Below are 230,686 nucleotides of genomic sequence, written 5' to 3'. Positions count from 1 at the left end.
GAGCGCCTGGGGGGAGTCGGCCCGGCGCTGTTGCCAGGCAATCTTTCGCGGCTCAAGCCGGCGGCGGCCGAGGCGGTCATCCGTGACGGCCGTGCCGCCAGCCAGATGCCGGGCTTCGCGGCTCAGCTGGAGGAGGATCAGATCACTCGCCTGGCCGAGTGGATCTACCGTGAGCCCGGTGTGCAGCCGTCCTGGGGACGCGACGAGATCCTGACCAGCCAGGTGGTGCATCACCGTGATGGCAGCCTGCCGGACGAGCCGCGCTTCGATGCCGACCCGCTCAACCTCTTTATCGTGGTGGAGACCGGCGATCATCATGCCACCCTGCTCGACGGCGATACCTTCGAGCCGCTCCACCGCTTCGAGACCCGCTATGCCCTGCACGGTGGGCCCAAGTACACCCCCGATGGGCGCCATGTCTTCTTCGGCTCCCGGGACGGCTGGATCACCAAGTACGATATCTACAACATGGAGGTGGTGGCCGAGGTGCGTGCCGGCATCAACATGCGCAATATCGCCGTCTCCGGTGATGGCCGGTACGTGATGGCCGCCAACTATCTACCCCACAGCCTGGTGCTCTTCGATGCCCACAACCTGGACCTGATGAAGGTCTACCCGGTGCTGGGCGAGGATGGCGAGAGCTCACGGGTCAGCGCCGTCTATGCCGCCCCGCCACGGGGCAGCTTTATCGCCGCCCTCAAGGATATCGAGGAGGTCTGGGAGATTCCCTGGCCGCTGCCCACCGAACCGGTGGTCTCCACCGGCCATATGGCGACCCCGCTGGCACCGCAGCGCGCCCACGATACCGCCAACTTCCGGGTGCGCCGCATCCCGGTGCCGGACTACCTGGACGACTTCTTCTTCGATCTGGAGTATGCCCACGTCATCGGCGCCTCCCGGGGTGGAGAGAGCGACGGCCAGGGCGGCATGGTGATCAACCTGGATAGCGGTGAGAAGGTGGCCGACCTGCCCCTGGAGGGGATGCCCCATCTCGGCTCGGGCATCACCTGGGAGCATGAGGGGCGCCGGGTGATGGCGACGCCACACCTCACCCGGGCGGCGGTGTCGATCATCGACATGACCAGCTGGGAGGTGATCAGGACCCTCGAGACCGACGGCCCCGGCTTCTTCATGCGCAGCCATGCCAACTCGCCCTATGTCTGGGCGGATGTCTTCTTCGGGCCCAACCGCGACCGGGTGCATGTCATCGACAAGGCGAGCCTCGAGATCGTCGAGACCCTGATTCCCGAACCCGGCAAGACCGCCGCCCATGTGGAGTTCGATCGCTACGGCGAGAAGCTGCTGCTTAGCCTGTGGGAAGATGACGGCGCGGTGATCGTCTATGACGCCGAGAGTCTCGAGGAGGAGAAGCGTATCCCCATGAGCAAGCCCTCGGGCAAGTACAACGTGTGGAACAAGACACGCTATGAGGAGGGCACCAGCCACTAGCTCTTGCGGAAACAATCGGCGCGAGCCGGCGGGCCGGATCAGCGCTAGGCTTCAAGGGAGCAGAGCCAGATGCGACTGGCGATGCCCGGGGAGGTAGCCTTGGAAATCGACACTATCTTCGACGCCAGCTACGGCCGGGTTCTCGAGCATGAGGTCGGCGGGCAGGGCTTCTTCGAAACCTTCTACGCACGCTTTGTCGCCGCCTCGCCTGAGGTAGCGGAGAAGTTCCGTCATACCGATATGGTGCGTCAGCGGGCGATGCTCAAGAAGTCGTTCTACCACCTGCTGGCCTTCTATGCGTCCAGTCACGCCGACTACTACCTGAACAAGGTGGCGATCAGCCACAATCGTCGCCATCTCGACATTCGCCCGGGGCTTTACGATCTCTGGCTGGATGCCATGGTGGAGAGCGTGCGGCGGTATGATCCGCACTGTTGCCCCGAGGTTGAGCTGGCCTGGCGTCTGGTGATGAGCCCGGGCATCGTCTACATGAAGTTTCACTACGATCGCGACGTGCCCGTCGCTCATGGCGCCCTTCGTGAGAGGCCCCACCAGGATCCGCCCCAGGAGGCGATATAAAGAAGCATTCTTGATACCTGTCATGGAAGTCGTGCGCCCATCGGCGCACAATGACCCCATCCAAGCCTCCTGACGGGGTATTCTGACATGTCTTCCTCCCGCACCAGCCAGACCGCCATTTCGCCGACGCTTCTACCCGTGGCGCGTCTGGCCTTTCGGCCCTTCTTCCTGCTCGCCGCGCTGTTCAGCATCCTCTCCCTGGTGGTGTGGCTCGCCTTCTGGCACGGCGATATCCTGCTGCGCCCCCAGGGGGGGCTGATGTTCTGGCACCAGCACGAGATGCTGTTCGGCTTCGCCATCGCCGTGGTGGCGGGCTTTCTGCTCACCGCGGTGCAGAACTGGACCGGATTGCCCAGCCTGCGGGGTGGCCCACTGCTGGGCCTGGTTGGGCTCTGGTTGCTGGCGCGAGTGATGATGGCCTTTCCCATGGCGCTGCCGGGCTGGCTGGTGGCGACGATCGATCTCGCCTTCCTGCCGCTGGTGGCGGCGGTGATGGCGAGCCTGGTGATTCGCGCCCGGCGCTGGCGAAACCTGATCTTCCTGCCGGCCCTGGGGCTTCTGACCCTGGCCAACCTGCTGATGCACCTGGGCGTGCTGACCGGCGAGCCCGAGCTGATCCGTCCCGCCGCGCACCTGGCGGTATTACTGATCACGCTGCTGATGGTGGTGGTGGGCGGTCGGGTGATCGCCATGTTCACCGCCAACCGCCTGGGCCTGACGCGCAAGCCACCGATTCCGGCCCTCGAGGCCCTGAGCCTGGGCAGCGTGATGGCGGTGGTGGTCAGCCAGCTGCTGGTTGCCCTGGGCGTAGCACTGCCACCGACATGGCTGGCGGGGCTGATGGGGCTCGCGGCACTGGCCAATGCCGTGCGCATGTCGCGCTGGGGTGGTCTGCACAGCTGGCGTGAGCCGCTGTTGTGGGGGCTGCATCTGAGCTACGCCTGCATTCCACTGGGGCTTGCCATGTGGGCCCTGGCGCTGCTCGTCGGCAGCCGCGCCGATGCCGCGCTGCATGCCCTGACCATCGGTGGCATGGGCACCATGATGCTCTCGATGATGGCACGCGTCTCGTTGGGCCATACCGCGCGCCCCATCCGTACGCTGCCCGGCATCGGCGTGGCCCTGGGACTGATGGTGGCCGCCGCACTGCTGCGTTCGCCGGTGCTGGTGCTGTTCCCCCAGATTACCCACTGGACCTATAACCTGGGGATCATCTTCTGGTGCCTGGCCTATGGGGTCTTCCTGTTCCACTATACGGGCCCGCTGCTGTCGCCGCGTGCCGATGGCAAGGATGGCTAACACGAGACAAGGAGCCCCTCGAGATGGAGTACTACCTGGTGATCAAGCATCTGCATATCACCGCCGCTACCCTGAGCATTCTCTTCTTTATGCTGCGTGCCGTCTGGTCGGTGCGTGAAGCGCCGATGCTGCAGGCGCGCTGGGTCAGGATCGCCCCCCATATCATCGATACTTTACTGTTGACGCTGGGCGTGGTGCTGATGGTGATGCTCTCCCTGTGGCCGCATCAGCACCCCTGGCTCGCCGCCAAGCTGATCGCCCTGCTGGCCTATATCGGCCTGGGAACGGTGGCGATCAAGCGTGGGCGGAGCCCGGCGACGCGTGGCATGGCCGCCGTGGCCGCCATTCTGGTCTTTGTCTACATGCTGGGAGCGGCCATCCAGCATAGCGCGCTCTCTTGGCTAGCCTGACTCGAGAGTCGCACGTCATCCGCCCAGCGCGACGTAGGGTCGGTTGATTGGCCTATACTGATGTGACACTCATCCGCAGCAAGGAACATGGCATGTCGAAACAGGATCTTCCTTCCGGTGCCGGCCAGGTGGCCGAGCAGTATCCCGAGGTGTGGGACGCCTACGCCGAGCTGGGCAAGGCCTGCGCCGAGAGCGGTCCGCTGGATGCCCGTACGCGTCGGTTGGTAAAGCTGGCCCTGGCCGTGGGCGCGCGCTCTGAGGGTGCCGTGCACTCCCATGCCCGCCGCGCCCTGGAAGAGGGCGAGACCAGCGAAGCCCTCAAGCAGGTGGCCATGCTGTCGATCCCCACCCTGGGACTGCCACGTGGCGTCGCTGCCCTGACGTGGATCGAGGACATCACCGACGAGCGCTGAACGCCACCCTCGGGCGGCATGTTTTCACCCTCTGTTGCCCGTACCTTTCTGCACTAATTGACCGACATCAAAGCCTGATAGCCCTCTCTTCTGCTAGGCTTAACATGTATCGATAATGCATGTTAATAAATTGCCAGGCGCAAACCGCAGATCAGCGACGCGCCTGCCAGACGAGCAAGGGGGAAAGGTTCATGGCCGACGGTCTCACCAAGTCGGCGGCCCGCAATATCTTCTATGGCGGGTCGCTGTTCTTCTTTCTGCTGTTTGCCGCCCTGACGGCGCACAGCCACTGGTACATGGTCAACAAGTCCACCGACAAGGAGGGGCTCACCGAGTCGGTCGTGCAGGGCAAGCACATCTGGGAAAAGAACATGTGCATCAACTGCCACAGCATCATGGGCGAGGGCGCCTACTTCGCGCCGGAGCTGGGCAATGTCTGGGAGCGCTATGGCGGCCACCAGAACCCCGAAGCGGCGCGTGCCGGCCTGGCTGCGTGGATTCGTGCCCAGCCCCTGGGCGCCCAGGGCCGCCGCCAGATGCCGGCCTACGATTTCAGCGACGAGGAGATGAACGCACTGATCGACTTCCTCGAGTGGACCGACAGCATCGACGACCAGGACTGGCCACCGACCCCGGCGGGCTGAGTCGCCGGACCACCGGACCGCCGCAACGCGGATGAATCAAGGAGAACGACACCGATGAAATATGAAACCCAGAAGGTGGCACTGCCATTCTTCATGGTGGCCATGGCGCTCTTTGCCCTGCAGATCGTCTTCGGGCTGCTGGCCGCCGCCGTCTATGTCTGGCCTAACTTCATGGCCGAGGCCATGCCCTTCAATATCATGCGGGTTAGCCATACCAACCTGCTGATCGTGTGGCTACTGCTTGGCTTCATGGGCTCCACCTACTACCTGATGCCGGAAGAGGCGGAGCGCGAGATCCATAGCCCCACCATCGCCTATATCCAGCTGGCGATCTTCGCCTTCGCCGGTGCCGCGGCGCTGGTCGGCTACCAGTTCGGAATCCACGAGGGGCGCGAGTTTCTCGAGCAGCCGTTCTGGGTCAAGGTGCTGATCACCATCTCCTTCCTGATGTTTCTGTTCAACACCAGCATGACGCTCGCCAAGGGGCGCCGCACCGCCATCAATATGGTGCTGATGCTGGGCCTGTGGCTGGCCGCGGTATTCTGGCTGTTCGCCTTCTACAACCCTAGCAACCTCGCCGTGGACAAGCTCTACTGGTGGTGGGTGGTGCACCTCTGGGTCGAGGGCGTCTGGGAACTGATCATGGCCTCCCTGCTGGGCTACCTGTTGATCAAGATGACCGGTGTCGACCGCGAGGTGATCGAGAAGTGGCTCTACGTCATCGTCGGCCTGGCGCTGTTCTCCGGACTGCTGGGCACCGGTCATCACTACTACTGGATTGGTGCGCCGAGCTACTGGCAGCCCATCGGCAGCATCTTCTCCACCCTGGAGGTGCTCCCCTTCTTCGCCATGGTGGTGTTTGCCTTCACCATGTTCTGGAAGGGCAGCCGCAACCACCCCAACAAGGCCGCCATGCTGTGGGCCCTAGGCTGCCCGACCATGGCCTTCTTCGGCGCCGGGGTATGGGGCTTCATGCACACCCTGCACTGGGTCAACTACTACAGCCACGGCACCCAGGTCACCGCGGCACACGGCCACCTGGCCTTCTACGGTGCCTATGTGATGCTGCTGCTGGGCATCATCAGCTTCGCCATGCCCCAGCTGCGCCGCGTTCAGCCCTACAACCAGGTGATCAACATGTGGGGCTTCTGGATCATGACCGGCGCCATGGCCTTCATGACCTTCACGCTGACCTTTGCAGGCGTCGTCCAGACCCACCTGCAGCGTGTGCTTGGCATGAACTTCATGGAGGTGCAGGACCAGCTGGTGCTGTTCTATGGCATGCGGCTGGGTGCCGGCATCGCCGTGGCCATTGGTGCCTTCCTGCTGCTCTACGCCTTCTTCGGCCCTGTCCGTGAACAGGTCCCCGCAGGCGGCACCCAGTTGACCGCGGGCCCGGGTCGCGCCTGATCTAACGAGGGCCCTGCAAGGGGCCCTCTTCGATTGTTTTCGAAGATTGTTTTCGAAGATTGTTTTTTGATGGAGTTACGCCATGACCCTCTCCACCGTGGCGGCGTCACCCGCCGACCGGGAGATTCCCTACTACGACAGCGTGGGCAACGAGTGCGCGATGTTCGAGCACGCCTATGCCCAGCGCCTGCCGCTGCTGCTCAAGGGACCTACCGGCTGTGGCAAGACCCGCTTCGTCAGCCATATGGCGGCCAGACTGGGCAAGCCGCTGTTCACCGTCTCCTGTCACGACGACCTCACCGCCGCCGACCTTACCGGACGCTACCTGCTGCAGGGCGGCGAGACGCGCTGGGTCGATGGGCCACTCACCCGTGCCGTGCGCGAGGGCGGCATCTGCTACCTCGATGAGGTGGTTGAGGCACGCAAGGATGTCACCGTGGTGCTGCACCCGCTCACCGACGACCGCCGACTACTGCCGCTGGAGCGTACCGGCGAGCTGCTCGAGGCGCCGGACGACTTCATGCTGGTGGTCTCCTACAACCCCGGCTATCAGCATATCCTCAAGTCACTCAAACCCAGCACCCGCCAGCGCTTCGTGGCGATGACCTTCGACTTCCCTCCGCCGAAGGTCGAGCGCGATATCGTGGCCCGCGAGAGCGGCCTGGAGCCGGATCGCTGCGCGGCACTGGTCAATCTGGCGGCCAGCCTGCGTGCCATGAAGGGCCAGGACCTGGAGGAGGGCATCTCCACTCGCCTGCTGGTCTACTGCGCGACCCTGATCCAGGCCGGCATGCCGATCCGCGACGCCGCCCGCGCCACCCTGGTGGAGCCGCTCACCGATGATGCCGACGTCCAGGAGGGCCTGATGGAGGCCGTTCAGGCTACCTTTGGTTGAGGATCGATCATGCTGGACTTTCTTGAGGTCGAGGAGACCGTCGGCCGCTACTGGCACCGCTGGGCTTCCGGGGCGGCGAGCTACCCCGACCACCCCGAGGCGGCGGTCAGCCTCGAGAGCCTGCGTCCCATGCTCGGCGTCTTCTTTCGCGCCGGCGGAGGAGAGCAGGGCATCGAGGTGGCCGCCATCGCCCGGCGCGCCTCGGCCCACCGACTGAGCCTGCGCCAGCGGCTGGGTCTCGACGAGGAGTCCCTAGACCAGGCCCGCCGTGATGAGGAACATCTGCTGCTGCCGCCGCGCCTGGCGCTGTTTCCCGAGCCCTCCCTCAATCGCGACCTCTATCTATGGCTGACCGCCTACCTGGCCGAGGCACGGCCGCTGAGCCTTCCCGAGGATCCCCTGCAGGGCGACCTGGCGCGGCTGCGCGAGGCGCGCCGTACCACACGAGCCGCCCTGGCGCGCTTCCCCGGGCTGACCGAGCGCTATGTGCGGCTGTGTGGCGAGCTGCTCGCCATCCGCCCGCAGCGCAAGCGCCTGCCCGCCATGGAGCGGGCCCTGGAGGCCGCACTCTGTGCCGAGCTGGGGGCGCCCGACCCCGAGGAGGCCTGGGCGGTGGCCATGCAGCGCGCCATCCGCGAGGATGACCTCCCCCTCGAGGAGTTTCGTGCCCCCCGCGGCTATCGCCCGCCGCTGCCGGTGCCGCTCTGGGGCCAGGCGGTAACCCTTGGGACCAGCACCGGCATCCGCGAGGAGAGTGCGGATGACGAGGAGCTGCCCGAGGCCGCCGCCTCGGCCGATGACGACCATGGCAAGCGCCAGGCCGATCGTCGAGAGCAGGAACAGGCCGATCGCGATGACCCGCTGATGCTCAACAATATGGAGAAGATGCTCTCCTGGGCCGAGATGGTGAACCTCAACCGTCATGTTGAGGATGAGGAGGAGGAAGAGGCGCGCCAGGCCGCGGACCAGATGGACGAGATCGTGCTTAGTGCCAACCGCAAGAAGGCCGCCTCCCGTCTCAAGCTCGACCTCGATCTGGCGCCCGAGGAGGCCGCCGGTGGCCGCCTCAAGGGCAAGCACCCCTACCCGGAGTGGAACCATCGCAAGCAGGCCTATCTGCCCGATCACTGCCTGGTGCTCAGCGACGTGCAGAGCGAGGAGGGGGAGAACTGGGAGCCGGATGAAGCGACCCGTCGGCGTATCCGTCGCGTGCGGCGCGAATTCGAGGCGCTGCGCCCGCGGCGCGAGATCCTGCGCGGTCAGCTGGATGGCAGCGAGCTCGACATGGACGCCGTGATTCGCTCGCGCTGCGACCTGGCCGCCACCGGCGAGGCGAGTGACCGGCTCTATCTGGCCAGCCGCACCCAGGCTCGGGATCTGGCGGTCTCGATCCTGGTGGATGTGTCGCTCTCCACCGAGGCGTGGCTGCAGGATCGCCGCGTGCTCGATGTGGCCAAGGAGGCCCTGCTGGTGCTGGGGCACGGTCTGGCGGGCTGCGGCGACGACTATTCGATCCACAGCTTCACCTCCCAGCGTCGCCACAAGGTGTGGGTCAATACGCTAAAGTCATTCGACGAGCCCATGGGGGAGCGGGTAACCCGACGCATATCGGCGCTGAAGCCGGGCAGCTACACGCGCATGGGGCCGGCGATTCGCCACCTGTCCAGGCAGCTGAGCGAGCGCCCCAATCGTCATCGCCTGCTGCTGATGCTGACCGACGGCAAGCCCAACGATAACGACTACTACGAGGGGCGCTACGGCATCGAGGATACCCGCAAGGCGGTGCTCGAGGCGCGGCGCCAGGAGGTGAAGGTGTTCGGGGTGACCATCGATCGCGAGGCGGGGCAGTATATTCCTCACCTGTTCGGTCGCGGTGGCTACGCCATCGTACAGCGTCCCGAGCACCTCGCCCTGGCGTTGCCGAGTATCTATCGCCAGATCATCGCCACCTGAGCCGCTGTCATCCGAACCATCGCCGAGGAGATGCGCCCATGACCTCTCGAACCCGACCGATCCTCGCCGTGGCGGCCTGGTGCCTGGTCGCCGTGGCGCTGGTGCTGCCGCTGGTGTGGCTGATCAATAACCGCGACTGGGGTGTCGGCCTGATACTGCTGGCGCCGCTGCTGGTCTACGGCCTGATGCGCCTGGGGCGTTCCCTGGAGAGCTGGGCTCGGGCGAGTGCACCGCCGAAGCATCCACAGCGACGCTAAAGTGAAGCCTTCGTCGTCCTGAGCGCTACCGGACAATGCAAAGGGCCTGCTGATGCAGGCCCTTTGCCGTATGCCGCTCAGGCCTCAGGCCATCCGGCCCACCAGATAGCCGGCACCGATCAGCGCCAGGGTGAGAATCACCAGGCCCACGAAGGCCCCCTTCCAGGCCGGGGTGGCCCTGCGCAGGTTGAGATAGACCATCAGCAGGCGCTGGGCCTTGAAGCCGGTGGCCAGGAGGACCAGCGCCGCCGACCACAGCGGCAGCGTCTGCCAGTCACTGGCGTCGAGCAGCGCCGAGACCATCGACACCACCGTCAGGCCCATCAGCACGGCCCAGGTGGTCAGCAGGCGGCGGGTGCCGGGCAGCGATGTCATGCGACCTCCGTTTTCAGCGCAGCAGGGAGCCTTCAGCTCAATAAATGCCCTCAGCGCAAGAGATAAAGCAGCGGATAGAGCAGGATCCAGATCAGATCGACCATATGCCAGAAGGCGGCGGCGGTCTCCACGTTCTCCAGGCTGGTACGCCAGCTGACCAGTCCCAGCAGCGCCAGGCCGAACAGCACATGGGCGAAATGAAAGGCGGTCAGCCCATAGTAGAAGCCGAAGAAGGTGTTGGTGTCCGGGGTGATGCCGATGGCGAACTTGCTCGAATACTCGACCACCTTGATCACGCCGAACAGCACACCGAGCCCCATGGCGGCGGCGAGCCACTGGCGGGCACGCCGGATACGCTCGCTGGCGGTGGCCTCCACCGCCAATGCCACACAGAGCCCGCTGGTCAGCAGCACCAAAGTGTTGAGCCCTCCCAGCAGCGGGTCGAGCTGCTGCTGGGAGGCGTCGAACAGCGCCACCTGGGCGGCGCGCTCCGAGGAGTAGAGGGCGAAGAATGCCATGAACACCAGCATTTCGCTGAGGATCAGCACCCATATCAGCGGATTGCCGGGCAGGGCAGAGAGCGGCCCCCAGCCGGGGTTGGGAAGCTCCTGCTCCCTCATGCGTCGCTCAGGGTGACCCGGGCGCCGCCGAAGGCCAGGCTGCGCGGGTTATCCACCGGGCGGTTGGAGGTCAGGCGGGCGATGCCCACGGCACAGCGGCCGACCATCCAGATCAGGCAGGCGGTGAAGTAGAGATAGCCCAGGGCCCAAGGGGCCATGGGCGGCGTGCCGACCAGACCGAGCAGTTGCCAGGCGGCGGTGAAGAACGCCCCACCCAGCACGCCCAGCCAGAAGGTGCGAATCTGGAACTGCAGGTGGGTGCGCACCCAGGGCTCGGCGCTGGGCTGCTTGATGTGGGCGATCAGCACGCCGACAGGCGCCGTTACCACCGCCAGCACGCTACCCAGGAAGAGCATGTAGACGATGATGGCGGCGCCGCGACCCCGGGACTGCTTGCCGGGAGACGCTTCGTCCAGACGATGAGCGTTGGCGGGTATGGCCTGAGGGGTGGACATGGCGGGTCCTCGCGTGACGGGCGACCGGCCCTGGCGAGCCGGTCTAATGATGTATTCAAGATGCTACTATAGCGCGAGGTCGCACGAAAAGCCTTGGCCTGGATCAACTCTCGGCCGGCTTGGTTTCGATGGACCGAACGTCGACACCCGGGGTCGCGGCCGAGTGGCCAGGGTGCTTCTCGTCGCGGGTCAGCATCGGAACACGACGCTCGGTCCACCACATCCAGATGATCGAGACCAGGGTCACGCCGAAGCAGAGCATCCATACGGTGGTGGCCACGCCGGTGAGGTCCACCAGGGCGCCGAACATGATCGGCAGCAGGAAGCCACCCACCCCGCCGGCCAGGCCGACGATGCCGGAGACCAGGCCCAGGTTCTCGTGGTACTCGTTGGAGAGGTACTTGAAGACCGAGGCCTTGCCGATGCCCCAGGCGATGCCCACCACGAACAGCGCACTGGTGAACAGCCACACCGGGATGCCGAAGCCGAACTCCACCACCCCTTCGCCACCGGCGCCGGCCACACGGTACTGGGTCTCGGGATAGGACATGATGAACAGCGCGATCAGGCTGGCCCACATGCAGGCCCAGGTGACGGTATGCGCACCGAAGCGGTCGGAGAGCCAGCCGCCAAAGGCGCGAATTACCCCCGAGGGCAGCACGAAGATGGTGGCGATCAGGGCAGCGACCTGAATGCCGAGGCCGTACTCTCCCATGTAGTAGCGGGTCAGCCACAGGGAGACACCGACATAGCCGCCGAACACCACGGAGTAGTACTGACAGTACTTCCACACCCGGGGGTCGTTGAGCACCTTGAGCTGGTCACGCAGCGAGACGCTGCTGCTGCTGCGATGGGCCGGGTTGGAGTAGGTGAAGCACCAGAACAGCACGGCGGTGACCAGCATGATGCCCGCGTAGATATTGGGCACCGCCTGCCAGCCCAGCACCACGATCACGGTGGGGGCGATGAACTTGGTGACCGCGGCACCGGCGTTGCCGGCACCGAAGATGCCCATGGCCAGGCCCTGGCGATCCTTCTCGAACCACTTGGCGGTGTAGGTGATGCCCACCGAGAAGGAGCCGCCGGCCAGGCCGACGAAGGCACCCAGCACCAGCAGCTGCCAATACTCGGTGGCGAACTGCACCAGCCAGATGGCCGGCACGATCAGCAGCAGGATGATGAAGAACACCGGCCGACCGCCGTGGCGGTCGGTCAGCGAGCCCAGGGGCAGGCGCGACAGGGCGCCGGTCAGGATGGGCACCGCGGTGAGGATACCGAACTGGGTACCGTTGAGGTTGAGCTCTTCGGCGATCGGCACGCCGATCTCGCCGAACATGGTCCACACCATGAAGCACATGGTGAAGGCGAAGGTGTTGGCGATCAGCACCGAGGTCTGCTTGAAGCGTTCAGAGGCCATGGGACCCTCCGAGTCTATCGGGTTAAGGGACGATATCGGGTTCGGTAAGTGATCAGGGGTTCTTCACATAGGCGCCGGGACGCAGGTAGAACCACCAGTTGACCACCAGGCAGACGGCGTAGAAGACCGCGAAGCCGTACATGGCGAGCTCCGGTGTGCCGGCCTTGATCTGCTCACCCATCACCCGGGGCGCGATAAAGGAGCCATAGGCGGCGACGGCGGAGGTCCAGCCCAGTGCCGGGCCCTTCTGCTGGGGGTCGAAGATGAAGCCGATGCTGCGGAAGGTCGAACCGTTGCCAATGCCGCTGGCGGCAAACAGCAGGATGAACAGCAGCAGGAACATCCAGAAGTACTGGTTGGGGTCGGTGGAGTTGTAGGCCAGCATCATCACGTAGCCGGCGCCCACGGAGCCCACCACCATGATCGCGGTGATCACCTGGGTGACGATGGAGCCGCCCAGCTTGTCGGAGATCCAGCCGCCCACCGGGCGGATCAGGGCGCCGACGAAGGGACCCATCCAGGCCCAGGTCAGGGCGCTGGGGGCGTCCGGGTTGGCGACACGGGTCATGCTGCCATCGGCGGCCACCTCCATCATGTTGCCGAAGATCACCGAGATGGAGAGCGGCAGGGCCGCGGAGAAGCCGATGAAGGAGCCGAAGGTGGCGATATAGAGCACGGTCATCGACCAGGTGTGCTTGTTGGAGAAGATCTCGAACTGCTTCTTGATGGCGGGCTTGATATCACCCGGGATCAGGCGCAGCAGCACCACGGTCAGCACAATGGTCAGCGGCAGGGCGATCCACATGTTGAGATAGCCCAGCGCCACCACGCCGGCGATGGAGGTCACGATGCCGACCCCGTAGAGGCCGAGAATCTTGCCGAAGGCCTGCAGCGGGGAGCCCGGGTTCGGGGTGATCGTGCGCAGGTTGTTCATGCCGAACCAGCCCGCGAAGGCCAGCGGAATCAGCAGCAGCATCCACACGAAGCCGGCGTTCTGGATCCAGGTATCGGTGCCCGCCTCGATGCGCCCGATCAGGGTGCCGCTGGCCTTCTCGAGCGCCATCGGTTCGCCACCCAAGGCGCCGAAGATGCCCACTGTCATCACCAGCGGGATCAGGATCTGCATGGTGGTGACGCCGAAGTTGCCGAGCCCGGCGTTCATGCCCAGGGCATAGCCCTGCTGTTTCTTGGGGAAGAAGTTGGAGATGTTGCTCATCGAGTTGGCGAAGTTGCCGCCGCCGATGCCCGAGAGCAGTGCCAGGGCCTGGAACACCCAGAACGGCGTCCCGGGGTTCATCAACGCGATGCCGGTGCCCATGGCGGGGAGCATCAGCAGGGCGGTGGTCAGGAAGATGGTATTGCGACCACCGGCGATACGGATCATGAAGGAGGCGGGGATGCGCAGGGTGGCACCGGCCAGGCCGGCAATCGCGGTCAGGGTGAACAGCTGCTCCACCGAGAACGGAAAGCCCAGGTTCTGCATCTGCGTGGTGATCATGCCCCACATCAGCCAGATGGCGAAGCCCAGCAGCAGGCTGGGAATGGAGACCCACAGGTTGCGGTTGGCAACCCTCTTGCCCTCCGACTCCCAGAACTCCTCGTTCTCGACATCCCACCGTTCGATGTCGGCATTCTTTCTGGTCATGACGTTTCCCCCTTGAGGTCTAGCGGTGCTCGCATCGGCCATGATCGGGTTGATCAATATCAAGGCGCGCGAAGATGGGGGAAAGATACGCCGCGCGGCGGCATCGGGAAACGTGGCATGCGGCTCCCCCTGGCGGTGGCATACCTCCAGGGGGGTAGGAGAGGGTCGTTGTTAGCTTTATGTTTTTATTGGTTTATTTTTATTGTATAGGTAAGGGCAAGGAGCGCGTCGACGCCCCGGGGGTATTTGGAGGTATCCACACAGAGCCCGCTTCGGCTAGCGCTCGATGCCCTCCTGCACGGCCCACACCGCCGCCTCGACCCGCGAGCGCAGGTTGAGCTTCTTGAGCAGGTGCTTGACGTGCACCTTCACCGTGCCCTCGGTGATCTCCAGCTTGCGGGCGATCATCTTGTTGGAGAGCCCCGCGGCCAGCTCGCGCAGGATCTCGCGTTCCCGCTGGGTCAGGCTGTGGATATCCGGTGCCGCCGGCTGGCTGCGCTGCTTGCGCAGGGCATCGGCGAGCAGCGATGTCAGGCTCTCGCTGAGCACCATGCGACCCAGTGCCGCCTGGCGCAGCTGGCGAATCATCTCGTCGGGATCCATGTCCTTGAGCAGGTAGCCGTCGGCGCCAGACTGCAGGGCATTGACCACATCCTCTTCATGGTCCGAGACCGTGAACATCACCACGCGGCCGGCGAAGCCGTTGCCGCGCAGCCGCCTGAGCGTCTCGATGCCGTCGATTCCCGGCATGTTGAGGTCGAGCAGCACCATGTCGGGGTCGAGCTCCTGTGCCAGGCGGATCCCCTCTTCGGGCTCCCCGGCCTCGCCGGCGAGCAGCAGGTCATCCTCAAGTTCCAGCAGCTGGGAGACGCCGCGCCGCAGCAGCGGATGATCGTCGATGATCAGGATGGTGGCGGGGTGATCGGTCGTGATGGCGGTCATCCTCGACTCCTGTGGCCATGGGGGAAATCGGCCACCTCATCGGCATTCAGGGTGGCGTCGTCTGGGTGGGGGGTCACCTGCTGATGGATCAAGCGGGCGGTCTGGGGCGTGAAGATCAGCTCGACCCGTGTACCGCCGCCGGGGCGGTTATGCAGGCTCAGGCGGCCGCCCAGGGAGTCGGCGCGGTCGCGCATGATCACCAGCCCGTAGTGCATCGGTGGCGAGCTGTCGTCGGCCAGGCCGATACCGTCATCCTCGATGACAACGTGTAGCCGGGCCGCCTGGAAGCTGACGGAGACGGCGGTCCAGTGGGCATTGGCATGCTTGAGCACGTTGGCCAGCGCCTCGCGCACCACCTGCAGTACATGGATCTCCTCATTGGGACTGAGCAGATGGGGCGGTACATCGATCTCCAGGGGGACACTGAAACCGAGGCGCTCGCCGAACTCCCGTGCCGTCTGACGCAGTGCACTGGCCAGGCCCGGAGCCTCCAGCTTGAGGCGGAAGGTGGTCAGCAGCTCGCGCAGCTGACGGTAGGCGCTGTCGAGCCCGGTGCGCAGCTCGTCGAACACCGGCGCCTGGCTCTCCCGCGGCATCTCCTTGAGCTGCATGCGCTCCAGGCGCGCCACCTGCATCTTGAGATAGGAGAGTGACTGGGCCAGGGAGTCATGCAGCTCCCGGGCGATGATGGCGCGCTCGTTCATCAGCGACACCTGCTGCTGCTCCTCGATTCGACGCTGCAGATAGATCGCATTGGCCAGCTGGTCGGCCAGGGCATTGAGCAGGCGGCGCACGCTGTCGGTGAGGGGCTGGTTTTTGGGGTGCCACACCTCCAGGGTGCCGAGCATCAGCTCGCCGACGCTCACCGGCAGCAGCACGCACTCGCCCTGTTCGGTCTGCTCAAGCCTGAGCGGCACGGGGTCGATCAGGCAGGCGTGGCAGTCGTGATCGCGGCAATACTCCGGGCGGCGCGGCGAATGGGTGGCCAGTATCGGGATCTGGCGATCATCGTAGGGGTCGTTCAGCGATAGCCGAATCGGACCGACCTCGAGCAGCTGCTCCAGCTCGCGCAGCATGGGCGCGGCGCTGGCGCAGAGGTCGTTGCCACCGCCGTAGAGCGCGCGGCTGCCATCGTGCATCACCTCCATGGCTCGATTGCTGCGCTCGAGCTCCCGCTGCTTGCGCGAGGCACGTGCCTCCAGCTCGGCGTAGCTGGCACCGAGCTCCGTCGCCATGCCGTCCAGGGTGCGCCCGAGCAGGGCGAGCTCGTCGTTGCCCGTAAGGTGCGTTCGATAATCGAAGTTGCGTCGAGCGGCCTCGCGGGCGAGTACCACCAGCTGGCGCAACGGCACCACCAGGTTGTGACGAATATCATAGAGGGCGATCGCCACCACGACCGCGGTCAGTATCAGAAACAGGATCTGCAGGGCGCTGAGCAGCTGGATCTTCGATTCGCTGTTCCGTTCGAGGAGCCAGACCAGCCGGTCGATGTCCGCCACCAGGCTGTCCAGCGCCTGACGCAGCGGGTCGACCTGAATTCTTGCCTCGTCGATGGCCTGGCTCACCTGGGGAGCCAGCGCCGTGTGCCAGCTCGCCACCAGCAGCCGGTACTGCTCCCGCAGGGGATGGTCCTCGGCCGTGGGCAGCGTGGCGGTCAGTCGTGGGCTGGCCAGGCGGGTCTCCAGGCGTGACATCAGCGCTTCCACTCGCTCACGTTGCGCCGGTTCGGGGTGCCGCTCATAACGTTGCAGGGCCGCGACGATCTGGTAGGTGTTCATGCGCAGCGAGCCGGCCACGTTGATGGCGGCGGCGTCACCGCGGCTGTCGTGGGCCACCGTCATGGTGACCACGATACTGACCAGGGCCATGGCGCTGATGGCGAGCAGCGAGGCGACGATGCGGGCCACCAGGGAGTGTTGCAGCAGTTTCATAGTCTCCACAGGCCGTCGGGGAGTGGCGCATTGCATGGTGCTGGCTCGAGTCTACTACACCCAAGGGGGTAGGGCAGGTACCTCCACTGCCCCTTTGACCCCGGGGGCGGCTCTACAGAGACTTTGACCACACTCCACCGCTCCCTGGCCTTGCGATGCCCCACGTCTCCGAGCGCGATGCCGTCGTCGGCTACCGTCCCCTGGTGGTGGTCCTGCTGTCGCCGCTGGCCTTTGCGCTGGTGTTCGCCAGCTGGACCATCTTCGCGGTGCTGGGGCTGGAGCTGCGCGCCATGCTGGGGCTGAGTGAGCTCGGCTTCGCGCTTATGCTGGCCACCCCCATGTTGACCGGGGCGCTCGCGGCGCTGCCCATGGCCGCCCTGGCCCGGCGTCACGGGGGGCGGCGAGTGATGATCGCCTGCCTGCTGCTGATCTGTCCCTTCCTGTGGGCGGTGGCCCACTCCAGCACCTATCTGCACTTCCTGCTCGCCGGCGCCGGCCTGGGGCTGGGGGCCGGCTCGCTGGCGGCGGGGCTGGTCTATGTGGCCGAGCTGTCACCGCGGCGGCATGCCGGTCTGGCGCTGGGGCTCTATGGTGCCGGGATGGTGGGGGCCGGGCTTAGCTACCTGCTGCTGCCGCTGATCAGCCAGGCCTATGGCTGGCGCAGTGCCCCTCTGCTCTATCTGCTGCCGGTGCTGGCGGTGGCGGCGCTGTTGTGGCTGTTCGCCGATGACCCGGATCCCCCGGCCGCTTCGGGCGAGATCGACGATGACGACATGACGAGAGGAGAGCGGCCGGGCTGGCTCGAGGCCCTGCGACACTGGCGCCCCTGGCGACTGGCGGTGGTCTACAGCTTCTTCTATGGCGCCTTCGTGGCGCTGTCGCTGTGGCTGCCGGGCTACCTCGGTGACCAGTATGGCCTGGAGTTGCGAAGTGCCGCGCTGCTGGCACTGCCTTTCCCGCTGGCGGTGGGGCTGGGGCAGGTGGCTGGCGGCGCCTGGGGGGACGCCCACGACTTTCGCGCCCTGCGCTGGGGGGTCAGCGCCTGCGTGCTGGTCTGCCTGTTCCTGCTCTCCTACCCCCCCTTCACCATGCAGATCGAGGGGGTGGGCCGGGTGCTGACGCTGCACTATGCCGCGCCACTGTGGGGCTTTCTGACGCTGCTGGTGACCATGGGGCTGATCATGGGGGTGGGACAGGGCAGCCTGATGCGCATGATTCACCGCGACCACGGCAGTCAGCTGGCGCTGGTGGGTGGGCTGGCACTGACCCTGGGCGGCCTGTTTGGCGCTCTGCTACCGCTGATGTTCGCCCTGGGCAATCACTGGCTAGGCATCCGCACCGCGGGGTTCATGTTTCTCTACGCGTCGCTGGTGGTGTGCATGCTGGTGATGCTCTGGGATCACGTCAACGGCGCGGGGCGAAAAGGGGCCTGATAAAGGGGCCTGATAAAGGCGATACCTCGCCCATGATGGGCCTCTATCTCCTTGGTGGTACAGAGGCGGTATATGGAGGTAACCGGGCAGTAATCGTCGCGCCGATCACCCAGAATTGCCTGCATGTCACCGGCCTGGTCCACGCATGATGCGCACTCGATCCAGGCTGACCGAGTGGCCCCGCGAGGTCACACCTCTTTTTCAGGAGCCTGGAGAGCGACCATGAGTCACTTCATCGATCGGCTGAACTTCTTCCGCAAGGCCCGCGAGCCCTTTGCCAATGATCACGGCGAGCTGCGCGACGAGTCCCGCGGCTGGGAGAACGGCTACCGGCAGCGCTGGCAGCATGACAAGATCGTGCGCTCTACCCATGGGGTGAACTGCACTGGATCCTGCAGCTGGAAGATCTACGTCAAGAATGGCCTGGTCACCTGGGAGACCCAGCAGACCGACTATCCGCGCACCCGGCCCGACCTGCCCAACCACGAGCCGCGGGGTTGTCCGCGCGGTGCCAGCTACTCCTGGTACATGTACAGTGCCAACCGTCTCAAGTATCCGCTGATCCGCAAGCCGCTGCTCAAGCTGTGGCGCCAGGCGCTGAACGAGAAGAGGGACCCGGTCGAGGCGTGGGCCTCCATCGTCGAGGACCCGGCCAAGGCCAAGCAGTACAAGCGTGCCCGCGGCATGGGCGGCTTCGTGCGCGCCGACTGGAACGAGCTTAACCAGCTGATCGGCGCCTCCAACGTCTATACCACCAAGCAGTACGGGCCGGACCGCATCATCGGCTTCTCGCCGATTCCCGCCATGTCCATGGTCAGCTACGCCTCCGGTGCCCGCTATCTGTCGCTGATCGGCGGCGTCTGCCTGTCGTTCTACGACTGGTACTGCGACCTGCCCCCGGCCAGCCCCCAGACCTGGGGCGAGCAGACCGACGTGCCCGAGTCCGCCGACTGGTACAACTCCGGCTACATCATCGCCTGGGGCTCCAACGTGCCGCAGACGCGGACCCCGGACGCCCACTTCTTCACCGAGGTGCGCTACAAGGGTACCAAGACCGTCTCGATCACCCCGGACTACGCCGAGGTCTCCAAGCTCACCGACGAGTGGCTCTCCGCCAAGCAGGGCACCGATGCCGCCCTGGCCATGGCCATGGGTCACGTCATCCTCAAGGAGTTCCACCTCGAGAAGAGCAGCAGCTACTTCACCGACTATGTGCGGCGCTATACCGACATGCCGTTCCTGGTCGAGCTCGAGGCTCGCGAGGACGGCAGCTATGCGCCGGGACGCCAGATGCGCGCCAGCGACTTCGAGGCGAGCCTGGGCCAGGGCAACAACCCCGAGTGGAAGACCGTGGCGTGGGATGAGACCCGCGATCAGCTGGTGGTCCCGCGTGGCTCCATCGGTTTCCGTTGGGGTGAAAATAGCGGCGAGACCGGCGACGAGGTGGGCAAGTGGAACCTCGAGCCGCTGGACGCCGAAGGCACCGAGATCAAGCCGCTGCTGACCCTGGCCGACAGGCATGACGAGGTGGCGAAGGTCGCCTTCCCCTACTTCGGCGGCATCGCTCACGAACACTTCGATCACGTCAAGAGCGGCGGCGCCAGCGACGAGCTGCTGTTCCACAGCCTGCCCGTCAAGCGCCTGAAGAAGGCCGACGGCTCCGAGGCGCTGGCGGTCACGGTGTTCGACCTGATGTGCGCCAACTACGGCATCGACCGCGGGTTTGGCGAGGATGACGGTGCCACCTCCCTGGACGAGGTGAAGCCCTACACCCCGGCCTGGCAGGAGAAGATCACCGGCGTGCCCGCCGAGCAGGCCACCCGTATCGCCCGTGAGTTCGCCGAGAATGCCGACAAGACCCAGGGTCGCAGCATGATCATCGTCGGTGCCGGCATGAACCACTGGTACCACATGGACATGAACTACCGTGGCCTGATCAACATGCTGGTCATGTGTGGCTGCATCGGGCAGAGCGGCGGCGGCTGGTCCCACTATGTGGGGCAGGAGAAGCTGCGCCCGCAGACCGGCTGGACCCCGCTGGCCTTCGGCCTCGATTGGCAGCGTCCGCCGCGCCATATGAACGGTACCTCCTTCTTCTACAACCACTCCTCCCAGTGGCGCTACGAGAAGCTCGAGATCAAGGAGATCCTGTCGCCGCTGGCCAAGGCCGAGGACTACCCCGGCAGCCTGATCGACTTCAACGTGCGCGCCGAGCGCATGGGCTGGCTGCCTTCCGCGCCTCAGCTGGGTACCAACCCGCTGCGCCTGGCCGCGGCCGCCGAGGCCGCCGGCATGTCGACCCAGGACTACGCCGTCCAGCAGCTCAAGGAGGGCAAGCTCGCCTTCGCCGCGGAGGATCCGGACAATCCCCAGAACTTCCCCCGCAACATGTTCATCTGGCGTTCCAACCTGCTGGGCAGCTCCGGCAAGGGCCACGAGTACATGCTCAAGTACCTGCTGGGTACCCGTCACGGTATCCAGGGCAAGGACCTGGGCGACTTCGGCGGCCAGAAGCCGGAAGAGGTCAAGTGGCATGACGATGCCCCCGAGGGCAAGGTCGACCTGCTGGTGACCCTGGACTTCCGCATGTCCACCACCTGCCTCTACTCGGATGTCGTGCTGCCCACGGCGACCTGGTACGAGAAGGACGACCTCAACACCTCCGACATGCACCCCTTCATCCACCCGCTGACCGCGGCCACCGACCCGGCGTGGGAGTCGCGCAGCGACTGGGAGATCTTCAAGGGCATCGCCAAGTCCTTCTCCGCGGCCGCCGAGGGGCATCTGGGCGAGGAGACCGACCTGGTCACCCTGCCGCATCAGCACGACTCCCCGGCCGAGCTGGCTCAGGTCGATGTGAAGGACTGGAAGAAGGGCGAGTGCGAGCCCATTCCCGGCAAGACCATGCCGGCGCTGATCGAGGTCAAGCGTAACTACCCCGAGACCTATGAGCGCTTCACCTCCATCGGCCCGCTGCTCGAGAGCATCGGCAACGGCGGCAAGGGCATCAGCTGGAAGACCGAGTCCGAGGTGGACCTGCTCGGCAAGCTCAACCACCGCAAGACCGAGGGGCCGCACAAGGGCCGTCCGCGTCTCGACAGTGCCGTCGATGCCGCCGAGATGATCCTGACCCTGGCGCCGGAGACCAATGGCCAGGTGGCGGTGAAGGCCTGGGATGCGCTCTCCAAGATCACCGGGCGGGATCATACCCACCTGGCGCTGCCCAAGGAGGACGAGAAGATCCGCTTCCGCGACATCGTCGCCCAGCCGCGCAAGATCATCTCCAGCCCCACCTGGTCCGGCCTCGAGGACGAGCATGTCTCCTACAACGCCGGTTACACCAACGTGCATGAGCTGATCCCGTGGCGCACGGTGAGCGGTCGCCAGCAGTTCTACCAGGATCACCCCTGGATGCGCGCCTTCGGCGAGAGCCTGCTGGTCTATCGTCCGCCCATCGACACCAAGGCGGCGGTAAGCGTGGCCGAGCACGGTTTTGCAGAAAACAAGGACAACGGCAACCCGGAGATCGCGCTGAACTGGATCACTCCGCACCAGAAGTGGGGCATCCACTCCACCTACAGCGACAACCTGCTGATGCAGACCCTGTCGCGGGGCGGTCCGATCGTCTGGATGTCCGAGGACGATGCGAAATCCATCGGTGTCGAGGATAACGACTGGATCGAGCTCTACAACGCCAACGGCGCCATCGCGGCCCGGGCGGTGGTCAGTCAGCGGGTCAAGAACGGCATGGCGATGATGTATCACGCTCAGGAGCGGATCCTGAACATGCCGGGCTCCGAGATGACCGGCACCCGTGGCGGCATCCACAACTCGGTGACGCGTGTGTGTCCCAAGCCGACCCATATGATCGGTGGCTACGCGCAGCTCTCCTACAGCTTCAACTACTACGGCACCGTCGGTTCCAACCGCGATGAGTTCGTTATCGTGCGCAAGATGAAGAAGATCGACTGGCTGGACGGTGAAGGCAATGATTACGAGCAGGAGGCCGTGAAATGAAGATTCGTTCCCAGGTAGGCATGGTCCTCAACCTCGACAAGTGCATCGGCTGCCACACCTGCTCGGTGACCTGCAAGAACGTCTGGACCAGTCGTGAGGGAGTGGAGTACGCCTGGTTCAACAACGTCGAGACCAAGCCCGGCATCGGTTATCCCAAGGAGTGGGAGAACCAGGGCAAGTGGAAGGGCGGCTGGATGCGCCGCAAGGACGGCAAGATCGAGCCGCGCATCGGCGGCAAGTGGCGGGTGCTGGCGAATATCTTCGCCAACCCCGACCTGCCGGAGATCGACGACTACTATGAGCCGTTCACCTTCGACTACGAGCATCTGCACACCGCCAAGCAGGGGGAGCACCAGCCCACCGCGCGGCCGCGCTCGCTGATCTCCGGCCAGCGCATGAACAAGATCGAGTGGGGTCCCAACTGGGAGGAGATACTGGGCACCGAGTTCGCCAAGCGGCGCAAGGACATGAACTTCGAGAAGGTGCAGGCCGATATCTACGGCCAGTTCGAGAACACCTTCATGATGTATCTGCCGCGCCTGTGCGAGCACTGCCTGAACCCGACCTGCGTGGCGAGCTGCCCCTCCGGTGCCATCTACAAGCGCGAGGAGGACGGCATCGTCCTGATCGACCAGGACAAGTGCCGCGGCTGGCGGATGTGCATCTCCGGCTGTCCCTACAAGAAGATCTACTACAACTGGAAGACCGGCAAGTCCGAGAAGTGCATCTTCTGCTACCCACGCATCGAGGCCGGCCAGCCGACGGTCTGCTCCGAGACCTGTGTGGGCCGCATTCGCTACCTCGGTGTGCTGCTCTACGATGCCGACCGCATCGAGGAGGTGGCAAGCTCACCGGACGTGCGCGATCTCTATCATCGTCAGTGCGAGATCTTCCTGGATCCCAACGACCCGGAAGTGATCGCCCAGGCCAGGAAGGATGGCATCACCGATAACGTGATCAAGGCCGCCCAGGCCTCGCCGGTCTACAAGATGGCCATGGACTGGGGGCTGGCGCTGCCGCTGCACCCCGAGTATCGCACCCTGCCGATGGTCTGGTATGTGCCGCCGCTGTCGCCGATCCAGTCCGCCGCCGAGGCCGGCAAGGTCGAGTTCGACGGCGTGATGCCCAGGATCGAGTCGCTGCGCATTCCGGTGAAGTACCTGGCCAACATGCTGACCGCCGGTGAGGAGGAGCCCGTGGTGCTGGCGCTCAAGCGCCTGATGGCCATGCGCCTCTACATGCGCGGCAAGCATGTGGAGGGCCAGGCCAACACCGAGGTGCTGGAGGGCGTCGGCCTGACCGAGCAGCAGGTGGAGGAGATGTACCGCTACCTGGCCATCGCCAACTACGAGGATCGCTTCGTGATCCCCACCAGCCATCGCGAGATGGCCACCGAGGCCTTCCCGGAGCGTGGCGGCTGCGGCTTCAGCTTCGGTGATGGCTGCCACGGCGACAGCAGCGAGAGCCTGTTCGGCGGCCGCAAGACCACCGCGACCCTGGTGAAGCCGGTAGAGACCTTCGATCCCGGCTCTCAAGAAAAAGCACAGAGCAGTGCCCGGAGCGACAAGAAAACCGAGGAGGCCCGTCATGGCTGAAGCCGTACAACAGATGGAGCCGGTGGCAGACATGCTGAGCCTGCGCGTGCTGGCCCGGCTGCTGGACTACCCCACCGAGGAGCTCCAGGCCGCCGCCCCGGAGATGATCGAGATCCTCGATGCCGAGCGCCGCCTGTCGGCGGCGCGACGCACCGCCCTGATGGATTGGTGCCAGCGTCTCCTGGAGGCCGACCTTATGGATCTGCAGGCGGAGTATGTGGCGCTGTTCGATCGCGGTCGCAATACCTCGCTGCTGCTGTTCGAGCATGTGCATGGCGAGTCCCGCGACCGCGGCCAGGCGATGGTCGATCTGATGGCCGAGTATCGTGCCGCGGGCTTCGAGCTCGACGCCCATGAACTGCCGGACTATCTGCCGCTGTTCCTGGAGTATCTCTCCACCCGCTCCGAGGCCGAGATCGGCCGCTGGCTGGGGGAGATCCGCCATATCCTGGCGCTGCTGACCGCGCGTCTCGAGGAGCGTGAGGCCGATTATGCCCTGGTGCCCCTGGCGCTGCTGGCGCTGATCGGTGCCGATGACGACGTCGCCGCCCATCGCCGGACGGCGAAGGAGGAGGCGCCCGACTACACCGCCGAGGCCCTGGACGAGGTGTGGGAAGAGGAGGCGGTACGCTTCACCGCCGATTCCGACCAGGATTGTGCCCTGCAGTCCGCCGAGGGGCGCCGGCTGGCCGAGCGCAAGAAGGCCGTGCCCAGCGACCCCGTTCGAATCCTGCCCGGCAGTGCCGCGAGTAGCGCCGCCGACCGCGGCCCGACCGACCGTTAAGGAGAATCACCATGTTTTCCGAATATCTGCAACACCTGATCTACGGCTACTATCCGTATCTGGCCGGTACGGTGTTCCTGGTCGGCAGCCTGCTGCGTTACGACCATGGGCAATACACCTGGAAGACCGGCTCGAGCCAGATGCTCACCTCGAAGAACATGCGTCTGGCCAGCAACCTCTTCCATGTCGGCATCATCGTGATCTTCTTCGGCCACCTGTTCGGCATGCTGACCCCGCACTGGGTCTACGCACCCTTCCTGCACGCCGGCACCAAGCAGCTGATCGCCATCATCGTCGGCGGGGCGGCTGGCATTGCCTGCCTCGTGGGCGGCGCCATGCTGCTGCATCGCCGGATCACCAATCCGCGGGTGCGCGCCTCTTCTAGCCCCATGGATACCGTGATTCTCGGCCTGATCGTGTTCCAGGCGTTCCTGGGGCTGATCACCGTCATCTTCTCGCTGGGTCACCTGGACGGCGCGATGATGCTGACTCTCTCCAGCTGGGCCCAGTCGATCATCTTCTTCAGCGGCGGCGCGGCGGACTACATGGCCGAGGTCTCCTGGATCTACAAGATTCATATCTTCCTGGGCATGACCATCATTCTGCTGTTCCCGTTCTCGCGCCTGGTCCATGTGTGGAGCGTGCCCTTCGGCTACGTGACCCGTCGTTACCAGCTGGTGCGCAAGCGGGGCTGAAACGGTTTCGAGGAAAAAAGCATGCAAAAGATCGATATCGAGATGATTCCCGGGGGCGCGAGCCCCCCTCCCATCCGGGTCGGCGAGGCCACCATCGCGGAGGCCGACATCGCCCAGGAGATGCAGTATCACCCGGCGGACAGCGCCGGTACCGCCCAGCTCAAGGCCGCCCGCGCCCTGGTGGTGCGCGAGCTGCTCCGCCAGCGCGCCGCCGCCCTTGGCCTGGCCGATGCCGACGGTGCGGACCTCGACGAGGATGATGCCATCATCGCCGCCCTGCTGGAGCAGGAGCTGGAGGTGCCCGAGCCCTCGGAGGAGGACTGCAGGCGCTTCCACGCTACCCATGCCGAGCGCTTCAGTGAGCCGACGCGGCTGCAGGTTCGCCATATCCTGCTGGCCGCGGCGCCGGATGATGCCGAGGCCCGGGATGCCGGCTATCGTCTGGGCGAGAAGCTCGTCAAGGAGCTGGGCGAGCATCCCGAGCGCTTTACCGAGTTTGCCCAGCGCCACTCCGCCTGTCCCTCGAAGGAGGAGGGCGGCGAGCTGGGCTGGCTGGCCCCGGGCCAGACCGTGGCCGAGCTCGACGATGCCCTGCATCGCCTGCCCGAAGGGCTCCATGATCGACCCCTCGCCTCGCGTTACGGCTGGCATGTGGTCAGCATCGATGCCCGCCAGGAGGGGCGCGAGCGTCCCTATGAAGAGGTGGCCGAGCATGTGCGCCACAGCCTGCGCGAGCAGTCCACCCGCCGCGCCCTGCGCCACTATCTGATGGCGCTTCAGGCGGAGATCGGCGTCGAAGGCGTCAGCCTCGACGACGAGAGCGGCAGCGCCCTGATGCAGTAATCCCCTCCCTCGAGATCCTGTCGCTCCACCGGGCGGCAGGATCTTGCGCTTTCTTGATGCCCGTCACTTCCCCCCCACCCCGCTCCGCCGCACCATGGCCGGAAAGGAGGCCCTCATGTCCCATGTTTCTGCCAATACACCCTTTGCCCCTCTCGGTATCGCCGTGCTGACCGTTTCGGACACCCGCGGCTTCGCGGAGGATGGCAGCGGTGATCTGCTTTCCGCGCGCCTGACCGATGCCGGCCATACCCTGGTGGAGCGCTGCATAGTGCCCGACGACATCTATCGCATTCGGGCGGTGGTCTCGAAGTGGGTGGTACGCGACGACATCCAGGTGGTGCTGGTCAACGGCGGCACCGGCTTTACCACCCGCGATACCACCCCTGAGGCACTGGCCCCGCTGTTCGACAAGGCGGTCGATGGCTACGGCGAGCTGTTCCGCCATCTGTCGCTGGCCACGATCGGCACCTCCACCATTCAGTCCCGTGCCGTGGCGGGGCTGATCGACCGGACCCTGGTGTTTGCCATGCCCGGTTCGCCCAAGGCGTGTGCCACCGCCTGGGACGGTATTCTGCTCGAACAGCTCGATGCCCGTACCCGGCCCTGCAACTTCGTGGCCATGGTGCTGCCGCATGGCTCGAGCTGTGCCAGCCGCCAGCCCGAGGCGGCGCCTGGCGAGGCGCTGAGCGAGACGCAAAGCGGCGAGGAGGTTGGCGCATGAACTGCGGCTGTGCGGAGGTGATCACCCCGGGGCTGGTCGATCTGTTCGACGCGCGTGAGCGCATGGCCACCGCGGCCCGTCCGGTGGCAGGGGTCGAGCGGGTGGCACTGGAGGAGGCCGAGGGGCGCGTGTTGGGTGACGCTGTCGCCGCCGCCCTGGATCTGCCCGGCGTCGATAACAGTGCCATGGACGGCTATGCCCTGCGGCTGGCCGAGCTGACCCCCCGGGGCCTGCCGGTCATCCAGCGCGTACCCGCCGGTGCCGGCGTGATGCACCTCCCCGAGGGGGGCTGTGCGCGTATCTTCACCGGCGCCCCGGTACCCATCGGGGCCGATGCCGTGGTGCCACAGGAGAAGGTGCGTCTGGATGCCGAGGGCCGGGTGCATGTCGAGGGAGGCCTCTCTCCGGGGGCCAATATCCGCCGCCAGGGCGAGGAGAGTCGTGCCGGGACACCGCTGCTCGCCTCGAACACTCGTCTCGAGGCCGCCGCGATAGCCCTGCTGGCCAGTCATGGCATCGCCGAGGTAACGGTGAGGCGACGGGTGAGGGTCGCGCTGCTCTCCACCGGCGACGAGCTGATCGAACCGGGCCAGCCGCGTGCCCCGGGCCAGATCTTCGACAGCAACCGCGCGATGCTCAAGGCGCTGATGGCCCACCAGAGCATCGAGCTGATCGATATCGGCGTGGTTCTGGATGACCCTCATGAGCTGCATCGAGCCCTGGAACGGGCCCGCGACGAGGCCGATCTGGTAGTCTGTAGCGGTGGTGTATCGGTGGGCGAGGAGGATCATGTGCGCCCGGCCATCGAGCGGCTGGGGGGCATCGTCTTTCATGGGGTGGGGATCAAGCCTGGCAAGCCCTTCGCCCTGGGCTTTCTTGGTGAATCCCTCGACGCCGGCACACCTCTGGTCGCCCTGCCGGGCAATCCCGTGGCCTCGCTGGTGGGGTGGCAATTCCTCGCCCTGCCGCTGCTGCAGGGGCGCCAGGGCATGACGCCGCCGCCGCTGCAACGCTTCCCGGTCAAGGCCGGCTTTTCACGACGTGGGCCGCGTGGGCGCCGCGAATTGCTGCGCGTCGTGATCGACTGGAGTTCCGGCACACCGGTGGCGCAGCTGGCCGGTGGGCAGGGGTCGCATATGCTGAGTGCCGCCAGCCAGGCCCATGGCTACCTGCTGGTCGACGCGGATACCGATGTGGAGGAACACCATGCCTATGGATACTGCCCAGCCGCCCAGTTCGGCCGCTGACCTGCTGTTCAAGCCGCGCCAGCTGCGTGATCTGGTGCGCGGTGTGCCGTGGCTCGGTGCGCTCTCCGACGCGGAGGTCGAGGCGCTGCTCGAGGACTGCGAGCCGCGCACCCTGGCCAGCCGCGAGTGGCTGTTTCGCCAGGACACCCCTGCCGAGTGGCTGCATATCGTGATCAGCGGGGCGGTACGGCTGGTGCGCAGCGCCGGCGACGGCCGGCTGGCCACCATCCGCTGCGTGGAGCGAGGGGGCACCCTGGGCGAGCTGAGCATGGTCTCCCGAGAGGGCGTCTATCTCTACTCCTCCGAGGCGCTGCGCCGAACCCATGTGCTGTCGATCCCTGCCGCGCGCTGCCGCGAGGCCATGGATCGTCACCCCGAATGTCGCGCCGAGTTCATGAGTCGCCTGGCGCTGGAACTTACCGACCGTCTCGAGGACATGGCGCTGCTGACCCAGGGCGATGCCATGTCGCGGCTGGTCAGCTACATCCTGCGCCAGCTACCATCGGGGCGAAGCAACGAGCCGCGAGTGGTGCGCCTGACCATTCCCAAGCGCTGGCTGGCCGCCCAGCTGGCGGTGACCCCGGAGACCCTCTCCCGACTACTGGGCAAGCTGCGCGACAGCGGCGCCATCAATATCGATCGTCAGCGGCTCACGGTGCTCGACGAGCAGAAGATGCGCGATCTGATGGTGGTTGACGATTAAGCCCAATCCAGAAGGGTGGCAAGGCGTTGTGGCAGATGAAGGGGCAGGTGAGAGGGGTGGCGAATGAGAGAATCGGCGGCTGACGAGAGGGGAGAGCGTGCGACTGGAGTACACGGGCCCGTTGCCCGAGCAGGTGGGGTTTCTACTGCTGCCGCAGTTCTCGATGATGGCGTTCTTCGCCGCGGTGGAGCCGCTGCGTATCGCCAACCGCATCAGCGGTCGGCCACTGTTCGACTGGACACTGATCAGCGTCGATGGCGAGCCGGTCACCGCCAGTAATGACATGACCCTGCTCGTCGACTGCGCCATCGACGAGGTTCACCATCTTCCCTCCCTGGCGGTATGCAGCGGCTTCGAGCCCGAGGCCTACCTCGGTCGCCCGTTGATGGCATGGTTGCATCGCCTCGACCAGGCCGGGGGAGCCCTGGGGGGGCTGGATACCGGCTGTTTCCTGCTCGCCGCCGCCGGCCTGCTCAAGGGCGAGCGGGTCACCCTGCACTGGGAGAGTCTGCCCGTCTTCCGCGAACGCTTCCCCGCCATCCCCACCTCCGATGAGCTTTTCGAGCTCGGCGAGCGGCGCTTCTCCTGTGCCGGCGGAGCCGCGGCCATGGACATGGCCCTGGCGGTGATCGCCCGACGTCACGGCACGCGGCTGGCCATCGATGTCTCCGAACAGCTGATCCACGAACGGTTGCGCAGTCGCGGCGACCAGCAGCGGATGACCCTGGCGCGACGCCTGGGAACCCATAACCGTCGCCTTGTGGAGGCGGTAGCGCTGATGGAGCGCCACCTGGAAGCCCCATTGTCGGTGGCAGAAATCGCCCGCCGCTGCGGTGTCTCCCTGCGACAGCTGCAGCGCCTCTTCGAACGCCACCTCACCGCTACTCCACGTAGCTGGTACCTGGGCCTGCGCCTGGAGCGTGCCCAGCACCTGCTTATCGAGACCGACATGGATGTACTCGCCATCGGCCTGGCCTGTGGCTTCTCCTCCGCGTCCAGCTTTTCGCGGGCCTTCAGCGAACGCTATGGCCATTCTCCGCGGGAGGCACGCCGTCAAGGCTCCCAATAGCCGCTCCTCAAGATCTCCCTGGCTATCAAGTCATTGAATATATGGCGTATTTCGCTCGCTAATGGGGGGATTTGCACTAGTCATTGGTGCAACGGAAGGTGTCTGGCCATAGTCATTCGTACCAGCAGTAACCCGTACAACATGGCAAGCGAGGGGCGTCCCGATACCGGCATCAGAGGCCGGAAACGCCTGGCTGGTATGACGATTCCGTTGACACAAGAGGAGATAACAACATGCAACTGCCGTCACTGATCGAGATCCCCAACGGCGAGAAGGTGGTACCGACGTTCTCCGATAACGAGATGAAGGGACGCCTCGCTCGCCTGCGCGACTACATGGCGAAGAACCAGGTCGATGCTGTCGTACTGACCTCCTATCACAACATCAACTACTTCAGTGACTTCGTCTACTGCAAGTTCGGCCGTGACTACGGCCTGGTGGTGACCCAGGACAACTTCACCACCGTGACCGCCAACATCGACGGTGGTCAGCCCTATCGCCGCAATCGTCTGGGCGACAACATCGTCTACACCGACTGGCAGAAGGACAACTTCTTCAAGGCCGTCAAGCAGCTCTGTGAAGGCAAGCGTCGCGTCGGCGTCGAGTATGACCACATGACGCTGCAGAACAAGCAGAAGCTCCTCGATGCCCTGGGTGATGTCGAGCTGGTCGACGCCGGCGTCCCCACCATGCAGATGCGCATGGTCAAGTCCGACGAAGAGATCGCGCTGATCCGCCAGGGTGCTCGCATCGCCGACGTGGGTGGTGTGGCCGTGCGCGATGCCATCTACGCCGGCGTGCCGGAGTATGAGGTGTCGCTGGCCGGTCAGGCCGCCATGGTGCGCGAGATCGCCAAGACCTACCCCAACAGCGAGCTGATGGATACCTGGGTGTGGTTCCAGTCCGGAATCAACACCGACGGTGCTCACAACCCGGTGACCAGCCGCCGCGTGCAGCCCGGTGATATCCTCAGCCTGAACACATTCCCGATGATCTCCGGCTACTACACCGCCCTGGAGCGCACCCTGTTCCTCGGCCATGCCTCCGACGAGCACCTGCGTCTGTGGGAGGTGAACTGCGAGGTGCACCGCCGCGGCCAGGAGCTGATCAAGCCCGGGGTGCGTTGCTGTGACATCGCCCATGAGCTCAACGAGATCTTCGCCAAGCACGACCTGCTCAAGTACCGCACCTTCGGTTACGGCCACTCCTTCGGCACCCTGAGCCACTACTACGGCCGCGAGGCGGGTCTGGAGCTGCGTGAGGACATCGAGACCGTGATCGAGCCCAACATGGTGGTCTCCATGGAGCCGATGATCACCGTACCGGAGGGTCTGCCGGGTGCCGGCGGCTACCGCGAGCACGATATCCTGGTGGTCAACGAGCATGGAGCCGACAATATCACCGGTTTCCCGTATGGCCCGGAGCACAATATCATCAAGTAATGTTTTAACGACAAAGGGGGAGCTCTGCTCCCCCTTCTTGACGATAGCGTGCGGGGAGAAACGTGATGAGTAGTGTCAAGATAGAAAACCTTGACTGGGTAACCTACAAGTCGCTGACGGAAAGTGGTCAGTGCAGAATCATCCTCCCGGTGGGGGCCATCGAGCAGCATGGACCGCATATGTCGCTCAATCCCGATGTGCTGATTCCCAGCCATATTGGCGAGAAGGTGGCGGAAAGAAGCCACAATATGCTGGTGGCTCCCGCCATCAGCTATGGATACAAGTCACAGGTGAAGTCTGGTGGGGGCAACTTCTTTCCCGGTACGACTTGCGTGTCGGGCGCTTCGCTCGAGAACTATGTATTCGATGTGCTGCAGGCCTATGTCAACCATGGGAATCGCGAGTTCATCCTGATCAATGGCCACTTCGAGAACTCCATGCACCTCTGCGAGGCCGCCGACAGGCTGGTCAACAAGTGCAAGGGCGAGGGGATTTCGATCAGGATCTACCTGCTCTCCTACTGGGACTTCATCAGCGATGAGACTATCGAGAAGGTGTTCCCCGATGGTTTCACAGGCTGGGCCGTTGAGCATGGCGGTGTGCTGGAGACGTCGATCATGCTCAAGCTTCATCCTGAGCTCGTCGACATGTCGAAGGCTGTCGACGTAGAGCCGGCCACCTTCCCTCCCTACGATGTCTTTCCTCCCGATCCTTCCTGGGTAGCACCGTCCGGGACCCTGTCTTCTCCGCTCAATTCGACGCCTGAGAAGGGGGAAATGATCCTTGAGGAGTGTATATCGGGAATCGTATCGCACTTGAACTGATTCACTGTCATGGGTTCCGAGTCACCCTTGGAGCCCTGAGATGTCAGGGATGATGCCAAGTATAATAATAGCGAGGTATCAAGATGTCAGATAAAGAACCGGTCACGGTCCCGCGATTCACGGGACGAGACCTCCCCCCCTTCGGTCGACTGGTCATCCAGTTTGCTCCTCCCATCGCCATCATTGCGCTGATCCTGATGGTGCTTGGTAACCCCGATGGTGTTGCCTCGGTCATCTTCGACATGAGGACCTATGTCACGGGTGGCTTCACCTGGCTGTTTATCCTCTATTCGCTCTTTGCCGTCGCGGTATGCGGCTGGCTGGTGTTCAGCAAGGTCGGCAGCCGAGTCAGGCTGGGGGGGCCCAAGGCGAAGCCCGAATATAGCAACTTTGCCTGGTACTCGATGCTGTTCGCCTGTGGCCAGGGGATCGGCCTGATCTTCTGGTCGGTAGCCGAGCCCATCATGCTGCGTGACTCCAGCCCGGTCTTCGAGGCAATGGAAGGCAATGTAGCGGGCGGCGGTATCGTTTGGGCCTACTTTCACTGGGGCTTCACCGCCTGGGCCATGTACTGCGTCGTGGCGGTGTGTCTCGCCTATTCGCATCACAACCTGGGCAAGACCCTGACCTTCCGCGAAGCAACGGTGGACCTGCTGCCGCGCTGGGCGCGTGGTGGTGCCGGTGTGGTCGTCGAGCTGCTGGCGATCATGGCAACCATTCTGGGGCTCTCTACCTCCTTTGCCTTTGCGGCGATGCAGTTCACCGCGGGTCTCACCTCATTCACAGGCGTAACCTCAGGGCCCACCATCTGGCTGTTTGTCATTGTGGGACTCGGTACCGCCGCGGCGATCTCGGCCTTCTTCGGCATCAGCAAGGGGATGCGCTTGATCAGTGAGACGAACTCGATCCTGAGTGTGGTGCTGGTGGTGGCCGCCTTCATCTTCGGGCCGACGCTGTTCATCATCTCCAATATCACCCAGACCTTCGGCTCCTACTTCACTAACTTCGTTCCCATGAGCTTCTGGACCGATGCCCCGAGCACGGCCGAGCCACTGACCTCCTGGCAGCAGAGTTGGAATGGCTGGTGGACCGTCTTCATCTGGTGCTGGGTGATTGCCTTCTCCCCCTTCGTGGCTGGCTTTATCGCCAGGATCTCGCGGGGACGTACGCTGCGTGAATTCGTTATCGGTGTCACCATCATCCCCTCCTTTATCGTCATGCTCTGGATCGGCGTTCTCGGTTCCGCGGCGATCTATTACGATGACAAGAGTGGCCGTGGGATCTCCGATGCAGTGAATGCGGATGTCGCCAGCGGACTCTTCGCGATGCTGGAATCCATACCGGTGATCGGCAGCTTGTTGCTGGTGGTGGCGACGGTACTGGTGGCAACCTACTACGTGACATCGCTGGATGCCGGCACCTATGCTCTGGCGGACTTCGTTTCCGCACCGAAGCGTGCAGGCGCCTGGTTCCGTGTGGTCCTGGTTCTCAGCATCGGCGCGGTGGCGACGATACTGCTCACCCTGGGGGGCAGTGGAGTGGTCGATACGGTCCAGACCGGGACCATCATTGGCGCCTTCCCCTTCTCCATCGTGATCATTCTGATGATCGTGAACACCATACGGCGCCTGCGCAGTCGCGACAGGGCGACCAGAGAGCTGGAGAAAGTGGTCAATGATCCTGATCCCAATGTGGAGCTCAAGATCAACGAGGAGGGAGATATCCGAACGGTGTCCGCCGGCGAAATGAAACCGGGGGCGTCGAGCTCCTGACACCCAGTTCTCTATCATGTCTATCAATCGGCTCACTGGGCGATAGGGTGGTAGATAGCCATTAGAAGAAGGCAGGTAACCCGATAGCGATAAGGATAGTCTGTCGGATCACCTGCCTTCGGTCATTCTGGACCGATGGATCTATACGGTTAGATATTGGCGATTCCCGTCCTTAGAAAGTCGAGCACGTGGCGGGACGCCACATTCAACTCCGGCTCCTTGTAGTAAAGACCGATGCAGACGCGCTCCAGATCAGGAAGTGAGTTCGTGTTGACGGCATGCTTGAGGTGGTCAGGAATGACGGAGCTGGCCATCGCAGTGATGCCAAGTCCCTCCTCAACGGCCGAGAAGATGCCCAGCAGGCTGGTGCTGGTATACATGAAGCGGTAGGGGTGTTCCTGACTCTGCAGGGCCTCCTCCATGATCGAGCGATAGACACACCCCTGAGGATAGGCAATCAGGGGGAGCGGACTATCGGCGCCACTGACCAGGTGATCTTCCCTGAAGACCCACTCTAGCCTTTCCAGGCGATAGTCGCGAGAGTCTCTATCCTCATGTTCCTTCTCGCGCTCCATGGCCATGGCGATATCATAATGGCCCTTCTGGTAGCGCTGAAGGATCACCTTGCTGATCTCGCAGTCGACCTCGACGATGATGTTGGGGTAGACGCGGGATAGCTTGCGTAGTGCCTTGGGCAGAAAGGCCAGCTCGAAGTCGTTGGGAATGCCCAGGCGCACCTTCCCCGAGATATTTTCGCCCCTTACCTTGGCGATGACCCGGTCATTGATCTCCAGTATCTGCCTGGCCGCCTTGTAGAGATACTCTCCATCCTCGGTAAGCTCCAGGCTGGAGCCTCTGAGGAAAATCTTTGTGCCGAGGATCTCCTCCAGCTTCTTGACTTGCAGGCTGATGGCGGGCTGCGAGCGACCCAGCAGTTCGCCAGCGCTGGTAAAGCCACCGAGATCCTTGATGGTGACGAAGGTCCTCAGAAGATCGGTGGGTATATTAGTCATTATTGGCCCATTTCGATGTCTGATCTGTGTATTGAGTATACAAATTGGCGCCTATCAGGCTGGCAAAATACCTTGAAGATGTAGAAACGAATAACTCGATAACACTGCTGCCGTTCCAAGAACAAGAGGTATAGGCATATGGACTCCTGGGTGTTGACCACCTTCCTGATACTGACAATCTACATGCTGGTGCATGCCGGCGCCGCCTACCTACGGAGAGAGCTGAAAAGAAAGTCTACCAATGGATCAGCGAGGCAGTAATCATGGATTCCTACAAGCTATTCAACTGGGGGCTTCTGTTCCTCACCTTCGGCCTGATGATCTACCTGGGCTTCCTTTCATCCAGAATCATGAAGAAGGATGATGAAGGCGGCTTCCTCGTCGCTGGACGTTCGCTGGGCGCCTTCGTCGGTGCCAGTACCATCGTCGCCACCGGCTTCAGTGGCTGGGGATTCATGGGTTCACCGGGCGTGACCTACCAGTTTGGCGCCATCGAGGTGCTGGGCAACTTCTTCTTCGCCCCGGCGATGATGATTGCCGTGCTCTATTTCGCGCGCTTCCTGCAGCGCAAGGCCATCGACATGGGCAGCAACACCATTCCCGAGTATATCGCCCAGATTCATGGCGGCGGCACTATGGGCCGGCTCGTGCAGGGGGTTGCGGCGCTTATCACCATCCTGCTGCTGCTGGTGTTCCTGACCAGTCAGATCAAGGCCGTCGGCCTGCTGGGAGCCAGCTGGCTGGGCATCGAGCTGACCCAGAGCGCTCTGTTGATGGTCGGCGTCATCATTCTCTACACGATGCTGGGCGGCCTGGCCGCGGTGGCCTGGACCGATACCGTGATGGTCTGTGGCATGTCGGTCGCCGCTGTCATCATCATGGTGCAGATCTTCACGTCGATAGATCTGGGCAGCTGGGAGGCGTCACTCAATGCCATCGACCCGGAGCTTCTGAATCCTACCACCGGTGCTCATTATGGCGATAGCACGGCGACGGTGTTCCTGGTGCTGCCCTATGCCTTCCTGTTCGCCGCGGTCCTGCCGTTCATGGCAATACGCTTCCTGGCCTTCAAGCCGGACGTCAAGCTGCATAAGGCGGGCGTCTATGTGGCGATCCTGGGTGCCCTGTTGAGCCTGGTGCCGCTCGTCGGTCTCTATATGCGGGCTCAGATGCCGGACCTGGCCGATCCTGACAATGCCATGCCAGCCTATCTCGAGCACTTCATGCACCCGGCACTCCAGGGCTTTATCACCCTGTTTATCCTGTTCGCCATGAAGTCCACCGCGAACTCGCTGCTGCATACCGTGGCTTCGGCGACCTCCCATGACCTGCGGCTTGCCCTGTTCAACAATCTTTTCCATAGCCAGCGGCTGGTGCTGTGGGTCAATCGTCTGGCCGTCGTGGCCCTGGGTATCGTCGCCCTGCTGATGATGCTCTATGCGCCGCCCTTCATGCTCTCCTGGCTGGGCATCCTCGGCACCGGCACGCTGCTGGCCAGCATGATCGGTCCGGTGTTTATCTCCACCTTCTGGCAGGGTAGCGCCTGGGGAGCCCTGGTCGCCATGCTGGCTGGCTTCGGTACCAGCGGCTACATGATGCTGTTCGCCGATGTGGGTTGGCTGATCGGGCCGCTGACAGGCTGCGTGGTCTCCTCGATCTGCTACGTTGGTGTGTCGCTGGTAACGCCCCGCATCCGGCTGAGTGGTTCGGCGGCTCGCATCTAAGCTTGTTTGTCCCATGCCATGGCGGCGCCCGCAGACTCTGCGGGCGCCGCTGTTTGTGGTGTATTTGTGATTTAGATGCGGGTAGGGCTGCCTGGATGATTACCTCGTGATCTTGCGGGGTAGAGTGGAGCCTGGGCCTTGATCATCCTGGCGGCTTGTTTCGCCACCCATATCTGGACATAGCTAATGAGCACACACCTGGCAGACGAGCCCCTCACCATCGGCTTCGTCCTGCTGAACCGTTTCACCCTGATGCCCTTCGCCGCCTTCGTCGACTGTCTTCGTCTGGCCGCCGACGAGGGCGACCGTAGCCGGCAGTTGCGTTGTCGCTGGACCTTCATGGCCAGTAACGGCGAGGCGGTGCTCTCCAGCAGCGGTGCGGCCATTTCGCCCTGTGAGCCCTTCAGCGACCCGGGAGAGTTCGACTATATCGTGGTCGTGGGGGGCGTTCAGGCGGATGGCGACCGGCAGGATAGTGCTGCCCTGGCCTACCTGCGTGAGGCGGCCGGTGCCGGCGTTCCGTTGGTGGGGCTCTGTACCGGGGTGTTCGCGCTGATCCAGGCTGGCCTCATGAAGGGGCGGCGCTGCTGCGTCAGCTGGTATCACCACCGCGACCTGGTACAGCGCTTTCCGGCCATCGAGCCGGTGGCCGACCGACTGTTCATCGACGACGGAGACCGGCTGACCTGTGCCGGCGGTGCGGCGGCGGCCGACCTGGCGGCCTATCTGATCGAGCGTCATCAGGGCAAGGCCTGGGCCATGAAGAGCCTGAATATCATGCTCCTCGACGAGGCCCGAGCCGGTACCCATCCTCAGCCTCAGCCGGTGGTGTTCGGCAAGATCGAGGACCGTCTGGTTCGCCGCGCCATCGCGGTGCTCGAACAGCATCTGGGGGAGGCGCTGACGATGGAGGCACTGGCCGAGCGCGTTGGCACCTCGCGCCGTAATCTGGAGCGGCGGTTCCGCGATACGCTTGGCGTCAGTCCGCTCAAGTTTTCTCGAGACCTGCGTCTGCGTTATGGCCTCTGGCTGTTGCACTACACCGGCAAGAGCATCACCGCGATCGGCGAGCGCTGCGGCTTCGCCGATACCGCCCACTTCTCGCGCCACTTTCGCAGCGCCTTCGGCACCACGCCGTCGGAAATGCGCAAGCGGGCCAGCGAACCGGGCGGCGATCGGGTCGACCCCTTCTTCCTGCATATCGACGACCAGTCTGTACCTTGAACCCTCGGCCACCCTCCAGGTTTTTCGCCCCCTCACGCTTTCCCTAAGTACATTGAAACCTGCTGTTGTCCGCCGCTCGAGTGGTGGCCAGCCTGCTTCGGCGTTCAGAAATCCTGTCGCATCTGTTCAATCCCTTCCTGCCACAGTCGTCTTTAATCGAGTGGTATGCAGAACTCGCAGCGTGGTGGTTATCCACGCATAAGGATTTCAAATTTTTCCTTCTGATGGGTAGGCGCTAGATTCGAGGTACACCCTGCCCGACATCGATAACAACAGGAGCCAGTCATGAACCAGGTAGGTCTTGCCAACTTCGATTCCCAGATCGCCGCTGCCGTCGCCGACGAGGTGGCCCGCCAGGAGGCCCATGTCGAACTGATCGCCTCCGAGAACTATGCCAGCCGTGCGGTGATGGAAGCCCAGGGCACCCAGCTGACCAACAAGTATGCCGAAGGCTATCCCGGCAAGCGCTACTACGGCGGCTGCGAGCATGTCGATGTGGTGGAGCAGCTGGCCATCGACCGCGCCTGCGACCTGTTCGGCGCTGACTACGCCAACGTTCAGCCGCACTCCGGCGCCCAGGCCAATGCCGCGGCGTTCATGGCGCTGGTCAAGCCCGGCGACACCATTCTCGGCATGAGCCTGGCCCACGGCGGCCACCTGACCCACGGTGCCGCGCCGAACTTCTCGGGCAAGCACTACCATGCCGTGCAGTATGGCCTGAATCCGGAGACCGGCGAGATCGACTACGAGGAGGTCGAGCGCCTGGCACGCAGCCACAAGCCCAAGCTGATTATCGCCGGCTTCTCCGCCTATGCGCGTGTCGTCGACTGGCGCCGCTTCCGCGCGATCGCCGATGAGGTGGGCGCCTGGTTCATGGTCGACATGGCCCACGTGGCCGGCCTGATTGCCGCGGGTCATTACCCCAGCCCGGTGCCCCACGCCCACGTGGTCACCACCACCACCCACAAGACCCTGCGCGGCCCGCGCGGTGGCCTGATCCTCTCCGCCGCCGGCGATGCGGGTCTCTACAAGAAGCTCAACGGCGCGGTCTTCCCGGGTCAGCAGGGCGGCCCGCTGATGCATGTCATCGCCGCCAAGGCGGTGGCGTTCAAGGAGGCCATGAGCCAGGAGTTCGTGCAGTACCAGCAGCGCGTCATCGACAACGCCCGCGCCATGGCCGGCGTGTTCCTGGAGCGTGGCTATGATGTCGTCTCCGGCGGCACCGACGACCACCTCTTCCTGGTCTCGCTGATCAAGCAGGGCGTCACCGGCAAGGATGCCGATGCGGCACTCGGCCGTGCCCATATCACCGTCAACAAGAACGCCGTGCCCAACGACCCCCAGAGCCCCTTCGTCACCTCCGGCCTGCGCATCGGCACCCCGGCGGTGACCAGCCGTGGCTTCGACGAGGCCGAGTGCAGTGAGCTGGCCGGTTGGATCTGCGACATCCTTGACGTGCTGGCTGACCAGAAGTCGACGGAGTCCGTGGAGGCGCAAGTGCGCGAAAAGGTGGACAAGCTCTGTGGACGCCACCCGGTCTATGGCGACTCTGCCGTCACGGGTCACCAGACCCCCGCCCAGGCCGATGCCGCGTCAGCGGTCTGATCGCCTCAACGAATCAGCAGCGGCTTCAGGAGAGAGATATGCAACGCTATTCAGGCTTCGGGCTGGCCAAGCACGCGCTCAGCCACCATGAGAACTGGCAGCGCCAGTGGCGCAACCCGACCCCCAAGAAAAAGTACGACGTCATCGTCGTCGGCGGCGGCGGCCACGGCCTGGCCACCGCCTACTACCTGGCCAAGAACCACGGCATCACCAACGTGGCGGTGCTGGAGAAGGGCTGGCTGGGGGGCGGCAATACCGCGCGTAACACCACCATCGTTCGCTCCAACTACCTGTGGGACGAGGCGGCACGTCTCTATGACCACTCACTGGATCTGTGGAAGGGGTTGTCCCAGGACCTCAACTACAACGTGATGTTCTCTCAGCGTGGCGTGATGAACCTGGGGCACACCCTGCAGGACATGCGCGATATCCAGCGCCGGGTGCATGCCAACCGGCTGAACGGCGTCGACAGTGAGGTGATCACCCCCGACCAGATCAAGGAGATCGTGCCGGTCATCGACACCTCCAAGCGCGCCCGCTACCCGATCCTCGGTGCCTCCTGGCAGAAGAGCGCCGGCGTCGCGCGCCACGATGCGGTGGCCTGGGGCTATGCCCGGGCGGCGGACGCCCTGGGGGTGGATATCCTGCAGAACACCGAGGTCACCGGCTTCAAGATTCGCGATGGCCAGGTGTATGGCGTGCACACCAATCGCGGTGATATCGAATCCAAGACCATCGGCTGCGTCACGGCGGGCAACTCAGGCGTGGTGGCCAGGATGGCCGGCCTTACGCTGCCGCTGGAGTCGCATCCGCTGCAGGCGCTGGTCTCCGAGCCGCTCAAGCCGGTACTCGACACCGTGGTGATGTCCAATCATGTGCATGGCTATATCAGCCAGTCCGACAAGGGCGACCTGGTCATCGGTGCCGGTATCGACGGCTACCTTGGCTACGGTCAGCGCGGCAGTTACACCACCGTGGAGCATACCCTGCAGGCCATCGTCGAGATGTTCCCGATCTTCTCGCGGGTGCGCATGAACCGTCAGTGGGGCGGCATCGTCGACACCTGTGCGGATGCCTGTCCGATCCTCTCCAAGACCAAGGTCAAGGGGCTGTTCTTCAACTGCGGCTGGGGCACCGGCGGCTTCAAGGCCACTCCGGGTTCCGGTCATGTCTTTGCGGCGAGCCTCGCCAAGGGCGAGATGCATCCCATCGCCGCGCCATTCTCGATCGACCGCTTCAACACCGGTGCCCTGATCGATGAACATGGCGCCGCCGGCGTCGCGCACTAAGGAGAAAAACGATGTTCTATATCCATTGCCCTTATTGCGACGAATACCGCGATGAAGAGGAGTTCCACCCCAAGGGCCAAGCGCATATCGCCCGCCCCGAGGACCCCGAGTCCTGCAGCGATGATCAGTGGGGTGCTTACCTGTTCTTCCGTGACAACCCGCGCGGCATCCACCATGAGCTGTGGGTGCACGCGATCGGCTGCCGCAAGTTCTTCAACATCACACGTAATTCGGCGAGCTACGAGATCCTCGAGACCTATCGAATGGGTGAGCAGCCTCGCTTCAGCGCCGAGCATCCCGAGGGCAAGTCCGCCGAAACAGTGGCGGCCGAAAAGATTGCCGCCGAGGCAGGAACGGTCGCAGGTCAGGAAGGAGTCAAGGCATGAGTCAGTCGAATCAGCCGAATCGTCTTCGCCAGGGTGGACGCATCGATCGCGCCCGCACCCTGAGCTTCACCTTCAACGGCAAGCGCTATCAGGGCCATGCCGGTGACACCCTGGCCTCGGCACTGCTGGCCAATGGGGTGGATCTCGTCAACCGCAGCTTCAAGTACTCGCGTCCGCGCGGCATCGTGGCTGCCGGCGCCGAGGAGCCCAATGCGCTGGTCCAGCTGGGCAGCACCGAGGCGGCCCAGGTGCCCAACGTGCGTGCCACCCAGCAGGCGCTGTTCGAGGGCCTCACGGCGCAGAGCACCAACGGCTGGCCCAACGTGCAGCGTGATGTCATGAGCCTGGTCGGCAAGCTGGGCGGACGCTTCATGCCGCCGGGCTTCTACTACAAGACCTTCATGGCGCCGGCCTCCATGTGGATGACCTACGAGAAATACATCCGCAAGGGAGCGGGCCTGGGCCGCAGCCCGATGGAGAACGACCCCGATCGCTATGACCACCTCAACCAGCATTGCGACCTGCTGGTGGTCGGTGCCGGCCCCGCGGGTCTGGCCGCCGCGCTGACCGCCGCCCGTGCCGGCGCTCGCGTGATTCTCTGCGATGAGCAGGAGGAGATGGGTGGCTCGCTGCTGGCCAGCCGTGAGCTGCTCGACGATCAGCCGGCCGCCCAGTGGGCCGAACAGGTAATCAGCGAGCTGGCCGAGAACGACAATGTCACCCTGCTGCCGCGCACCACGGCCAACGGCTACCATGACCATAACTTCGTGACCCTGCACGAGCGGCGCACCGAGCATCTCGGTGAGGCCGCGCCGACGGTCGACGGTTACCGGCTCACGCGCTCACGCATGCATCGCGTGCGGGCGGGGCAGGTGCTGCTGGCCACGGGGGCCCATGAGCGCCCACTGGTCTATGGCAACAATGATGTGCCGGGCAACCTGGTGGCCGGTGCGGTCTCCACCTATATCCGTCGCTACGGTGTGGTGCCGGGCAACAAGCTGGTGCTCTCCGTCAGCAACGATCATGCCTATCGTGCCGCACTGGACTGGGATGAAGCCGGCCGCGAGGTGGTGGCCATCGTCGATGCGCGCCGTCATCCGGATGGTGAGCTGGTCGAGCAGGCCCGCGCCCGCGGCATCCGCATCATCGAAGGCTCGGCGGTGCTCGAGGCAAAGGGCGACAAGCGCGTCAGCGGCGCCCGTGTGGCGACCATCGATGCCGCGGCCTTCAAGGTCACCGGTCAGGCCGAGCTCCTGGAGTGCGACACCATCGCCAGCTCTGGCGGCTACAGCCCGGTGATCCACCTGGCCTCTCATACCGGGGCGCGCCCCACCTGGGACGACGAGATCCTTGGTTTCGTGCCCAACCTGGTGAAGGGAGTGCACGCCGCCGGCAGCGCCCGCGGCGTGCATGACCTGGCCGAGGGCCTGGCCGATGGTGCGGCCAAGGCGAGTGAGGCGCTTGACGCGCTGGGCAAGTCTGCCAGCGCCATCGAGCCGCCTCGGGTCGAGTCCATCCGCGAAGGCCAGGCCTGTGCCCTCTACCAGGTGCCCCACGAGAAGCCGACCCTGCGGGCGCCCAAGCAGTTCGTCGACATGCAGAACGACGTCACCGCGGCGGCCATCGAGCTGGCCACCCGCGAGGGCTTCGAGTCCATCGAGCACGTCAAGCGCTACACCGCCATGGGCTTCGGCACCGACCAGGGCAAACTGGGCAACATCAACGGCATGGCCATCGCCGCGCGCTGTCTCGGCAGGTCGATTCCCGAGGTGGGCACCACGGTGTTCCGGCCCAACTACACGCCGGTCACCTTCGGCGCCATCGTCGGACGTCACTGCCGTGAACTGTTCGATCCTGAGCGCTACACCGCCCTGCATCAGTGGCATGTGGAAAATGGTGCCGAGTTCGAGGACGTCGGCCAGTGGAAGCGCCCCTGGTACTTCCCACGCAAGGTCAACGGCAAGCTCGAGACCATGGATGAAGCCGTGGCACGCGAGAGCCTGGCGGTGCGTACCGGCGTCGGCATCCTCGATGCTTCCACCCTGGGCAAGATCGATATCCAGGGGCCGGATGCTCGGGAATTCCTCGGTCGCGTCTACACCAACAAGTGGGCCAAGCTGGCGCCTGGCCGGGTGCGCTACGGCCTGATGTGCAAGGACGACGGCATGCTGATGGACGACGGTACCACCAGCTGCCTGGGTGAGAACCACTTCCTGATGACCACCACCACCGGCGGCGCCGCCGGCGTGATGGAGTGGCTGGAGCTGTGGCACCAGACCGAGTGGCCGGAGCTGCAAGTGTATTTCACCTCGGTCACCGATCACTGGGCGACCATGACCGTGACCGGCCCGGATGCACGCAAGCTGCTGTCCGAAGTAACCGACATAGATTTGGACAAGGAAAGTTTCAAGTTTATGGACTGGCGCAACGGCAAGGTGGCCGATGTCCCGGCGCGAGTGTTCCGTATCTCCTTCACCGGGGAGCTGGCCTACGAGATCAACGTGCAGGCCAACTACGCCATGCATGTCTGGAAGACCCTGTTCGAGCACGGCAAGAAGTATGACCTGACGCCCTACGGCACCGAGACCATGCACGTGCTGCGTGCCGAGAAGGGGTTGATCATCGCCGGTCAGGATACCGATGGCTCGGTGACCCCCGAGGATCTGGGCATGTTCTGGGCGATCGGCTATGACAAGCCCTTCTCCTGGATCGGCAAGCGCGCCCTGACGCGTCCGGATACGGCGCGCAAGGACCGCAAGCAGTTCGTGGGGCTCAAGCCCGTCGATCCGAAGGTGGTGCTGGAAGAGGGCGCCCATATCGTCGTCGACAAGGACCAGCCCATTCCCATGGATATGCTGGGTCATGTGACCTCGAGCTATTACAGCCCGAACCTGAAGAGCGGTTTTGCTCTGGCAGTGATCAAGGGCGGTCGGGACCGCATGGGCGAGACGCTCTATGTGCCGATGCCGGACGGTCAGGCCCATGAGGTCGAGGTCGTCAGCCCCGTATTCATCGATCCCAAGGGAGAGCGTCAGCATGTCTGATATCACTTACGGCAAGGTTGCGACCTTCAACACCCATCCGGACGCCTCGATTCCCAAGGAGTCACCGCTGTCCGTGGCGTACAACACGGGCAGTGTGCCGGCCGCGACATCCGGCAACGGAATCCTGTTCAAGGAGCAGGCCTTCCTGGGCCACCTGATCCTGCGCGGCGGGGCCATCGTTCTCGATGAAGCCGTGCGCAAGGTGCTGGGCATCAGCCTGCCCGGCCAGCCCCTGGGGCTGGCGTTGGACGAAAACGGAGAGCGCAGCGTTCAGTGGCTGTCGCCGGATGAGTGGCTGGTGATCGTGCCCGGTGGCGAGGAGCTCGATGTCGAGCAGCGCCTGCGCGACGCCCTGGGCGATGCCCACTACGCCATCGTCGATGTCAGTGGCGGTCAGACCCTGGTCTCCCTGGAGGGGGAAAAGGTCCGCGAGCTGCTGATGAAGTCGACCAGCTATGATGTCCACCCGAGCAACTTCCCGGTGGGCAAGGCGGTCAGCGTGGTGTTCGGCAAGTCCAACCTTGTTCTGCGCCGTCCCAGCGAGGAGCGCTATGAACTGGTACTGCGCAGAAGCTTCGCCGACTACCTCTATCGCTGGATCCTGGACGCCGGCGCCGAGTATGGCATTGGTGTGCAGCGTTAGGAGTCGTGCGGTGAGCAAGGCCGCTTCTCTGTTTGTTCTGCAGGATGGCTTGTTCTGCAAGGAGGCTTGTTCTGCAGGGGTGCTTGTTGCTGCGAGCATGCTGCATCAAGAGCCGAGGAGCGGCATAGGGGCATGTCTCCATGATGTGCAACAAGATCAACAATATCGTTTAAAGGAAGAACAATGACCGACAAGATCAAGGTACTGCGTGACGCACAGCCGGATGTGCTGCTGGACGCCAGCTCCTGGGAAAAGCTCTCTGGCGATCCTCATACCGTCAACCTCAACGCTTACGCGTCGGAGGACGGAACCAAGACCATGGGCACCTGGATCTGTACCCCGGGAAGATGGGCAGTGAACTACGACAAGTGGGAATACTGTGACTTCCGTGAAGGGTACTGCATCCTTACCCCGGAAAATGGCGAGCCGATTCACCTGAAGGCGGGTGATATCTTTATCGTCGAGCCGGGTTTCAAGGGCACCTGGGAAGTGGTTGAAACGGTACGCAAGTATTTTGTTTTTGCCTGAATCAATCTTTCGCATTGAGTTGATATGGCGGTGTATTGGCGGTTGATGCCAGCCGCTGTACTACTCGTCAGGGTTAGGCCGGGGGCGGGAGGCTTCCCCCTCCCGGCTTTTCGCCATCACAGGAGTCAGGCTCATGGGGCGTCATTCAGATAACTGGATCATGACCGCGCAGTGCCCGAGTCGGTTGGGTACCGTGGACGTGGTCACACGCTTTCTCAAGGAGAATGCTTGTTACATTACCGAGCAGCACTCCTTCGATGACCGGCTGAGCGGACGCTTCTTTATCCGCACGGAGTTCAGGCCGGAGGCAGAAGGGTTTGAGGCCGCAAGCTTCGAGACCGGCTTCGCCGAGCGTGCCGCCGAGTTTGGCATGACGTTCGAACTGACACCGCCAGACCGGCGGATGCCGGTAGTGATCATGGTCTCCAAGGCCGACCACTGCCTGAACGATCTGCTCTATCGCTACCGTATCGGCCAGTTGCCCATCGATATTCGCGCCATCGTCTCCAACCATCCGGATCTGGCCAATCTGGCGGAGTGGCACGGCATTCCCTACCACCATTTCCCGATCACGCCGGATACCAAGCCCGAACAGGAGGCCCAGGTGTGGCAGGTGGTCGAGGAGACGGGGGCAGAGCTGGTGATCCTGGCCCGCTACATGCAGGTGCTCTCGAGCGACCTGTGCGAGAAGCTCAGCGGCCGCGCCATCAATATCCATCACTCGCTGCTGCCGGGCTTCAAGGGGGCCAGGCCCTACCACCAGGCCTATGAAAAGGGCGTCAAGCTGGTCGGCGCCACCGCCCACTACATCAACGATGACCTCGATGAGGGCCCGATCATCACCCAGGGAGTGGAGCCGGTGAGTCACGCCGACTATCCCGAGGATCTGGTGGCCAAGGGGCGCGACGTCGAGTGCCTGACCCTGGCCCACGCAGTGGCCCTGCACGTGGAGCGCCGCGTCTTCCTGCATGCCAGGCGCACCGTGGTCTTCGACCGCTAGGTACATCTGCGAGTGCGTATTGCGTGGGAGGCCGGCTTTGCCGGGCGAATGGCGCCGTCAGGCGCCCATCGATGAATCCAATAACAAGGTCATTACATCATGCCAATCAGTGTCTTCGATCTTTTCAAGGTCGGCGTCGGGCCGTCCAGCTCGCACACCGTGGGCCCGATGCAGGCCGCCTGCAACTTTGTCGCTGAGCTCGAGGCCAGGGAGCTGGTTGAGCACACCCGGCGCCTCGAGGTCGAGCTCTATGGTTCGCTCTCCGCCACCGGCATCGGCCATGGCACCGACCATGCGGTGATCATGGGCCTGATGGGCGAGCGGCCCGACCTGATCGACCCGGATGTCATCGCCCCGCGGATTGAGGCTCTCAAGTCCTCGGGTACCCTGCATCTGGCTAGCCGCCATGATGTCGCCTTCGACTGGCAGCGCGACATGCGGCTGCTCGAGGAGAGCCTGCCCCAGCACCCCAACGCCATGCGGCTGCTCGCCTATGGCGACGAGGGCGAGCTCTACCGCAATACCTACTACTCGGTGGGTGGCGGCTTCGTCATCGATGAGGCCCAGTCTGCCGAGGGGGTGCTGGATACCGACCACACCGAGATCCCCTATGACTTCCAGACCGGCGACGAGCTGCTGCGCATGTGCCACGAGCACAACCTGCGCATCAGCGAGCTGATGCTGGAAAACGAGAAGGCGTGGCGCAGCGAGGCGGAGATCCGTGAGGGTCTGCTGACCATCTGGAAGGCGATGCAGGCGTGCATCGAGAAGGGCATGGAAGCCGAGGGCGTGCTGCCCGGCGGGCTCAACGTCAAGCGTCGCGCCAGGAACCTGCACCAGCGCATGCTGGCCAGCAAGGACGACCACTCGCTGATCGCCTCCACCATGTCGGCCATGGACTGGGTCAACCTCTATGCGCTGGCGGTCAACGAGGAGAACGCCGCCGGCGGGCGCATGGTCACCGCGCCCACCAACGGTGCGGCGGGGATTATCCCGGCGGTGCTCCAGTACTATATGCAGTTCCGCCAGGGCGCCTGCGAGCGCGACGTGGTGGACTTCCTGCTGGCCGCCGCCGCCGTGGGCATCCTGTGCAAGAAGAACGCCTCCATCTCCGGCGCCGAGGTGGGCTGCCAGGGCGAGGTGGGCTCGGCCTGCGCCATGGCCGCCGCCGGCCTCACCGAACTGATGGGCGGCAGCGTCGACCAGGTGGAGAACGCCGCCGAGATCGGCCTGGAGCACAACCTGGGACTGACCTGCGACCCGGTGGGCGGCCTGGTGCAGGTGCCCTGTATCGAGCGCAACGCCATCGCCTCGGTGAAGGCGATCAACGCCGCCCAGATGGCACTGCGCGGCGATGGCGAGCACTTCATCTCGCTGGACAAGGTGATCCGCACCATGCGCGATACCGGTGCGGATATGCAGGAGAAGTACAAGGAGACCTCGAAGGGCGGCCTCGCCGTCAGCGCCATCGAGTGCTGATTCTTGGCTCCGTCGTGCTGCCGGCGGGCCTGGCTCAGTAGGCCAGCGCCTGCAGCACGGCGTCACGACTGGCCCGTTCACGCTCGGCGTATAGCGCCAGCTCGTCGGCCACCGGGGCGCCCAGTGCCGCCTCGAAGGCCGCGCGGTTGGCGTTGCCGGCGTAGGCACCGTTATCACCGCCGCCCAGGTTGGACTGGAAGATGCCCGCCGCGCTGACCGGCAGGAAGTCCTCGTAGGTGATCGGCCGTGCGCTGACCAGTCCGCGTTCGATCAACGTCTCGAGGTCCGCCTCGGCGACCTTGCCGGCGGCACGGCCGGCGTCGGTCAGGCGGTATTCGAAGAATGCCAGCCCCTGGCGGCGCAGCGCGCTCTCGCTGTCGGGGAAGTCGGCGAACACCTCCGCCAGTCGCTGCTGGTGAGTCGCGTTGTCGCCGCCGGTACCTTGCTCGCGGCTATGGGTCAGCAGGCGGTCATAAAGCTCGCGGCCACGAGGCGTCAGCGCCACACCGCGCTGCTCGATCTCACCGAAGCGGGCGGTGTGCGTACCGGCCTGCTCCCCGGCGAAGCGAATCGTCTCCTCCAGCGCGGTAAAGCTGGTCTGACGCAGCAGGATCGGGCAGTCGCGGCGCGGCGGTCCTTCGATGATGGCCTTGGGCGTCATGCCTGCCGCCGGCATGCGTCGCTGAACCTCGTCGATATCCAGGGTGCGCGGCGTCAGATGGTTGATGTGCGGGCCGCGGAAGCACACCACGTCGGCGATCAGCCGGTGCTCGGCGTGCAGTGCCTCATAGGTGGCGAGGTCCACGGTGGCATCATGGTGCCAGCGGAAGGTCTCCAGCGCCTCGACGACGAAGCGCTCGGCCTGGTCATCGTTGAGCCCGCCTTGGGCCTCGCTAAGGGCGATCAGCTCCCGTGCGCCGGGGGTGAAGATGTCGCGCTCGGCCAGGATGGCCGCCGCTCGCTCGCGCAGTTCCTGACTCTCGATCAGCTCCAGGCGCAGCAGCGAGGTGAAGATGCGAAACGGGTTGCGCGAAAGGGCCGCATCATCGACCGGGCGAAAGGCGGTGGAGTGTACCGGCACGCCGGCCTCGGAGAGGTCGTAGTAGCCCACCGGGTGCATGCCCATCACCGCGAACAGGCGGCGCAGCATGCCAAGCTCCTCGGCGCTGCCGACACGGATGGCGCCGTGACGCTCGACATCGAGGCGCGCCAGCTCATCGGCCTCGGTCAGTCGTTCGGCCAGCGCCGGGTTCGCCTCCAGCGTCTCGCGGTTCACCTGCTCCACCAGCTCCAGCAGGGTGGTGTACTGCGGCACCTCGTCTTGATACATGGCCGACATGGCGCGGGAGAAGCGGTCGCGGATCTCGTCGGGGGAAACGCGGGGGATGTCATTCATGGTCATGCCTCCATGGGGGCGGGTTGCGAGTGGGAAAGAGGGAATACGGGTGTCGCGCCCGTGGGCGTCGAACGCTTGAACGCCTCGAGCAGCCCCTGCAGCGGATGCGGCAGGGCGGCACTCGAGAGCCGCCTGGCCTGGCTGCGACAGGAGTAGCCGGTGGCGAGCAGCCGCCCCCGGTTGGCCGGATCCTCGACCCGGGGCTGCCAGGATTGGGCGTAGATGGTCTTAGAGGTCTCGAGGTTGCGCGCCTCGTGGCCGTAGGTACCGGACATGCCGCAGCAGCCGGTGGCCAGCACCTCGAGTTCCAGGCCGAAGGCCGCGAACACCCGCTGCCAGGCCTTGAGCGTGCCGGGGACGTTGGTCTTCTCGGTGCAGTGGGCGAGCAGCCGGAAGCCGGGATCGTCCGGCACCGGCACCGCTGGGGCCAGGTCCGGGGCCCTGCCTGCCAGCCATTCGGGCAGCAGCTGCACCTCGGGGATGGCGTCCGCCCCCAGGGCCTTCACGTACTCCTGACGATAGGTCAGGGTCATGGCCGGGTCGATGCCGACCAGCGGCACCCCGAACCCGGCCAGGGTCTGGAGCCGTCTCGCCTGCCGGGCCGCGGTGCGTTCGAAGGCGCCGAGGAAGCCCTGGACGTGCAGCGGCTTGCCGTTGGGGCCGAAGGGCGCGAGGAAGACGCGCACGCCGAGGCGGCCGAGCAGCTCGACCACGTCCAGCACCACCCCGGCCTCGAAGTAGCGGGTGAAGGCGTCCTGCACCAGCACCACGCTGTGCGCCCTCTCGTGGGTGGTGAGCCGGCCGAGCGCCGTCGGCGTGGCCTCGCGAACGCCACGGGCGGCCAGGACCTTCTTCAGGTTCGTCCGGGAGAGTCGGGGGCTGTCGACCAGGCCCACGGGCCCGGCCAGCAGGCGGTCGACCAGGCGAGTGTTCAGCGCCGCGTTGTAGAGCGGGGCGAAGCGTGAGAGCGTCGGCACCATGAATTCCAGCCCGCCGATCAGGTAGTCGCGCACGGGGCGCAGGTAGCGGCCGTGATAGACCTCCAGGAACTGGGAGCGGAAGGTCGGCACGTTGACCTTCACCGGGCACTGGCCGGCGCAGGACTTGCAGGCCAGGCAGCCCGCCATGGCGTCGTAGACCTCGTGGGAGAAATCCGCCTCGCCGCGGCGCCGGGCCAGAGTGTTCTTCAGCTTGCCGGGAAACGCCCTTACCGCGCCCCAGGCCCCTCGGGAACGCGCCTGGCGCGACGCCTCGAGCACGTCGATGCCGGCCCGGCCCTGCAGGCGCAGCCACTCGCGCATCAGGCTGGCGCGGCCCTTGGGCGAGTGGATGCGCTGGCGGGTGGCCTTCCAGGATGGGCACATGGCGTCATCCGGGTCGTAGTTGTAGCAGGCGCCGTTGCCGTTGCAGTAGACGGCGTCGCCGTGGGCCTGCCAGACCCGCTCGTCGATCTGGCGATCGAGCTCGCCGCGGGTCGGCACGCCATCGATGGCCAACAGCCCCGGGTCGACCCACTTCACGACCTGCTCCTCATCGCCGCTCTCGACGCCTTGCGTCGCTTGAGTGGTTGCGAGTGCCCGCGCCGTGGTTTCGGACGAGCGGGAAAGAGCCGCGTCTTCGGGCAGGATAGCCCTACCCGCGGTTTCGGGCGGGATAGCCCTACCCACGGTTTCGGGCGGGATAGAGTGAGGCGTAGCGATCTTGCCCGGATTGAGCTGGTTATGCGGATCGAAGGCACCCTTGAGCCGCTGCAGTATCGGGTAGAGCGGACCGAAGAAGGCCGGTGCGTACTCGGAGCGCACGCCCTTGCCGTGCTCGCCCCACAAGAGGCCGCCGTACTTCTTCGTCAGCGCGGCCACCTCGTCGGAGAGCTCGCGGACCAGCGCCGCCTGGGCGGGATCCTTCATGTCCAGCGCCGGGCGCACGTGCAACACCCCGGCATCGACGTGGCCGAACATACCGTACTCGAGGCCGCGGGCGTCGAGGAGGGCGCGGAACTCGGCGATGTAGTCGGCCAGGTGCTCCGGCGGCACCGCGGTATCCTCGACGAAGGGCAGCGGACGCTTCTCGCCCTGGACGTTGCCGAGCAGGCCCACGGCGCGCTTGCGCATGGCGTAGACCCGGGTGATGGCCGGGCGGCCTTCCGCCCGGGTATAGCCCAGGCGGTTGACGCTGCGGTCCTTTTCCAGATGGCGGCAGAAGGCCGCGACTCGCTGGGCCAGTCGCGCGGGGTCGTCGTCGTTGAACTCGACCAGGTTGATACCGTGAGTCGGGGAGCCCCCTGAGTCGGGGAAGAACTCGGCGACGCTGTCCCAGACGAAGTCCTGCCGGGCCAGGCCCAGCACGGTGTCGTCCACGGTCTCGATGGAGGTCGGCCGCGCCTGGGGCTGGTGTTGTGAAGTGCTGCCTCCGCCCATCAGCGCCCTGGCATCGCGCAGGGCGTCCATGAAACTGGCGTAGCGCACGTTGACCAGAGTCGAGTGGGCTGGGATCGGCAGCACGTTGAGCACCGCCTCGCTGGTCAGGGCCAGCGAGCCTTCGGCGCCGCACAGCACGCTGTTGAGGTCGAACTTGCCGTCCGTTGTCCTCAAGTGCGCCAGGTCGTAGCCGGTCAGGCAGCGGTTGAGCGGCGGAAAGGTCGCGCGGATGCGTTCGCGCTGGGTGTCGATGATCTCTCGGGCGGTGCGGTAGACGCGGCCGGTTACGTCGTCGCGGGCACACAGGGTGTCTAGCTCGGCCTCGTCCATCGGTCGGCTGGTGAGCCGCTCGCCGCCGAGCAGAACGCTATCGAGCTCGAGCACATGATCGCGGGTCTTGCCGTACGTGCAGCTGCCCTGGCCGCTGGCGTCGGTGGCGATCATGCCGCCGATCGTGGCCCGGTTTGAGGTGGAAAGCTCTGGGGCGAAGAATAGCCCGTGGGGCTTGAGCGCGGCGTTGAGCTGGTCCTTGACCACCCCGGCCTGGGCGCGCACCCGGCGCTTCTCGACATCGATGTCGAGGATCGCATTCATGTGCCGGGAGACGTCGACCACCAGGCCGTCGGTCAGCGACTGGCCGTTGGTGCCGGTGCCGCCGCCGCGGGGGGTGAGTACCACCCCGCGGTATTCTTCCTGGCCGGCGAGCCGGGCGATGCGCACCAGGTCCTCGGCGTGGCGGGGGTAGAGCACCGCCTGGGGCAGGCGCTGGTAGAGTGAGTTGTCGGTGGCCAGCACCGTACGGTTGGCGTAGTCCGGGGCGATCTCTCCCTCGAAGCCGGCGCCGGCCAGGGCTTCGAGGAAGCCCCGGTAGTCGCCGGAGACGGTCTCATTCGCGTCGAGCCGGGCGATCATGGCCGCAGCGTTTCCAGGGCCCGCTCCAGACGTGCCAGGCCTTCGCTCATCACCTCCGGCTCGGCGGTCAACGGTGCCAGCAGGCGCAGCACGTTGCGGCGCCGACCGCTGGGCATCAGCAGCACGCCGGCCTCGCGTCCGGCGGCGAGCAGCGCCGCCAGGTGCTCGGTGCCGGTGGCGCTGGCGGTGTCCTCGAAGACGATGCCGCGCATGGCGCCGACGCCGGTCAGGGCGCCGACCATCGGGAAGCGCTCGCGGAAGCGCCGGTGCGCCGCCACGATCAGGGCCTCCTGCGCCTCGCCCCAGTGCGCCAGGTTGGCCTCGCTCATCACGTCCATCACCGCGCGCGCCGCCGCACAGGCCACGGGGTTGCCCGAGTAGGTACCGCCGAGCCCGCCCTTGGGCAGGGCATCCATGAAGGCGGCCTTGCCGACCAGTGCGGCTAGGGGCAGCCCCGCCGCCATGCTCTTGCCCATCAGCAGCAGGTCGGGCTCGACGCCCAGGTGAGAGAAGGCGAAGCGCGTGCCGGTGCGTCCGAACCCCGACTGGATCTCGTCGAAGATCAGCGCGATGCCGTGCTTGTCGCAGAGCGCACGCAGGTGGACGGCGACATCGGCATCGAGCAGCCGGAAGCCGCCCTCGCCCTGCACCGGTTCGACGATGATGGCCGCGACCTCGTCGGCGGGCAGCTCCACCTCGAAGAGGCGGTCCATGGCGCGCAGCGCCTCGTCGGCACCGACGTCGCTGTCGCGGCTCGGGAACGGCACATGGTGGACAGGGCCCGGCAGGGCGCCCAGGCCATTCTTGTAGGGCTTGACCTTGCCGTTGAGATTGAGCGCCGCCAGGGTGCGGCCGTGAAAGCCGTCGTCGAAGGCGATCACGGCCTGACGGCCGGTGGCGGCGCGAGCCACCTTGAGGGCGTTCTCGGTCGCCTCGGCGCCGCTGTTGGTGAGCATGCAGGAGAGCGGGTAGGAGACCGGCACGAAGCCATCGAGCGCGTTCGCGACCTCCAGGTAGCCGCGGTGCGGCAGGGCGTTGAAGGCCGAGTGCATCAATCTATCGATCTGAGCCTTGACCGCCTCAACGACCGCCGGGTGGCCATGGCCCAGGTTGAGCACACCGATACCGCCGACGAAGTCGACGTAGTGCCGGCCCTGCTCGTCCCACAGTTCGGCATTGCGGCCGCGCGCAACGCACAGCGGGTGAACGATGCCCAGCGAGCGGCTGACGTGAGGAAAGTCCATGTACGGGTTCCAATCGGTTCATCAGGGAGTGTCATCGATATAACCAGCGTGGGACGGGGGTCGCAAACGAAAAAAATCGCTTATCCCATTCCTTAAAGGAATGTCACGTTGAGGCGCTGCCGGCTTACTCAGGTGAAAGGTTGGAAGCCGAGATGAGCAAAAAGAATGGGTGAATGCCGTTATTTCTTTTGTCAAAAGCATTCCCTCGTGATACCAATGCCGGCCGCTTTGGCACAGCACCCGATGAACTAACGACATAAGAGCCCTTAGGCCACCCCAACCCCCTGACAGGAGCGCCCCATGCCCCATCCTCTGATGCCGGTCGCCGTGGCCATCGCCGCCGCGACCTTGCTCGGTGCCTGCAGCGATGCTGGCTCGACCACCTTCAATGTGGCGATCGGCCCACCGGCTAGCACCACCCAGCAGGTGTCCAGCCTGATCCTCGATGCCCACGGCGTAACCGAGGACGACTACAGCGCCTACCAGGAGGGCTTCGGTGCCGCCCTGGACGGCGTTCAAGACGGCAACATCGACCTCTCCATCGGCATTCTCGGCTTGCCTTCCGGCAGCATCGAGAACCTGCAGGCGGCCGCCGGCGACGTGCGCATGATCGGCCTGGATGATGAAGCGGTGGAATACATCGAGGCTAACAGTGCCTACCGCCGTTTCGTGATCCCCAAGGACAGCTATGAGTTTCTTGCAGAGGACGTGACTACGGTAACCGCCTACGCCGTGCTGGTGGGCAACACCCACAGCATCGATGAGGAGCTGGGCTACGAGCTGGCCCGTCTGATGCACGAGAAGGCCGCCGAGAACACCCACTCCCAGTCCGCGTTCATGACCCTGGACAATGCACTGAACGGCGCCGAGGGTCTGCCGATCCATCCGGGCGCCAAGCGCTACTACGAGGAGCAGGGGCTTCAGGTCGACAATCCGGTGGCCGAGCTCGACATCCGCGAGGAGAAGGGCGAGTTCATTCTGGGCACCGGCAGCCAGGGTGGCACCTACTACCCCCTCGGCGGCGAGATGGCCACCATCTGGAATAACTATCTGGACGGTGCCAACTTCACCAACATCGAGACAGGCGCCTCGATCGAGAACCTGGTCAGCATCCGTGATGACCGCATGGACCTGGGCATGACCGTGCATGCACCGGCCCAGGACGCGGTGGCCGGCAGCGGCGAGTTCGATGGTAACGCCATCGGTAACGTCGCCTTCATCGGCCATATCTATCCGGAAGTCATTCAGATCGTGACCCGCGACGCCAGCGGCATCACCGACCTGAACGACCTCGCTCAGTAACCCACGCCGCCGCGGCGCCGCCTTCGGCGGTGCCGCGGGGCCATCGGAGACCCTGTCGTGACTCAAGACGCCGTAGTTAAAAAAAAAGTCCTGACGACACTCAGGCGCTACTAGAGAAGTACGACCGCGAGTCAAGCGTGAGAGTGACGCTCGGCCGCTGGGGCTGGGCGGTCTCGCTGCTCGGCATCGCGCTGACGACCTTTCACCTCTATACCGGCTATTTCGGCACCCTGCCCTCGCAGAAGCAGGGCGCGGTCCATCTGGGCCTGGCGCTCGGGATGATCTTTCTGCTATTTCCTGCCCATCGCGGTGCCGGCGCTCGTCAGGGGGTGCCCTGGTACGATGTGGTGCTGGCCTTTGTCGCCACCTTCGGCGCCTACTACAAGATCCTGTTCTACGATCAGGTGCTGCGCGCCCGCATCACCGGCTACTCGACCCTGGACCTGATCGTGGCGGGGCTGGGCGTGCTGTTCGTGCTGGAGGCGACGCGCCGCACCGTGGGCCTGCCGATCGTGATCGTGGCACTGCTAGCGCTGGCCTATGCGCTGCTTGGCAACCACATTCCCACGCAGCTGCTGTCGCATCCGGGCTTCGCCCTGCACGATATCATGCCCTATCTGTGGTTCCGCGAAAGCGGGGTATTCGGCACGCCGCTGCAGATTTCGGCGAAGTTCATCTTCCTGTTCCTGTTCTTCGGCGTGGTACTGATCCAGACCGGGGTCGGCCGCTTCTTCAACGAGCTGGCCTTCGCCGCCACCGGCCGCTTCACCGGGGGCACCGCCAAGGCTGCGGTGATCGCCAGCGCTCTGCAGGGCATGATCTCGGGCAGCTCGGTGGGCAATACCGTGGCGTCGGGCTCGTTCACCATCCCGATGATGAAGAACGCCCGCTTCCGCCCCGAGATGGCTGCCGCCACCGAAGCCTCGGCCTCCACCGGTGGGCAGATTATGCCACCGCTGATGGGCGCCGCCGCCTTCATCATGGTGGAGTACGTGGGTGTCTCCTACCGTGAGATCATGTACGCCGCCCTGATACCGGCGCTGATGTACTTCACCGGCATCTTCATCGGCGTGCACTTCGAGGCCAAGCGTAGCCGTATCCTCGGCATTCCCAAGGAGCAGCTGCCGAGCAAGCGCAAACTACTGATGCGCCAGGGCTACATGCTGCTGCCGCTGGCGGTGATCGTCACCACGGTGAGCGTCGGCTTCACCGCCCAGCGCGCCGCCCTGCTCGGCATCGCGGCCGCCCTGGCGGTGAGTCTGCTGCGCAAGGAGACGCGCCCCTCGCCGGCCAAGCTGGTGCGCCTGCTTGATAGGGGTGCCCGTGTGGCACTGCCGGTGATCGCCGCCGTGGCCACCGCCGGTATCATCGCCGGGGTGGTGGGCATGACCGGGCTCGGCGCCAAGTTCGCCGCGGGCATCATCAGTCTGGCCGACGGCACCCTGATCCTGGCGCTGATCTTCACCATGCTGGCCTGCATCGTGCTGGGCATGGGCCTGCCGACCACCGCCAACTACGTGGTGACCGCCACCATCGCGGCGCCGGCCCTGATCAACGAGTTCGGCCTGGCCCCCATGGCTGTGCATCTGTTCGTGTTCTACTTCGGTATCGTCGCGGACATCACTCCACCGGTGTGTCTGGCGGCCTACGCCGGGGCGGGCATCGCCGGCGCCAATCCGATGAAGACCGGGGTGACCGCGCTGAAACTGGCGATCGGCGCCTTCATCATTCCTTATGCGCTGATCTACAATCCGGCGCTGGTAATGATCGACGCCACGCCGCTCGGCCTGGTGACGGCGGTGGGCTTCCTCTTGGTGGGGCTGGTCGGGGTGAGTGCGGCCCTGATGGGCCACTTCGTGCGCGACACCCTGGCCTGGGAGCGCCTGGTGCTGCTGGTGGCCGGCCTGGCCATGGTGGCGCCGGAACCGGTCACCAGCACGCTGGGCCTGGCGGCGCTGGCACTGATCGCCTGGTGGCAATCGCGTCGCCCCGAGGCGCCCCTGCCAGCCTCCGCGCTACAGCGGTAGATCGATGTGCACGGGGCCCTGCCGCCATCAGCGGCAGGGCCTCCGATTTGAGGTAGAATGGGCGTTTTTGCGCTGGAGTCAGCGTCCCATGAAGGCTCGCCACCTCCCCTCGACCACTACCCTGCAGTGCTTCGAAGCCGCCGCCCGGCACCTGAGCTTCACCCGGGCGGCCGACGAGCTGAGCATTACCCAGAGCGCCATCAGCAAGCAGGTGGCACAGCTCGAGGACTACCTGCAGCACAAGCTGTTCCGGCGCCTTCGGCGCACCCTGGTGCTGACCCCGGAAGGCTCGCTCTACCTGACCGAGGTGCGCAAGATCCTGGCGCATCTTGAGATGTCGGCCAATGCCATCATGACCTATAGCGGCCATGGCGAGGTGCTCAACGTCACTACCCTGCCCACCTTCGGCACCCGCTGGCTGGCACAGTATCTGCCGACCTTCTTCACGGCCCACCCCGGCATTACCCTGCACCTGACCGAGCGCGTCGAGACCTTCGACCTGGAGAACGACGGCATCGATGTGGCGATCTTCCATGGCCATGGCAGCTGGCCCAACCTCGAGTGTCACAAGCTGTTCGATGAAGAGGTGGTGGCGGTGGGGGCTCCCGGTTACCTGGCTCGTCGTCGGCTGACCTCTCCCGACGACCTGGCCGACTGTCGGCTGCTGCATCTGTCGACTCGCCCCGACGCCTGGCACCGCTGGTTCGCCGGCCAGGGGACCAGCACCGACAAGAGTTATCACGGCATCCGCTTTGAAACCTTCCAAACCCTGATCGCCACGGTCATAGCCGGTGGCGGCCTGGCGCTGATTCCTCGTTTCATGATCCTGAACGAGCTGGAGCAGGGTGCCCTGGTGCCCGCCTGGCCGGCGGTACTCGGTAGCCCCAACGCCTACTATCTCGTCTATCCGGAACACCTGGGCGAACTGGCCAAGGTTCGCCACTTCGTCAACCATCTGCTGGAGGCCGCCGCCGATTCCGAGCTGCAGGCGTGACGGTCGGCTCTCGGTGTGGCGAGTCTTGCATCATCGCCGCCGCGCTCGGCCAGGACATGGGGTGGTGACCCTGCCTGCCCAAGAGAGCATCGCCCTCCGCTTATGTCTTCACCAGCCTGGTCAGCTCCTCGAGATAGCTCTCCAGCACGAGGTTGGGCGGTGCGCCCTTGCGCGTGATGGCGCTGTAGTGGGTGCAGTAACGCCACCTCTCGGGGCAGAGGGCGCGCATGCGTCCCTCGCGGACCCAACCTTCCGCGTAGTGTGTCGGCAGATAGCCGATAAAGCGGCCTGAGAGGATCAAAAAGGCGATGCCTTCGCGGTCGCTGGCCGAGGCTGCCTCCTTCAGTGGCTCATGAACTTCCTTGATCTCGGGGGTCTGGGCGTAGGCGGGGACCACGGCATCGTGGTCGGCCAGAGCCGCCTCGTCGATGCCTTCCACATCGAACAGTGCATGCTCATTGGAGCAGTAGAGAAGCGACTCCTCGGCGTAGAGTGAGAGGTAATGCAGCCCCGGTAGCACCTTGAGGTCGGGAATCACCCCGGTATGGAGTCGGCCGTCGAGCACCGCGAGCTCGATATCGCTGGGGGGAATCATGCGGATATTGATGCGCACCCCGGGACCCCGCTCCTTGAGCGCACTGAGCGCATCGGTGATATGCATCTCGGGCATTGTCACCAGATTGTCGGTGATGCCGATATTGAGCTCGCCCTTGAGCTGGGCATGCAGGCCGTTGACCCGGGTGCGAAACCCCTCCACGGCGGCCAGCAATTGCAGGGTCGATTCATAGACCTCCGCCCCCTCGTCGGTCAGGGCGAAGCCGCTGCGTCCGCGTTGGCAGAGGCGCAGGCCTAGCCGTGTCTCCAGGTCATTCATCGCCATGCTGATGGCGGCGCGGCTGATGCCCAGCGCCACCTCGGCGGCAGAAAATCCTCCAGACTCCACTACCTTGCGGTAGATCCGCAGCAGGCGTAGATCGGTGTCTCCGAGCTGCCCCATGGGGGTATTCCTGCGCAGGGTCATCGTGCTCATCCTCTGGCGGTCGTGCTCCCGCGGCCGTGCGGTGGTGGTCATGGGGCTGGTGGGGTGTAAGTTAACCAATCGCTTGCATGAGATTAAATACCTTATAATTTAACTAATGCAAACAGAGGGCTAGCTTGAACCCTGTACCTAGGTCGATGCCGGCCGCGACATCGCTCTCGATATCCGCAGCCGATACCTACAATAAGGGAGGCCAACGCCATGACCGCTCAGCAGTTTCACTACGCCGCCGGCTTGAGTGCCGAGCAGCTGGATGCCTACTGGATGCCCTACACCGGCAACCGTCAGTTCAAGCGCGACCCGCGGATCATCGTCGGCGCCGAGGGTAGCTACCTGATCGATGCCGATGGCCGTCGGGTCTTCGACAGCCTTTCCGGGCTATGGACCTGTGGTGCCGGTCACTCTCGCCCCGAGATTGCCGATGCCGTCAGCCGGCAGCTGCGCGAGCTGGATTATGCGCCGGCCTTCCAGTTTGGCCACCCCAAGGCCTTCGAGCTGGCCCATCGCCTGCGTGAGCTGACGCCGGAAGGGCTGGACCACGCCTTCTTTACTGGCTCCGGCTCCGAGAGTGCCGACACTTCCCTGAAGATCGCCCGCGCCTACTGGCGCAAGAAGGGCAAGCCCACCAAGACCAAGCTGATCGGCCGGGCCAAGGGCTATCACGGAGTCAACTTCGGCGGCATCAGCCTGGGTGGCATTGGTGCCAACCGCGCGCTGTTCGGTCAGGGGGTGGACGCGGACCATCTGCCCCATACCCTGATGGCCGAGAACGCCTTTACTCGAGGCATGCCTGAGCGCGGCGCCGAGAAGGCCGAGGACCTGCTGGAGCTTATCGCCCTGCATGACGCCTCCAATATCGCCGCGGTCATCGTCGAGCCGCTGGCCGGTTCGGCTGGCGTGATTCCACCCCCCAAGGGGTACCTGCAGCGCCTGCGTGAGATCTGCGATGCCAACGATATCCTGTTGATCTTCGACGAGGTGATTACCGGCTTCGGGCGCATGGGAGCCATGACCGGTGCCGATGCCTTCGGGGTAGTACCCGACATGATGAACTTCGCCAAGCAGCTCACCAATGGCGCAGTACCCATGGGCGGCGTGATGGTCACCGGCGAGATCTACAACACCTTCATGGAGCAGGGTGGCCCCGACTATATGCTCGAGCTGCCCCATGGCTACACCTACTCCGGCCATCCGGTGGCCTGCGCCGCGGCCATGGCTTCACTGGATATCCTGGAGCAGGAGAATCTTATCGAGCGGGTGCGCCAGATGAGTCCGCTCTTCGAGGACGCCCTGCACAGCCTCAAGGGGACTCGCTATATCAGCGATATTCGCAATTACGGCCTCGCCGGTGCCCTGCAGATCGAGCACTACCCCGGCGAGCCGGCCCGTCGGCCCTTCGAGATCGCCATGAAGTGCTGGGAGAAGGGCTTCTATGTGCGTTATGGCGCCGACACGATTCAGCTGGGCCTGCCCTTTATCGTCGAGAAAGAGGAGATCGACCGGGTCGTCAATGTGCTTGGCGAGGTCATCGGCGAGCTGGATTGAGCCTTTCTCACGGCGGAATTTTCCCACAACAACGCAACAGCAAGAGGTAATTCATGACAGCACTCGGCCACCTGATCAACGGCGCTCGTGTCGACCGCCAAGGGCGCAGCCAGGATCTTTACAACCCCTCCACCGGTGAGGTGAAGGGCCAGGTCAGCCTGGCCAGCAAGGCGACCGTCGAGGAGGCCATCGCCGCGGCCCAGGCGGCCTTCCCGGCCTGGCGCAATACCCCCCCGGCCAAACGGGCTCGAGTCATGTTCCGCTTCAAGCAGCTGCTGGAGGAGCATGCCGAGGAGATCGTTCGCCTGATCGGCGAAGAGCATGGCAAGATTTCCCACGACGCCCAGGGGGAGTTGGCCCGCGGTATCGAGAATGTCGAGTACGCCTGCGGCGCGCCGGAACTGCTCAAGGGGGAGCACAGCAAGAATACCGGGCCGGGCATCGACTCCTGGAGCGAGCACCAGCCCCTGGGCGTGGTGGCCGGCATCACGCCGTTCAACTTCCCCGCGATGGTGCCGCTGTGGATGTATCCCATGGCCATCGCCTGCGGTAACACCTTCGTGCTCAAGCCCTCGGAGCGTGACCCGACCTCGGCACTCTTTATCGCCGAGCTGGCGCTGGAGGCGGGCCTGCCCGCGGGCGTGCTCAACGTCGTCAATGGTGACAAGGAGGCCGTGGACACCCTGCTCGATGATGCCCGTGTCCAGGCCGTCAGCTTCGTCGGCTCCACGCCGATCGCCGAGTATATCTACTCGCGGGCCAGCGCCAACGGCAAGCGTTGTCAGGCGCTGGGTGGCGCCAAGAACCACGCCATCGTCATGCCCGATGCCGATATGGAAAATGTGGTCAACTCGCTGACCGGAGCCGCCTTCGGTTCCTCCGGCGAGCGCTGCATGGCGCTATCCGTGGCGGTGGCCGTGGGGGATGAAGCGGCCGATACCCTGATTGCCAAGATGCAGGAGTCGATGGCGACCCTCAAGGTCGGCCCCTTCTCCGACAAGAGCAACGACTTCGGTCCGGTGATCACCAAGGCGCATCAGGAAAAGGTCTGCGGCTATATCGCCAGTGCCGCGGAGCAGGGCGCTACCCTGGTGGTCGACGGTCGCGACGTCCAGGTGGAGGGTTACGAGGGGGGCTTCTATGTCGGCGGCACCCTGATCGATAATGTGACGCCCGAGATGACCTGCTATCGGGAAGAGATCTTCGGTCCCGTGCTGCTGGTCATGCGGGTCGACAGCATGGAAGAGGCGATGCGGCTGATCGATGAGCATGAGTATGGCAATGGCACCTGCATCTACACCCGCGATGGTGAGGCGGCACGCTACTTCAGCGATAATATCCTGGTCGGCATGGTAGGAATCAACGTGCCGCTGCCGGTGCCCGTGTCGTATCACAGCTTCGGTGGCTGGAAGCGTTCGCTGTTCGGTGATCTTTCCGCCTACGGCCCCGACGCGGTTCGCTTCTACACGCGTCGCAAGACCGTGACCCAGCGCTGGCCCTCCGCCGGCGTGCGTGAAGGGGTGCAGTTCTCCTTCCCCTCCTGAGCCCCGGTGGTTTCGTTGAGGCTAAGTGGCTCCGCCTAGGCGGGGCCATCGTGATTGAGACGCCAAAAATATCAACAACAAGCAGTGGAGATAACGATGTTCGGATTACCCGTATCCACCACCTGGCTGGTCATCGGTGTGCCGGTGTTCTGGGTGCTCTACACGCTGGGCTTCCTCTGGGTAACGCGAGGCTGGCCGGGACTCAAGAACTCGGAGTCCGGTCGCTGAGTCGAGGCGGCTGGTCATGAAAACAAGAATCGCGTGACAGGAGAAAATGAGTGAACTCGACGGTATTGCTGTTTCTTGGCTTGTACTTCGCCGGCATGTTGGCAGTAGGTGTGATTTCCATGCGCCGAGGCGGCTCGAGCAGCATGGAGGGGTACTACCTTAGCGGTCGCAATGTGGGGCCTCTGGTGACCGCCATGACGATGCAGTCGACATCCATGAGTGGCTACATGTTCCTGGGGGCCGGGTCTCTCGGCTACACCCAGGGGTATTATGGATTCTGGTATGCCGCGGGAGATATCGGTGGCGGGGTGGTGAACCTCTCGGTTCTCGGACGGCGGATGCGAAAGCTCTCCCAGATCATGGGGGCACTAACTTCCATCGAGTATCTCGAGAAGCGCTATCCCAGCAAGTGGGTCCGCCTGATCGCGGCGGTGCTGTCGGTCTCCCTGCTGGGCGCCTATGTACTGGCGCAGTTCATCGCCGGTGGCAAGGGCCTGGAACTGGTGACAGGACTGCCCTACGAGGTGGCGCTGGCGATAGCCGTGGGCGTCATTCTTGCCTATACCCTGATGGGCGGCTATGGCGCGGTGGCCTACACCGACCTGCTGCAGAGCTTCGTGATGATCATTGGCATCGTCTGGATCCTGGTCGCCACGCTTCAGGAGGTCGGTGGCCTGACGGCTGCCAACCAGGCCATCGCTTCCATTGATCCGACGCTACTCAGCATCTGGGGCAAGGATCTCGTCCATGAAGGGCAGTGGGGAATCGTGCTGGGGGCATTGTTGATCTTCTCCATCGGCTATATGGGTTGGCCCCACGTCGTCACGCGTCACATGGCAATGCGCAACCCTTTCCATGCGCGTCGCGCCGGCGTCTACTCCACCCTGTGGAACCTGGTGTTCGTCAGTGCCCCCTATATTCTCGGCACCCTGGCCATCCTGGTGCTGCCCGATCTCGACGACCCAGAGCAGGCCATCTTCGCCCTGGCCCAGAACCTGCTGCCTGCCGCCGTGGTGGGTATCGTGATGGCGGCCATCATGGCGGCCATCATGTCCACGGCCGACTCGATCCTGCTGCAGACCGGGAGCATTGCGGCGCGAGACCTCTATGAGCGGTTTATCAATCCGAACATGGAAGAGAAACAGATGGTGAGAGTGTCCCAGCTGATCGTTCTGTTGCTGGGAACCGTCTGCGGTGTCGTGGCCGTCTTCGAGCCGCCGGCGATCTTCTCCATCGTCGTCTTCACGACCTCGGTACTGGGCAGTGCCTTCCTGCCGGCGTATGTGGCCGCGGTGTGGTGGCGAAAGGCCAATACGCCCGGTGCCCTGGCCTCGATGATTGTCGGTAGCCTGGTGGCGTTCTTCTGGCAGTATCTGGCGCTGGACGGGGTGACCGGCCTGCATCCCATGCTGGCCGGTGTGGTGCTCTCCAGCCTGGCGATGGTCGTCGCCAGCCTGCTGACGCAAACCAGCCATCCCGTTCCCGAGCATATCCTGCAGGCGATGGAGGAGACCGCCGAACTGCGCCCCCTGCCGAGGCCACTGAAGGCGCAGCAAAGCTTCGAGATGGCACATGAGGCGCTGACGCTCAAGCTCAGTGAGCGCCCGGCGTGATCGAGCCCTCGGGGAGTCCCGTGGTGGACGTCGCCGATGATCGGGAAGCCTGGCTTAAGGCCAGGCTTCCCCTCGACGGCCTCGAACGACGTGTCGCCAGCATCGACGCCGAGCTGACGATCGATAGGGTCGAGCCGATCGGCTTCCCGTACCTGCTTTGTCTCTATCGCTGGAACACTCGACGCTGGGGCATGTCGCGTCAGGAGCTGATGAACTGTCTGGTCGATCGTTGCCAAGGGGTCAGTACGACAGTGGAGGGCATCGAGTTCGGCACTCCCCTGAGGGCTGCCACGCTGCCTGACCCCGAGCTCGAGACGCCTCCCCTCGAACGCAAGGCGCGCCAGCATGTGATGCAGGTGCGCCGCCATCGCTTGAAGCGCCGAAGCGCCTCGGGGCTCGAGTTGATGCGCTGCCAGACCGTTCGCAAGCCCCTGTGGCGCATCACTGCTCGCCATGAACGGCACGGTGATCTCGACCTGCTGATCGACGCCCTTAACGGCGGTTATTACCTGCTTTAAGCGGGCGTATATGGTGCAGGAAGAGCTGTGGACTTCTGGGCAAGCCGGTTTGGCTCTTCCCCCTGCCGGTGCCCGTTTCGTACCACAGCCTTGAGCCTCTGCCGGCTTGCATTAGACGGTAGGCTGGGAGATTGGAATGGGGAGTGCCGGGAGCACCCCGGCACCACTTCGGTTAGAGATCGAGGGTGGGATGATCCGGCAGGTGTTGCTCTAGTAGCCGGGCAACCTGCAGAACCTTGAGGTCCTGGAAGCGTGGTCCGACCAGGTGCAGACCAACCGGTAATCCCTGATCGTCCAGGCCGCAGGGCAGCGAGGCGGCGGGCTGTTGGGTCAGGTTGAACGGGTAGCTGAAGGGAGTCCACTCCATCCACTCCCTGTAGGGGCCGCCAGGGGGGACGTTGTGCCCTGCCTCAAAGGGAGAGAGGGGGAGGGTGGGTGTGATCAGCAGGTCGTAATGCTGATGAAACAGCTGCATCTGCGCGGTGAGCTGCTCTCTGGCGCGACAGGCGGCCAGGTAGTCTCGTAGCGAGATGTCCGCGCCACGCCGAGCAATACTCAGGAAGCCAGGATCCAACTTGTCTTGCTGGTCCCTATCAAGGCGCTCCAACACCTGACTGGCGCCGGCAAACCAAAGGGTATTGAAGACCTCCAGGGGAGAGTCAAACCCGGGATCTATCTCATCAATCGTGGCACCTAAGTCCTGAAGCTTTTCAACAGCCTTTCGGGTGCACGCCGCAATATCCGGCGCCACATCTACATAGCCAAGGTCAGGGCTGTACGCGATCCTCCATCCTTTCAGCGACGTAGGTGGCGGCGTCAGCCAATCGTCGGCGCGGGGGTTGCCTGAATACCCGTCACGAGCATCGGGTTTGGCCATGACGCTGAGCATCAGGGCGCTGTCATTCGCGGTGCGGGTCATCGGTCCCAAATGTGAGAGCTGGCTCATGGCACTGGCCGGCCACTGTGGTACCCAGCCGAAGGTGGGCTTGATGCCGAAGGTGCCTGTGAAGCTGCAGGGAATCCGAATGGAGCCGCCGGCGTCACTACCCTGATGAAGCAGCCCCAGATTGAGGGCCGCTGCCGCCGCTGCACCCCCCGAGGAGCCGCCCGGTGTCAGACGGTGGTCCCAGGGGTTGCGAGTGATGCCATGCAAGGGGTTGTCAGTGACTCCCTTCCAGCCGAACTCCGGTGAGGTCGTTTTACCGAGGATTACCGCGCCAGCCTGACGCAGGTGGTGGCTGATCGGTGCATCGGTTTCCCATGGGCCATCAGGATCGCTGGTAGCTGAGCCGAACCGCGTCGGCATACCAGCCGTTAGCGTCAGATCCTTGATGGTGGTGGGGATGCCGTCCAGGGGGCCACAGGGGGTGCCGGCATGCCAGCGCACCTCGGCGGCACGAGCAGCGGTCAACGCCTGAGCGGCATCCACGTGGGCAAAGGCGTTGATCGTTGGATCATGCTGCTCGATACGCGCCAGGCAGTCCTGGGTGAGTTCTACCGGTGATAACTGCCGTTGGCGAAAGAGCTCAAGGGCTTGCGCGGCGGTCAGTTCGGCGAGGCGGGCAGGAAGAGGGGCTCGTTGGGACATGAATCACTCCTCGCTTACGCCAGCTTGCTCGAGCATGGCATGAAGCAGCACGTTGCAGCCGTCGTGCAGGTCGCTGGGAGTGGCGTTCTCGATCTCGTTGTGGCTGATACCGTTCTCGCAAGGTACGAAGATCATGCCAGCCTGCGTGACGCGGCCCATGAAGATGGCGTCGTGCCCCGCACCACTGACGATATCCATATGCGAGCAACCCAGCATCTCGGCTGCGCGCCGCACGGCGCCGACACAGGCTTCGGCGAAGTGCTCGGGGGCAAAGTCCGCAGTGGCAACCAGCTCGGCTTCGAGTCCATGGCGTTGGCGTGTTTCCTCAACTGACTGGCGCAGTTCGGCGGCCATCTTCTCTAGCGTATTGCTGTCAAAGTGGCGCATATCGACGGTCATCTTTACCTGCCCGGGAATGACATTGCGCGAACCGGGGTGCAGCTGCATTACGCCCACCGTACCGCGGCCATGTGGCTGATAGGTATTGGCGATTCGATTGATTGCCTGCGTGATTTCGGCGGCACCGAGCATGGCGTCGCGTCGCAGCGTCATTGGTGTCGGGCCGGCATGCGCCTCCAACCCGGTCAGAGTGAGGTCGAACCACTTTTGTCCGAGAGCTCCCACCACTACACCAACGGTATTGCCGGTGTCCTCAAGGATTGGCCCCTGTTCGATGTGGCACTCGAAGAACGCCTTGATATTTTCAGGCGTTACATGATCGGTGCCGCGATAGCCGATGGCCTCTAGCGCTTGGCCGGCATTGACACCATCGTCGTCGGTGCGGGCAAACATTTCCTCGAGTTTCAGTTGGCCGGTAAATACGCCAGAGCCCATCATGCAGGGAGCGAATCGACACCCTTCTTCGTTGCTCCAGGCGACGACCTCAATTGGGGCGCAGGTTTGGATATCGGACTCGTTTAAAGTCCTGATTACCTCTAGCCCGGCCAGCACACCGTAGACGCCGTCGAACTTGCCACCGGTGGGTTGGCTATCGAGATGACTTCCTGTCAATACCGCAGGGCTATCAGAGTTCTGCCCTTCGCGACGGGCGAAGATATTACCGATGGCGTCAATGCGGATGCTGCACCCTTCGGCGCGACACCACTCGATGAATAGTTCTCGTGATTGGCGATCGAGTTCGGTGAAGGCTTGTCGATTAACACCGCCCTTGGGGGTGGCACCGATTCGGGCCATCTCCATCAGTGATTGCCAAAGACGGTGCTGGTTGGTGCGTAACTCTGTAGTGTGATTCAGGATGTTAGCTGTGGTCATCAATAGCCTCATTGTGCTTGTTGGTAAAAGCGTATTTTATCGATTAAGTGAAAAAAATAAGAGAAGATAATTCTCTGTTTTATCCAGCTGAATGTAGCGTGATTGGCTAGTGTTATAGATGATTTAGTCGCCGAAGAGGCGAGGCTGTACCATCGTAATGATTATGCTGAGTAACTAACATTTGATCAGCCATTTCGGCTTCAAGTGCCGACATGTTGTCTTCAGCGTCACGCATATGCTCGTCCATCAGCCTGGCTACTAGCTCTCGATCTTCCTCACGAAAGGCTTTGACAAGCTCGCGGTGGTAGCGATGATTGGCCTTATCGAACTGCTGCCGCTCGGGGATATAGGCTTTTTTGACTACCACCAGGTCGCGTAGCATGTCGTTTAGGAAACGGCACATGAAAGCTAGTAGTGGGTTGGGGCAAGCGCGGGCCAGTAGGTTGTGAAACTCCAGCTCGAGAAAACGCTGCCGTCTTTGATCCTCCTCGCCAGGATGGCAACACTGGCAGGCATCAATGTTGGCAGTCAGGCCTTCTAGATCCTGCTCAGAAAGTCTCCCTACAACGGAGACGGCCAGCTCTACTTCCAGCAGGCGACGTAGCTGATAGACATGATGGCCATCCAGCGATCGAAAGTGTAGAAAGTTGCGCAACATTCGGCTGGCAGGCTCCATGCTGGGCGTATGCAGGATTGCTCCACCACCCGGCCCTGTCTTGAGGGTAATCAAACCCTCCACTTCGAGAATCTTTAGAGCCTCACGCACTGTCCCTTTGGCGCAGTCGTATAGCTCCATAAGAGATTTTTCATTTGGGAGGCGGTCGCCCTCAGTCATTCCCTCAGTCGCAATCCAACGCTTGATATCATCACTAATGAGCTCGGCGAGTTTTTGTCGACGTTTGGATGGAATTTTGGCCATGGGCCGCTCCTTGAGTTAAGCGGGGCCTGTAGGCAGGCCCCGCACTGAACTTATCGGGAAGTCACTGCTTCGCCGACAGGTCTGTCTTCATTTTCCAGACGCTCAGGATGATACTCTGCGTCGTATTCATGACGCGCTTGCACGAACCGCTCGACTACATGGTGATCCTTGCGCTTGAGCACTAGGCTAAGGCATACGAAGAGCCCTCCGTTCAGCAGTAGCCCCCAAATACCAGCATGCAGTCCCAATGGGTTGCTGACTGTCGGACCGTAGGTGAGAAACAGCACGCACAGTATGCCAGTAATGAGACCCCAGAATGCCGCCGTTGGGTGCGCGCGCCGCCAAGTAATCGCGCCGAGGGTTGGTACGATAAGCTGGGCGGTGCCGGCCAGGGCTGCGATACCAATGGTCACCAAAAGCCCAGGGACTGTCAGCGCCAGGATATAAGCAGCCAAGGAGAACCCGACGAGCGACAGTCGGCCGATGGTTACAATGCGTGCCTGACTCGCTTCGCGGTTCATATAGCGTTGATAAATATCCATGGTCACCACTGTAGAGACGGCATGGATCTGTGAGTTTGCTGTAGACATTGCCGCAGCAGCTCCAGCAGCCATGATGAGTGACGCGATCATATATGGTGCATAGTTCATCAGCATGACGGGCAGAATCTGATCAGCATTCTCCAGGCCTGGTTCAAGCAGAACGCCACTGTATCCAGTCAGTACGGAGCCGAAGTAGCCAAAGGCAGCGAGACCAAGGAGGAAGGGCATAAGGTTGAACAGTCGTCCACTTTTTACCGAATACATGCGAAGCCAGATCTGAGGACCCATAAAAGCTCCAATCGCCACGATAACGAACAGGGAGAACCACATGCTGTATCCCATGTTGCCGTTCGGCCCTGGCATGGTCAGATACTCGGGAGAGCTTTGGTGGAGCTGTGCAAACAGTGCTGTTGGGCCTCCCACCTGATGAGAAATATAGTAGCCGGCATATAGCATTCCGAAGAATAGCAGTGCACCGTAGATTACATCTGTCCAGGCGATTGCTCGGATACCACCAATCCATACGTAAACAATAATGATGAAGTAGAAGAGTAGAGCTGCCAGCCAGAAGGGGATAACGCCACCAGAGGCAACTTCGATCAGGTAGGCGCCTCCGGTGAGCTGGATTTGCAGGTAAGGAACCGTGAACACCAGGGTGATCACCACGACCAGAAGACGCAGCGCCTCGCTGTTGTAGAAGTCACCCATCAGATCGGAAGGTGTCAGGTAGTTGAAGCGCTTGCCCAGGAACCAGACCCGCTTTCCGACCCAGTAGTACATGAAGCCGAACAACAGGTTCCACGCCAGCGCGGTGAGGTAGACAGGCCCACTGGTATAGAAGGTGGCATTGGAGCCCAGGAAGGCAAAAGCGCTCCACCAGGTGGCGGCCACCGTGAAGAATACGGCAATGCTGCCCATTGCTCGTCCTTGAACAAAAAAATCCTCGCTGGTGTCCTTCGATTGTCTCGCGGAAACCACTCCCACGAGCAAGGGAATGATCATGAATGCTGCAATAATGAAGATGCTACCAGTCATGGCGTGATCTCCTCAGCGGCTGCGTTGAGGGGCGGAGGCGCTGCCGCTACCCCAGTTGGTGAGATAGGCCACCAGGAAAAGGCCGGTGATAAAAGCCCACCATCCCAGGTTCCATACGAGCAGGAACGGTGCACCCATGATCATGGGTTCAATCTTGTTAGCCATCATGATGATGGGGCTTTCGAGCATGATGAAGCCGAGTAGCATGCCGCCGTAAAGGGCGAGCTTCGTCGGTGGGAGGGTCTTTCTCATTGTGCATCCCCTTGTTTTGGTTGGTGGGGGAGAGGAATCTCCGTCTGACACAGGCCATCTGGAGAAGGTGGTGATCGAGGTGGATCTAATTGTTGTATTTATGCGAATAAATATACCAATAGTCGAGAACATCCTGGCCGTCAAGATATGGCTTGCTTGACGCGTCGGGCTGAGCAGCCGCATGCATGGTGTCACTTTGCTTCTCCGTTCTGGCCGGCATGAGTCATATGGCTCTGAATGTGTCGTTTTTCGTTAACTTATGTTCGTATTTCGGGTAATTTTTGCGTTTCGCTGATGTAGACTGCGGGGATATTTCCCACAGGAGGCGTCAGATGAGTGCTTTTTCCCGGAACCTGAGATATTCCGCCGCGTTAGTGCCGATGCTGCTGGCGGGGCCGGCAATGGCCGAGCTTGATGAGGTGCGTCTCGGTGTGCCGCCCTGGCCGGGCGTGACGGTGAAGTCCGAGGTGGCCGCCCAGCTGATTGAGGCGATGGGCTACAAGACGCGTCAGAACGATCTGGCGGTCAGCGTTATCCTGCAGGGACTGACCCGCGGTGATCTCGAGGTCTATCTGGGTGGCTGGTATCCGGTCCAGGTCGACATGATCGAACCGCTGGTGGAGCAGGGTAAGGTTGAGAAACTGGTCTCCAATATTCGCGGTGCCAACTCGGGGCTGGTGGTGCCGCGCTATGTGTATGAGGCCGGTGTAACCTCGGTGGGTGATCTCGATGCTCATCGTGATCGCTTCCGCGGCGAGATTCAGGGCATCGAGGCGGGCACCGGAATCAATACCGCCCTGCTGGCGGCCATTGACGAGGACCTGTTTGGCCTTGGTGATTGGCGACTGCGCGAGAGCTCCGCGGCGGCGATGCTGGCACAGGCCGAGCAGAAGATGGCGAATGAGGAGTGGGTGACCTTCGTCGGCTGGGAGCCCCACTGGATGAACGTCAGCTTCGATCTGGTCTATCTGGAAGATGTCGGTGACACCGATATCGCCGATATCGAAAGCACGGTATGGACGGTGGCGCCGGCCAGCCTGAAGGCGCAGGATCCAGACCTGCATCGCTTTCTGTCCCAATTCGTGGTCGACATCGAGGATCAGAATAGCTGGGTGCACGGCTACAGCTATGAGGATCGTGCTGCGGATGAGGTGGCCAGCGAGTGGATCGGCAGCCATCTGGATACCGTGGCAACCTGGCTCGATGGCGTCGAGGCCCGCGATGGCACTCCGGCCATCGAGGCGGTTCGCGCCGCCTACGAATAGCCCGATAAGCTGAAGTACTGGACGGGACGTCGGCTTGGCGAGATCACTTCAGCTCGCGTCGATTCGATCCTTGAGCGCCTGGCAGAACTCCTGCCAGGCGCTTTGCATCGGTGCCAGTGAGGCGTGAGCGTGCAATGCTGCGTGCACCATGCCCGGCGCGCAGCGATAGCCGACGCTGGAGCCGGCATGGCGCCAGCGCGATACGGCGGCCTCCAGTGGTTGGGTGAGCGGGTCATGCTCCACGGCCAGTACCTCAATGATCGCCGCCGGCGGCCCGGAGTCAGCCGTCATCGTCTCGGGCAGCCACTCGGCGAGGCTCAAGATGTCGGCGCGGGCGAGCAGCGGTGCGTCTGGACCGAGGGTCGTGACGTCGATTCCATCCACAGGGGGGTAGATCAACCCCAATGGCACTGCTGTGGATAATTGCGCGGCCAGGTCCTGCACCAGCCGCCCGCCGGCGCTGTCACCGACCAGCGCTAGCGGGACAACGTCCTCGGCCACACGTCGACAGTCGGCCAGCATCTCGGCATAACCCACCTCCGGGGCTAGGCGATAGTCGACGCTGACCACCTCGCGACCCAGGCGCTCGGTGAGGCTGGCAGCGACACCGTGGTGGCTGCGCACCGAGCCGATGGTAAAGCCGCCGCCGTGTACAAACAGCACTTTGCCGGAGTGCGCCTCCACGGGACGAAAGCGACGAATGCCAACGCCGCTGCATCGCTCGTCGATGATATGCATGCCCGGCGGATCGTCCGGAGCGAACCCCCGGCATAGCGCATCATAGCGCTCTCGCGCCTCGGGCCAGGGCTGGCCAGTCAGACTGTCCAACCCTTCCTCAAAGCGGGCGATAAAGTCACTGATCGTCAACATCTACTATCACGCGTCTGCTTTCCCCTGATCCGCTACACGGCGCTCTCGCCGTTTACGCTGCACCATGCGGTAGCGTGAGCGTACCTCGTCACGCTCCATATAGCAGCCTTGCAGCCAGCGGTGGCCGCTCGAGCCCTCGAAGGCGTCGCGGGCGTGTAACAGGCGGCGATTGTCGAAGATCACCAGATCACCGGGCGCATAGGTGAAGCGGATGGCGAACTCGGGTTCACGCAGCATCGCCTGCAGGGTCATCAGCGCCGCATAGGCGGACTCCACCTCATCGAATTCGGCCTGCAGCGGGCCGCGCAGGAAGTCGGCGATGCGCACCTCGAGCAGTTCGCCGCGATCATCCAGGCGAATCATCGGCGAGTACCAGACGTAGTCGGTGGTCCTGGCGGTATTGGCGAAGCACCAGTGAACTCGAGTCAGGGTGTCAAAGGCCTCGGGGTCGCGTTGGCGCAATGCCTCGGCCACGGCGAAACCGTCGAGCATTACCGCCTGGCCACCGGCGACGCTGTTCTCCAGGCAGTGCAGCATCTGCAGGCCCGGATGATACTCGCGAGTCGGCAGGTCGGTGTGCGGTGGCAGGGCGATGGAGGTGTAGGCGTTGGAGTCCGGGTCGGGCTTGGCCTTGACGTCGAACAGCAGGCCGAAGTTGGTGGGACGTACCGGACCGATGCGCCGGGCGATGGCCTCCAGCGAGCCGGGTTCGGTGGGCAGGCCACGCAGGCGCACCAGCCCCTTGCCCAGCACGCTTTCCAGGGCGGGGGCCAGAATCGTCTCCTCGGCCTCGCTGTCAGGCGTGGTGTCGAGCAGGCCGCCGGCATCGAGACTCTCCGGGGCCGCCTCGAGGCCGCCATGCCAGAGCTGTACCGCTACCAGCGGCGCCTCGGGATCCTCGGCATTGTCGTAATCGTGGGCACGCAGCCAGCCTGGGTGAAAGCGCAGGCGCAGTTGTTCCGGGGCAAAGTCCACGCATAGTGCGCCGGCCGCATCGATCTCGGCGCCGGCGATCTCCGGCCATCCGGGCAGGGCGGAGAGATCGAGGATGCGCTCCCGGGTAGCGGGATTGATGGTGGAGTCGTCGGCGGCATTCTCACGCAGCCAGATGCTGTGGTAGCGGCTCTCGCGGCCATCGCTCCAGCGCACGGTCACCAGGCGTGGCGAGAAGGTTAGCGTCTCGAGATGCGCCTCGATCGGCCAGGCGTCGTAATCGGGTGTCGCTGGAAGTGCGGTGGTCATCTTGGCCTCCTCGGGGGATTCATAACGCCGCCTAGAGTGCCAGTGGGGAGGCCGTGACGCCTGGCGGAGTTCGACACCGACTATGCACGATTCGACAGTTCCTGCCGGCGCAGCTCACTGGGGGTGAGGCCATGCTGTCGCCTGAAGGCGCGAGAGAAGCTCGAGGGTGAGGCGAATCCGCAGGCCAGGGCGATCTGCATGACGCTGTGCGGTGTCACCCGCAGCAGGCGGTGGGCATGATCCAGGCGCCGGGCCAGATAGGCTTGCTGGGGGGAGGTGTCCAGGTGACGCGCGAACAGCCGGTCGAGTCGGCGCCAGGAGATATCGAGTTCGTCGGCCAGCTCGCCGATGCCCAGGGGCGTTTCGAGGTTGGCCTCCATCAGCGCGATGGCGCGTTGCAGCAGCGGCTCCTGGGGAATCACGGGGTCGCGCTGGCGGCTGGCAGGCCGACGGCCCTGGTCGTGAACCAACTGGTCACGCACCCGGGTTGCCAGGTCCTCGCCGTGCCGGCGGAGGATCAGGTCGAGGCTCATGTCGATCGCGGCACTGCCGCCGGCGCACGAGAAGCCCTCGGTGGTCACCTCGTAGATCGACTCGACCGCATCGACCCGGGGAAAGCGGGAGCGGAAGTCGGGCAAGCACTCCCAGTGCAGGGTCACCGTTTGATCATCGAGCAGGCCGGCGGCGGCCAGGATGTAGCAACCGGTATCCATGCCCCCCAGCACACAGCCTGTCGCCGCGCGCTTGCGAAGCCAGGCAACCAGCTCGTCGTCGATGGTGCTCTGTGGCTCGAAGCTGGCGCATACCGTCAGGCTCGGCAGCGGCGGAGCCTCGTGGAGCGAGTGGCTGACATTCAGGGTCATGCCGTTGGAGGCCACCACCGGTTCCCCATCGCGGCTGATCAGGTCCCACTCGAACAGCCTCTCGCCACTGATGCGATTGGCGATGCGCAGCGGTTCGATCGCCGAGAAGAAGGCCACCATGGCGAATCGCGGCAGCAGCAGGAAGCCGATGCGTTCTGGGCGGGTATCGGGGGGCTGAATTCTCATGGTCAGGGGTGCCGAGGTGGTGGCCTGTTGCCGGACGTTTTTCTTCAGTACCTTGCTGCAAGGGTGCGCGCGGAGTAAATGATACTACTTTCTCGGTGTTTTTGGCGATTCTTCCTGGTTAAGAGTTTTAAATAGCGTTTTTGGCTATCATTTCTGAGGAAGTCTTCTGGCTTGCCTTTTGTTTTATACCGGGTATGGTTGTGAGGTTTGTCAGTAACGATCCCATATGCAACATGGCTGCTATGGCAAGCTATTTATCTTGAGGCGTGAAAGTGGCTTTGAGGTCTAGAGTGATTTATGCAAATCGTTCGGTCGGCAAGATTTTCTCCAAGGGGATGTGTCACCCCTTCTTCTTTCGAGGGCGCACAGTCGATTACGCATCTGTCGTGGAGAAGATCGAAGAACTGGCGGCCGGTGCGGGAGGGGATCCGAGCGTGGCATCGATTGACAAGATGATACGTATCGTCGACCTGTCGACGGGTGAGCGGCGTACCTATACCTTGACAGAGCCCGGCAAGGCGAATCCGAGGCGGGGACTGGTGTCGATATTCTCGCCTCTCGGCGCGGCGCTGCTCTCCTCCAAGGTGGGAGAGGTCGTGAAAGTGGTAATGATGGGGTTTGAAAAAGAGGTGCGCATCATTGAGGTTCAGTAAATAATCAATTCCTGTGCAGCTCCACTGATCCTGGTTTTAATCATGAGGGGAGCGCCTCTCTACAGTGCTATTGAGTTATTAAGATTTATAAGTTGCTGTCTGGGAGATAAAGCCAAGGGTCTGTTTTTAACTTAAACTGATGAGCCAGATGAAGAGCCGGATTGATAGTTGGGTTGAGAGCAGGGTAGCTGGTTGGATTGAGAGTTGTAGAAGAATAAATTTTTCAGGATAAATCCCGGATTCATGGAATAAGAGTGCCCGCTAAACAGCGGGCACTCTTCTATACGCCTTTCGGGCCCCAAAGGGCTGGTCCACGGTAGCGTTTAAATCTCGGCCCACATCCGCAGCAGGTTCGCCAGGCTCTTCGACAGCATGTCGAAGGTGCGGGTCTTGCCATTGGCCTCGAACTCCTGGCGGCGGGTGTTATCCAGGTCGAACAGGATCTCGCGCTGCAGGGGGTCACGCACCTGGCTCTGGACCCAGCCGACGACGGCCAGACGCTCACCGCGGGTGACCGGCACGACCCGGTGCAGGGTGGAGGAGGGGTAGAGGATCAGGGCACCGGCCGGCAGCTTGTAGGTCTGCTCGCCAGCGGTCGAGTCGATCAACAGCTCGCCGCCATCGTAGCTCTCGGGGTCGTTGAGAAACAGCGTGAACGACAGGTCGGTGCGCATCGCCCCCTGTGGGGTGGCCATGATCGCATCGTCGACATGGTTGCCGTAGCTCATGCCTTCCCGGTAACGGCTGAACATTAGCGGTTTCATGCGCCTTGGGCGTGCCGCCATCTGAAAAAGCGGATTGGCCTGCAGGCCCTTGGCAATTTCCTTGTGCAGCTCGGCGATGGCCGGATGACGTCCATCCGCCTGCTGGTTGTGCTTCACCGTGCGAGCATGCCAGCCCGCGGTCTCGCGACCGTCGCGGAAGGCGGCATCGGCCAGGGTGGTCCGGACGCGGGAGAGCAGCTCAGGGGAGATGACCTGATCGATGCAGAGAATCACGGGGGCTCCAGTCGGTCGAGAAATGAACCTCGATTATAAACAACTGGGAATCGTTTGCGTTGAGCTTTCCAAGCCGGCACTCTACGCCCGTGCTCCTATCGGCCTGTAGGGCCACCCCCTGTCAAACGTATAAGCTGTCAAATGTATAAATAAGGAGGTCTGCATGACAAACAGCACCCGCACCAAGCTCTGGGTCGGCGTCGGCGCCAGCGTTCTGCTCGGCACCAGCACTGCCGGCTGGGCAGAGGCCGAGCCCGCTGCCGACTATACCCAGGGTCCCGACAGTCTGCTGCTGGCCCAGGCCGATCATGGCGGAGAAGCTGGCCATCACCACCAAGGCGGTGAAGGTGGCGAGGGCGGTGAAGCCGGCCACCATCACGAAGGTGGTGAAGGCGGTGAAGCCGGCCATCACCACGAAGGCGGCGAAGGTGGTGAAGGTGGCGAGGGCGGCCATCACCACGAAGGTGGTGAAGGTGGCGAAGGCGGTGAAGGCGGCCACCACCACGAAGGCGGTGAAGGTGGTGAAGGTGGCGAGGGCGGTGAAGCCGGTCACCACCACGAAGGCGGCGAAGGTGGTGAAGGCGGTGAAGGCGGTGAGGGTAGTGAGCCCTATGCAGTCTTTGATTATCTGAACGCTTCCGCCGGCGGCGAAGGCGGCGAAGGTGGCGAAGGTGGCGAAGGTGGCGAAGGTGGCGAAGGCGGTGAAGGCGGCGAAGGTGGCGAAGGCGGCCATGCCATCGACGTCAGCAACCCTGGCGTGTATTACACCAACCTGGCGATGATGAAAGGCCATCTCACCGTGGCCCGCGAGCTCTATCAGGCCGGTGAGCAGACCGCCGCCCAGCCACACTTCGGTCATCCCATCCACGAGCACTATGGGGTGCTCGAGCCGGCCTTTGAGGCGCGCGGCGTTGAGGGCATCGAGTCGAATCTGAAAGCGTTGGTCGAGACGATGCGCACCGGTGGCGAGTGGGAGAGCAAGACCGATGCCTACGCGACCGCGCTCGAGGCGATCGATGAGGCGATGCAGGACGTGGATGGCGAGCTGCGGGATGACGTCGCCTTCCAGAGCCGCGCCCAGCTGGTCCTGCTGCGTCAGGCACTGCACGAGTACGAGGAAGCGGTGGACGATGGGCAATTCGTCAATATCGTCGAGTACCAGGATAGCCGTGGTTTTGTGCTGACGGCCCAGGCATTGCTCGAGGCACAGGCCGACCTCTACGCGGAGGGCACCTACGCTGAGTTGCTCGCGGCCTATGAGTCGACTCTCGAGGCATGGCCGTCCGCGGTGGCCCCGGAGACTCCGGTGATGACTCCCGGCGAGCTCTCGGCGCGACTGTTCAAGCTGGAAGCGACGCTCGGCCGCTACTGAGTCGGGAGACAGGGTACGGCAAACCGCCGTACCGGAAATGACGAGGCCCGCCCCGGAATGTCCGGGGCGGGCCTTATCATTGGGCAGGGTGTCTTGTGCCCCGAGCGGTCAGTCCTGCTTGATGGCCTGCCTGGCTCGACGGGACTCGCGTAACAGCGAGACCAGCACGCCGACGGTCATCACCAGGATGACGACACTCAGCGGCAGCGCAGCGGCGATCAGTGCCGTCTGCAACGCCGTCAGGCCACCGGCCACCAACAGCACCGCGGCTACCAGGCCAATGACGATGCCCCAGAACACGCGGAAGCGTGCCGGTGGCTCGTCATCACCCAGCGACAGGATGGTGGTCAGCACCAGGGTGCCGGAGTCGGATGAGGTGACGAACCAGCTCATCAGCAGGAACACCATCAGCGCCGACAGTATCCAGCCAAACACACCGGTACCCACGATGCCATCGGCGGTAGCAAATAGCGCGGCGGGGAGCTTCCAGGCGTTGACCAGCTCGATGATGCCGGCAGTGCCGGTGCCACCGCTGGCGTGGAGTTCCTGATACATGGCGTTGCCACCGAAGATGATCAGCCAGACGAAGATGATCAGGGTCGGCACCAACAGCACGCCGAGCACGAACTCACGCAGGGTACGCCCCTTGGAGATACGCGCGATGAACAGTCCGACGAAGGGGGCCCAGGCCAGCCACCAGCCCCAGTAGAAGATGGTCCAGCCCTGCTGCCACTCCACCGTCGAAGGCTCGTCCGCGAACCACAGCCCCATGGGGATGAAGTTGATCGCATAGTCGAGCAGGGTCTCGCCGAAGGCGGTGATCAGCCACAGCGTAGGGCCGCCGATCAGGAAGACGCCGACCACGAATACCGAGGTCCAGATGTTCATCTCCGAGATGATGCGGATACCGCGACGCACCCCGGTAACGGCAGAAACGATCGATATCACCGAGATCAGGGCGATCAGGATCAGCTGCGTCGGCAGGCCCGAGCCGATGCCGACCAGGCGTTCGAGGCCCACGGCCATCTGGCTGACGCCCAGCCCCAGGGAGGTCGCGACGCCGAACACACAGCCCAGCACGCCGAGGATATCGAACAGATGCCCCAGAGGGCCGAAGATACGCTCCCCGATGAAGGGGTAGAGTGCCGAACGCAGCGCCAGGGGTAGCCCCTTGCGATAGGCGAAGTAGGCCAGTGACATACCGACGATGACGTAAATGGCCCAGCCGTGGAGTCCCCAGTGGAAGACCGTGACACGCAGCGCGTCGATGGCGCGCTCATGACCGATGGCGGTGGCCCCGGCCATATCGGCGTGGGGGTTGTTGGGATAGCCGAAGGCGCCGGTATCATCGAGATAGAAGATCGGCTCGGCGACACCGAAGAACAGGATGCCGATGCCGATGCCGGCGGAAAAAAGCATCGAGAACCAGGCGAAGTTGCTGAACTCCGGACGGCTATCGTCGGGGCCCAGCCGCACGCTGCCATAGCGACTCAGAACAATAAACGCGCATACCGTCAACAGCAGCATCACCGTGATCAGGTAGTAGCCGCTGAAGGTGCTTTCGATCCAGGCGCGGGTGGCGCCGAACAGCATGCCGGCGGTCTCCGAGCCGAAGCCGGTGAACAGCACAAAGGCCAGCACCAGCAGGGCGGAGGTAATGGTCATGCCGCGATGCATGCCCTGGAAGAATCCACCCTGGGCCAGCTCGGTGACCATGTAGTCGGTGTCGAGCTCTACATAGGGGGACGCATCCTCGGACGGGGATGAGGGACGAATGGGGGGAGTGTGATTAGCGATGATCTTATCCTCTTTAACCGGGCCACGGGCCGGCGATCCCGCGGTGCCGCCCAGGGGCGGCACCGTCGTCGAACAGCAGCGAGTGTTAGCGCCGAATGCCGATGGTGCGGCCCGCCAGGGCCGGCCATGCCGAGGCTTCCGCCTGGGGCAGGCTGGCGATGGCCTCTACCACCTCCGGCGGGAAGGGCGACGGTCGGCCGCTCGCCTGATTCATGCCCATCAGCATCTGCTCGCTGGTCGCCAGCAGGTTACCCTCCTCGTCGTTCAGCTCCAGGAAGACATGCAGGCGCTTGGCGTCACGATCCAGCAGGGTCACGGCGACGTTCAGTGGCTGCCCTTCGTGGGCCTCGCGGCGATAGCAGAGGTGGGTCTCCAGGGTGTAGATCGTATAGCCGTGGCGCTCGCGTCCTGCGGCGTCCAGGCCGATATGATCCATCAGCGCCTCCAGCGCCAGGGAGAACACCCGGGCATACTCGGCGTCGTTCATATGGCCGTTGTAGTCGACCCACTCCGATGCGACACGGCTCTCCAGGATCACCATCAGATGCGTCCCTCGAGGCCTTCGGCCTCGGGCCAGTACTTCTGCACCAGGTCGAGCAGCTCGACCAGGAAGTCATCGCGACGGCGATCGAGCTCGGCGACCGGCCGGCCGGCGGCCTGATGCTCGCAGCCATCGACCACCCTGTCGATCAGCTCATCGGTGAGCTCGGGAGCTTCCAGCTTGGTCCACGGCAGCTTCAGCGCCGGGCCGAACTGTTCGAGCATATGCCGCATGCCCTGCTCGCCACCGGCCAGATGGAAGGTCAGGAAGGTGCCCATCAGTGACCAGCGCAGGCCGCAGCCGTAGACCACGGCGGCATCGATCTCCTCGGTGGTGGCCACGCCATCGTTGACCAGATGCAGCGCCTCGCGCCACAACGCCTCCATCAGGCGGTCGGCGATATGCCCCTCGATCTCGCGACGCACCACCAGCGGGCGCATGGCCAGATCCTGGTAAAGGGCCTGGGCGGCCTCGATCTGCGCGGTCTCGGTAGCCTCGCCGCCGACCAGCTCCACCAGCGGCAGCAGATAGACCGGGTTGAAGGGGTGGGCGACGATCACCCGGCCGGGCGCCTTGGTGCAATCCTGCTGCAGATCGGTCGGCTTGAAGCCCGAAGTGGAAGAGCCGATGATCGTACCCGGCGCGGCGGCGGCATCCAGGGCGGCGAGGATTTCGCGCTTCAGCTCGAGTCGCTCGGGGACATTCTCCTGGATCAGGTCGGCACCCTCGACGGCTTCTTCCAGGCTCGCGACGAAGCGCAGCCGCTCGGGGCTCGCGCCGTCGGCCAGTCCGAGCTTCTCAAGCGAGCTCCAGGCGTTGTCGACGAAGGCGCGGGTGCGCGCTTCGGCCTCGGGAGCGGGATCGAAGGCGACCACGTCCCAGCCCTGGGCCAGGGCCCGGGCGATCCAGCCATTACCGATGACGCCGGTGCCGATGACGGTCAGTTGCTGGCTCATGCTTCACCTCCCACGACCTTGCCGGTGCTCGGATCGCGCAGCTTGAGGTGCGCGCGGGTCTCGGCCGGTGTCATGACACGCCCGCCGAGGGTCTCGATAAGGTTGCCGGCCTTCTCGACCAGGCCGCCGTTGGTGGCCAGCACGCCCTTCTCGAGGTAGAGGTTGTCTTCCAGGCCGACCCGGGCGTGGCCACCCAGCATCATCGCCTGGGCCACCATCGGCATCTGGTGACGACCGATGCCGAAGGCCGCCCAGTTGGCGTTTTCGGGCAGCTTGTTGCGCATGGCCAGCATGGTCTCGGGGTCGGCCTCGGCGCCCCAGGGGATGCCCAGACAGAGCTGGTAGAGCGGGTCCCCGTCGATCAGCCCCTCCTGCTGCAGCTGGCGGGCGAACCAGACGTGGCCCAGGTCGAAGCACTCCAGCTCCGGCTTGACGCCGGCTGCCTGCACCAGGCGGGCGTGCTCGCGCAGCCAGTCGGCGGTGTTGATATAGACCATATCGCCGAAGTTGAGGCTGCCGCAGTCCAGGGTGCACAGCTCGGGCAGCAGTTCGCCCACCGGCTCGTGGCGCTGGGCCGGGGTCTGGATATCGGTACCCGGGCCGCCGCGGGTCGGGTCCTCGACATCGGGGATCCAGTCGCCACCGCCGCCGGCGGTGATGTTCATGACGATGTCGACGTCGGCCTCGCGAACGCGCTCCATCACTTCACGGAAGTGGTCCAGGGAGTGGCTGATGCCGCCGGTCTCCGGGTCGCGCACGTGGATATGCGCAATGCTGGCGCCGGCGCGAGCGGCCTCGATGCAGTTATCGGCGATCTGTTGCGGGGTGACCGGCACATTGGGGTTCTTGCCGGTGGTGTCGCCGGCACCGGTGACGGCGCAGGTCAGAATAACGTTGCGGTTCATGCTCCGCTCCCTGTGTTGGAGGATTTGACCCGCATAGTGTGGCCAGCCATCGCTGCATATTGTTGGCGCTAAGCGACATATGGTTGACTAAAGACGACATCTTTGGGGCCCGAAACGGAATACACTCAATCAATAGGGGCCTGCGGAGCGCTTTCTCGCTACCCTTGGACGCCGCAATAAATCCTCCCCGGGAGCCCCAATGCTGCTGCTCGACCTGCTGTCGCCGCTCTCCGCCGGCATCAATCTACTGCTGATCGTGATCTCCGTGTTTACCTCCGCCTTTACCGCGGCGGTAGGGGTTGGCGGCGGGTTGCTGCTGATCATGGCTCTGGCCCAGGTGATGCCGGCGGCGGCGCTGATCCCGGTGCATGGCATGGTGCAGACGGGCTCCAATGTCGGGCGGGTAGCGCTGACCTGGCGTCATGTCGACCGCAAGGTGATTGCGGCCTTCCTGCCCGGGGTGGTGTTGGGTGCCCTGGCGGCGGCCTGGCTACTGATACGCCTGCCTGCCGGGTTGCTGGAGCTGTGCATCGCCGCCTTCGTGCTCTACAGCTGCTGGGGGCCGGGCTTGCCCAGGCGTGCCCTCGGGCGTGCCGGGGTGCTGCTGGCCGGCGCCCTGACCACGCTGCTCTCCAGCCTGGTGGGTGCCAGTGGGCCCCTGGTGGCCGCCTTCATCAAGCAGGGTCAGGCCGACCGGCTGACCAAGGTGGCTACCTTCTCGGCCTGCATGAGCGCGCAGCACCTGACCAAGGCCTTCGTGTTCGGCATGGCCGGCTTTGTATTCCGCGACTGGCTGGGGCTGATGCTGGCTATGATCGCATCGGGGTTCCTTGGCACCTGGCTGGGGCTGCGTCTGCTGAGTCGACTCTCGGAACACCGCTTCGACATACTGTTCAACTGGGCGCTGACGCTGCTCGCGTTACGGTTGGTGTGGCTGGGAGCGTCACGTCTCATGGGGTGGAGATAAAGGAGAATGCCTCTTTTTTTGGCGACTGCCACTGTAAACTGACGCGTTGCTGGCCATAATGCCTTTAGAATCCTCAGCTAAAGCGTTTAGGGACACTCGAGGGAGAACACTATGGTGACCGCGATCATGGCCATGGGCCGCTCACGGCGATTGGCATTCGGGCTATTGGTAAGCCTGGGGGTGCTGCTGGCCGGGGTGGCGCAGGCCAACCCTCGCTATGCGGCCATCGTCGTCGATGTGGAAAGCGGCGAGATTCTGCATGCCGCCAACGCCGAGGAGACGCGTTACCCGGCCTCCTTGACCAAGATGATGACGCTTTATCTGCTGTTCGAGGCGATCGAGGGACGAAGCCTGAGCCTGCATCATGCGCTGCCGGTCTCCTCCTATGCGGCCGGAAAGCCGGCCTCCAAGCTCTATGTCAAGGCAGGCTCCACGATCCCGGTGGAGACCGCCATCGAAGCGCTGGTGATCAAGTCGGCCAATGATGTGGCCGTGGTGGTGGCCGAGGCGCTGGGCGGTAGCGAGGCCAACTTCGCCCGCATGATGACCGACAAGGCGCGTGAGCTGGGCATGAGTCGCACCACCTTCCGCAATGCCAACGGTCTTCCCGACGCCGGCCAGACCACCACCGCCCGCGACATGGCGACCCTGTCGCTGCGTCTGATGCAGGACTTCCCCCAGTACTATCACTACTTCTCGCGCACCAGCTTCGACTGGAAGGGCAAGACCATCACCGGGCACAACCGCCTGCTCGACAACTATGCCGGTGCCGACGGCCTGAAGACCGGCTTTATCCGCGCCTCGGGGTTCAATGTGGCGACCTCGGCGGTGCGCGACGGACGTCGGCTGGTGTCGGTGGTCATGGGAGGCTTCACCGCGGCCTCCCGCGACGCCCATATGGCGGACCTGCTGAACCGCGGCTTCGTGCGGGCCTCGCTGTTCGGGCGCGGTGACTGGGTCGCCCAGGCCGACTTCTCGGGTGAGCGCATGGATATGCCCCGGACGGCACCGCTTCCCAGCCGCACGCTGCCATCGGTGCCGCCGGCCGTGCAGGTGGCTAGCCGCCAGGAGCCAGAACCCAACGCTCGGGTCACGCGTCGCCTGCAGCCCGAGCCGGCGCCGGCGGTTCAAGTGGCCAGCCTGGAGGCGCCTGAGCCGCTGCCCCGTGCGGCCTCGGCGCTGCCAGAGACCGCGCAGGGCTCCGCCAACGACCCGATCCGCGAACTGATCGGCCAGGCCGATGCAGCGGTCACCCGCACCACCCAGCGCCTCGAGCCGCTGGGGCGTAGCGGCAGTTGGGGTATCCAGGTCGGCGCCTTCAGCAGTCCCGATAACGCCCGCAACCTGGCAGGCCGTGCCGCCGATCGACTGGCCAGCGATCTGGCCAATGCCCGCGTGGATGTCCATGAGGTACCCGGGCCGCAATCGCTGTTCCGTGCTCGCCTGGTCAATCTCGACGAGAACCAGGCCTATCGCGCCTGTCGCAGTCTGGTTCAGGATGGCATCGATTGCATGGTGGTCAACGCCACCCTCTAGTTCTTGCCGTTTGCCTGCGAACCTTCTAGCCTGATCTCGATACCACCCCGTCGATCCCTGATCGGCGGGGTGGTGCTTTTGTCACGCTTGAGGAGCGGGAAGGGGAGTCGCGATGTCTGAGTCGTTCAAGGGAATCGGCTTCATGTGCCTGGGGGTGTTCTGCCTGGCGCTAGGGGATGCCATCACCAAGTGGCTGGGTGAAGTGCACTCGCCGCTGCAGATCATCTTCTTTCGCACCCTGGTGTCGTTGCCGCTGATTGCGCTGATCGCGCGTTTCAATGGCGGCCTGCGCACCCTGACTACCCGGCGCCCCGGTGTGCATCTACTGCGTGGGCTGATTTTCACCAGCACCATGATCTGCTTCATGTGGGGGCTGACCCTGCTCCCCCTGGCCGAGACGACCGCCATCGCCTTCGCCGCCCCGCTGTTCGTCACCCTGCTCTCGGTGCCGCTGCTGGGTGAGCGGGTCGACCGGCCGACGCTGCTGGCCACCACGCTGGGCTTTGTCGGCGTGCTGGTGGTGGTGCGACCCGGTGGAGAGAGCTTCCAGCTGGGCGCCCTGGTAGTGGTGGGCGCGGCGGTGTTCTACGCGCTGATGATGATCACCGCACGACGCTACGGTAGCCGCGAGCACCTCTGGGCGCTGGTGTTCTACAGCACCCTGGTGCCGCTGCTGGTCTCTGCCACGACGCTCCCCTGGGTGTGGCAGATGCCAGCCCCGCTGCACTGGCCGGCCTTCCTGGTGGCGGGTTTCCTCGGCGTGGGCGCCATGACCGGACTGACCCTGGCCTTTCGCTACGCACCGGCCGCCCTGGTGGCGCCCTTCGACTACACCGCGCTGCTATGGGCGGTGCTGCTGGGGTGGTGGTTCTGGGGCGAGGTGCCGGACATCTGGGTCTTCGTCGGCGGCAGTCTGATCATTGCCAGTGGCCTGGCAATCGCCTACCACGAGCGGCGCACCTCGCTCGAACGGCGTCCGACCGCCTGACTCAGGCATCAGGCGGGGCAGGCTTCAGTCGGGGCATGATTTAGTTGGGATTGAAGGCACGTGCCGCGGCCTCCGGGTCCGGCATGCCGCAGATCGCCGAGATCACCGCCAGCCCCTGGGCACCGGCCTGGCGCACCGCCTCGGCGTGCTCCGCCTTGAGCCCGCCGATGGCCACGCTCGGCAGGGGGCTGGCCGCCACCAGGCTGGCCAACCCTTCGAAGCCCAGGGGAGCCGCATGGTCGTGTTTGCTGGGGGTGGCGAAGACCGGGCCGAGTCCCAGATAGTCGAGACGCTCGACGTCGAGGCGGGCCATCTGCTCCAGGGTCTGCACCGAAAGCCCCAGGATCGCCTGTTCCCCCAGTGCCGCTCGAGCCGCCGCTACCTCGCCGTCGTCCTGACCGATATGCAGGCCATCGGCGCCACTCTCCACCGCCACCGTCAGACGGTCATTGATGATCAGCGGCACGCCGCTGCCGGCAAGCGCTGCCTTCAGTCGCCGGGCCTGGTCGATCAACTCGCCGTCATCGGCGTGCTTGTCGCGCAGCTGGATCACCGTGGCGCCACCGCGCACCGCGGCCACGACGGTCTTCTCCAGGCCATGGTCGGCACATAGGATCGGGTCGGTCACGAGGTACAGGGAAAGATCAAGGCGCATCGGACACCTCCAGAGTGGGCAGGGTGACAAGCTGGTCGTGGTCGAGGGCGTAGAGGGCGTCGAGGAAGGCCACTGCAAAGCTGCCGGGGCCTGTTGCGGTGGTACCGGCGCGGCGCCCCGCCTCGCCGTAGCAGGCCAGCGCCGCCGTGGTGGCGGCAAAGGGATCCTCGGCGTCCACCAAAAAGGCGGCGACTACCCCGGTGAGGGCACAGCCCAGGGTGGTGACCCGGGGCATCAGGGGGTGGCCGCCCGAGATCCGGGCCAGGCGCCGGCCATCGGTGACCAGATCGATCTCTCCGGTGACCGCCACCACCGCGGCGGTGCGGCGCGCGAGGCTGATCGCGGCCTCCTCGGCGGCCTCTATGGGGTCGCTGCTGTCGACCCCACGCCCGCCACTGCCCTGGCGCTCCAGGGCGAGGATTTCCGAGGCGTTGCCGCGGATCACCGTCGGCCGGCATTCCAGCAGGCGCTGGCCCGCCTCGCGACGATAACGAGTGGCGCCCACCGCTACCGGGTCCAGCACCCAGGGCCTGCCCGCCAATTGTGCGGCCTCGGCGGCCTCCTCCATGGCATCAAGCCAATGGGGCGAGAGAGTACCGATGTTGATCGTCAGTGCATCGGCCAGTGCCGCAAACTCGGCGGCCTCCTCGCGGGCATGCACCATGGCCGGCGAGGCGCCTAGCGCCAGCAGCACATTGGCCATGGGGTTCATGGCCACCAGGTTGGTGATGTTGTGAATCAGCGGCGCCCGCTTGCGCAGGCGCGCCAGGTGGGCGGCGGAGTCGATCGGTCCGCGGGTGGCGGTAGTCATCATTCCTCCCGGGCGTGGGAGGTGCAGCCGCTGGAGCGGGCTGCACGACTCCCTACGCCGGCATGATCCGGGTCAGGTTCCAAGGGTACGTCTCAACCGCGGTGGATGCCGCAGCGCCCCTGTCGTGGGCATCACTATCCCTGCCCCGGATAAGCCTGTAAAGCCTGGGCATCGAGCCTAGAGCCTGGAACCTGGAACCTAGAACCTAGAACCTAGAACCTAGAACAGGGAGTGATTGATCATCAGGTGCGTCGCCACGCTGGCCGCATAGCCCAGGGCGATGGCGGGGGCCCAGCGTAGATGACCGGCAAAGGTGTAGATCCCGCGAGCCTGTCCCATCAGTGCCACGCCGGCGGCGGAGCCCATGGAGAGCAGGCTGCCACCGACACCGGCGGTCAGGGTGATCAGTAGCCAATGGCCCTCGGACATGTCGGGTGCCATGGAGAGCACGGCGAACATCACCGGAATGTTATCGACGACCGCCGAGACGATGCCCAGCACGATGTTGGCCCACAGCGGGTTCCAGCCACCGTAGAGCGTCTCGGAGAGCAGCGCCAGGTAGCCCATGAAGCCCAGTCCGCCCACGCACATTACCACGCCATAGAAGAACAGCAGGGTATCCCACTCGGCGCGGGCGATACGGCTGAAGATATCGAAGGGCACCACGCTGCCGAGTTGTTCGAGCTTCTTCCAGTCGCCGCGTTGAGCATAGCGGGTGCGTTTTCTATCCAGCGAGCGCGGCAGGCTGCGGCGCAGGAAGTAGCCGAAGAACTGGAGCATTCCCAGGCCGAACATCATGCCCATCGCCGGCGGCAGGCTGAGCATCGAGTGGCACAGCACCGAGATGGCCACGGTGAGCAGAAACAGCAGGATGATGCGTCGAGCACCGCGCTTGAGCCATACCTCCTCGGTGAGCACAGGCGGCTTGCGGTTGCGGATGAAGAAGTTCATGACCAGCGCCGGCACCAGGAAGTTGACCAGTGAGGGCGCCAACAGCTGGAAGAATGCGCCGAAGGGCAGCTGACCGGCCTGCCATACCATCAGCGTGGTGATATCGCCGAACGGGCTGAAGGCGCCCCCGGCATTCGATGCCACCACCACATTGATGCAGCACAGCCGAATGAAGCGGTCATCACCTTCGGCCACCTTGAGCACCACCGCGCACATCAGCATGGCGGTGGTCATGTTGTTGGCGACCGCCGAGATCCAGAAGGCCAGGAAGCCGGTGATCCAGAACAGGCTGCGATAGCTGAAGCCCTTGCGCACCAGCCAGGCGCGCAGCGCATCGAAGACTCGGCGCTCCTCCAGGGCGTTGATGTAGGTCATCGCGACCAGCAGGAACAGCAGCAGCTCGCTGTACTCGAGCAGCGTCTCACGGAAGGCGGTTTCGGCCTGCTCGGGCAGCCCGGCGCCGGTATAGGCCCAGGCCACCAGCGCCCAGATCAGACCGGCGGCGACCAGCACCGGCTTCGACTTGCGCATATGCAGCACTTCTTCGGACATGACCAGGGCGTAGGCGAGCACGAAGAGGGCCACCGAGAGTACGCCGACGCCTGATCCGGTGAGATCGAGGGGGCCGGCGTTGGCCATGGCCAGCGAGGGCATGGTCAGGCAGCAAAGACCAAAAAGGAGAAACGCGCCGAGGCGGGAAGGCGCTTGGCGAAGGGTGTATCGGGAAGATGTCATGGTGGTAGTGAGGCGTCGGGGGGGAAAGGGAGGCGACAGGATAGGCGACCTCGCCTTAAGGCTGCCTTAAGAGAAGCCTGAGAATCTGCCCTCAAGGGCTGATTTAGGCCTTTCAAGAGGATATTTCTGTGCTCAAGGCCATTTTTTGGTGTTTCCTGGTGCTGTTTTCGCAGTTGGGGCTACTGCACTATGTCGACAGGCGGGTGTTGGGGATGACGTTTGGAGGAGGTGAAGCTGGGGGCGAGACAGTGCCGACCGATGGGGAGCCGCAAGCGTCGTTGGCCGACGAGTAGGGGGAGATTGCGGAGGGGCGCGAAGGCTCAGGCGTCTCGGGGCAGCATCGCCACGACACGCAGACCACTCTCGGGAGCGGGGCCGAGATCGAGCGTGCCGCCGTGGCGAGCCAGCAGGCGCTCGACAATGGAGAGCCCAAGGCCGGCACCGGCTCCGGGGCCGGCGCGATGGAAGCGTTCGGTGACACGCCCGCGCTGCGCCTCGGGAATACCGGGGCCTTGATCATCCACGCACAGCCACAGTTGGGTCTCCTCGGCACCAAGCGTTACTGTCACCCGGCCACCATCCGGACTATAGCGCAGGGCGTTGCCAACCAGGTTCTGTACCAGGATACCGATGGCGCCCGGCTCGGTGGTCAGCTGCCAGTTATTGGACTCATCGGCGACGAGATTCAGGGTGAGGCCCCTTTCGATGGCCAGTGGTGAGAGCTCGGCCAGCGCCTCACGTACCTCGACCAGCAGATTGCCTTCGATGCGAGGTGCCGACTCCTGCCCCACCGCCTCGGGTTCCAGGCGCGCCAGGGTCAGTAACTGAGAAACCAGTCGAGTGGCTCGGGCTACGCCGCCGCGCAGCTCGTGAAGCGCCTCGTGACGATCGACGGAGTCCTCGGCGGCCAGCGCATTCTGTGCATGAAGATCGAGCACCGCCAAGGGAGTGCGTAGCTCATGGGCAGCATCGGCGATAAAGCGCTTCTCGCGCACCCGCAGTTGACGGATGCGCTCCAGCAGACGATTCAGGGCGCCGACGATGGTGTCCAGCTCGCGTGGAAGGGGATCCATCAGCAGCGGCTGCAGGTTGTGAGGGTCCCGCTGGTGGATTGCCAGCGCCAACCGCGACAACGGACGCAACCCCCAGCCGATCGCCCACCACAGCAGCAGTGCCAGCAGTGGCAGACCGACCAGGTCAGGCAGCAGGGTGCGTAAGGCCACGGCGCGAGTCAGCTCGCCGCGCATATCGTCGCGTTCGGCAACCATCATTCGTCGAGTCGAGTCGGCCACGCCGTGGACATAGACGCGCCAGGCATGGCCTGCCACACGACTGTCGACATAGCCGGATGACCGGTCGGTGAAGGGCTCTGCTGGGGCGCTGGCCGACCGCATGACCAGCCGCTCATCCTCCCATAGTTGAAAGGCCAGCCGGCTTAGGTTGCGCTGGTCGGCCACGCGCTCGTCCGACGATTCGGCACGCAGCAGGGCACTCTCGATACTGGCCAGCAGGGCCGCGCGCTGGTCGTCCGGCAGTGGTGTCTGCATCAGTCTCTCCAGCAGACGGGCGTTTCGCGCCAGGCTGGCATCGTAAAGCTCCTCGATCTCGTGAGCGGCATAGCGGTAGCTGAACAGACCGATGGCCAGCATGCTGATGCCGAACACCAGCAGTACCAGGCTCAGGGTGCGCCGGCGGATGGAGGTCACGCTTCACGCTCCTGTGATGTAGGGTCCAGCACGTAGCCAATGCCACGCACGGTGCGAATCAGGCCAGGGAACAGCTTGCGGCGCAGGTGATGAACATGCACCTCGATGGCATTGCTCTCGACATCTTCCCCCCAGCCATAGATCAGGCGGGTTAGGGTATCGCGGGTAAAGACCCGCCCGGGATGGCTCATGAACTCCTGCAAGAGAGTGAATTCGCGGCGAGACAGGGTGATCGCCTGCCCTTGGTAGTATACCTGGCGCCTGGTAGGTTCCAGCTGAATGCCACGGCACTCCAGCAGCGGTGTTACCTGGCCCTGGCTGCGACGTAGCAGGGCACGCAGCCGCGCCTTGAGCTCGGCGACCTCGAAAGGCTTGACCAGGTAATCGTCGGCGCCGGCATCCAGGCCTTCGATGCGATCATCCACGGCATCCCGGGCGGTGAGTACCAGTACCGGCACTCGGTTGCCGCCGAGCCGAGTGGCTTTCAACACCCGTATGCCGTCGAGTCCTGGCAGGCCAAGATCGAGAATCACGGCATCGAAGGGGTCATTGTTCTGTAGGGCGGCTAGCGCCAGGGTGCCATCGGCAAGGTGGTCCACGGTGTAGTGTTCAGTCTTGAGGGCCAGGCGGATGCCCGAGACCAGGCTTGGATCATCCTCCACCAGCAGGATGCGCATGAGGTCTTCTCTCCTTACGTGCTGGCTTGCGAGATGGGGGCTCAGGGTGCCAGGGCGGCGGCGCCAAGAAAGCGCTCCTGCCAGTAGGCGATCTCCACCGGCGAGGTCTCCACTCTTCGACCACGACCGGGGGCGTGGATCATCTGCCCATTGCCGCGATAGATGCCGACATGGCTGGCCTTGCCGCCTCCGCTGGTGTCGAAGAACAGCAGATCCCCCGGGCGGGCGCGGTCCACCTTCGGCAGCCGACGAAACTGGTCGTCGGCGGTACGTGGGACGGCAAGGCCCGCGGCCTGGTAGGCCAGTTGGACCAGGCCCGAACAGTCGACGCCGGTGGGCGAGTTGCCGCCGAAGCGATAGGGCGTGCCGAGGGTGCGCTCGGCCGCGGCGAGTATCAGTACGCGATCGATGGAGAGCCCTTCGCCAGGCGGCGGGTCTTCCACCGCCAGTTGCTTGCCGGCACAGCCGGTAAGCAGCATCAGGGTCATCAGTAGAACGACCAGCCGTGTCGATATCGGAGGCAGGTGAGCGGAGAGGGCAGGGGGCATTCGGGCTCCATGCGGGCGGCAAGTTTGCCCCTAGCCTAGACCGCCGGCTTCATTAACGGAAGGCGATGCGCGTGCCATAGGCAAGCATTTCATCGGGAGTCACGGCATGGCCGGGCACTCCGATCATCTCGTCGCCGCACTGATCGGACCAGGTCAACACCCCATGACTCAGCCCCAGGCTGCCAAGCAGGTCGCGAATCTCTCCGGTCCCGAGAAAGGTGCGGGTGTTGCCCTCGGCGTCGGCGAGCTCACAGACGCCTGTGCTGTGATGAAAGCGCACCGTATAGATGCCGTCCATCGATTCTATCTCGACGACAGGTGTGAAGCCGTGACTCAAGGCGTTGGCCAGCTGTTTCAGGGTGATACGGTCGTGAAGGTCGTAGGCGTGGGCGTTCATGGGCAGGCCTCGAAGGTTGATCCAGCCGAACGGCTAGTGGAAAACATACATCCCTGTATAGGAAGTGTAGAACTATTGTGGCGCCATACAAGCAGGATTTGGCCATTCTCTGGCAATTTTCGGAGGGGAAGCATGTAAAAGTAATGCGTTGTATAGCTTTTATATACAGTGCTGATGTATCGCTGCTGTGTATCCTGCTTGTTCCGCGTGATTCGGGTGGAAACCTGCCGTCGTCGCCCCCATGTCTATGCTCACATTCGCGCAACACAGGAGAGACCCATGAGCTTTCAGGGTGAACAGCATCCCGGGGTAAAGGCCCCCGCGGCCGAGACCGATGGCTTCCGCCTCAATCACACCATGCTGCGGGTCAAGGACCCCGAGAAGGCCCTGGCCTTCTACTCGCGGGTATTCGGCATGTCGGTGGTGCGCCGCCTCGATTTCGAGGAGATGCAGTTCTCGCTCTACTTTCTGGCGCGGCTGGAGAAGGACGACGTCGTGCCCGAAGAGGCCGGCCAGCGTACCGTCTGGACCTTTAGCCAGAAGGGACTGCTGGAGCTGACCCACAACTGGGGCACCGAGGAGCAGCAGGACTTCGCCTATCACGACGGCAATGCCGAGCCCCAGGGCTTTGGACATATCTGCTTCAGTGTGCCGGATCTCGAGGCGGCCGAGGCGTGGTTCGACGCCAACGATGTCGAGTTCATCAAGCGCTCCGATCAGGGCAAGATGAAGAACGTGGTGTTCGTGAAGGACGCCGATGGCTACTGGATCGAGGTGGTTCAGGCCGACCGTCTTGCCGCGATGGGCGACTGAGGTCGCGCCGGCGGAGGGGCGCTTCGTGGAAGTTGGCGTTTTTGCCCTCCACGTTGGAGGGCGATAAGGTAAGTTCATGACCATTCATGGCATGATCTGCCAAGGAGTATTGATGAATCTGCCACGTCGTCCTATCACCCTTACCCTGGCTGGCGCCTTGCTGACCGCTCCGCTGGCCATGACTGCTCAGGCCGAGGAGCCAGCCGCGGTACGCTTCTCAGTGCCGCCCTGGCCCGGGGTGACGGTCAAGACCGAGCTCGCCTCACAGCTGCTGAATGCACTGGGGTACGAGAGCCAGTCACAGGAGGTGGGCTCCACCATCACCTATCAGGCGCTGGCCCAGGGTGAGCTCGACGCCTTCCTGGCCGCCTGGCTGCCGGCCCAGCAGGGCATGTACGACACCGCCATGCAGAGCGACAATCCGTTGGTCGACCTGGGCACCAACGTCGACGGTGCACGGCTGGGCTTCGTGGTACCCACCTACGTCTATGACGAAGGCTATACCTCGGCCGAGGATCTCTGCAGTGAAGAGCTGCGGGACAAGGCCGGCGGTACGCTCTACTCCATCGAGGTGGGCTCGGGTACCAGCGAACTGCTGGCCGGGATGCAGGACAACGGCACCTACTGTCTCGATGAGTGGCGTCTGTCCGAGACCTCCACCACCGGCATGTTCAGCCAGGCCAAGGCGAGCATGGATAGAGACGAGTGGATCGTCTTCTATGCCTGGACGCCCCACTGGGCAAGCATCGAGTATGACATTCGCTTCCTCGATGACCCTGAAGATGCCTGGGGGCCGGATGGTGGCCGCAGCGACGTTATCTCGCTGGTTACCAGCCGCTTCGCTGAAGGAAACCCCAATGCTACTCGGCTGCTCGACCAGCTGGTATTCAGCGCCGATGACCAGAGTGCGATGATCTACGGCTTCAGCTACGAGGAGCGTCCGCCCGAGGAGGTGGCCCTGGAGTGGCTGCGCAACAATCCCGAGCGGGTCAAGGCCTTCCTGGAGGGCGTGACCACCCGTGATGGGGAACAGGACGCCTGGCCGGTGGTTCAGGAAGCGCTGGAGATTCCCGACGCCTGAACCGGTCGCTGAGGCGCTGCCCATCGTTGCCGTATCGAGGCCGCCTACGGGCGGCCTCGATGCTTTGGAAGCATCGTGAACCAGCGTCACGCCGTTCGGCGACGGTCCTGGCGCGCGGCGGGAGTGCCTGATCCGATGGGCTTACACAGCTAGAGTGCCCAGCGGCGCAGCAGGTTGTGGTAGACCCCGGTCAGCTGGATGCTGGTGGCGTGGTCGGCCCCGAGCTGCTGGTGGGTCTGCTGGATGGCCGTGTCCAGGTCAAACAGCAGGCTACGCTGGCCCTCGTCGCGCACCATGCTCTGAATCCAGAAGAAGGCGCCGAGGCGCGCGCCACGGGTCACCGGGGTGACCCGGTGCAGGCTGGAGGCGGGATAGAGGATCAGGTCTCCCGCCGGCAGCTTGACGCTGTGCGCGCCATAGGTGTCCTCGACGACCAGCTCGCCGCCGTCATAGCTGTCGGGGTCGCTGAAGAACAGCGTTGCCGACAGATCGGTGCGCAGGTACTCGCCGCGCTGGCGATCCATGCGCATGGCGTTGTCCACATGCAGTCCGAACGACTGCCCGCCCTGATAACAATTGAACAGCGGCGGAAATATCTTGGCCGGCAGGGCGCCGGCGACAAACAGTGGATGGCGCTCCAGCGCTGCCACCACCACCCTGCTTAGTCGCTGGGCGACCTCGGCCTCCTCCGGCAGCTGCAGGTTGTGCTTGGCCAGTGCCGACTGGAAGCCGGCGGTGGACTTGCCATCCTGCCAGGGCGCCTGGAGGAGCAGCTCGCGGCACTCGGCGACCTGTGTCTGATCGAGCACCTCGGGGATATGCAGCATCATGAGTCACGGCCCTCTCGAATGAAGCGTGCCCGACCCCTGAGCGGGGTCGGGCGAGGAAAGACAACGGGCGTCACGGCCGGTTGATCAGAAGCGCTGGGTCAGAAGCGCTGGGTCAGAAGCGATAGTCGAGTGTCAGGATACCCGCGCGACCGTCGCCGATCTCTACCGCCGAGCTGCGCGACGCGGTGCCGGGGCGCGGACGCACACGCTCGACATACTCCTCATCGAGCAGGTTGTTGACGTTGAGCTGGGCGCTGAGGTTGTCGGTCACCCGATAGGCCAGCATGGCGTTGTGCAGCCAGTAGCTATCCACGGTGGCGGCCACGTCGGAGGCAACCTGCCGCTCGCCCACATAGCGGGCGCCATAGCCCAGCTGAAGGTCCGGAGTGACATCGTAGGTCGTCCACAGATTGAAGCTGTGATCCGGCGTGTTGCCCAGGGAGTGACCGACGGGGTCGCGGCCGTTGGCTTGAGGGTCGGCTATCGACTTGCGTGTCTCGCTGTCGAGATAGGTGTAGTTGGCATAGACGCCCCAGGCATCGGTGAGCTGGCCGGTAACGCCCAGCTCGACCCCCTGCACCCGCTGCTCGCCGGCCAGCCGGAGGTCGTCGTTGGCATCCTGTTCACGCACGTTGTCCTTGTCGACTCGGAACAGCGCGCCCTCCAGGCCCAGGCGACCCCCCATGAACTCCCACTTGGTGCCCAGCTCCCAGGTCGAGCTCTCCTCGGGCGACAGGTTCTCGCCACCATTGCCCCGGGGCAGGCCGCCCGAGGTGGCCAGGTTTTCCGCCGAGGGGGTAAAGGAGGTGCCGTAGGCCAGGTAGACGCGGCCGTTGTCTGCCGGCTTGTAGACCACCCCGGCGCGCCCGCTGAGCTCCTTGTCGCGGGTGGATTGACGCTCGTCGCTCTCCTTGTCGATCGCCTCGCCGTCGATCCAGTCGTGACGCAGGCCCAGGCTCAGATCCCACTGCGGGTCCAGGGTGATGGTATCGAATACATAGAGCGCCTGATTATTCAGCGTGGCCTCGTTGGCGCCACGCGGCGTATAGGTGGTGCCGCCGTCCCAGCGGCCCGGTGGGTTGGAGAGGTCATAGCCGCCGTCGGGGTAGGGGTGCGCATCGCTACCCAGGCCCAGATTGGAGGCCGTGCGGTCGTAGGTCTCGCGGGACACCTCGGCGCCCACCAGCAGCTCATGCTCGAAGCCTGCGGTGTCGAAGCGGGTGGTCAGGTGGGTCTGGTTGATCCACATCTCCGTGGTCACATCGCGACGATAGGCCTGGGGGCCGGCCGGCTTGTAGTGTCCCGGCGCCAGGCCGTCGCGATCGACGTGCGACGCCGAAATCGTGGTATCCCGGTCGAGATGGGTGTAGCGCGTCTTGTTCTCCAGCCGCGTCCTGTCGCTGATATCGTGCTCCAGGGTGAGCGTGGCGATATTGCTCTCTATCCTCTCCTCGTCGAGATTGCGCCAGCCGTAGTAGGCCTCGTGATCGACACCGGGCAGCACCTTGCCGTTCTCCGCGGGCAGGCCGTAGTCCGGCAGGTTGTCATCCTCCTGGTAGACATAGCTCAGGGTCGCACGGGTGGCGTCGCTCAGCCCCAGGGTCAACGAGGGCGCGATGCCAAAGCGCTCGCGGCCGATATCATCGCGGCCCGGCACATTATTTTCATGGGCCATCAGGTTGAGGCGCAGGGCACTGTCTTGACCCATGCCCTCCAGCGTCTGGTTGGCATCGAGGGTCAGGCGGCGGTAGTCGTCGCTGCCCAGTCCCAGGCCGGCATCCACGAAGCTGCGGTTCTTGGGGGTCTTGCTGACCATATTGACCACCCCGCCGGCGGTGCCCGCGCCGCCGAATACCGAACTCGGGCCCTTGATCACCTCGACGCGCTCGGTGTTGAACATATCGGTGCGGTTGTTCTGGCTGCTGTCGCGCAGTCCATCCACCTTCATGTTGGCGTTGGCACTGAAGCCGCGGATGTTGATCTTGTCACCCGAGCCGCCGCCGCCCTCGCCGGCGTCGAAGGTGATGCCCGACACGTTGGAGAGCACCTGGCGCAGGCTCAGTGCCTGCTGCTCCTCGATCACCTGCTCGGGCACCACGCTGACCGTCCGGGGCGTATCCAGCAGTGGCTTGACGTACTTGCCGGATGCCGAACGCTCGCTCTTGTAGCCGGTATCGCTGTATTCGCCGATCACCGTCAGTGAGTCGAGCTCTATCGCCTCACTGGACTGGGCCATGGCGGGGGCGGCGGCCGAGGCCATGGCGAGACCCGCCGCCGAGGCCAGAAGACGATAGGGGGAGCGTTGGACGGAGGTGATGCCAGGTTTCACTGCACAGTTCCTTGTCAGAGGAGGTGGTGGAAGAGAACTATTATCAGAAAGCGACACATTCTCATTTGCACCAACTGCACAGTCAATCACTTTTTTCCCATATTCTCTGCCGAATGCTCGCTCAGTAGCCGGTCATCTCGAGATATCCGACTCCCACTCGTTCGCCGCCATCATGATCGCGGGCGACCACCTCGCCCTCCCAGTAGGGCACGGTGGTCTCCATCCAGCGCTCGGCGTGGGGCGTCTCCACGATCAGGTCGAGGTCGCGTTCGGGCACCTTCAAACGCCAGCGGGTTGGCATCTCGCGGCCCGCCACGCGGGTGGTGGCGAGCGGGGTCATCGCCAGCTCCTGCGAACCCAGCGGATGGGTGGTGCCATCCGCCAGGATCCAGCTGCCGGAGCGGTAGTCACCACCGTCGTCTCCGCCGCCACGCAGCCGGAAGGCCATCAGGCGGTTGCCGCTGTCGAGATGCAGCGAGAACCAGTCCCAGCCCGTCTGGTCGGGGCTCAGCAGCTGGCTGCTCCATTCGCGGTCGAGCCAGCCTCGGCCGCTGACCTCGCGTGTCTCGCCGGCCAGGGTCACCTCGCCCTCGATATGCCAGAAGGGTTGGCTGTAGTAGTGGGAGCCCTGACCGTCGGCCGACTTCTGACTGAAGCCGCTGTCGCCATGCCGCACCAGGGGCCCTTTCGCCGTCAACTCGAGGCGATAGCCGAAGCGTTTGTCGCCTTCGCCGTCGAAGGCGGTGAGCCTCAGCCGCTCGAAGGTGTCGGCCTCGGGGTCGCTGACGTCGCTGGCCAGTGCCCAGTCGTCGATCCAGGCCCGGAAGGGGTGGGCGGTCGCGCCGGCCTGGCTGGCCGCCTGTTGGGGAGGGGCCGCCGAGTGGCTGCGCGCGAAGCGTTCGCTGACGGCGTGCTGCCCACCCCGGGAGACGGCCATATGCGCCATCCATAGCTGGTCGGCCACCCAGGGGGCCGGCTCGGGGGGCGTCTCCCTGGGTGGCGCTCCCGGCGGCAGCAGCGCCTGGCGGAACAGGGTCCACTGCAGCCCCAGCGGCTCGCCCTGCTCATCCTCCAGGTTGGCGGTGAGATACCACCATTCGATGCGGTAGCCGGGGTGTGCACCGTGATCCGCGGGAAAGTGCAGCGGCGTGTCGGGGCTGGCCTGCATGTAACCGCCATCGCTCTCGCCCAGCCCGGCGAAGCCGGCGCTCGAACGCTCGGGTGGGGCGTCGTCGCATCCGGCCATGGCCAGAAGGGCCCCCAGCAGTGATCCCAGCAACAATACCGGTCGCCAAGACCGCCAGATAGCATGAACCGGCATGCGTATCGCTCCTCGAGGTAGATGCCCCCTACAGTAGCGCCGTCGCCTGCCGGTGGGAACGGCCTGGCGGCTCGCTGTAATCGAGGGGTGCCTCTTAGCCCGGAAGCGGCGCAACGCCCGGCTAGTCAGCGGGCCTGGGCCGGGAGATGACCCGGTCATGATAGCGGTGGCAGCTTGCGCAGCTGTTGAAGTCGAGCCCCAGGTGATAGTCGTGTTCGGTGACCATGCCGGCATGGCATAGCGTGCATTGATCGGCGGGCAGCGCGCTGGCGAAGCCGTCACCGGCGCGAACATGCCCGTTATGGCAGTCCAGGCAGCCATCCGGTCGGGTGTGCCAGGGGGAGTCACCGCGGCCAACGACGGAGAGGTACTCAGGCGAGTGGGCTCGCTGCTCGCCGAGCACTTCCTCGTGGCAGCCCTGGCAACCGATGCGCAGCGTGGCCTGGCTGCTGTTGATGCCGAGATGGCAGTCGGCGCACTCGAGGCCGGCATGCCCCCGGGAGAGCGGTGCCGGGCTGGCCGCGTGCTGCCATTGACCCAGCATCAGCAGGGCGGCGCCGGCCAGCAGGGCCAGCAACAGGCCGATAAACAGAAGGCGTTGGCTGGAGATCATCGTCGGTATGCGCCCTCAATATTGATAGATGAACACCAGATGCAGCAGCGTCGCCACCAGCAGGAGCAGCGTGGCGACCCGATGGCCGAGCCGCAGGAGGAGCCGCCGCCGGTGCAGCATCGCCAGGGCTCCGCTCAGCACGACCAGCAGCATCAGTGCGACGAGTCCGGCATTCAGGCCGGCGCCGCTGGAAAGGCCGCCCAGGGCGTGAAGTGGTATCAGCAGCAGGGCGCTGCCGCCCAGCAGACCATGCCACCAGTAGCGGCGGGGGCCGCCGCGGATCACCAGCGTCAGCAGGATGGCGAGAAGCAGCAGATAGCCGCTGAGCTCCCGGACGATGGCATCGGTCATCAGGCGGTAGGCCATGAAGGCATGCCCCGGGAGCACGCTGTCGGGAACCGACCAGACCGGCAGCGCCCCCAGCACGCCGACGAGGAGCAGTGTCGCCACGGCCAGCGACCAGCGCATCAGGCGGCTGCGCCACGGGCGTCGGCCGGCCAGGCTGGCGATCTCATCGAGGCAGTTGCCGCAGTAGTCGCCTGCCCGGGTGGCCCGACGGATCATCGCCGTCTCGCCGCCGTGCTCGGCGATGGCCGCCCGAATGGCCGAGTGGCGAACACCGGCACAGCGACAGATCAGGGGGTCGGAGGTGTGGCGCGGTGGCAGCCAGGCCAGCCAGCGCAGTCCCACCATGTCCGTTCGGCCGAGTGCCCCACGGTCCGACCAGCGCTCGGTGAGTCGCCTGGCCTGAGGGGAGGGCAGCAGTGCCTCGAAGGCAACGAGGCGCTGCTGATGTAGCGTCGCGCGCAGTACGCGGCCTCCGCGTCGAGCCGTGAGCGTCTTCCCCTTGTTGGGTGTAGCGCTTGAGGTCGAGACCGATGGCGGGTGGGTCCCGGCCACGACCAGCCGGGTGTCGTCTCCCAGCCGGCACTCCCGATGCAGCCCTTCCGGGGGCGCGGGTGGCGGCTCGCCACCGGCTGCGGCGAGGGCCAGATCGGCGAGGTGAAGGACGTTGGTAATATGGCCCCGCATCGATGGCCAGGGCGGCTGGGCGCAGTCGCCCACGGCGAAGATCCTGGGGTCACTGGGGCTACGCATGTCGGCATTGACCAGAATGCCCTCGTCGGTGGCGAGCCCCGCCTCCCGGGCCAGGCGCGTATTGGGGGAGATGCCGCAGGCCAGCACGATGCGTCGTGTCATCAGGGTCCGGCCGTCTGCCAGCACCACGCCGGTCACCCTGTGACGGCCCAGCAGGCGATGCGGCGGCGCCTGCTCCAGTACCCGGACACCGCGTATCTCGAGATGCCGAACGACGCTGGCGCCGATGTCGGGGCTTAGATAGCGCCCCAGCAACCGGCGGCGGGCGACCAGGATGACGCTGACGCGCTCTGCCGCCAGGGCGGCGAGCTCGACGGCCAGCAGGCCGCCGCCCACGATCAGCAGAGGTTCCCGATGATCCATGGCGTCGAGCAGGGTGTCGAGCTGGCGGCGGGTATAGAGAGGCTGCACTCCGGCGAGTCGGCTTCCGAGGAGAGTGGGCCAGCGGGGCGAGGCGCCCAGGGCAAGGAACAGGCGAGAGTAATCATGGGCCTGGCCGGTCTCGTCGATGACCCGGTGGTTATTCCGATCGATCCTTACCGCCCGGCGTCCGGAAAGCAGGCGGAGCCCTGCTGTCGGCGGCAAGGGGCCGGGGTTCGGGGGCGTGTCCGGAGACACGCGAGCGGAGTGAGAGGGATCGAAGGGTAGATGGGCGAGCAGTTGCGGACGCGCCTCGGTGGCCTGGGGGCTATCGGGGTCGGCGTCCAGCACCAGCACCTCCTCGTGCCGGGCCAGTCGGCGCGCCAGGTGCATGCCGGCAGGCCCGGCGCCGATGACTATCGGCGTGGCCACAAATGAGCTCCCCGTTGTCGGCCTGGGCAAGGATCGCCCCTTGCGGCGCTGCCGCTAGGGGCGATCCTTGAGGCCATCATGAATGGCAATGTCCTTGGCCCGCATGCGGTCGAGCAGCACATCGCGGGTCTCCTCGACCTTGCCGAGGGGCTGGGCGCGCAGTGCCGCCACCTCCTCGGCGGTGTAGGGCGTGAACTCTTCGGGTTTGCTGGTGCCGGCGATGCCGTCGGTGATGATCCAGTTGATCAACTCGGCCAGCTGGTCGTCGGCGAAGCTCGAGTAGGCCGAGCCGGGCACCTGGACTAGGAACTCCCGGCCGCCTTCGACCGACAGGAAGTGGCCGACGAAGTCCTTCATGCGGGGAATGTCGTTCTTGCGCTCGCCTTCGCCATCGCCCAGGTGGCAGCCGCCGCATTCGAGCCGGTAGTAGACCTCGGGGCGGTAGACCATCTGGTGTGGTGGGGCCGGTCGTATCTCGTTGCCCGGTGCCGGCTTGGTGTTGGGCATGGGCAGGCTTTGTGCGGCCAGCGAGCTGGCCGCGATCAAGCTGAATAGTCCCACCAGCGTTCTGGCGCCGTTGGAAATACGTAGCGTCATCATGGCAATCAGGTGGCTACCCCTTGAATGACCGTGATGGTGCAGACATAGGTGTTGCTCTCCGCACCGATGCACCAGTTGATGTCGTTGTTGTTGAATGGCCGGTAGATCGGCTGCTCGCTGTCGTTACGGTTACAGGCACACTTGCCGCACGGCTGGTTTCCACAGCAGTCGTTGTAGGAAATGATGTAGTCGCGACCGTCCGCCGGGTTGCGACAGGTGCCCACCCAGGCCACTCGGGAAATATCGGTGCCCGGGGGGCAGGAGGTCTTGCTGCCACCGCAGCAGCTGCACAGGTAGCCGTCGATGGAGCAGTAACGCCAGTAGTCGCACGAGGTGGGGTCGCCCGGGTCGCCGGGTTCGCCCTTCTCGGCCGCATGGGCGTTGCCGGCGCTGCGGTCGATGGGCAGGATCAGCGGCAGGGCGCTACCGGCTACCATCCAGGAGCCCAGCTTGAACAGGGTGTTGCGGCGGGAGGTGGAGTGGGCCACACGGCGTGAAGTACGTTCGAAGAAACGGTCGAGTAGGCTCATGTGAGCGGTCCTCCAGTTGTTGTTGTGCTTGTTGTTGTGTTCATTGCTGTGTGCGTTGTTGAGCTTGTTATTGCGTCGCCGCGGTCTGCTGGCGCATGTATTCCTGCAGCGTACCGACGCCCATCGCCTGGGCCTCGAACAGGCTCTCCAGATGCTCGCGGTTGTTGACGAGTCCCTTGGCCTTGAGCACGCCCTCGGCATCGATCAGTACGGCATAGGGCAGCTTGCCGATCTGATAGGTCATGCCGATCTCCGGCCCGATGACATAGCGGGCATCCTCGAGGTGATGCTGCTTGATCAGCTCCATCTGCTGTTCATGATCACCGTCACTGACGTAGATCACCTCGAGCTCCTGGCGATAGCTCTTGCCCAGCGAGCGCAGCGTCGGCAGCAGCGACTTGCACACAGGGCAGGTGGGTGACAGGAAGAACAGCAGCTGGCCGCGCTCCCCCTTGTAGCCGACGTTGACCGGCCTGCCGTGCCGGTCGGCGGAGGTCACCTGTGGGGCGGGGTTGTTCACCTCGACACCCTTGTCCAGGATCAGGGCGCCGGCGGGGGCGATGCGGGCGTGAAGCACGCCGATTTGTCGTACCAGTGCCACCACCACCAGGGCCAGGGCGATGAGGCCGATCCAGAGCAGGATGTGCGAGATCATGTTGGCATCCATAGCGTTATTTTCCTTGTAGTGCATTGAGACGTGGCCGATTGGCCAGGAGACCCTCAACCGAGGTGTAGATCATCAGTCCTACCAGGCTGCAGGCCAGGATCAGGAACAGATCGAAGCCGCCGAGGGGGTGCTGGTGAGCGGGCAGTGCCGCCAGCAGTGCCATCAGCACCAGCAGACCATTGCGCCACAGCAGGGCCGCGCTCAGCGGACGTTCCATCCCCGGGCCACTGCAGCCACAGTCGATGTCGCTGCGCCCACGCCACAGGTTGATGGCCATCGCGCCGGCATAGCCGCCCAGCAACAGCGCCGTGCCAAGGGCGCCTACCACACGCAGGGCAGGGATCAGCAGCAGGATGGCCAGGGCGATCTCGAGCGCCGGTACGATGCGGGCAACGACCCTCAGGCTGCCTGGGGGCAATAGCGCATAGTCATCCAGCTGTCGCCGAAAGCGTTGGGGGGCCCGCAGCTTGTGCATCGCGGCGCTCAGCAGGATGACGGCCAGGATGGCCGAGAGCGCCAGGGTAAAAACGGGATAGAGTGTCATGCCGTCCCCCTTAGTGGCTCAGCATCAGGATGGGGGTGCCGGCGATCTCTTCCATGGTGGCCACATGGCTATCCTGGGAGAGGTCATAGACCTCCATGTCACCCTCTACCGTGCCGCCGAGCAGCAGCGGCGATTCATCCTTGGTGACATGAATGCTCCAGACGTGATTGGGAAGCGTGATCTCGTCGACCTTCTCGCCACTCTCCAGGTCGTAGGCCCAGACGGTATCGCTGGGGTCTTCCCATTTGCGTGGCTCATGGTCAGGGTGCACCAGCGCATAGAGGCGGTTCAGGTGAGGGGAGGCGGCCAGTAGTTGCCAGCCACCGACACCCCAGTTTTCCTGCTGGTGATCTTCACCGAACAGCGACCAGCGCTCGCCGGCCTGAAGCTCGCCATCGACGATATGCACCGGCTGGATCACGCCATCGGTGGTGGTGAAGTAGTAGGTGTCTCCGTTGAGAATGGCCCGTTCGTTCATCAGCTCTTCGTCGGGGTCGAAGAAGCGTGTCTTGCTACGACTGACCTCCTGCCCCTGGTCGTCGATCACTACCTTCTGCAGGGTGCCATCGCCGCAGATGGAGGCGAAGGCGCGATCGCCCACCGGGTAGTTGAGCATGCAGCCCGGGATCTCGATCTCATTGACCATCTCCTGGTTCTTCACATCGACGACGGTGATCGAGGTCGCCGGCGTGAAGTTGTAGGCGTAAACGAAGCGGTCGTCATCGCTGATGGTCAGCATATACAGCTCGGTCAACATGTTGGCGAGCTTGGCGGGGAGTTCGACTTCCCACAGGGGGTTCAGCGTTTGTGTGTCCGTGGCGGTCAGCACATCGGTGCGCTCGCCGCGGGTGCTGCGAGCGTAGAAGATATCGGCCGTATATATCGTGCTTTTATCGTGAGACAGCACCATGGGAGCCATATAGCCCGTCGATATGGTACCGAGAAGCTTCTGCTCGTTGGGATCGACGACGCGAATGCGGGTGGACAGAGCATGCGTGAAGTTGTTGTCGACGATATAGGTGCGGTGCTGATCCGGTTCGTCGAGGGTTTCGATTGAATAGCTTTCTTTCGCCAGCTGGGCCCAGGCGGTCGATATAAGCAGGGAGCTTAGCGACACGGCCAGCCCCGTGCGATAGAGGGACTTCTTGAGCATCCTGTCTTCCTTTCTTGTTGAATTATTAAGCGAACGACTGCCGATCAATATCTCTTCCGTATCGAGATGGCGGTCGCCGGCATGACTCAATTGATGGCATATGCTGTTCCGGCCTTTTTTTATATTAGTTTTATTGCCTTGCAGCCTCTGGTATAGCAAAGGGCATCACTCAATACTGTTGCAGCAGGGAATGACATTGTTGCCATGGGGCAATAGTGAGGAGAAGGGCAGCAGGAGTGACGTTGCGTCATCTACCAGTGCCCCGAATCGAGGGGTTGGACCTAGGTGGCATGGTGATTTCGTGGTTTTCTACTACTGCCGAGGGCAGACCAGGACTCTCGCCGTGGGCAGGCCAGGGCTATCGCGGAGGCGCCCCCCAGTGTCAGGATGAGTGCCCGGGCAAGCGTCACTCAAGACGCCTGCTCCTCGGCCAGCAGCGCCCGGGGTGGCGTGCGCCACAGGCGCAGTGCCGGCAGCGTCGCGGCGAGCAGCGCCACCACCACGGCGGTGGCCAGGGTCAGGGCGATCTCCCCCGGGAAGAGGTGCAGCGGCAGCCGCCAGCCGAAGGCGGCCACGTTGATCACCGCCACCAGGCCCCAGGTGATGGCGATGCCCAGCGGCACGGCTACCAGGCCCACCGCCAGTGCCGCGCCGCCCAGCTGAGCGAGCTGTACCCGAAGCAGCCGGCCCCTCGGCACGCCCAGGGCCCACATCGGCGCCAGCCGCCGGCGTCGCTCGCGGGCCTGGGCGAGCAGGCTGGCCAGCAGCGCCAGGGCCGCCACCGCCAGGGTCAGGGCGTTGAGGGCACGGGTGATGGTGAAGGTGCGCTCGAAGATGCCGGTGGCGATGCGCTTGACCTCGGCCTGGTCGCGCAGGGCATCACGGCCCAGGGCGAACTCGCGACCCAGTGCCGCGGCGAGGGCCTCGGCATCGGCGCCGTGGGTCAGCACGATGCCGATGGAGTCCGGCGGGGCGGCGAAGCGCCTGCCCAGCTCGTCGCTGGTCATCAGCACCTCGCCGCGCGGGTTGCCGTAGTCGGGATAGATCGCTGCCACATGAAGGGTCTCCCGGCCGCGGGGTGAAGCCAGGTCCAGGCGATCCCCGGGGGCGAGCCCCTCGGCGATGGCCAGCTGCTCGTTGATAAAGGCGGCCCCTTCTCGCAGCGACGCCCAGGCCGTCGTCACATCCTGGTGGGTCTCCAGCAGCGGCCAGGTCGGGGTCAGGTGGTTACCCGGGGTCAGGCCGAACAGCGAGACCGGCAGCGCCAGGGGGCGCTCCCCCGAATCGCTTTTCACCGCCAGTAGGGTGCTCTCGCCATTGCGGGTGGCCAGGCGCTCGTCCACCTCCGCGCGCTCGCCCAGCCAGGCGTGCACCGCGTCGAAGCGTTCCGCCGGTGGGTCCAGGTAGAGATCGGCCACCAGCCGCTGATCGAGCCACTCCAGGAAGGTCAGGCGGAAGCCGCCCACCATGCTGTTGACCCCCAGGCTTGCCGAGAGCGCGATCAGCAGCGCCATCAGCGACAGCGACAGCCGCGGTAGCTGCAGTTGCAGGTCGGCAAGCGCCCACTGGGCCAGCGGGCGCCGGCGGGCCAGGCGCGCAAGCCCCGCCAGGGCCACGGCCAGCAGCGGTGGCAGCCAGAGTGCCCCCAGCAGCAGCATGGCGGCCATCAGGGCAAACCCCGCCGCCAGCCCCTCGCCGGCGGGCTGTCGCGACAGCCAGGTCCATAGCGCCAGGCCGCTCAGTGCGACTAAACAGCCGGCCAGGGTCGTGCGCCGCAGCTGGCGCTGGTAACCGGTGCGCCACGCCTGGGCACGCCCCAGATCGAGCACCGACAGCCGGGCGGCCCGCCACAGCACCCCGGTGCCGGCCAGCAGCAGCCCCCCCAGGGTGACCGCCAGGCCGCCGAGCCAGTAGTGCCAGGGTAGGCGCAGCTCCACACCCACCCCGGAGCCGTAGAGGCTGCCCAGGGTGGCGGCCACATCGGGCAGCAGCGCCCGGGCCAGCCACACCCCGCCGGCGATGCCGGCCAGGGCACCGATGACGCCAAACAGCAGCAGCTCCAGGGCCAGGCCGGCCACCAGGGTGCGACCCGACACTCCCAGGGCGCGCAGGGTACGCAGCATCTCCAGGCGCTGCTCCAGGGCCAGGCCCAGGGCCGCCTGGACGATAAACAGGCCGACGATCAGCGCCAGCAGGGCCAGGGCGGTGAGGTTGAGATGGAAGCTCTGGGTCAGCTGGCCCGGCGAGACCAGGCGGGTCGAACGGGTCAGGGTGAGGCCCGCCGGGGCCACCTCCAGCGCCCCCGGGGCGCTGACCAGTCGGCTCAGGGTCGCGCCGCTCTCGAGCAGCCTGGCCGCCGCGGCGATATCCATCACCAGCGTGTGGGGTGGCAGCGAGGGGGCCAGAAAGAGCGGCGGCAGTCGCCCCGTCTCCAGGGGCGGCGTCGCGCCCGGCGCTTCATCGAGTGCCAGGCCCAGGGCCGGCAGGATGTCCGGCGCGATGCGCGTCTGCCAGGGTGGCGTCAGAAAGCCGGTCAGCTCACCGGTGTTGTTGGCGGTGGCGAAGGCACTGTCGCCGGGCAGGGTCAGGGGATCGATGCCGATCAGCGTCAGTTGGGTGCCGTCGGGTGCGGTGAGCTCACCCTCCAGCAGCGGGGAGACCGGCAGGCCCTGGCGGCGCAGGGCGAGGTAGTCGTCACGGGTCAGGGGAGCGCCATCGAGTCGCTCCAGACGGTCGAGGCTGGTGGTGAACAGCGCTTCGGCCCGGGCATAGCTCTCCTTGGCCGAGGCATTGATCGCCTGCACGCCGCTCCACAGGGCGCTGGCCACCCACAGGCCCAGCAGCAGCATGGCCAGCTGGCCGGGGTGGCGGCGGTAGTGGGAGAGCAGGGTGGCGAGTAGCGTGGCAAGCGGGGTGGCCATCACGATGTGGCCTCCTGCGCGGCCTGTTGCGACGAGGTCAGCCGGGCGTGCGAGAGCACCAGGCGGCGATCCAGAGGGGCGGCGATTCTCGGGCTGTGGGTCACCATCAGCAGTGCACAGCCGGTGTCGCGGACCAGCTCCAGCAGCAGTGCCAGGATAGCGTCGGCGCTGCCCTCATCCAGGTTGCCGGTGGGCTCGTCGGCGAGCAGCAGAGAGGGGCGTGGCGCCAGGGCGCGGCCGATGGCCAGGCGCTGTTGCTGGCCGCCGGAGAGCTGCTCGGGATAGCGCCCCTCCAGACCGGCCAGCCCCAGCCGCTCGATCAGCTCGCTCGACCAGGCACTCTTCTCCACGCCGGCCAGGCGCGCCTGCAGGCGCAGGTTGTCGATCACGCTGAGGCTGGGCACCAGGTGAAACTGCTGGAAGACCAGCCCCAGCCTCTCCCGGCGCAGCCTTGCGCGCTCGGGTTCGCCGAGCGTGGAGATCGCTTGGCTCCCCAGACGTACCTCGCCGCTATCCGGCAGGTCGAGCCCGGCGGCCAGATGCAGCAGGGTGGACTTGCCGCTGCCCGACTCGCCCATCAGCGCCAGGCTCTGGCCCGCCTCCAGCGTCAGGTCGACGCCACGCAGCACCTCGAGGGGCCCCTGAGGGGTGGTATAGGCCTTGTAGACCTGGCGAAACTCGAGCATGACGGCCTCCCGGACGCTGGAGTGAGCGGATGCAGTCTAGCCAGGAATGGTGGCACAGAACCCGTGCCAGCCCCAGACGACGGTGGGAGGAGTGTGACCGACGCCATGATTGGGTAAAACCGAAGCACTCATGGGCCGGATGGCAAGAAGGAGACAAAGAGCATGACGGTGACGGTGTCTCGGCATTTCGTTGGGATTGTTGGAGCACCTAACCCCCCCCTAGCGAGTACAGTGACTTGGAGGATCAAAGATAATGGGTCGATTTACCAGAAATTTGTGATAAATTTTAATCATGATTACTATGGCCAATCAGGAGGAGTTTTTCGGTCAATCAGACAGGGCTCGATATTTAATTTCTTGTTGTTTTTGTTGGTCTTATTTTAATTGTATAGCGTTGTTTAGTTTTTTGTAACTTTTTGAGAAGGTTTAAAGAGTGAGAAAGGTTAAGCGTAAGGTTCGGCTGGAAGATGTTGCTCGGGAGGCAGGTGTTTCATTGGGAACTGCTTCTAAAGCGCTGTCGAGCCCTGATAAAGTCAAGCCTGATACGTTAAAAAAGGTTAAGGATGCTGTTGCCAGGATGGGGTATGTACGGAATGGGGTGGCTCGATCGTTGGCGTCTCGTAAAACATGGCGAGTGGCGGTGGTCTATCCAACGTTAAAAAACCCTATGTTTTCAAACTCAATTGACTCTTTGCAGCAAAGCCTTTTGAGCATGGGGTATCAATTGGTTATTGGCAGCCATGAATACAACAAGAAGTACGAGATTAAAGTTCTTCAGGCGTTAGTTGAAAGTGGCATTGATGGTGCGATTTTGGTAGGCACTGATCATGACGACGCAGTGTTTCAGATGCTCGTTAGGTATGAAATTCCCTACCTTATGATGTGGTCGACGGACGAAACAAGCTATCCGCACACTGTCGGTTTCTCAAACCGTCGAGCAGCATACGAAATTGCTAAACATGTGATCTCATGTGGACACCGGCAGGTAGCATTATGCGGCGGGCCAGAAGAAAATAATGAACGCTCTCGGCAACGACGTGCAGGGTTTTTGGCTGCGCTCGAAGAAGAAAATATCGACATCAAAGCAGAGTGGCTTATTGAAACGCCTTTTTCGCTTGACGGTGGGCGGGAGGTGGTCAAGCGGTTGCTAGCTAGTGGGGAGCTGCCTACGGTGTTGATCTGTGGTACTGATCTTCATGCCATTGGTGCCATGCATCAATGCCAGCTGAGTGATATCGACGTTCCGGGCGAATTGTCGATCACCGGCTTCGACGATATCGAGTTTGCCAGTGCCATGAGCCCCGGCTTGACGACAGTGAGGGTACCTATGCACGACATCGGCATCGAGGTGGCGCGTGCCATCGTCGCGATCATCGATAACGAAGCGCCGGTTGAAGCACTCGAGCTGGAAACGGTGATCATCGAACGTGAGAGCCTGAGGTTGCTGAAGAATAATGAGACGGATGTTAAGACTAAAGACTAATATCAGCTGCTGTCTTTTGTCTGCTATTCCTTTCTTAAGGTAAATGAACCAAAGGTGACTAACACCTTTTTTTTGAAGCCAAGAATGAAGCGCTTCATTTTTTAGCAAGGAACCTGAAGCGCTTCATTCTGCGGCGGCTGATGCTGCGGGAACGCGGTAAACCCCCTCGATGAGGACGATAACGGGATGCATGAGAACTACATCAATGGCGAGTGGGTCGGGGCTAGCGAGGTCAATCGCAACCTGAACCCTTCCGACACGCGCGATGTGGTGGGTGAGTACGCCCGCGGCGATGATGCTCAGGCTCGACAGGCTATAGATGCCGCCAGCGACGCCCTCGAGACATGGGTCACATGGACATCCGAGGCTCGTGCCGATGCGCTCGATCGGATTGGCGACCGTATCCTCGCCGACAAGCAGCAGCTTGGTGAGCTATTGGCCCGAGAAGAGGGCAAACCGCTGACTGAGGCGGTTGGTGAGGTCACCCGTGCCGGACGGGTCTTCAAGTTCTTTGCCGGCGAGGCGATTCGTTTCGGTGGTGAATTTCTGCCCTCGGTCCGCCCTGGCGTCAGTGTCGAGGTGTCACGGGAGCCCGTTGGCGTAGTGGGGGTCATTACACCGTGGAATTTTCCGATTGCGATTCCCGCCTGGAAGATTGCTCCGGCCTTGGCATATGGCAACAGTGTGGTGTTCAAGCCCGCTGATCTGGTGCCCGGCTGCGCTTGGGCGCTGGCGAGCATCATCGATGAAGTCGGTGGGCTTCCCAAGGGCGTATTCAACCTGGTGATGGGCCCTGGCTCGAAAGTGGGCAATGCGTTGGTCTCCTCGCCAAGAGTTAATGCGATCACCTTTACGGGGTCTTCGGAGACAGGTAGGAGGATAGCCGCTGAGTGTGCCGTCCGCGGCGCGAAGTTCCAGCTGGAAATGGGGGGCAAGAATCCACTGGTAGTGCTGGATGATGCTGATTTAGAACTAGCGGTTTCTACAGCCATTAATGGCGCTTTCTTCTCCACCGGACAGCGCTGCACGAGTTCGAGTCGGCTTATCGTCGAGAAAGGCATTCATGACAGCTTCGTCAAGCGCATGCGTGAAGCCACTCAGGCACTGAAGGTAGGTAACGCTCTGCATCCCGATACCCAGATCGGTCCGGTCGCTTCTCAGGCACAACTGGATCAGGACCTGAGCTATATCGAGGGAGCCAAGCGCTCCGGTTGTCGGCTCGAGGCGGGAGGCGAGCGTCTGTCACTGGAAGCACCCGGCTATTATCTGACCCCGGCTCTGTTCTCGCAGACTCGTAACGACATGCCGATTAATCGTGAAGAGGTATTTGGCCCCGTAGCAACGGTGATTCAGGCTGAAGACTACGAGCATGCACTGGCGCTAGCAAATGACACCATTTATGGACTGTCGTCTGGTATCTGCACTCAGTCGTTGGCGCGTGCAACACACTTCAAGCGCCACTCTGGTGCGGGCATGGTGATGGTCAATCTGCCAACAGCTGGCGTCGATTACCACGTGCCGTTCGGAGGGCGAAAGGGTTCGAGTTATGGACCGAGAGAGCAGGGTAGTTACGCGAAGGAATTCTTTACCAACGTGAAGACGAGTTACACGCTGGCTCAGGGAGTTTGAAGTGGAAATTACTGGAAAAACAAAAATTTGCGCCATCATCGCAGACCCGATCCATCATGTGAAAACACCGCAAGGTATAAATCGTCTATGCGAGGAGACGGGTAAAGATGCCGTCATGGTTCCGGTGCATGTCTCAAGCACGGATCTCACTTCAGTGGTGAATGGCTTCCGAACGATGCAGAACCTGGCTGGTTTCGTCATTACCGTGCCCCACAAGACGGCTGTGGCAAAGCTGTGCGATGAGCTCAGTGAAGATGCCGAGCGGATGGAGGCGGTCAACGTGATTCGGCGCAGTTCAGATGGGAAGCTGCATGGCGCTATTCTCGATGGCAAGGGGTTTGTGGCGGGGCTTCGCGAGGAAGGCATCGAACCAGAAGGACGTTCTGCCTATCTAGTTGGGGCCGGTGGGGCGGCCAGTGCCATCGCCTATGCCTTGGCCGAGGCGGGAGTCAGTCGCCTGACCCTGGCCAACCGCACCCAGGAGAAAGCCGAAGCTTTGAGCAAGCGACTCGGTGAGGCTTATCCGGCACTGCCCGTGAGCTTAGGTGGACGAGACCCTAAAGGCCACGATCTCGTTATCAACGCCACTTCACTGGGGTTGAAAGAGGGAGATCCGTTGCCGCTGGACGTCGAGAGCCTGACGGAAGAGCAGATCGTTGCTGAAATCATCATGGAGCCCGCGGAGACATCGCTGCTGAAAGCCGCAAAGAGCAAGGGCTGTACTGTTCAGTACGGGCTTCCGATGCTCAAGAATCAACTCAAGCTCATGGCTGAGACGATGGGGCTGTAAGCATGTTGCGACTACTCGACAAGCGGCAACAGGAAGCTTGGTGCAATGGGTAAATATGATTATGTCATCGTGGGTGGTGGAACGGCGGGTTGCATACTAGCGAACCGGCTAACAGAGGATGGCAAGTACAGCGTGTTACTGCTGGAGGCCGGAGGGCTGCCGCGGAGCCCTTGGATCAAGATTCCGGCAGGGTTCAGCAAGCTGTTGACTAATAAGACCTATAACTGGCGTTTCGAGTCGTGCCCTGAGGCCAGCACCAAGGAGCGGGTGATCGCTATTCCGCGCGGCAAGGGGCTGGGTGGTTCCACCCTTATTAATGGCATGATCTACGTACGCGGCCAGCCGAACGATTATGACCGGTGGCAAGGCGAAGGTGCCACCGGCTGGAGCTGGCAGAATGTCGAGCCCTACTTCAGGAAACTTGAAAATTTTGCCGAAGGTGGCGAGTCCAGAGGCAAGTCGGGACCGATGTACCTAGAGCGAGTCAAGGAACGATTCCCCATTTCCGATGCGTTCCTAGCAGCTGCCGCCGAGGATGGGCAGCCCTTCAACGAGGATTACAACGCCGTAGATCAGGAAGGGGTTGGCTATTACCAGGTCACGCAGCGCAATGGCCAGCGCTGGAGTGTCGTTGATGGGTATTTGAAACCCGCGATGGCGCGCAGCAACCTGACGGTATCGACGGGCTGCCGAGTGCTGCGGATTGAGCTCGACGGAAGACGTTGCACCGGCGTGACCTATGAGCGTGGCGGAAAGCGTGAAACCGTGACAGCGGCACGGGAGGTGATCCTTTGTGCGGGGGCTGTTCAGAATCCCCAGATCCTGGAGCTGTCCGGCATCGGCAATCCCGATGTATTGTCGAAGGTCGGCATCGAACCCAAGATCAAGCTGACTGGCGTCGGCGAGAACTACATCGATCACTATGCTACGCGCATGAATTGGCGAGTCCGTAACACCATCACCCTTAATGAGATGTCACGTGGCCTGCGACTGACGAAAGAAGTGGTGAAGTACTTCACCAGCCACAAGGGCATATTGACCCTGGGTACGGGTCTGGTTCACGGTTTTATTAAGACGCGGCCAACATTGAACTCCCCAGATATCCAATTCTTTTTCGTACATGCCAGCTACGGTAATGCGGCGACTCGCGTTCTGGATCGGAAGCCTGGAATGACGATTGGAGTCACGCAGTTGCGCCCGACGTCAAAGGGTAGCATTCATATCGAGAGTTCCGATCCAGCGGCGGCCCCGTCGATAAGGCCTAACATGCTAGCGACGGACAAGGACTGCCAGACATTGGTGGAGGGCATGAAGGTGGCTCGCAGAATCGTCGAGCAGCCGGCCATGCAGCAGTATGTATCCCATGAAATGTCTCCGGGAAAGGGCGTTCAATCCGACGAAGAGTGGTTGGAGTTTGCCCGGGAGAATGGACAAACTATTTATCATCCGATTGGTACCTGCAGAATGGGTGAGGGCGAAGATGCCGTCGTAACCCCTAACCTACTGGTAAAAGGTGTTGAGAAACTGTCGATTGCTGATGCTTCTGTGATGCCGGAGATGGTTTCGGGGAATACCCAGGGTGCCGTGATGATGGTGGCCGAAAAGGCAGCCGACCTGATTCGTGCTAGAGCCGAATAAGCACAAAGTATAACACTGAAATTGCTTGTGATAGCTCTGGGGGATGGTATTTTCAAAGCAGACAATGAAGCGCTTCATTTTTCGTGGCCTCATCTGCAATGAAGCGTTAGCTGGATATGACAATAAAGTGAAGGAATCATGACCCGAAGCACGCATACTAAAACGATGAAGCAAGTCAAGGCTCTCCAGCCGGGCGGTCCCGATGTGCTGAGTGTCGTTGAGGGCGAAATTCCGGTACCAGGGCCACGCGAAATTCTCGTCAAGGTGGCAGGTGCTGGTGTCAATCGTCCTGATGTGATGCAGCGTATGGGGGGTTATCCACCGCCGCCTGGCGCAACAGATGTGCTGGGGCTGGAGATCAGTGGTCGCGTGATAGAGGCGGGCAGCGAGGTGTCACGCTACTCGGTCGGTGATGCTGTGATGGCGCTCGTGGCCAGCGGCGGATATGCCGAGTACGCGGTGGTAGACGAGCGTAATGCACTGCCCGTACCAGCGACGATGACCCTAGAGCAGGCAGCTGCGGTTCCCGAAACTTTCTTCACAGTGTGGACCAACGTATTTCAGCGCGGCGGCCTCAAGGAGGGTGAGACGTTCTTGGTGCATGGTGGAACCTCCGGGATTGGCACGACGGCTATACAGCTAGCCAAAGCTTTCGGGGCGAATGTGATCGCGACGGCAGGAAGTGAAGAGAAGTGTCGGCAGTGCCTCGAGCTTGGGGCAGCTCATGCGATCAACTATAAAACTCAGGATTTTGTTGAGGCGGTGAAAGAGATCACCGGGGGGCGCGGTGTCGATTTGACCATCGATATGGTTGGTGGTGATTATCTCAACCGCAATATGGAGGTGGCCGCCAACGAGGGCCGTATCGTGCAGATTGCGGTAATGAAGGGGCCTGAGTCTACTATCAATGCTTGGTTGTTGCTGGCAAAGAAACTGTGGCTCACGGGGTCGACGCTTCGAGCACGCTCCATCGAGCAAAAACAGGAAATTGCCGAGGAGCTTGAGGCCCGTGTCATGCCCTTATGGGAAGAGGGGCGTTGCCTACCGGTGATCGACTCCATCTTTGCTATCGACGATGTGGTGGATGCGCACCGTCGAATGGATGCGGACCACATCGGCAAGATCGTACTGACTTTCGAATGACAGGGGGATTGAGCTAAGGAGGGACATTAATGAGAAAGCATCTACATGATGAAATTCATGATAGATGTAGGTGAATGTCTACCAATAATGAGCTTTAAAGGTGGCAAGGTTTTACTGAATAACAAACAATAAGAACTGAAAATTCAAAAATCATCAGGAGTGTATAGCCATGAAGTACAATCAAAAATTCCGCCGAACTTTCATCAACAGCGTTGTTGCGTCAGCTCTGCTTGGCGGCATCTCGGTCCCTGCCTTCGCCGAGGTGAAATTTGGAGCGCTATATCCGCTGAGCGGTGGACTGGCTCTACTCGGTGAAGAAAGCTATCGTGGCCTGGAATTGGCAGTTGATAAGATCAATGCGAATGGTGGCGTCCAGGGCGAGACCGTCGTGCTCGAGACGGGCGATGCAGTGGACAATAATCAGGCGATCGGCGAAGCTCGCCGGCTAATCTCTCGTGAAGACGTAAAGGCAATTTTCGGTACTTATGCCTCTTCACGCTCCATCGCCGCCTCCCAGGTGGCCGAAATGAGCAAGGTACCTTACTTTGAGCTGGGGGCAGTCGCCGACGATGTCACGGCTCGTGGGCTGAAATACGTATTCCGTACCAACCCGACTGCCTATCATATGGCCGAGACCATCATCGACATGCTGGTGGAAGGCATCGCTCCTGAGCTCGGGGTTGACCCGACCGATCTGCGCATCGGTATCATCCATGAGGATTCCAACTACGGTTCTTCGGTAGGCAAACACCAGCGTGCGTTTGCTGAAGAGCATGGCCTAAACATCGTGGTAGAAGAGCACTATCCGGCTTCAACCGTGGATATGTCTTCTATTGTTCTTTCACTGCAAGAAGAAAATGTCGACGTCGTTCTTCAGACCTCCTATCAGGATGATTCGGTTCTGTTCCTTCGTCAGGCTAACGAGCGCGATTATCGTCCCAAAGCGATTATCGGTGGCGGGGGTGGCTACTCCATGACACCGACTGCAGATGCAGTAGGTCATGATGTGATTGATGGCGTGTACGATGTCGACTTTACCCAGTACAACATCAACCCGGAATTTGCTCCCGGTATCGAGGAATTTGTTGCTGCTTATGAAGAAAAATACGAAGAATCTCCCCGCTCCGGTCACTCCCTGATGAACTATGCCGGAGCACTTGAACTGCTTCGTGCCATCGACGCCGGTAGCGGATTCTCAGCCGATGAGATCAAGGAAGCCGTGCTGGCGATGGATGTACCCGTTGGTGCAACGGCAGCTGGTATCGGTATCAAGATCGGTGAGAACAACCAGAATGAGCGTGCCAGCATGATGGGTATGCAATGGCAGGATGGCGAGTTGGTTACCGTTTATCCGGAAAGCGCCAGCGTAGCCGAAATGCGGACTAGCCAATAATAATCTCGAGGTCGCCAAATGGAATTAATTATTAACCTTATCGTTAATGGGTTAATGCTTGGTAGCCTTTATGCCATGGTCAGCGTTGGCTTGACGCTGATCTTTGGCATAACGAAGGTTATCAACTTTGCTCATGGCGAGTTCATGATGATAGGGATGATACTGACCTACCTCATTACGAGTTATCTGGGCATTCATCCCTATTTTACGCTGGTATTCATCATTCCCTTGTTGTTCGTATTAGGCATCTTGGTTCAAAAATTCCTGATTGAACCTCTCAAGGATTCGGATGAGCACATCCAGATATTTGCAACAGTCGGCCTGTCGATTGCCATGATAAATCTGGTGCTGATGATTGCTGGTTCCGATAATTTCAATACACCGTCCAGCGGCATGCGTCATACCCTAGGTCTGGGTCCGGCAACGATTCTTACCGGCCAGGTTGTCATCATGCTGTGCTCAATCTTCATGGTAGGTGGGCTGCATCTGTTCCTGACTCGTACGCAGATGGGGCGTGCCATTCGCGCTACGGCTCAGAATCGGAATGCCGCTCAGCTGATGGGAATTAATGTCTCACGCATTAATATGGTGACATTCGGTATCGGTATCGCTTGTGTCGGTGTCGCCGCTGTTCTGCTTTCTCCGCTTTACCCTGTCAATGCACAAACGGGTCAAAGCTTCGTCCTGATTGCATTCGTCATTGTCGTCATGGGGGGGCTGGGAAGCATCACTGGCGCTTTCTTTGCCGCCATGATCATTGGCCTCGTGGATTCTTTTGCCGGTTTCTATCTAGGGTCGTCACTGAAGGAGGTCGCGGTGTTCGGTATCTTCCTGCTTATCCTGATATTCCGCCCATCTGGGCTGTTCGGCAAGGCAAGAAAACTGGCACACGTGTCTTGAGAAACGTTGTGGCGTCACCGGAGAAAGTGTCATGAACGATAAGACGATATCCTCTGCACCGGCGAGGAGTCATGGGGGCGGTATGCAATGGTTTCTCAACAAGAAGATACTGTTCTTCATTACCCTGGCTAGCTTGATTCTCATCCCGATAGGCGTCGGGGATGATTACATCTACCATATCTTTATCACTATCTGTCTGTTTGCCGGCCTGTCGACTGCCTGGAACATCGTGGGCGGCTATGCGGGGCAGCTCTCACTAGGTCATGCGATTTACTACGGCATTGGTGCTTATACGGGAATGCTGATGCTTAATGCGGGCGTTTCTCCCTGGATCAGCATGTTCGTCGGGGCCATCCTGGCTGCTGGGATAGCGGTCGCCATCAGCTACCCTTGCTTTAAGCTACATGGACCCTTCTACGCTCTTGCCTCCATTGCGTTTCTGGAGGTCTTTCATGTCATTTCGCTGAACTGGGTAAGCCTCACGGGCGGTGCCAATGGCGTGATGGTGCCTCTCGAGATGGGCTGGAGCACCATGATCTTCACTGAGCGACTGCCTTCACTGGTAATTGTCTTCGGGTTGATGTCGTTTGCCCTCGCCGTTGCCTGGGCCATCCGCCGCAGTAAGCTTGGATTCCAGTTGATTGCTACCCGCGAGCGTGAGTCGGCTGCGAGAGGGGCTGCGATTCGCACCGTGCATGTTCGGCTATATGCAGCGGCGATTTCCGCCGGCCTCACGGCCATGCTCGGAACTTTCCATGGCTCGTACCTGACGTTCATCGAGCCTGAGTCGGCGTTCAACCTGACATTTTCAATTCAGATCGTCCTGTTTGCACTTGTTGGGGGGCTTGGCACCGTTTTTGGTCCTCTCTACGGTACGATTCTGCTGGTACCCATTACCGAGCTAGCGCGTGGCTGGTTGGGCTCCAGTGCCATCGGTCTTCATGGCTTCGTATACGGCGTCGTTCTGATTCTAGTGGTGCTGTTCATGCCGGATGGCATCATGAGCTTCATCCAGCGCTACCTACCAACGTCCCGGGTTCGCCGCTTCGATACCAGCGTCGAGAGTCCCGTCGACCATGTTCACTTGGATGATATCAAGAAGCCCACGCGGCCGCCGATCGGTGACGTCGTACTCAAAGTCGAGCATCTCGATAAGCACTTCGGTGGTTTGCATGTCACCAATGATGTTTCCTTCGACCTGCATAAAGGTGAAGTATTAGGCATCATCGGACCCAACGGTGCAGGCAAGACCACGGTGTTCAACATGATTTCCGGTTTCTTGCGTGCCGACTCCGGCTCGGTTGCAGTGCTTGGCGAGGACGGCCACTTCGTTTCTCCGAAAACACCGGGTGCCTTTGCCAGGAGTGGTGTTGGCCGGACTTTCCAGATTGTTCAACCTTTCGCAGCGATGACCGTGGAAGAGAACATCATGGTGGGTGCCTTCCATCGTTTCCGATCGGTAGAAGAGTGTCGCAAGGCAGCACGTGAGATCGCCTACGAACTCGGGCTGTATCGGTTCCTGGATGAAGAAGCCAGAAACCTCCCCATTGGTGGTCTCAAGCGCCTCGAAGTAGCCCGTGTCATGGCGATGCGTCCCCGCATCCTGCTGTTGGATGAGGTAATGGCCGGTATCAACCCTGCGGACCTGAGGGAAGCCATCGAGCTGATCAAGGTGATCCGCAACAGTGGCATCAGCATCATTGCCATCGAACACGTGATGCAGGCTGTCATGGAGCTCTCCGATCGGGTGATTGTTATCAGTTCTGGCGAGATACTTGCGCAAGGTAAGCCGGAGGAAGTAGTGAAGAATGAGGCTGTCATTGAAGCTTATCTCGGCAAGGAGGCGTCCGATGCTGCGACTGAATAATGTGACGGCCGGATATGGGGCGACGACGATCCTGCACGATGTCTCGCTGGAGGTGAGCGAAGGTGAAGTCGTTACTATTGTCGGGGGCAACGGTGCCGGAAAAACGACTACTCTGAGAACAGTTTCCGGATTGATCGAGGCCTCCGCCGGGAGTATTACCTTCGAAGGTGAAGATATTACCCACTTGCCGGCGCATCAGGTAGTGAATCGTGGGATCACTCTGATTCCCGAGGCACGTCAGTTGTTTCCTGAAATGACTGTGCTAGAAAACATCCAGATGGGTGCTTATCGCTCAGCGGCAAAGTCTCGATATGACCAGCGACTGGAAGAGGTGTTGACACTTTTCCCCCGCGTGAAGGAGCGCCTTCATCAGCAAGCCGAATCGCTGTCAGGCGGGGAGCAGCAGATGGTCGCAATCGCGCGTGGGATGATGGCCTGTCCCAAACTGCTGATGTTCGATGAACCCTCCTTGGGGTTGGCGCCAATAGTCGTGTCTCAGGTTTTTGATGTCGTAAAGAAGATTGCCGAGAGCGGTACGACGGTATTGATCGTCGAACAAAATGTAAATCAGACGCTCAAGGTCGCCGACAGAGCCTACGTCATCGAGAACGGAAGAATGGTGATGGATGGTCAGGCGCAAGAACTGATGGGCGATGACCACATTCGAAAAGCATACCTGGGGATTTGAGACATGGCCCAAGAGAGTTCTTTACGCTATCGGCCTAGCCATGCAGGCCGACATATACTCGTCACCGGCGGTGGCGCCGGTATTGGCAGGGCCATTGCCATGGCGTTTGCGTCGCGTGGCGCCAACGTTTCTGTGATGGACTGGTCGGCCGAAAGCGCTCAGGTGGTGTGTGATGCCATCAGGGAAGCAGGAAGAGGCAATGCCTATCCCTTGTCGGTCGACGTTTCCGACTATTCTGCGGTCGAATGCGGCGTGAGAGAGGCGGAAGCCCACTTTGGCGCCCCTATTGATAGTGTGGTCAACAATGCCGGCATTTCCCCTAAGCATGACGGGCTCCCGGCATCTGTCTGTGACATGGCTCCGGAAGAGTGGAATCAGGTAGTGGGGGTCAATCTGACGGGGACTTTCAATACCATCCGTGCGGTGGGTGATGGCATGCGTCGTGCGAGACGTGGTTATATCGTCAACATGTCTTCCGTTGCTGGTAAGACCCACTCACCGGTGGTGGCGTGCCACTATGCGGCGACCAAGTCGGCCATCATTGGCTTTACCAAGCACCTGGCTGCCGAGCTGGGTCCTTATGATATTCGTGTCAATGCGATTGCTCCGGGGCGGATCGAGACGCCGATGGTGCTTGCAGTGGATGCATCCATCAACGATGAGCAGGTTCGCATGACGCCGCTTGGTCGACTGGGCAAGCCGGATGAAGTTGCGGACTTGGCGCTGTATCTGACGTCGGACGAGTCGAGCTTCGTCACGGGGCAGACCATCGATGTCGCCGGTGGACTTTACATGACGTAATGCCACTTTTCGGATGATTTTGCACGATCGATTACGATGTCGTGCTCCCCCTTGCCCAGCTCCATGCTGGGCTTTTTGCTCGAGATATTATGATCGCACGACTGGATACCGCCGACGCCGCCACCGCGCCGAGCCCCGACGCGCCCTACCTGCGCTTCCTCGAGGCCCTCAAGGCCGCCGGCTTCGAGGGCGAGATCGCCCCCGACTACGCCGCCCGCACGGTGCTGGCCACCGACAACTCCCTCTACCAGCGCCTGCCCCAGGCGGTGCTCTACCCCCGCCACGGCGAGGACCTGCAGCGCATCGCCCACCTGGCCGGCCAGGTGGAGCACCGCCGGGTGGTGCTCACCCCACGCGGCGGTGGTACCGGCACCAACGGCCAGTCGCTCACCGACGGCCTGGTGGTGGACGTCTCCCGGCACATGAACCGGATCCTGGAGATCGACGCCGAGAATCGCCGGGTGCGGGTCCAGGCCGGCGTGGTCAAGGACCAGCTCAATGCTGCCCTGAAGCCCCATGGGCTGTTCTTCGCACCGGAGCTCTCCACCTCCAACCGCGCCACCATCGGCGGCATGATCTCAACCGACGCCAGCGGCCAGGGCAGCTGCGAGTACGGCAAGACCCGCGATCACGTGCTCGAGCTCTCCACGCTGCTGCTGGGCGGCGAGCGCCTGGTGAGCCGGCCGCTGGACGAGGACGAGCTGGAAGCGCTGTGCGCGCGGGACGACGCCACCGGCCGCGTCGTGCGCACAGCCCGGGAGATCATCGACACCCAGGCCGAATGCATCGCCGCGACCTTCCCGCCGCTCAACCGCTGCCTGACCGGCTACGACCTGGCGCACCTGAGAACGGCGGAAGGCAGGCTCGACCTTAACAGCCTGCTGTGCGGTGCCGAGGGCTCGCTGGGCCTGCTCGACGAGGCGGTGCTCAACGTGCTGCCGATCCCCAGGCACTCGACCCTGGTCAACGTGCGCTACCCCGGCTTCATGGACGCCCTGCGCGATGCCAAGGCGCTCATGGCGAGCGGCGACTCTTCACAAGACCAGCCGCAGGCGCAGCCTACCTCCATCGAGACGGTGGACGACAAGGTGCTGATGCTCGCCATGCAGGACTTCGTCTGGGACAGCGTCGCCGAGTTCTTCCCCGAGGGCGAGACCCCGGTGCGCGGCATCAACCTGGTGGAGTTCAACGACGACGATCCCGAGCGGCTGGCCGAGCGCGTGGCCGCCTTCTGCCGCCACCTGGAGAGCGACCGCGGCGTCGAGCGCCTGGGCTTCACCCTGGCGGAGGGGCGCGCCGCCATCCAGCGCGTCTACGCCATGCGCAAGCGCGCCGTAGGCCTGCTGGGCAATGTCAGCGGGGAGCGCCGCCCCCTCCCCTTCGTCGAGGACACCGCAGTGCCGCCGGAGCGGCTGGCCGACTACATCGCCGAGTTCCGCGCCCTGCTCGATGCCCGCGGCCTCGAGTACGGCATGTTCGGCCATGTGGATGCCGGGGTGCTCCACGTGCGCCCCGCCCTCGACATGAAGGACCCGGCCCAGGAGCGGCTGGTCCGCGAGGTCTCCGACGCGGTGGCCGAGCTCACCGGCAAGTATGGCGGCCTGCTGTGGGGCGAGCACGGCAAGGGGGTGCGCTCGGAGTACGCGCCGCGCTTCTTCGGCGAGCTCTACCCCAGCCTGCAGCGGATCAAGGCGGCCTTCGACCCCCACAACCAGCTCAACCCGGGCAAGATCGCGACACCGCTCTCTATCCCGCCCAATGCCGCGGGAGCGACCGCGCCAGCCAGCGCCGCCGATCAGGCAGAGACGGTCACGCTGGTCGACCCGGGCCTGCTGACCATCGACGGCGTGCCCACCCGCGGTCAGTTCGATCGCACCATCGACGAGCGGGTGTGGCAGGCCCACGCCGCCACCGTCTACTGCAACGGCAACGGCGCCTGCTACAACTACGACCCCAACGACGCCATGTGCCCCTCGTGGAAGGCGACCCGCGACCGCGTCCACTCTCCCAAGGGGCGCGCCAGCCTGGTGCGCGAGTGGCTGCGCCTGCAGGGCGAGGCGGGGGTCGACCTGATCGAGGAGGCCCACGCGCGCCGCACCGAGGGCGTCTGGGGCGCCGTGAAACGCTTCCCGGCCCGCGCCCTCAACACCCTGCGCCGCGGCCGCGAGGCGGACTTCTCCCACCAGGTCTACGACGCCATGGCCGGGTGCCTGGCCTGCAAGTCCTGCGCCGGCCAGTGCCCGGTCAAGGTCAACGTGCCCGACTCCCGCGCACAGTTCCTGGAGGCCTATCACGGTCGCTACCTGAGGCCCCCCCGCGACTTCCTGGTCGGCGGCCTGGAGTTCCTGCTGCCCGCCCTCACCCGGGTCGCGCCGCTCTACAACGCCGCCCTCGGCAACCGCCTGGTGACGCGCCTGCTCGCCGGCCCCGTGGGCATGGTGGACAGCCCGCGACTCTCCCGCGCCAGCCTGAAGAAGACCCTGGCCGCCTGGGGCGTCGCCGAGGCCACGCCCACCTCGCTGGGCCTGCTCACCGAGGCGCAGAGAGCCAACAGCGTGGTGATCGTCCAGGACGCCTTCACCAGCCACTTCGAGGCCAGGCTGGTGATGGATATCGTCGAGCTGCTCAGCCGCCTCGACGTGCGCGTCTTCGTGGCGCCCTTCTCCCCCAACGGCAAGCCGCTCAACGTGCAGGGGTTCCTGGGGGCCTTCGCGCGCACCGCCGAGAAGCAGGCGCGGCGCCTGCGCGCCCTGGCCGAGTTCGGGGTGCCGCTGGTAGGCATCGACCCGGCCATGACCCTCACCTACCGCCAGGAGTACGTGAAGGCGCTGGGGCCCGATGCCGTGCCCGAGGTGCGCCTGCTGCAGGAGTGGCTGGTGACCCGCGCCGGCTCCCTGGCCCCCCGAGGCCTCACCCTGGAGGACCCGGGGTACCGGCTGCTCTCCCACTGCACCGAGGCCACCACGGCCCCGGGCAGCCCCAAGGCCTGGCAGCAGGTCTTCGCCGCCTTCGGCCTGGAGCTCGACCTGGTGGCCACCGGCTGCTGCGGCATGTCCGGCACCTACGGCCACGAGGCCAGGAACCTCGAGACCTCGAAGGCCATCTACGCCCAGTCATGGCAGCCGGTGGTCGAGGACGCCGCCAACACGGGCAAGCTGCTGGCCACCGGCTACTCCTGTCGCAGCCAGGTGAAGCGGTTCTCCGAGCAGGCCCTGCCCCACCCGCTGCAGGGGCTGCTGGAAGTGTTGCGGGTGGCTAGCTCAGGTCGTTCGGGTCAATCGGCGGGTGTCAGGTAGATGCGCAGACGCTGGGCGGCGTTGTCGAGATGGCGAGCGGCAGCAGTACGGGCCCCTTCTGCATCTTGGGCGGCAATGGCCTTGAATATTGCTTCGTGCTCATGCTGCACGCGCTTGACCATGTCCTGGCTGCGTGCGCTGTTCTCACGAGCGGTGCGGATCAGGGTGCGGACGCGCGACTCCAGGAATTCGCTGAAGCTGATGAAATAGGTGTTGTGGGTGGCCTGGAGAATGGCGCGATGGAACTTCATGTCCTCTTCGACCCCGTTGCGATTTTCCCGAATGGCGATTTCCAGTCCGTCGAGATGCTGGCGGATGGCGTCGAGGTCGCTGGGGGTGCGGTGGGTGGCGGCCTGCTCGGTGGCCGCCACTTCCACGGCCATGAGGAATTGAAACAGGTCGGCAAGGTCTTCCTTGTCTTCGAAGCTGGGCTCGAGACGGAAGACCGAGGCACCTTGCGGGTTGACGAAGTGACCGCGTCCTTGCTGTGAGATCACCAGGCCGTCCGCCTTCAGGATAGAGACGGCTTCTCGAATCACCGGGCGGCTGACGCCATAGGCTTCGGCGAGCTCCTGCTGGGTGGGCAAGCGCTTGCCCGGCTTGATGCTGCCGCTTTCGATGGACGCTCTGATGCGCTTGGCCACTTCGTCAGGCAAGGAATGTCCTCGTGCGATGGTGCTTAAAGGTGCTGTGTTCATCATGGCGTCCATTGCGAAAGAAGGCGACGCCCCTCGGCCGTGAGGTGTGCCTTCGTGTGTCAGTTGATATAGAGCCCGCCATTGACCTGGAGGCTTTCTCCGGTCATGAAGCTGGCCGCGTCGCTGCACAGGAAGTCGACGACGCTGGCGATTTCATCGGGCCGGCCCAGGCGCTGTAAAGGGGTGCTGCTGATCATGGCCTGGCGTTTGGCCGCATCCAGCGATTCCATCATCCGCGTATCGATGAGGCCCGGTGATATGGCATTGACGCGAGTGCGCGGCGCGAGCTCCTGGGCCAGTGATCGGGTGAGTGTCAGCACGCCGCCTTTCGCCGTCGCATAGGGTGTATGGTTCAGGCTGCCGCGCTGGCCGGCCAGCGAGGCGATATTGACGATCGAACTGCCCTTGCTCAACAGCGGCCGCAAGGCCTGGATGGTGAAAAAGACACCGTCCAAGTTAATGGCCATGCTCTTTCGCCAATCCTCTTCGCCGATCTCCGCCAGCGACAGATGTTGGTAGAGACCGGCGGCGTTGACGATGTAGTCCACCTGCCCGAAAGCCCCTCGGCATGATTCAGCAACGCGCTCGGCGTCTTCCATCTTAGCGACATCGTGGCGAATGGCCAGACAGTCAGACTCGCCGCCCAGCGTGGCGGCGAAGCGACCGAGGCTTGTCTCGTCGATGTCGGTTAGTACTAACTTGATGTTTCGCTTGCTGAAAAGCAGAGCGATTTGCTGGGAAATCTCCCCGGCGGCACCGGTGATGACGGCGACTTGTTGGCGTTGTTGTGGCATGACTGTTCTCTATTTATTCGACCAAAGTTGCGTTGCCATGTCGTATGACAAGTTTCATGTTAGCCGAACGTAAGGTCATATGACAACTTTTTGGTTTCATTAATTTATCTTTGAAAAATAAACATTTATGAGAATACAGGGCGGACTTTCAGGCAATGACGACATCACGAGGCGGTAACGTAAATGGGCAGCATCCTGCTATGAGAGGTGCCGTGGTGGTGACCGGTGGCGGCAAGGGGATCGGGGCGACGATAGCCAGGCGCTTTGCCGAGGTCGGCCATCCGGTACTGATCTTCGATCGCGACGAAGCGGCCGCGGCGAGCTGCGCCGACGATATCCGCTCGCACGGTGGTGTGGCTTCCACGTACGTGGGCTCGGTGACCTCCGAGGAGGACGTGGCCCAGGCCATGCGGTTGGCCGTCGAGCACTACGCTCAGCTGGCGGTGTTGGTCAACAACGCCGGCATTTCCTGCAATCGGCCGACGCTGGAGCTGGGACTCGACGAGTGGCGGCGCACCCTGGACGTCAACCTGACAGGAGTTTTCCTGTGCGCGCGCGAGTTCGCTCGGCTGGTATCGGCCAGCGACACCGAGAGCGTGATTCTCAACCTGTGTTCCATGTACGGCGTCGTTGCGGCCCCCAACCGGCTGGGGTACTGCGCGACCAAGAGCGGCGTGGCGATGATGACCAAGTCGCTGGCGGTGGAGTGGGCGGAACTCAATATTCGCGTCAATGCCATCGCGCCGGGCTACATCCGCACCGCGCTGCTCGAGGAGCTCATCGCCGATGGGCGCGTGGATGCCGAAGCGCTGCTGGGGCGGACTCCTCAGGGGCGATTCGGCACCAGCGAGGAAGTCGCGGACCTGGCGTACTTTCTGGCGTCTCCCGAGACGCGCTTCATGACGGGGCAGATCGTCGGACTGGATGGTGGCTGGACCGCCAATGGCTACTTATAACGCACCTTATCGAGAGGAGATTGATTATGCCCCGTTCCCGCAAGCTGACAGTTCAGGCGCCCTGGCGCGAACTCGCGACCACTGAGCGCGATTGGCAACGTGTGGATGCCTCGCTGTTGGCGACCACACTGGTGAGCCTGCACCTGATTCGGGCGTTCGAAGAGAAGGTGCTGGAGCTGGCGGGGCAGGGCCTGGTTCACGGCCCAGCCCACTCGAGCATCGGTCAGGAGGGCGGTGCGGTCGGTTCGGCGCTGGCGCTGCGGAGCTCGGATCAGATCAACGGCTCGCATCGTGCCCATCACCAGTTCTTGGCCAAGAGCCTGCATTTCGTGGCGCCGCAAGGCCTGGATCCGGCGCAGCCGGTGAGCGATTCCACACAGGCACTGCTGCAGCGCACACTGGCGGAAATCATGGGCTTGTCGCAGGGGTTCTGCCGTGGGCGTGGTGGCTCTATGCACCTGCGCTGGGGGGATGCCGGGGTGCTGGGCACCAATGCTATCGTCGGTGGTGGCGTGCCGCTGGCCGCTGGTGCAGCCTGGGCGCACCGGCGCGCCGGCAATGGTGATGTGGCCATCACCTACTTCGGAGATGGCGCCATCAACATCGGCTCTGTGCTGGAAACCATGAACCTGGCTGCGGCCTGGAAGTTGCCGCTGTGCTTCTTCGTCGAGAACAACCGCTATGCCGTTTCCACAGAGGTCGGTGAGGTGACTGCCGAGGCGCGCCTGTCGTCGCGTGGCCAGGCTTTCGGCATTCCCGCCTGGAAGGTGGATGGTATGGATCCGCTGGCGGTGCACTTTGCGATGCAGGAGGCATTGACCATCATGCGCGAGGGCGGCGGGCCGACCCTCATCGAAGCCGATGTCTACCGTTTCTTCCACCAGAACGGCCCGCTGCCCGGCAGCGCCTTCGGCTATCGCACGAAGGACGAAGAAGCCGAATGGCGCGCGCGCGACCCGCTGGACCGGGTCGGCAGCGAAATGCTCAAGCGCAAGCTGATCGACGAGGCCGGTATCAAGTCGCTGCGCGACCAGGCCCAAGCTGCCATGGAAGCCGCGGCCGACGAGTTGCTCGACAAGAGCGGCGCCAAACCCGCCGTGCGTGCCGATCTGTGGCCCTCGCCGGACTTCCGCGACGCCCACATCCGCGGCGACCTGTCCGAACTCGACGGCGTGCGTTACGTCGAGCAGGAGCAGTTCACCGGCAAGCTCGAGGAGCGCAAGTTCGTCGACACGGTGGCCGACGTCATGCACCGGCGCATGAGTCAGGACGAGCGCATCGTGGTCATGGGCGAGGACGTACACCGCCTCAAGGGCGGCACCAACGGCGCTACCCGCGGCCTGTCGCAGGACTTCCCCGACCGCTGTCTGGGCACGCCGATCAGCGAGAACGCCTTCGCCGGACTGGGTGGGGGCATCGCCATGGACGGCCGCTACCGCCCGGTGGTGGAGTTCATGTACCCCGACTTCATGTGGGTGGCCGCCGATCAGGTGTTCAACCAGATCGCCAAGGCACGCCACATGTTCGGCGGCGACAGCGCCATGCCGCTGGTGCTGCGCACCAAGGTAGCCATGGGTACGGGTTACGGCTCGCAGCACTCGATGGACCCGGCCGGCATCTTCGCCACTTCGCCGGGCTGGCGCATCGTCGCGGCCAGCAACCCGTACGACTATGTCGGCCTGATGAACAGCGCCCTGCAGTGCGAGGACCCGGTGCTGGTCATCGAGCACACCGACCTCTACAACGCCAAGTTCCCGGCACCGGTCGACGACCTGGACTACTACATTCCCCTGGGCAAGGCCAAGGTGGTGCGCCCGGGTAAGGACGTCACGGTGCTGACGTACCTCTCCATGGTGCAGCCCTCGGTGGAGGCCGCGGAGAGGCTGGGAGTCGACGCCGAAGTCATCGATCTGCGCAGCCTAGATCGGGCCGGCCTGGATTGGGACACCATCGGAGCGAGCATTCGCAAGACCAATAACGTGCTGGTTGTCGAACAGGGTTCAGTGGGCACGGCCTATGGGGTGCTGCTGGGCGACGAGATCCAGCGTCGCTTCCTGGACTACCTGGATCAGCCGGTGCAGCGGGTGACAGGCGGCGAAGCCTCACCAAGCATCTCCAAGGTGCTCGAGCGCGCCGCCTGCGCCGGCCCGGAAGAAATCGAGGACGGTCTGCGTCTAGTTATGGCCCAGCAGGGCCGGCCGCTCGCGTAAAGGAGTGATGAACATGAAGCAACTGGTACCCATGGAAGTCGGCATCTGCTGCCAGGACCTCGACGCGCTCAAGCGCTTTTACGTCGAGGAGCTGGGGCTCACCGAAATTAACATCATCGACGTGCCGGCGGAGAAGGCTGGCGACACCGGTCTCACCGTCGGCGCATACCGCGTCGCGCGGCTGCAGGCGCCGTTCGGCGAGCGCATCAAGCTGCTCCAGCCCGAGACTACACCGGCCGCGCCCACGCATACCGGCACCATTCTCGAGCGGCGCGGCAACGCTTATCTGACCTTCATTGTCGACGACCTCGCCGCGATGCTGGCCAAGCTCAAGAAGCTGGGCCTACCCTTGCTCAGCGGCGACGAGCTGGTTGAAGTGCGCCCCGGCACCTTTTTGATCTTCCTGCGGGATCCCGAAGGTAATATTCTCGAATTCGTGCAGTACGCCGACATTCAGGCCTACCGGCCCGACGTTTCCCAGGAGAGCTGAATATGGCAATCGAGATCGAACTGCCGTCGGTAGCCGCCGGCATGGAAGAGGCGACCCTGGTGCGCTGGGTAAAGGTTGAGGGCGACAAAGTCAGCAAGGGCGATACGCTTGCCGAAATGGAAACCGACAAGGCCGTGATGGAAATGGAGGCCGAGGCCGACGGCGTGCTTGGGCGCATCCTGGTGCCTGGCGGCACCGAAGGTGTGACCGTGGGCACAGTCATCGGCGTGCTCCTGGAGCCGGGCGAGGACGAATCCGCGCTCGCATCCTTCCAGGCGTCGAGCGCACCGGCTGCCGATGCTTCGCCCGCCGCGCTGGAACCGGAAACTATCCCCGAGACGCGTGCAGCTGCCAAACTGACGCCGCAGCACTCTCATAGCGAGCGCATCCTTGCCAGTCCACTGGCCAAGCGACTGGCTACTAAGTACGGCGTCGATTTGACCAGCGTGCAAGGCAGCGGCCCGCACAGCCGCATCGTGCGCGTGGATGTCGAACGTTCCCGTGGGAGTGTGCCGGCGCAGGCCGATAGCACTGTAGAGGCTCTTGCCGCTAAACCGGCTGCGGAACCTTCCAATACCGAGGGCACCCGTGTTGAGCGCATTCCCAACAGCAGCATGCGCAAGACCATCGCCCGCAGGCTGGCTGAGTCCAAGCAACAGGTACCGCACTTCTACCTGACGATCGACTGCCTGCTGGACGACCTGCTCGAGCTTCGCGAGCGGCTCAACGCCAAGGGGGAGCGGGCCGAACCGCGGTATCGGCTATCGGTCAACGATTTCGTGGCCTTCGCCGCGGCCAGGGCGCTGCGCCGTGTCCCAGAGGTCAATGCCAGTTGGCGCGACGAAGCGATCCTGCAGTACCGGGACGTCGATATCTGCGTGGCGGTGGCTACTGCGGGAGGGCTGGTGACGCCAGTCGTCTGCGAGGCGGACCGCAAGGGACTGGCGACGCTTTCCAGCGAGATTCGCGAGCTGGCTCACCGGGCTCGCGACGGCAAGCTGGCGCCTGCCGACTACCAGGGGGGGGGATTCACGATATCCAACCTCGGCATGTATGGCGTTCGCGAGTTTGCCGCCATCATCAACCCCCCCCAGGCGGCCATTCTGGCGGTGGGGGCGGTCGAGAAGCGGCCGGTGGTGCGAGAGGACCAACTGGCCGTGGGCAACCTGATGACATTGACGCTCTCGGCCGACCACCGAGTGGTGGATGGCGCCGTCGGCGCGCGGTTTCTCGCCGAGCTCAAGGCGCTGCTCGAAGATCCGCTCGAACTGCTGGTATAGGAGACCGCAATGGCGCAGTTTCAAGTTCTCATCATCGGCGCCGGTCCGGGCGGCTATGTGGCGGCGATTCGCGCGGCCCAACTGGGCTTCACCACGGCCATCGTCGAACGCGCCGAGCTTGGTGGCGTGTGTCTCAACTGGGGGTGCATTCCCACCAAGACGCTGCTGCGCTCGGCCGAGCTGTTTCGGCAGGCGCAATCGAGCGGTGCCTTCGGTGTGGTGTTGGATGGTACGGTGCGATTCGACATCCGGGCTGCCGTCGCCCATTCCCGCGAGGTGGCAGGCCGGTTGAACCGCGGCGTGCGCGGCTTGCTCAAGAAGCATGGCGTGCAGGTGCTGACAGGCCAGGCGAGCCTGCAGGGTGAAGGCCTGGTGCGCATCGAGGGTAGCAACGGTGCGCAGCAGGTTAGCGCGGATCATATCGTGCTGGCGACCGGTGCACGGCCGAGGGAGCTGGCGGGGTTTACGCCAGATGGCGAATACATCTGGACGGCCCGCGAGGCGATGACGCCCCAGGCACTGCCTGCGTCGTTGACCGTCATCGGTGCTGGGGCGATCGGTGTAGAGTTCGCTAGTTTCTATGCAGCGCTGGGTGTCGAGGTCACCCTGCTGGAAGCGGCGGAGCGGATCGTGCCGCAGGAGGACGAGGAGATCGCCACTCATCTGCATGCGCGGCTCACCGAGCAGGGCATTGCCATTCACGTCGGCGCACGGGCCGAGGCGCCGGAGGTCACGGCCTCGGGGGTGCGAATGTCGGTCGATGCGGCGGGCGTGCGGTTCGACCATCACAGCGAGAAGGTGATAGTGGCGGCGGGTATCGTCGGCAACGTCGAGAACCTGGGGCTGGAGAACACGGCGGTGCAGGTGGAAAAGCACCATATTGCGGTGGATCGATGGTCGGCCACTGGCGAGCCGGGGGTCTACGCCATCGGTGATGTGGCCGGTCCGCCCTGGCTTGCCCACAAGGCCAGCCATGAGGGTGTGGCCTGCATCGAGCGCATCGCGGGGCTTGCCGATGCGCATGCGTTGGATCCCGAAGCCGTTCCCAGCTGCACCTACTGCCATCCCCAGGTGGCCAGCGTGGGGTTGACGGAAGCGCTAGCCCGGGAGCGCGGCCATACGGTCAGCGTCGGCCGCTTTTCCTTCGTGGGTAATGGAAAGGCCCTGGCTCTGGGAGATTCGCAGGGCTTCGTCAAGACGGTCATGGATGCGCACAGCGGCGAGTTGCTGGGGGCTCACCTGATCGGGCCGGACGTGACCGAGCTGATCGGCACCTATGCGCTGGGTCGAACCCTGGAGACGACGGAGCTGGAGATCATGCGTACGGTCTTTCCCCATCCGACGCTGTCGGAAGCGTTGCACGAGTCGGTGCTGGATGCCTTTGATCGTCCGATTCATTTATAAGCTATTACTGACCTGTCGTGACAAAAATCTGGATTTGTAGAATAGCTGCAGCACTTTGGACAGAATGGTGTAGTTAAGAATCTATCGTAGAGCCTTCCCCGTCTCGCTGCACCTAACCAACTGCTCAATGCTCGTGACCATGATCCTCGTGATCGTGATCGTGATCGTGATCGTCATGCCCCGGTTCGGCCAGGGCGTCGTGCAGGGTGTGAGCGTTGTGGCGCATCATGCCCAGCCAGGTGCTGGCCTCGCCTTCGCTGGCCAGGGCGTCGGCGTAGAGGGTGCCGGCGATGGGCAGTCCGGTCTCCTCGGCCAGCTGTTCGAGCAGGGCGGGGCTGGTCATGTTCTCGTGGAAGAGGGCGCGTACATCCTGCTCGTGGATCACCTCGATCAGGCCGGCCATGTCGGCGGCGCTGGGTTCGGCGTCGGTTGAGAGCCCCTGGAGTGACATAAACCGAAGCCCGTAGGCGTGGGCGAAGTGGCCGAAGGAGGCATGGCCGGTGATGACGCTGGTGGTGGCGGGTATCTCGCCGATCAGCGTGCGGACCTCGTCATCGGCCGCGTCGATCTCGTCGAGATAGCGTGCCGCGTTGGCGGTATACGCATCGGCGTTCTCCGGGTCGGCCTCGATCAGGCCGTCGCGGATATTGGCCACATATCGTTTGCCAGCGATCAGGTTCTGCCAGGCGTGGGGGTCCTGGTCGCCATGGTCGTGCGCATCATGGCTGGCGTGACCGTGTGCTTCATGCTCTCCATGATCATGGTCGTCATGACTGGCGTGATCATGCTCATCATGGTCGCTGTGGCCGTAATCCTCGTGCCCTGCATGATCCTGCCCTGCATAGGCCAGCGCCTCGATGCCCTCGGTCGTGATCACCAGTGGTCCGGTGTAGTCGCTGGCTTCCACCAGGCGCTCCATCCAGCCCTCGAACTGCAGACCGTTGAAGACCACCAGATCCGCCTCGGCCAGGGCTCGGGCGTCGGTGGGCCGCGGTGAATAGACATGGGCATCGCTGTCGGGGCCCACCAGGGCGGTGACCTCGACGTGTTCGCCACCGACGTTCTCGACCATGTCGGCGAGGATGCTGAAGCTTGCCAGCACCTGCACGCGCTCCTCGGCATGGGCGGTGGGCAGGGCGAGCAGGGCGGCCAGGCCCAGGGCGTTGATGGCGGGGGACAGCGGACGCATGACAGGGGATCTCCGTTGGATTATTCGGGTTCCGGGGCGCCCAGCGGCGTGGCGCGGCGACGCAGCCGGGCAAGCAGGCTGTGGTGGCGACCCACCAGGGCCGAGAGCAGGTAGCCGCTCCCGGCGAGCAGGATGATCGAGGGGCCCGAGGGCAGGTTGAGATGATAGGAGAGCAGCAGCCCGCCGCTGCTGGCGATCAGGGCGACCAGGATGGCGATGCCGATCAGCCCTTCTAGGCGCTGGCTCCAGAAGCGGGCGGTGGTCGCCGGCAGCATCATCAGGCCCACCGCCATCAGTGTGCCGAGGGTCTGGAAGCCGGCGGTCAGGTTGAGCACCACCAGGCCCAGGAAGACGCCATGGATCAGGCTCACCGGGCTGCCCTGACCACGCAGGAACAGCGGGTCCAGGCACTCCACCACCAGGGCGCGGAAGATCACCGCCAGCACTACCACGATCAGGCTGCTGATGGCGGCGATCAGCAGTAGGGCGGTGGTGTTGACGGCCAGTATCGAGCCGAACAGCACATGGGTGAGGTCGACGCTGCTGCCGCCCATGGAGACCAGCATCACGCCGGCGGCCAGCGAGATCAGGAAGAAGCTGGCCATCGCCGAGTCTTCGCGATGGCCGGTCATCTGCGACACGCTGCCGGCCAGCACCGCCACCAGCAGGCCCGAGAGGATGCCACCCAGGCTCATGAGGGGCAGCGAGAAGCCGGCGGCCAGGAAGCCCAGGGCCACCCCGGGGAGGATGGCGTGTGCCATGGCGTCGCCGATCAGGCTCATGCCGCGCAGCATCAGGAACACCCCCAGCGGCGGGGCGGCCAGCGACAGCGCCAGGCCGGCCACCAGGGCGCGCTTCATGAAGCCGTAGTCGAGGGGGGCAAGCAGCCAGGCGTCAAGCAGTTCCAGCATCGAAGGTATCCGGGAAGGTAAGAGGCAGGCGGGGGGCACGGGGCGGCTGTCCGGCGTAATGCTCCAGCAGCGAGGCGGGGGCCGCCCAGCGGCCGTGGCCACCGGTCAGTATCAGCGCGTCGTCGGCCAGGCGCGAGAGCTGCTCGAGGTCATGCAGCACCACCACGATGGTGGCGCCATCCCGGGCCATGTCGCGCAGCACGTCCATCAGTACGTCCACCGTTTCGATATCGACGTTGGCGAAGGGCTCGTCGAGCAGCAGCAGCTCGGCCTCCTGCATCAGGGTGCGGCCGATCAGCGCGCGCTGGCGCTGGCCGCCGGAGAGCTCACCCAGCTGACGATGGGCCAGGTGCGAGATGCCCAGGCGCGCCATGATCTCGCGGCCGCGGCGATAGTGGGCCGCACAGTACCCCTTGAGGGCACCGTGACTGGGCCAGCTGCCGGTCATGATCAGCTCTTCCACGCTCATCGGGAAGGTGAGATCCAGGGCGAGCTGCTGGGGCAGCCAGGCGCGACGCTCCTTGGGCACCTGGCAGGCCACCCGACCGGAGATCGGCCGCAGCATGCCCATGATGGCGCTGATCAGGGTGCTCTTGCCGGCCCCGTTGGTGCCCATCAGGGCGGTGATGGCACCGTCCTGGAAGCGACCCTCCAGATGCTCCAGCACGGTGCGCCCGCCACGGGCCAGGGTCAGGTTCTCGAGCTGCAGGCGTGACATCACACCCCCCAGCCGGCGGCCCAGGCCACCGCCAGCCACAGGGCCACCAGCGGTAGCGCCGCCAGCAGCAGGCGGCGAGTGGCCGAAAGCGACATCAGCGAGAAGTGGCAGGGTCCTTCCGGGCGGTGCCGGTGTCTGCGGTGTGCCATGGGATCCTCTGGGGGTAGGCGGCGAAAAGCGGCAAAAGTTATAACATAACAAAATGCCGACTGACCAGTGCCTATATGCTGACGGGCCCCTGCCTGAAGCGGTCGCCGCGCGGGCTTCGTAAGGAGTGGGCTCTACAGTCCCAGGGCGTGACGCATCACCGCGCGCTTGGCACCCTCCAGGCGCTCAGCCACGGCCATGCCGGCGGCACCGGCGTGGCGCAGCGGGGCGGCGCCGGTGAAGACATGGTGGAAGGTCTCCATGGCGGCGATCATCGCCAGGGTCTGGGGGCGCCGCTCCCGGGCATAGCCGGTCAGTGGCGCCCGTCCGCCGGGGTCCTGCTGCGACCGGAAGGCAGTGATCACCCGCCGGCTCAACGCCTCGGCGTCCTGCATGCCCAGGTTGAGCCCCTGGCCGGCCAGCGGATGGATCACATGAGCCGCATCGCCCACCAGCGCCAGGCGCGGGCGCACATAGCGCTCGGCGTGGCGACGCCGAATAGGGAAGCTGGCCCGGCCGAGAACCGCCTCGATGCCGCCCAGCCGGGCGGGAAACGCGTGCTCGATGGCCAGGCGCAGCGCCTCGTCATCCAGCGCCTCCCGGGCCAGGGTGGCCTCGGCAGTGTCGTACCAGATCAGCGAGGCGTAGTGACCGGGCAGCGGCAGCATCGCCTGGGGTCCCTGGGGGGCGAAGCGTTGCCAGCTGACATCCTGCTGGGGCAGCCGGGTGCGCACGTTGGTGATCAGGGCGCGCTGGCCGTAGTCCTCGTCGCGGGTGGCGATGCCGGCCAGCTCCCGGGTGTGGGAGCCGGCGCCGTCGGCACCCACCACCAGCCGCGTCGCCAGCATGCGGCCGTCATCGAGCTCCAGCAGGCTGCGGTGCCCGCCAGGCACCCAGGCTACCGGGCCGGCGTGGCAGAGCGTGGTGACGCCAGGCAGCTCGGCCAGGCGCTGCCACAGGGCGCGACGGATCACCCGGTTCTCGACGAAGAAGCCGAAGTCGGGCAGTTCGAGATCGACGGCACTGAAGCGGATATGGCGCTTCTCGGTCGCGTCGCTGGCCTCGATATGGCGGAAGGGGCAGCGCCGCGACTCGGGAATGAAGGACCAGGCGCCGACCTCCTCCAGCAGGCGCCGGGAGGCGAGGTTGAGCGACGACACCCGCAGGTCGAAGGGGGCGTCATCGGGAATCGCCGCCGGTGGAGCGCCGCCCTCCACCAGTGCCACGCGCATGCCGGCCTGGCCCAGCGCCGCCGCCACGGCCGCCCCGACCATGCCACCGCCGACGATGACCGCATCCAGGGTGTCGTCCATGCCTCTCTCCACGTCACATTTCTTCAGGGGGGCTACTTTCCAGGAGCTATTGTCGGGTGCTTGTCGCCAGCTGCCAAGCGAGTCCGCCTTCAGCTCAGGGCCAGTGCCGATCGCGTCACTCGTTCGGGGCCGCTATCGCCCTTCCTCGAACTGCTCGGTATCGACCTCGGCCTGCGGCCCTTCGGCATAGCGTGCGCCGGCGATACGCGGCGGGGCGAACAGCGCATCCAGGCGCGTAACGTCCTCGGCGCTCAGGGTCAGTTCCTCGGCGGCCAGGTTCTCACGCATATGGGCCACGCGGCGGGTGCCGGGGATGGGCAGGATGTCGTCGCCCTTGGCACGCAACCAGGCCAGGGCGAGCTGGCCAGTGGTGACTTCCCGCTCGTGGGCCAGGCGCTCGAGTTCGGTCAGCAGCGCCAGGTTGCGAGCGAGGTTCTCGGCGGTAAAACGAGGCATGCCGAGGCGTACGTCGCCCTCGACCAGACTCTCCCGCTCGCGGACCGATCCCGCGAGGAAGCCACGCCCCAGCGGGCTGAAGGCCACGAACAGGGTGTCGGCCTCGCGACACGCCTCGAGTACCGCGATCTCGGGATTGCGGGTCCATAGCGAGTACTCCGTCTGCACCGCTGCAATGGGGTGCTCGGCGCGCGCCCGACGCAGGGTGGTCGCGGATACCTCGGAGAGGCCGATGGCGCCGATCTTGCCTTCCTCCACCAGTCGACCCAGCTCGCCCACGCTCTCCTCGATGGGCACCCCCTGGTCCCAGCGGTGCAGGTAGTAGAGGTCGAGGTGGTCGGTCTGCAGGCGCTCGAGGCTCGCCTCGCACTGGCGGCGCAGGGTGGTCGGTCGGCCATCGATCACCTTTCGGCCCAGCTCGGGGTCGATGGCCATGCCGCACTTGCTGGCCAGCACTATCTCGTCACGCTTGCCGGCGAGCGCCCTGCCCACCAGGCGCTCGTTGGCGGTGGCGCCATACAGGGTGGCGGTGTCGAAGTGGCGATAGCCCATCTCGAAGGCTTCCTCCAGGGCGCGTAGCCCCTCGGTCTCAGAGAGCGAGTGACCGTAGCCGTGGGAGAGGTTCATGCAGCCCAGGCCGATGGCGGGGGAGGCGACGGCCTTGAGGCGGGCGGTCACGGGGTTCATACGATCTCCTTTCACGTTGGCTCCTTCACGTTGGGTGGCACGGGGGGCGTCGAGTCTTCGGTTCCGTTGGCCGGATCAGGGGCCGAGAATATCAGGTTGTGTCGATATCGTTGGGGGCTTCGCGCCAGGGCCAGGGCGTCATCCTGTGAGATGACTAGGGCTCGGCTCGCGCCTCGGGTAGACTGCCCATCCTTTTTTCGATCACAGGTAGAGCCTTATGACACGGACAGTCTTTTCCCGCACGCTGCTCACCGCTGGCCTGGCGGCCGGCTTGACGATGGCGGCCGGTAACGCCGCGGCCACCGGCAGCACCGGCCCCTACCTCGGCGTCGGTCTCGGGCAGCTTGGCGGCGGGGGCGCCTTCGACGACGATGCCGAGCACTGGAAGCTCACCGCCGGCTACAACCTTGGCTGGCTACCGTTCCTCGATCTGGGCGCCGAGCTGGCCTATGCCAACGGCGGCAAGCTCGACGGTCGGGTCGACGGCCGCAATGCCACCCTCGAGGTGGAAAGCTTCCAGGCGATGGCGGTGGCCGGGCTGAGCTTCGGTCCGCTGGGTCTCTTCGCCAAGGCCGGCATGGCCGACTGGGACGCCGAGCAGCGCGGTCGCGGCGTGAATCGCAACCACTCGGGCACCGATCCGATCTACGGCCTGGGGGTACGTGCCGGCCTGTTCGGCCTGAGTGGCCGGCTGGAGTACGAATACCTCGACACCGACGGGATCGAGGCCCTGGACATGGTCACCGCCAGCGTGGTTTATACCTTCTAGGGGCGTGGCGGCCTAGGGCGCCGCGCCTGAGTCGACGGCGGGGCGACCCGCCGGTGCACCACGTCATCAAGGATCTCGGAGCGCCAGGCATGGCCAAGCCCTTTCTACTCCTACCGCGCTACCGCGTGCTGCTGGCCGGGCTGTTCAGCCAGCTGCTGTGTGTGGGCGTGGCGCGTTTCGCCTATACCCCGCTGCTGCCGGTGATGCAGCAGCAGACCTGGCTGAGTGACGCCCAGGGGGGCTGGCTGGCGGCCCTCAACTACGCCGGCTATATGCTCGGGGCATTGCTTGCCGCCTCCATCGGCAGCATCCGGCTCAAGGATACGCTCTATCGGGTCACCCTGGTGCTGGCGCTGCTCTCCACCGCCGGCATGGCGCTGGCCGACAGCTTCTGGCTATGGGCGACGATGCGTCTGGTGGCCGGCTTCTCCAGCAGCGGCGCCATGCTGCTCGCCTCGGGGCTGATCCTGCACTGGTTGATCAGCCACCGGCAGCGCGGTGAGCTCGGCATTCACTTCGCCGGGGTGGGCCTGGGCATGCTGCTGGCGGCCCTGGCGGTCGAGCTGATGCGGCGGCTCTCGTTCGACTGGCAGGCCCAGTGGTGGGGCTTCGCGGCCCTTGCCATGGGGCTGCTGATTCCCGCCTGGTGCTGGCTGCCGCGCCCCGCGAAGCCGGCACCGGGCAGTGGGGGAGAGCAGCCACAGGCCCAGCCGCCCAGCCGCACCTTCATGCGGCTGATGCTGGCCGCCTACTTCTGTGCCGGCTACGGCTATGTGATCAGCGCGACCTTTATCGTCGCCATCGTCGAGCGCGAGCCGCTGCTGGCCGGAGCCGGCAACTGGACCTTCGCCCTGGTGGGCCTGGCGGCGGCGCCGGCGGTCATGCTGTGGGACCTGATCGCCCGCTGGATCGGCTATCTCGGCGCGCTGATCGCCGCCATGGGCCTGCAGGTGGTGGGGATCGTGCTGCCGGCGGTGACCGACAGCCTGGCGGGGGTACTGGCCAGCGCGGTGCTCTACGGCGGCACCTTCCTGGGTTGTGTCAGCCTGGTGCTGACCATGGCCGGCCGGCTCTATCCTCAGAGCCCGGCGCGCATGATGGGGCGCATGACACTGGCCTATGGCGCCGCCCAGATCATCGCCCCGGCGCTGACCGGCATGCTGGCCGAGGCCACCGGCCACTACGATATCGGCCTGTGGCTGGCGGGTGGCTTCGTGGCGCTGGGTGCCGTGCTGCTGGTGTGGCTGCGCGGGGTGGACCAGACCGCCCAACGGCTGGATGCCGAGGCCAGGGCGCCCGCCCAGGGCGAGCGTACATAAACCAACTCTTATCCCCGAACTGGCTGTCTGAGCAGGAAGGGACAGTCCCCGGCCGGGCCAGCGGGGCGGTCTCTGTGCTCTTGGCCAGCAACGGCACCACCGCCGGGGACTGTCCCTGGAGGCTAGCGGCAACAAACACCGGATGAACGAATTGGGTTAACAGTTAACAGCGATGCACACCAGGAACGAGTTTCACCAAGAGATTCAGGCCCTTCTGGCGCCCCTTTCCGCGGAACAGCTGCGCACGGTGATCCAGCGCTGGGCCGAGGAGACACACCCCAGCCAGCGCCAGGCGTTTGTCGAGCGCCTGCGCCACCACTGCCTGGTCGATGAGGCCGGCTCCGCCAGCGTCGATCGTGACGGCCTGTCGTCACGCTTGGCCGCGATGCAGGCCCGGCTGGATGCCATCGCCGAGGTCGAGCCGGAGTGGGGCGATCTCGATGATGAGGAGGGCTGCGGTCCGTTCGAGCCGGTGATGGCCGATCTGTTCGATCTTCTGGAGGCGGCAGGGGCGTTGCTGCACGACGCGGATCCCCAGTCTGCTCGAGAGACCTATGAGGCGATCTGGGAGATGGTGGATATCGAGAACGACTATGGCCACTCTCCCAGCCTGGAGGAGGTCGATCACGCTATCACCCGTGAGCATGTGGCGCGCTATCTGCGGGCGACCTATCTGGCCACGGCGCCTGAGCATCGGGTTGAGGCGCTGCTGGAGGCGGCCAGCGGGGTTGGGCTTTCCGGGAGCGTGTCGGCGTTCACGGTGCACTACTGTTCGCTCCGGGAGATCGCGGGTGCGGCGCCGCCGCCGCTGCCCTCCTGGGAGGAGTTCGAGGATCGACTGGTGAGCAGCTTGCAATCTCCCCGATCCATACTCGAGCTGGCATGGCTGCGCGAGGCTCTCGCCAGCCGTCAGGGCCTGGAGGGCATTGCCACCATGGCCAGGCGGACGGGGTCGGAAATTCCGCGGCTGTGGCTCGACTGGGTGGGTGGAGCGATTAGGGAGGGCGATCTGCCAGAGGCAGCGGCGGCCTGGCAGGCGGCGCAGGGGCTCTTTTCGCGTGGAGCCGGGATCTGGCACGAGTTTGCCACCTGCTTTCAGGAGGATCCGCGCTGGCTCGAGCTACCCGAAGCGGCGGCCATCGCCTTCGAGGCCCTGTTGGCCAACCCGGGGCCGCGGTGGCTGCTGGCCCTGCATGATGCCAGTCCGGAAGGGAGCGTGCGTTATCGTCGGATCAGCGAGGCGGCAGCCTGGTTGGGGGCGGTGGCCCAGAAGGGCCGAGTCGACGAGGGCGGTATCAGCAGCGCGCCGGAAGCAAACGCTGATCCCCGGAGGGAACGCCTGGTCAGCATGGACAGGTGGTTGGTGCGGCCCGCGTCCTTTGCCCCGTGGGGGGCCATCGCCGTGCTGGCCTGGTGTCTGATCGGCGAGGTGCAGCAGGCCCAGGCGGCACTGCCCTCCCGGCCGGATAGCCTGGGTTGGTCGCTGGGCGACAGCCCGAGCCAGGCGCTGTTCGCCTGTCTGCCAACGCTGCTGACTGCGCTGCCCGTTCAGGAGATCGGCTCGGCGTCTCACGCCATGTGGCAACGGCTGGTGGCTTCACGTCCTGGCGACAACGATGCCGTCATGGCGGATCGCCTGAACCAGGCCATGCGGCTGGCGATTCAGCAGTCGCCGCTTTCGCCAGAGGAGGGCAAGTCCTGGCTGCTCTGGTGTTGCGAGACGGCAGCCGAGCGGTGTCATTCGATCGTTTCCGGTCAGCATCGCAAGGCCTATCCCAGGGCGGCCGCCTGCGTGGCGCTATGCCAGGAAACGGCTGTTGCCATGAGGCGGCCGGCGCTGGGAGAGAACCTGGTTCGAGAGGTGAGGCAGCGCTATCCGCGGCATTCCGCCTTCCAGCGCGCTCTCGATGAAGCCCTTGCTGTAGGTCGCAAGGACTTCGAGGTGGGGCGTTAATCGATGCCGAGCATCACATCCGAGGCCTTGATGACCACCTGAACCTCGCTGCCCACGGCAACGCCGAGCTCTTCGATGGCGTCGCTGGTGACCATCGACTTGATGGTGTTGCCGCCGCCGATATCGACGCGGACCTGGCTGTTGACCGGGCCCTCCTTCACTTCCAGCACGGTGCCCTTGATCACGTTGCGTGCGCTGAGCTTCATCCTTGAGTGTGGTGAGTCAGGGACATCGGCCCCTGTCAGGCGGCATGCCCTCGGCGCGCCTGCGCACAAGATGCCGGCGCAGACGCTCGCTGGCAAGTCCTACCCCCAGACCGACCAGTGCGCCACTGAAGAGGGTTGCCACGGCGGTGGCGGCGATCACCGGTCGACAGTCGGGGCGGGCGTCAAACAGCCGCCTGTTCAATACCAGCTCGAGCCCAGCAAAGGCCAGCAGGGCGCCGACCACCGGCGTGGGAATCGCCGCCAGCCAGCCGATCACGGCGTCGCCGTGCAGCGCGGCCGCAGCGCAGGCGATAGCCATGGTCAGCGGCGCGATCAGGCTACGGGCGCCGAAGCGATAGTGAGCGGCCATGCCGCCTGCGCCGTGGCACATTGGCATGGCCCCCAGCGGCGTCAGCACCAGGTTGAGCAGCCCGCTGGAGGCCGCCAGGCGACGTTCGCTGATGCGCGGCGCGGCGGCCGGAAACAGCGAGCGCGAGACGGCGGTGGCCACCACCACGGCATTAAGCAGTGTCAGCGGCAGCTGGGCCAGGAGCCCGCCCGCCACCGATGAGAGTGAGATGCCTTCGCCCACCAGCGTCGAGTGCACGGCCGCGGGCAGTGCGTCAGCCGGCGCCAGCCAGATGGCGGCGATGACCACGACCAGCGCCCAGGGGCCCCGTGGCCAACGCCAGGACAGGCCCAGGGCGGCCACGGCCGGCAGTGCCAGCCACCAGCCTGCGGCCATCATCTCGAACGCGAGTGCTATCAGCATCAGGCCCAGGCCGGCCTGCAGGCCGACCGTCACGGACTGGGGCAGCGCCCGGGCCGCACGGCCAAGATAGGGGGTGGCGGCCAGTGCCAGCAGTATCAGGCCAAGCGTGGCGCCGGCCAGGGCCGTTTCACCGGCGGTGAGGCCACCGACAAGGATCATCGCCCCCAGAGCCTTCATCGGCTGCACGGCGATGGGCGCGCGGTAGAGCAGGGCCACCAGCAGATAGCCGATGGCAAGGCCGATAAACACCGGCTGCGGCGACAGCACGCCCAGGGCCGTAGCGCCGATCACATAGGGCAACAGCGTGCCCAGATCGCCGAAGGCGCCGGAGATGTCGGCGCTTAACGCCGCCAGGGCCTGCCGGCGAGTTCGCCATGGAGTAAAGGAAGACATACCCTCCACTGTAGCGCCTCGGCGCAGAAACAGAACTCAGGCGGCCTGTTCGCGACATCAATCGCGACATTAGTCGCCACACTTACTGTCACAACAGGCGTCACAACAGGCGTCACAACAGGAGTGCCCCGATCATGGCTGAACGCGTGATCCTGACCACCTCATCGCATCTCGAGGGCTACCGTGTCACCGAGCATATCGACATCGTCTCCGCCGAATGCGTATTCGGCATGAACGTCCTCAAGGACATGTTTGCCGGTTTCCGCGACTTCTTCGGTGGGCGCAACAAGTCGTCCCAGAACGCGCTGCGTGATGCCAGAAAGACCTGCCTGGACGAGCTGCGAAAGGAGGCGGAATCCGTGGGCGCCAACGCGGTCATCGGCATCGACCTCGACTACAGCGAGATCTCCGGCGGCGGCAAGTCGATGCTGTTTCTGGTGGCGACCGGGACCGCGGTGAAGGTCGCTAGGGGGTGAGGCGGTCGTCAATGCGCCACACCTGCTTCAGGCGTTCCACGGTGTGAGACCACTTGGGCGTGGTCGGCTTGCAGACGGTGTTCTGGTTGCCGAAGAGACCCACCTCGCTGAAGGCCTCGTCGCGGCTGACGGTGTGTAGCCAGCGAACCGGCACCAGGTACTCCGCCTCGTCATCGTCCTTCTCGGGACCGAGCTGGGCGTAGTCCTCGCCAAGCGTCATCTCCAGCAGCGTTCTGGGGCCTTCCGGTGTCTCGAAGCGATACTCATCGGCGCGGCAGCGCTCGCCGGTCACTTCGGCCACGCCGACGTAGCCGGTCTTGGGAATATTCACCCACACCCGGTCGCCTTCGGAGAGCAGGTTGAGCGTCTTGGAGTACCAGGCCGCACCGCCGCCGGCAATAAAGCCATGACGGCGGGCCAGCTCCCAGGGGCGATCGCCGCCGAAGGAGGCGTAGAACTCGCCGTTCCAGGGCTCCTTGCCTGCCTTGCGGGTAGTGGGGCGGGGCGGTTCGTCGGGGTCGATCATCCAGGCACGGCTAAGATAGCGGTTGCCACCATCCTCGAAGGCGGCGAAGAACATGGCGTTGATCGATAGCTGGGCATGCTCGTTGAGGTAGGTGATGATGCGCTCGCTGCTGGCGTCGAGCCGGGTGGCGACCACCACCAGCTGATGGCTCTCGTTGAGCGTCACGCTATCCAGCGGGATGCCGAACTTGGCCTCGAAGGCCTCGTCGAGAGTGGGGTGGGGCCTGTCGTACCGCTCGGCAAAATCCTGGTAGATATCGATCAGTTGGTAGTCGGCCAGGGTAACCACCCAGGAGGCGTAGTCGATGGCCTGCGCCACCACGTCCTGCGGGGTCTTGTCGCGCTTGAGCTCGATGATGATCACCGTGCCGTTGGCATCGATGGCCAGCAGGTCGACCAGCTTGTCGAACGCGGTGCGCACCTGACGGCCGATCAGTAGCCAGTCGCGGTTGAGGATCGCCACATCCTGCATGATCTGCTCTTCCAGCAGTCCCTCGTCGGCCAGCCCCGCGGGGCGCAGCTTTTGCGGCGCTTCCCCCGAATTGCCGGCGAGCCTCCAGATACCTTGTTCTATGGCCATGCACTCTCCCTGTCGTTACTGCCGCAGTAAGTCTTACTGAACCGCCTGCTCCATCACCGCCTCGGCGAGGTGAACACGGGTCTCGCCTGCCTCGCCCAAGCGAACCTTGAGTTGGTCGCAAAGGGCCATCAGTTCATCGACTTTCTCGACAATTCGCTCTTGCTCTTCAAATGGGGGGAGCGGAGTAGATGCACTCCTTATGAGACCGACATTCAATGTTGGCTGTGCCAAAGTTCGCGTATCCTTGCCGAATCTATCTTGCATGAACTCTGTTTGCAATAGCATCAGGATATAGCTTTTTGAAACCAGCTCGGTGGGCATGATTCGGCAAATCGCTCGTGCAATATTCGCACCCTTCCAGCTGTTTGGAGCTACACCAAGTTTTCCGATGCTTCCCACGACACAGAGAAGGATCTCTCCTCCATTAAGTCGAGTCTTAGCGAATTTTTTGTCAACTCCATGGGAGATGCTTTTCTCTGGCTGATCAGAAGGGTTGCTGACAGACAAGTCAGCAACCCTAACCAAAGGGACGCCATTTTTTGTCTCAGGGCCAGGAACGAGCACGCCGTAAGAAATTGAAAACTTCGGATCTACAATATTCTCAAACCGAGTCCAGGACCAACCTTTTGGCAGTTTAAAGAGAAAGTCATCTTCAGTTACGTCAGGAATTTTCTTTGTCTTCTTGATCTTTCCTTCCTTCACCAGCCGTGTCTTCTCCTCGGCGATCCTTTCCAGCAATACGCTGGCAGGCTCATCGCTGGGGTCCTGCTCCACCAGCCGCCCCATCACCGCCAGCTGAAGTATGGTCTGCTTGAGCTTGTCGATGCTGGCTTCGGTGGTGAAAAGGGTATCGAAATGCTCGGCGATGCGGGCCCAGTTCTCGGCCACTTCGGCGGCACCTGTGGAGCGAGTCAGGGCGTCGAGAAGGGTATCGACCAGCACCTCATGGGCTTCCAGTTGGTCGCCTACCTGCTGCTCCAGCCGGTCGCAGAGGGCCATCAGCTCGTCGACCTTCTCTACGATGCGTTGTTGCTCTTCATGGGGTGGCAAAGGTACAGCCAGCTCCTCCATCTTAGCCTTCGTCATATGGATCATGGCGATGCCACTTCCGGAGGACTTTACTTCCTCAGTGACGGCCTTCAGGTAGTTGTAGAGAAAGTGCTTGTTAGTGGATGACTGATCGAATAGCTCAAGCTTCCAGATGTGATAGTGGTAGATGGCTCGTCCACCGTCCCAGATGAATGGGCCAAAAGAGGCTGACCAAGCATAAATCAGGTCTCCTTGATCGATGTACTTGTCATCATCAAGCTGCAAGTCCGAGTAGTACCACTCACTGGAGGTGAAGAGGTTTCCAACCCGTAGCAACGGGGTACCTGCTTGAAGCATTTCATGCTTCTTGTAGGCTCGGCCATTGATGACGCGAAGAACATCGGAAAGCCGTGCCCATTGCCACCCATTTGGGAGGTCAAATGGCTTCTCATCTTCCGATACTTCTGGCAGCTTCTTGGGCTTCTTGATTGTCCCGTCTCTAACCAGCCGCGCCTTTTCCTCGGCGATGCGCTCCAGCAACATGCTGGCGGGTTCGTCGCTGGGGTCCTGCTCCACCAGCTTGCCTCGTACTGCGAGCTCCAGAATCAGCTCCCGCAGCTTCTTAATACCCGTGAGCTCGATCTTCCCGTTGCGACCGCGTCCGGCGCTGCTCTTGTGGGTCACGGCACCGGTCCAGAGGTCGAGGTGTTCGGTGATCAGCTCCCGCGCGCTCATGCCTGCTGCTCCTCTTGGTGAGGAGCTTCCTGAGCCTCCTGATCTTGTGCTGAGTGGCTCAGCGCATCACCAAGGATCTGCTTGAGCTGGTCGCGCAGCTCCTGGATCTCCGCCTGCTGCTGGGCGTATTGTGCCAGCAGCTCGTCGGGGTCGTGGCTGACCTCTTCGCCCTGGTGGGGGTTCTTGATGTCCAGGTTGTAGTTCCGCGCCTTGATCTCCTCGATGCCGACCTTCCAGGCCTGCTCGGTCTCCTCCCGACTGGCGAAGCCGTCGCTTTCCTCGCCCCACCAGTCGATCTCGGTGGCGAACTCGGCGAAGCGCATCGGTCGGGTCTTGCTGTAGTTCTTGTAGCCCTCGGGGTAGGGGTGCTCGTAGTACCAGATCTGCTCGGTGGGCCGGCCCTTGGTGAAGAACAGCAGGTTGGTCTTGATGCCGGTGTAGGGATTGAACACCCCGTTGGGTAGGCGAACGATGGTGTGCAGGTTGCACTCAGTGAGCAGCTTCTCCTTGAGGCGGGTCTTCATGCCCTCGCCGAACAGGAAGCCGTCTGGCAGCACCACCGCGGCGCGGCCGCCGTCCTTCAGCAGCTGAATAAACAGCGTCATGAAGAGGTCTGCGGTCTCGCGGGTGCGGAAGGCCTGGGGGAAGTTGGTCTCGATGCCGTCCTCCTCCATGCCGCCGAAGGGCGGATTGGCGACGATGACATCCACCCGCTCCTTGGGGCCCCAGCTGATCAGCGGGCGGGCCAGGGCGTTGTCGTGGCGGATCTGCTCTGGCACCTCGATGCCGTGGAGGATCAGGTTGGTGGTGGCCAGCAGGTGGGGCAGGGGCTTCTTCTCGATGCCGCGCAGGCTGGCCTGCAGGGTCTGCTCGTCCTCCGGCGTCTTCACGTAGCGGCTGCGCTTGTGCTCGATGGTGCAGGTAAGAAAGCCGCCGGTGCCACAGGCCGGGTCCATCACGATCTCGTCGAGCTTCGGGTCCACCCGGTTGACCATGAACTCGGTGACCGCCCGCGGGGTGTAGAACTCGCCGGCATTGCCGGCGCTCTGCAGGTCCTTGAGGATCTGCTCGTACATGTCGCCGAGCTGGTGGCGGTCGTCCTGGGTGTTGAAGTCGATGCCATCCTGCAGCCGGTTGATGACCTGGCGCATCAGCTGGCCGGACTTCATGTAGTTGTAGGCGTCCTCGAAGACATTGCGGATCACCACCGCACGGGTGTCGTCGCCGCGGGCCTGAAGCTGCTGCAGGCCGGGGAAGAGCATATTGTCGACGAACTCCTTGAGCTCGTCGCCGGTCATGCCTTCGGGGTCGGCGGCCCAGCGGCGCCAGCGCAGTGGCTCGGGAATCGGCGAGCGGTAGTCCTCATTGAACATCTCCCACTCCTGCTCCCGGTCGTCGAAGATCTTCAGGAACAGCATCCAGACGAGCTGGCCGATACGCTGGGCGTCGCCGTCGACGCCGACATCCTTGCGCATGATGTCCTGGATGGACTTGATGGTGGTGGAGATGCTCATGGGTTAATTCCTGAAAATATGGTCGCGGTGGTATTGCAGAAAGTGTTGCTGTGCCGATGAGAGAGGTTTGCTAATCGCGAGGTCGTTGTGGATGCCGGCGGGCAGTGCATCAGCGGGCTTCAGCTGAGGACTGAGTTGAATCGCACCGTCGTCTCGGAAGCTGATAAGTCCCGCATCGAAAGCAGCATCCAGGCTGGCCATCAGTAACAGGCCATTGTTCGGGTCCAGCCGTTCACGGTTACTGCTGTAGCGCCAGGGCTTGATATGGGAGGCTCGAAGTAAGGCAGACTGCTTGACCCCGGTCACACAACAGCGGGTATCCCAAGCTTTTTCCAACTCGGCACGGAAGATACCCTGGCCGCGGCGTGCATCGATGACCTGCTCGCGCGTAGTTTCATCAAGTCCGTCCAGCTGTTGATCCGCCGCCTGAATATCTCCGTAGATGTCATTCGACTCAGTACCCATAAGAAGGGTAAGGAGTTGTTGCAAAGCAGCTGTCGTGGGCACATCGATATCAAGCCCATGAGTGATTGGATTTGCACCAGTGTGCAAGGTCTTCGGGTAGCCAGTGAGGTTGCTGTTGTGGAACTTCTCGCCTGACCTGACTCCGGTAGCATCGATATCCTGACACCTGTTGAGATTGTCAGGATGTATCACCAAGGGGGCCTTGCTTACCGGGTGTCCTGCAGCGCTGGTTTTAACGTAAACACGGGTTTGGGTAGCGGGGTGCAGCAGGCCCTTGATACGAGCGTTGTCCTTATCCAAGACAAAGCCCAGTTTCTGCAGCTCTGCGGCTATTTGGTGTGAGTTGAGCATCTGTTATCCGTATAGCTGACGTTCTAGGTCCTGCAGCGCTGTGAGGTAGCCACTCTTGCCGCCGAAGGCCCTGACCAGCTCCATGGGGGCGCCGATGTTACTGAAAGGAGCCAGGGTAAGCACCTTGGGATCCTCGATCGGCTCGATGCCCGCATCGGCGTACTTGTCGACCAGCGTCTCCAGTACCTGACGCGCCTGGCCCTCGTAGCGGGTGAAGATATCGCGCTTCTTCACCTGTTCGGCGCGCTCGCGGCGGGTCAGCGCCGGGCGGTCGAAGGCGATATGGCAGATCACGTCGAAGGGGTCGGGCTCGTCGCCCCAGCGCTTGCCCAGTTCGGCCGCCAGCTCCTCCCACATCACGCCTTGTTCGGCCAGCTCATCGAGGATGGCCTGCTTGCGTTCGGCGTCATGCCAGCGGCGCAGGAAGTCGTCGAGTGAAGCGAACTGCTCCTTCACCTTCTTGCGCGTGTAGTCGCGCAGGCTCTCGGTGATTAGCTTGCCGTCGGGGCCCAGATACTGCACCCGTTCGGCCACCACGCTGACTTCCACATCGTCGACCACGTACTTGACCCGCTTGCCGGGGCCTTCATCGCTGCCTAGATCAGCGCTGCCGAAGGTGTCGTCATTCTGCCAGGTGGCGCCTTCCTCTACCTCGTAGTCGCCATGGGCTTCTTCGATGCCCTCGGCGCTGTCGCCGGCGGCAACCTCGTCCTCGTTTAGTTCGTCATCCGGGGCGATGGGGTCGTTTGGCTTCGGCTGGTAGACCTTGACCGGGTCACCGTCGAAGTCGGGGTCGGCAAACAGCTCGGTGGCCTTCTTGAAGTCGAGGATGGTGAACCAGTGCTTGTTGTAGTCATCGTTGATGCGGGTGCCGCGGCCGATGATCTGCTTGAACTCGGTCATCGACTGAATGCGCTGGTCGAGCACGATCAGCTTGCAGGTCTGGGCGTCGACGCCGGTGGTCATCAGCTTGCTGGTGGTGGCGATGACCGGATAGCGCGCCTCGGGGTTGATGAAGTTGTCGAGCTCCGCCTTGCCTTCGGCCTCGTCGCCGGTGATGCGCATCACGTACTTGCGGTTCTCGGCCACGCGCTCGGGGTTGAGGTTGACCAGCGCCTGTCGCATGCGCTCGGCATGGTCGATGTCCTCGCAGAAGACGATGGTCTTCTGATAGGGATCGGTGCTCGCCATGAATTCGGTGATCTTGCGGGCCACCAGCGCGGTACGCTTTTCCAGCACCAGGTGTCTGTCGAAGTCCTTCTGGTTGTAGATGCGGTCCTCGATCAGCTCGCCGTGCTTGTCGACCTGCCCCTTGCTGGGCCGCCAGCCCTGGAGGTCACGGTCGATATCCACGCGCACCACCTTGTAGGGGGCGAGAAAGCCATCCTCGATGCCCTGCTTGAGCGAGTAGGTGTAGATCGGCTCGCCGAAGTAATCGATGTTGGAGACCTCCTTCGTCTCCTTGGGCGTGGCGGTGAGGCCGATATGCGTGGCGGAGGAGAAGTAGTCGAGGATCGAGCGCCAGGCGGAGTCCACCGCCGCACTGCCGCGGTGGCACTCGTCGATGACGATCAGGTCGAAGAAGTCCGGCGAGAACTGCTTGTAGATGTTCTGCTCTTCCTCGCTGCCGGTGACCGCCTGGTAGAGCGAGAGATAGATCTCGTAGGACTTGTCCACCGTGCGGTTGGTGACCTTGGTCATGGCCTGGCCGAACGGCTTGAAGTCATTGTTCTTGGTCTGGTCGACCAGGATGTTGCGGTCGGCGAGAAAGAGAATGCGCTTCTTCTGCCTGGCCTTCCACAACCGCCAGATGATCTGGAAGGCGGTGAAGGTCTTGCCGGTGCCGGTAGCCATCACCAACAGGATACGATCCTGGCCGCGGGCGACGGCCTCTACGGCGCGGTTGATGGCGATGCGCTGGTAGTAGCGCGGGCTGCGTCCGCTGCCGTCATCGTAGTAAGGCTCCTCGACCACCGGCCGCTCGGCGGAGCCAATGCCCTTGTAGCGGCAGTAGCGCTCCCAGAGCTCGTCAGGGGCGGGGAAGTCGTCGAGGCCGAGGATGCTTTCGGTCTGCTCGCCGAGCCTGGTGCGGTCGTGGAACAGGAAGCCGTCGCCGTTGCTCGAGAACACGAACGGCACATCGAGGGCGTCGCTGTAGGCCAGGGCCTGCTGCATGCCGTCGCCGAGGCTGTGCTTGTTGTCCTTGGCTTCGATCACCGCGATGGGCTGGTTCTTGTGGTAGCTCAGCAGGTAGTCGGCGCGGCGCCGCTTGCCGCGGGTATGCAGCCGCCCGCGTACGATGATGCGGCCGGCGGTGAACGATACCTCCTCGCGCACCTGGGAGTGGATGTCCCAGCCGGCGCGCGCCAGCGCCGGGGTGATGAACTTGGTACATATATCCCGTTCGCTGAGGGCTTTCTTGTCCATGGCAGCATCCTGCTTGTCGATGGCGGGCGGGTAACACTTGTTACCCAAGCTTACGCCACCGGAGCAGGCTAAGCATCTGGTGAGTCTGGCGGCATCACCACCCACTCTGGCTCCTCGAACTCGCCGATCACGCGGATCTCGCAGAAGGGGGCGGCGCTCTTGATGATCTCCTTCACGCGGGCCGCAGGCTGGGCCTCCATGGCGTCGCGGCTGGCCTTGCTGTCCCAGTGGGCGATGGCGATCAGGGTCTTGGGGTCACCGATCTTGCGATGCAGCTCGGTGCCCAGGGCGCCGGGGGCCTGCTGGATCAGTTCGCTGGCGCGCACCCAGGCGTCGGCATACTCCTCGGCGGTGTGGCCGTCGCGGATCTTCACTTCGAAGAGGTATTTCATGGTCTCTCCTCCCGGCGGGTGGCGTGTCGGTCTACCTTGAGGGTATCCAATGATGCAAGGTTTGCCCGGGCTTGAGCCGCCGCCGATGGGGCGGGCGGCCGAGGGCAGGGCATCAGGGAGCGGCCATGTCTCACCCTTCTCAGCGTTTGATCCTGTTGTTCGACGGTACCTGGAACGATCCTCAGGACCGAACCAATGTCTATCGGCTGGCGGGGGATATCCACGACCTCGATGCTCACGGCGTACGCCAGCGCTTCTTCTACGAGCCGGGGGTCGGTACCCGGCAGTGGGAGCGCCTGGTCGGCGGGGCCTTCGGAGTGGGGCTGAGTCGTAACCTTCAACATGGATATGACTGGCTGGTGCGCCACTATGTGGAGGGCTCGGAGGTCTTTATCTTCGGCTTCAGCCGCGGGGCCTATACGGCCCGCAGCCTGGTGGGCATGATCCGCAAGTGCGGCTTGCTGCGGGTCTCCACGCCGGCCCTGGTCAAGCAGGCGGAGTCGCTCTATCGCAACAAGCGCATCGCCCCCGATGCGGCGCCCTGTAGTGACTTTCGCCGCCATTACAGCCGCGAGATCAGGGTCGACTTCATCGGCGTCTGGGAAACCGTGGGGGCCCTGGGGATCCCCGGCACCCAGCTTTCCGAACATGGCCGCTTCTCCTGGCATGATACCGAGCTCTCCTCCATCGTGCGGCGAGCCTATCAGGCGCTCGCACTGGATGAGCATCGCGCGGCCTACGATGCGGCCCTGTGGTCGCACCCCAGCGGCAAGTTGAAGGCCAGCCAGCGTGAGGTGGAGCAGCGCTGGTTTGTCGGTGCGCACGCCAATGTGGGAGGGGGATACGAGATGCCCGACGGCGGCGTCGACCCGCTGGCCGACCTGGCCTATGCGTGGCTGTGCCGCCAGGCTCATGAGGCGGGGCTGGCGGTGGATCTGCCGGAGGCGGCGGAAGTGGCGCACCGCGGCGAGATACGGGACTCCCATGCCGAGTTCTTGAAGGGGCTCTATCGCTGGTACCGCTCGCTGCGCGATCGTGATGGCAGCGGTCGTCACTTTCGGCACTATGGCCGGGGCTCGCAAGGACTGCCCGCCGTGGGCGTCAGCGTGGATCCCTCGGTGTGGCGGCGCTGGCAGGAGAATTCGAATTACCGGCCGCCCACCCTGGTACGGGCCGGCTGCACACCGCCGACATCTGCTCCTCCCCCTGCGGAGGAGTGACACGGCCTGGGTTGAAGCGTCAGCATTGCCGCTCACCATCGGAAAGGATGCCCTGCATGTTTGAGCTCCCCCTGTTGATCGCCATCGCCGCCCTGATCGGGGCGGCGCTTCGTTGCAGAGTGGCCGATGTTTTACGCCCGTTGGGGCGTCAATGCCTGGGTATGCAGGGCGTTCCCGGCCGCATCCATCAGGGTGACGGTGAGGACCTCGCTCTCGCCGTCGAGATCCACCTGGCCGAAGAACTGGTAGCCGTCGGAGGGCGGCAGGTTGGACTGTCCCGCCGGTGGTGCCTTCTGGAACACCACCTCGGGACCGAAGGTGCCATCCAGCTCGCCGGGCCCGAAGGTGCCGGCGTGGAGAGGACCGCTGACAAACTCCCAGAAGGGGGCGAACTCCTTGAAGCTGGCGCGTTCGGGTGAGTAGTGGTGGGCGGCGGTGTAGTGCACATCGGCGGTGAGCCACACCACGTTGTGAATGGCGTCATCGCGGATGGCGCGCAGCAGCTCGGCGATCTCCATCTCGCGCCCCAGTGGCTCACCATGGTGATCGTTGGCGATGGCCTCGAAGTGCTCGCCGTCGCGCACGACCAGCCCGATCGGCATATCGGCGGCGATGATCTTCCAGGTGGCGGTGGAGCGGCGCAGGCCCTCGAGCAGCCAGCGTAGCTGATCCTGCCCCAGGAAGGTGGCTGCCTCACCCTCGGCCTGCCGGTTGGGACTGTTGGCCGCGCGGTAGGTGCGCATGTCGAGCATGAAGACCTCTAGGCTGGGACCATAGGCGAAGCGTCGATGGATCCTGCCGGGCGCCTCGGGCAGCTCGCGCAGCGGCATGTACTCGAAGAAGGCACGCCGCGCGCGAGCCGCCAGCAGGCTGGCGTTCTTCTCGGTGTAGCGGTCGTCGTCGAGGAGTTCGCCCGGGTACCAGTTGTTGGTGGTCTCGTGGTCGTCCCACTGGGCGAGCATGGGGACCTCGGCGTTGAACTGGCGAACGTTGGCGTCCATCAGGTTGTAGGCGTACTGGCCGCGGAACTCCTGCAGCGTTTCCGCCACCTTGAGCTTCTCCGGCGTGACCAGGTTGCGCCAGGTCTCGCCGTTGGCCAGCGTCACACTCTCCTTGAGCGGGCCATCGGCGTAGACGGTGTCGCCGGAGTGGATAAAGAAGTCGGGACGCTGTCGGCGCATGGTAGCGTAGGTGGTCATGCCGCCGCGCGATTCGTCGATGCCCCAGCCCTGACCGACGGTGTCGCCAGACCAGACGAAGCGCACGTCGCGGCGGGTGGCGGGCGGCAGGCGCAGCCGGCCGGTGATCGGTTCACTGATGGCGCGATGGTCGTCGAGGGCGGCGAAGCGCACACGGTAGTGAGCGGTATCCATGCCGCCAAGGCCGGTGACGTCGAGCTTGGCGGTGAGGTCGGTGGCAGGCAGGACCTCGGGCCCCATCAATTGACGAGCGTGACGAAACTCAGGGTTGTCGGCGACTTCCACCAGCATGCGTGCGGGCCGGTCGGCGCGTGCCCAGAGCATGGCGCGGTCGTGGCGTATGTCGCCGCTCATCACGCCGTAGGGCAGTATCGGGCGGCGGCCCTGGGCCAGCACGATGGAGGGGGCGGCCAGGCAGGTGCCGAGGGTGGTACCTGCCTTGAGACCGAGCTTGAGGGCATCACGACGAGTGATGTTCATGAGTAACTCCGAGGGTGATGAGGTCGGCCACCGCATCATCCGCGGCGATGATGACAACCTCTTGTCGGCGTCATGACATCTGGCTTTCCTTGTTAAGCCATTGATGTTTCGGCGTCAGGCTAACCTTGAAAGTTGGGGTCAAGCTGCGCATAGTCAAAATGATCAAGATTGAGGAACTCAGCTTGCCCCGTTTACGCCAATATCTTATCCATGCGGCATGGCTGCTGCTGATGGTCGGGGGAGTGGCGCTGGCTTCCCCGGCTGGGTTGATACTTTCTCAGGGCACCACGAAACGCACCCTGACGCTGGACGAGGTGGAGGCTGTGCCAACGACCAGCATCGATATGCGGCATCCGGAAGGTTTCGAGGGGCGCTTCGCCGGGGTCTGGCTGGATGATTTCCTGCGCGAGTATGGCCTGGATTCGGCGCCTCGGGTGCGCTTCGTCGCCCATGATGGCTACACCACCTTTCTGACGCCTGCTCAGCGTCGCGAGAAGGCCTATCTGCTGGTGACCCGGATCGATGGAGAGCCGCTTACCGTCAGGAGCCATGGGCCCTTCATGCTGGTGGTGCCGGAGGAAGCCGAGGCCGTGATCGAAGGCAGCGAGCCCATGACACGCTGGATCTGGGCCATTCGCGAGATCAACGTCAGGTGATGTCACGCCTGTGGGCAAGAGGCCTGCTGCTGGCTTATCTGCTGGTCGTGCTGCTGTGTCTCTCGACCTTCGGGGTCTACTACTCCGAGGCGCGACGGCTGGTGGGTGCCAACTACGCGGCGATGGTGACCGATCTGGTGCGTGCCCAGCATGACCCCGATCGATTGCGGCTGATCCTGGAGAGCCTGGTCGAGAGGCCCGACCCGATCTATCTGGAGCAGCTGCGTGATCTGATCTGGAGGATCCCGCTCAGGATACAGGGGCTTGATAACCACCTGCGGCACAGCGATCTGCCCCCCCAGGATTATCGGCCCTTCGTGGCGGAGCTGGCGGATGCGGAAGGCCGCCTGTCGGAGCTGGAGCGGGTGATTGACCGTGTGGGCCGCGACAGCACCCTGACACCCCAGGAGGCCCACCTGCTGCGCGAACTGGGGCTGGATATCGAGGAGTCGCTGGCCTGGTCCTATAGCGAGCTGAATCAACTGCTGCACCAGGCCTCGGCCGATCAGCGGCACTTCATGCAGCGCCTTACCCTGGCTGTCGCCGTGTTGATGTGGTCACTGCTGGTGGCGATCGGGGGTGTGCTGTTGATGCTGTGGCGTTTGCAGGTGCAGAGCGAGGCGATGCAGCGCCTTAGCCTGACCGACCAGCTGACCGGACTGGGTAACCGCCGCCGCCTGCTGCAGGAGGCGGAGGGAGCCTTCGCCCGCCGTGAGCGAAGTGATGAACCTCTCGCCCTGGTCCTGCTGGACCTGGATCATTTCAAACGCTTCAACGACACCTATGGCCACCCTCAGGGCGATGAGGTCCTGGTGCGGTTTGCCCGGCTGTTGCAGGAGAGTGTGCGTCGCATGGATGTGGTGGCTCGCATGGGCGGTGAGGAGTTCGCCATTCTGATGCCTCACAGCGACCTCGATGCGGCCCATCGCCTCGCCGATCGCCTGCTGGAAGCGGTAGGGAAGATGCCCCTGCCTGGGGCGGCGGCCACCGGTGAGCTTAGTGTGAGTATCGGCATCGCCGAGGCGGGCGAACAGGATGACTTCGACCGGCTCTATGCCCGCGCCGACCGTCGGCTCTATCGTGCCAAGGAACTCGGCCGCGACCGCGTGGAGTGGGCGACATAACGAGTGAATCTTCGGGAGATGTGTAAATGACGGTTCCGTCTATCGACGAAGCCCCCTTCCAGCAGGTCATGGGGGCGCTCGATGCGCTGCATGCCCAGGACCCTCGCCACGTCACCGTGGAGGGCGAGAGCGTGCCTCGGGAGCTATGGCATGCCGGGCGCATGAGTGCCTGGCTGGAGCGGTTGCACGAGCACCCCGATGAGCGCATGCGCCTGGCCGTGCGGGGGCAGCATCTGCAGCGCTGGGAGCTGCCGCGCAGCGACTATCCCGAGGGCCGGGTGGGCTACCTGACCTGGCGTCGCGATCAGGGCCAGCGCGCCGGTGCGACCACCGCGGCGCTGATGCGCGAGGCGGGCTATGCCGAAGAGGATGCCGAGGCGGTGGCGCGGATGATTCGCAAGCAGGGGCTGGGGCGAGAGGCGGGCGCCCAGGCAGTGGAGGACTGTGCCTGCCTGGTCTTCCTGGAGCACTATTTCGCCGACTTCTCCAGGCAGATCGACCATGATCACCTGATCCGCATCGTCCAGAAGACCTGGAAGAAGATGTCGCCGCGGGCCCACGAACTGGCGCTTGAACTGCCGATGAGCGAGGAGGCGCGAGCCCTGGTGGAGGAGGCGCTGGCGGGCTGAGGCCCGCCGCGCGTGATTAGTCGAGCAGCGGGGCCATGCCGTCCAGGTAGGCCTCGCCGTTGCTGCGTACCCGTTCGCGATCGAAGGCCTCGGAGCCGAGGTGGACCTCTTCCAGGGTGCCTTCCAGCTGGTAGACCTCCTCGTGGATCCGCCCCAGGGCGTTTTCCATGGTGTAGGAGAGCTGGTGGATCCTGGCCAGGTCGGCGTCGCTGAGCTCGCCGTCCAGCAGCTCGGCAAGTTCCCGGTTGGCTTCGCTGGCGTTGGCCACGGCCTCGGCCATGGTGTCGGCCGGCTTGCCGCTGAAGTGCTGGGGCTGGTCGTCGTCGGCCAGGGCGGGGGTGGCCATCAGGCCGGCGAGCAGCAGGGGCAGCAGATGACGCGTCATTGGTAGTTCCTTCTTGCGGGGTAATGAGAATCTTTCGCGTATGCAAATTATGCGCTTTCACGGGCCTCGTCGCAAGGCCCCCTTCGCGACCCCGTTGATCCAGATCAGGCCGGCGTCAGGCGTATTTCGAGGCTGTCTTCGCTCTCGCACGGCTTGCCGTGGCGCAGCGTCAGGCGCCGCTCGGTGAGATTCATGACCACGCCGAACAGCGTCTCCATGCGCTCCTCGGCGGGTTGGTCGGGGTTGAAGTGGCGACAGATCGACAGCGGATGGTGCTGGTGGTCGGCGAGGATCTCGAACAGCCGTGCCTCGTCTAGCGGGGCATCTTCCGCCAGGCTACCCAGCAGCGTATCCAGGCGCTCCAGGCGAGGGCGTGAGTCGGGGCGCGGGAAGTCCTCGATCTGGCAGGTCACGGCGGCGTCATAGAGATGGTTGGTGTGGGTGACCGCGCCGCCGCGGGGGGAGAGCACACCGGGCTCGCCGGGGTGAACCTCGAGGCCCACCGCCCGGCCATCGGTACTCGCCACCAGGAAGTGCGCCGGAGAACAGACCCGGCTGTCGGTGGCCACCGCACGGGCGGAGGCCAGGTCGGGGCTCTCGAGTATCCGGCGCAGCGCCACATGGATCGGCAGCCCCTCGCCGCAGGTGCGGGAACGGATGGCATTGAGGCAGACGCCGATGCCGTGGGCATTCATGCCGATCTTGGCCACCATGCCGGCCTCGCCGATGCTGACCAGCGGCGGGGCGTCGTCGCCCTCGATATGCAGCGCCACCACATTGTCGAGCTGGTCGGCGCGCCAGTCCCAGTTCTGGGCTAGCCACTGTGTTTCAGCGCGTTCGAGGGCGAAGGCGGAGCAGCCGCCGCTGGCCTGGGTGAGCGATATCTCGCTGCGGCAGTTGAGGGTCAGGATATCGGCGAGCTCGAGCCCGGCGCCCTCGGCGATGCCGGCCATCTCCTCGAGAATGGTGGGGAAGCGTTGCTCGATCATGGCGCCGAAGCGTTCGGCCTGGCGGCGCGCCTGGGGCCAGTCGAGGCCGACGAAGTCCCGGAACAGGCGGTCGTAGACCTCGATGCTGGCGTGGATCAGCGGCGCATGGGCACGGCCGTGCCCCAGACCGATAGCGCGGCGACTGCCGCTGAGGTGAGTTATCTGCATGGTGACCTCCGCACGCGGATGTGTCGGGTCACTCTAGCATGGGGAGGCGGGCGGAGGCGGGCGGGGCCGGCAGGGTGCCGGCCCCGGGTGAGTCAGCTCTTGCGCGGGGCGTTGTAGATGCTCTCGTCGAGCTCGCCTTCGCTCTTGCCGACCAGGGTGGTGACCATCAGGTCGCCGGCCACGTTCACGCTGGTGCGGGCCATGTCGAGGATACGGTCGATGCCGGCGATAACGGCGATCGCCTCCAGCGGCAGGCCGATCTGGGCCATGACGATGGAGAGCATCACCAGGCCGGCACCGGGTACACCGGCGGTGCCGATGGAGGCCAGGGTGCCGGTGACGATGATCATCCCGTAGTCCATCAGGCTGAGGTCGACGCCGAGCAGCTGGGCGATAAATACCGCGACCACACCCTGATAGATGGCGGTACCGTCCATGTTGATGGTGGCACCGACCGGCAGCACGAAACCGGAGACACCCTCCGAGACGCCGAGGTTCTTCTGGGCGCAGCGGATGGAGACCGGCAGGGTGCCCGACGAGGAGGCGGAGGAGTAGGCCACGACCAGGGCGTCGAGGATGCCCTGCAGGTAGCGCAGCGGATTGAGCTTGCCGATCAGGGCGAGCATGCCGGAGTAGACCACCAGCACATGCAGGATACTGGCCAGGTAGGCGACTGCGATCACCTTGGCCAACGGTAGCAGCACCTCGAGGCCATAGCTGCCGGCCACATGGGCGATCAGGCCGAAGACGCCGAACGGGGCGAAGGCCATGACGATACCGGTGAGCTTGTACATCGCCTCGGCGAAGCTGTCGAAGACGCGTACCGCCGGTTCCCCTCTCTCGCCGATCAGGGTCAGCGAGATCCCCAGGCCGATCGCAAACACGATGATCTGCAGGATATTGCCGCTGGCCAGGGCGCTGACAGGGTTCTGAGGCACCAGGCCGACGATGATCTCCACCAGGCTGGGAGCCTCCTTGGCCTCGGCACCGGCCTCGAAGCTCAGCTCCAGGCCGACCCCCGGCTGGAAGATCCAGGAGGCCAGCAGGCCGATGCTGATGGCGAAGGCGGTGGTGATCAGATAGAGGGCGATGGTGCGGGCCCCGATGCGTCCCATCTTCTGCGGGTCGCGCATGGCGGTGATGCCGACCACCAGGGTCGAGAACACCAGCGGCACGATCAACATCTTGATGGCGCTGATGAAGATATCGCCGATGGGTTTGAAGACGCTGGCGCTTTCGCCCATCAGGGCGCCGACCAGCACACCGAGTACCAGGCCGGCCAGGATCTTCTGCCAGAGCGGCGTGCGCCGCCAGAAGTTGCCCCTGGGGCTATGCGAGGATCGGGTCATTGCATGACTCCTTGCCGGATAAATGCAGCTTTATGGTGAACTTGTTATGCAGGGCGGTGATTCTACAGAAAGAAGTTCTGTCGTTTCCGCTACAACGATGCTTTTCACGTCAACGTTAGGCTGCCTGCTGCAAGGCAGGCCGTGCCGGCGACGGTGTCGTCACGTCAGTGGGTGAATATTCCAGGCTTGGTGGGCAGCAAGGTGCCGGGCCCGAGCCTGGAAATAGCGGGCCAGGAAACAGCCGGTCAGGAAGAGGGCGGCAGGGCTTGCGCAAGCAGCTCCTGGAAGGCGCGCCAGGAGCGCTCATCGGCGCGCTGCCGATAGGCGTCGCTGCCGAAGACGGTGAAGGCGTGTGGAGCACCGGAGTAGATCTCGATCTGGTAGGTGGCGCCGGCACTCTCGAGCTCATTGCCAAGGGTGGCGACATCCTCCAGAGAGATCATCGCATCGGCGCCGCCGTGGGCGATCAGGATGGGGCCAGCCCCTTCGGGCCAGCTCTGGCCTTCGGGCGTGCTCAGGCCGCCGTGGAAGCTGGCAAAGCCGTGCACGTCCTCGGCCTCGCTTGAGCGAGCCATCTCCAGCACTACCGCGCCGCCGAAGCAGTAGCCCATGATCACCGCGTCATTGGCGGCGCCCTGGGCGCGGGCCTCGGCCAGACCGGCCAGGGTCAGGGTGCGCATGCGTTCGCGATCTTCATAGAGACGCGCCGTCTCGGCCTTCTTGGCCTCGATTTCCGCCGGACGATTGCCCTGGCCGTAGAGATCGACGGCGAAGGCGTCATAGCCCAGTTCGGCCAGCATGTCGGCGCGGCGGCGTTCGTAGTCATCCAGGCCGTCCCAGTCATGGATGATCAGCACGCTGCCGCGGGACTGGCCCTCGGCAAGGGAGAGATAGCCCGCGAAGGCTTCGCCGTCGACCCGGTAGGGGATCTCCTCGCCGGAGGGTTCGAAGGCCTGGACGCCGCCGGCGGTCATGGCCAGGGCCATGGTGGCAGGAAGCAGGGCCGCAGGAATTGGAGAGTGACGAATCATCATGGTAACTCCCGTTGGTGGGATTGCCTGACTCAGTACTGTTTGACTCAGTACTGTTTGACTCAGTACTTCTTGACTCAGTGTTGCCTGAGTCAGTATTGCCTGGCTCAGTATAGGTGCCACTTCGCCACCGTGAGGGGCCGAGCGTTGGCAGGGTAGACTTGAGTTTTTTCCTTTGCCCTTCCAGATTTAAGGGGTGTGTCATCTCTGCAAACCATCCTTGAAAACCAAGTGAGACGAACAATATGAATAAGAGCCCGGTTCAGAAGAGTCTGGTAGCGATGGCGGTGGCGGCTTCCGCCCTGGCCATGGGGGCGGCCCAGGCCGAGGTGAAGGTTGGCTTCCTGGGCGGCTTCACCGGTCCGATCGAGACCCTCACTCCACCGGTCTATGATGCGGCGCAGCTGGCCATTCAGCATGTCAACGAGCAGGGCGGCGTACTGGGCGGTGAGCAGATCAGCATGCCCAGCGGCGATACCACTTGCTCCGATGCCTCGGCGGCCTCCAACGCGGCCGACCGCCTGGTCAACAGCGAGCAGGTCACGGCCATCGTCGGTGCCCTGTGCACCGGTGCCACGATTGCCGCGGCCAACAACGCCGCCATCCCGGGCGGGGTGGTGATGGTCTCGCCGGCCTCCACGGCGCCGGCGGTGACCGAACTGGACGACAACGACCTGGTATTCCGTACCGTGCCCTCCGATGCCTTCCAGGGTGAGGCGCTGGCCAAGATGCTGCTGGAGAAGGGCATCGATGAGGTCGCGGTCACCTACGTGAACAACGACTACGGGCGCGGCCTGGCCGATGCCTTCGTGGCCACCTATGAGGCCGAGGGCGGCACGGTGGCCGAGAACCTGGCCCACGAGGACAACCGCGCCGACTACCGCTCCGAGCTGGGTACGCTCTCGGCCACCGGGGTCCCGGATCTGGTAGTGCTGGCCTATGGCGATACCTCCGGCCAGACCGTGGTGCGCCAGGCCTACGAGAGCGGCATGTTCAACCGCTATATCGGCGCCGATGGCATGGTGATCTCGGGGCTGCTCGATGGCGTGGGTGAGGAGGTGTTGAACGACAGCTTTATCGCCACGCGGCCGGGCAACCCGGATAGCCCCGGCACCGAGCGCTTCGTCGAGCTGGCCGAGGCGGGGGGTATCTCCCACGAGGCGGTGTTCGCCGGCCAGGGCTACGACGCCGCCTTCCTGCTGGCGCTGGCCATCGAGCAGAACGGCAGCGCCGAGCGCGAGGGCCTCTCCGAGGCGCTGCGCAGCGTCTCCTCCGCCCCGGGTGAGGTGATCCTGCCCGGCGAGTGGGAGAAGGCCGTGGAGTTGATCGCCGCCGGTGAGGAGATCAACTACGAAGGCGCCTCGGGCAGCCATGAGTTCGACGAGAAGGGCGACGTGCCGGGCATCGTCGAGGAGATGGCGGTCGAGGACGGCAAGTTCGTCAGCAAGGGCTTCCTGAACAAGTAAGTCCGCTCTCGGTGTTGATATCCACACCCTGAAAGCATCGGCCCCGGCGGGAAACCGCCGGGGCCGATGCGTTTTCCCCGGCTTTCGGCCGTCACGCGTCTGCTGGCTCGATCTCCCTAGTACTGAGATGCTTCAGGCCGACCGGGTGCTGCGGTCGTGGGCGGCCGTTCCTTGACGGGTCAATTTATCATGATTAATTTTCCATAGTGCCACTCATCCGGGGGTGGCGTGTGTCAAACCTACAAGGACAAGAGCCATGACTTCCCGTGACCAGGCGCTGAGTGCGCAGAAGAAGAAGTGGTACCAGACGGTGCCCGACCCCATGGTGTTGATCTTCCTGATCCTGCTGGCCACCTATGCGCTCACCTTCGTGGTGCCCGCGGGTGAGTTCGAGCGGGTCATGGAAGATGGGCGTACCCGCGTCGTGCCCGATTCGTTTCAGTACCTGAGCGATGTCGGTGCCATCAACCCCTTCGACATCTTCGTGGCGGTTCCCCGTGGTCTTAACGAGGCCTCGCTGTATCTCTTTATCGTGTTCATCGCTGGTGGCCTCTTCCATATCCTGCAGCGTACCGGCGCGCTGGAGAATGCGATTGGCGTGGCCGTGAACCGCGTCGGTGTCGAGCGCCGCAATGTGATCATTACCGCCGGCACCTTTATCTACGGCTTCTTTGGGGTTGCCGTGGGCTTCGAGAACAACATCGCCCTGGTGCCCATCGCGGTGCTCATCGCCAGTGCCATCGGCTGCTCGAGCCTGGTGGGCACGACGATGGCGGTGGGGGGCATCGGCATCGGCTTCGCACTCTCGCCGATCAACCCCTATACGGTGGGTGTGGCCCAGGGTATCGCCGAGTTGCCGACCTTCTCCGGCGCCTGGCTACGCACCTTGATGGTGGTATCGTCGCTGGCCCTGCTCTCCCTCTATATCTGCCGCTGGGTGGTGAAGATGGACTTCGAGGAGCCGGACAGCACCAAGGCGATGAGCAAGTCCCTTGACCAGTACGCGATGTCCGGCAAGGACAAGTGGACGCTGGGTGTATTCGTGCTGGGCCTGGCAGCGATGCTGGTGGGGGTGTTCACCCAGGGGTGGTACATCAACGAGATCGCCGGGATGTTCCTGCTGATCGCCATCGTGATTGGCATCGTCAACGGCTACTCGGCCAACGAGATCGTCAAGCAGATGATGGAGGGTGCCTCCAAGGTGACCGCCGGTGCGCTGGTCATCGGCCTGGCCGCCTCGATCCAGGTAATCCTCCAGCAGGCGCAGATCATCGACACCATCGTCTATGGCCTGAGTGGCCTGATCCAGGGCATTCCCGGAGCCCTGTCGGCGATCATGGCCAGCGTGGTGCAGGGGGCGATCAACCTCTTCGTGCCCTCGGGTTCCGGCCAGGCGCTGGTTACCATGCCCATCCTGGTGCCGGTGGCCGACCTGGTCGGGATGAGCCGTCAGCTGATGATTACCGCCTTCCAGGTCGGTGATGGTCTTACCAACCTGATCGTGCCCACCTCCGGCGGCACCCTGGCCATGCTGGCGCTGGGGCGCGTCTCCTACGAGAAGTGGCTGAAGGCTATCCTGCCCTTCATGGTACTGGTCTATGGACTGTCCTGGGTCGGACTGGTGATCGGCCACCTGGTGGGTTACTGAGCGCAGCATGACCCTCTCTCTCGTGCACGTGCAGCCGACCACCGGGACGGTGGCGGCACTAACCGCTACCGGCGGCGTGGCAGTCGGCGGCTATGTGCACCATGCCTGGCGCGGCATCGGGGCCTGTGCCACTCAGGGGTTGGCCACCAACCCCTGGTATCCCGACACGCTGCGCGTGGTACTGAGTGATTCTGGTAGTGCCGGGCAGGCCCTCAGCCAAGTGGTGTCGGCGGATCCGGGGGCGAGCCGTCGCCAGTGCCTGGTGATGGATCGCCAGGGGCGAGCCGTCGTCCACAGTGGTACCGACAACTTGCCCGTGGTCGCCGCCGCGTGTCGCCCCACCGTCGCCGCTGCGGGCAACATGCTGGCCGGTAGCGAGGTGATCGACGCCCTGCTCTGGGGCTTTCTCGAGCAGGCCTGCATCAATGCCGAGGCGGCGTGGCGAGAGGTGGAGCCCCCCCACTACCGTGACGACTACGAGGCGCTGCTTCCCGAGATGTTGGTGGCGGCCCTCGAGGCCGCGCTGGAGGTCGGTGGCGATGGCCGAGGCACTCGCTCCGCGGCGCTGCGGGTGGAATCGTTTTGCGCCGCTCCCATCGATCTTCGCGTGGACTGGTCCGAGACCCCCGCGGCCGAGCTGCGCACCTTGATCGAGCGTGTACGCGAGCCGACCTTCGCCGGCTTCCTGGCCTCGCTACCGCTCCGCTGAACCCTGGAGTTCTTATGAACACTGCCAACAACGCCCCCTCCCTGGGGGAGATCCTGATGGCGCGGCTCGATGAGGCTGCGTCCTTCTCTCGACCGGGCCCCGGGGTTACCCGGCTGTTCTGCTCGGAGGAGCACCGTCAGGTGCTCGAGCCGATCGGCGACTGGATGCGACAGGCCGGGCTGGAGCCGAGCCTCGATGCCTCGGGAAACCTGGTGGGACGCAACCCGCGTGCGATCGCGGGAGAGAAGACCCTGATCCTGGGCTCTCACCAGGATACCGTCACCGAGGGCGGCAAGTATGACGGTATGCTCGGCGTCGCCCTGCCGCTGGTGGCGTTGCAGGCGCTGAAGGATGAGGGCGTGGATCTCCCCTATGGGGTGGAAGTGGTCGCCTTCGGTGACGAGGAAGGCACCCGTTTCCAGTCCACCCTGATCGGCAGCCGCGCCCTGGCGGGCACGCTGGATGACGATAGCCTGGCCGCCCGGGATGCCGAGGGTATCAGCGTGGCGGAAGCCATTCAGGCCTTCGGCGGCGACCCCGGGGCGATTCCCGATCTGGCGCGTCGCCCCGAACTGGTACTGGGCTTCGTCGAGGTCCATATCGAGCAGGGACCGGTGCTGGAGTCGCGCGACCATGCGGTGGGTGTGGTGACGGCGCTGACCGGTATCGAGCGCCATCGGGTCACGGTCACCGGCAAGGCGGGCCATGCTGGCACCACGCCCATGGCGGGGCGACGCGATGCCCTGGTCGGTGCCGCCGAGATGGTGGTGGAGGCCGACCGCCGGCTTCAGGCCAGCGACAACTTCGTCGGAGTGGTCGGCAAGCTCGAGGTCCGCCCCAATGCCGTGAACGTGATTCCCTCCGAGGTGACCTTCACCCTGGAGCTGCGCTCACCGAACGGTGAGACTCGCGCCCACGGGCGAGAGGAGATATTGAGCGCCATTCATCGCCTGGCCGAGGCGCGTGGGCTCGAGGTGGCGATCGAGCGCACCTACGCCGCCGAGGCGGTAGCCTGTGCCGACTGGCTGATCGAGGCACTGGAGGAAGCGTGTGACGGCGTTGGCGAGCCAGTCGAGCGGATGTTCAGCGGGGCCGGCCACGACGGACTCGCGATGCATGATCTGACCGACATCGGCATGCTGTTCGTACGCTGTCGCGATGGCCTTAGCCACCACCCGGATGAGTCGATTACCGCCGAGGATGCCAAGCGCGCCACCCGGGTAATGATGCAGTTCCTGCGCGCGATGGAATCGCGGGTCTGACAGGCAGGACGGAAGAGGACGGACGGCGCTCGATTCAGCCGGTAAGGAAGCCCCGCTGTACCTGGGCCTCGTTATCGTTCATCACTGCCTGGGCGGAGAGCATGTGCTCGCGCATCAGTGCGCGAGCCAGTTCGGCATCGCCGGCCTCGATGGCGTCGAGGATACGTGCATGATAGCGACAACCGGTGGGCCCGATCTGGTGGGCGCCAGGCTCGTAGAGCCGGCGATACACGGTGAGATCCGAGAGCACCTGCACGATGAAGCGGATGATGAAAGAGAGCAGCGGGTTGCCGCCGGCGAGCTCGGCCAGCATCTCGTGGAAGTGCAGCGACTCCATGTGCTGTTGTCGCTCGCCCTCCATGTCGCGGGCGGGTTCCGCGTAGCTGTGCAGGCTGTCGCGCAGGCGAGCCAGGTCTTCGGCGCCGACCTTGCCGGCCAGTGATGCGGCCAGCTCCGGCTCCAGTGCCAGACGGATCTGATAGACATCACGAATCGAGACGTCCTGGAAGTAGAAGTAATGGCTGAGTAGCGCCGTGGCCTTGGCTTCGCTCATGCGGCAAACGAAGACGCCGCCACCGGGTCCGGTTCGAGTCTCCACCAGCCCCTGGGCCTCCAGCACGCGGGTACTCTCGCGGATGGTGCCCTTGGAGACATCCAGCCTGGTCATCAGCTCCGCCTCGCTCGGCAGTCGGTCACCGGGCATCAGCTGGCGATCCACGATCCAGCCCTTGATGGTGTCCGCCACCCGATACGGTAAACGCCGACTCGCTGCCATTCGTCTCGTGTGCTCCATGTGGTGACGAGGCCCATTATCGGCAAGATGGCGGGGCTTGGCTAACGCTGAAGCCACGCTCTCAATCTCTATTCTCTTCTTTGGGGCCTTTGGCGTCGCTCAGCCATGATGCTTGACCTTCTCGGGCAACAGCCCCTTGGGCGCGAAGCGCAGCACCAGGGAGATCAGCAGGCCGATCACGAACACGCGGGCCTGCAGGGCGCGGCTGTCGAGGTTGGTAGTGGCCTCCCAGCCGAAGCTGCTTTCGCCCAGGGTGACTGCCAGTTCGAGCACCGCCAGCGCCAGGGGCTCCGACATCACCCAGATGATATAGACCGCGAAGGCGCCGAAGATGGTGCCGAGGTTGTTGCCCGGACCGCCGAGGATCACCATCACCAGCACCAGGAAGGTGTGGTTGAGGGGCAGGTAGCCCTGAGGGTCGAAGAGACCGTTGAAACTGCCCAGCGCGGCGCCACCGATCCCCATCAGGATGCACCCCAGCACGAAGATCTCCAGGCGGCGATGGTTGATATCCTTGCCCATGGCCGCGGCGGAGATCTCGTTGTCGCGAATGGCACGGATCATGCGTCCCCAGGGGGCGTGATAGGCGCGGGTGAGCAGGTAGAAGATCGCCACGATCATCACCGCGGTCACCGAGAAATAGAGTGCCCGTGCCAGGGTGAAGCCAACCTCGGCGGGGCCCGGCACCGGCCAGGGCAGCGGTGAGACGGTGGCGGTGCCACGGGTCAGCCAGTCGGCATTCTTGAGCACCGCCTTGATGATCTCGGCGATGCCCAGGGTGGCGATGGCCAGGTAGTCGCTGCGCAGCCCCAGGCAGACCTTGCCGATGAAGTAGCCGACCACTCCGGCCACCACACCGCCGACGATCCAGCCCAGCCAGGGGGGCAGACCCAGGCCGCCGATATAGTCGTACTGCGACTCGATCTGCTCGGTGACCACGCCGAGGCGGGCCGAGACCAGCATGTAAAAGAGGAGCGCCAGGACCACCGCCAGAGCGGTGCGCAGGCGCTTGGGGACGCCCAGGTGATGCAGGCGGCTCGCGCCGACCACCACCAGCAGGCCTCCCAGGGCCATCAGGGCCACCATGCCCAACTCGCCGGCGAGGGGGCTTGCCCAGAACTCGCCATTGACCGGCATGCTGAAGGCCATGGCGCAGTAGCCGCCGAGCGCCACGAAACCCATTACGCCGGCATTGAACTGGCCGGCGTAGCCCCACTGAATGGTCAGGCCCAGGGCCAGGATGGCGTAACAGGCGGCCTCCACCAGCATGCGGGTGCTGTAGGCGGCGCCCATGGTGGTAAACACCCCGAGGATGGCGGCCATCAGGATGGCGAAGAGTATCACCTCGCGCAGGGGGAAGCGCGACGGCGCGGCGACCAGATCCTCTCGTTGTGTTTGCTGTGTGCTCATCAGATCACCTTACCCTTGAAGATGCCGGTGGGGCGCCATACCAGGATGGCGACGAGGATGAAGAAGGGCACCACGATCTTGTACTCGGAGCCGACGAAGGCCAGGTTGCCGGCAGCTGAGAGCCACTCCGGCAGGCTGTCGCGGAAGGGCCGCAGCAGCACGCCCCAGTTGAAGACCGCCAGGGTCTCGGCGAATCCCACCAGGAAGCCGCCGGCGATGGCGCCGTAGGGGTGACCGACGCCGCCGACGATGGCCGCGGCGAAGATCGGCAGCAGCAGGAAGAAGCTGAGGTCAGGCTTGAAGGTGACGTCCAGTGATAGCAGGGTGCCGGCGATGGCCGCCAGCCCCCCGACGATCACCCAGGTCACCGCCACGATCAGGTTGGTGTTGATGCCCGAGGCGCGGGCCAGGTCGGGGTTGTCGGACATCGCCCGCATCGCCTTGCCCAGCCGCGAGCGCGACAGGAAGAGGTGCAGCCCCACCACGCAGATCACGGTCAGCACGAACAGGATGACCTGCGGCTCGGTGACCACGATCGGCGCTCGGGCGCCCTCGAAGGGCAGGGCGAGGCGGAAGATCTCCTTGCGGTCGTCGATATAGAGGCTCTCGCCGCTGGTACCGGCGAAGACCCGGATCAGCCCCTGCAGCATCAGGGTCACTCCCAGCGAGGCGATGACCATGACGATGGGCTTCACGCCGTGGGCGCGCAGCGGCTTGTAGAACACCCGGTCGATGCTTACGGCCAGCAGAGCGGTCAGCAGCATGGCCAGCGGCAGCATCACCACGGCGGTGGGTAGCCCGACGGCGGCGCCGGCCTGGGGAAAGGCCATGGTCAGCAGCAGCACCATGAAGGCGCCGAAGGTCATCATGTCGGCGTGGGCGAAGTGGGCGAAGCGCATGATGCTGAAGACCAGGGTCACCCCCACCGCGCCGATGGCGTAGATCGAGCCGGTCACGCTGCCGGCGACGATCACGTTGTTGATAAAGAAGACGAGTTCATTCACGAGGCTGATTCTCCTTTTCCTCCCGGGCCGCTCAGCCGCCCAGGAAGCTCCTGGCCACTTCCGGATCCGCCAGCAGGGCGGCGCCGGTATCGGTGAAGCGGTTCTGGCCGGCGGCCAGCACGAAGCCCTTGTCGGCGATGGCCAGGGCCTGCTTGGCGTTCTGTTCGACCATCAGGATGCCGACGCCGGCGGCATTGACCTGCTTCACCTGGGCGAAGATCTCGTTCATGTAAAGCGGCGAGAGGCCGGCGGTGGGCTCGTCGAGCAGCAGCACGCTGGGCTCGGCCATCAGCGCACGGCCCATGGCGACCATCTGCCGCTGGCCGCCGGAGAGTTCGCCGGCCGGCTGGTGTCGCTTGTCATAGAGGGGCGGAAAGAAGTCGTAGATCTGCTTGAGCATGCGCTTGACGTTGCCCGGCTTGAGGAAGGCCCCCATCTGCAGGTTCTCCTTCACCGTCAGGCTCGGAAATACATTGTGCTCCTGGGGCACGAAGCCCATGCCCTGCTGTACCAGGCGATGGGGCGGCAGGTTGTGGATGGGCTCGCCGCGCAGCAGGATCTCGCCCTGGGTGACGACGAGCTGGCCGAAGATGGCCTTGAGCATGGTGGACTTGCCGGCGCCGTTGGGGCCGACGATGACGCCGATCTCGTCGGCCTCGAGGATCATGTTCACCCCGTTGAGGATGTTCATGCCGCCGTAGCCGCCATAGACGTCACGCGCTTCAAGTAGTGGCATCTTGGGACGCTCCGAAGTAGGCCTCGATGACCTCGGGGTTGTTCTGGATCTCCTCGATGGAGCCCTCGACCATCACGCTGCCCTGGGCGAGCACGATCACCGGGTCACAGAGCCGGGCGATCATCTCCATATCGTGCTCGATGACCAGGAAGGTGTAGCCCATCTCGCGGTTGAGGCGCTCGATGTTCTCGACCAGATCGCCAAGCAGGGTGCGGTTGACCCCGGCGGCGATCTCGTCGAGCAGCACCACCCGGGCGTCGGTCATCATGGTGCGACCAAGCTCGATCAGCTTCTTCTGTCCTCCGGAGAGGTTGCCGGCCAGCTCGTTGCGCACGTGATGCAGGCCGATGAAGTCGATCACTTCCAGTGCGCGGCGGCGCACCTCGGCCTCCTGGGAGCGCACCAGGCCGGGCTTGAGCCAGGTGTTGAACAGGCTCTCGCCGGCCTGGGCCGGGGGCACCATCATCAGGTTCTCCAGCGCGGTCATCTGGGAGAACTCGTGGGCGATCTGGAAGGTGCGCAGGAGTCCCTTGTGGAACAGCTCGTTGGCGGGACGATTGGTGATCTCTTCGCCATTCAGAAGCACCTTGCCGCTGTCCAGCGGCAGGGCTCCGGCGATGATATTGAACAGGGTCGACTTGCCGGCGCCGTTGGGGCCGATCAGCCCGGTGATCGAACCCGCTGCTACCGAGAGCGAGCAGTCGTTGATCACCTTGAGGCCGCCGAAGGCCTTGTTGACGTGTTGCACGTCGATCATGGGTACCATGCGGTATATCTCGTGGTTGTTGACTCTGTTTGTTATCGACTCGTCGTATCTGCGTATTGTTACTATTGACTTTGTCCAGCTGCCGACTCTGCTGAGGGTGGCATGCCGTGTATCTGCCCCGCCGATGAACGGCGCAGGGATCAATGCACCTGGTCGTCCTCCATCAGGAAGATGCGGCTGGCGGCGACGACACCGACGATCACCACAGCACCGATGGCCGGGATCAGGTAGCCCCCGACCTGGGGAATGGCGTGAAGGAAGACGAAGGCGACCGCCGCCGGAGCGATGAAGCGCACCAGGAAGCGCCAGGTACTGAACCAGAGACCGTTGGTACCCATCTCCTTCACCACCTCGGACTGAGTCAGTGCCCAGCCGGCGAATAGGGCGATCAGCATGCCGCCCAGTGGCATGAAGATATTGCTGAGCAGTTCGAAGAGGTCGAAGGGGCGGTAGCCGAACAGGCCGTGAAACACGCTCTCCTCGGCCCAGAGGTTGAAGCTGATCACGGTGAGCAGACCCAGTGCCCAGGTGGTCAGCACCATGGCGAGCACCGCCTGGGGGCGAGTGAGGTCGAAGCGCTCGACCAGGTAGGCGGCCACCGGCTCGATCAGCGAGATGGAGGAGCTGAGCGCGGCCCCCAGCACGAGAATGAAGAACACCCCACCGATCAATGCACCGGCGGGCATCTCGGCGAAGGCCAGCGGCAGGGTGACGAACATCAGCCCGGGGCCCTGTCCGGCATCGAGCCCGGCGCCGAAGACCAGCGAGAAGATCGCCAGGCCGGCGACCACGGCCACGGCGGTATCGACGATGGCAACGATGATCGCGGTGCGGGTCAGCGAAACCTCGCCGGACATATAGGCGCCGTAGGCCATGATGGCGCCCATGCCGAGGCTCAGGGTGAAGAATGATTGGCCCATGGCCTCCAGCCAGCCCTCCAGGCTGAGGTCGGCGATGTTGAAGTTGAACAGGAAGTCGACCGCGGTGGGAAAGTCGCCGTGGGTCACGCCGTAGGCGAGCACCACCAGCAGGATCACGAATAGCGCCGGCATGATGACCCGCAAACCGCGTTCGATGCCCTGGTGGACCCCGAGGCCGACGATCAACCCCGAGGCGGCGATAAACAGGGTGTGATAGAGCGTGAGCAGCGCGGGGGAGGCGAGCAGGGCATCGAAGCCGGTGGCGATGCCCTCGATATCGGCCCCGATCAGGGAACCGGTCAGCATCTGCCAGGTGTAGTGGATGGCCCAACCGGCGATCACCGAGTAGAAGCTGAGAATCAGGAAGGCCGAGATGCCGCCTAGCCAGCCGATGGCTTCCCAGCTCCGCGAGGTCTTGTGGGTGCGGGTAAGGAAACGCATGCCCATGATCGGGCTGCGTCGACTGTTGCGGCCCAGCATGGTCTCGGCGATCAGAATCGGAATGCCCACGGCGAAGATGCAGAGGGCGTAGACCAGGAAGAAGGCTCCGCCGCCGTTCTCGCCGGCCAGATAGGGGAAGCGCCACAGATTGCCGAGGCCGACCGCCGAGCCGATCGCTGCCAGCAGGAAGGTACCCTTGTGGGTCCAGACGTTATGGGTGCTCATCGTGGCTCCGAGACTGAGTCTGTTGGCCGGTGGCCGTGTGGCCACTGTGCGACAAAACCCGGTCGGTAACCAGTGTGCTCCGTTTACGTCTCGTTAACGTTCTGGAAGATAAGGGTATCGATTAGCCATCCTGGTCTCTATCGTCGGGGTCGCCCAGGATCGGTTCCAGGGCGCGGCAGGCGTCGGGGAGGCGCACGGTGTCGCCCAGGGCAAGCTTGCCGTGGGACTTGAGGCGGCGGCCGTTGTCCACGGCGATGATTGCCGCCACATCGCCGATGCTGGTGCCATCCACGTAGGCCTCGACCTTCACGCGCACCACGGCGCCTTCATGGCGCGCCGAGAGGATGTCGCCGGGCCCCGGTTCGGAGTGGCCGCTGTTGTCCTGCTGGAAGTGGCGCATCACGCTGTCGGCGCCGGGGTCGTCCCACTCCACGTGCTTGTGCATGCTGGTTCTCCTGCTCGAGTGGCTGTCGGCGCGGCAAGCCGCGCCCGTCATGGATGACTCCAGCATAGGAGGTTGTACCGGCCCGGGGAAAGGCATGGCCTACCAGGGCTAATGCCGTTACCGGGTCGAAAGGCGCCGGGGACAGAACGGTGAGAGGAGCCGAGGACCATAAAAAAGCCCGCCGGGTGGCGGGCTTGGCAGAGCGATACGGCAGCACTTACTTCTTGGCGGCGCGCTTGCGCTCGTTCTCGGTCAGGTGCTTCTTGCGCAGACGAATATGGTTGGGGGTGATCTCAACCAGTTCGTCGTCATCGAGGAACTCGATGGCTTGTTCCAGAGAGAACCTTACCGGCGGGGTCAGCACGATGTTCTCGTCGTTGCCCGAGGCGCGCATGTTGTCGAGCTTCTTGCCCTTGGTGGGGTTGACCACCATGTCGTTGGCGCGGTTGTTGATGCCGATCAGCATGCCCTCGTACACCTCGGTGCCGTGGTCGATGATCAGCTTGCCACGCTCCTGCAGCGCATAGAGGGCGTAGGCCAGCGCCTTGCCCGAGACCATGGAGACCAGCACGCCGTTGCGACGCTCGATGGCAGCGTCGGGCTTGAGCGGGCCATAGTGGTCGAAGCGGCTGGTCAGGATGCCGGTGCCCGAGGTCAGGGTCATGAACTGGCCGCGGAAGCCGATCAGACCACGTGCCGGGATGATGAAGTCCAGGCGCACACGACCCTTGCCGTCGGGGTTCATGTTGTTGAGCTCACCCTTGCGATAGCCGAGCTCCTCCATGATGGCACCCTGGTGCTGCTCCTCGCAGTCGATGATCACTTCCTCGTACGGCTCCTGCATCTGGCCGTCGATCTCGCGAATGATCACCTCGGGGCGGCCTACGGCGAGCTCGAAGCCCTCGCGGCGCATGGTCTCGATCAGCACCGAGAGGTGCAGCTCGCCGCGACCGGATACCTTGAACTTCTCCGGGGTATCGCCCTGCTCGACACGCAGTGCCACGTTGTGGATCAGCTCCTGCTCGAGACGATCCTTGATGTTGCGGCTGGTGACGAACTTGCCGTCCTTGCCGGCGAACGGCGAATCGTTGACCTGGAAGGTCATGGAGACGGTGGGCTCGTCCACCGAGAGCGGCGGCAGCGCCTCGGCGGCGGCCGGGTCACACAGGGTGTCGGAGATCGCCAGGTTGTCGATACCGGTGATGCAGACGATGTCGCCGGCGGTGGCCTCGTCGGTCTGCACGCGCTCCAGGCCCAGGTGGGTCATTACCTGGCCGATCTTGCCCTTGCGCGACTCGCCCTCCTTGGTGATGACGGTGACCTGCTGATTGGGCTTGACGGAGCCGCGGGTGATGCGGCCCAGGCCGATGACGCCAACATAGCTGTTGTAGTCCAGCGCCGAGACCTGCATCTGGAAGGGACCGTCGAGCTCCACCTTGGGCGGCTCGACGATATCAACGATGGACTGGAACATGGGCGTCATGTCCTCGGCCAGCTGGTCGGGTTCGGGACCGGCGATGCCGTTGAGTGCCGAGCAGTAGATGATCGGGAAGTCGAGCTGCTCATCGGAGGCGCCGAGGTTGTCGAACAGGTCGAAGATCTGGTCGATCACCCAGTCGGGTCGGGCGCCGGGGCGGTCGATCTTGTTGACCACCACGATCGGCTTCAGCCCCTGGTCGAAGGCCTTCTGGGTCACGAAGCGGGTCTGGGGCATGGGACCATCGACCGCGTCGACCAGCAGCAGCACCGAGTCGACCATCGACATGACACGCTCGACCTCGCCGCCGAAGTCGGCGTGTCCGGGGGTGTCGACGATGTTGATGTGGTAGTCCTGGCCGGCCGGCGCTTGCCAGCGGATCGCGGTGTTCTTGGCCAGGATGGTGATGCCGCGCTCCCTCTCCTGGTCATTGGAGTCCATGACGCGCTCCTGGCCTTCGGCCTTGCGATCCAGGGTGCCGGACTGGCTAAGGAGCTTGTCGACCAGGGTGGTCTTGCCGTGGTCGACGTGAGCAATAATGGCGATATTGCGAAGATTGCTTACATCAGAATGACTTACGGTCGTGCTCATAAGGTGTGACTCGCTAAAATGTACGCACCTATGTACACGTTCTGGTAAGTACCCTAGGCGCGGGGCAGGGATGGGGGACGCGTATTGTACAGATTAGAGGTGCCCAGGAGTAGCAAGTTTGGCGATGGGATCTTGTGCGTCCTGCTAGTAGAGAAGATTTAGCCAGCCTGGTGGACCGGGGTGATGCACTCCAGGCGCGCCCCACAGTGGCGCAGGCGCTCCACCAGGTCGTCGAGGGCGTCATGGTCTAGCTGGGGGTCGCAGCCGCCGAGGCGTTCGTACCATTGACGAGACATGCAGATACCGACGACGGGAGCAGGCTTATGACGCTTCAGCAGCCGGGCGAGCAGCCCCGGCGGACTGCCAGACAGGGTCACGGCGTCAACCTCGCCGGCACCGATGCGTCGCACCAGCTGCAGCAGGGTGCGAGTCGAGCCGATACAGCCAAGGAGAGGAAACACCAGTACCGAACCACGGGTACCAGCGATGGTGGTATTGAGCCGTTCCCCCAAGGGAAGGACACAAAGCCGTACATGGCGTGCCTTGTAGCGGCGGGCGATACGGGTGACCCTGACGTCCTGGGTATCGTCGATCACGATCAGCTCGATGTCCCGGTCGACGATAAGAGGTGTTACCAATGACAGCTCTCTGGGCAGCCTGGCACCGGCATTGCGCGCATCGATGAGTAGAGTGCCGGATGGTAAGGCCATGATGAACTCCGAGGCCAGAAGAGAGGGCTCTGGGCGACGGCCTGGAGTCGCGGCCGGCGATCAAGATGTAATGAAGTGTAGCTCGGAGTTAATTAACGTATCAAATGCTATTGGTGCTGCCTGGTGGTGCGTACCTCTTTATCTGTGCTTCATTTTGGTGCATTGACCGTTGAGTTCTGCCGTCGGTGCGCGGCCTCGTTCCCGTTGGCACTGACTGGCCTCGGGAATAGCCCTATAGATTTCAATATATTGAAAAAAAATAATGCGGCATTGCGCCGGGTTGGCACGCTGCCTGCAGTGTTATCATCACTAGCCAGTAGTATCGGGTCATCGTGGGCAGTGTGCCTGCGGCGTGCTACAACGAATCTTCGGGACTCCTGCATCCTGATGCCTGAATCCCACCATCATCGAGCCATGCTCAACCGGAGGACACCATGTCTACCAAGACGCTCGCCCTGATCGAAGAACATGACGTCAAGTGGGTCGACCTGCGCTTCACCGATACCATCGGCAAGGAGCAGCACGTCACCATTCCGGCGCGAGATGTCGATGAGGAGTTCTTCGAGAACGGCCAGATGTTCGATGGCTCCTCCATGTCTGGCTGGAAGGGGATCAATGAGTCCGACATGATCCTGCGGCCCGAGGATGGTACTGCCTTCCTGGACCCCTTCACCGAAGACGCCACCCTGGTGCTGCGCTGTGATGTCATCGAGCCGGCCACCATGCAGGGCTATGACCGCGACCCGCGCTCCATCGCCAAGCGCGCCGAGGCCTATCTGCAGTCCACTGGCATGGGCGACACCGCCTTCTTCGGTCCGGAGCCCGAGTTCTTTATCTTCGATGAGGTGCACTGGAAGGCCGATCCTGAAGGTGCCATGTACAGGATCACCTCCGAGGAGGGTGCCTGGGCTACCGACCGTCAGGTCGAGGGGGGCAACCTGGCCCACCGTCCGCGGGTCAAGGGTGGCTACTTTCCGGTGCCGCCGGTGGACAGCTTCCACGATATTCGCGGTGCCATGTGTAACACCCTGGAAGCGATCGGCCAGAGCGTCGAGGTGCACCACCACGAGGTGGCCAATGCCGGTCAGAACGAGATCGGGGTCAAGTTCAACACCCTGGTCAAGAAGGCCGACGAGGTCCAGGAGATGAAGTACGTGATCCACAACGTGGCTCACGCCTACGGCAAGACCGCGACCTTCATGCCCAAGCCGGTGGTGGGCGACAACGGCAGCGGCATGCATGTGCACCAGTCCTTCTGGAAGGAGGGGGTCAACCAGTTCGCGGGCGACGAGTACGCCGGTCTCTCCGAGATGGCGCTCTACTACATCGGCGGCATCATCAAGCACGCGCGTGCCCTGAACGCCTTTACCAACGCGTCCACCAACTCCTACAAGCGTCTGGTGCCGGGCTTCGAGGCGCCGGTCATGCTGGCCTACAGCGCCCGCAACCGTTCGGCCTCCATCCGTATCCCCTACACCGCCAGCCCCAAGGGCAAGCGTGTCGAGCTGCGTTTCCCCGACCCGACCGCCAACCCCTACCTGTGCTTCGCGGCGATGCTGATGGCCGGGATCGACGGCATCAAGAACAAGATCCACCCCGGCGATGCCATGGACAAGAACCTCTATGATCTGCCGCCGGAAGAGGGGAAGAAGGTGCCGACCGTGGCCCATAGCCTCGACCAGGCCCTGGAGGCGCTGGAAAATGACCGCGCCTTCCTGACCGAGGGCGGTGTGTTCACCGATGACATGATCGATGCCTATATCGAGCTCAAGAGGGAGGATGTGGATCGTCTGCGCATGGCGACTCATCCGATCGAGTTCGACATGTACTATAGCTGTTAACGACGGCTGTTAACGACGGCTGTTAACGACGGCTGTTAGCTATGCAGTGCAGCCGTTGACCACGCATTGTAGCCATTGATAAGAGCTCGCGGGCTCTGATTCGACCTGCGCAAGCGGCGCGCCTTCGGGCGTGCCGCTTGCGTTATCACGGGTCCAATGCCGTGGTCTTAATACCGTGGGCTCAGTGGATCAGCATATGGCCCATGATGCCGAGGGCGAAGCCGAGCACCGCGCCGAGAGGAGGGCCCCAGTGGCGCTCGAGTCTGGCCTGGGGGGCCAGATCCTGGAACACCGAGTAGAGGATGCCGCCGGCGGCAAACAGCATGATGGCGGCGACTACCGAGGGGTAGTCGGCCAGCCACCAGAACCCACCGAGGCCGGCGAGCGGTCCCAGCCAGGCCATGGTGAAGAACATCCCGACCAGGCGGCGTGATGAATAGGCGGTGCTCTGGCGAAGCTCATGATAGGCGTTGAAGCCTTCCGGCAGATTCTGCAGCGCCATCAGGCCGGCCAGCAGCATGCCCCCGCTGCTGCCGTAGGCGAATGCGGCCCCCAGTGCCAGCGCCTCGGGCACGAAGTCGGCGAGCATGGCGGCAAGCTGGCTGGCCGAGGAGCCGCTGCGCGCCAGCATCACATCCAGTGCCATGAAGGCAATGCCGCCAGCCAGGAACCAGGCGGCAGCGCTTCCCAGGGAGAGATCCGACAGGCTATCGGGCACCAATACCAGGGCCACTGCCGAGAGCAGTGCCCCGCCACCGAAGGCGATGATGCCATGGCGCAGCTCGCTCTCGAGCCACGGGATATCGATACGCTCCTTCCAGGCCGCCCAGGCGCCGACCGGCATCGCCATGCCCGCCATCAACGTCAGCACCACCACCGCTTGCCAGTTGTCCACCATCGGTCTCCTTGGACTGTTGTTTGAATAAGCCATCCTAGGACGAAGCCTCGCCGCTCGGCCAGTTGCCGCTGGCGCTGGGGCATCGGGCCTGCTTATGATGTGACCTATATTACCGGTAGGCGGCGGGTTGCCGGCGATCGACTCTTTGGCAAGGCGGAGAACTCCATGGGCAAAACGGTCCTGACCCTTATGCTGGCACTGGGCGTAACACTGACGGCCTACGGCCAGACCATCTATCGCACCACGGATGCCCAGGGGAATGTAGTATTCACCGACGATCCCGATGTGGGCGGCGAACAGGTGGAGCTGGCGCCGGTGACGGTGGTCCCGGCGCGGGGGAGTGCAGACGCCGGCCAGGTCGCGCCGCGCCGCGATAGTGCGCCCGCGACGTCCCGTCCGGGGCAGCCCTTCATGCCCTATGACAGCTTCCGTATCATCTCCCCGACCCATGAGCAGGCCTTTCCGGTAGGCGTGGCGGGTAATGTCGCCGTGGATCTGGGGATCTCGCCCGACCTGCGCGAGGATCATCGCGTCAGGCTGCTGGTGGATGGCCAGATCAGCCAGTCGGCGATGCATACCTCGGCCTTCATGGTGCCCAACATGAACCCCGGTGAGCACGTGCTGCAGGCCGAGCTGCTGGATGCCCAAGGTGGGATTCGCCATCGCACCTCACCGGTGACGATCTATGTGCTGCGCGCCAACGTGAATCGCCAACCCAATGGCTGACGACCCTCTCGGGCGTCCCTGTCTCTTCCTGTCATGACACTGTCTCCCTCCTGATCAACGCCTGCCGATGAGAGGGGGGGCGGTGTGTCCCGCTGTCACGATCCACGCAATCTCCATCCCCGCTGTCTCGCTTGTCGCCGGGGGCGGTGCAGGGCGCCACAAGATGCACTAATTTGGTGCATATATGGCACGTCTCGTCCCGTCATAAGCGCGGCCAGAGGGGCTCGCGTCCTGGCCCGCTTCTTGCTTCATCTAGATGTCCCTCTTGCACAAGCTGACCCGGAACCGATATGGCCGCTGCGATGTACCAACGCCTGATGGAACACCTCTCCACTGCCGTGCTGCTGCTGGATGGCGAGCTCAGGGTGACATGGATGAATCCCGCCGCCGAGGCGCTGCTTTCTGTGAGCCTCAGCCGGGTTCGGGGGAGCACGCTCTGTTCGTCGATGGAGCAGGAGGATGGGATGGGGGCGGTGCTTACCAAGGCGCTGGACGCCTGCCACCCCTTCACTCGCCGTGAGGCGCGCCTGGTGCTGTTGGGAGGCGAGCCACTGACCGTGGACTTTACCGCCACTCCCATCGCCGAGGACGAACTGCTGCTGGAGGTGGAGCCCCGCGATCGGCTGATTCGTATCTCCCGGGAAGAGGCGCTGATGACCCGCCAGGAAACCGTCAAGGTGTTGACTCGTGGGCTGGCCCACGAGGTCAAGAATCCGCTGGGGGGCATTCGTGGCGCGGCTCAGCTGCTGGAGCGCGATCTGGAGAACCCGGCGCATCATGAGTTCACGCGCATCATCATCGAGGAGGTGGATCGCCTGCGCGATCTGGTCGACTCCATGCTGGGGCCCAACCGGGTGGCCCGGCACGAGCCCCTCAACATCCACAAGGTGCTGGAGCGGGTCCGCACCCTGGTGCTTGCCGAGCATCCTGGGGTGCGCATCGAGCGCGACTACGACCCCAGTCTGCCGGATCTCTCCGCCGACGAGGCGCAGCTGATTCAGGCGGTGCTCAATGTGGCGCGCAATGCCATGGAGGCGATGCACGAGGCGGCCACCCCCGAACCACGCCTGCGGTTGCGCACCCGGGCGCGTCGTCAGTTCACCCTGGGCGCCGAGCGGCATCGGCTGGTGTGCGAGGTGGCGATCATCGATAACGGACCGGGCATCGCCGAGGCGCTGCAGGAGACACTCTTTTATCCCATGGTGTCGGGACGTGCCGGGGGCAGCGGTCTGGGGCTCTCCATCGCCCAGGGCATCCTGCATCAGCACCAGGGGCTGATCGAGTGCGCCTCGGCGCCGGGCCATACCGAATTCCGACTGCTTATTCCTCTGGAGACGCGCCATGACTGACGTTGCACGCGTGACGGTTGTCGATGACGACCGTGCCATCCGCTGGGTGCTGGAGCGCGCCCTGGCTCAACCCGACCTCGAGGTGGAGTGTCATGAACGTGCCGACTCGGCGATCGAGCGCCTGCTGGCCGACCCTCCAGATGTGCTGATGACCGATATCCGCATGCCGGGTATCGATGGTCTCGACCTGATGGCCAGGGTACGCGAGACGCATCCAGAACTGCCGGTGATCGTGATGACCGCCCACTCAGACCTGGACAGTGCCGTGGCCTCCTATCAGGGCGGAGCCTTCGAGTATCTACCCAAGCCCTTCGATGTCGACGAGGCGTTGGCCTTGGTTCGCCGTGCGGTGGCCCATGCCCGCGAGCGCCGCAGGCCGATCAGTGTCCCGGAGGGGTTGGATGCCGAGATCATCGGCGAGGCGCCGGCCATGCAGGAGGTGTTCCGCGCCATCGGGCGGCTCTCCCACTCGCCCATCACGGTGCTGATCAATGGTGAGTCGGGCACCGGCAAGGAGCGCGTTGCCCGGGCACTGCATCAGCATAGTCCGCGCACGGACAAGCCCTTCGTCGCACTGAACATGGCGGCGATTCCCCACGACCTGATTGAGTCCGAGCTGTTCGGTCATGAGAAGGGAGCCTTTACCGGGGCGACCGCAAGCCGGCAGGGCCGTTTCGAGCAGGCCGACGGGGGCAGCCTGTTTCTCGACGAGATCGGCGATATGCCCGCCGAGGCTCAGACTCGGCTGCTGCGCGTGCTGGCCGACGGTGAGTTCTATCGGGTGGGCGGGCATACTCCGGTAAAAGTGGATGTGCGCATCATCGCCGCCACGCATCAGGATCTGGAGCGGCTGGTAGAGGAGGGGCACTTCCGCGAGGACCTGTTTCATCGGCTCAATGTGATTCGTGTGCATCTGCCGCGGCTGGCTGAGCGTCGCGAGGATATCCCGCAATTGACGCGCCACTTCCTGGCCGAGGCGGCCAGGGAGATGGCAACCGACGTCAAGGTGCTGACCCCCGAGGCGGAGCGCTATCTGGCGCGACTGCCCTGGCCCGGTAACGTGCGCCAGCTGGAGAATACCTGCCGCTGGCTGACGGTGATGGCGTCGGGGCGCGAAATTCTCTGCGAGGATCTGCCACCGGAGCTGCGCCAGACGAACGAGGAGAGGCTCAGTGCCGGCGACGACTGGCGTGATGCCTTTCGCGACTGGGCCGACCATGCCCTGGCCGCCGGCCATACGCACCTTCTGGAGGAAGCCGTCCCCGACTTCGAGCGTATCCTGATAGAGACCGCGCTCAAGCATACCGGTGGGCGAAAGGGAGAGGCCGCCGAACTGCTGGGCTGGGGCCGCAACACGCTCACCCGCAAGCTCAAGACGCTGCTGCCGGCGCTGGCCGAGGGGGAGTGAGCCGCGGAGCCGCGCGGCTATACGGCGTTAAAAATCGACTCGAAGTGCTCATTTACACTCCGTAACCTTCGTCTTTTCGCCGATTTTTGGCCTTGTCTGACCTTCGCTCGTCGACTCTTCAGGCAAAGCCTAGCGACAGGTGGATAGGGGTTTCCGTGTCAAGAGGTAATGGATGAAAGAAATGTAAGTTTATTGCCATGGGTATAGGACGAAAGGTGCATTGTTAAGGCCTGGCACTCTCATTAGCGTATATAAGATTGCATTGATTCAGCAGGTCTGCCATGTCCGCTCTTACCCCGCCACCTCGGCACATTCACATTACCGAGGTGGGATTACGCGATGGTCTACAGAATGAGCCGGTGGTATTGAGCACCGAGCAGAAGCTGTCATTGGCTCGTGCTCTGGTGGATGCCGGCGTACACGAATTCGAGGTCAGCTCCTTCGTCAGTCCGCGGGCTGTGCCGGCGTTGGCCGATGCCGCCGAGGTGGTCGCGGCGCTGCGTGGTGTGGCTGGCCTCCATCTCTCGGCCCTGGTCCCCAATCTGCGTGGCGCCGAGCGTACACTGGAAGCTGGCGTCGACTCGGTGGTGCTGTTCGTCTCCGCTTCCGAGCGTCATAACGCCAAGAACGTCAACCGCAGCGTGGCGGCCTCACTCGAGGGGTTCGAGCAGGTGGCACGCCTGCTCGACGGAAGCAACGTGGCTCTCAGAGGCGCCATCGCTACCGCCTTCGGTTGCCCTTTTACGGGTAATGTCCCGGTCGAGTCGGTGACCGAGATCGCACGACGCTTCGCCGACCTGGGCGCAACGCACCTGTCTCTCGGCGATACTACCGGCATGGCGACGCCGCCGTTGGTCACCGAGCGTGTCACGCGGTTGCGAGAAGCGGCCCCGAACCTTCCGCTGACACTGCACTTTCACAATACTCGTGGCATCGGCCTGGCCAATGTCATGCAGGGGCTGGCGCTCGGCGTGGACCGCTACGAGAGCTCCATCGGTGGCCTCGGCGGCTGTCCCTTTGCGCCGGGGGCCTCGGGCAATATCGCCACCGAGGACCTGGCCTATCTGCTCGAGGAGATGGGCCTGGAGACCGGCCTCGACCTGGAGGGGCTGATCGCCGCGGCGGGCCGTGCCAGCGAGCTGATGGGGCGGCGCCTGCCGGCCCAGGTCTCGCAAGCCGGCCCGCGCCTGGCTCTGAGCGATTGCAGTGCCGTACCTACCGCACAGGGATAATGGCGAAAATGATTCCTACCTCCTCTCGTTCAACCGGCTCGCTTGCGGGCGTCCGCGTGATCGATCTGACCCGAGTGATCTCGGGGCCGTTCTGTACCCAGATCCTCGGCGATCACGGCGCCGACGTGATCAAGGTCGAGCCGCCCGGCAAGGGCGACGTGGTGCGTCAGCAGGGCAATATGGTCAATGGCGAAAGCTGGTATTTCGCCCAGTTCAATCGCAACAAGCGCTCGCTTACACTCGATCTGCGCAGCGACGAAGGCAAGCAGATCCTGCATAGGCTGCTCGAGGATGCCGACGTGCTGGTGGAGAACTTCCGCCCCGGAGTGTTGAGCAAGATGGGGCTCGACGACGACACCCTGCGCCAGCGTTATCCTCGGCTCGTGGTGGGCCGCATCAACGGTTTCGGCTCCAGCGGGCCCTATCGTGACCGCCCGGCCTACGACTTCATCGCCCAGGCCATGAGTGGCTTCATGGGCGTCAATGGCACCGCCACCGGCGAGCCGATGCGTGCGGCGCCGCCGATCAGCGATATGGTGGCCAGTCAGAACCTCGCCTTCGGGATCTGTGCGGCCCTGGTGCGTCGCGCTACCACTGGGCAGGGCGATATCGTCGAGACGGCCCTGACCAACGGTCTGATCGCCATGATGGGCTATCTGGCGGCGGAGTACTTCGCCACCGACCGCTTGCCGGCCCGAACCGGCAACGATCACCCCATGCTCTATCCCTACGGACTATTTACCGCCCGTGATGGCGAGGTGGCGATTGCGCCCAGCAACGACACCATGGTCGAGCGTTTCCTCGGCGCACTGGACATGCTGTATCTGCTCGATGACGAGCGCTTCGCCGACAATCGTCAAAGGATGGCTCATCGCGAGCCGCTCCGCGAGATTCTCAATGCGGTCATCAAGACCCGGAGTGTCGACGAGTGGATCGAGCACTTCAATCGTGCGGGGGTTCCCTGTGGACGGGTGCATGACCTGCGCGAGACCTTTGATGACCCTCAGGTGCAGGCTCAGGAGATGCGCCTGGAGCTGACCCAGGCCTCTGGCCGGGTGCCCGTTACCGGCTTCCCGGTCAAGTTGCGTGAAGCGCCTGCGAGCCTCTACCACCCGGTGCCGCGGCTTGGCGAGCATACCGACGAGCTGCTGGCCGAGCTGGGTCTCGAGGATGATAAACGAGCGACGCTTCGTGAGCGTCGCGTGATCTAACTCAGCGCTGTACTCAGCCGCCGTGCCGGCGGGAGAACCGCAGGCAGGCCAATTGCGCCTGCCATAACAACAAGCAGGAGGAGCACACCAATGCGTACCGTCAAGAAGGGGGGCCTCGGCCTCGTCGCCGCCTCCCTGGTAGGGGCCGGGCTCGCCATCAGCGCGCCGGCCCAGGCGTTGCCGATCAGCGAATGCATCGCCCCGGCCGATCCGGGTGGTGGCTGGGACTTTACCTGCCGTTCGGTCGGCAAGCTGCTGCTGGAGCTGGACCTGGTGGAAAGCCCGGTGCAGGTCACCAACATGCCGGGTGGCGTGGGGGCGGTGGCCTTCGCCAGGGTAGCGAGCAGCCGTGCCGATGATAGTGACCTGGTCGTCGCCACCAGTACGGTCGGGGTGACGCAGATCGCCCAGGGCAAGTACCCCGGCGGTGCCGATACCATGCGCTGGCTGGCCATGCTGGGTACCGATGTAGGCGTCATTCTGGTTGACGATGAGAGCGAGTTCGAGAGTCTAGAGCAGCTGGTAACCACCATGGTCGAAGATCCGAGCGCCCTTGCGGTGGGCGGTTCTAGTGGCGCGGGCGGCTGGGATCATATCCGTGCCCTGATGCTGGCCAAGGAAGCGGGCATGCCCAATGAACAGATTGGCAACCTGCGCTGGGTGCAGTTCGACGGCGGCGGTCCCGCGGTGACCCAGATGATGGGTGGCCACGTCGACGTGGTGTCTACCGACCTGGGTGAGATTGCCGGCTTCATCGAGTCAGGCGATGTACGCGTGTTGGCGGTGCTTTCTGATGAGCCGCTGCCCGCACCCTTCGATGATCTGCCGACCGCCGTTTCCCAGGGTTATGACGTGACCGGCTATAACTGGCGTGGTTTCTATACCGGTGGCGAGGTCTCCGATGAGGACTATGCCGGCATGGTCGCTGACCTTAAGTCTCTCTACGACAGCGAAGAGTGGAAGACGGTCGCCGAGCAGAATGGTCTGGTGCCGCTGTGGCGTGGCGGCGATGAGTTCAACGGCTTCGTGCTGGAGACCATCGATCAGGTCGAGTCCATTTCTCGAGAGATCGGAGTCATCGAGTGAGAGAAGGGGTAGGAGCGCTGGGTGACCGCATTGCCGGTGGGTTGCTGCTGGTGGTGGCTGCCGTCGCCTGGTGGCTGTCGCATGATTTCACCAGCGGCTTCGGGCAGACGATAGGACCGGGCGCCTTCCCGCGCCTGGTCAGTGTGCCCCTGGGACTGCTGTCGCTCTACCTGATCATCCACCCGGGAGTGAACCAGCGCTGGCCGGAACGGTCAGCGCTGTTCCGCCAGCTTGGTCTACTGGTGCTGCTGATGATCTACGCGGGGCTGATTCAGCCGCTGGGCTTTCTGCCTACCGCTCTGCTGACCGTGACCCTGATGATTCGTCTGTTCGGCGCAACATGGCGCCAGGCCCTACCGTTTGGGGGGCTGCTGACCGTGGGTCTCTATCTTCTCTTTGAATTCGCCCTCGGCATGCCGCTTCCCGACATGCCTGGCCTGAACTGGTAAACGCGTTCATGGAACTTCTCGCCTTTCTTGGTCAGGGCTTCGTCGTGGCGCTAGAGCCCCAGCACCTGTTCCTGGCGCTGGTGGGGTGCGCCCTGGGTACCCTGATCGGAGCGCTGCCTGGCCTCGGACCGGTCAACGGGGTGGCGCTGATGATCCCGCTGACCTTCAACTTCAGCCTCTCGGCCACCGCCGCGCTGATCCTGCTGGTCAGCATCTACTACGGCTGCATGTATGGCGGCCGCATCAGCTCCATCCTGCTCAATATTCCCGGCGACGAGCCGGCGATGATGACCACCCTGGATGGCTTTCCCATGGCACAGCAGGGCCGTGGCGGCGAGGCACTGGGGCTGACCGGTGTCGCCTCCTTCGTCGGCGCCCTGGTGTCGACGATCGGACTGGTGCTGTTTGCACCGATGCTGGTGGACTTCGCCATTCGCTTCGGCCCGGCCGAGTATTTCGCGCTGTTTGTGCTGGCCTTCGCCACCATCGGTGGAGTGACCGGGGGGCATCTGGCCAAGAGCTTCCTGGCGGCCTGTCTGGGACTGCTGTTGGGCACCGTGGGGATCGATGCGGTCAGCAGTGTGCCCCGCTACACCTTCGGCTGGTATGAACTCTACGACGGCATCGACTTCATCGTGGCGTTGGTGGGGTTGTTCGCCATCTCCGAGTGCCTGGTATTCCTGGAAGACAGCCATCAGGGACGCAAGCCCACCATGACCCTGGGCTCGGCCCTGCCGGGCGTGCGCACCGCCTGGCATTGTCGTGGCAGCATCGGGCGTAGCTCCGTGCTGGGCTTTATCGCCGGCGTGCTCCCCGGGGCGGGGGCGGCGCTGGGCAGCTTCCTCTCCTACACCCTGGAGCGTCGCTGGCAGGGCGCGCGTGGTGACTTCGGCAACGGTGACCCTCACGGGGTGGCGGCACCTGAGGCGGGCAACAACGCCGCCGCCGGTGGTGCGTTGATTCCCATGCTGTCGCTGGGCATTCCCGGCAGTGGTACCACGGCCATCCTGTTGGCGCTGCTGCTGTCGATGAACATCACGCCGGGGCCGCTGCTGTTCGAGAACCAGCCCGAGCTGGTGTGGGGGCTGGTCGCGGCGCTGTTCATTGGCAACCTGATGCTGCTGGCGCTCAATATCCCGCTGGTGGGACTCTTCGCCCGCGTGCTGCGCGCGCCGGGCTGGTTCCTGATGCCCATGGTGGTCATGGTCGCCTTCGTCGGCGTCTACTCGCTTGGCAACAGCGCCTTCGACCTCTACATGATGCTGGCCTTCGGCGTGCTGGGTTATGTGCTGCGCAAGCTGGAGATCCCCACGGTGCCGGTGGTGCTGGGGCTGCTGCTGGGCGGCCAGATGGAGTACAACCTGCGCCGCGCCATGTCGATCTCCGGCGGCGACTGGAGCATTATCTGGAACAGCGGTATCTCGGTGGGGATATACCTCTTCGCCATTGCGCTGCTGCTGGGCGGGCTGCTGTTCCACTGGTTGATGAAGCGACGGATATAGAGCACGGCTTCTTTCCTTCGAGTCGCTCTGTCACCGAGGATTTAACGACTCCAACGACTCCAACGACTCCAACGACTCCAATGAAATAGGGGCGCCGGCATGCCGGCGCCCCTTGTCGTGTCGGGCATCGCTCAGCGGGTGAGCGACGCTCGGTCAGCCGCGTGCGAGCGGCCGAGTGCGTGCCTCGAGCCAGGCCAGGGCGTCGCCCTCGAGGTGAGGGGCGAGCCGTTCGTACACCTCGGCATGGTAGGCGTCGAGCCAGGCGGCCTCGGCGGCGTCGAGCAGCGCGACGTCGAGACAACGGGTATCGATCGGACACAGGGTCAGCGTCTCGAAGCGCAGGAAGTCACCGAAGTCGCTCGCCTCCGCCGGCCGGTTGGCGACCAGGTTCTCGATGCGCACCCCCCACTGCCCCGGGCGATACACGCCGGGCTCGATGGAGGTGATCATTCCCTCACGCATGGCGGTGTGAGGTGCGACCGGCGCGCCGATGCTGATCACCTGGGGCCCCTCATGGACGTTGAGGAAGTAGCCCACGCCATGGCCGGTGCCGTGGCCGTAGTCGCGACTGGTGGCCCACAATGGTGCCCGGGCGATGGCGTCCAGCCGAGGCGCGGCGATGCCCTGCGGGAACCGAGCCCGGGAGAGGGCGATGGTACCCTTGAGTACCAGGCTGCAGTCCTCGCGTTGGGCCGCCGAGACCTCGCCCACCGGCACCATGCGAGTGATGTCGGTGGTGCCGCCGTGGTATTGGCCGCCGGAGTCGATCAGCAGCAGGCCGTCGCCCTCGATCACCGCGTGGGCCTCGGGGGTGGCCCGGTAGTGGGGCAGGGCGCCGTTGGCGTTGAAGGCGGCGATGGTGTTGAAGCTCTCGCTGACGAAGTGCGGGCCCCGGGCGCGCTCCTCGCGCAGCCGGGTCTCCACGTCCAGCTCGGTGACTCGCTCGCCCTCGGACAGGGCCCGCTCCAGCCAGGCGAAGAAACGGCACAGGGCGGCGCCGTCGGCCTCCATGGTACGACGCACGTGGGTCAGTTCCTGGTCGGTCTTGCATCCCTTGTCCAGGGTGCTGGGCTGGAAGGCCTCGGCCACCGCCATCTCGGCGGGTAGTGCCTGGCGGGTCCCCAGGGTCAGCCGGGCCGGGTCGAGCAGCGCGCGCTCATCGGCGGGCAGGGCGGCAAGATGCGCGCGCCAGGCGTCGTAGGGCGCGACGGCGATGCCGTCGGCGGCCAGCGCCGCCTCGAGCTCAGCCTCGACGGTGCCGGGGGCGACGAACAGGGTGGCAGTGTCGCGGCCGACCAGCAGATGGGCGAGGAACACCGGGTTGTAGGCGACGTCGTCGCCGCGCAGCTGGGTCAGCCAGGCGATGTCGTCCAGAGTCGAGATCGGGTGCCAGTCGGCACCCTGCTCGGCCATGGCCGCGCGCACCCGAGCCAGGCGCTCGGGGCGAGTCTCGTCCCGGAAGGCGGCGGGCTGGGCGTAGAGCGGCTGGGCGGGCAGCGCCGGACGGTCCGGCCAGATGGCGTCGAGCAGGTCCAGGTCACCGCGCCGGGCGATGCCGACGGGGCCGAGGATCTCCTCCATCTGGCTGGCGTGGGCCAGGGCGACCACCTGGGCATCGTAGCCAACGGTGGCGCCGGCCGGCAGGCGCTCGGCCAGCCACGCCATGGGTGCCGTGGCCTGGCCCTGAACCAGTTTCATCATGGCGATGCCGCTACCCGCCAGTTGCGCCTCGGCCTGCACGAAGTAGCGGCTGTCGACCCACACGCCGGCGGCCTCCTGGGTCACCACCAGGGTGCCTACCGAGCCGTCGAAGCCGGAGAGCCAGGCGCGGCCGGCCCAGTGCTCGGGAAGGTACTCGGAGTTGTGGGGGTCGGAGGAGGGCAGCCACCAGGCGTCGATGGCGTGCTCGCGCATGACGGTGCGCAGGGCGGCGAGTCGGTCCGCGGGCGTCGAGAGGACTTGGCTCATGTCAGGCTCCAGAGGTCGTTGAGGAGGAGGATGTGGCGGTGGTGTGCTGGCCGCCCTTGAGCATGCGGCCGATCAGCGGTGTCAGCAGCGCCAGAACCAGGGCACAGAGTACCAGTGCCACGGCCGAGCGGCCGAACAGTGCCGGCAGCTCGGTGAGCTTGTCGGCGCTGACGTTGCCGCCGATCAGGCCGGCCACCAGGTTGCCCAGCGCCAGGGAGGTGAACCACAGGCCCATCAGCTGGCCGCGGATGCGCTGGGGCGCCAGGGTGCTCATGGTGGAGAGGCCCACCGGGCTCAGGCACATCTCGCCGAGGGTCAGCAGCAGCAGACTGGCGGTGATCCACAGCGGCGAGACCAGGCCGTCGCCGACCAGCACCTGGCGGGCGGCGAGCATCATCAGGCCGAAACCCGCGGCGGCGAACAGCAGTCCCATCACGAACTTGGTGGCGCTGCCCGGCTCCAGTCCTCGGCGGCCCAGGGCCGGCCACAGCCAGCCGAACAGCGGGCCGAGCAGAATGATGAAGACGGCATTGAGCGACTGAAACCACACCGTGGGGATCTCCCAGCCGAACAGGGCGCGGTCGGTGTAGTCGTTGGCGAAGAGGTTATAGGAAGTGGGCTGTTGTTCGAAGGAGGCCCAGAAGAAGGCCGAGGCGACGATCAGCAGGAAGGCCACCACCACCCGGGCGCGCTCCCGGGCGTCGAGACCGGCGAAGGCCATCAGATAGACGAAGAAGCCCAGGGCGCAGACGATGATCACGCTGGTCATGGCCTCGGCGATCGCCACCGGGTCGAGCCGAATCACGCCGACGGCTGCAAGCGCCACCAGGGCGGCGCCGAGGATCGACAGCCCCGAGACCGCCAGGCCCACGCCGCGGCGCTTGACCGCCGGGGCGTCCCAGCTGGCCTCTCGACCGCGCTCGGCGTCGGCACGGCGCATGGCGGGGATCGCCCATAGGCGGAAGATCAGCAGAGCCGCCAGCATGCCCAGGCCGCCGATGCCGAAGCCCCAGTGCCAGCCGCCGCTCTCGATCAGCAGGCCGGTCATCAGCGGGGCCAGCAGGGCGCCCAGGTTGATGCCCATGTAGAAGATCGCAAAGCCGCCGTCACGGCGCGCATCCTCTTCCTCGTAGAGGCTGCCGACCATCACGGTGATGCAGGTCTTGAACAGCCCCGAGCCGAGCACGATCAGCAGCAGGCCGACGAAGAAGGCGCTGGCACCCCATAGCGCCGAGAGGGCGATGGCCAGGTGGCCCAGGGCGATCAGAATCGAGCCGTACCAGACGGCGCGTCGCTGGCCTAGCCAGTTGTCGGCCAGCCAGCCGCCGGGCAGGGCCGAGAGGTAGATGGCGCCGGCGTAGATGCCGACGATGGCCGCGGCATCCTCGCGGCTGAAGCCGAGGCCACCCTCGGCGAGACCGGCGGCCATGAACAGCACCAGCAGGGGGCGGATGCCGTAGTAGGAGAAGCGCTCCCACATCTCGGTGAAGAACAGCGACCCTAGCGGTCGGGGGTGGCCGAAGAAGCCGCGATCCCCTCGGGATGGCGCGGCGGGAGCATCGGAAGTCGAGGACATGAAGCGTCTGCCTTGTCAGTTGTTTGTGGCGTCGGGGCCGCGTCGAGCGGGATGCTGCCAGGCGAGCCTGCGGTCTGATTCCATTCTTGCCTGGTGTTCTTGCTGAATGACGCGGTCTGGGCAGACGATTCTATGGAAATTCGTTAGTAGGCGAAACGATATTGGTCGGGCGTGGTGCATCGCGATGGCCAGGTTGCATCCGCCGGTGCCAGAATGGGGCTTCCAAGGAGAGATTACCCATGACGCAGATGAGCTGGGAGCGGTTGCTCGACCCGGGACGGCTGCATGACCGACGCGGCGCGCGCCCCGGAAACGGCCGCGGTGAGATCGGCCGCAGCCCCTTCCACAAGGATCACGACCGGATCGTCTTCGCCGGCTCCTTCCGGCGCCTGGGGCGCAAGACCCAGGTCCACCCGTTGACCGACAATGACCATATCCATACACGACTGACCCACTCGCTGGAGGTTGGCTGTGTGGGGCGCTCGCTGGGCATGATCGTCGGCGAGGGGCTGAGCGGCCGGCTGCCGGCATGGATCACACCGGCAGACCTGGGGGTGATCGTGCAGGCCGCCTGCCTCGGTCACGATATCGGTAACCCACCCTTCGGCCATGCCGGCGAGTACGCCATCCGCGACTGGTTCAAGCGCGCCGAGGCCGATGGCAAGGGATTGCTCGAGGGACTGTCACCCCTGGAGCGCGAGGATCTGCTGACCTACGAGGGCAATGCCCAGGGCTTCCGGGTGGTCACCCAGATCGAGTACAACCAGTTCCGTGGTGGCATGCGCCTGACCACGGCGACACTGGGGACCCTGCTCAAGTATCCCTGGACGGTGGAACATGGTGGAGCGGCGGGCAAGTTCAGCTGCTATCAGAGCGAGCGTGAGCTGCTGGTCGAGGTGGTCGAGCGATTGGGGCTGTTGCCCAGGGGAGAAGGGCGCTGGTGCCGTCACCCCCTGGCCTGGCTGGTGGAGGCCGCCGACGATATCTGCTATGCCCTGCTCGACCTCGAGGATGGCCTGGAGATGGACATCCTGCGCTATGACGAAGTCGCCGAGATCCTGATCCAGATCGCCGGTGGGGCCCCGAGTGACTACACTGCCATGCAGCGCCAGGGGGTCTCCCAGCGTCGGCGTATCGCGGCTCTGCGCGGGGCGGCCATGGAGCGCGCGGTCAACGACGTGGGGGCGGTGTTCGTGCAGCATGAGGCGGAGCTGCTGGGGGGGCGACTGCAGGCAGATCTGCTGGAGCTGTGTCACCCCGATCTGGACTGGGGGGTGAAGGCGGCCAAGCAGCTGGCCCGGGAGCGTATCTTCCAGAACGAGCGCAAGGCCAAGCTCGAGATCGGCGCCTACACGACCCTGGGTATCCTGCTCGAGGCCTTTATCGGTGCGGCCCATGAGCTTCACTACACCGGCAGGTCGACCTTCAAGCACCAGCGGGTGCTGGCGCTGATCGGCGAGAATACGCCACGCTCCTCATGGAGCCTCTACGACAGCTATCGACGCATGCTCGACTTTATCGGCGGCATGACCGATCACTACGCCGTGGACCTGGCTCAGGAGATGGGGGGACGACTACGTGGGGATTGAGCTTATGGCAGATGCAGCGCGCCCTTCACTGTCTAGGTGAGGTGTCCACTGCGGTTGAGCAAGATCAGTCTCGAGGCGTATCTGTCGCAGAAAAGGAGAAGCCAGGGCTTCTCCTTCTCTCGGGTCGGGACATGAGTCAGGGCATGATCAGTGCTCGGTAAAATGGAACTCCTTCCGAGAGATCATGTTGTCACCGTTCTTGTCCATGAAAATAAAAAGCCTGGGCAGGTTTCCCGCCTTGGCTTCTACTCTTGAGATCTGGCCATCACCATTCAGGTCGTTATTGTTGAAGCTTTTTTGCCCGGTATTGGTTGAGGCGATGACCAGTGACTCGTTCGATATGGCAGATCCTTGCTCGGCAAAGGCGAAACCCGAGACGAGGACGGCTGCGAAGAACAGCACAGTTGTCTGAATCTTCATGACATTCACCATTTACAGGATCATGCAAGTATTGGACTGCCTGGCCAAGCATTGGTTGTGTGCCACAGAAGGAATGAATTGCGATAAGCAGTGCGTTTTTCCTGATTTCAAGCAATACAAGCGATTCAAGCAATACAACCAATACAAGCAATAAGCGAAGCGCTTGTGCGGGGCAGAAAGCCTGGTGATTTTCCTAGAAATAGTTGTGCCGGTGCGTGGTTGTCGAGGCTAGTCGTTGGATCTCGTCTCTGCTGAGACGATGAGTAGTGGTACACCAGCCGGTGGCCGCCACGACGTGTGATCAGAATTATCCTGCGCTCATCGATGGTGCCGTGACGCCATACAGAGGCAAGCAGGTTCAATGAACGTTGGCCAGGCTACTCGCCTGGTGCCTGACTCGCCCCGGCATGCTCTAGCAGGGTGGCGATGACCGCGTCGTGGGTGGCGGCGTCGAAGTCGCCGGGACACAGTTCGGCCAGGCGACTGGCCAGCTGGTCGCCGCTGACCACCAGCAGGTCGTCGGGTCCCTGGCTGGCATCCACCTGCCAGCCGGGAAGGGTCAATACGCCCATCACCGGTACCCTGCGGCCGGTGCGTGAGCTCAGCCACTCGGCCATCCAGCGCGCCAGCTCGCGAGTCCTGCTCAGCGGTGTGCGCTCGCTCCAGCCCGGGAAGCGCAACCGCGAGGGTTCTACCACGAGCCGGTATTGCTCTTCTCCGGAGGGGGTAAAGGGGCGGGAGCGCGCTCGGGTCTCCACCACGAAGACGCCACAGGGCGTGACCACCACGTGATCGATGCGTGTATCGGCCGCCGGCACATCGTGGAAGACGTAGAAGGGGTGGGCCTCTGGGCGCACCAGCCGCTCCAGCTCCTGGCCGACTGCCAGTTCGCAGGCCAGTCCCAGCTTGAGGCGGCGGATGCGCTGAAAGTCCCGCATCAGTCGAAAGCTGAACGTCAGTACCAGCAGGGTGCTCAGCGCGCCGTAGAAGGCCCACTCCACCCAGATCTGTTCTGTGGCAAGGAGCATGCGGCCCATGCCGTAGACCAGCGGGGCAAGCGTGATGATGGGGCCCAGGGCGCCACTCAGGTAGAGCCCGGCGAAGGCGTCGTCGAGACGGTCGCGCAGCTGCTGGCCGGGCTCACGCAGCGGTTGCGCATCGAAGGGTGAGTGCACCCGTGCATCATGAAGATTGCGAAGCGCCACGACGATTCCCCCCATGGCGGCGAGGGGAAACAGAAAGATCAGGGGTAGCAGGTATTCCAGCCAGGCCATCGGGATTCCTTGCTAAGGGGAAACGGCGAGAGGCCCATTCTAGACAACCTGCCCCGCGCGGGGCCATGCTCTGTTTGGCGCAGACAGTGAGGCATCAGGATGACGGCAGCACAGGTGAAACCCGAGACCAGCGAGGCAGAGCTGGCGGCACTCGTCGAGTTTGTCGAGCGCCATCCATGGCTGGCGGTGCTCGGTGGGGCCGGCATCAGCACCGCCAGCGGTATTCCCGATTATCGCGATGCCGCCGGCGAGTGGAAGCGTTCGCCCCCCATGGAACACCGCCAGTTCATGGGCAGTCATGCCGCCCGACAGCGTTACTGGGCCCGCGCCCTGGTGGGCTTTCGCACCCTGGACGAGGCAAGGCCCAATGCGGCTCACCAGGCCCTGGCGCGACTCGAGAGCCTGGGACATGTTCGCGGGATGATCACCCAGAACGTGGATGGCCTGCATCAGCGCGCCGGCTCGCGACGGGTGATCGATCTGCACGGACGCGCCGACCGGGTGCGCTGCATGGGATGCGGCTCCAGCCGCATGCGTCATGCCCTGCACGCGGAACTCGAGAGTCTCAATCCGCACTGGGCGACCCTCGGCGCGGCCGCAGCGCCGGACGGGGATGCCGATCTGGAAGCGGACTTCTCCACCTTCCGGGTGCCCGATTGTTCGCGCTGCGGCGACGGTATCTGGAAGCCCGATGTGGTGTTCTTCGGTGACAGCGTGCCGCGTGGTGTGGTCGAGCGCGCCTTTGCCCTGATCGAGGAGTGCGATGCCCTGCTGGTGGTGGGCTCCTCGCTGATGGTCTATTCGGGCTTTCGCTTCGCGCGGGCCGCGGCACAGCAGAGTAAGCCCATCGCCTGCCTCAACCTGGGGCGTACCCGCGCCGACGACCTCTATACTCTGAAGGTGGCGGCCCCGGTAGATGCCTCGCTCGGGGCGTTGGTCGGGCGGCTGGAAGGCCGGCTTGTCGAGAGGAGGCTCAACCGCCGGCCAGCTTGACCGTGTAGCCGCGGCTCTCGAGCTCTGCCTTGAGTGTCTCGCGGTGATCGCCCTGAATCTCGATCACCCCCTCCTTGACGGCGCCGCCGGTGCCGCAGCGTTTCTTCAGCAGCTTGGCTAGACGCTTGAGCTCGGCCTCGGGCAGTGGTACGCCACTGATCGTGGTGACGCCCTTTCCCTTGCGGCCGCTGGTCTCGCGGCGAATCCGCACGATGCCGTCGAGCTCGGCGAGGCGTGCCTGTTCCGCCTGCTCGGCACAGCGACAGTCGGCGACGGGTTGGCGGCAGTCCGGGCAGGTCTCGCCATGCTCGGTGGAGTAGACGAGGCCGCGCAGCTGGTCCTGGAGGGATGACATGGTGTGACTTCCGGGGTGGGTGGCTTCAGGCGGGGATGATAGAGGCTGTGGCTGCGATCTGCATGACCCTCAGCGCATGGCGGTGCGTGATTCCAGATCGCGTGAAAGGCGCGCCACCACCGTGGGCAGCTGGAACATGCTGGTGATCATGATGGCACCCTCGGGGGTGATTTCCGCATCGGGGAAGCGGTTGAGGTGGACCACCAACATGCCGGCATCGAGGGCCGCCTTGACGCCGACCACCGAATCCTCGATGGCCAGGCAGTGGTGCGGAGAGTAGCCCATCCCCTGTGCCGCATGCAGATAGAGGCAGGGGTCCGGTTTCCAGCAGTTGGCGGTGTAGGCACTGAACAGGTGATCGCCGAACAGGGTATCCAGGCCGGTAGCCACCAGCGAGGTGCGGATCTTGTTCTCGGGCCCGTTGGAGACCACGCCCATGGGAAACGTCGACAGGGCCGCCAGCGCCTCGGTGGCCCCTTCGATGGGAATGAGCTCTGTCGCCAGACGCCGGTCGAGGTTGGCTCGCATGCTGGTTTCCAGTGGCCCGAGCACGTCGGGATCGACGCGGCCATGACGACTCTCCAGCTCGGCGACGATGCGTCGGAAGCGCGCCCCGCGGAACTCGCCGATATAGTCGGTGGCCTGGAACGGCAGGCCCACGGCATTCAGCGCCGTGGCCATCTCGTCGGCGAGCAGCGGCTCGCTATCGACCAGGGTGCCGTCGCAGTCGAAGAGCAGGCAGAGTGGATGTGCCATCACCGGGCCTCACGAGGAAACAGGGCGTTATAAATCCATTGTTACAGATGTCGGGGTCACCTGCCCATTATTAAAGCCCAGTTACGCTGATTTTTGAACACTGTTCATAAATATTCCGAAAAACTGGATGCCACGGGGTCACGGCGCTGGTATTCGCGGTCTTAGAGGCCACCCACCTATACTGACGACGCGTCTCGGTAGGAAGCAGCCAATGAATTTCGAACGTGTCGTCTTCGGTTTCTTCATCATCCTCACCCTGAGCCTCAATGCCGCCTTCGTTGCGCATGGCCTCGAGGCGGCAGCGCATCATAATGTGTGGATTCTCACCCTTGCCATCATCGCCAACCTGGTGGCGATCGGCCTGAAGCTGGGGGATCGCTCCGAGACTGGCGCCTTGCTGTTGGCATCCGGGCTGGTAGCGGGGGCCTTGCTGATCACGGCGCGTATCATCTGGATCGTCACGGTGCCCAGTGGCTGGGGCGTGCCGGAAGCGGGTGCGATGGCCGATATCATCTCGATCGCCAGGGGGGCGCTGGTGGCGAATATCATCGCAACGGCGATCCTGGTCGGCGATACGCTGTTATCGCGGCGCTAGTTGAGCGAACGAGCCGATGACGACCACTTCCGATCTCGACCGTGTAGGAATGATCCTGCTGCGCTACATGCGCCGGCCGCTGTTCGTGCTGCTCTTCGTCTATTCGTTGGGGATCATCGGCATGGTCCTGATGCCGGGGCGGGTCGTCGATGGTGAAACGACCCATATGGACCTCTTCCACGCCTTCTACTTCTTTACCTATACGGCGACCACGACCGGCTTTGGCGAACTACCCAACGGTTTCAGCGATGAACAGCGCCTGTGGACGATCTTCTGCCTCTATACCGGTGCCATCGCCTGGTTCTATGCGATTGGGTCGCTGATCAACCTGGTTCAGAACCCTCACTTCATCCAGTCAATGGATGGCTTCCGGTTCGCGCGCAAGGTCAGGCGTAACGCGGAGCCTTTCGTCATCCTGTGCGGTTTCGGTGATGCCGGCAGCCTGCTTGCCCGGGGGCTGAGCGACCATCGCATGCGAGCGGTGATTCTCGATGTGGACCCGGAGCGCATCAAGGCGCTGGGGGTACGCGACTACACGGTGGCGATGCCGGGGCTCTGCGCGGATGCCGGTGCACCCAAGCATCTACTGGCGGCGGGTGTCGAGCACCCCGCCTGTCGAGCCCTGGTGACATTGACCAATGATGACGACACCAATCTCAAGATTGCGGTGATGGCACGGCACCTGAACCCGAGGCTTCAGGTCATCTGCCGTTCCACATCGATGCGTCATGGCGGCACGCTACAAGCGCTGGACAATGTCACGGTGGTCGATCCCTTCGCGATCTTCGCGCAGCTTCTCTACTGGGTGATCGCACGCTCCGAACTGCATAACCTCAATGCATGGTTCGTCGGAGCACCCGGCGTGACGCTCGGCAGCCCGTTGCGGGTGCCCCAGGGGGAGTGGATCCTGTGCGGGTTCGGCCGAATGGGCCACCGAATCCATCGTTGTCTTCACGACCATGGCATCGGCGTCCGCGTTATCGATCCAGGCGAGGAGGGTGAGGCAACCGAGACAGAGAAGGATCCGGTGTTGGCCCAGGCCGACCACTCGTCGCTGGAGGCGGCCGGGATCGGAGACGCTGCCGGTATCGTTGCCGCGATGAATCGCGATGCCGACAATCTCAGCACGCTGCTGTCGGTCAATGAGCTCAATCCCGATGTATTCCGCATCGTGCGTCAGAACAGCCATGAGAATCAGGTAGTCTTCGATGCCGCCAGGACCGATCTGGTCCTTCAGCACAGCCTGACGACGGCGCGCCGTATCCTGAAGCTGCTGATCTCGCCGCTGATCCAGGAGTTGATCGACTGGCTGGCGCAGCGGGAGCCGAACCAGACGGAGGCACTGGTGGCTCGACTGCAGGTGGCCGTCGGTGACGAACCCCCACACCTGTGGTCGGTCAGACTGAACCCGGACGAGGCGCCGGCCGTGACTCGACTCCTGAGCGAGGAGGGCGTGGTCACGCCCGGGGCCCTGTGTCGCGATGCGCGCGCCTTCTCACAAGCGCTACCGTGCGAAATGCTGGCCATTCGCCGTGCGGGGCAGTCGATCATGCTACCGGACGCCGACTTTCCCCTCGCGGCGGGGGATGAGCTGCTCTTCTGCGGAGTCCAGGCGGCGGAGCCCATGCTGCAGGCGACGCTCCATAATCCCTATACGCTTCATTATGTGCTGACGGGGGTCGATCCACCGCGTGGCTATGTGTTCACATGGTTTGCCGATAGGTTTGGGGAGCGTTGCCGTGATAACACGTCGGACAGCCGGCACCCTCGAACATGACGCCCGAGGCTTGCACAGGGGCGGTATGGTTCACCCAGGTGGTGGCGTTGGCCTGGCGCGCGTTTTCCAGGTCAGTGTCGACTAGCATGAAGCAAGGCCCGGAGCGGTCGTTTCCTGATCGATGATCCCTCCGGTGAGATTCACACCCAGCAGGCGAGGTACAGCATGAAGCAGGACACCCTCTGGTCGCTGGCCGGTTCCGCCGCGGCGGTGGCGGCCAGCATGATGGCCCGCAAGGCGGCGGACAAGGCCTACCAGAAAGAGGTGGGCGAGACCCCACCGGAAAATCCCGATGAGCCTGACGTGGAGTGGCGTCAGGCCCTGCTGTGGGGCGCCGCCACCGGCGTGCTGGTGGGAGTCGCCCGGGTGGTGGGCAGGCGCGCCGGGCGCGAGGTCATGCACAGGGCGCCCGGTACTGGCAAGAAGGGGGGAGTGTTGCCCCGGCTGAAGCGGTAGCACGTCACGCAGAGCTCGGAGACAATACAAGGCAGCGGCCCCCCGAACCAACGGTGGGGCCGTTTACGCTATTGGTCATGGGGCATGTGGCTACCGCCGCCCCGATACGAGGAGAGGGTCTGTAATGAGCGAAGTGGGACTGCACTGCGACAAGGGGCGCGTCGAGACCAGCTCGGCGCTGCTTACAGGTGTCATCCTACCGGCGGCGGTGATCCATGAGGCGCCCCTGGCCCATAACCTGGCCTGGATGCAGCGCTTCGCCGAGGCGTATGGAGCCCGACTGGCACCCCACGGCAAGACCACCATGAGCCCGACGCTGTTCCGGCGCCAGCTCGAGACCGGCGCCTGGGGCATTACCCTGGCCACGGCGCCCCAGTGTCGAGCCGCCTTCGCCCACGGGGTGACGCGACTGCTGATGGCCAACCAGCTGGTGGGGGAGGCCAATATGTCCATGGTGGCGGGGCTGATCCAGGCTGGAGCCGAGTTCTACTGCGTGGTGGACAGCAGCGACAACGTGGGCCAGCTGGGGCGCTTCTTCGCCGGTCGGGGCCTGCACCTCAATGTGCTGATCGAGCTCGGTGTTCCTGGCGGGCGCTGTGGCTGCCGCAATACCGCCGAGGTCGAGGCGCTGGTGGGGGCGATCGCCGAGCAGCCCGCCCTGCGCCTGGTCGGTATAGAGGGTTATGAGGGGCTGATCGCCGGTGGCGATGAGGTCGCGGCGGTGCGTGCCTATGGGGAGCGGCTGGTCGAGACCGTCAAGGTACTGCATGGCAGCGGGGTGCTGGCGAGCGAGGCGCCCATCGTCACCGCGGCGGGCTCCCGGTGGTTCGATCTGATTGCCCAGGCCTTCGACGAGGCGGAGTTGCGCGAACACTACACACCGGTGCTGCGGCCGGGGTGCTATGTGGTGCATGACCACAGGCTCTATGCCGACGCCATGGCCGAGGTGAAGGCGCGCGATCCGCACCTCCAGGGCGAGCTGCAGCCGGCGCTGGAGGTATTCGCCCATGTACAATCGCTGCCGGAACCGGGACTGGCCATCGTGGGCCTGGGCAAGCGCGATATCGGTCACGAGCCGGACATGCCGCTGCCGTTGCGGCACTATCCGCGCGACACGCTCGCCACGGGGAACGGGGCGGTGACTGCGCCCGGGAGCTGGCGCGCCACGCATATCATGGATCAGCATCTCTTCCTGACGATTCCCGAGGATGCCGAACTTGCGGTCGGTGATGTGATCGCCTTCGGCACCTCCCATCCCTGTTTGACCTTCGACAAGTGGCGTCACTTGCTGCTGGTGGACGAGACGTTGACGGTTACTGAGTCCGTGGCGACCTGCTTCTAGGCGGCTCAGGGCCTCCAGGCCTCCTCGTTGACCAGGCTGATGGGACGCTGCCCCTGTAGGGCCCGGCTGATGTTGTCCACGGCACGCTGTGCCATGGCATCCCGGGTCTCGCGAGTTGCGGAGCCGATATGCGGCAGGGCGACCACGTTGGGCATATGGGGCAGGGGGGACTCGGGGGAGAGCGGCTCCTGCTCGAAGACATCGAGCCCGGCGGCACGCACCTGGCCCTTCTCCAGCGCCGCGATCAGGTCTGCCTCCCGCACCACTCGGCCGCGGGCAATATTGACGAAGATCCCCGAGGGCTTCATCAGGCTGAATTCACGAGCGCCGATCAGGTGTTCGGTCTCGGCGGTCAAGGGGACGGTCACACAGATGATATCCGCCTCTTCGAGTAGCGCGTCCATCTCACGACGCTTGGCCCCCAGCTCCTGCTCCAGGGCCGGCTTGGGTGAGGCGTTGGAGTAGAGTACGCGCATGCCGAACCCCAGGGCACCGCGGCGCGCGATGGCGGCGCCGATGCGGCCGAAACCGATCATGCCCAGCGTCTTGCCGTACACGTCGCTGCCGAACTGTGCCTCGCCGATGCTGGCCTGCCAGTCGCCACGCCTGACGAAGTCGGCCAGTTCGACCACGCGGCGAGATGCCGCGAGTATCAGCGCGAAGCCGGTATCTGCCGTGGTCTCTGTGAGCACATCGGGCGTGTTGCAGAGCAGGATGCCGCGCCGTGTCAGCTCCTCCACCGGGATGCCGTCGTAGCCCACGGAGATGGTGGCGATCGCCTCCAGGTTTGGTGCGGCATCGAGCCACTCGGGGGTGATGACGAGTCCGCTGCCGATCAGACCATGGGCCATGGGCAGGGCGTCAAGGAAGGCGGGGTCCTCGGCAGGGGTGGCGCCCTGACAGACCTGAACCTCGAAGTGTTCGCCGAGCTGCGCCAGCTGGACGTCCGTCAGGCGGCCATGGACCAGGATATGTTTCTTCATGCTGCACCGTTCCATTAATCAATCATCGATGAATATCGAAGCGGGACCATTATCTGGTATCTGAAGGTATAACACCTCGCGTTCTGCCCGTGCCCTTGCGAGTCACACCGGGCAGTGGAGCATCAACCAGGGGCAGATACAAAACGGGCGGCCCTGAGGCCGCCCGTTGATCATGCGAGGTGCGAGGTATGCTTAGCGCACCTTGGGGTCCAGCTCGCCGCTCGCGTAGCGCTCGAACATCGCTTCCAGGTTGATCGGCTTGATCTTGGATGCGTTGCCGGCGGTGCCGAAGGCCTCGTAGCGATCGATACAGAGATCGCGCATGGCGGTGACGGTCTCCTTGAGGAACTTGCGTGGGTCAAATTCGCTGGGGTTCTCGGCCAGGAAGCGACGCACCGCGCCTGTGGAGGCCAGGCGCAGGTCGGTATCGATATTGACCTTGCGTACCCCATGCTTGATGCCCTCGATGATCTCCTCGACGGGCACGCCGTAGGTCTCGGGGATCTCGCCACCGTGGGCGTTGATGACCTCGAGCCACTCCTGGGGTACCGAGGAGGAGCCATGCATCACCAGGTGAGTATCGGGGATGCGGGCGTGGATCTCCTTGATGCGCTGGATGGAGAGGGTGTCGCCGGTGGGCGGCCGAGTGAACTTGTAGGCGCCGTGGCTGGTGCCGATGGCGATGGCCAGGGCGTCGACACCGGTGGCCTTGACGAAGTCGGCGGCCTCTTCCGGGTCGGTGAGCAGCTGCTCCATGTCCAGCTTGCCCTCGGCGCCGATGCCATCTTCCTCACCGGCCATGCCGGTTTCCAGGCTGCCCAGGCAGCCCAGCTCGCCCTCCACGGAGACCCCACAGGCGTGAGCCATCTCCACGGTGCGGCGGGTCACGTCGACGTTGTATTCGTAGCTGGCCGGGGTCTTGCCATCCTCGCCCAGGGAGCCGTCCATCATCACCGAGGAGAAGCCCAGCTGGATGGAGCGCTGACATACCGCCGGGCTGGTGCCGTGGTCCTGGTGCATCACCACCGGGATGTGCGGAAACTCTTCCACTGCGGCCAGGATCAGGTGGCGCAGGAAGGGGGCACCGGCGTACTTGCGGGCACCGGCAGAGGCCTGGACGATCACCGGGGAGTCGGTGCGGTCGGCGGCTTCCATGATGGCGCGCATCTGCTCGAGGTTGTTGACGTTGAAGGCCGGCACGCCGTAGCCATGTTCGGCGGCGTGGTCCAGCAGCTGGCGCATGCTGATCAGTGCCATATTCTCACCTGTCGTTCGTGGTGGCGGCGGCGCCCGGAGGCAGCCGCCGCGTGTAGAGTCGTGTCGGGATTCGTCTAGTCTATCAGGCCTGGGCCGCGGCGGCTTCCAGGGCGGCGACCGCCGGCAGGGTCTTGCCCTCGACATACTCGAGGAAGGCGCCGCCACCGGTGGAAATATAAGAGACCGCATCGGCGATACCATACTTGTCGATGGCCGCCAGGGTATCGCCGCCGCCGGCGATGGAGAAGGCCGGGCTGTCGGCGATGGCCCGGGAGATCACTTCGGTGCCCTTGCCGAACTGGTCGATCTCGAACACCCCGACCGGACCGTTCCACAGAATGGTGCCGGCATCCTTGAGCATGGCCGCCAGACGAGTGGCGCTCTGCGGACCGATATCGAGGATCATCTCGTCATCGGCGACCTGGTCCACCGGCTTGACGATGGCCTCGGCGGCGTCGGAGAACTCGGTGGCCACCACCACATCGCTGGGCAGCGGGATCTCCACCCTGTCCATCAGTGCCCTGGCCTGGTCGATCAGGTCGGCCTCGTGCAGCGACTTGCCCACGTTATGGCCGGCCGCGGCGATGAAGGTGTTGGCGATGCCGCCGCCGACGATCAGCTGGTCGCACTTCTCGGAGAGCGCCGTCAGCACCTCCAGCTTGGTGGAGACCTTGGAGCCGCCGACGATGGCGGCCATGGGGCGGGCCGGAGTGGCCAGCGCCTTCTCCAGGGCATCCAGCTCGGCGGCCAGCAGCGGGCCGGCACAGGCCACGGAGGCGAAACGTGCCACGCCGTGGGTGGAGGCCTGGGCGCGGTGGGCGGTGCCGAAGGCATCCATCACGTAGATATCGCAGAGGGCGGCGTACTGCTTCGCGAGTGCCTCGTTGTCCCTCTTCTCACCCTGGTTGAAGCGCACATTCTCGAGCAGGACCACCTCACCGTCGGTCATCTCGACCCCACCGTTCAGGTACTCCTTGACCAGCCGTACCGGGCGGCCCAGCAGCTCGCCCAGGTGGTCGGCCACCGGCGCCAGCGAGAACTCCTCCGCGGGCTCGCCTTCGGTGGGGCGGCCCAGATGGCTCATCAGCAGCACCCGGGCGCCGCCATCCAGGGCGGCCTGGATGGAGGGCAGGGCGGCACGCAGGCGCGCATCGCTGGTCACCTTGCCGTTCTTGACGGGCACGTTGAGGTCCTCGCGGATCAGCACACGCTTTCCGCTGAGGTCGAGGTCGGTCATCTTGCGCACGTTCATCGGGGGGTGTTCCTCATCTTGGGGAAACCGTAAGGGGATCAGGGAGCGTCGAGGGGCATGGCGGCCAGGCGCCGCGTGACATCGAGCATGCGGTTGGCGAACCCCCACTCGTTGTCGAACCAGCACAGCAGCTTGATCAGGCGGCCGCCGGCCACCCGGGTCTGGGTGGCGTCCACGATACCGGAGCGTGGGTCGTGGTTGAAGTCGACCGAGGCCATGGGCTCCTCGGTGTAGCCCAGCAGGCCGGCCAGGCGTCCGCGGCTGGCCTCGGCGAGCAGATCGTTCACCTCGCTGGCGCTGGTGTCCTGGCGCACCGTAATGGCCAGGTCCATGGCCGAGACATTGATGGTCGGCACCCGCATATGCAGGCACTCGAAGCGACCGGCCAGGTGAGGCATCAGGCGGTTGATGCCGCGAGCCAGGCCGGTGTCCACCGGAACGATGGAGTGCATCGCCGAGCGGGTCAGGCGCAGGTCGGTCTGGTGATAGGCGTCGATCACCGGCTGGTCGTTCATCGCCGAGTGAATGGTGGTGGTGACGCCGTGTTCGATGCCGAGTGCCTCGTCGAGCACGGTGAGCACCGGCACCAGGCAGTTGGTGGTGCAGGAGGCCGCCGAGACGATACGCCGGGCGGGGACCAGTTCGTGGTCGTTGATGCCGCTGACGATGGTGGCGTCGACGTCGGCCTCCGCCGGCTGGGAGAACAGCAGGCGGCCGGCGCCGGCGTTCAGGTGGCACTCGGCCGTGGCGCGATCCTTGAAGCTGCCGGAACACTCCAGCACCAGATCGATGCCCAGCTCCTGCCAGGGCAGGCGGCGGGGGTCCGGCTCGGAGAGCACGCGGATCGCCCGGCCGTCGATCACCAGATGATCGCCATCGACCTCGACCCGCGCCGGGAAGCGGCCATGGGTGGTGTCGTAGCGGGTCAGGTAGGCGATGGTGTCGAGCCCCGACAGCTCGTTGATGGCCACCACCTCGAGCTGTGGCTCGGCACGCTCGACAAGAGCGCGCAGCACGCACTGGCCGATGCGGCCGTAACCGTTGATGGCGATGCGATAGGCCATGGCGTCGAGCGTCTCTCCAGCGGTTAGTGAAGATCGGCGATTCTAGCGTATTTCAGCCGACGAGTCCCGGCAGCCGCCAGGCCAGTGGCAGCAGCAGGGCGGTGAGGATGCCGGTCAGGCTCATGCCCAGCGAGGAGAAGGCACCGGCGGTGGGGCTGATCTCGAAGGCGCGAACCGTGCCCAGGGCATGGCCATTGATGCCCAGCGCCAGGCCGAGCAGGCGCTCATCCTGGATGCCGAGCCAGCGTGCCACCAGGCTGACGCAGCCGATCGCCGCCACACCGGTGACCAGCAAACCGCCCATCAGCAGCGCCACCGAGCCGCCCAGGCGTTCGGTGATGCCGATGGCGATGGGGGCTGTGACCGACTTGGGGGCCAGCGAGGCGAGGATCTCGGCGGGGGCCCCCATCACCCAGGCGATGCCTACCGCGTAGAGGGCGGCCATGGTGGCGGCGATGGGCAGGCAGAGCAGCAGCGGTCGCCACAGCTCGCGGATCTTTCCCATCTGCTGGTAGAGGGGCAGGCCCAGTGCCACCGTGGCCGGTCCCAGCAGCAACGTCATCCAGCCGGCTCCCGCACGGTAGTCGGCATAGTCGATGCCGAGCAGCCATAGCGCGGTGGCCAGCAGCAGGGCGGCCACCAGCAGCGGAGGACACCAGGCGGGGGCACGCAGAGCACGAAACAGCCGATCGCCGGTGAAGTAGGCGGCGAGCGTGAGTGCCACGGCGGCGAGGGGGTTGGTCATCAGCTGCTCGATCAGATCACTCATGGGAGGACTCCCGGCTGTCGGTGGTGGCATCTGCCACCAGTCGACGCATCAGCCACAGGGTGGTGAAGACGCTCAGCAGGGTACCCAGCAGCAGGGCTATCAGGATGGCGGTGAGTTGGCCGGCAAGCTCGTCGAGGATAAAGAAGATGCCCACCACGCCGGGCATGATCAGCAGTGCCAGGGCGGTGATCAGTGGCCGGGCCGCGGCGGCGATATCGTCGAAACCGCCGCCGTGGAGCGCTAGCCAGGCGGTGAGCAGCAGCATGCCGATCACGCCGGCGGAAACCGGCAGGCCGGTGAGAATCACCAGTGCCTCACCGGCCAGCAGAAAGCCGATCAGCCAGAGGAAACCACGCAGCGCAGACATGTTGTTCCTTTTGCAAAAGGGGGTAAGAGTGAAGTCAAAAGAGGGCGCGACCGTGGTCGCGCCCTCTTTGCATTACAGCGGTTCAGTCTCGGTGACCGGCGGCGTCCGGGGACTCACTCTTTCTCCAGCAGCTCACCCGCCTGCTTGACCAGATTCTCCACGGTGAAGCCGAATAGCTTGAACAGCTCGCCCGCCGGGGCGGACTCGCCATAGCTACGCATGCCGATCACGCGACCGTCGAGGCCCACATACTTGTACCAAAAGTCGGCATGGCCGGCTTCGATGGCGATGCGACGGGTCACGGCCCTGGGCAACACGCTCTCGCGGTACTCGGCATCCTGGGCGTCGAAGCGGTAGGTGGAGGGCATGGAGACCACGCGCACGGCGTGGCCGGCCTGCTCCAGCTCGGCGGCGGCGTCCATGGCCAGGCCGACCTCGGAACCGGTGGCGATCAGGATCAGGTCGGGGGTGGCGTCGCAATCCTTGAGCTCGCTCTCTTTCAGCACATAGCCGCCGCGCTGGATATTGGCCAGCTGCTGCTTGGTGCGCGACTGGTGGGGCAGGCCCTGGCGGGAGAGTACCAGCGCCGTGGGGCCGGCGTTGCGCTTGATGGCGGCATCCCAGGCGGCGGCGGTTTCGGTGGCGTCGCAGGGGCGCCAGGTGGCCAGGTTGGGGGTGGTGCGCAGGTTGGTGAGCTGCTCCACCGGCTGGTGGGTGGGGCCGTCTTCGCCCAGGCCGATGGAGTCATGGGTGAAGACGTAGATGGCGCGTTTGCCCATCAGGGCCGCCATGCGCACCGCGTTGCGCATGTACTCCATGAAGATCAGGAAGGTGGCGCCGTAGGGAATGAAACCGCCGTGCAGGACGATGCCGTTCATGATCGCGCCCATGCCGAACTCGCGGACCCCGTAGTGGAGGTAGTTGCCCTCCGGGGTCTGCGGAGTGATCGCCTGCGCCCCCTCCCAGAAGGTCAGGTTCGAGGGTGCCAGGTCGGCGCTGCCGCCGAGCAGCTCGGGCAGCTGCGGCCCCAGCTCGTTGAGGCAGTTGAGCGAGGCCTTGCGCGAGGCGATGGACTCACCCTTCTCCTGGGCACGCTGCACCATGGCTTCGCTGGTGAAGGCGGTGGGCAGCTTGCACTCCATGCGGCGAGCAAACTCGCGAGCCAGCTCCGGGTGGGCCTCGGCGTAGCGCTCGAAGCGGGCCTGCCACTTCTCCTGCTGGGTCTGGCCGGCCTCGCTGGCGTCCCAGCCACGATAGATCTCCTCGGGCACATGGAAAGGCGCGTGGGGCCATTCGAGGCGCTGACGAGCGGCGGCCACCTCGTCTTCACCGAGCGGGGCGCCATGGGTGGCGGCGGTACCCTGCTTGCCGGGGGCGCCGAAGCCGATGATCGTCTTGCAGATGATCAGGCTGGGCTTGTCATCCTGGCTGCGTGCCATCTCGATGGCGGCCTGGATCTCCTCGGGCTTGTGGCCGTCGACGTTGGGCACCACGTGCCAGCCATAGGCCTCGAAGCGCTTGGCGGTGTCCTCGGTGAACCACTCCTCGACCTCGCCATCGATGGAGATGCCGTTGTCGTCATAGAGGGCGATCAGCTTGCCGAGCTGCTGGGTGCCGGCCAGGGAGCAGGCCTCGTGAGAGACGCCCTCCATCAGACAGCCGTCGCCTACGAATACATAGGTGTAGTGGTCGACGATGTCGTGACCGGGGCGGTTGAACTGGGCCGCCAGGGTCTTCTCGGCGAGCGCCATGCCCACGGCGTTGGCCAGGCCCTGGCCCAGCGGGCCGGTGGTGGTCTCGATCCCCGGCGCGTAGCCGTATTCGGGGTGGCCGGCGGTCTTGGCATGAAGCTGGCGGAAGTTCTGCAGCTCCTCGAGGCCGAGCTCGTAGCCGGTGAGGTGGAGCAGGGAGTAGAGCAGCATGGAGCCGTGACCGTTGGAGAGCACGAAACGGTCGCGATCGGGCCACTTCGGGTCGGCCGGGTTGTGCTTGAGGTAGTCGTTCCACAGCACCTCGGCGATGTCGGCCATGCCCATGGGCGCGCCGGGGTGGCCGGAATTGGCCTTCTGGACGGCATCCATGGAGAGGGCGCGAATGGCGTTGGCCAGTTCGAAACGTGACGGCATGGGAGAGCTCCTCGCCTGCGTTCCACGCCGTACGGAGGCGGGGACGGGCTGTCTGGCTGGATCGGACACCGCGCGGGAGGGGCGCGGCGTGGTCGAATTCGGTGGCGTATTGTCGCCGACTTGACGTTGCGCTTCAAATCGTGGATGCCTCGCCACCTGCCAGCGTGTAGACTCTTGGCCCCAATATGAGGCCCACCGCGGCCTGTTTTTTGTGACTTGTTGTGACATCCGTGACTCCACGGTCGAGGACGCCATGAGCGAATACTCCCTGTTTACCTCTGAATCCGTCTCCGAGGGGCACCCGGACAAGATCGCCGATCAGATCTCCGATGCCGTGCTCGACGCCATCATCGCCCGCGACAAGCAGGCGCGGGTGGCCTGTGAGACTCTGGTCAAGACCGGCGTGGCGATCGTCGCCGGCGAGATCACCACCTCCGCCTGGGTCGACCTCGAGGCGATCGTGCGCGAGGTGATTACCGGTATCGGCTATACCTCCTCGGATGTCGGCTTCGATGGCCTGACCTGTGGTGTGCTCAATCTGATCGGCAAGCAGAGCGTGGATATCGCCCAGGGCGTCGACCGCAGCAAGCCCGAGGACCAGGGTGCCGGCGATCAGGGCTTGATGTTCGGTTACGCCACCAACGAGACCGACTCCTTCATGCCGGCGCCGATTCACTATGCCCATCGTCTGGTGGAGCGCCAGGCGGAGCTGCGCAAGCAGGGCCTGCTGCCCTGGCTGCGCCCGGATGCCAAGAGTCAGCTCACCTTCCGCTACGATACCGAGGGCAAGCCCTGCGCGGTGGACGCCATCGTGCTCTCCACCCAGCATGACCCTGAGATCGACCAGCAGGAGCTGCGCAAGATGGTCAGGCGCGAGATCATCGAGCAGGTACTGCCTGCCGAGTGGCTCTCCGATCAGACCAAGTACCATATCAACCCGACCGGCAAGTTCGTGATCGGTGGCCCGGTGGGCGACTGCGGCCTGACCGGTCGCAAGATCATCGTCGACACCTACGGTGGCACGGCCCGTCACGGCGGTGGCGCCTTCTCCGGCAAGGATCCGTCCAAGGTGGACCGCAGTGCCGCCTACGCCGGTCGTTACGTGGCCAAGAACATCGTCGCCGCGGGACTCGCCGACAAGTGCGAGATCCAGGTCTCCTACGCCATCGGCGTGGCCGAGCCCACCTCGGTCGCCATCAACACTTTCGGTACCGGCAAGGTGGATGAGGCGAGGATCATCGAACTGGTCCGCGAGCACTTCGACCTGCGACCCAACGCCATCACACGCATGCTCGACCTGCTGCACCCCATGTATCGGTTGACCGCGGCCTACGGTCACTTCGGCCGTGAGCCCTTCGAGACCTCCTACACCTGGACCGATACCGAGGGGCAGCCGCACACCGAGACCTTCACGGCCTTCCCCTGGGAGAAGACCGACAGGGCCGCGGCCCTGCGCCAGGCCGCCGGTCTCTAGGAAAAGCCTGATGCAATAGGCTCAGGCCTACGCGAGATGATGGGCCCCGCCGGCAGCAACGCGCGGGGCCCATTGCTAGGGTAAGAGCAAGCCCCTCGCCGAGGTGCCGCCCATGCACCTACTTCGCCTTTCGCGCTCACTGCACCTGACCTGCCTGCTGGCCCTTCTTCTGGCCGTGCCGGTTGCCTCTGCTTCCTGCACGTCACCGCCCTCGCCGGATTCCGTCGCCGCGCTGCTGGCTCGCCTGGCCGAGTGGGACGACGCCTACTTCCGGCGTGGCGAGTCGCTGGTGAGCGACGATATCTACGATCAGGCCCGGGCTCGGCTCGAGGCCTGGCGGCGCTGCTTTCCCGATCGGGTGCCCGCACCGGAAATGGCGAGTTATCCCGCGGGCGAAGGCGTTCACCCCGTCGCCCAGACCGGTCTTGCCAAGCTCGCCGATGCCGCTGCCGTGGGACGCTGGTTGATGCGCCGGCCCGACGCCTGGATCCAGCCCAAGGTGGACGGGGTGGCGGTGACCCTGGTCTATCGTGATGGCCGCTTGGCGGCAGCGATCAGTCGCGGCGATGGGGTGACCGGACAGGACTGGACCGAGCGTGTGCGGCGCCTGCCGTCGGTGCCAGCTCTGCTGCCCGAGTCGTTCGATGGCGTGCTGCAGGGGGAGCTCTACCTGCGTCGGGAGGGGCATGTGCAGGCCGAGCGCGGCGATGCCGGGGCGCGTGCCGAGATCAGCGGCCTGATGGCGCGCAGGGTGCTGAACGCTGACGACGCGGGCCGGGTCGGGGTGTTTATCTGGGACTGGCCCGACGGTCCGGCCGATATGGGCGAGCGCCTGGCGGGGCTCTCGAGGCTTGGCTTTGTCGATACGCTGGGCTTTACCCATCCGGTAGCGGATCTGGCCACGGTCAAGCAGTGGCGACGCGCCTGGTTTCAGGGACCGCTGCCCTTCGCCACCGATGGGGTGGTGCTGCGTCAGGCCTCGCGGCCACCCGCCGAGGCCTGGCGGGCCGAGCCGCCGGAGTGGGCGGTGGCTTGGAAGCATCCGCCCCGGGAGGCACTGGGCGAGGTGCGTGGGGTGGAGTTTCGCATCGGCCGTACCGGGCGCATCACCCCGCTGCTCCACCTGCACCCGGTGACGCTCGAGGGGCGCACCATCCGCCGAGTCAGCGTGGGATCGCTCTCCCGTTGGCAGGCGCTGGACATTCGCCCCGGGGATCACGTCGTTATCGCCCTGGCCGGACTGACCATCCCGCGCCTTGAGGGCGTGGCCTGGCGCACTGTCGAGCGTCGCCCGCTGGTGCTTCCGTCCCCGGCACGCTACCACGCCCTGAGCTGTCTACGCCTGGTGCCGGGCTGTGAGGAGCAATTCCTGGCGCGGCTTGAGTGGTTGTCCGGCGATCAGGGGCTGGCCATGACCGGCGTCGGCCTGGGAACCTGGAAAGCGTTGGTCGAGGCGGGGCTGGTCGAGGGGCTGCTCGACTGGCTGGAGCTGGATCGACAGGCGCTGCGCCGCGCCCGAGGCATCGGCGAGCGCCGAGCCGACACTCTGGTGGGGCTCTTCGCGACGACAGAGGAGGCGCCCTTTGCGCGCTGGCTGCAGGCGCTGGGAGCGCCGCCCGGAGTAGAGGCCGCCCTGCCGGCCGACTGGCACACCCTGGAGCGTCACGCCGAAGACGACTGGGGAGCCATGCCCGGTGTGGGGCCGGGGCGCGCCGAGGAGCTTGGCGAGTTCTTCGCCCACCCGGAGGTGCGGCGCCTCGCCGAGCGGCTTGGCGAACTTGGGGTCGCCGGGTACGGGCGTTGATTGTCGGTCGCCGGAATCGCCGCCTATAGTGAAGGTCACGCTTTCAGCACGTGACGAGGTGCGCCCATGAACCAGCCCGCCGTGACCACTCCCGCCCAGCAGGACTTCAAGGTTGCCGATCTCGCCCTGGCCGACTGGGGGCGTCGCGAGATACGCATCGCCGAGACCGAAATGCCGGCGCTGATGACGATCCGTGAGCAGTATCGCGATGCTCGGCCACTGGCCGGGGCCCGCATCGCCGGCTGCATTCACATGACCATCCAGACCGCGGTACTGATCGAGACCTTGGTCGATCTAGGGGCCAGCGTGCGCTGGTCCTCCTGCAATATCTTCTCCACCCAGGACCATGCCGCGGCGGCCATTGCCGCCGCCGGCATCCCGGTATTTGCCTGGAAGGGGGAGAGCGAGGAGGCGTTCTGGTGGTGCATCGAACAGACCGTTGCCGGCCCCGACGGCTGGACGCCCAATCTGGTGCTCGACGACGGCGGCGACCTGACCCTGTTGCTGCACGAGAAGCGCCCGGAGCTGCTCGATGCCGTTCATGGCATCAGCGAGGAGACCACCACAGGCGTGCATCGGCTGCAGGAGATGCTGCGCGACGGCACCCTGCGTGTGCCGGCCATCAACGTCAATGACGCCGTGACCAAGTCGAAGAACGACAACAAGTATGGCTGCCGGCATTCGCTCAGCGATGCCATCAAGCGCGCCACCGACCATCTGCTGGCCGGCAAGCAGGCACTGGTGGTGGGCTACGGCGATGTGGGCAAGGGGTCGGCGGCGTCGCTTCGTCAGGAGGGGATGATCGTCAGGATTGCGGAGATCGACCCGCTGTGCGCGATGCAGGCCTGTATGGACGGCTTCGAGGTGGTCTCTGCCTATGTCGGTGGCATCAATCGGGGCGTGGAGAGCATCGACCGTGAGTTGTTGGGCCGGATCGATCTGGTGGTGACCTGCACCGGCAATATCGCCGCCTGTGATGCCACCATGCTGCAGGCCCTCAAGCCCGGAGCGGTGGTATGCAATATCGGCCACTTCGACAGCGAGATCGACACCGGCTACATGCGCCGCCACTGGCACTGGGAGGAGGTGAAGCCCCAGGTGCACAAGGTCTATCGCGACAGCAGGCCGGGCGACTTTGATCCCACCAGCCGCGACTATTTGCTGCTGCTCTCCGAGGGGCGCCTGGTCAACCTGGGCAACGCCACCGGTCATCCCTCGCGGGTGATGGATGGCTCCTTCGCCAACCAGGTGCTGGCGCAGCTGCATCTCTACCGGGGGCGGTTCGCCGAGTTGCCGGCCGACGAGAAGGCCGAGGCGCTGAGGGTGAGCGTGTTGCCACGCCACCTCGACGAGGAGGTGGCTCGCTATATGGTGGAAGGCTTCGGTGGTGTGATCACCCGCATGACCGAGGCCCAGGTCGAGTACACCGGCGTGCCGGCGGACGGCCCCTTCAAGCCGGACCACTATCGTTATTGAATGGTCGGCGTTACTGAATGAATGGCCCGCGCTAAAGAGGGGCCCGGTTAACCAGCTTCCCGGGAGTTCTGCCGAACTCCTCGCGAAAGGCGGCGATAAACGCCGACAGGCTCTCGTAGCCGCAGGCCAGGGCGACGTCGGTGACCCGCTCCCCGGCTTCCAGCCGGGGTAGGGCGGCGAATAGCCGGCAGCGCTGGCGCCAGCGGCGAAAGCCGAGCCCGGTCTGGGCGCGAAAGGCGCGGCTCAGGGTACGCTCGGCCACCCCTAGCCGACGGGCGTGCTCGCTGAGCCGGTGGGGCGCATCGGGGCGTTCCTGGATGCGCTGACATAACCTGGTCAGGCGGGGTTCGCGGGGCCAGGGTAGCATCAGCGGCACCCGGGGGGCGGCCCGTAGACGGTCCAGCAGCACCTGGGCCAGCCGGTTGTCAGCGCCCTCCCGGTCATAGAGCACCGGCAGCTCCCCGAAGGCGCGGATCAGCTCGCGCAGCAGCGGCTGCACCTCCAGCACATGGCAGTCGGGCCACTCCAGGTCGCAGGCCTCCGGATCGAGATAGAGGCTGCGGATCTCGCTGTCGCGGGAGCAGCGTACGCCGTGGAGGCGGCCGGGGGGGATCCACACCGCGCGGTCGGGCGGGGCGATGAAGCGTGCCTCGGGGGTGGCCACCTCGACCACCCCCCGGGCGGCGTAGGAGAGCTGGGCCCAGGGGTGGCGATGGCGGCGTGGGATGGCGCGGTTGGGCAGCGTCTCGCGATGGCCATAGAGCGGGCGGGGCAGGCGCTTCAGCTCGCCGAGACGCGTCGGTTCGGGGTGCGGGATGTCCGTTTGTCGATACATGGTGTCTTGTTGGCGTGAAAACGACGTGACCGTTCAGGATAGCCTGTGGCGATCCCTTCGGTCATGGCCCTTCTGTCACTCGAGGTGCACTCATGTTGTCGCGACTGCGTACCCTGTTCGATACCTTCACCCTGCTGCTGATGGCGGTGGTGGCCGTGGCCACCCTGCTGCCGGCCCAGGGAGCGGGGGAGGTATTCTTCGTCTGGTTGACCCGGCTGGCGATCGCGCTTTTGTTCTTCATGCACGGTGCCAAGCTGTCGCGTCAGGCGATCATCGCCGGCGCTACCCACTGGCGACTGCATCTGCTGGTGTTCGCCTGTACCTTCGTGATGTTTCCGCTGATCGGCTGGTCGCTCAAGCCGCTGCTGTTGCCACTGCTGGGTCTGCCGCTGTATATCGGCATGCTCTATCTATGTGCGCTGCCGGGCACGGTTCAGTCGGCGATCGCCTTCACCTCCATCGCACGGGGCAATGTGTCGGCGGCGGTGTGCAGTGCCTCGGCCTCGAGCCTGATCGGCATCGGCCTGACACCGCTGCTGCTGACACTGCTGCTGGATGCCGAGGGAGTGGGCGAGGCCGCGGTGAGCCTCGATGCGGTGGGCAAGATCGGCCTGCAGCTGCTGCTGCCCTTCGTGCTGGGCCACCTGTCGCGCCCCTGGACCGGCGACTGGATCGCCCGCAACCGCGGCTGGCTGGTGGGGGTCGATCAGGGCTCCATCCTGCTGGTGGTCTATACCGCCTTCAGCGCCTCGGTGGTGGGCGGGCTATGGCAGACCGTCTCCGCCCGAGAGCTGGCGGCGCTGACCCTTACCTGCTGCGTATTGCTGGCGCTGGTGTTGTGGCTGACCGCCTGGCTGGCGCGGCGCCTGGGCTTCAGTCGCGAGGACGAGATCACCATCGTGTTCTGCGGCTCCAAGAAGAGCATGGCCACTGGCGTGCCCATGGCCCAGCTGCTGTTTGCCGGCGGCGCCATCGGCCCCGCGCTGCTGCCCCTGATGCTGTTCCACCAGATTCAGCTGATGGTCTGCGCGGTATTGGCCCAGCGCTACGCCCGTCGTGAGGAGAGCGCCGCTCAGCCGGCTACCAGTGGCAGCATCAGTCCGAGGTAGAGCGGTATCAGCAGCGGCGCGGCCAGGGTGGTGATCAGTACCGCCTGGGCGCCCTTGCCCGGGGCGATGCCCAGCTCCATGGCCACCACCACCACGTTGGCGGCCATGGGTACCACTCCCAGCAGCAGCATGGCCATGGCCAGCTCCCGCGAGAGCGGTGTGATGGCCTGGAGCAGAAGCACCGCGCCCAGCGCCAGCAGCGGCCAGAGCACGCAACGGATCGCCACGCAGACGCCGATAAAGCGGCCATCCAGCTCGCGAATGCTGACCCTGCCCAGGGTCATGCCGATGATCATCATGCCCAGCAGGGTGTAGGTGGCGGGGAATACCGCTAATCCCTCCATGATGGGCGCCGGTATCGTCAGGCCCAGGCCGCTGACCACCAGTGCCGCCAGGAAGGCATAGATCAGTGGCAGCCGCACGATCTTGGCCAAGCTCTCGGCGACCGAGAATTGCCCCCGGGCGCTAAGGTAAAAGCCCACCGTGAACTCGTAGAGGGTGATGCCTAGTACGCAGAACAGATAGAGGGTGACCCCTTGCGGCGGCAGCAGCACCAGGGCCACCGGCAGGCCGAAGTAGCCGGTGTTGCCGGTGCCGGCGGAGAAGGCCAGCAGCGCGCTCTCCTGAGGGAGAAAGGCATGCCGGGTCAGGCGGTGTACCAGCAGGGCGAGCAGGCTGGCGGTGATGAAGGCGGCCAGGCTCAGCAGCAGGTAGCTGGGCGTGGGGCCGCCCTGAACCAGGCCGCGAAAGAAGGTCAGGGGGGCCACCAGATAGATCAGCAGGGTCGCGATGGGGCGCGGGTCCACCGCCAGTCGGCGAGCGGCCAGCCAGCCCAGGGCGACGTAGCTCAACAGTATCCACAACGGGCCCATCAGGGCGCCGGGGTCGATGGCGTGCATGAAAAATCCTTGTCTGATGGCTCAGGGGCATCATGGTGCCCGTGGTGTTGGCGGATGCCAACTTGAATGAAATCGATATGAGGCCACGAATCTTTCATTGGTGGGTAGGGTAGCGACTCGTCACAATGATCACATCATGCAGACGCATCATGAGGAAATCCGATGAGCACGCAGCAGCACCCACTGGGTATCAGCTTCGAATTCTTCCCGCCCAACACCGCGGCCGGTCGCGAGAAGCTGGTCGGTGTGCGCGACGCTCTGGCCGAGCGTGGACCGCGTTTCTTCTCGGTGACCTATGGCGCTGGGGGATCCACCCAGGACCGTACCCTGACTACCGTGCGCCAGGTACGTGAGGCGGGCATCACGACCGCCCCTCATCTCTCTTGCATCGGTAGCGAGAAGGGACAGTTGCGCGAGCTGCTGGCTCGCTACCGTGAGGAGGGCATCGATAGCCTGGTGGCCCTGCGAGGTGATCTGCCCTCAGGCATGGGTGGCGTCGGCGAATTTCGCTATGCCAACGAGCTCGTCGAGTTTATTCGTGAGGAGAGCGGTGATCACTTCGAGATCGCCGTGGCCGCCTATCCAGAGTCGCATCCCCAGGCACCCAGCCTGGAGCAGGATGTCGAGAACTTCGCGCGCAAGGTAAAGGCCGGTGCCAACCTCGCCATTACCCAGTACTTCTTCAACGCCGATGCCTACTTCCACTTCGTGGAGCGGGCCCAGGCCCTGGGGGTCGATACGCCCATCATCCCGGGGATCATGCCGATCACCAACTACACCAAGCTGGCGCGCTTCTCCGATGCCTGTGGCGCCGAGATTCCGCGCTGGATGCGCAAGCAGCTGGAGGCCTATGGCGATGACAGCGAGTCGATCGCGGCCTTCGGTGAAGAGGTGATCTCTCGCCTCTGTCAACGCCTGCTCGATGGAGGCGCGCCAGGCCTTCACTTCTACACCCTCAACCAGGCCGCCCCCTGCCTGAAGATTGTGGACAATATCGTCGGCTGAGGTCGGCAGTGCCTGCCCTGGACTACCGGTCAGGGAGCGCGAAGGGCCCCGCCATCCGGCGGGGCCCTTCGCGTGCTGCGTTACGGTGAAGCGTCAGCCGGCGGTGGAGGCCGGTGATCCGCCTCCTCCGCCCTTGCCGTGCAGGCGGCGCTGCATCAGGACCAGGCCGACGCCGATCGCCAGGCCGGCGATATCGGTGACGATGCCGCCGTAGATCATGAACAGCGCACCGATCAGCATCACCACCCGCTGCCAGCTCTTCACCGGGCCGAAGAACCAGGCCTGTACCACCGCTGCCAGCAGGATGATGCCCAGGGTGGCGGTAACGCCGACCCGCAGGATCTGCACCCAGGTGCCCTCCATCAGCATGGCGGGGCTGTAGAAGAACATGAAGGGCACGATAAAGGCGGCCAGGCCGATCTTGAACGAGGCCACCGAGGTGCCCATGGCGTTGTCGCCGGAGATGCCCGCCGCGGCATAGGAGGCGAGGGCCACCGGAGGCGTGATCGCCGATACCACCGCGAAGTAGAACACGAAGAAGTGCGCGACCAGCGGCTCGATACCGATGCTGATCAGGCCAGGGGCGACCACCGAGGCGGCCACCGCATAGGCGGCGGTGGTGGGCATGCCCATGCCGAGCAGGATCGAGATGCACATGGCGAAGAACAGCGCGAGCAGCTGGCTGACCCCGGCCAGGCCCAGCAGCAGCGAGGAGAAGCGCGCACCGACCCCGGTCAGGGCGATCACCCCGACGATCAGGCCGGCGCAGGCGCACACGGCGATGATCTGGATCGACATGGCGCCGGCCAGTTGCAGCGCCTTGAGGATGGCGCGGATGCCCATCCTGTGGGGCGTGAGCCAGCTCACCACGGCAGCCGAGGCGGTGGCCAGGGTGCCGGCACGGATCACCGAGTAGCCCATGAACAGGGCGGCGATCAGGATGATGATCGGTGCGAACAGGTAGATCTGCCTGACCAGCCGTCGGAACTGGGGGATTTCCTCCTTGCGCATGCCGCGCATGCCCTTGCGGGCGGCCTCGAAGTCGACCATGCAGTAGATCGACAGGAAGTAGAGGATGGCGGGAATCAGGGCCGCCACGGCGATCTCGGTGTAGGGGATGCCGGTGACCTCGGCCATGATGAAGGCGCCGGCCCCCATGATCGGCGGCATGATCTGTCCGCCGGTTGAGGCGGCGGCCTCAATGGCGCCGGCGCTGCGTGACGGGTAGCCCACCTTCTTCATCAGCGGGATCGTCAGCGAGCCGGTGGAGACCACATTGCCGGCCGAGGTGCCGTTGATCATGCCCATCAGGCCCGAGGCGAAGATCGACACCTTGGCCGGACCGCCACGGGCACGGCCGGCGGCGGCAAAGGCGAAGTTGACGAAGTAGTCCCCCACCTTCGAGGCCTGCAGGAAGGCGGCGAAGATGATGAACAGGATGATATAGGTGGAGGAGACGGCGGTGGTCGGCCCCAGGATACCGGCGTCGGTGTAGACCTGGCTGAAGAAGCGGCCCACGGAGAGCCCGGGGTAGCCCAGGAAGCCCGGCAGATAGGGGCCGGCGAACACATAGAGCAGGAAGATCGCCGAGATGACCACCAGGGCCAGGCCGGCAACCCGCCGGGTCAGCTCGAGGATCAGCAGCGAACCGGCGATGGCGGCATAGGAGATGCCCATGGGGGCAAATGGGGTGCCGGTGGAGGCACGCAGCGGACTGTTGAACATCACCAGCAGGTAGCCGGCCACCGCCAGGGCGCAGACCATCAGCACCAGGTCGGCGGGTGACAGGGCTGCGCGTACCTGGCGATAGGCCCAGGAGAGCCCGATGCCGGCGGCGGTAGCCAGGATCAGCGGATAGCCGAAGTGCCAAGCCTCGATCGCCGGGGCGATGCGCATGGCCCCACCGTTCATTGCCTGATACATCATGGCCACGCGCACCAGGGCATACAGGGCCGGCGCCAGCAGGGCATAGCTCAGCCAGCGCATCCAGGCGGGGGAGCGCTCGCGGTCATGCTCGGCGAAGCGGGTGCCGGCATAGAGGCCATAGCCGAGTATCAGCGCGCCGGCGATGTGCAGGATGCGAAATGACCAGGTCTCCAGTGGATAGACGTTGAGCGAGATGAGGTGAAACAGCGAATAGGCGATGGCCAGCGTACCGAAGAGCAGCCACTGCCAGCCGGTATACAGGCGCCGATTGGATTCGACGGCGGCCTCGTCGACGCCTTCGGCATTGACGACCTCGACGACATCGTCGGTGCCGGTGTCGTCGCGGGATTCGGGATGTTGGGACATGAAAACACCCTTGGGTGTGGAACGGACGGCAGGCATGCCGCCCCGGGTCGCTAGGCGATCCGGGGCGGCGTCAGGGTCATGCGTGGTTACCGCTTCAGGTTATCGGGGATCTCGTAGCCGTTCTCCTCGTACCAGCGTACCGCGCCCGGATGGAAGGGCAGCACGGTGTTGTACTGGAAGTTCTCCGGAATGCTGGTGGCCGCACTGCGATGGATATCCATCATCTTGTCGTTGTTCTCCAGGCTCAGCTTGGTGATCTCGTAGACGAAGTCTTCGGGCAGATCACAGCCGGCGATGGTGAAGTTCCACATCGAGACGGCGCGGGCATCCTCTTCCAGGGTCTGGTAAGTGCTGGCCGGAATCATGAAGGGCGATACCGGGAACGCCTCGAGTACCTTGGCCTGCTCCTCCTCGGTGAACTCGACGATATTGATATCGGTCTGCACCTCGAGCTGGCTGACCGCAGGGATCGGGATGCCGGCAGCGAAGGCGATGACATCGATCAGGCCATCCTGCAGCTGGCCGCCCAGGTCGTTCCAGCCCCCGTTGCGACGATCGAACTCGACACCCAGCTCCTCGAGAATGGCCGGGAAGTAGGTGTCGGAGGTAGAGGCCGCCGGGCCGAAGCCGATGCTGGCGCCGTCGGGGATGTCGGCAATCGACTCGATATCGCTATCGGCCAGGGTGGTGATGGAGAACGGTGTCTCGTACATCGGGAAGAGAGCGCAGACATTGTCCAGCGGTACCCCCGGGGCGAGAGGGCTTTCGCCGGCCAGGGCCTCGGCGGCGGGCCCCATGGTGGTCAGTCCCAGGGCGATATCACCGGTGTGGACCAGGGCGAGGTTCTGGTTGGGACCGCCGGTGACTTCACCCCCGCCGGAGAGACCCAGCTCGTCGGCGATCAGGTTGGCCCAGCCGGAGCCGTAGACGAAGTAGGTGCCGCCCTGGCTAGCGGTGCCGACGGTGAAGTTCTCGGGCCAGTCACTGCGATCCTGGGCGGCGGCGGAGGCGGCTACCAGAAGCGTGCCGGCGACGGTGCCGGCGAGCAGGCGGGTGGAGAGTAGGCGCATGGCATAGCTCCATCATGGGGTTAGTGATAACTCGGACGCGGATGCCCGAGAGATACCGTGTCATTCTGGCATTTCGCGGCAGGCCCGTGGCTGCGATCAATGCCGTTCCATTCAACGTATACCATTCGACCCATGCCGAGGCATGGGTCGAATGGCGTGAAGAGGGAAGCATTGATTGGAATCAATCGCAATTGGCTGATGGATCCCCGGTCGCGCTGTATGAGCCGGCCAGCGGAGCGGGGAGCCGCGTCTTTATCCCTTGGGGTCGATGATCTTGACCGTCTGGAAGTCCTCGGTGGGCTCCTCCCGATGCGTGCGATCAATACGGGTGGCTAGCTCAGGGGCGGCCTGCTCCTCGATGGGCAGCTGCTCGAAGAAGTCGCAGCTGACACACTCGCGGTAGCGGATGCCGTTCTGTTCCCAACTGCGAATACGGTCCATCTCGGCACAGCGTGGACAGATGGCGCCGGCAATAAAGCGTTTCTGGGTGGCCATAATGGACTCCTGTTGTTACCGGCACTGAAAGGCGGAGAGCCCGGCGCGGATACGGTGTTCGTTCACATCGGCACAACGTGGGCAGATGGCACCGGCGATAAAGCGTTTCTGGTTGGCCATGAAGACTCCTGTAAGCCTCGGCCCGTGGGCCGAGGCGGGGATGACGTTGGGTCAACCGGCAGTGATGCCGCTATGGCGCAACAGCGGTTCGACACTGGGCGCGCGGCCGCGGAAGGCCTGGAAAAGCTCGGCCGCGTCGCGGGCGCCGCCCTGTTCGAGGATCTCGCTGCGGAAACGGCCCCCGGTCTCGGGGTCGAAGATGCCCGCTTCCTCGAAGGCACTCCAGGCGTCGGCGGAGAGCACCTCGGCCCACTTGTAGCTGTAGTAGCCCGCCGCGTAGCCGCCGGCGAAGATGTGACCGAAGCCGTTCTGGAAGCGGTTGAAGGAGGCCCTGGGCACCACCGAGACGCCATCGCGTACCGCATCGAGCAGCGCCTGGATCTCGCTGGCAGAGGGGGCCTCGAGCTCGTGGTGCAGGCGCAGATCGAACAGCGAGAACTCCAGTTGGCGCACCATGCCCATGGCGGACTGGAAGTTCCTGGCCGCCTGCAGCTTCTCGAGCAGCTCGCCGGGCAGTGGCTCCCCGCTGTCGACGTGACCGGCGATCAGATCGAGCCCTTCACGCTCCCAGCAGTAGTTCTCCATGAACTGGCTGGGCAGCTCCACCGCATCCCAGGCCACGCCGTTGATGCCCGAGATATCGGCGATGGTCTGTTGCGTCAGCATATGGTGCAGGCCATGGCCGAATTCGTGGAACAGGGTGACCACCTCGTCGTGGGTCAACAGCGCCGGGCGCTCGCCCACCGGACGGGTGAAGTTACAGGTCAGATAGGCCACCGGCAGCTGAAGGGCGTCACCCTCGTGGCGGCGCACCCGGCACTCATCCATCCAGGCACCGCCGCGCTTGCCCTCGCGAGCGTAGAGGTCCAGATAGAAGCCGGCGATCGCCTCGCCGTTCTCGAGGATGCGAAAGAAGCGCACGTCGGGGTGGTAGCGCGGCGCCTGCTCGTCCTCGCGGAAGGTGATGCCGAACAGGCGCCCAACGACCTGAAACAGCCCCTCGACCACACGGGGGGCGGGAAAGTAGGGGCGCAGCTGCTCCTCGTTGATGGCGTGACGCGCCTCGCGGAGCTTCTCGCTGACGTAGCCGATATCCCAGGGCTCGAGATGGTTCATGCCCAATTGCTCACCGGCGAAGGCCTCGAGCTCTGCGAACTCCTGGTGGGCCTGGGGAACCGCTCGGGTGGCCAGGTCTTCGAGGAAACCCTGTGCCTCGGCCGGAGACTCGGCCATCTTGGTCTCCAGCGAGTAGTCGGCGTAGGTGGCAAAGCCCAGCAGTCGGGCCAGCTCGTGGCGCAGGGCGAGTATCTCCTCCATCAGCGGGGCGTTGTCGTACTGGCCGGCGTGGGGGCCCTGATCCGAGGCGCGGGTGACGAAGGCGGTGTAGACCTCGCGGCGCAGTTCGCGGTCATCGGCGTAGGTGACCACCGGGAAGAAGCTGGGGAAGTCCAGGGTGATGCGGTAGCCGGTTTCCCCCTTGGCCTCGGCATTGGCACGCAGGGTGGCCAGGGCGCTCTCCGGCAGGCCGGCCAGGCGTGATTCGTCGGCGAGCTTCAGGTGCCAGGCCTGGGTGGCATCGAGCAGCTGGTTGGAAAAGGTGTTGGAGAGCTCGGAGAGTCGCGCCTTGATCTCGCCATAGCGGCGCTTCTTCTCGGCAGGCAGATCGACGCCGGCGAGGCGGAAGTCGCGCAGGGTGTTGTCGACGGTGCGTCGCTGGGCCGCGTCGAGAGCTTCCCAGGCCGCTCCCTCCTTGAGGGCCTGCCAGGCACGGAACAGTCCCTCGTGCTGGCCGAGCCAGGTGCTGTAGTCGGAGAGCTTGCCCAGGCAGGCCTGATAGGCCTCGCGCAGCTCGGGGTTGTTCATGGTGCCATTGAGATGGGAGACCGGCGACCAGGCTCGCGACAGGCGGTCATTCAGCGACTCCAGGGGAGCGGCGAGGCTCTGCCAGCTGGGCGACTCCCGTTCGGCCCGCTCGACCAGTGTCTCGATGGCTTGACGGTTCTCGGCGAGCAGCTCATCGATGGCTGGCACCACGTGCTCGGGGCGAATGGCCTCGAAGGGAGGGAGCTCATGGGTCTCGAGCAGGGGGTTGCGGGACATGCATACCTCGGGAAGAAAGTGGGGTCCTTCCTTAAGATGCGGGCGGAGGCGTCGGGTTTCAATGCGCGCCACCAGGGTTTGCCGCCGTGAGTCGGACTGCTAGGCTTGCTGACTTTCAGCGTGCGGGCGGCGCACGCCGTCTTTCGGGAGATGCAACGATGAACGAGACGCTGGAGCGCTGGAGTACGCGGCGCGCCTTTATTCTGGCGGTTACTGGGGCGGCGGTGGGACTGGGCAATATCTGGCGCTTCCCCTATATCACCGGCGAGAACGGCGGGGCGGTGTTCCTGGTGCTCTACGTGGCCTTCGTGCTGCTGTTGGGGCTGCCGGTGATGATGGCCGAGATCATGGTGGGCCGGGCCGGGCGGCGCAGCCCGGTGGCGTCGCTGGGGCATCTGGCCGCGACGGCCGGGGCCAGCCGCCATTGGCGGCTGCTGGGGCTATTCGGCGCCTTCACGGTGTTCTGCATCCTCTCCTTCTACTCGGTCGTGTCCGGGTGGTCCATCGAGTTCCTGGTGGCTTCCATCAATGGCGAGTTTCGCGGTGCGGCGCCCGCCGAGGTCGGGGCCGGTTTCGAGGCCTTCCTGGCCGATCCCGGGCGCATGATCTTCAATCACACCCTGTTCCTGCTGATGACCATACTGGTGGTGGCTGCCGGCGTGGCCAAGGGGCTCGAACGCCTTAACAACGTGCTGATGCCGCTACTCTATCTGTTGCTGCTGATGCTGGCGGGGTATGCCACCACCACCAGCGGCTTCGGTACCGCGCTGGAGTGGCTTTTTCGGCCTGACTTCTCGGCGGTGACCCCGCTGGTGGTGATGCATGCCATGGGCCACGCCTTCTTCACCCTGGCCGTGGGCGCCTGTGCGTTGATGGCCTATGGGGCCTATATGCCGGACCATCAGAGCCTGCCGCGTGCCGTCGGGGCGGCAGCGGTCCTCGATGTTACCGTGGCCTTGCTGGCCGGTATCGCGATCTTTTCGGTGGTGTTTTCCCAGGGGATGGACCCAGGTGAAGGACCCGGCCTGATGTTCGTCACTCTGCCCATCGCCTTCGCCCAGCTGCCCTGGGGCGCGCTGTGGTTGAGCTTCTTCTTTTTGCTGCTGCTGCTGGCCACCTGGACGTCGTCGATCAACCTGGCCGAGCCCATGGTCGCCACCCTGCAGGGGCTGGGGCTGCAGCGTGGGGTCTCCGCGGCTCTGGTAGGCCTTGCCGTGTGGCTGCTGGGACTGCTGACGGTGTTCTCTTTCTCGAGCCTGGCCGAGTGGCGACCGCTGTTCGGCATGAACGGCTTCGAACTGGTCAGCACCATTCCCCCGGAGATCTTCCTCCCGCTGGGCGGGATGCTGATTGCCATCTTTGCCGCCTGGGTGTTGCCGGAGTCCACGGCGCGTCGTGCCCTGGGGGTGAGCGATAGCGGCTTTGCGCTGTGGCGGATGGTGACCCGCTGGATTGCCATTCCGTTGACGCTGGTAGTATTGGTGGCCGGGCTGGTCTGAGCCCCGCCCGATCGAAGATGAGGAGATCATGATGAGCGACTCGAAGGCCATACGGCCCTGGAAAGGCAAGCGCCCGAGCCTTGGCGAGCGGGTGTATATCGACCCGACAAGCCTGGTGCTCGGCGATGTGACGCTGGGTGATGACTGCTCGGTATGGCCCATGGCGGTTATCCGTGGCGACATGCATCGGATCCGTATCGGCGCCCGCACTAGCGTGCAGGATGGCTGCGTGCTGCATATCACCCACGCCAGCGACTTCAATCCCGGCGGCTTTCCGCTGACCATCGGCGATGATGTGACCATCGGCCACAAGGCGATACTCCATGGGGCCACCCTGGGCAGTCGTATCCTGGTGGGCATGGGTGCCATCGTCATGGATGGTGCCGAGGTGGAGGACGAGGTCATCATCGCCGCCGGTGCCGTGGTGACGCCTGGCAAGCGGCTCGAGAGCGGCTATGTCTATGCCGGCAATCCGGCCAAGGCGCTGCGTCCCCTGAAGGAGAAGGAGCGAGAGTTCTTTCCCTACACCGCCGGCAACTATGTAAGTCTCAAGGACGAGTATCTGGCCTCGAGCGACGATTAATTTACTAACCCATTGTTTCTGCATGCCCGGGCGAGCGATAATCTGGTAATTTATCCAGCTCTTTGAGGGCCGCTCCGGCATGGCCAATTTCCGCACCCACCTTGGCGTGGCCGCCGCCGGCGGAGCCGTGGTTGCCCACGGTGGCTGGCAGGCGGGGCTGTGGGATGTCTGGCAGGCCCTGCCCATGCTGGCGCTGGTGACCCTCGGCGGCATCCTGCCCGATATCGACGCCGACAGCTCTCGCGCGATCCGGCTGGTGTTCAACCTGCTGGCCGTGCCGGCGGTGGTGGCCGGGGCCCTTGTGCTACAAGGGCGGCTCTCCACGGGGGGACTGCTGCTGGCCTGCGGCGCCCTCTACCTGGGGGTACGTCACCTCGCCGGCGCCCTGTTCGCTCGCCTCACCGTACATCGCGGCATCTGGCACTCGTTGCTGGCGGCGGCCTTCTGTGGCCTGTCGACCACGGCGCTCAGCTACCGCCTGTTGGCCCAACCCGATGCCATGGCCTGGGGCCATGGCGTGGCGCTAGCGCTGGGTTTCGTGCTCCACCTACTGCTCGATGAGCTCTACAGCGTCGATCTCACCGGAGGGCGTATCAAGCGCTCCTTCGGTACCGCGCTCAAGCCACTGGACTGGCGTTCACCCGGCAACTCCCTGGTGATGCTCGCCGCCGGGGCCAATCTGTTGCCCTGGTTGCCGCCCTGGCCGGTATTGCGAGAGCTGCTCGTTCAAGGCGTCTCGTTCTGGCGCTGAGGGGCGGTGTCCAGGCCCACTTTCAGGCATCGCCATCACGGCGTGTATCCGGCACTCGCTGGGCGCGACGCAGGGCGCGCTGGGCCCGCGTCTCGGCGCGCTCCATCTCGAGCAGCCCCTCTTCGACGAATACCAGGTGCTCGTGGGCGCGGGCCCTGGCGTCTTCGGCACGCCCTTCGAGAATGGCATCGAGCAGGGCGCGGTGCTGGATCATCAGCTGGGGGCGCGCCTTGGGCTTCTCGAACAAATGGGCGAGGTTGTCGGCGATGCTGCGCTCCAGCAGGTGGAAGATGCCACGTATGGTGTGCAACAGCAGCACATTGTGGGCGGCCTCGGCGATCGCCAGGTGGAAGGCCGCATCGGCCTTGGCCTCCTCGACAGGGTCGTGCCCCTGGAAGCAGGCTTCGAGCTCCTCGAAGCGACGGATCAGCAGCGCCTTGTCGGTAGGGGTCGAACGCAGCGCGGCGTAGTAGGCCGAGATGCCCTCCATGGCATCGCGAAACTCCAGCAGGTCCAGATGAAACTCACCGTGACGTGACAGCATCTCCAGCAAGGGGTCGCTATAGCCGCTGTTGAGCTCCTTGCTGACAAAGGTGCCGCCCCCCTGACGGCTGATCAGCAGCCCGCGAGCCGACAGCTTCTGGATCGCCTCGCGCAATGAGGGGCGTGAGACGCTGAAGCGTTCGGCCAGCTCGCGCTCGGGGGGCAGCTTCTGGCCGGGCTGGAGGCTGCCCTCCAGAATCATCGCTTCGAGGCGTTCAGTGATCACGTCGGCCAGACGTGGTTGGCGCAGGGGAGGGTAGGCCATGGTGAGGTTCCGGCGGCTGGTGAGTTGGATCAAGATAGTGTTGACGGAATTTTACGGCAAGATATTGGTAATACCAATAATCATCGGTGTGGTTTTTCGAGAGTGCGGAAGATTTCTTTCAGCTTCAAAAAGATTCTCACAATTTCAAAAGGTTGGAGCCTTCAGGCAGAGGCATAGACTAATGTCTAGGCAGGGAGCAAGGGAAAAACGGCGAGTCTCGTTTGACACTGTCGTGTGAGTCTCCTTAATGTCCGCCAATTCATATAGAAAAATTGGTTTTACCATTTTACCAAAATGCCTGGCTAGCCAGCCGATAAAGGAATCGCCGATGACTGCCGTCAAGCTCTATCCGCCGAGGCCAGACAAGGTCTATCTTTTCGGCACCTGCCTGATCGACCTTCTCTATCCAGAGGCCGGGATGGATGCCATCCGGCTGCTGGAGCGTGAGGGGATCGAGGTGCTGTTTCCCCAGGACCAGACCTGCTGTGGCCAGCCGGCCTATACCTCCGGCTATCACCATGAGGCCCGTGCCGTGGCGGCGGCGCAACTCGACCTCTTCCCCGGCCCCTGGCCGATCATCGTGCCCTCGGGCTCATGCGGCGGCATGATGCGCAAGCACTACCCCCAGCTTTTCGCCGGTACCGACCTCGAGGAGCAGGCCAGCGAGGTGGCCGGACGTATCTTTGAACTGACCGAGTTCCTGGTCCACGTCTGCCATCTCGACCTAGAGGATCGCGGCGAGCCCGAGAAGGTCGTCATGCACACCTCCTGCAGCGCCCGCCGTGAGATGGGTCTGGCCGACACCGGTCCCACCCTGCTGGCAGCGCTGGGGCAGGTGGAGCTGGTCGAGCAGGCGCGGGCCAGCGAGTGCTGTGGTTTCGGTGGCACCTTTGCCGTGCGCCATCCCGAGGTCTCGGCCGCCATGGTGGAAGACAAGACCCGGGCCATCGAGGCGACCGGGGCGCGCCGCTTCGTCACCTCTGACTGCGGCTGCATGATGAACATCGGCGGCCGCTTCGAGCAGCAGGGCAAGGCGGTCAAGGGCGAGCATATCGCCAGTTACCTGTGGCGGAGGACCTCATGAGCGAACAGACGGCCGGCGTTCAAACCTATACTCCCCGTGAATTTCATCGCCAGGCTCACGATGCCCTGGGAAATCCCCAGATACGCGCCAACTTCCGCAAGGCGATGGATGGCCTGATGGCCAAACGTCTCGACAGCTTCGATGACTGGGACCTGGAGACCCTGCGTGAGCTGGGTGCCAACATTCGCCTGCGAGCGCTTGCCAGGTTGCCTGACCTGTTGGAGAAGCTGGAGGCCAACTGCGAGGCCAATGGCATCAAGGTGCACTGGGCCGAAGACGGGGAGCAAGCCTGCCGGATCATTCGTGGTATCTGTCAGGACCATTGCGCGACCTCGGTGATCAAGGGCAAGTCGATGGTCTCCGAGGAGATGCATCTCAACGCTCACCTGGAGGCGGCCGGGATCGAGGCGTTGGAGTCGGATCTCGGTGAGTACCTGGTGCAGCTCAACCAGCAGACCCCTTCCCATATCATCATGCCGGCGATCCATCTCAATACCGATGAGATCTCCGAGATCATGCACGACAAGACCGGAACCGAGCGTACCCGGGACGTCGATGCCATGACGGCGGCGGCCAGACAGCAGCTTCGCGAACGCTTTATGGGCGCCGGTGTAGGGGTCTCCGGGGTCAATTTCGCGGTCGCCGAGACCGGCACCCTGTGCCTGGTGGAAAACGAAGGCAATGGTCGGATGACGACCACGGTGCCTCCGGTGCATGTGGCGGTGACGGGTATCGAGAAGGTGGTCGAGCATCTGCGCGATGTGCCGCCTCTCTACTCGCTGCTCACCCGCTCGGCCACCGGTCAGCATGTCACCACCTACTTCAACATGATCAGCTCGCCCCGCAAGGAGGGAGAGCATGATGGCCCGAAGGAGGTGCATCTGGTGCTGGTGGACAGCGGTCGCTCCAGCATTTACCAGGACAATGAGCTGCTCGATACCCTGCGCTGCATTCGCTGCGGCGCCTGCATGAATCACTGCCCCGTCTATACGCGTGTGGGAGGGCATGCCTACGGCACGACGTACCCCGGTCCCATCGGCAGCATTCTTTCACCTCATCTGATGGGTCTGGAGGAGACCCGGGATCTGCCCACGGCGTCGAGTCTGTGTGGAGCCTGTGGCGAGGTCTGTCCGGTGAAGATCCCGATCCCCGACCTGTTGGTGCGGCTGCGCCGAGAATCGGTCGGCGAGGGGCGCGGCAATGTGGCCGGTGCCGGGATCAAGCGAACCCGCAAGGAAGCGGCCGCCTGGAAGGGGTTTCAGTGGCTGGCGACACACCCTGCGGCCTGGCGCGCCGGCACCTCGGTGGCCGGCAGGCTGAGAGCGCTGACGCCTACCAGGCTGGGTGCCTGGACCCAGCATCGCAGTGCACCAAGGCCGGCGGCCACCACCCTGCATGCGCTGGTCAAGCAGTATCAGGCAGCCAAGACTGACAAGGAGGAGCGCTGATGAGTGCTCGTGATGCGATTCTCAAGCGGCTGCGGGAGCGTGCGGATGGTGCGCTGAGTGCACCCGACAGCGATTTTGCCGTGGTGACCGGCCGCGGCTGGAGCCGGGATGAGCGGCTGGCGCGCTTCGAGCGCTGGATTGGTTCGGTGCACGGCGAGGTGGTCCATGCCGCCGAGGAGGGCTGGACCGATGTGCTGGCGAAGGTGCTTGTCGACAAGGGAGTGCGCCGCCTGGCGCTGGGCAAGCAGCATCCGGTCGCCGTCGAGGCGCGCCGGGCGCTGGTCAATGCGGGGGTGGAGCTGGTCGACGTCGATCGTGATATCGAACAGTGGCAGCACGAGCAGTTCAATGATGTCGATGCCGGCCTGACCTCGACCCGTGGCGCCATCGCCGAGACAGGCAGCCTCTGGCTATGGCCCACGCCGGATGAGCCACGACTGATCAGCCTGGTGCCACCGTTGCATATCGCGGTGCTGGACGCGGGGGCGCTGGAGGACACCTTCTTCGACGTGATCGAGAAGCATGGCTGGGCAAACGGCATGCCGACCAATGCGCTGCTGATCTCCGGCCCCAGCAAGACCGCCGATATCGAGCAGACTCTGGCCTATGGTGTTCACGGCCCTCGTGAACTGGTGGTCATCGTGCGCCATGCCGACGATGTGGCCGAGAGTGCTGCTCGGCAGTGATCCAAGATACGCACTGCGGTATGCATTGCGGCAGTCCGGTGGCTGGCGGTGCGCCTGATATGCCATAAGATGCAGTGAAGCCGTTGGGGTATATTTGGCGTATCGCGAGGGAGCCTTTCCCTCAATACACAAGGAGAAGATGCGTGCAGCATAGGATACCGAACGTAGGGAAGGGAGGCGGGCCTCGTCGCCAATGGAAGATGGTTGCCGTGGTGGCGGGCCTCGCCCTGCTGGCGGGGTGCAGTGAGCGGCAGTCAGAAGAGGCGCGCTTCATGTCGGCGCCGGAGGCGAAGGTCGGCGATGCGTTAAGCGGAGAGCTGACAACGGCCAGTTCCATCAACCTCAATGATGGGGCCCGCTACTCCCCGCACTGGGTCTGCCCAGGCGAGGCGACTGGAGCGGTGGCATCCTATGTGCTGGATGCCGCCTTCCCTGGGGTGCTGGCGGCGTTCGGCAAGGATGGGAGCCTCCGCGGAGTCGCCGAGGGGCGAGAGGGGGCTCCGCTGTCGTTGCTGGTAGGGGCTGACCACAAGGCGTGTACGCTGATCGTGGTGAGTGGCAGCGATGCGACCTCCTTTGGCCCCTATCGCCTCGTACCCCAGGCTCACGCCTCGGCTGAGCAACTGCTCCTTGATACGCCCTTGACGGGGTCGCTCGGTGAGGATGGCAAGTCGAGTCATGTCATGACGCTCGAGCAGGCGGGTCGTCTCGACCTCGCACTGGCGAGTGGCGGCGCTCTCGCTCTGTCTCTACGTGGTGAAGGACGCGAAGAGCGCGTCCAGGCCTGCGCCGACGGAGAGCAGCGCCTGGAAGCATACCTGGAACCGGGAGACTATCGGGTCGAGGTCACCGCTGCGGCCACTGGCAATGCGATGACTGCGACGAGTGGATGTGGAAGTGACACCCTGGTGCTGGGTAACGCCTACCGGCTGATGGCCAGCGCCGACGATCTGGCCACCGGGATGCGCAACGAGGGGCCGCTGCGGGGAGGCGACAGCATTACCGGTGTCCTCGAAGGCGGGGCGCAAAACCGCTACCACCTGAATGTCGACGAGCCCTCCGAGGTTTCCATCGAGTTGAGTTCGGCACAGTTCGATGCGCTGCTGAACCTGGATGGCGAGGGGCAGAGTCTCAGCAATGATGATGGTGGCGGCGGCATCAATGGCACGGATGCACTGCTGGAAACCGTGCTGTTGCCGGGGCGCTATGAGGTCGCAGTGTCGGGCTATGGTGCCGCAGGGGGAGATTACACCCTCGAGATGCAGCGCTCTGCCTTCGAGGGTGAGCTTCGCAACGATGGGGAAATCCTGCTGGAAGAGAGCCTGGTTGGTATTCTGGATGGTAGCGGCCCCAACAGTTATCGCCTAACACTGGAAGAAACAACGGGTATCAGGGTGGTGCTGGGTTCATCGAGCTTTGATGCCGTGCTTCGCCTGCATGGCAACGGTGTCGATATCAGCGACGATGACAGTGGCGGAAACCTGGATGCGCTGCTGTCGGCAGTGCTTGAGCCGGGCAGCTATACTCTGGAAGCTCAGAGCTATTCGGGTGCTGGGGCCTACAGGTTGGAAGTGGTTGGTGACGCCATCGAGGAGGAGCTGCGCAATGGCGGAGAGGTTAGGGTCGGCGACGCGGTGATCGGTACCCTGAGTCCCGGGGGGACGCTGGATTATGAGCTGGTACTGGAAGAGGGTGCCACGATTGTGCTTGAAGTGACCTCACCGACAGCCGATACGATATTGAGCCTCAACGGAAATGGCGTCGAGATAGAGAACGACGATGCCGATGGGCTTGGCCTCGGGTCGCGTATTACCCAATACCTGGAAGCCGGTCGTTATGGTGTAGGTGTCAGGGCCTGGGACGTGGGTGGCGGCTCCGGCACCATCAGACTTGAGGTCCGGGGCTGAGAGGTTGGCTTCGACCATTTATCAGGTCCCTGAAACTTTTTTACAGAAAGGGCTTGCGGGCCCGCCGGTAAAGCCGTAAAGTACGCATCCGCTGCCGGCAACGGGCAAACGTTGCCGGCGGTGAATGTGGCAGAAGTGACTGTTCTGTAATGGGTTTTCGAAAGAGTTCGAAAATCACCGGTTGACAGTCGCGGCAGATTCGCTAGAATGTGCGCCACTCGTGACGGCGGCCTCAAGGCCT

202 protein-coding genes and 1 riboswitch (1 of these 203 cut by a window edge) are annotated in these 230,686 nt (G+C 64.2%); of the genes, 105 read left to right on the top strand and 97 right to left on the bottom strand.

The features are described 5' to 3' along the window. The 10 genes from E0702_RS04320 to E0702_RS04275 all read left to right on the top strand — a co-directional run. Positions 1-1,449, top strand: partial view of a nitrite reductase gene (locus E0702_RS04320; RefSeq protein ID WP_132041741.1) — the 3' portion only. Its footprint begins 159 nt before the window's first position; the window shows 1,449 of its 1,608 coding nt (coding positions 160-1,608); the start codon falls outside the window, past its left edge; it ends in the stop codon at positions 1,447-1,449. A gap of 99 nt (positions 1,450-1,548) precedes the next feature. Beyond that, positions 1,549-2,028, top strand: a complete 480-nt coding sequence (locus E0702_RS04315; RefSeq protein ID WP_132041740.1) for a globin — start codon at positions 1,549-1,551, stop codon at positions 2,026-2,028. 87 nt (positions 2,029-2,115) lie between these two features. Next, positions 2,116-3,327, top strand: coding sequence for an NnrS family protein (locus E0702_RS04310; RefSeq protein WP_132041739.1), 1,212 nt, complete (start codon positions 2,116-2,118; stop codon positions 3,325-3,327). 23 nt (positions 3,328-3,350) lie between these two features. Then, positions 3,351-3,737, top strand: coding sequence for a SirB2 family protein (locus E0702_RS04305; protein WP_132041738.1), 387 nt, complete (start codon positions 3,351-3,353; stop codon positions 3,735-3,737). A 92-nt stretch (positions 3,738-3,829) separates the two neighbouring features. Then, a complete protein-coding gene (locus tag E0702_RS04300; RefSeq protein ID WP_132041737.1) occupies positions 3,830-4,150 on the top strand; it encodes a carboxymuconolactone decarboxylase family protein in 321 nt (106 codons plus the stop codon). 191 nt (positions 4,151-4,341) lie between these two features. Then, positions 4,342-4,794: a c-type cytochrome gene (locus E0702_RS04295; protein ID WP_132041736.1), complete on the top strand. Its 453-nt coding sequence runs from the start codon at positions 4,342-4,344 to the stop codon at positions 4,792-4,794. A gap of 54 nt (positions 4,795-4,848) precedes the next feature. Further along, positions 4,849-6,204: a cbb3-type cytochrome c oxidase subunit I gene (locus E0702_RS04290; protein WP_132041735.1), complete on the top strand. Its 1,356-nt coding sequence runs from the start codon at positions 4,849-4,851 to the stop codon at positions 6,202-6,204. Positions 6,205-6,286: 82 nt separating this feature from the next. Beyond that, the gene (locus tag E0702_RS04285) at positions 6,287-7,099 is read left to right on the top strand and encodes a CbbQ/NirQ/NorQ/GpvN family protein (RefSeq protein WP_132041734.1); all 813 of its coding nucleotides are present in this window, start codon (positions 6,287-6,289) and stop codon (positions 7,097-7,099) included. A gap of 9 nt (positions 7,100-7,108) precedes the next feature. Then, positions 7,109-9,052 (top strand): nitric oxide reductase activation protein NorD, encoded by a 1,944-nt coding sequence (locus E0702_RS04280; protein ID WP_132041733.1) that lies wholly within the window; start codon positions 7,109-7,111, stop codon positions 9,050-9,052. Positions 9,053-9,090: 38 nt separating this feature from the next. Beyond that, complete coding sequence (locus E0702_RS04275) at positions 9,091-9,309, top strand: hypothetical protein (RefSeq protein ID WP_132041732.1); 219 nt, start codon at positions 9,091-9,093, stop codon at positions 9,307-9,309. 84 nt (positions 9,310-9,393) lie between these two features. Here E0702_RS04275 and E0702_RS04270 read toward each other — a convergent pair whose 3' ends face one another. From E0702_RS04270 to E0702_RS04240, 7 genes are all read right to left on the bottom strand, one after another. Continuing rightward, positions 9,394-9,684 (bottom strand): cytochrome C oxidase subunit IV family protein, encoded by a 291-nt coding sequence (locus E0702_RS04270; protein ID WP_132041731.1) that lies wholly within the window; start codon positions 9,682-9,684, stop codon positions 9,394-9,396. A gap of 50 nt (positions 9,685-9,734) precedes the next feature. After that, entirely contained in the window at positions 9,735-10,304 is a 570-nt protein-coding gene (locus tag E0702_RS04265; RefSeq protein WP_132041730.1) for a cytochrome c oxidase subunit 3 family protein, read from the bottom strand. Then, complete coding sequence (locus tag E0702_RS04260; RefSeq protein ID WP_240721664.1) at positions 10,301-10,759, bottom strand: DUF4870 family protein; 459 nt, start codon at positions 10,757-10,759, stop codon at positions 10,301-10,303. The genes E0702_RS04265 and E0702_RS04260 overlap by 4 nt, the downstream gene beginning before the upstream one ends. 103 nt (positions 10,760-10,862) lie before the next feature. Further along, entirely contained in the window at positions 10,863-12,176 is a 1,314-nt protein-coding gene (locus E0702_RS04255; protein WP_132041729.1) for an MFS transporter, read from the bottom strand. A 52-nt stretch (positions 12,177-12,228) separates the two neighbouring features. Next, entirely contained in the window at positions 12,229-13,821 is a 1,593-nt protein-coding gene (locus tag E0702_RS04250; protein WP_132041728.1) for an MFS transporter, read from the bottom strand. Positions 13,822-14,097: 276 nt separating this feature from the next. Then, positions 14,098-14,763, bottom strand: a complete 666-nt coding sequence (narL, locus tag E0702_RS04245) for a two-component system response regulator NarL (protein WP_132041727.1) — start codon at positions 14,761-14,763, stop codon at positions 14,098-14,100. Further along, positions 14,760-16,694, bottom strand: coding sequence for a type IV pili methyl-accepting chemotaxis transducer N-terminal domain-containing protein (locus E0702_RS04240; RefSeq protein WP_132041726.1), 1,935 nt, complete (start codon positions 16,692-16,694; stop codon positions 14,760-14,762). Before E0702_RS04240 ends, narL begins: the two co-directional genes overlap by 4 nt. 155 nt (positions 16,695-16,849) lie before the next feature. Between E0702_RS04240 and E0702_RS04235 the strand changes: the two genes are divergently transcribed. The 13 genes from E0702_RS04235 (at position 16,850) to E0702_RS04175 (ending at position 33,839) form a co-directional block, all read left to right on the top strand. Further along, complete coding sequence (locus tag E0702_RS04235) at positions 16,850-18,127, top strand: MFS transporter (protein WP_132041725.1); 1,278 nt, start codon at positions 16,850-16,852, stop codon at positions 18,125-18,127. 222 nt (positions 18,128-18,349) lie between these two features. Further along, positions 18,350-22,144 (top strand): nitrate reductase subunit alpha, encoded by a 3,795-nt coding sequence (locus E0702_RS04230; protein ID WP_132041724.1) that lies wholly within the window; start codon positions 18,350-18,352, stop codon positions 22,142-22,144. Further along, on the top strand, positions 22,141-23,739 hold the full coding sequence (gene narH, locus E0702_RS04225; RefSeq protein WP_132041723.1) for a nitrate reductase subunit beta: 1,599 nt from the start codon (positions 22,141-22,143) through the stop codon (positions 23,737-23,739). Before E0702_RS04230 ends, narH begins: the two co-directional genes overlap by 4 nt. Next, complete coding sequence (gene narJ, locus E0702_RS04220) at positions 23,732-24,523, top strand: nitrate reductase molybdenum cofactor assembly chaperone (protein ID WP_165927476.1); 792 nt, start codon at positions 23,732-23,734, stop codon at positions 24,521-24,523. Before narH ends, narJ begins: the two co-directional genes overlap by 8 nt. Positions 24,524-24,534: 11 nt before the next feature. Continuing rightward, positions 24,535-25,218 (top strand): respiratory nitrate reductase subunit gamma, encoded by a 684-nt coding sequence (gene narI, locus E0702_RS04215; RefSeq protein ID WP_132041722.1) that lies wholly within the window; start codon positions 24,535-24,537, stop codon positions 25,216-25,218. Positions 25,219-25,239: 21 nt separating this feature from the next. After that, entirely contained in the window at positions 25,240-26,061 is an 822-nt protein-coding gene (locus E0702_RS04210; protein ID WP_132041721.1) for a peptidylprolyl isomerase, read from the top strand. 115 nt (positions 26,062-26,176) lie between these two features. Further along, complete coding sequence (moaB, locus tag E0702_RS04205; protein ID WP_132041720.1) at positions 26,177-26,782, top strand: molybdenum cofactor biosynthesis protein B; 606 nt, start codon at positions 26,177-26,179, stop codon at positions 26,780-26,782. Further along, positions 26,779-28,029, top strand: coding sequence for a molybdopterin molybdotransferase MoeA (locus E0702_RS04200; RefSeq protein ID WP_132041719.1), 1,251 nt, complete (start codon positions 26,779-26,781; stop codon positions 28,027-28,029). The genes moaB and E0702_RS04200 overlap by 4 nt, the downstream gene beginning before the upstream one ends. Further along, complete coding sequence (locus E0702_RS04195) at positions 27,989-28,732, top strand: Crp/Fnr family transcriptional regulator (protein WP_132041718.1); 744 nt, start codon at positions 27,989-27,991, stop codon at positions 28,730-28,732. The genes E0702_RS04200 and E0702_RS04195 overlap by 41 nt, the downstream gene beginning before the upstream one ends. Positions 28,733-28,829: 97 nt before the next feature. Next, positions 28,830-29,801, top strand: coding sequence for a GlxA family transcriptional regulator (locus E0702_RS04190; protein WP_132041717.1), 972 nt, complete (start codon positions 28,830-28,832; stop codon positions 29,799-29,801). Between the two features lie 233 nt (positions 29,802-30,034). Further along, positions 30,035-31,243, top strand: a complete 1,209-nt coding sequence (locus tag E0702_RS04185; RefSeq protein ID WP_132041716.1) for a M24 family metallopeptidase — start codon at positions 30,035-30,037, stop codon at positions 31,241-31,243. A 65-nt stretch (positions 31,244-31,308) separates the two neighbouring features. Beyond that, a complete protein-coding gene (locus E0702_RS04180; RefSeq protein WP_132041715.1) occupies positions 31,309-32,067 on the top strand; it encodes a creatininase in 759 nt (252 codons plus the stop codon). A gap of 83 nt (positions 32,068-32,150) precedes the next feature. Further along, positions 32,151-33,839 carry a BCCT family transporter gene (locus E0702_RS04175; protein WP_132041714.1) on the top strand — a complete coding sequence of 563 codons (1,689 nt, stop codon included), beginning with the start codon at positions 32,151-32,153 and terminating at the stop codon, positions 33,837-33,839. Between the two features lie 149 nt (positions 33,840-33,988). On the opposite strand, the gene E0702_RS04170 is transcribed toward E0702_RS04175, so the two are convergent. Then, the gene (locus E0702_RS04170) at positions 33,989-34,852 is read right to left on the bottom strand and encodes a LysR family transcriptional regulator (RefSeq protein ID WP_132041713.1); all 864 of its coding nucleotides are present in this window, start codon (positions 34,850-34,852) and stop codon (positions 33,989-33,991) included. A 263-nt stretch (positions 34,853-35,115) separates the two neighbouring features. Here E0702_RS04170 and E0702_RS04165 point away from each other — a divergent pair, with 263 nt between their 5' ends. The 11 genes from E0702_RS04165 to E0702_RS04120 all read left to right on the top strand — a co-directional run bounded on the left by E0702_RS04165 (position 35,116) and on the right by E0702_RS04120 (position 47,774). Then, positions 35,116-36,576, top strand: a complete 1,461-nt coding sequence (locus E0702_RS04165) for a sodium:solute symporter family protein (RefSeq protein WP_132041712.1) — start codon at positions 35,116-35,118, stop codon at positions 36,574-36,576. A gap of 186 nt (positions 36,577-36,762) precedes the next feature. Further along, positions 36,763-37,800 (top strand): GlxA family transcriptional regulator, encoded by a 1,038-nt coding sequence (locus E0702_RS04160; RefSeq protein WP_132041711.1) that lies wholly within the window; start codon positions 36,763-36,765, stop codon positions 37,798-37,800. A gap of 285 nt (positions 37,801-38,085) precedes the next feature. After that, complete coding sequence (glyA, locus tag E0702_RS04155; protein ID WP_132041710.1) at positions 38,086-39,405, top strand: serine hydroxymethyltransferase; 1,320 nt, start codon at positions 38,086-38,088, stop codon at positions 39,403-39,405. A gap of 38 nt (positions 39,406-39,443) precedes the next feature. Continuing rightward, positions 39,444-40,694: a sarcosine oxidase subunit beta family protein gene (locus E0702_RS04150; RefSeq protein ID WP_132041709.1), complete on the top strand. Its 1,251-nt coding sequence runs from the start codon at positions 39,444-39,446 to the stop codon at positions 40,692-40,694. A gap of 11 nt (positions 40,695-40,705) precedes the next feature. Continuing rightward, positions 40,706-41,080: a sarcosine oxidase subunit delta gene (locus E0702_RS04145; protein ID WP_132041708.1), complete on the top strand. Its 375-nt coding sequence runs from the start codon at positions 40,706-40,708 to the stop codon at positions 41,078-41,080. Continuing rightward, positions 41,077-44,124 (top strand): sarcosine oxidase subunit alpha family protein, encoded by a 3,048-nt coding sequence (locus E0702_RS04140; protein WP_132041707.1) that lies wholly within the window; start codon positions 41,077-41,079, stop codon positions 44,122-44,124. Before E0702_RS04145 ends, E0702_RS04140 begins: the two co-directional genes overlap by 4 nt. Further along, positions 44,117-44,767, top strand: coding sequence for a sarcosine oxidase subunit gamma (locus tag E0702_RS04135; RefSeq protein WP_132041706.1), 651 nt, complete (start codon positions 44,117-44,119; stop codon positions 44,765-44,767). Before E0702_RS04140 ends, E0702_RS04135 begins: the two co-directional genes overlap by 8 nt. A 10-nt stretch (positions 44,768-44,777) precedes the next feature. Further along, positions 44,778-44,954: a hypothetical protein gene (locus E0702_RS19010; protein ID WP_165927475.1), complete on the top strand. Its 177-nt coding sequence runs from the start codon at positions 44,778-44,780 to the stop codon at positions 44,952-44,954. Further along, positions 44,951-45,295, top strand: a complete 345-nt coding sequence (locus E0702_RS04130; RefSeq protein WP_132041705.1) for a cupin domain-containing protein — start codon at positions 44,951-44,953, stop codon at positions 45,293-45,295. Before E0702_RS19010 ends, E0702_RS04130 begins: the two co-directional genes overlap by 4 nt. A 133-nt stretch (positions 45,296-45,428) precedes the next feature. Beyond that, entirely contained in the window at positions 45,429-46,295 is an 867-nt protein-coding gene (gene purU / locus E0702_RS04125) for a formyltetrahydrofolate deformylase (protein WP_132041704.1), read from the top strand. Positions 46,296-46,394: 99 nt separating this feature from the next. Next, on the top strand, positions 46,395-47,774 hold the full coding sequence (locus E0702_RS04120; RefSeq protein ID WP_132041703.1) for an L-serine ammonia-lyase: 1,380 nt from the start codon (positions 46,395-46,397) through the stop codon (positions 47,772-47,774). A 34-nt stretch (positions 47,775-47,808) separates the two neighbouring features. Here E0702_RS04120 and hglS read toward each other — a convergent pair whose 3' ends face one another. The 3 genes from hglS to E0702_RS04105 are packed head-to-tail and all read right to left on the bottom strand — an operon-like array spanning position 47,809 to position 53,743. After that, positions 47,809-49,176, bottom strand: a complete 1,368-nt coding sequence (gene hglS / locus E0702_RS04115; protein ID WP_439952322.1) for a 2-oxoadipate dioxygenase/decarboxylase HglS — start codon at positions 49,174-49,176, stop codon at positions 47,809-47,811. Then, a complete protein-coding gene (locus E0702_RS04110; protein ID WP_132041701.1) occupies positions 49,173-52,499 on the bottom strand; it encodes an FAD-binding and (Fe-S)-binding domain-containing protein in 3,327 nt (1,108 codons plus the stop codon). Before E0702_RS04110 ends, hglS begins: the two co-directional genes overlap by 4 nt. Beyond that, complete coding sequence (locus tag E0702_RS04105) at positions 52,496-53,743, bottom strand: 2-aminoadipate transaminase (RefSeq protein WP_132041700.1); 1,248 nt, start codon at positions 53,741-53,743, stop codon at positions 52,496-52,498. The genes E0702_RS04110 and E0702_RS04105 overlap by 4 nt, the downstream gene beginning before the upstream one ends. Before the next feature lie 300 nt (positions 53,744-54,043). Between E0702_RS04105 and E0702_RS04100 the strand changes: the two genes are divergently transcribed. The 3 genes from E0702_RS04100 to E0702_RS04090 all read left to right on the top strand — a co-directional run bounded on the left by E0702_RS04100 (position 54,044) and on the right by E0702_RS04090 (position 58,066). Continuing rightward, positions 54,044-55,045, top strand: a complete 1,002-nt coding sequence (locus E0702_RS04100) for a TAXI family TRAP transporter solute-binding subunit (RefSeq protein WP_132041699.1) — start codon at positions 54,044-54,046, stop codon at positions 55,043-55,045. Positions 55,046-55,182: 137 nt separating this feature from the next. Further along, positions 55,183-57,072 carry a TRAP transporter permease gene (locus tag E0702_RS04095; protein WP_165927474.1) on the top strand — a complete coding sequence of 630 codons (1,890 nt, stop codon included), beginning with the start codon at positions 55,183-55,185 and terminating at the stop codon, positions 57,070-57,072. An 88-nt stretch (positions 57,073-57,160) separates the two neighbouring features. Further along, the gene (locus tag E0702_RS04090) at positions 57,161-58,066 is read left to right on the top strand and encodes a LysR substrate-binding domain-containing protein (protein ID WP_132041698.1); all 906 of its coding nucleotides are present in this window, start codon (positions 57,161-57,163) and stop codon (positions 58,064-58,066) included. A 100-nt stretch (positions 58,067-58,166) separates the two neighbouring features. Here the strand turns inward: E0702_RS04090 and E0702_RS04085 are convergent, their stop codons facing one another. Then, complete coding sequence (locus tag E0702_RS04085; RefSeq protein WP_132041697.1) at positions 58,167-59,087, bottom strand: LysR family transcriptional regulator; 921 nt, start codon at positions 59,085-59,087, stop codon at positions 58,167-58,169. 219 nt (positions 59,088-59,306) lie between these two features. Between E0702_RS04085 and E0702_RS04080 the strand changes: the two genes are divergently transcribed. The 5 genes from E0702_RS04080 to E0702_RS04065 all read left to right on the top strand — a co-directional run bounded on the left by E0702_RS04080 (position 59,307) and on the right by E0702_RS04065 (position 64,553). After that, entirely contained in the window at positions 59,307-60,650 is a 1,344-nt protein-coding gene (locus E0702_RS04080; RefSeq protein WP_132041696.1) for an aspartate aminotransferase family protein, read from the top strand. 53 nt (positions 60,651-60,703) lie between these two features. Then, a complete protein-coding gene (locus E0702_RS04075; protein ID WP_132041695.1) occupies positions 60,704-62,194 on the top strand; it encodes a CoA-acylating methylmalonate-semialdehyde dehydrogenase in 1,491 nt (496 codons plus the stop codon). Positions 62,195-62,290: 96 nt separating this feature from the next. Continuing rightward, positions 62,291-62,422, top strand: coding sequence for a hypothetical protein (locus tag E0702_RS20030; RefSeq protein WP_267491317.1), 132 nt, complete (start codon positions 62,291-62,293; stop codon positions 62,420-62,422). A gap of 50 nt (positions 62,423-62,472) precedes the next feature. Beyond that, a complete protein-coding gene (locus E0702_RS04070) occupies positions 62,473-64,035 on the top strand; it encodes a sodium/proline symporter (RefSeq protein ID WP_202597171.1) in 1,563 nt (520 codons plus the stop codon). Continuing rightward, the gene (locus tag E0702_RS04065; RefSeq protein WP_132041694.1) at positions 64,032-64,553 is read left to right on the top strand and encodes a hypothetical protein; all 522 of its coding nucleotides are present in this window, start codon (positions 64,032-64,034) and stop codon (positions 64,551-64,553) included. The genes E0702_RS04070 and E0702_RS04065 overlap by 4 nt, the downstream gene beginning before the upstream one ends. A 172-nt stretch (positions 64,554-64,725) precedes the next feature. On the opposite strand, the gene E0702_RS04060 is transcribed toward E0702_RS04065, so the two are convergent. The 5 genes from E0702_RS04060 to E0702_RS04040 all read right to left on the bottom strand — a co-directional run bounded on the left by E0702_RS04060 (position 64,726) and on the right by E0702_RS04040 (position 70,161). Then, positions 64,726-66,141, bottom strand: a complete 1,416-nt coding sequence (locus E0702_RS04060) for an amidase (RefSeq protein ID WP_132041693.1) — start codon at positions 66,139-66,141, stop codon at positions 64,726-64,728. A 3-nt stretch (positions 66,142-66,144) separates the two neighbouring features. After that, complete coding sequence (locus tag E0702_RS04055) at positions 66,145-67,413, bottom strand: Zn-dependent hydrolase (protein WP_132041692.1); 1,269 nt, start codon at positions 67,411-67,413, stop codon at positions 66,145-66,147. Between the two features lie 112 nt (positions 67,414-67,525). Then, on the bottom strand, positions 67,526-68,332 hold the full coding sequence (locus E0702_RS04050) for a FadR/GntR family transcriptional regulator (protein ID WP_132041691.1): 807 nt from the start codon (positions 68,330-68,332) through the stop codon (positions 67,526-67,528). A 50-nt stretch (positions 68,333-68,382) separates the two neighbouring features. Then, the gene (locus tag E0702_RS04045) at positions 68,383-69,909 is read right to left on the bottom strand and encodes a sodium:solute symporter family protein (RefSeq protein ID WP_132041690.1); all 1,527 of its coding nucleotides are present in this window, start codon (positions 69,907-69,909) and stop codon (positions 68,383-68,385) included. 12 nt (positions 69,910-69,921) lie between these two features. Next, positions 69,922-70,161, bottom strand: a complete 240-nt coding sequence (locus E0702_RS04040; protein ID WP_132041689.1) for a hypothetical protein — start codon at positions 70,159-70,161, stop codon at positions 69,922-69,924. A gap of 332 nt (positions 70,162-70,493) precedes the next feature. Here E0702_RS04040 and E0702_RS04035 point away from each other — a divergent pair, with 332 nt between their 5' ends. Beyond that, complete coding sequence (locus E0702_RS04035) at positions 70,494-71,426, top strand: ABC transporter substrate-binding protein (protein WP_132041688.1); 933 nt, start codon at positions 70,494-70,496, stop codon at positions 71,424-71,426. A gap of 48 nt (positions 71,427-71,474) precedes the next feature. Here E0702_RS04035 and E0702_RS04030 read toward each other — a convergent pair whose 3' ends face one another. The 3 genes from E0702_RS04030 to E0702_RS04020 all read right to left on the bottom strand — a co-directional run bounded on the left by E0702_RS04030 (position 71,475) and on the right by E0702_RS04020 (position 74,587). Beyond that, positions 71,475-72,296 carry an alpha/beta hydrolase gene (locus E0702_RS04030; protein WP_132041687.1) on the bottom strand — a complete coding sequence of 274 codons (822 nt, stop codon included), beginning with the start codon at positions 72,294-72,296 and terminating at the stop codon, positions 71,475-71,477. A gap of 6 nt (positions 72,297-72,302) precedes the next feature. Continuing rightward, positions 72,303-73,538, bottom strand: a complete 1,236-nt coding sequence (locus E0702_RS04025; protein WP_132041686.1) for a TauD/TfdA family dioxygenase — start codon at positions 73,536-73,538, stop codon at positions 72,303-72,305. 80 nt (positions 73,539-73,618) lie between these two features. Further along, entirely contained in the window at positions 73,619-74,587 is a 969-nt protein-coding gene (locus E0702_RS04020; protein WP_205741876.1) for a GlxA family transcriptional regulator, read from the bottom strand. 290 nt (positions 74,588-74,877) lie between these two features. Here E0702_RS04020 and E0702_RS04015 point away from each other — a divergent pair, with 290 nt between their 5' ends. Continuing rightward, positions 74,878-75,240, top strand: a complete 363-nt coding sequence (locus E0702_RS04015) for a GreA/GreB family elongation factor (RefSeq protein WP_132041685.1) — start codon at positions 74,878-74,880, stop codon at positions 75,238-75,240. Positions 75,241-75,563: 323 nt separating this feature from the next. Here the strand turns inward: E0702_RS04015 and E0702_RS04010 are convergent, their stop codons facing one another. Together E0702_RS04010 and E0702_RS19005 are read right to left on the bottom strand one after the other, a co-directional pair. Beyond that, entirely contained in the window at positions 75,564-76,238 is a 675-nt protein-coding gene (locus E0702_RS04010; RefSeq protein ID WP_132041684.1) for a Fe2+-dependent dioxygenase, read from the bottom strand. Between the two features lie 121 nt (positions 76,239-76,359). Continuing rightward, on the bottom strand, positions 76,360-76,971 hold the full coding sequence (locus E0702_RS19005; protein WP_165927473.1) for a hypothetical protein: 612 nt from the start codon (positions 76,969-76,971) through the stop codon (positions 76,360-76,362). A 24-nt stretch (positions 76,972-76,995) separates the two neighbouring features. On the opposite strand from E0702_RS19005, the gene E0702_RS19000 reads away from it, so the two are divergent. After that, a complete protein-coding gene (locus E0702_RS19000) occupies positions 76,996-77,610 on the top strand; it encodes a hypothetical protein (RefSeq protein ID WP_165927472.1) in 615 nt (204 codons plus the stop codon). A 108-nt stretch (positions 77,611-77,718) separates the two neighbouring features. On the opposite strand, the gene E0702_RS04000 is transcribed toward E0702_RS19000, so the two are convergent. From E0702_RS04000 to E0702_RS03985, 4 genes are all read right to left on the bottom strand, one after another. Then, entirely contained in the window at positions 77,719-79,326 is a 1,608-nt protein-coding gene (locus tag E0702_RS04000) for a BCCT family transporter (protein WP_165927471.1), read from the bottom strand. Positions 79,327-79,492: 166 nt separating this feature from the next. Further along, positions 79,493-79,948, bottom strand: coding sequence for a thioesterase family protein (locus E0702_RS03995; RefSeq protein WP_132041682.1), 456 nt, complete (start codon positions 79,946-79,948; stop codon positions 79,493-79,495). Next, positions 79,948-80,904 (bottom strand): L-carnitine dehydrogenase, encoded by a 957-nt coding sequence (locus E0702_RS03990; RefSeq protein WP_132041681.1) that lies wholly within the window; start codon positions 80,902-80,904, stop codon positions 79,948-79,950. Before E0702_RS03990 ends, E0702_RS03995 begins: the two co-directional genes overlap by 1 nt. After that, the gene (locus E0702_RS03985; protein ID WP_132041680.1) at positions 80,901-81,809 is read right to left on the bottom strand and encodes a 3-keto-5-aminohexanoate cleavage protein; all 909 of its coding nucleotides are present in this window, start codon (positions 81,807-81,809) and stop codon (positions 80,901-80,903) included. Before E0702_RS03985 ends, E0702_RS03990 begins: the two co-directional genes overlap by 4 nt. Positions 81,810-82,008: 199 nt before the next feature. Between E0702_RS03985 and E0702_RS03980 the strand changes: the two genes are divergently transcribed. The 3 genes from E0702_RS03980 (at position 82,009) to E0702_RS03970 (ending at position 85,300) form a co-directional block, all read left to right on the top strand. Then, a complete protein-coding gene (locus E0702_RS03980) occupies positions 82,009-82,776 on the top strand; it encodes a TSUP family transporter (protein WP_132041679.1) in 768 nt (255 codons plus the stop codon). Between the two features lie 111 nt (positions 82,777-82,887). Then, the gene (locus E0702_RS03975; RefSeq protein WP_132041678.1) at positions 82,888-84,312 is read left to right on the top strand and encodes a serine hydrolase; all 1,425 of its coding nucleotides are present in this window, start codon (positions 82,888-82,890) and stop codon (positions 84,310-84,312) included. 112 nt (positions 84,313-84,424) lie between these two features. Next, entirely contained in the window at positions 84,425-85,300 is an 876-nt protein-coding gene (locus tag E0702_RS03970; protein ID WP_132041677.1) for a DMT family transporter, read from the top strand. A 40-nt stretch (positions 85,301-85,340) separates the two neighbouring features. Here E0702_RS03970 and thiE read toward each other — a convergent pair whose 3' ends face one another. From thiE to E0702_RS03935, 7 genes are all read right to left on the bottom strand, one after another. Next, complete coding sequence (thiE, locus tag E0702_RS03965) at positions 85,341-85,955, bottom strand: thiamine phosphate synthase (protein ID WP_132041676.1); 615 nt, start codon at positions 85,953-85,955, stop codon at positions 85,341-85,343. After that, entirely contained in the window at positions 85,945-86,766 is an 822-nt protein-coding gene (gene thiM, locus E0702_RS03960; protein WP_132041675.1) for a hydroxyethylthiazole kinase, read from the bottom strand. Before thiM ends, thiE begins: the two co-directional genes overlap by 11 nt. Before the next feature lie 32 nt (positions 86,767-86,798). Beyond that, a riboswitch (TPP riboswitch) is annotated at positions 86,799-86,897 on the bottom strand. Positions 86,898-86,985: 88 nt separating this feature from the next. Then, positions 86,986-88,371 (bottom strand): sodium:proton antiporter NhaD, encoded by a 1,386-nt coding sequence (nhaD, locus tag E0702_RS03955; RefSeq protein WP_240721663.1) that lies wholly within the window; start codon positions 88,369-88,371, stop codon positions 86,986-86,988. 401 nt (positions 88,372-88,772) lie between these two features. After that, positions 88,773-90,158: an ATP-binding protein gene (locus E0702_RS03950; RefSeq protein WP_132041673.1), complete on the bottom strand. Its 1,386-nt coding sequence runs from the start codon at positions 90,156-90,158 to the stop codon at positions 88,773-88,775. Continuing rightward, complete coding sequence (locus E0702_RS03945) at positions 90,155-90,835, bottom strand: response regulator (protein WP_132041672.1); 681 nt, start codon at positions 90,833-90,835, stop codon at positions 90,155-90,157. Before E0702_RS03945 ends, E0702_RS03950 begins: the two co-directional genes overlap by 4 nt. Before the next feature lie 41 nt (positions 90,836-90,876). Further along, complete coding sequence (locus tag E0702_RS03940) at positions 90,877-91,383, bottom strand: C40 family peptidase (RefSeq protein WP_132041671.1); 507 nt, start codon at positions 91,381-91,383, stop codon at positions 90,877-90,879. Positions 91,384-91,435: 52 nt separating this feature from the next. Further along, entirely contained in the window at positions 91,436-91,780 is a 345-nt protein-coding gene (locus E0702_RS03935; RefSeq protein WP_132041670.1) for a hypothetical protein, read from the bottom strand. A 279-nt stretch (positions 91,781-92,059) separates the two neighbouring features. On the opposite strand from E0702_RS03935, the gene gloA reads away from it, so the two are divergent. Next, the gene (gene gloA / locus E0702_RS03930) at positions 92,060-92,593 is read left to right on the top strand and encodes a lactoylglutathione lyase (RefSeq protein WP_132041669.1); all 534 of its coding nucleotides are present in this window, start codon (positions 92,060-92,062) and stop codon (positions 92,591-92,593) included. Positions 92,594-92,705: 112 nt separating this feature from the next. Continuing rightward, on the top strand, positions 92,706-93,674 hold the full coding sequence (locus tag E0702_RS03925) for a glycine betaine ABC transporter substrate-binding protein (RefSeq protein ID WP_132041668.1): 969 nt from the start codon (positions 92,706-92,708) through the stop codon (positions 93,672-93,674). A 149-nt stretch (positions 93,675-93,823) separates the two neighbouring features. On the opposite strand, the gene E0702_RS03920 is transcribed toward E0702_RS03925, so the two are convergent. From E0702_RS03920 to E0702_RS03865, 12 genes are all read right to left on the bottom strand, one after another. Then, the gene (locus E0702_RS03920; protein ID WP_132041667.1) at positions 93,824-94,504 is read right to left on the bottom strand and encodes a Fe2+-dependent dioxygenase; all 681 of its coding nucleotides are present in this window, start codon (positions 94,502-94,504) and stop codon (positions 93,824-93,826) included. Positions 94,505-94,616: 112 nt separating this feature from the next. Then, complete coding sequence (locus E0702_RS03915; protein WP_205741875.1) at positions 94,617-96,833, bottom strand: TonB-dependent receptor; 2,217 nt, start codon at positions 96,831-96,833, stop codon at positions 94,617-94,619. A 121-nt stretch (positions 96,834-96,954) separates the two neighbouring features. Continuing rightward, positions 96,955-98,154: a lipocalin-like domain-containing protein gene (locus E0702_RS03910; protein ID WP_132041666.1), complete on the bottom strand. Its 1,200-nt coding sequence runs from the start codon at positions 98,152-98,154 to the stop codon at positions 96,955-96,957. A gap of 121 nt (positions 98,155-98,275) precedes the next feature. Then, a complete protein-coding gene (locus E0702_RS03905; RefSeq protein ID WP_132041665.1) occupies positions 98,276-98,767 on the bottom strand; it encodes a cytochrome c3 family protein in 492 nt (163 codons plus the stop codon). Positions 98,768-98,782: 15 nt separating this feature from the next. Next, positions 98,783-100,657: an FAD-dependent oxidoreductase gene (locus E0702_RS03900; RefSeq protein WP_132041664.1), complete on the bottom strand. Its 1,875-nt coding sequence runs from the start codon at positions 100,655-100,657 to the stop codon at positions 98,783-98,785. 54 nt (positions 100,658-100,711) lie between these two features. Next, positions 100,712-101,257: a cytochrome C gene (locus tag E0702_RS03895; protein WP_205741874.1), complete on the bottom strand. Its 546-nt coding sequence runs from the start codon at positions 101,255-101,257 to the stop codon at positions 100,712-100,714. 5 nt (positions 101,258-101,262) lie between these two features. After that, positions 101,263-101,787 carry a methylamine dehydrogenase light chain gene (locus E0702_RS03890; RefSeq protein ID WP_132041663.1) on the bottom strand — a complete coding sequence of 175 codons (525 nt, stop codon included), beginning with the start codon at positions 101,785-101,787 and terminating at the stop codon, positions 101,263-101,265. A gap of 67 nt (positions 101,788-101,854) precedes the next feature. Beyond that, positions 101,855-102,442 (bottom strand): methylamine dehydrogenase accessory protein MauD, encoded by a 588-nt coding sequence (mauD, locus tag E0702_RS03885; protein ID WP_237561929.1) that lies wholly within the window; start codon positions 102,440-102,442, stop codon positions 101,855-101,857. 16 nt (positions 102,443-102,458) lie between these two features. Beyond that, positions 102,459-102,998, bottom strand: coding sequence for a MauE/DoxX family redox-associated membrane protein (locus E0702_RS03880; protein ID WP_132041661.1), 540 nt, complete (start codon positions 102,996-102,998; stop codon positions 102,459-102,461). A gap of 10 nt (positions 102,999-103,008) precedes the next feature. Then, positions 103,009-104,151 (bottom strand): amine dehydrogenase large subunit, encoded by a 1,143-nt coding sequence (locus E0702_RS03875; RefSeq protein WP_132041660.1) that lies wholly within the window; start codon positions 104,149-104,151, stop codon positions 103,009-103,011. 410 nt (positions 104,152-104,561) lie between these two features. Then, positions 104,562-107,072, bottom strand: a complete 2,511-nt coding sequence (locus tag E0702_RS03870) for an FtsX-like permease family protein (RefSeq protein ID WP_132041795.1) — start codon at positions 107,070-107,072, stop codon at positions 104,562-104,564. Beyond that, positions 107,072-107,758, bottom strand: coding sequence for an ABC transporter ATP-binding protein (locus E0702_RS03865; RefSeq protein WP_132041659.1), 687 nt, complete (start codon positions 107,756-107,758; stop codon positions 107,072-107,074). Before E0702_RS03865 ends, E0702_RS03870 begins: the two co-directional genes overlap by 1 nt. Positions 107,759-108,191: 433 nt before the next feature. On the opposite strand from E0702_RS03865, the gene E0702_RS03860 reads away from it, so the two are divergent. From E0702_RS03860 to ydiJ, 11 genes are all read left to right on the top strand, one after another. Further along, positions 108,192-109,241: a LacI family DNA-binding transcriptional regulator gene (locus tag E0702_RS03860; RefSeq protein WP_205741873.1), complete on the top strand. Its 1,050-nt coding sequence runs from the start codon at positions 108,192-108,194 to the stop codon at positions 109,239-109,241. Between the two features lie 186 nt (positions 109,242-109,427). Beyond that, positions 109,428-110,870 (top strand): aldehyde dehydrogenase family protein, encoded by a 1,443-nt coding sequence (locus E0702_RS03855; protein WP_132041658.1) that lies wholly within the window; start codon positions 109,428-109,430, stop codon positions 110,868-110,870. Position 110,871: 1 nt separating this feature from the next. Continuing rightward, complete coding sequence (locus tag E0702_RS03850; protein WP_132041657.1) at positions 110,872-111,660, top strand: shikimate dehydrogenase family protein; 789 nt, start codon at positions 110,872-110,874, stop codon at positions 111,658-111,660. 45 nt (positions 111,661-111,705) lie between these two features. Then, positions 111,706-113,298, top strand: a complete 1,593-nt coding sequence (locus E0702_RS03845) for a GMC family oxidoreductase (RefSeq protein WP_132041656.1) — start codon at positions 111,706-111,708, stop codon at positions 113,296-113,298. Positions 113,299-113,436: 138 nt separating this feature from the next. Beyond that, a complete protein-coding gene (locus E0702_RS03840) occupies positions 113,437-114,441 on the top strand; it encodes an NAD(P)H-quinone oxidoreductase (protein WP_132041655.1) in 1,005 nt (334 codons plus the stop codon). Positions 114,442-114,610: 169 nt separating this feature from the next. Then, positions 114,611-115,834, top strand: coding sequence for an ABC transporter substrate-binding protein (locus E0702_RS03835; RefSeq protein ID WP_132041654.1), 1,224 nt, complete (start codon positions 114,611-114,613; stop codon positions 115,832-115,834). Positions 115,835-115,852: 18 nt separating this feature from the next. Beyond that, positions 115,853-116,734, top strand: a complete 882-nt coding sequence (locus E0702_RS03830) for a branched-chain amino acid ABC transporter permease (protein WP_132041653.1) — start codon at positions 115,853-115,855, stop codon at positions 116,732-116,734. 31 nt (positions 116,735-116,765) lie between these two features. Then, complete coding sequence (locus E0702_RS03825; RefSeq protein ID WP_132041652.1) at positions 116,766-118,601, top strand: branched-chain amino acid ABC transporter ATP-binding protein/permease; 1,836 nt, start codon at positions 116,766-116,768, stop codon at positions 118,599-118,601. After that, the gene (locus E0702_RS03820) at positions 118,585-119,289 is read left to right on the top strand and encodes an ABC transporter ATP-binding protein (RefSeq protein ID WP_132041651.1); all 705 of its coding nucleotides are present in this window, start codon (positions 118,585-118,587) and stop codon (positions 119,287-119,289) included. Before E0702_RS03825 ends, E0702_RS03820 begins: the two co-directional genes overlap by 17 nt. A gap of 3 nt (positions 119,290-119,292) precedes the next feature. Then, entirely contained in the window at positions 119,293-120,090 is a 798-nt protein-coding gene (gene fabG / locus E0702_RS03815; RefSeq protein ID WP_132041650.1) for a 3-oxoacyl-ACP reductase FabG, read from the top strand. An 89-nt stretch (positions 120,091-120,179) separates the two neighbouring features. Then, a complete protein-coding gene (gene ydiJ / locus E0702_RS03810; protein WP_132041649.1) occupies positions 120,180-123,386 on the top strand; it encodes a D-2-hydroxyglutarate dehydrogenase YdiJ in 3,207 nt (1,068 codons plus the stop codon). Here the strand turns inward: ydiJ and E0702_RS03805 are convergent. Beyond that, positions 123,365-124,042: a FadR/GntR family transcriptional regulator gene (locus E0702_RS03805; RefSeq protein ID WP_205741872.1), complete on the bottom strand. Its 678-nt coding sequence runs from the start codon at positions 124,040-124,042 to the stop codon at positions 123,365-123,367. The genes ydiJ and E0702_RS03805 overlap by 22 nt on opposite strands. A gap of 101 nt (positions 124,043-124,143) precedes the next feature. Further along, positions 124,144-124,878 (bottom strand): SDR family NAD(P)-dependent oxidoreductase, encoded by a 735-nt coding sequence (locus E0702_RS03800; RefSeq protein ID WP_132041648.1) that lies wholly within the window; start codon positions 124,876-124,878, stop codon positions 124,144-124,146. A 200-nt stretch (positions 124,879-125,078) separates the two neighbouring features. Between E0702_RS03800 and E0702_RS03795 the strand changes: the two genes are divergently transcribed. From E0702_RS03795 to lpdA, 5 genes are read left to right on the top strand one after another with little or no spacing between them, the layout of a single operon-like run. Beyond that, positions 125,079-125,834: an SDR family NAD(P)-dependent oxidoreductase gene (locus tag E0702_RS03795; protein ID WP_205741871.1), complete on the top strand. Its 756-nt coding sequence runs from the start codon at positions 125,079-125,081 to the stop codon at positions 125,832-125,834. Positions 125,835-125,860: 26 nt separating this feature from the next. Further along, positions 125,861-128,044, top strand: a complete 2,184-nt coding sequence (locus E0702_RS03790) for an alpha-ketoacid dehydrogenase subunit alpha/beta (RefSeq protein WP_132041646.1) — start codon at positions 125,861-125,863, stop codon at positions 128,042-128,044. Positions 128,045-128,057: 13 nt separating this feature from the next. Further along, entirely contained in the window at positions 128,058-128,534 is a 477-nt protein-coding gene (locus tag E0702_RS03785; protein ID WP_205741870.1) for a VOC family protein, read from the top strand. Between the two features lie 2 nt (positions 128,535-128,536). Next, the gene (locus E0702_RS03780; protein WP_132041644.1) at positions 128,537-129,814 is read left to right on the top strand and encodes a pyruvate dehydrogenase complex dihydrolipoamide acetyltransferase; all 1,278 of its coding nucleotides are present in this window, start codon (positions 128,537-128,539) and stop codon (positions 129,812-129,814) included. Between the two features lie 9 nt (positions 129,815-129,823). After that, complete coding sequence (gene lpdA, locus E0702_RS03775) at positions 129,824-131,218, top strand: dihydrolipoyl dehydrogenase (RefSeq protein ID WP_132041643.1); 1,395 nt, start codon at positions 129,824-129,826, stop codon at positions 131,216-131,218. A 124-nt stretch (positions 131,219-131,342) separates the two neighbouring features. On the opposite strand, the gene E0702_RS03770 is transcribed toward lpdA, so the two are convergent. From E0702_RS03770 to E0702_RS03750, 6 genes are all read right to left on the bottom strand, one after another. Further along, a complete protein-coding gene (locus E0702_RS03770) occupies positions 131,343-132,407 on the bottom strand; it encodes a metal ABC transporter solute-binding protein, Zn/Mn family (RefSeq protein ID WP_132041642.1) in 1,065 nt (354 codons plus the stop codon). Positions 132,408-132,427: 20 nt separating this feature from the next. Next, the gene (locus E0702_RS03765; RefSeq protein ID WP_132041641.1) at positions 132,428-133,318 is read right to left on the bottom strand and encodes a metal ABC transporter permease; all 891 of its coding nucleotides are present in this window, start codon (positions 133,316-133,318) and stop codon (positions 132,428-132,430) included. After that, on the bottom strand, positions 133,302-134,036 hold the full coding sequence (locus E0702_RS03760; RefSeq protein WP_132041640.1) for a metal ABC transporter ATP-binding protein: 735 nt from the start codon (positions 134,034-134,036) through the stop codon (positions 133,302-133,304). The genes E0702_RS03765 and E0702_RS03760 overlap by 17 nt, the downstream gene beginning before the upstream one ends. Further along, positions 134,036-134,185 carry a hypothetical protein gene (locus E0702_RS18995; RefSeq protein ID WP_165927470.1) on the bottom strand — a complete coding sequence of 50 codons (150 nt, stop codon included), beginning with the start codon at positions 134,183-134,185 and terminating at the stop codon, positions 134,036-134,038. The genes E0702_RS03760 and E0702_RS18995 overlap by 1 nt, the downstream gene beginning before the upstream one ends. 132 nt (positions 134,186-134,317) lie before the next feature. Further along, positions 134,318-135,496, bottom strand: coding sequence for an FAD-dependent monooxygenase (locus E0702_RS03755; RefSeq protein ID WP_132041639.1), 1,179 nt, complete (start codon positions 135,494-135,496; stop codon positions 134,318-134,320). Positions 135,497-135,628: 132 nt separating this feature from the next. Continuing rightward, a complete protein-coding gene (locus E0702_RS03750) occupies positions 135,629-136,639 on the bottom strand; it encodes an aldo/keto reductase (RefSeq protein WP_132041638.1) in 1,011 nt (336 codons plus the stop codon). 217 nt (positions 136,640-136,856) lie between these two features. Here E0702_RS03750 and E0702_RS03745 point away from each other — a divergent pair, with 217 nt between their 5' ends. From E0702_RS03745 to E0702_RS03735, 3 genes are all read left to right on the top strand, one after another. Continuing rightward, complete coding sequence (locus E0702_RS03745) at positions 136,857-137,408, top strand: outer membrane beta-barrel protein (RefSeq protein WP_132041637.1); 552 nt, start codon at positions 136,857-136,859, stop codon at positions 137,406-137,408. A gap of 89 nt (positions 137,409-137,497) precedes the next feature. Further along, complete coding sequence (locus E0702_RS03740; RefSeq protein ID WP_132041636.1) at positions 137,498-138,727, top strand: YbfB/YjiJ family MFS transporter; 1,230 nt, start codon at positions 137,498-137,500, stop codon at positions 138,725-138,727. Positions 138,728-138,899: 172 nt separating this feature from the next. Next, positions 138,900-140,681 (top strand): hypothetical protein, encoded by a 1,782-nt coding sequence (locus E0702_RS03735; protein WP_132041635.1) that lies wholly within the window; start codon positions 138,900-138,902, stop codon positions 140,679-140,681. On the opposite strand, the gene E0702_RS03730 is transcribed toward E0702_RS03735, so the two are convergent. Together E0702_RS03730 and E0702_RS03725 are read right to left on the bottom strand one after the other, a co-directional pair. After that, entirely contained in the window at positions 140,678-140,887 is a 210-nt protein-coding gene (locus E0702_RS03730) for a TOBE domain-containing protein (protein ID WP_132041634.1), read from the bottom strand. The two genes, E0702_RS03735 and E0702_RS03730, sit on opposite strands and share 4 nt — an antisense overlap. 16 nt (positions 140,888-140,903) lie before the next feature. Continuing rightward, positions 140,904-142,052 carry a molybdate transporter family protein gene (locus tag E0702_RS03725; RefSeq protein ID WP_132041633.1) on the bottom strand — a complete coding sequence of 383 codons (1,149 nt, stop codon included), beginning with the start codon at positions 142,050-142,052 and terminating at the stop codon, positions 140,904-140,906. 134 nt (positions 142,053-142,186) lie between these two features. Between E0702_RS03725 and E0702_RS03720 the strand changes: the two genes are divergently transcribed. Then, the gene (locus tag E0702_RS03720; protein ID WP_132041632.1) at positions 142,187-142,528 is read left to right on the top strand and encodes a YbjQ family protein; all 342 of its coding nucleotides are present in this window, start codon (positions 142,187-142,189) and stop codon (positions 142,526-142,528) included. Here E0702_RS03720 and E0702_RS03715 read toward each other — a convergent pair. The 6 genes from E0702_RS03715 to E0702_RS03690 all read right to left on the bottom strand — a co-directional run bounded on the left by E0702_RS03715 (position 142,518) and on the right by E0702_RS03690 (position 150,546). Further along, complete coding sequence (locus tag E0702_RS03715) at positions 142,518-143,633, bottom strand: endonuclease NucS domain-containing protein (protein WP_132041631.1); 1,116 nt, start codon at positions 143,631-143,633, stop codon at positions 142,518-142,520. The two genes, E0702_RS03720 and E0702_RS03715, sit on opposite strands and share 11 nt — an antisense overlap. Positions 143,634-143,666: 33 nt before the next feature. After that, positions 143,667-145,397 carry a restriction endonuclease subunit S gene (locus E0702_RS03710; protein WP_132041630.1) on the bottom strand — a complete coding sequence of 577 codons (1,731 nt, stop codon included), beginning with the start codon at positions 145,395-145,397 and terminating at the stop codon, positions 143,667-143,669. Then, the gene (locus tag E0702_RS03705) at positions 145,394-146,911 is read right to left on the bottom strand and encodes a type I restriction-modification system subunit M (RefSeq protein ID WP_132041629.1); all 1,518 of its coding nucleotides are present in this window, start codon (positions 146,909-146,911) and stop codon (positions 145,394-145,396) included. Before E0702_RS03705 ends, E0702_RS03710 begins: the two co-directional genes overlap by 4 nt. A gap of 3 nt (positions 146,912-146,914) precedes the next feature. Then, positions 146,915-147,727, bottom strand: a complete 813-nt coding sequence (locus E0702_RS03700; RefSeq protein ID WP_132041628.1) for an HNH endonuclease — start codon at positions 147,725-147,727, stop codon at positions 146,915-146,917. 3 nt (positions 147,728-147,730) lie between these two features. Then, positions 147,731-150,154 (bottom strand): EcoAI/FtnUII family type I restriction enzme subunit R, encoded by a 2,424-nt coding sequence (hsdR, locus tag E0702_RS03695; protein WP_132041627.1) that lies wholly within the window; start codon positions 150,152-150,154, stop codon positions 147,731-147,733. Between the two features lie 68 nt (positions 150,155-150,222). Beyond that, entirely contained in the window at positions 150,223-150,546 is a 324-nt protein-coding gene (locus E0702_RS03690) for an antibiotic biosynthesis monooxygenase family protein (protein WP_132041626.1), read from the bottom strand. Between the two features lie 125 nt (positions 150,547-150,671). On the opposite strand from E0702_RS03690, the gene E0702_RS03685 reads away from it, so the two are divergent. Next, complete coding sequence (locus E0702_RS03685) at positions 150,672-151,766, top strand: DUF2235 domain-containing protein (protein ID WP_132041625.1); 1,095 nt, start codon at positions 150,672-150,674, stop codon at positions 151,764-151,766. 131 nt (positions 151,767-151,897) lie between these two features. Here E0702_RS03685 and E0702_RS03680 read toward each other — a convergent pair whose 3' ends face one another. Next, positions 151,898-153,445: an alkaline phosphatase D family protein gene (locus E0702_RS03680; protein ID WP_132041624.1), complete on the bottom strand. Its 1,548-nt coding sequence runs from the start codon at positions 153,443-153,445 to the stop codon at positions 151,898-151,900. A 182-nt stretch (positions 153,446-153,627) separates the two neighbouring features. On the opposite strand from E0702_RS03680, the gene E0702_RS03675 reads away from it, so the two are divergent. From E0702_RS03675 to E0702_RS03665, 3 genes are read left to right on the top strand one after another with little or no spacing between them, the layout of a single operon-like run. After that, positions 153,628-154,101 (top strand): molybdopterin-dependent oxidoreductase, encoded by a 474-nt coding sequence (locus tag E0702_RS03675; RefSeq protein ID WP_161422962.1) that lies wholly within the window; start codon positions 153,628-153,630, stop codon positions 154,099-154,101. Further along, positions 154,101-155,225 carry a GGDEF domain-containing protein gene (locus E0702_RS03670; protein ID WP_240721666.1) on the top strand — a complete coding sequence of 375 codons (1,125 nt, stop codon included), beginning with the start codon at positions 154,101-154,103 and terminating at the stop codon, positions 155,223-155,225. Before E0702_RS03675 ends, E0702_RS03670 begins: the two co-directional genes overlap by 1 nt. Before the next feature lie 26 nt (positions 155,226-155,251). After that, positions 155,252-155,854: a DUF4202 domain-containing protein gene (locus E0702_RS03665; protein ID WP_132041621.1), complete on the top strand. Its 603-nt coding sequence runs from the start codon at positions 155,252-155,254 to the stop codon at positions 155,852-155,854. 16 nt (positions 155,855-155,870) lie between these two features. Here E0702_RS03665 and E0702_RS03660 read toward each other — a convergent pair whose 3' ends face one another. From E0702_RS03660 to E0702_RS03645, 4 genes are all read right to left on the bottom strand, one after another. Continuing rightward, the gene (locus tag E0702_RS03660; protein WP_132041620.1) at positions 155,871-156,239 is read right to left on the bottom strand and encodes a DUF6746 family protein; all 369 of its coding nucleotides are present in this window, start codon (positions 156,237-156,239) and stop codon (positions 155,871-155,873) included. 104 nt (positions 156,240-156,343) lie between these two features. After that, positions 156,344-157,396, bottom strand: a complete 1,053-nt coding sequence (locus E0702_RS03655; protein WP_132041619.1) for a C45 family autoproteolytic acyltransferase/hydolase — start codon at positions 157,394-157,396, stop codon at positions 156,344-156,346. Positions 157,397-157,488: 92 nt separating this feature from the next. After that, positions 157,489-158,745: a dicarboxylate/amino acid:cation symporter gene (locus tag E0702_RS03650; protein ID WP_132041618.1), complete on the bottom strand. Its 1,257-nt coding sequence runs from the start codon at positions 158,743-158,745 to the stop codon at positions 157,489-157,491. A 245-nt stretch (positions 158,746-158,990) separates the two neighbouring features. After that, entirely contained in the window at positions 158,991-159,779 is a 789-nt protein-coding gene (locus E0702_RS03645; RefSeq protein ID WP_132041617.1) for a dienelactone hydrolase family protein, read from the bottom strand. A 242-nt stretch (positions 159,780-160,021) separates the two neighbouring features. Between E0702_RS03645 and E0702_RS03640 the strand changes: the two genes are divergently transcribed. From E0702_RS03640 to E0702_RS03625, 4 genes are all read left to right on the top strand, one after another. Next, positions 160,022-161,242 carry an ABC transporter substrate-binding protein gene (locus E0702_RS03640; RefSeq protein ID WP_240721662.1) on the top strand — a complete coding sequence of 407 codons (1,221 nt, stop codon included), beginning with the start codon at positions 160,022-160,024 and terminating at the stop codon, positions 161,240-161,242. Between the two features lie 256 nt (positions 161,243-161,498). Then, positions 161,499-162,890 carry a YfcC family protein gene (locus E0702_RS03635; RefSeq protein ID WP_132041616.1) on the top strand — a complete coding sequence of 464 codons (1,392 nt, stop codon included), beginning with the start codon at positions 161,499-161,501 and terminating at the stop codon, positions 162,888-162,890. 7 nt (positions 162,891-162,897) lie between these two features. Then, on the top strand, positions 162,898-163,599 hold the full coding sequence (locus E0702_RS03630; protein WP_132041615.1) for a DUF1028 domain-containing protein: 702 nt from the start codon (positions 162,898-162,900) through the stop codon (positions 163,597-163,599). Between the two features lie 14 nt (positions 163,600-163,613). Then, positions 163,614-164,861, top strand: coding sequence for a M20 family metallo-hydrolase (locus tag E0702_RS03625; RefSeq protein ID WP_132041614.1), 1,248 nt, complete (start codon positions 163,614-163,616; stop codon positions 164,859-164,861). Positions 164,862-164,895: 34 nt separating this feature from the next. Here the strand turns inward: E0702_RS03625 and E0702_RS03620 are convergent, their stop codons facing one another. From E0702_RS03620 to E0702_RS03580, 9 genes are all read right to left on the bottom strand, one after another. Next, positions 164,896-165,636 carry a FadR/GntR family transcriptional regulator gene (locus E0702_RS03620; protein WP_132041613.1) on the bottom strand — a complete coding sequence of 247 codons (741 nt, stop codon included), beginning with the start codon at positions 165,634-165,636 and terminating at the stop codon, positions 164,896-164,898. Between the two features lie 117 nt (positions 165,637-165,753). Continuing rightward, the gene (locus tag E0702_RS03615) at positions 165,754-167,064 is read right to left on the bottom strand and encodes a branched-chain amino acid ABC transporter permease (protein ID WP_132041612.1); all 1,311 of its coding nucleotides are present in this window, start codon (positions 167,062-167,064) and stop codon (positions 165,754-165,756) included. Continuing rightward, positions 167,064-168,068, bottom strand: coding sequence for a branched-chain amino acid ABC transporter permease (locus E0702_RS03610; RefSeq protein ID WP_132041611.1), 1,005 nt, complete (start codon positions 168,066-168,068; stop codon positions 167,064-167,066). Before E0702_RS03610 ends, E0702_RS03615 begins: the two co-directional genes overlap by 1 nt. A gap of 31 nt (positions 168,069-168,099) precedes the next feature. Further along, on the bottom strand, positions 168,100-168,804 hold the full coding sequence (locus E0702_RS03605) for an ABC transporter ATP-binding protein (RefSeq protein WP_132041610.1): 705 nt from the start codon (positions 168,802-168,804) through the stop codon (positions 168,100-168,102). After that, positions 168,791-169,570 carry an ABC transporter ATP-binding protein gene (locus E0702_RS03600; protein ID WP_132041609.1) on the bottom strand — a complete coding sequence of 260 codons (780 nt, stop codon included), beginning with the start codon at positions 169,568-169,570 and terminating at the stop codon, positions 168,791-168,793. The genes E0702_RS03605 and E0702_RS03600 overlap by 14 nt, the downstream gene beginning before the upstream one ends. 140 nt (positions 169,571-169,710) lie before the next feature. Next, positions 169,711-171,156 (bottom strand): sodium-dependent transporter, encoded by a 1,446-nt coding sequence (locus tag E0702_RS03595; protein WP_132041608.1) that lies wholly within the window; start codon positions 171,154-171,156, stop codon positions 169,711-169,713. Between the two features lie 121 nt (positions 171,157-171,277). After that, positions 171,278-171,601, bottom strand: a complete 324-nt coding sequence (locus E0702_RS03590; RefSeq protein ID WP_132041607.1) for a hypothetical protein — start codon at positions 171,599-171,601, stop codon at positions 171,278-171,280. Between the two features lie 217 nt (positions 171,602-171,818). Continuing rightward, positions 171,819-173,669, bottom strand: coding sequence for a translational GTPase TypA (typA, locus tag E0702_RS03585; RefSeq protein WP_132041606.1), 1,851 nt, complete (start codon positions 173,667-173,669; stop codon positions 171,819-171,821). A gap of 158 nt (positions 173,670-173,827) precedes the next feature. Further along, the gene (locus tag E0702_RS03580; RefSeq protein WP_132041605.1) at positions 173,828-174,379 is read right to left on the bottom strand and encodes a glycosyltransferase family A protein; all 552 of its coding nucleotides are present in this window, start codon (positions 174,377-174,379) and stop codon (positions 173,828-173,830) included. Between the two features lie 434 nt (positions 174,380-174,813). Between E0702_RS03580 and glnA the strand changes: the two genes are divergently transcribed. Then, the gene (gene glnA / locus E0702_RS03575) at positions 174,814-176,220 is read left to right on the top strand and encodes a glutamate--ammonia ligase (RefSeq protein WP_132041604.1); all 1,407 of its coding nucleotides are present in this window, start codon (positions 174,814-174,816) and stop codon (positions 176,218-176,220) included. Between the two features lie 181 nt (positions 176,221-176,401). On the opposite strand, the gene E0702_RS03570 is transcribed toward glnA, so the two are convergent. After that, on the bottom strand, positions 176,402-177,118 hold the full coding sequence (locus tag E0702_RS03570) for a ZIP family metal transporter (RefSeq protein ID WP_205741869.1): 717 nt from the start codon (positions 177,116-177,118) through the stop codon (positions 176,402-176,404). Positions 177,119-177,283: 165 nt separating this feature from the next. Between E0702_RS03570 and E0702_RS03565 the strand changes: the two genes are divergently transcribed. From E0702_RS03565 to E0702_RS03530, 8 genes are all read left to right on the top strand, one after another. Continuing rightward, positions 177,284-177,844: a DUF4124 domain-containing protein gene (locus E0702_RS03565; protein ID WP_132041602.1), complete on the top strand. Its 561-nt coding sequence runs from the start codon at positions 177,284-177,286 to the stop codon at positions 177,842-177,844. Between the two features lie 302 nt (positions 177,845-178,146). Next, positions 178,147-179,193 (top strand): nitrogen regulation protein NR(II), encoded by a 1,047-nt coding sequence (gene glnL / locus E0702_RS03560; RefSeq protein ID WP_132041791.1) that lies wholly within the window; start codon positions 178,147-178,149, stop codon positions 179,191-179,193. After that, entirely contained in the window at positions 179,186-180,601 is a 1,416-nt protein-coding gene (gene ntrC / locus E0702_RS03555; RefSeq protein WP_132041601.1) for a nitrogen regulation protein NR(I), read from the top strand. Before glnL ends, ntrC begins: the two co-directional genes overlap by 8 nt. Positions 180,602-180,882: 281 nt before the next feature. Then, positions 180,883-181,833, top strand: a complete 951-nt coding sequence (locus E0702_RS03550; RefSeq protein WP_132041600.1) for a hydroxymethylglutaryl-CoA lyase — start codon at positions 180,883-180,885, stop codon at positions 181,831-181,833. Next, entirely contained in the window at positions 181,833-183,044 is a 1,212-nt protein-coding gene (locus tag E0702_RS03545; protein WP_306766900.1) for a CaiB/BaiF CoA transferase family protein, read from the top strand. Before E0702_RS03550 ends, E0702_RS03545 begins: the two co-directional genes overlap by 1 nt. 90 nt (positions 183,045-183,134) lie before the next feature. Beyond that, entirely contained in the window at positions 183,135-184,130 is a 996-nt protein-coding gene (locus E0702_RS03540; protein ID WP_132041598.1) for a Bug family tripartite tricarboxylate transporter substrate binding protein, read from the top strand. Beyond that, positions 184,127-184,579, top strand: a complete 453-nt coding sequence (locus E0702_RS03535; protein WP_132041597.1) for a tripartite tricarboxylate transporter TctB family protein — start codon at positions 184,127-184,129, stop codon at positions 184,577-184,579. Before E0702_RS03540 ends, E0702_RS03535 begins: the two co-directional genes overlap by 4 nt. Positions 184,580-184,587: 8 nt before the next feature. Further along, positions 184,588-186,081 carry a tripartite tricarboxylate transporter permease gene (locus E0702_RS03530; protein WP_132041596.1) on the top strand — a complete coding sequence of 498 codons (1,494 nt, stop codon included), beginning with the start codon at positions 184,588-184,590 and terminating at the stop codon, positions 186,079-186,081. A 153-nt stretch (positions 186,082-186,234) separates the two neighbouring features. On the opposite strand, the gene E0702_RS03525 is transcribed toward E0702_RS03530, so the two are convergent. Then, positions 186,235-188,049, bottom strand: a complete 1,815-nt coding sequence (locus E0702_RS03525; RefSeq protein ID WP_132041595.1) for an aminopeptidase P family protein — start codon at positions 188,047-188,049, stop codon at positions 186,235-186,237. 1 nt (position 188,050) lies between these two features. Further along, entirely contained in the window at positions 188,051-189,625 is a 1,575-nt protein-coding gene (locus E0702_RS03520) for a peptide MFS transporter (RefSeq protein WP_132041594.1), read from the bottom strand. A gap of 239 nt (positions 189,626-189,864) precedes the next feature. On the opposite strand from E0702_RS03520, the gene E0702_RS03515 reads away from it, so the two are divergent. Continuing rightward, positions 189,865-191,214 carry a deoxyguanosinetriphosphate triphosphohydrolase gene (locus tag E0702_RS03515; RefSeq protein ID WP_132041593.1) on the top strand — a complete coding sequence of 450 codons (1,350 nt, stop codon included), beginning with the start codon at positions 189,865-189,867 and terminating at the stop codon, positions 191,212-191,214. 147 nt (positions 191,215-191,361) lie between these two features. Here the strand turns inward: E0702_RS03515 and E0702_RS03510 are convergent, their stop codons facing one another. Next, positions 191,362-191,634: a hypothetical protein gene (locus tag E0702_RS03510; RefSeq protein WP_165927469.1), complete on the bottom strand. Its 273-nt coding sequence runs from the start codon at positions 191,632-191,634 to the stop codon at positions 191,362-191,364. 377 nt (positions 191,635-192,011) lie between these two features. Further along, positions 192,012-192,908: a nuclease-related domain-containing protein gene (locus E0702_RS03505; RefSeq protein ID WP_132041591.1), complete on the bottom strand. Its 897-nt coding sequence runs from the start codon at positions 192,906-192,908 to the stop codon at positions 192,012-192,014. Positions 192,909-193,007: 99 nt separating this feature from the next. Here E0702_RS03505 and E0702_RS03500 point away from each other — a divergent pair, with 99 nt between their 5' ends. Next, positions 193,008-193,901 (top strand): NAD-dependent protein deacetylase, encoded by an 894-nt coding sequence (locus tag E0702_RS03500; RefSeq protein WP_132041590.1) that lies wholly within the window; start codon positions 193,008-193,010, stop codon positions 193,899-193,901. On the opposite strand, the gene E0702_RS03495 is transcribed toward E0702_RS03500, so the two are convergent. Together E0702_RS03495 and E0702_RS03490 are read right to left on the bottom strand one after the other, a co-directional pair. Beyond that, a complete protein-coding gene (locus E0702_RS03495) occupies positions 193,882-194,256 on the bottom strand; it encodes a translation initiation factor Sui1 (RefSeq protein ID WP_132041589.1) in 375 nt (124 codons plus the stop codon). The two genes, E0702_RS03500 and E0702_RS03495, sit on opposite strands and share 20 nt — an antisense overlap. 69 nt (positions 194,257-194,325) lie before the next feature. Then, positions 194,326-195,012 carry an HAD-IA family hydrolase gene (locus E0702_RS03490; RefSeq protein WP_132041588.1) on the bottom strand — a complete coding sequence of 229 codons (687 nt, stop codon included), beginning with the start codon at positions 195,010-195,012 and terminating at the stop codon, positions 194,326-194,328. 211 nt (positions 195,013-195,223) lie between these two features. Between E0702_RS03490 and E0702_RS03485 the strand changes: the two genes are divergently transcribed. From E0702_RS03485 to E0702_RS03470, 4 genes are all read left to right on the top strand, one after another. Next, positions 195,224-195,607 carry a DUF6394 family protein gene (locus E0702_RS03485; protein ID WP_132041587.1) on the top strand — a complete coding sequence of 128 codons (384 nt, stop codon included), beginning with the start codon at positions 195,224-195,226 and terminating at the stop codon, positions 195,605-195,607. Positions 195,608-195,623: 16 nt separating this feature from the next. Beyond that, positions 195,624-197,384 carry a potassium channel family protein gene (locus E0702_RS03480; RefSeq protein WP_132041586.1) on the top strand — a complete coding sequence of 587 codons (1,761 nt, stop codon included), beginning with the start codon at positions 195,624-195,626 and terminating at the stop codon, positions 197,382-197,384. Positions 197,385-197,549: 165 nt separating this feature from the next. Beyond that, positions 197,550-197,840, top strand: a complete 291-nt coding sequence (locus E0702_RS03475) for a DUF4235 domain-containing protein (RefSeq protein WP_132041585.1) — start codon at positions 197,550-197,552, stop codon at positions 197,838-197,840. A 124-nt stretch (positions 197,841-197,964) separates the two neighbouring features. Beyond that, positions 197,965-199,182 (top strand): amino acid deaminase, encoded by a 1,218-nt coding sequence (locus tag E0702_RS03470; RefSeq protein WP_132041584.1) that lies wholly within the window; start codon positions 197,965-197,967, stop codon positions 199,180-199,182. A 5-nt stretch (positions 199,183-199,187) separates the two neighbouring features. Here the strand turns inward: E0702_RS03470 and E0702_RS03465 are convergent, their stop codons facing one another. The 7 genes from E0702_RS03465 to tkt form a co-directional block, all read right to left on the bottom strand. After that, positions 199,188-200,165 carry a 2-hydroxyacid dehydrogenase gene (locus E0702_RS03465; RefSeq protein WP_132041583.1) on the bottom strand — a complete coding sequence of 326 codons (978 nt, stop codon included), beginning with the start codon at positions 200,163-200,165 and terminating at the stop codon, positions 199,188-199,190. Between the two features lie 192 nt (positions 200,166-200,357). Continuing rightward, the gene (fba, locus tag E0702_RS03460) at positions 200,358-201,422 is read right to left on the bottom strand and encodes a class II fructose-bisphosphate aldolase (RefSeq protein WP_132041582.1); all 1,065 of its coding nucleotides are present in this window, start codon (positions 201,420-201,422) and stop codon (positions 200,358-200,360) included. An 82-nt stretch (positions 201,423-201,504) separates the two neighbouring features. Continuing rightward, entirely contained in the window at positions 201,505-202,674 is a 1,170-nt protein-coding gene (locus tag E0702_RS03455) for a phosphoglycerate kinase (protein ID WP_132041581.1), read from the bottom strand. A gap of 38 nt (positions 202,675-202,712) precedes the next feature. After that, complete coding sequence (locus tag E0702_RS03450) at positions 202,713-203,738, bottom strand: type I glyceraldehyde-3-phosphate dehydrogenase (protein ID WP_132041580.1); 1,026 nt, start codon at positions 203,736-203,738, stop codon at positions 202,713-202,715. Between the two features lie 52 nt (positions 203,739-203,790). Further along, positions 203,791-204,507: an LrgB family protein gene (locus tag E0702_RS03445; protein WP_132041579.1), complete on the bottom strand. Its 717-nt coding sequence runs from the start codon at positions 204,505-204,507 to the stop codon at positions 203,791-203,793. Next, on the bottom strand, positions 204,500-204,874 hold the full coding sequence (locus tag E0702_RS03440; protein WP_132041578.1) for a CidA/LrgA family protein: 375 nt from the start codon (positions 204,872-204,874) through the stop codon (positions 204,500-204,502). Before E0702_RS03440 ends, E0702_RS03445 begins: the two co-directional genes overlap by 8 nt. A 113-nt stretch (positions 204,875-204,987) precedes the next feature. Next, positions 204,988-207,000 (bottom strand): transketolase, encoded by a 2,013-nt coding sequence (gene tkt / locus E0702_RS03435; protein ID WP_132041577.1) that lies wholly within the window; start codon positions 206,998-207,000, stop codon positions 204,988-204,990. Between the two features lie 253 nt (positions 207,001-207,253). Here tkt and metK point away from each other — a divergent pair, with 253 nt between their 5' ends. The 3 genes from metK (at position 207,254) to ahcY (ending at position 211,754) form a co-directional block, all read left to right on the top strand. Beyond that, complete coding sequence (gene metK, locus E0702_RS03430) at positions 207,254-208,474, top strand: methionine adenosyltransferase (protein WP_132041576.1); 1,221 nt, start codon at positions 207,254-207,256, stop codon at positions 208,472-208,474. Between the two features lie 112 nt (positions 208,475-208,586). Then, positions 208,587-210,278, top strand: coding sequence for an NAD-dependent DNA ligase LigB (ligB, locus tag E0702_RS03425; protein WP_132041575.1), 1,692 nt, complete (start codon positions 208,587-208,589; stop codon positions 210,276-210,278). A gap of 66 nt (positions 210,279-210,344) precedes the next feature. Next, a complete protein-coding gene (gene ahcY, locus E0702_RS03420) occupies positions 210,345-211,754 on the top strand; it encodes an adenosylhomocysteinase (RefSeq protein WP_132041574.1) in 1,410 nt (469 codons plus the stop codon). A 31-nt stretch (positions 211,755-211,785) separates the two neighbouring features. On the opposite strand, the gene E0702_RS03415 is transcribed toward ahcY, so the two are convergent. Next, positions 211,786-212,589: an AraC family transcriptional regulator gene (locus tag E0702_RS03415; RefSeq protein WP_132041573.1), complete on the bottom strand. Its 804-nt coding sequence runs from the start codon at positions 212,587-212,589 to the stop codon at positions 211,786-211,788. Between the two features lie 92 nt (positions 212,590-212,681). On the opposite strand from E0702_RS03415, the gene E0702_RS03410 reads away from it, so the two are divergent. Then, entirely contained in the window at positions 212,682-213,698 is a 1,017-nt protein-coding gene (locus E0702_RS03410; protein WP_132041572.1) for a bile acid:sodium symporter family protein, read from the top strand. Here E0702_RS03410 and E0702_RS03405 read toward each other — a convergent pair. Further along, a complete protein-coding gene (locus E0702_RS03405) occupies positions 213,662-214,597 on the bottom strand; it encodes an AEC family transporter (RefSeq protein WP_132041571.1) in 936 nt (311 codons plus the stop codon). The two genes, E0702_RS03410 and E0702_RS03405, sit on opposite strands and share 37 nt — an antisense overlap. Positions 214,598-214,759: 162 nt before the next feature. Here E0702_RS03405 and metF point away from each other — a divergent pair, with 162 nt between their 5' ends. Further along, positions 214,760-215,602 (top strand): methylenetetrahydrofolate reductase [NAD(P)H], encoded by an 843-nt coding sequence (gene metF / locus E0702_RS03400; RefSeq protein ID WP_132041570.1) that lies wholly within the window; start codon positions 214,760-214,762, stop codon positions 215,600-215,602. A gap of 93 nt (positions 215,603-215,695) precedes the next feature. Here metF and E0702_RS03395 read toward each other — a convergent pair whose 3' ends face one another. The 5 genes from E0702_RS03395 to prlC all read right to left on the bottom strand — a co-directional run bounded on the left by E0702_RS03395 (position 215,696) and on the right by prlC (position 221,679). Continuing rightward, positions 215,696-217,894, bottom strand: coding sequence for a TRAP transporter permease (locus E0702_RS03395; RefSeq protein ID WP_132041569.1), 2,199 nt, complete (start codon positions 217,892-217,894; stop codon positions 215,696-215,698). Positions 217,895-217,980: 86 nt separating this feature from the next. After that, positions 217,981-218,964, bottom strand: a complete 984-nt coding sequence (locus E0702_RS03390) for a TAXI family TRAP transporter solute-binding subunit (RefSeq protein WP_132041568.1) — start codon at positions 218,962-218,964, stop codon at positions 217,981-217,983. A 252-nt stretch (positions 218,965-219,216) separates the two neighbouring features. Continuing rightward, complete coding sequence (locus E0702_RS03385; protein WP_132041567.1) at positions 219,217-219,459, bottom strand: YheV family putative zinc ribbon protein; 243 nt, start codon at positions 219,457-219,459, stop codon at positions 219,217-219,219. 15 nt (positions 219,460-219,474) lie between these two features. After that, positions 219,475-219,579, bottom strand: a complete 105-nt coding sequence (locus E0702_RS03380; protein WP_132041566.1) for a YheV family putative metal-binding protein — start codon at positions 219,577-219,579, stop codon at positions 219,475-219,477. Positions 219,580-219,630: 51 nt separating this feature from the next. After that, positions 219,631-221,679: an oligopeptidase A gene (gene prlC / locus E0702_RS03375; RefSeq protein WP_132041565.1), complete on the bottom strand. Its 2,049-nt coding sequence runs from the start codon at positions 221,677-221,679 to the stop codon at positions 219,631-219,633. A gap of 158 nt (positions 221,680-221,837) precedes the next feature. Between prlC and E0702_RS03370 the strand changes: the two genes are divergently transcribed. The 3 genes from E0702_RS03370 (at position 221,838) to E0702_RS03360 (ending at position 224,512) form a co-directional block, all read left to right on the top strand. Continuing rightward, entirely contained in the window at positions 221,838-223,178 is a 1,341-nt protein-coding gene (locus tag E0702_RS03370; RefSeq protein ID WP_132041564.1) for a sodium-dependent transporter, read from the top strand. 31 nt (positions 223,179-223,209) lie between these two features. Further along, positions 223,210-223,761, top strand: coding sequence for a gamma carbonic anhydrase family protein (locus tag E0702_RS03365; RefSeq protein ID WP_132041563.1), 552 nt, complete (start codon positions 223,210-223,212; stop codon positions 223,759-223,761). 79 nt (positions 223,762-223,840) lie between these two features. Further along, entirely contained in the window at positions 223,841-224,512 is a 672-nt protein-coding gene (locus E0702_RS03360; RefSeq protein ID WP_132041562.1) for a metal-dependent hydrolase, read from the top strand. 22 nt (positions 224,513-224,534) lie between these two features. On the opposite strand, the gene E0702_RS03355 is transcribed toward E0702_RS03360, so the two are convergent. Then, positions 224,535-225,320, bottom strand: coding sequence for a GntR family transcriptional regulator (locus E0702_RS03355; protein ID WP_132041561.1), 786 nt, complete (start codon positions 225,318-225,320; stop codon positions 224,535-224,537). Positions 225,321-225,648: 328 nt separating this feature from the next. Here E0702_RS03355 and E0702_RS03350 point away from each other — a divergent pair, with 328 nt between their 5' ends. The 4 genes from E0702_RS03350 to E0702_RS03335 all read left to right on the top strand — a co-directional run bounded on the left by E0702_RS03350 (position 225,649) and on the right by E0702_RS03335 (position 230,445). Beyond that, the gene (locus tag E0702_RS03350) at positions 225,649-226,404 is read left to right on the top strand and encodes a (Fe-S)-binding protein (RefSeq protein ID WP_132041560.1); all 756 of its coding nucleotides are present in this window, start codon (positions 225,649-225,651) and stop codon (positions 226,402-226,404) included. After that, positions 226,401-227,852: a LutB/LldF family L-lactate oxidation iron-sulfur protein gene (locus tag E0702_RS03345; RefSeq protein WP_132041559.1), complete on the top strand. Its 1,452-nt coding sequence runs from the start codon at positions 226,401-226,403 to the stop codon at positions 227,850-227,852. Before E0702_RS03350 ends, E0702_RS03345 begins: the two co-directional genes overlap by 4 nt. Next, positions 227,852-228,538, top strand: coding sequence for a LutC/YkgG family protein (locus tag E0702_RS03340; protein ID WP_132041558.1), 687 nt, complete (start codon positions 227,852-227,854; stop codon positions 228,536-228,538). The genes E0702_RS03345 and E0702_RS03340 overlap by 1 nt, the downstream gene beginning before the upstream one ends. 143 nt (positions 228,539-228,681) lie before the next feature. After that, on the top strand, positions 228,682-230,445 hold the full coding sequence (locus tag E0702_RS03335; protein ID WP_132041557.1) for a hypothetical protein: 1,764 nt from the start codon (positions 228,682-228,684) through the stop codon (positions 230,443-230,445). Positions 230,446-230,686 lie beyond the last annotated feature (241 nt).

The sequence above is a fragment of the Halomonas marinisediminis genome (genome assembly GCF_004347715.1).
GTDB classification, from domain to species: domain Bacteria; phylum Pseudomonadota; class Gammaproteobacteria; order Pseudomonadales; family Halomonadaceae; genus Halomonas; species Halomonas icarae.
The sequence above is the reverse complement of the archived record's forward strand: the minus strand, read 5'-3'. Positions and strand labels throughout refer to the sequence as shown.

Coding starts and splice junctions, on each gene's coding strand:
- E0702_RS04310 (WP_132041739.1), top strand. CDS start 2,116: ATGTCTTCCTCCCGCACCAGCCAGACCGCCATTTCGCCGACGCTTCTA.
- E0702_RS04305 (WP_132041738.1), top strand. CDS start 3,351: ATGGAGTACTACCTGGTGATCAAGCATCTGCATATCACCGCCGCTACC.
- E0702_RS04300 (WP_132041737.1), top strand. CDS start 3,830: ATGTCGAAACAGGATCTTCCTTCCGGTGCCGGCCAGGTGGCCGAGCAG.
- E0702_RS04295 (WP_132041736.1), top strand. CDS start 4,342: ATGGCCGACGGTCTCACCAAGTCGGCGGCCCGCAATATCTTCTATGGC.
- E0702_RS04290 (WP_132041735.1), top strand. CDS start 4,849: ATGAAATATGAAACCCAGAAGGTGGCACTGCCATTCTTCATGGTGGCC.
- E0702_RS04285 (WP_132041734.1), top strand. CDS start 6,287: ATGACCCTCTCCACCGTGGCGGCGTCACCCGCCGACCGGGAGATTCCC.
- E0702_RS04280 (WP_132041733.1), top strand. CDS start 7,109: ATGCTGGACTTTCTTGAGGTCGAGGAGACCGTCGGCCGCTACTGGCAC.
- E0702_RS04275 (WP_132041732.1), top strand. CDS start 9,091: ATGACCTCTCGAACCCGACCGATCCTCGCCGTGGCGGCCTGGTGCCTG.
- E0702_RS04270 (WP_132041731.1), bottom strand. CDS start 9,684: ATGACATCGCTGCCCGGCACCCGCCGCCTGCTGACCACCTGGGCCGTG.
- E0702_RS04265 (WP_132041730.1), bottom strand. CDS start 10,304: ATGAGGGAGCAGGAGCTTCCCAACCCCGGCTGGGGGCCGCTCTCTGCC.
- E0702_RS04260 (WP_240721664.1), bottom strand. CDS start 10,759: ATGTCCACCCCTCAGGCCATACCCGCCAACGCTCATCGTCTGGACGAA.
- E0702_RS04255 (WP_132041729.1), bottom strand. CDS start 12,176: ATGGCCTCTGAACGCTTCAAGCAGACCTCGGTGCTGATCGCCAACACC.
- E0702_RS04250 (WP_132041728.1), bottom strand. CDS start 13,821: ATGACCAGAAAGAATGCCGACATCGAACGGTGGGATGTCGAGAACGAG.
- narL (WP_132041727.1), bottom strand. CDS start 14,763: ATGACCGCCATCACGACCGATCACCCCGCCACCATCCTGATCATCGAC.
- E0702_RS04240 (WP_132041726.1), bottom strand. CDS start 16,694: ATGAAACTGCTGCAACACTCCCTGGTGGCCCGCATCGTCGCCTCGCTG.
- E0702_RS04235 (WP_132041725.1), top strand. CDS start 16,850: ATGCCCCACGTCTCCGAGCGCGATGCCGTCGTCGGCTACCGTCCCCTG.
- E0702_RS04230 (WP_132041724.1), top strand. CDS start 18,350: ATGAGTCACTTCATCGATCGGCTGAACTTCTTCCGCAAGGCCCGCGAG.
- narH (WP_132041723.1), top strand. CDS start 22,141: ATGAAGATTCGTTCCCAGGTAGGCATGGTCCTCAACCTCGACAAGTGC.
- narJ (WP_165927476.1), top strand. CDS start 23,732: ATGGCTGAAGCCGTACAACAGATGGAGCCGGTGGCAGACATGCTGAGC.
- narI (WP_132041722.1), top strand. CDS start 24,535: ATGTTTTCCGAATATCTGCAACACCTGATCTACGGCTACTATCCGTAT.
- E0702_RS04210 (WP_132041721.1), top strand. CDS start 25,240: ATGCAAAAGATCGATATCGAGATGATTCCCGGGGGCGCGAGCCCCCCT.
- moaB (WP_132041720.1), top strand. CDS start 26,177: ATGTCCCATGTTTCTGCCAATACACCCTTTGCCCCTCTCGGTATCGCC.
- E0702_RS04200 (WP_132041719.1), top strand. CDS start 26,779: ATGAACTGCGGCTGTGCGGAGGTGATCACCCCGGGGCTGGTCGATCTG.
- E0702_RS04195 (WP_132041718.1), top strand. CDS start 27,989: ATGCCTATGGATACTGCCCAGCCGCCCAGTTCGGCCGCTGACCTGCTG.
- E0702_RS04185 (WP_132041716.1), top strand. CDS start 30,035: ATGCAACTGCCGTCACTGATCGAGATCCCCAACGGCGAGAAGGTGGTA.
- E0702_RS04180 (WP_132041715.1), top strand. CDS start 31,309: ATGAGTAGTGTCAAGATAGAAAACCTTGACTGGGTAACCTACAAGTCG.
- E0702_RS04175 (WP_132041714.1), top strand. CDS start 32,151: ATGTCAGATAAAGAACCGGTCACGGTCCCGCGATTCACGGGACGAGAC.
- E0702_RS04170 (WP_132041713.1), bottom strand. CDS start 34,852: ATGACTAATATACCCACCGATCTTCTGAGGACCTTCGTCACCATCAAG.
- E0702_RS04165 (WP_132041712.1), top strand. CDS start 35,116: ATGGATTCCTACAAGCTATTCAACTGGGGGCTTCTGTTCCTCACCTTC.
- E0702_RS04160 (WP_132041711.1), top strand. CDS start 36,763: ATGAGCACACACCTGGCAGACGAGCCCCTCACCATCGGCTTCGTCCTG.
- glyA (WP_132041710.1), top strand. CDS start 38,086: ATGAACCAGGTAGGTCTTGCCAACTTCGATTCCCAGATCGCCGCTGCC.
- E0702_RS04150 (WP_132041709.1), top strand. CDS start 39,444: ATGCAACGCTATTCAGGCTTCGGGCTGGCCAAGCACGCGCTCAGCCAC.
- E0702_RS04145 (WP_132041708.1), top strand. CDS start 40,706: ATGTTCTATATCCATTGCCCTTATTGCGACGAATACCGCGATGAAGAG.
- E0702_RS04140 (WP_132041707.1), top strand. CDS start 41,077: ATGAGTCAGTCGAATCAGCCGAATCGTCTTCGCCAGGGTGGACGCATC.
- E0702_RS04135 (WP_132041706.1), top strand. CDS start 44,117: ATGTCTGATATCACTTACGGCAAGGTTGCGACCTTCAACACCCATCCG.
- E0702_RS04130 (WP_132041705.1), top strand. CDS start 44,951: ATGACCGACAAGATCAAGGTACTGCGTGACGCACAGCCGGATGTGCTG.
- purU (WP_132041704.1), top strand. CDS start 45,429: ATGGGGCGTCATTCAGATAACTGGATCATGACCGCGCAGTGCCCGAGT.
- E0702_RS04120 (WP_132041703.1), top strand. CDS start 46,395: ATGCCAATCAGTGTCTTCGATCTTTTCAAGGTCGGCGTCGGGCCGTCC.
- hglS (WP_439952322.1), bottom strand. CDS start 49,176: ATGACCATGAATGACATCCCCCGCGTTTCCCCCGACGAGATCCGCGAC.
- E0702_RS04110 (WP_132041701.1), bottom strand. CDS start 52,499: ATGATCGCCCGGCTCGACGCGAATGAGACCGTCTCCGGCGACTACCGG.
- E0702_RS04105 (WP_132041700.1), bottom strand. CDS start 53,743: ATGGACTTTCCTCACGTCAGCCGCTCGCTGGGCATCGTTCACCCGCTG.
- E0702_RS04100 (WP_132041699.1), top strand. CDS start 54,044: ATGCCCCATCCTCTGATGCCGGTCGCCGTGGCCATCGCCGCCGCGACC.
- E0702_RS04090 (WP_132041698.1), top strand. CDS start 57,161: ATGAAGGCTCGCCACCTCCCCTCGACCACTACCCTGCAGTGCTTCGAA.
- E0702_RS04085 (WP_132041697.1), bottom strand. CDS start 59,087: ATGACCCTGCGCAGGAATACCCCCATGGGGCAGCTCGGAGACACCGAT.
- E0702_RS04080 (WP_132041696.1), top strand. CDS start 59,307: ATGACCGCTCAGCAGTTTCACTACGCCGCCGGCTTGAGTGCCGAGCAG.
- E0702_RS04075 (WP_132041695.1), top strand. CDS start 60,704: ATGACAGCACTCGGCCACCTGATCAACGGCGCTCGTGTCGACCGCCAA.
- E0702_RS20030 (WP_267491317.1), top strand. CDS start 62,291: ATGTTCGGATTACCCGTATCCACCACCTGGCTGGTCATCGGTGTGCCG.
- E0702_RS04060 (WP_132041693.1), bottom strand. CDS start 66,141: ATGTCCCAACGAGCCCCTCTTCCTGCCCGCCTCGCCGAACTGACCGCC.
- E0702_RS04055 (WP_132041692.1), bottom strand. CDS start 67,413: ATGACCACAGCTAACATCCTGAATCACACTACAGAGTTACGCACCAAC.
- E0702_RS04050 (WP_132041691.1), bottom strand. CDS start 68,332: ATGGCCAAAATTCCATCCAAACGTCGACAAAAACTCGCCGAGCTCATT.
- E0702_RS04045 (WP_132041690.1), bottom strand. CDS start 69,909: ATGACTGGTAGCATCTTCATTATTGCAGCATTCATGATCATTCCCTTG.
- E0702_RS04040 (WP_132041689.1), bottom strand. CDS start 70,161: ATGAGAAAGACCCTCCCACCGACGAAGCTCGCCCTTTACGGCGGCATG.
- E0702_RS04035 (WP_132041688.1), top strand. CDS start 70,494: ATGAGTGCTTTTTCCCGGAACCTGAGATATTCCGCCGCGTTAGTGCCG.
- E0702_RS04030 (WP_132041687.1), bottom strand. CDS start 72,296: ATGTTGACGATCAGTGACTTTATCGCCCGCTTTGAGGAAGGGTTGGAC.
- E0702_RS04025 (WP_132041686.1), bottom strand. CDS start 73,538: ATGACCACCGCACTTCCAGCGACACCCGATTACGACGCCTGGCCGATC.
- E0702_RS04020 (WP_205741876.1), bottom strand. CDS start 74,587: ATGAGAATTCAGCCCCCCGATACCCGCCCAGAACGCATCGGCTTCCTG.
- E0702_RS19005 (WP_165927473.1), bottom strand. CDS start 76,971: ATGGCCGCCTTCGCCACCTTCGCCGCCTTCACCGCCTTCGCCACCTTC.
- E0702_RS04000 (WP_165927471.1), bottom strand. CDS start 79,326: ATGGTCACCGAGCTGGCCCAGGGTGGATTCTTCCAGGGCATGCATCGC.
- E0702_RS03995 (WP_132041682.1), bottom strand. CDS start 79,948: ATGGTGATCCTGGAGAGCCGTGTCGCATCGGAGTGGGTCGACTACAAC.
- E0702_RS03990 (WP_132041681.1), bottom strand. CDS start 80,904: ATGAGCCAGCAACTGACCGTCATCGGCACCGGCGTCATCGGTAATGGC.
- E0702_RS03985 (WP_132041680.1), bottom strand. CDS start 81,809: ATGAACCGCAACGTTATTCTGACCTGCGCCGTCACCGGTGCCGGCGAC.
- E0702_RS03980 (WP_132041679.1), top strand. CDS start 82,009: ATGCTGCTGCTCGACCTGCTGTCGCCGCTCTCCGCCGGCATCAATCTA.
- E0702_RS03975 (WP_132041678.1), top strand. CDS start 82,888: ATGGTGACCGCGATCATGGCCATGGGCCGCTCACGGCGATTGGCATTC.
- E0702_RS03970 (WP_132041677.1), top strand. CDS start 84,425: ATGTCTGAGTCGTTCAAGGGAATCGGCTTCATGTGCCTGGGGGTGTTC.
- thiE (WP_132041676.1), bottom strand. CDS start 85,955: ATGCGCCTTGATCTTTCCCTGTACCTCGTGACCGACCCGATCCTATGT.
- thiM (WP_132041675.1), bottom strand. CDS start 86,766: ATGACTACCGCCACCCGCGGACCGATCGACTCCGCCGCCCACCTGGCG.
- nhaD (WP_240721663.1), bottom strand. CDS start 88,371: ATGCCCTCGCTGGCCATGGCCAACGCCGGCCCCCTCGATCTCACCGGA.
- E0702_RS03945 (WP_132041672.1), bottom strand. CDS start 90,835: ATGCGCATCCTGCTGGTGGAGGATGATCCAAGCCTGGTCTCGGGCATC.
- E0702_RS03940 (WP_132041671.1), bottom strand. CDS start 91,383: ATGCCCCCTGCCCTCTCCGCTCACCTGCCTCCGATATCGACACGGCTG.
- E0702_RS03935 (WP_132041670.1), bottom strand. CDS start 91,780: ATGAACGCCCACGCCTACGACCTTCACGACCGTATCACCCTGAAACAG.
- gloA (WP_132041669.1), top strand. CDS start 92,060: ATGAGCTTTCAGGGTGAACAGCATCCCGGGGTAAAGGCCCCCGCGGCC.
- E0702_RS03925 (WP_132041668.1), top strand. CDS start 92,706: ATGAATCTGCCACGTCGTCCTATCACCCTTACCCTGGCTGGCGCCTTG.
- E0702_RS03920 (WP_132041667.1), bottom strand. CDS start 94,504: ATGATGCTGCATATCCCCGAGGTGCTCGATCAGACACAGGTCGCCGAG.
- E0702_RS03910 (WP_132041666.1), bottom strand. CDS start 98,154: ATGCCGGTTCATGCTATCTGGCGGTCTTGGCGACCGGTATTGTTGCTG.
- E0702_RS03905 (WP_132041665.1), bottom strand. CDS start 98,767: ATGATCTCCAGCCAACGCCTTCTGTTTATCGGCCTGTTGCTGGCCCTG.
- E0702_RS03895 (WP_205741874.1), bottom strand. CDS start 101,257: ATGATGACGCTACGTATTTCCAACGGCGCCAGAACGCTGGTGGGACTA.
- E0702_RS03890 (WP_132041663.1), bottom strand. CDS start 101,787: ATGAGCCTACTCGACCGTTTCTTCGAACGTACTTCACGCCGTGTGGCC.
- mauD (WP_237561929.1), bottom strand. CDS start 102,442: ATGATCTCGCACATCCTGCTCTGGATCGGCCTCATCGCCCTGGCCCTG.
- E0702_RS03880 (WP_132041661.1), bottom strand. CDS start 102,998: ATGACACTCTATCCCGTTTTTACCCTGGCGCTCTCGGCCATCCTGGCC.
- E0702_RS03875 (WP_132041660.1), bottom strand. CDS start 104,151: ATGCTCAAGAAGTCCCTCTATCGCACGGGGCTGGCCGTGTCGCTAAGC.
- E0702_RS03870 (WP_132041795.1), bottom strand. CDS start 107,072: ATGGCCACCCCGCTTGCCACGCTACTCGCCACCCTGCTCTCCCACTAC.
- E0702_RS03865 (WP_132041659.1), bottom strand. CDS start 107,758: ATGCTCGAGTTTCGCCAGGTCTACAAGGCCTATACCACCCCTCAGGGG.
- E0702_RS03855 (WP_132041658.1), top strand. CDS start 109,428: ATGCATGAGAACTACATCAATGGCGAGTGGGTCGGGGCTAGCGAGGTC.
- E0702_RS03845 (WP_132041656.1), top strand. CDS start 111,706: ATGGGTAAATATGATTATGTCATCGTGGGTGGTGGAACGGCGGGTTGC.
- E0702_RS03840 (WP_132041655.1), top strand. CDS start 113,437: ATGACCCGAAGCACGCATACTAAAACGATGAAGCAAGTCAAGGCTCTC.
- E0702_RS03835 (WP_132041654.1), top strand. CDS start 114,611: ATGAAGTACAATCAAAAATTCCGCCGAACTTTCATCAACAGCGTTGTT.
- E0702_RS03830 (WP_132041653.1), top strand. CDS start 115,853: ATGGAATTAATTATTAACCTTATCGTTAATGGGTTAATGCTTGGTAGC.
- E0702_RS03825 (WP_132041652.1), top strand. CDS start 116,766: ATGAACGATAAGACGATATCCTCTGCACCGGCGAGGAGTCATGGGGGC.
- E0702_RS03820 (WP_132041651.1), top strand. CDS start 118,585: ATGCTGCGACTGAATAATGTGACGGCCGGATATGGGGCGACGACGATC.
- fabG (WP_132041650.1), top strand. CDS start 119,293: ATGGCCCAAGAGAGTTCTTTACGCTATCGGCCTAGCCATGCAGGCCGA.
- ydiJ (WP_132041649.1), top strand. CDS start 120,180: ATGATCGCACGACTGGATACCGCCGACGCCGCCACCGCGCCGAGCCCC.
- E0702_RS03800 (WP_132041648.1), bottom strand. CDS start 124,878: ATGCCACAACAACGCCAACAAGTCGCCGTCATCACCGGTGCCGCCGGG.
- E0702_RS03795 (WP_205741871.1), top strand. CDS start 125,079: ATGAGAGGTGCCGTGGTGGTGACCGGTGGCGGCAAGGGGATCGGGGCG.
- E0702_RS03790 (WP_132041646.1), top strand. CDS start 125,861: ATGCCCCGTTCCCGCAAGCTGACAGTTCAGGCGCCCTGGCGCGAACTC.
- E0702_RS03785 (WP_205741870.1), top strand. CDS start 128,058: ATGAAGCAACTGGTACCCATGGAAGTCGGCATCTGCTGCCAGGACCTC.
- E0702_RS03780 (WP_132041644.1), top strand. CDS start 128,537: ATGGCAATCGAGATCGAACTGCCGTCGGTAGCCGCCGGCATGGAAGAG.
- lpdA (WP_132041643.1), top strand. CDS start 129,824: ATGGCGCAGTTTCAAGTTCTCATCATCGGCGCCGGTCCGGGCGGCTAT.
- E0702_RS03770 (WP_132041642.1), bottom strand. CDS start 132,407: ATGCGTCCGCTGTCCCCCGCCATCAACGCCCTGGGCCTGGCCGCCCTG.
- E0702_RS03765 (WP_132041641.1), bottom strand. CDS start 133,318: ATGCTGGAACTGCTTGACGCCTGGCTGCTTGCCCCCCTCGACTACGGC.
- E0702_RS03760 (WP_132041640.1), bottom strand. CDS start 134,036: ATGTCACGCCTGCAGCTCGAGAACCTGACCCTGGCCCGTGGCGGGCGC.
- E0702_RS18995 (WP_165927470.1), bottom strand. CDS start 134,185: ATGGCACACCGCAGACACCGGCACCGCCCGGAAGGACCCTGCCACTTC.
- E0702_RS03755 (WP_132041639.1), bottom strand. CDS start 135,496: ATGGACGACACCCTGGATGCGGTCATCGTCGGCGGTGGCATGGTCGGG.
- E0702_RS03750 (WP_132041638.1), bottom strand. CDS start 136,639: ATGAACCCCGTGACCGCCCGCCTCAAGGCCGTCGCCTCCCCCGCCATC.
- E0702_RS03745 (WP_132041637.1), top strand. CDS start 136,857: ATGACACGGACAGTCTTTTCCCGCACGCTGCTCACCGCTGGCCTGGCG.
- E0702_RS03740 (WP_132041636.1), top strand. CDS start 137,498: ATGGCCAAGCCCTTTCTACTCCTACCGCGCTACCGCGTGCTGCTGGCC.
- E0702_RS03735 (WP_132041635.1), top strand. CDS start 138,900: ATGCACACCAGGAACGAGTTTCACCAAGAGATTCAGGCCCTTCTGGCG.
- E0702_RS03730 (WP_132041634.1), bottom strand. CDS start 140,887: ATGAAGCTCAGCGCACGCAACGTGATCAAGGGCACCGTGCTGGAAGTG.
- E0702_RS03725 (WP_132041633.1), bottom strand. CDS start 142,052: ATGTCTTCCTTTACTCCATGGCGAACTCGCCGGCAGGCCCTGGCGGCG.
- E0702_RS03720 (WP_132041632.1), top strand. CDS start 142,187: ATGGCTGAACGCGTGATCCTGACCACCTCATCGCATCTCGAGGGCTAC.
- E0702_RS03715 (WP_132041631.1), bottom strand. CDS start 143,633: ATGGCCATAGAACAAGGTATCTGGAGGCTCGCCGGCAATTCGGGGGAA.
- E0702_RS03710 (WP_132041630.1), bottom strand. CDS start 145,397: ATGAGCGCGCGGGAGCTGATCACCGAACACCTCGACCTCTGGACCGGT.
- E0702_RS03705 (WP_132041629.1), bottom strand. CDS start 146,911: ATGAGCATCTCCACCACCATCAAGTCCATCCAGGACATCATGCGCAAG.
- E0702_RS03700 (WP_132041628.1), bottom strand. CDS start 147,727: ATGCTCAACTCACACCAAATAGCCGCAGAGCTGCAGAAACTGGGCTTT.
- hsdR (WP_132041627.1), bottom strand. CDS start 150,154: ATGGACAAGAAAGCCCTCAGCGAACGGGATATATGTACCAAGTTCATC.
- E0702_RS03690 (WP_132041626.1), bottom strand. CDS start 150,546: ATGAAATACCTCTTCGAAGTGAAGATCCGCGACGGCCACACCGCCGAG.
- E0702_RS03685 (WP_132041625.1), top strand. CDS start 150,672: ATGTCTCACCCTTCTCAGCGTTTGATCCTGTTGTTCGACGGTACCTGG.
- E0702_RS03680 (WP_132041624.1), bottom strand. CDS start 153,445: ATGAACATCACTCGTCGTGATGCCCTCAAGCTCGGTCTCAAGGCAGGT.
- E0702_RS03670 (WP_240721666.1), top strand. CDS start 154,101: ATGTCACGCCTGTGGGCAAGAGGCCTGCTGCTGGCTTATCTGCTGGTC.
- E0702_RS03665 (WP_132041621.1), top strand. CDS start 155,252: ATGACGGTTCCGTCTATCGACGAAGCCCCCTTCCAGCAGGTCATGGGG.
- E0702_RS03660 (WP_132041620.1), bottom strand. CDS start 156,239: ATGACGCGTCATCTGCTGCCCCTGCTGCTCGCCGGCCTGATGGCCACC.
- E0702_RS03655 (WP_132041619.1), bottom strand. CDS start 157,396: ATGCAGATAACTCACCTCAGCGGCAGTCGCCGCGCTATCGGTCTGGGG.
- E0702_RS03650 (WP_132041618.1), bottom strand. CDS start 158,745: ATGACCCGATCCTCGCATAGCCCCAGGGGCAACTTCTGGCGGCGCACG.
- E0702_RS03645 (WP_132041617.1), bottom strand. CDS start 159,779: ATGATGATTCGTCACTCTCCAATTCCTGCGGCCCTGCTTCCTGCCACC.
- E0702_RS03640 (WP_240721662.1), top strand. CDS start 160,022: ATGAATAAGAGCCCGGTTCAGAAGAGTCTGGTAGCGATGGCGGTGGCG.
- E0702_RS03635 (WP_132041616.1), top strand. CDS start 161,499: ATGACTTCCCGTGACCAGGCGCTGAGTGCGCAGAAGAAGAAGTGGTAC.
- E0702_RS03630 (WP_132041615.1), top strand. CDS start 162,898: ATGACCCTCTCTCTCGTGCACGTGCAGCCGACCACCGGGACGGTGGCG.
- E0702_RS03625 (WP_132041614.1), top strand. CDS start 163,614: ATGAACACTGCCAACAACGCCCCCTCCCTGGGGGAGATCCTGATGGCG.
- E0702_RS03620 (WP_132041613.1), bottom strand. CDS start 165,636: ATGGCAGCGAGTCGGCGTTTACCGTATCGGGTGGCGGACACCATCAAG.
- E0702_RS03615 (WP_132041612.1), bottom strand. CDS start 167,064: ATGAGCACACAGCAAACACAACGAGAGGATCTGGTCGCCGCGCCGTCG.
- E0702_RS03605 (WP_132041610.1), bottom strand. CDS start 168,804: ATGCCACTACTTGAAGCGCGTGACGTCTATGGCGGCTACGGCGGCATG.
- E0702_RS03600 (WP_132041609.1), bottom strand. CDS start 169,570: ATGGTACCCATGATCGACGTGCAACACGTCAACAAGGCCTTCGGCGGC.
- E0702_RS03595 (WP_132041608.1), bottom strand. CDS start 171,156: ATGAGCACCCATAACGTCTGGACCCACAAGGGTACCTTCCTGCTGGCA.
- E0702_RS03590 (WP_132041607.1), bottom strand. CDS start 171,601: ATGCACAAGCACGTGGAGTGGGACGACCCCGGCGCCGACAGCGTGATG.
- typA (WP_132041606.1), bottom strand. CDS start 173,669: ATGAGCACGACCGTAAGTCATTCTGATGTAAGCAATCTTCGCAATATC.
- E0702_RS03580 (WP_132041605.1), bottom strand. CDS start 174,379: ATGGCCTTACCATCCGGCACTCTACTCATCGATGCGCGCAATGCCGGT.
- glnA (WP_132041604.1), top strand. CDS start 174,814: ATGTCTACCAAGACGCTCGCCCTGATCGAAGAACATGACGTCAAGTGG.
- E0702_RS03570 (WP_205741869.1), bottom strand. CDS start 177,118: ATGGTGGACAACTGGCAAGCGGTGGTGGTGCTGACGTTGATGGCGGGC.
- E0702_RS03565 (WP_132041602.1), top strand. CDS start 177,284: ATGGGCAAAACGGTCCTGACCCTTATGCTGGCACTGGGCGTAACACTG.
- glnL (WP_132041791.1), top strand. CDS start 178,147: ATGTACCAACGCCTGATGGAACACCTCTCCACTGCCGTGCTGCTGCTG.
- ntrC (WP_132041601.1), top strand. CDS start 179,186: ATGACTGACGTTGCACGCGTGACGGTTGTCGATGACGACCGTGCCATC.
- E0702_RS03550 (WP_132041600.1), top strand. CDS start 180,883: ATGTCCGCTCTTACCCCGCCACCTCGGCACATTCACATTACCGAGGTG.
- E0702_RS03545 (WP_306766900.1), top strand. CDS start 181,833: ATGGCGAAAATGATTCCTACCTCCTCTCGTTCAACCGGCTCGCTTGCG.
- E0702_RS03540 (WP_132041598.1), top strand. CDS start 183,135: ATGCGTACCGTCAAGAAGGGGGGCCTCGGCCTCGTCGCCGCCTCCCTG.
- E0702_RS03530 (WP_132041596.1), top strand. CDS start 184,588: ATGGAACTTCTCGCCTTTCTTGGTCAGGGCTTCGTCGTGGCGCTAGAG.
- E0702_RS03525 (WP_132041595.1), bottom strand. CDS start 188,049: ATGAGCCAAGTCCTCTCGACGCCCGCGGACCGACTCGCCGCCCTGCGC.
- E0702_RS03520 (WP_132041594.1), bottom strand. CDS start 189,625: ATGTCCTCGACTTCCGATGCTCCCGCCGCGCCATCCCGAGGGGATCGC.
- E0702_RS03515 (WP_132041593.1), top strand. CDS start 189,865: ATGACGCAGATGAGCTGGGAGCGGTTGCTCGACCCGGGACGGCTGCAT.
- E0702_RS03510 (WP_165927469.1), bottom strand. CDS start 191,634: ATGAAGATTCAGACAACTGTGCTGTTCTTCGCAGCCGTCCTCGTCTCG.
- E0702_RS03505 (WP_132041591.1), bottom strand. CDS start 192,908: ATGGCCTGGCTGGAATACCTGCTACCCCTGATCTTTCTGTTTCCCCTC.
- E0702_RS03500 (WP_132041590.1), top strand. CDS start 193,008: ATGACGGCAGCACAGGTGAAACCCGAGACCAGCGAGGCAGAGCTGGCG.
- E0702_RS03495 (WP_132041589.1), bottom strand. CDS start 194,256: ATGTCATCCCTCCAGGACCAGCTGCGCGGCCTCGTCTACTCCACCGAG.
- E0702_RS03490 (WP_132041588.1), bottom strand. CDS start 195,012: ATGGCACATCCACTCTGCCTGCTCTTCGACTGCGACGGCACCCTGGTC.
- E0702_RS03485 (WP_132041587.1), top strand. CDS start 195,224: ATGAATTTCGAACGTGTCGTCTTCGGTTTCTTCATCATCCTCACCCTG.
- E0702_RS03480 (WP_132041586.1), top strand. CDS start 195,624: ATGACGACCACTTCCGATCTCGACCGTGTAGGAATGATCCTGCTGCGC.
- E0702_RS03475 (WP_132041585.1), top strand. CDS start 197,550: ATGAAGCAGGACACCCTCTGGTCGCTGGCCGGTTCCGCCGCGGCGGTG.
- E0702_RS03470 (WP_132041584.1), top strand. CDS start 197,965: ATGAGCGAAGTGGGACTGCACTGCGACAAGGGGCGCGTCGAGACCAGC.
- E0702_RS03465 (WP_132041583.1), bottom strand. CDS start 200,165: ATGAAGAAACATATCCTGGTCCATGGCCGCCTGACGGACGTCCAGCTG.
- fba (WP_132041582.1), bottom strand. CDS start 201,422: ATGGCACTGATCAGCATGCGCCAGCTGCTGGACCACGCCGCCGAACAT.
- E0702_RS03455 (WP_132041581.1), bottom strand. CDS start 202,674: ATGAACGTGCGCAAGATGACCGACCTCGACCTCAGCGGAAAGCGTGTG.
- E0702_RS03450 (WP_132041580.1), bottom strand. CDS start 203,738: ATGGCCTATCGCATCGCCATCAACGGTTACGGCCGCATCGGCCAGTGC.
- E0702_RS03445 (WP_132041579.1), bottom strand. CDS start 204,507: ATGAGTGATCTGATCGAGCAGCTGATGACCAACCCCCTCGCCGCCGTG.
- E0702_RS03440 (WP_132041578.1), bottom strand. CDS start 204,874: ATGTCTGCGCTGCGTGGTTTCCTCTGGCTGATCGGCTTTCTGCTGGCC.
- tkt (WP_132041577.1), bottom strand. CDS start 207,000: ATGCCGTCACGTTTCGAACTGGCCAACGCCATTCGCGCCCTCTCCATG.
- metK (WP_132041576.1), top strand. CDS start 207,254: ATGAGCGAATACTCCCTGTTTACCTCTGAATCCGTCTCCGAGGGGCAC.
- ligB (WP_132041575.1), top strand. CDS start 208,587: ATGCACCTACTTCGCCTTTCGCGCTCACTGCACCTGACCTGCCTGCTG.
- ahcY (WP_132041574.1), top strand. CDS start 210,345: ATGAACCAGCCCGCCGTGACCACTCCCGCCCAGCAGGACTTCAAGGTT.
- E0702_RS03415 (WP_132041573.1), bottom strand. CDS start 212,589: ATGTATCGACAAACGGACATCCCGCACCCCGAACCGACGCGTCTCGGC.
- E0702_RS03410 (WP_132041572.1), top strand. CDS start 212,682: ATGTTGTCGCGACTGCGTACCCTGTTCGATACCTTCACCCTGCTGCTG.
- E0702_RS03405 (WP_132041571.1), bottom strand. CDS start 214,597: ATGCACGCCATCGACCCCGGCGCCCTGATGGGCCCGTTGTGGATACTG.
- metF (WP_132041570.1), top strand. CDS start 214,760: ATGAGCACGCAGCAGCACCCACTGGGTATCAGCTTCGAATTCTTCCCG.
- E0702_RS03395 (WP_132041569.1), bottom strand. CDS start 217,894: ATGTCCCAACATCCCGAATCCCGCGACGACACCGGCACCGACGATGTC.
- E0702_RS03390 (WP_132041568.1), bottom strand. CDS start 218,964: ATGCGCCTACTCTCCACCCGCCTGCTCGCCGGCACCGTCGCCGGCACG.
- E0702_RS03385 (WP_132041567.1), bottom strand. CDS start 219,459: ATGGCCACCCAGAAACGCTTTATTGCCGGCGCCATCTGTCCACGCTGT.
- E0702_RS03380 (WP_132041566.1), bottom strand. CDS start 219,579: ATGGCCAACCAGAAACGCTTTATCGCCGGTGCCATCTGCCCACGTTGT.
- prlC (WP_132041565.1), bottom strand. CDS start 221,679: ATGTCCCGCAACCCCCTGCTCGAGACCCATGAGCTCCCTCCCTTCGAG.
- E0702_RS03370 (WP_132041564.1), top strand. CDS start 221,838: ATGAACGAGACGCTGGAGCGCTGGAGTACGCGGCGCGCCTTTATTCTG.
- E0702_RS03365 (WP_132041563.1), top strand. CDS start 223,210: ATGAGCGACTCGAAGGCCATACGGCCCTGGAAAGGCAAGCGCCCGAGC.
- E0702_RS03360 (WP_132041562.1), top strand. CDS start 223,841: ATGGCCAATTTCCGCACCCACCTTGGCGTGGCCGCCGCCGGCGGAGCC.
- E0702_RS03355 (WP_132041561.1), bottom strand. CDS start 225,320: ATGGCCTACCCTCCCCTGCGCCAACCACGTCTGGCCGACGTGATCACT.
- E0702_RS03350 (WP_132041560.1), top strand. CDS start 225,649: ATGACTGCCGTCAAGCTCTATCCGCCGAGGCCAGACAAGGTCTATCTT.
- E0702_RS03345 (WP_132041559.1), top strand. CDS start 226,401: ATGAGCGAACAGACGGCCGGCGTTCAAACCTATACTCCCCGTGAATTT.
- E0702_RS03340 (WP_132041558.1), top strand. CDS start 227,852: ATGAGTGCTCGTGATGCGATTCTCAAGCGGCTGCGGGAGCGTGCGGAT.